Source organism: Leifsonia sp. Leaf264 (genome assembly GCF_001422325.1).
Lineage (GTDB): Bacteria > Actinomycetota > Actinomycetes > Actinomycetales > Microbacteriaceae > Orlajensenia.
In genome coordinates this window covers 110,639-339,498 of record NZ_LMMR01000006.1, presented here as the reverse complement: position 1 = coordinate 339,498, position 228,860 = coordinate 110,639, and the positions used below count along the sequence as shown (strand labels likewise).

The 228,860-nt window shown below is 66.9% G+C and carries 205 protein-coding genes and 4 tRNA genes (2 of these 209 running past the window's edge); 132 read left to right on the top strand and 77 right to left on the bottom strand.

Features of this window, described 5'->3' with window-relative positions:
• The 5 genes from ASF30_RS14715 to ASF30_RS14695 all read right to left on the bottom strand — a co-directional run.
• Positions 1 to 364 carry the 5' portion of an AMP-binding protein gene (locus ASF30_RS14715; protein ID WP_055908128.1) on the bottom strand. The gene continues 1,256 nt to the left of window position 1, outside the view, so the window shows 364 of its 1,620 coding nt (coding positions 1–364); its start codon is at positions 362 to 364; its stop codon lies off the left edge, out of view.
• Positions 365 to 448: 84 nt separating this feature from the next.
• Positions 449 to 1,651, bottom strand: a complete 1,203-nt coding sequence (locus ASF30_RS14710; RefSeq protein WP_055908126.1) for an acyl-CoA dehydrogenase family protein — start codon at positions 1,649 to 1,651, stop codon at positions 449 to 451.
• Positions 1,651 to 2,721 carry a phosphotransferase family protein gene (locus ASF30_RS14705; RefSeq protein WP_055908122.1) on the bottom strand — a complete coding sequence of 357 codons (1,071 nt, stop codon included), beginning with the start codon at positions 2,719 to 2,721 and terminating at the stop codon, positions 1,651 to 1,653. The genes ASF30_RS14710 and ASF30_RS14705 overlap by 1 nt, the downstream gene beginning before the upstream one ends.
• Before the next feature lie 74 nt (positions 2,722 to 2,795).
• Positions 2,796 to 3,212, bottom strand: a complete 417-nt coding sequence (locus tag ASF30_RS14700; RefSeq protein ID WP_055908119.1) for an acyl-CoA thioesterase — start codon at positions 3,210 to 3,212, stop codon at positions 2,796 to 2,798.
• A 3-nt stretch (positions 3,213 to 3,215) separates the two neighbouring features.
• On the bottom strand, positions 3,216 to 3,890 hold the full coding sequence (locus tag ASF30_RS14695; RefSeq protein WP_055908117.1) for a QsdR family transcriptional regulator: 675 nt from the start codon (positions 3,888 to 3,890) through the stop codon (positions 3,216 to 3,218).
• Between the two features lie 137 nt (positions 3,891 to 4,027).
• On the opposite strand from ASF30_RS14695, the gene ASF30_RS14690 reads away from it, so the two are divergent.
• Together ASF30_RS14690 and ASF30_RS14685 are read left to right on the top strand one after the other, a co-directional pair.
• The gene (locus ASF30_RS14690; protein ID WP_082467921.1) at positions 4,028 to 5,287 is read left to right on the top strand and encodes an acyl-CoA dehydrogenase family protein; all 1,260 of its coding nucleotides are present in this window, start codon (positions 4,028 to 4,030) and stop codon (positions 5,285 to 5,287) included.
• Entirely contained in the window at positions 5,284 to 6,540 is a 1,257-nt protein-coding gene (locus ASF30_RS14685) for an acetyl-CoA C-acetyltransferase (RefSeq protein WP_055908114.1), read from the top strand. The genes ASF30_RS14690 and ASF30_RS14685 overlap by 4 nt, the downstream gene beginning before the upstream one ends.
• Positions 6,541 to 6,572: 32 nt before the next feature.
• Here ASF30_RS14685 and ASF30_RS14680 read toward each other — a convergent pair whose 3' ends face one another.
• The 5 genes from ASF30_RS14680 to ASF30_RS14660 form a co-directional block, all read right to left on the bottom strand.
• A complete protein-coding gene (locus tag ASF30_RS14680; RefSeq protein WP_055908111.1) occupies positions 6,573 to 7,031 on the bottom strand; it encodes a MaoC family dehydratase in 459 nt (152 codons plus the stop codon).
• Positions 7,028 to 7,777, bottom strand: a complete 750-nt coding sequence (locus tag ASF30_RS14675) for an SDR family oxidoreductase (protein ID WP_055908109.1) — start codon at positions 7,775 to 7,777, stop codon at positions 7,028 to 7,030. The genes ASF30_RS14680 and ASF30_RS14675 overlap by 4 nt, the downstream gene beginning before the upstream one ends.
• A 23-nt stretch (positions 7,778 to 7,800) precedes the next feature.
• Complete coding sequence (locus tag ASF30_RS14670; protein ID WP_055908107.1) at positions 7,801 to 8,922, bottom strand: alcohol dehydrogenase catalytic domain-containing protein; 1,122 nt, start codon at positions 8,920 to 8,922, stop codon at positions 7,801 to 7,803.
• Between the two features lie 255 nt (positions 8,923 to 9,177).
• Positions 9,178 to 10,350 carry a MarP family serine protease gene (locus ASF30_RS14665; RefSeq protein WP_055908103.1) on the bottom strand — a complete coding sequence of 391 codons (1,173 nt, stop codon included), beginning with the start codon at positions 10,348 to 10,350 and terminating at the stop codon, positions 9,178 to 9,180.
• A 92-nt stretch (positions 10,351 to 10,442) separates the two neighbouring features.
• Entirely contained in the window at positions 10,443 to 10,853 is a 411-nt protein-coding gene (locus ASF30_RS14660) for a VOC family protein (protein ID WP_055908768.1), read from the bottom strand.
• Positions 10,854 to 10,990: 137 nt separating this feature from the next.
• On the opposite strand from ASF30_RS14660, the gene ASF30_RS14655 reads away from it, so the two are divergent.
• A complete protein-coding gene (locus ASF30_RS14655; RefSeq protein ID WP_055908098.1) occupies positions 10,991 to 14,470 on the top strand; it encodes a DEAD/DEAH box helicase in 3,480 nt (1,159 codons plus the stop codon).
• Positions 14,471 to 14,542: 72 nt separating this feature from the next.
• On the opposite strand, the gene ASF30_RS14650 is transcribed toward ASF30_RS14655, so the two are convergent.
• The 3 genes from ASF30_RS14650 to ASF30_RS14640 form a co-directional block, all read right to left on the bottom strand.
• Positions 14,543 to 15,343, bottom strand: a complete 801-nt coding sequence (locus ASF30_RS14650) for a lysophospholipid acyltransferase family protein (RefSeq protein WP_055908095.1) — start codon at positions 15,341 to 15,343, stop codon at positions 14,543 to 14,545.
• 73 nt (positions 15,344 to 15,416) lie between these two features.
• Complete coding sequence (locus ASF30_RS14645; protein ID WP_055908092.1) at positions 15,417 to 16,097, bottom strand: alpha/beta hydrolase family protein; 681 nt, start codon at positions 16,095 to 16,097, stop codon at positions 15,417 to 15,419.
• Between the two features lie 105 nt (positions 16,098 to 16,202).
• A complete protein-coding gene (locus tag ASF30_RS14640) occupies positions 16,203 to 16,757 on the bottom strand; it encodes a YceI family protein (protein ID WP_055908089.1) in 555 nt (184 codons plus the stop codon).
• A 26-nt stretch (positions 16,758 to 16,783) separates the two neighbouring features.
• Here ASF30_RS14640 and ASF30_RS14635 point away from each other — a divergent pair, with 26 nt between their 5' ends.
• Together ASF30_RS14635 and ASF30_RS14630 are read left to right on the top strand one after the other, a co-directional pair.
• Positions 16,784 to 17,542 carry an NADPH-dependent F420 reductase gene (locus ASF30_RS14635; protein ID WP_327063140.1) on the top strand — a complete coding sequence of 253 codons (759 nt, stop codon included), beginning with the start codon at positions 16,784 to 16,786 and terminating at the stop codon, positions 17,540 to 17,542.
• Between the two features lie 143 nt (positions 17,543 to 17,685).
• Entirely contained in the window at positions 17,686 to 19,137 is a 1,452-nt protein-coding gene (locus tag ASF30_RS14630; RefSeq protein WP_055908083.1) for a hypothetical protein, read from the top strand.
• 48 nt (positions 19,138 to 19,185) lie between these two features.
• Here ASF30_RS14630 and ASF30_RS14625 read toward each other — a convergent pair whose 3' ends face one another.
• A complete protein-coding gene (locus ASF30_RS14625; RefSeq protein WP_055908080.1) occupies positions 19,186 to 19,473 on the bottom strand; it encodes a DUF1905 domain-containing protein in 288 nt (95 codons plus the stop codon).
• Between the two features lie 9 nt (positions 19,474 to 19,482).
• The gene (locus ASF30_RS14620) at positions 19,483 to 20,910 is read right to left on the bottom strand and encodes a maltokinase N-terminal cap-like domain-containing protein (RefSeq protein ID WP_055908078.1); all 1,428 of its coding nucleotides are present in this window, start codon (positions 20,908 to 20,910) and stop codon (positions 19,483 to 19,485) included.
• Between the two features lie 185 nt (positions 20,911 to 21,095).
• Between ASF30_RS14620 and ASF30_RS14615 the strand changes: the two genes are divergently transcribed.
• The 4 genes from ASF30_RS14615 to treZ all read left to right on the top strand — a co-directional run bounded on the left by ASF30_RS14615 (position 21,096) and on the right by treZ (position 27,369).
• On the top strand, positions 21,096 to 21,887 hold the full coding sequence (locus tag ASF30_RS14615; protein ID WP_055908075.1) for a transglutaminase-like domain-containing protein: 792 nt from the start codon (positions 21,096 to 21,098) through the stop codon (positions 21,885 to 21,887).
• A gap of 153 nt (positions 21,888 to 22,040) precedes the next feature.
• Entirely contained in the window at positions 22,041 to 23,087 is a 1,047-nt protein-coding gene (locus ASF30_RS14610; RefSeq protein ID WP_055908072.1) for a Gfo/Idh/MocA family protein, read from the top strand.
• A 77-nt stretch (positions 23,088 to 23,164) separates the two neighbouring features.
• Positions 23,165 to 25,585: a malto-oligosyltrehalose synthase gene (treY, locus tag ASF30_RS14605; protein ID WP_235480343.1), complete on the top strand. Its 2,421-nt coding sequence runs from the start codon at positions 23,165 to 23,167 to the stop codon at positions 25,583 to 25,585.
• Positions 25,582 to 27,369, top strand: coding sequence for a malto-oligosyltrehalose trehalohydrolase (gene treZ, locus ASF30_RS14600; RefSeq protein WP_055908067.1), 1,788 nt, complete (start codon positions 25,582 to 25,584; stop codon positions 27,367 to 27,369). Before treY ends, treZ begins: the two co-directional genes overlap by 4 nt.
• Here the strand turns inward: treZ and ASF30_RS14595 are convergent.
• Positions 27,353 to 28,444 (bottom strand): carboxylate-amine ligase, encoded by a 1,092-nt coding sequence (locus ASF30_RS14595; protein ID WP_055908064.1) that lies wholly within the window; start codon positions 28,442 to 28,444, stop codon positions 27,353 to 27,355. The genes treZ and ASF30_RS14595 overlap by 17 nt on opposite strands.
• 179 nt (positions 28,445 to 28,623) lie before the next feature.
• Here ASF30_RS14595 and ASF30_RS14590 point away from each other — a divergent pair, with 179 nt between their 5' ends.
• Positions 28,624 to 28,995, top strand: a complete 372-nt coding sequence (locus ASF30_RS14590) for a TFIIB-type zinc ribbon-containing protein (RefSeq protein WP_055908061.1) — start codon at positions 28,624 to 28,626, stop codon at positions 28,993 to 28,995.
• A gap of 17 nt (positions 28,996 to 29,012) precedes the next feature.
• Here ASF30_RS14590 and ASF30_RS14585 read toward each other — a convergent pair whose 3' ends face one another.
• Positions 29,013 to 29,720 carry a type 1 glutamine amidotransferase domain-containing protein gene (locus ASF30_RS14585; RefSeq protein ID WP_055908057.1) on the bottom strand — a complete coding sequence of 236 codons (708 nt, stop codon included), beginning with the start codon at positions 29,718 to 29,720 and terminating at the stop codon, positions 29,013 to 29,015.
• 60 nt (positions 29,721 to 29,780) lie between these two features.
• A complete protein-coding gene (locus tag ASF30_RS14580) occupies positions 29,781 to 31,028 on the bottom strand; it encodes an MFS transporter (RefSeq protein ID WP_055908053.1) in 1,248 nt (415 codons plus the stop codon).
• 159 nt (positions 31,029 to 31,187) lie between these two features.
• On the opposite strand from ASF30_RS14580, the gene ASF30_RS14575 reads away from it, so the two are divergent.
• Complete coding sequence (locus ASF30_RS14575; RefSeq protein ID WP_055908050.1) at positions 31,188 to 31,640, top strand: MarR family winged helix-turn-helix transcriptional regulator; 453 nt, start codon at positions 31,188 to 31,190, stop codon at positions 31,638 to 31,640.
• Positions 31,641 to 31,687: 47 nt separating this feature from the next.
• On the opposite strand, the gene ASF30_RS14570 is transcribed toward ASF30_RS14575, so the two are convergent.
• The 3 genes from ASF30_RS14570 to ASF30_RS14560 all read right to left on the bottom strand — a co-directional run bounded on the left by ASF30_RS14570 (position 31,688) and on the right by ASF30_RS14560 (position 34,116).
• Positions 31,688 to 32,557, bottom strand: a complete 870-nt coding sequence (locus tag ASF30_RS14570) for an NAD-dependent epimerase/dehydratase family protein (protein WP_055908047.1) — start codon at positions 32,555 to 32,557, stop codon at positions 31,688 to 31,690.
• 57 nt (positions 32,558 to 32,614) lie between these two features.
• Positions 32,615 to 32,956 (bottom strand): DUF7882 family protein, encoded by a 342-nt coding sequence (locus ASF30_RS14565; protein WP_055908044.1) that lies wholly within the window; start codon positions 32,954 to 32,956, stop codon positions 32,615 to 32,617.
• A gap of 140 nt (positions 32,957 to 33,096) precedes the next feature.
• Positions 33,097 to 34,116, bottom strand: coding sequence for a VOC family protein (locus tag ASF30_RS14560; RefSeq protein WP_055908042.1), 1,020 nt, complete (start codon positions 34,114 to 34,116; stop codon positions 33,097 to 33,099).
• 262 nt (positions 34,117 to 34,378) lie between these two features.
• Here ASF30_RS14560 and ASF30_RS14555 point away from each other — a divergent pair, with 262 nt between their 5' ends.
• The 6 genes from ASF30_RS14555 (at position 34,379) to ASF30_RS14530 (ending at position 40,927) form a co-directional block, all read left to right on the top strand.
• Positions 34,379 to 35,398, top strand: coding sequence for a fumarylacetoacetate hydrolase family protein (locus ASF30_RS14555; protein WP_082467833.1), 1,020 nt, complete (start codon positions 34,379 to 34,381; stop codon positions 35,396 to 35,398).
• The gene (locus ASF30_RS14550; RefSeq protein WP_055908040.1) at positions 35,395 to 36,402 is read left to right on the top strand and encodes a cyclase family protein; all 1,008 of its coding nucleotides are present in this window, start codon (positions 35,395 to 35,397) and stop codon (positions 36,400 to 36,402) included. Before ASF30_RS14555 ends, ASF30_RS14550 begins: the two co-directional genes overlap by 4 nt.
• 32 nt (positions 36,403 to 36,434) lie before the next feature.
• Positions 36,435 to 37,568, top strand: coding sequence for an FAD-dependent monooxygenase (locus ASF30_RS14545; protein ID WP_055908038.1), 1,134 nt, complete (start codon positions 36,435 to 36,437; stop codon positions 37,566 to 37,568).
• Positions 37,565 to 38,647 carry an amidohydrolase family protein gene (locus ASF30_RS14540; protein WP_055908035.1) on the top strand — a complete coding sequence of 361 codons (1,083 nt, stop codon included), beginning with the start codon at positions 37,565 to 37,567 and terminating at the stop codon, positions 38,645 to 38,647. Before ASF30_RS14545 ends, ASF30_RS14540 begins: the two co-directional genes overlap by 4 nt.
• The gene (locus tag ASF30_RS14535) at positions 38,644 to 39,618 is read left to right on the top strand and encodes a fumarylacetoacetate hydrolase family protein (RefSeq protein WP_055908033.1); all 975 of its coding nucleotides are present in this window, start codon (positions 38,644 to 38,646) and stop codon (positions 39,616 to 39,618) included. The genes ASF30_RS14540 and ASF30_RS14535 overlap by 4 nt, the downstream gene beginning before the upstream one ends.
• A 67-nt stretch (positions 39,619 to 39,685) precedes the next feature.
• Positions 39,686 to 40,927 carry an MFS transporter gene (locus ASF30_RS14530; protein WP_055908030.1) on the top strand — a complete coding sequence of 414 codons (1,242 nt, stop codon included), beginning with the start codon at positions 39,686 to 39,688 and terminating at the stop codon, positions 40,925 to 40,927.
• Positions 40,928 to 40,960: 33 nt separating this feature from the next.
• Here ASF30_RS14530 and ASF30_RS14525 read toward each other — a convergent pair whose 3' ends face one another.
• On the bottom strand, positions 40,961 to 41,899 hold the full coding sequence (locus ASF30_RS14525) for a LysR family transcriptional regulator (RefSeq protein WP_055908027.1): 939 nt from the start codon (positions 41,897 to 41,899) through the stop codon (positions 40,961 to 40,963).
• A 126-nt stretch (positions 41,900 to 42,025) separates the two neighbouring features.
• The gene (locus tag ASF30_RS14520) at positions 42,026 to 42,988 is read right to left on the bottom strand and encodes a LacI family DNA-binding transcriptional regulator (protein WP_082467831.1); all 963 of its coding nucleotides are present in this window, start codon (positions 42,986 to 42,988) and stop codon (positions 42,026 to 42,028) included.
• A gap of 113 nt (positions 42,989 to 43,101) precedes the next feature.
• On the opposite strand from ASF30_RS14520, the gene ASF30_RS14515 reads away from it, so the two are divergent.
• The 11 genes from ASF30_RS14515 to ASF30_RS14465 all read left to right on the top strand — a co-directional run bounded on the left by ASF30_RS14515 (position 43,102) and on the right by ASF30_RS14465 (position 55,052).
• The gene (locus tag ASF30_RS14515; RefSeq protein ID WP_055908022.1) at positions 43,102 to 45,537 is read left to right on the top strand and encodes a glycoside hydrolase family 2 TIM barrel-domain containing protein; all 2,436 of its coding nucleotides are present in this window, start codon (positions 43,102 to 43,104) and stop codon (positions 45,535 to 45,537) included.
• Between the two features lie 41 nt (positions 45,538 to 45,578).
• Entirely contained in the window at positions 45,579 to 46,922 is a 1,344-nt protein-coding gene (locus ASF30_RS14510; RefSeq protein ID WP_055908019.1) for an MFS transporter, read from the top strand.
• Between the two features lie 59 nt (positions 46,923 to 46,981).
• Complete coding sequence (locus ASF30_RS14505) at positions 46,982 to 49,063, top strand: hypothetical protein (RefSeq protein ID WP_055908016.1); 2,082 nt, start codon at positions 46,982 to 46,984, stop codon at positions 49,061 to 49,063.
• Complete coding sequence (locus tag ASF30_RS14500; protein WP_055908013.1) at positions 49,054 to 50,310, top strand: glycoside hydrolase family 1 protein; 1,257 nt, start codon at positions 49,054 to 49,056, stop codon at positions 50,308 to 50,310. The genes ASF30_RS14505 and ASF30_RS14500 overlap by 10 nt, the downstream gene beginning before the upstream one ends.
• Positions 50,307 to 51,383 (top strand): family 43 glycosylhydrolase, encoded by a 1,077-nt coding sequence (locus tag ASF30_RS14495; RefSeq protein WP_055908010.1) that lies wholly within the window; start codon positions 50,307 to 50,309, stop codon positions 51,381 to 51,383. The genes ASF30_RS14500 and ASF30_RS14495 overlap by 4 nt, the downstream gene beginning before the upstream one ends.
• Before the next feature lie 145 nt (positions 51,384 to 51,528).
• Positions 51,529 to 51,924, top strand: coding sequence for an ArsR/SmtB family transcription factor (locus tag ASF30_RS14490; protein ID WP_055908007.1), 396 nt, complete (start codon positions 51,529 to 51,531; stop codon positions 51,922 to 51,924).
• Positions 51,921 to 52,397, top strand: a complete 477-nt coding sequence (locus ASF30_RS14485; protein WP_055908004.1) for an SRPBCC family protein — start codon at positions 51,921 to 51,923, stop codon at positions 52,395 to 52,397. The genes ASF30_RS14490 and ASF30_RS14485 overlap by 4 nt, the downstream gene beginning before the upstream one ends.
• Before the next feature lie 41 nt (positions 52,398 to 52,438).
• A complete protein-coding gene (locus ASF30_RS14480; protein WP_055908002.1) occupies positions 52,439 to 52,879 on the top strand; it encodes a VOC family protein in 441 nt (146 codons plus the stop codon).
• Positions 52,880 to 52,922: 43 nt separating this feature from the next.
• Positions 52,923 to 53,789, top strand: a complete 867-nt coding sequence (locus ASF30_RS14475; protein ID WP_055907999.1) for a PhzF family phenazine biosynthesis protein — start codon at positions 52,923 to 52,925, stop codon at positions 53,787 to 53,789.
• A 213-nt stretch (positions 53,790 to 54,002) separates the two neighbouring features.
• Positions 54,003 to 54,746, top strand: coding sequence for a DUF1353 domain-containing protein (locus ASF30_RS14470; RefSeq protein WP_055907996.1), 744 nt, complete (start codon positions 54,003 to 54,005; stop codon positions 54,744 to 54,746).
• 48 nt (positions 54,747 to 54,794) lie between these two features.
• Positions 54,795 to 55,052, top strand: coding sequence for a hypothetical protein (locus ASF30_RS14465; RefSeq protein ID WP_055907993.1), 258 nt, complete (start codon positions 54,795 to 54,797; stop codon positions 55,050 to 55,052).
• Between the two features lie 33 nt (positions 55,053 to 55,085).
• On the opposite strand, the gene ASF30_RS14460 is transcribed toward ASF30_RS14465, so the two are convergent.
• Entirely contained in the window at positions 55,086 to 56,027 is a 942-nt protein-coding gene (locus tag ASF30_RS14460) for an EamA family transporter (RefSeq protein WP_055907990.1), read from the bottom strand.
• A 281-nt stretch (positions 56,028 to 56,308) separates the two neighbouring features.
• Between ASF30_RS14460 and ASF30_RS14455 the strand changes: the two genes are divergently transcribed.
• The 6 genes from ASF30_RS14455 (at position 56,309) to recQ (ending at position 67,548) form a co-directional block, all read left to right on the top strand.
• A complete protein-coding gene (locus ASF30_RS14455; RefSeq protein WP_235480342.1) occupies positions 56,309 to 60,382 on the top strand; it encodes an ExeM/NucH family extracellular endonuclease in 4,074 nt (1,357 codons plus the stop codon).
• Between the two features lie 227 nt (positions 60,383 to 60,609).
• On the top strand, positions 60,610 to 63,054 hold the full coding sequence (locus tag ASF30_RS14450; RefSeq protein ID WP_055907988.1) for an excalibur calcium-binding domain-containing protein: 2,445 nt from the start codon (positions 60,610 to 60,612) through the stop codon (positions 63,052 to 63,054).
• A 74-nt stretch (positions 63,055 to 63,128) separates the two neighbouring features.
• Entirely contained in the window at positions 63,129 to 63,767 is a 639-nt protein-coding gene (locus ASF30_RS14445) for a hypothetical protein (protein ID WP_055907984.1), read from the top strand.
• A gap of 121 nt (positions 63,768 to 63,888) precedes the next feature.
• Positions 63,889 to 64,617, top strand: a complete 729-nt coding sequence (locus tag ASF30_RS14440) for a YcnI family copper-binding membrane protein (protein ID WP_055907981.1) — start codon at positions 63,889 to 63,891, stop codon at positions 64,615 to 64,617.
• A 5-nt stretch (positions 64,618 to 64,622) separates the two neighbouring features.
• Positions 64,623 to 65,297 (top strand): copper resistance CopC family protein, encoded by a 675-nt coding sequence (locus tag ASF30_RS14435; RefSeq protein ID WP_055907978.1) that lies wholly within the window; start codon positions 64,623 to 64,625, stop codon positions 65,295 to 65,297.
• A 211-nt stretch (positions 65,298 to 65,508) separates the two neighbouring features.
• Positions 65,509 to 67,548 carry a DNA helicase RecQ gene (gene recQ / locus ASF30_RS14430; protein WP_235480341.1) on the top strand — a complete coding sequence of 680 codons (2,040 nt, stop codon included), beginning with the start codon at positions 65,509 to 65,511 and terminating at the stop codon, positions 67,546 to 67,548.
• Between the two features lie 63 nt (positions 67,549 to 67,611).
• On the opposite strand, the gene ASF30_RS14425 is transcribed toward recQ, so the two are convergent.
• On the bottom strand, positions 67,612 to 68,040 hold the full coding sequence (locus ASF30_RS14425) for a GNAT family N-acetyltransferase (protein WP_055907975.1): 429 nt from the start codon (positions 68,038 to 68,040) through the stop codon (positions 67,612 to 67,614).
• A gap of 133 nt (positions 68,041 to 68,173) precedes the next feature.
• On the opposite strand from ASF30_RS14425, the gene ASF30_RS14420 reads away from it, so the two are divergent.
• The 7 genes from ASF30_RS14420 to ASF30_RS14390 all read left to right on the top strand — a co-directional run bounded on the left by ASF30_RS14420 (position 68,174) and on the right by ASF30_RS14390 (position 74,969).
• Positions 68,174 to 68,560 (top strand): PadR family transcriptional regulator, encoded by a 387-nt coding sequence (locus ASF30_RS14420; protein WP_055907972.1) that lies wholly within the window; start codon positions 68,174 to 68,176, stop codon positions 68,558 to 68,560.
• Positions 68,553 to 69,515, top strand: a complete 963-nt coding sequence (locus ASF30_RS14415) for a permease prefix domain 1-containing protein (protein WP_055907970.1) — start codon at positions 68,553 to 68,555, stop codon at positions 69,513 to 69,515. Before ASF30_RS14420 ends, ASF30_RS14415 begins: the two co-directional genes overlap by 8 nt.
• A 270-nt stretch (positions 69,516 to 69,785) precedes the next feature.
• Entirely contained in the window at positions 69,786 to 70,829 is a 1,044-nt protein-coding gene (locus tag ASF30_RS14410; protein ID WP_055907967.1) for an ATP-binding cassette domain-containing protein, read from the top strand.
• Positions 70,826 to 71,665, top strand: a complete 840-nt coding sequence (locus tag ASF30_RS14405) for an ABC transporter permease (protein WP_055907963.1) — start codon at positions 70,826 to 70,828, stop codon at positions 71,663 to 71,665. Before ASF30_RS14410 ends, ASF30_RS14405 begins: the two co-directional genes overlap by 4 nt.
• A 113-nt stretch (positions 71,666 to 71,778) precedes the next feature.
• The gene (locus ASF30_RS14400) at positions 71,779 to 72,180 is read left to right on the top strand and encodes a DUF7144 family membrane protein (RefSeq protein ID WP_157497431.1); all 402 of its coding nucleotides are present in this window, start codon (positions 71,779 to 71,781) and stop codon (positions 72,178 to 72,180) included.
• 84 nt (positions 72,181 to 72,264) lie between these two features.
• Positions 72,265 to 72,666: a DUF7144 family membrane protein gene (locus ASF30_RS14395; RefSeq protein WP_055907958.1), complete on the top strand. Its 402-nt coding sequence runs from the start codon at positions 72,265 to 72,267 to the stop codon at positions 72,664 to 72,666.
• A 188-nt stretch (positions 72,667 to 72,854) separates the two neighbouring features.
• On the top strand, positions 72,855 to 74,969 hold the full coding sequence (locus ASF30_RS14390; RefSeq protein WP_055907955.1) for an acyl-CoA dehydrogenase family protein: 2,115 nt from the start codon (positions 72,855 to 72,857) through the stop codon (positions 74,967 to 74,969).
• 148 nt (positions 74,970 to 75,117) lie between these two features.
• Here the strand turns inward: ASF30_RS14390 and ASF30_RS14385 are convergent, their stop codons facing one another.
• Positions 75,118 to 75,315 carry a hypothetical protein gene (locus ASF30_RS14385; RefSeq protein WP_055907951.1) on the bottom strand — a complete coding sequence of 66 codons (198 nt, stop codon included), beginning with the start codon at positions 75,313 to 75,315 and terminating at the stop codon, positions 75,118 to 75,120.
• A 41-nt stretch (positions 75,316 to 75,356) separates the two neighbouring features.
• Entirely contained in the window at positions 75,357 to 76,367 is a 1,011-nt protein-coding gene (locus ASF30_RS14380; protein WP_055907948.1) for a malate dehydrogenase, read from the bottom strand.
• A gap of 45 nt (positions 76,368 to 76,412) precedes the next feature.
• Here ASF30_RS14380 and pip point away from each other — a divergent pair, with 45 nt between their 5' ends.
• From pip to ASF30_RS14355, 5 genes are all read left to right on the top strand, one after another.
• On the top strand, positions 76,413 to 77,369 hold the full coding sequence (gene pip, locus ASF30_RS14375) for a prolyl aminopeptidase (RefSeq protein ID WP_055907945.1): 957 nt from the start codon (positions 76,413 to 76,415) through the stop codon (positions 77,367 to 77,369).
• A gap of 74 nt (positions 77,370 to 77,443) precedes the next feature.
• On the top strand, positions 77,444 to 78,481 hold the full coding sequence (locus ASF30_RS14370; protein WP_082467829.1) for an acyltransferase family protein: 1,038 nt from the start codon (positions 77,444 to 77,446) through the stop codon (positions 78,479 to 78,481).
• An 85-nt stretch (positions 78,482 to 78,566) separates the two neighbouring features.
• Positions 78,567 to 79,451, top strand: a complete 885-nt coding sequence (gene ypfJ, locus ASF30_RS14365) for a KPN_02809 family neutral zinc metallopeptidase (protein ID WP_055907939.1) — start codon at positions 78,567 to 78,569, stop codon at positions 79,449 to 79,451.
• Between the two features lie 176 nt (positions 79,452 to 79,627).
• The gene (locus ASF30_RS14360; protein WP_082467917.1) at positions 79,628 to 80,269 is read left to right on the top strand and encodes a GTP pyrophosphokinase; all 642 of its coding nucleotides are present in this window, start codon (positions 79,628 to 79,630) and stop codon (positions 80,267 to 80,269) included.
• Between the two features lie 176 nt (positions 80,270 to 80,445).
• Positions 80,446 to 82,497, top strand: a complete 2,052-nt coding sequence (locus tag ASF30_RS14355) for an endo-1,3-alpha-glucanase family glycosylhydrolase (RefSeq protein WP_162240769.1) — start codon at positions 80,446 to 80,448, stop codon at positions 82,495 to 82,497.
• A 34-nt stretch (positions 82,498 to 82,531) separates the two neighbouring features.
• On the opposite strand, the gene ASF30_RS14350 is transcribed toward ASF30_RS14355, so the two are convergent.
• Positions 82,532 to 83,182 (bottom strand): arsenate reductase/protein-tyrosine-phosphatase family protein, encoded by a 651-nt coding sequence (locus ASF30_RS14350; protein ID WP_082467827.1) that lies wholly within the window; start codon positions 83,180 to 83,182, stop codon positions 82,532 to 82,534.
• Positions 83,151 to 84,608: a polysaccharide biosynthesis tyrosine autokinase gene (locus tag ASF30_RS14345; RefSeq protein WP_055907933.1), complete on the bottom strand. Its 1,458-nt coding sequence runs from the start codon at positions 84,606 to 84,608 to the stop codon at positions 83,151 to 83,153. Before ASF30_RS14345 ends, ASF30_RS14350 begins: the two co-directional genes overlap by 32 nt.
• A 145-nt stretch (positions 84,609 to 84,753) precedes the next feature.
• On the opposite strand from ASF30_RS14345, the gene ASF30_RS14340 reads away from it, so the two are divergent.
• From ASF30_RS14340 to ASF30_RS14310, 7 genes are all read left to right on the top strand, one after another.
• Complete coding sequence (locus tag ASF30_RS14340; RefSeq protein ID WP_055907931.1) at positions 84,754 to 85,476, top strand: SGNH/GDSL hydrolase family protein; 723 nt, start codon at positions 84,754 to 84,756, stop codon at positions 85,474 to 85,476.
• 166 nt (positions 85,477 to 85,642) lie between these two features.
• Positions 85,643 to 86,239 carry an acetyltransferase gene (locus ASF30_RS14335; protein WP_055907927.1) on the top strand — a complete coding sequence of 199 codons (597 nt, stop codon included), beginning with the start codon at positions 85,643 to 85,645 and terminating at the stop codon, positions 86,237 to 86,239.
• Positions 86,236 to 87,381, top strand: a complete 1,146-nt coding sequence (locus tag ASF30_RS14330) for a glycosyltransferase (protein WP_055907924.1) — start codon at positions 86,236 to 86,238, stop codon at positions 87,379 to 87,381. The genes ASF30_RS14335 and ASF30_RS14330 overlap by 4 nt, the downstream gene beginning before the upstream one ends.
• Complete coding sequence (locus tag ASF30_RS14325) at positions 87,378 to 88,148, top strand: CDP-alcohol phosphatidyltransferase family protein (protein WP_055907921.1); 771 nt, start codon at positions 87,378 to 87,380, stop codon at positions 88,146 to 88,148. The genes ASF30_RS14330 and ASF30_RS14325 overlap by 4 nt, the downstream gene beginning before the upstream one ends.
• The gene (locus ASF30_RS14320; RefSeq protein WP_055907918.1) at positions 88,145 to 89,386 is read left to right on the top strand and encodes a hypothetical protein; all 1,242 of its coding nucleotides are present in this window, start codon (positions 88,145 to 88,147) and stop codon (positions 89,384 to 89,386) included. The genes ASF30_RS14325 and ASF30_RS14320 overlap by 4 nt, the downstream gene beginning before the upstream one ends.
• A complete protein-coding gene (locus tag ASF30_RS14315) occupies positions 89,376 to 90,833 on the top strand; it encodes a hypothetical protein (RefSeq protein WP_157497429.1) in 1,458 nt (485 codons plus the stop codon). The genes ASF30_RS14320 and ASF30_RS14315 overlap by 11 nt, the downstream gene beginning before the upstream one ends.
• A 195-nt stretch (positions 90,834 to 91,028) precedes the next feature.
• Entirely contained in the window at positions 91,029 to 95,675 is a 4,647-nt protein-coding gene (locus ASF30_RS14310) for a LamG-like jellyroll fold domain-containing protein (RefSeq protein WP_055907912.1), read from the top strand.
• 305 nt (positions 95,676 to 95,980) lie between these two features.
• Here ASF30_RS14310 and ASF30_RS14305 read toward each other — a convergent pair whose 3' ends face one another.
• From ASF30_RS14305 to ASF30_RS14280, 6 genes are all read right to left on the bottom strand, one after another.
• Complete coding sequence (locus ASF30_RS14305) at positions 95,981 to 97,300, bottom strand: glycosyltransferase family 4 protein (RefSeq protein ID WP_157497425.1); 1,320 nt, start codon at positions 97,298 to 97,300, stop codon at positions 95,981 to 95,983.
• Positions 97,297 to 97,758 carry an adenylyltransferase/cytidyltransferase family protein gene (locus ASF30_RS14300; protein WP_055907906.1) on the bottom strand — a complete coding sequence of 154 codons (462 nt, stop codon included), beginning with the start codon at positions 97,756 to 97,758 and terminating at the stop codon, positions 97,297 to 97,299. Before ASF30_RS14300 ends, ASF30_RS14305 begins: the two co-directional genes overlap by 4 nt.
• A 62-nt stretch (positions 97,759 to 97,820) precedes the next feature.
• On the bottom strand, positions 97,821 to 99,344 hold the full coding sequence (locus ASF30_RS14295; RefSeq protein ID WP_055907903.1) for a sugar transferase: 1,524 nt from the start codon (positions 99,342 to 99,344) through the stop codon (positions 97,821 to 97,823).
• 363 nt (positions 99,345 to 99,707) lie between these two features.
• Positions 99,708 to 99,783 (bottom strand) — tRNA-Phe (locus ASF30_RS14290).
• Positions 99,784 to 99,848: 65 nt separating this feature from the next.
• Positions 99,849 to 99,922 (bottom strand) — tRNA-Asp (locus ASF30_RS14285).
• 47 nt (positions 99,923 to 99,969) lie between these two features.
• Positions 99,970 to 100,042: transfer RNA gene (locus ASF30_RS14280), tRNA-Glu, on the bottom strand.
• A 290-nt stretch (positions 100,043 to 100,332) separates the two neighbouring features.
• On the opposite strand from ASF30_RS14280, the gene ASF30_RS14275 reads away from it, so the two are divergent.
• Positions 100,333 to 101,709, top strand: a complete 1,377-nt coding sequence (locus tag ASF30_RS14275) for a M23 family metallopeptidase (protein WP_082467826.1) — start codon at positions 100,333 to 100,335, stop codon at positions 101,707 to 101,709.
• Positions 101,702 to 103,102, top strand: coding sequence for a C40 family peptidase (locus tag ASF30_RS14270; RefSeq protein WP_055907896.1), 1,401 nt, complete (start codon positions 101,702 to 101,704; stop codon positions 103,100 to 103,102). Before ASF30_RS14275 ends, ASF30_RS14270 begins: the two co-directional genes overlap by 8 nt.
• A gap of 60 nt (positions 103,103 to 103,162) precedes the next feature.
• Here the strand turns inward: ASF30_RS14270 and ASF30_RS14265 are convergent, their stop codons facing one another.
• Complete coding sequence (locus ASF30_RS14265) at positions 103,163 to 103,657, bottom strand: inorganic diphosphatase (protein ID WP_055907894.1); 495 nt, start codon at positions 103,655 to 103,657, stop codon at positions 103,163 to 103,165.
• Positions 103,658 to 103,702: 45 nt separating this feature from the next.
• Here ASF30_RS14265 and tilS point away from each other — a divergent pair, with 45 nt between their 5' ends.
• The 16 genes from tilS (at position 103,703) to cls (ending at position 117,384) form a co-directional block, all read left to right on the top strand.
• Positions 103,703 to 104,710 (top strand): tRNA lysidine(34) synthetase TilS, encoded by a 1,008-nt coding sequence (gene tilS, locus ASF30_RS14260; RefSeq protein ID WP_055907890.1) that lies wholly within the window; start codon positions 103,703 to 103,705, stop codon positions 104,708 to 104,710.
• A 50-nt stretch (positions 104,711 to 104,760) separates the two neighbouring features.
• Positions 104,761 to 105,312 carry a hypoxanthine phosphoribosyltransferase gene (hpt, locus tag ASF30_RS14255; protein ID WP_055907887.1) on the top strand — a complete coding sequence of 184 codons (552 nt, stop codon included), beginning with the start codon at positions 104,761 to 104,763 and terminating at the stop codon, positions 105,310 to 105,312.
• A 78-nt stretch (positions 105,313 to 105,390) separates the two neighbouring features.
• A complete protein-coding gene (gene ftsH / locus ASF30_RS14250) occupies positions 105,391 to 107,406 on the top strand; it encodes an ATP-dependent zinc metalloprotease FtsH (protein ID WP_055907885.1) in 2,016 nt (671 codons plus the stop codon).
• A 13-nt stretch (positions 107,407 to 107,419) separates the two neighbouring features.
• Positions 107,420 to 108,016 (top strand): GTP cyclohydrolase I, encoded by a 597-nt coding sequence (folE, locus tag ASF30_RS14245; protein ID WP_055907883.1) that lies wholly within the window; start codon positions 107,420 to 107,422, stop codon positions 108,014 to 108,016.
• Positions 108,009 to 108,839, top strand: coding sequence for a dihydropteroate synthase (folP, locus tag ASF30_RS14240; RefSeq protein WP_055907881.1), 831 nt, complete (start codon positions 108,009 to 108,011; stop codon positions 108,837 to 108,839). Before folE ends, folP begins: the two co-directional genes overlap by 8 nt.
• Positions 108,832 to 109,203 carry a dihydroneopterin aldolase gene (gene folB, locus ASF30_RS14235; RefSeq protein ID WP_157497423.1) on the top strand — a complete coding sequence of 124 codons (372 nt, stop codon included), beginning with the start codon at positions 108,832 to 108,834 and terminating at the stop codon, positions 109,201 to 109,203. The genes folP and folB overlap by 8 nt, the downstream gene beginning before the upstream one ends.
• Complete coding sequence (gene folK, locus ASF30_RS14230; protein WP_055907875.1) at positions 109,200 to 109,736, top strand: 2-amino-4-hydroxy-6-hydroxymethyldihydropteridine diphosphokinase; 537 nt, start codon at positions 109,200 to 109,202, stop codon at positions 109,734 to 109,736. Before folB ends, folK begins: the two co-directional genes overlap by 4 nt.
• Complete coding sequence (locus tag ASF30_RS14225) at positions 109,733 to 110,206, top strand: DUF3180 family protein (RefSeq protein ID WP_055907870.1); 474 nt, start codon at positions 109,733 to 109,735, stop codon at positions 110,204 to 110,206. Before folK ends, ASF30_RS14225 begins: the two co-directional genes overlap by 4 nt.
• Positions 110,199 to 110,753 carry a PH domain-containing protein gene (locus ASF30_RS14220; protein WP_082467825.1) on the top strand — a complete coding sequence of 185 codons (555 nt, stop codon included), beginning with the start codon at positions 110,199 to 110,201 and terminating at the stop codon, positions 110,751 to 110,753. Before ASF30_RS14225 ends, ASF30_RS14220 begins: the two co-directional genes overlap by 8 nt.
• Positions 110,750 to 112,300: a PH domain-containing protein gene (locus tag ASF30_RS14215; RefSeq protein WP_055907866.1), complete on the top strand. Its 1,551-nt coding sequence runs from the start codon at positions 110,750 to 110,752 to the stop codon at positions 112,298 to 112,300. The genes ASF30_RS14220 and ASF30_RS14215 overlap by 4 nt, the downstream gene beginning before the upstream one ends.
• Entirely contained in the window at positions 112,297 to 113,070 is a 774-nt protein-coding gene (locus ASF30_RS14210; protein WP_055907864.1) for a Rossmann-like and DUF2520 domain-containing protein, read from the top strand. Before ASF30_RS14215 ends, ASF30_RS14210 begins: the two co-directional genes overlap by 4 nt.
• A gap of 3 nt (positions 113,071 to 113,073) precedes the next feature.
• Positions 113,074 to 113,949 (top strand): pantoate--beta-alanine ligase, encoded by an 876-nt coding sequence (gene panC / locus ASF30_RS14205; RefSeq protein ID WP_055907861.1) that lies wholly within the window; start codon positions 113,074 to 113,076, stop codon positions 113,947 to 113,949.
• A 33-nt stretch (positions 113,950 to 113,982) separates the two neighbouring features.
• The gene (gene lysS / locus ASF30_RS14200; RefSeq protein WP_055907858.1) at positions 113,983 to 115,500 is read left to right on the top strand and encodes a lysine--tRNA ligase; all 1,518 of its coding nucleotides are present in this window, start codon (positions 113,983 to 113,985) and stop codon (positions 115,498 to 115,500) included.
• Positions 115,497 to 115,646 (top strand): hypothetical protein, encoded by a 150-nt coding sequence (locus ASF30_RS23210; RefSeq protein WP_183060662.1) that lies wholly within the window; start codon positions 115,497 to 115,499, stop codon positions 115,644 to 115,646. Before lysS ends, ASF30_RS23210 begins: the two co-directional genes overlap by 4 nt.
• A gap of 76 nt (positions 115,647 to 115,722) precedes the next feature.
• Complete coding sequence (locus ASF30_RS14195) at positions 115,723 to 115,914, top strand: hypothetical protein (protein WP_055907856.1); 192 nt, start codon at positions 115,723 to 115,725, stop codon at positions 115,912 to 115,914.
• A gap of 6 nt (positions 115,915 to 115,920) precedes the next feature.
• Entirely contained in the window at positions 115,921 to 117,384 is a 1,464-nt protein-coding gene (gene cls / locus ASF30_RS14190; protein WP_055907852.1) for a cardiolipin synthase, read from the top strand.
• A 36-nt stretch (positions 117,385 to 117,420) separates the two neighbouring features.
• Here the strand turns inward: cls and ASF30_RS14185 are convergent, their stop codons facing one another.
• Positions 117,421 to 118,401: a pirin family protein gene (locus tag ASF30_RS14185; RefSeq protein WP_055907849.1), complete on the bottom strand. Its 981-nt coding sequence runs from the start codon at positions 118,399 to 118,401 to the stop codon at positions 117,421 to 117,423.
• A 59-nt stretch (positions 118,402 to 118,460) separates the two neighbouring features.
• On the opposite strand from ASF30_RS14185, the gene ASF30_RS14180 reads away from it, so the two are divergent.
• From ASF30_RS14180 to ASF30_RS14160, 5 genes are all read left to right on the top strand, one after another.
• Complete coding sequence (locus ASF30_RS14180; RefSeq protein ID WP_055907846.1) at positions 118,461 to 118,895, top strand: hypothetical protein; 435 nt, start codon at positions 118,461 to 118,463, stop codon at positions 118,893 to 118,895.
• 172 nt (positions 118,896 to 119,067) lie between these two features.
• Complete coding sequence (locus tag ASF30_RS14175; protein WP_055907842.1) at positions 119,068 to 121,593, top strand: ATP-dependent Clp protease ATP-binding subunit; 2,526 nt, start codon at positions 119,068 to 119,070, stop codon at positions 121,591 to 121,593.
• Between the two features lie 253 nt (positions 121,594 to 121,846).
• Complete coding sequence (locus ASF30_RS14170; RefSeq protein ID WP_055907837.1) at positions 121,847 to 122,353, top strand: amino-acid N-acetyltransferase; 507 nt, start codon at positions 121,847 to 121,849, stop codon at positions 122,351 to 122,353.
• Positions 122,354 to 122,473: 120 nt separating this feature from the next.
• On the top strand, positions 122,474 to 123,115 hold the full coding sequence (locus ASF30_RS14165) for a hypothetical protein (RefSeq protein ID WP_055907834.1): 642 nt from the start codon (positions 122,474 to 122,476) through the stop codon (positions 123,113 to 123,115).
• A 53-nt stretch (positions 123,116 to 123,168) separates the two neighbouring features.
• Positions 123,169 to 123,606 (top strand): hypothetical protein, encoded by a 438-nt coding sequence (locus ASF30_RS14160; protein WP_055907830.1) that lies wholly within the window; start codon positions 123,169 to 123,171, stop codon positions 123,604 to 123,606.
• Positions 123,607 to 123,644: 38 nt separating this feature from the next.
• Here ASF30_RS14160 and radA read toward each other — a convergent pair whose 3' ends face one another.
• Positions 123,645 to 125,069: a DNA repair protein RadA gene (gene radA, locus ASF30_RS14155; protein WP_055907828.1), complete on the bottom strand. Its 1,425-nt coding sequence runs from the start codon at positions 125,067 to 125,069 to the stop codon at positions 123,645 to 123,647.
• Positions 125,070 to 125,158: 89 nt separating this feature from the next.
• Positions 125,159 to 126,319: a N(5)-(carboxyethyl)ornithine synthase gene (locus ASF30_RS14150; RefSeq protein WP_055908749.1), complete on the bottom strand. Its 1,161-nt coding sequence runs from the start codon at positions 126,317 to 126,319 to the stop codon at positions 125,159 to 125,161.
• Between the two features lie 223 nt (positions 126,320 to 126,542).
• Here ASF30_RS14150 and ASF30_RS14145 point away from each other — a divergent pair.
• Positions 126,543 to 126,632 (top strand) — tRNA-Ser (locus ASF30_RS14145).
• A gap of 210 nt (positions 126,633 to 126,842) precedes the next feature.
• Here ASF30_RS14145 and ASF30_RS14140 read toward each other — a convergent pair.
• Both ASF30_RS14140 and ASF30_RS14135 read right to left on the bottom strand, forming a co-directional pair.
• Positions 126,843 to 128,813: a hypothetical protein gene (locus ASF30_RS14140; RefSeq protein WP_055907825.1), complete on the bottom strand. Its 1,971-nt coding sequence runs from the start codon at positions 128,811 to 128,813 to the stop codon at positions 126,843 to 126,845.
• Positions 128,810 to 129,805, bottom strand: coding sequence for a tyrosine-type recombinase/integrase (locus ASF30_RS14135; RefSeq protein ID WP_082467824.1), 996 nt, complete (start codon positions 129,803 to 129,805; stop codon positions 128,810 to 128,812). Before ASF30_RS14135 ends, ASF30_RS14140 begins: the two co-directional genes overlap by 4 nt.
• A 52-nt stretch (positions 129,806 to 129,857) precedes the next feature.
• On the opposite strand from ASF30_RS14135, the gene ASF30_RS22820 reads away from it, so the two are divergent.
• From ASF30_RS22820 to ASF30_RS14120, 4 genes are all read left to right on the top strand, one after another.
• Positions 129,858 to 130,229, top strand: a complete 372-nt coding sequence (locus ASF30_RS22820; RefSeq protein ID WP_157497421.1) for a hypothetical protein — start codon at positions 129,858 to 129,860, stop codon at positions 130,227 to 130,229.
• 336 nt (positions 130,230 to 130,565) lie between these two features.
• Positions 130,566 to 131,069 (top strand): hypothetical protein, encoded by a 504-nt coding sequence (locus ASF30_RS14125; RefSeq protein WP_055907814.1) that lies wholly within the window; start codon positions 130,566 to 130,568, stop codon positions 131,067 to 131,069.
• A 25-nt stretch (positions 131,070 to 131,094) separates the two neighbouring features.
• The gene (locus tag ASF30_RS23480) at positions 131,095 to 131,223 is read left to right on the top strand and encodes a hypothetical protein (RefSeq protein ID WP_268765554.1); all 129 of its coding nucleotides are present in this window, start codon (positions 131,095 to 131,097) and stop codon (positions 131,221 to 131,223) included.
• Complete coding sequence (locus ASF30_RS14120) at positions 131,220 to 132,224, top strand: hypothetical protein (RefSeq protein ID WP_157497419.1); 1,005 nt, start codon at positions 131,220 to 131,222, stop codon at positions 132,222 to 132,224. The genes ASF30_RS23480 and ASF30_RS14120 overlap by 4 nt, the downstream gene beginning before the upstream one ends.
• A gap of 214 nt (positions 132,225 to 132,438) precedes the next feature.
• Here ASF30_RS14120 and ASF30_RS14115 read toward each other — a convergent pair whose 3' ends face one another.
• Positions 132,439 to 133,041, bottom strand: a complete 603-nt coding sequence (locus tag ASF30_RS14115; protein WP_157497417.1) for a hypothetical protein — start codon at positions 133,039 to 133,041, stop codon at positions 132,439 to 132,441.
• Positions 133,042 to 133,176: 135 nt separating this feature from the next.
• On the opposite strand from ASF30_RS14115, the gene ASF30_RS14110 reads away from it, so the two are divergent.
• From ASF30_RS14110 to ASF30_RS14095, 4 genes are all read left to right on the top strand, one after another.
• A complete protein-coding gene (locus ASF30_RS14110; protein ID WP_055907805.1) occupies positions 133,177 to 133,380 on the top strand; it encodes a hypothetical protein in 204 nt (67 codons plus the stop codon).
• A 33-nt stretch (positions 133,381 to 133,413) separates the two neighbouring features.
• Entirely contained in the window at positions 133,414 to 133,857 is a 444-nt protein-coding gene (locus tag ASF30_RS14105) for a hypothetical protein (protein WP_055907802.1), read from the top strand.
• A 9-nt stretch (positions 133,858 to 133,866) separates the two neighbouring features.
• Positions 133,867 to 134,145 carry a hypothetical protein gene (locus ASF30_RS14100; RefSeq protein ID WP_055907800.1) on the top strand — a complete coding sequence of 93 codons (279 nt, stop codon included), beginning with the start codon at positions 133,867 to 133,869 and terminating at the stop codon, positions 134,143 to 134,145.
• A gap of 75 nt (positions 134,146 to 134,220) precedes the next feature.
• The gene (locus ASF30_RS14095) at positions 134,221 to 135,213 is read left to right on the top strand and encodes an IS481 family transposase (RefSeq protein ID WP_082467823.1); all 993 of its coding nucleotides are present in this window, start codon (positions 134,221 to 134,223) and stop codon (positions 135,211 to 135,213) included.
• A 351-nt stretch (positions 135,214 to 135,564) separates the two neighbouring features.
• Here ASF30_RS14095 and ASF30_RS14090 read toward each other — a convergent pair whose 3' ends face one another.
• Entirely contained in the window at positions 135,565 to 136,476 is a 912-nt protein-coding gene (locus tag ASF30_RS14090) for a hypothetical protein (protein WP_055907797.1), read from the bottom strand.
• 487 nt (positions 136,477 to 136,963) lie between these two features.
• On the opposite strand from ASF30_RS14090, the gene ASF30_RS14080 reads away from it, so the two are divergent.
• From ASF30_RS14080 to ASF30_RS14070, 3 genes are all read left to right on the top strand, one after another.
• Complete coding sequence (locus ASF30_RS14080) at positions 136,964 to 138,064, top strand: metallophosphoesterase family protein (protein ID WP_055907791.1); 1,101 nt, start codon at positions 136,964 to 136,966, stop codon at positions 138,062 to 138,064.
• A 3-nt stretch (positions 138,065 to 138,067) separates the two neighbouring features.
• Positions 138,068 to 138,745, top strand: coding sequence for a hypothetical protein (locus ASF30_RS14075; protein WP_055907787.1), 678 nt, complete (start codon positions 138,068 to 138,070; stop codon positions 138,743 to 138,745).
• Positions 138,746 to 138,810: 65 nt separating this feature from the next.
• Complete coding sequence (locus tag ASF30_RS14070) at positions 138,811 to 139,470, top strand: hypothetical protein (RefSeq protein ID WP_157497415.1); 660 nt, start codon at positions 138,811 to 138,813, stop codon at positions 139,468 to 139,470.
• A 230-nt stretch (positions 139,471 to 139,700) separates the two neighbouring features.
• Here ASF30_RS14070 and ASF30_RS14065 read toward each other — a convergent pair whose 3' ends face one another.
• The 9 genes from ASF30_RS14065 to ASF30_RS14025 all read right to left on the bottom strand — a co-directional run bounded on the left by ASF30_RS14065 (position 139,701) and on the right by ASF30_RS14025 (position 151,673).
• Positions 139,701 to 141,029, bottom strand: a complete 1,329-nt coding sequence (locus tag ASF30_RS14065) for a DUF1254 domain-containing protein (protein ID WP_055907781.1) — start codon at positions 141,027 to 141,029, stop codon at positions 139,701 to 139,703.
• A gap of 168 nt (positions 141,030 to 141,197) precedes the next feature.
• Positions 141,198 to 142,871: an exo-alpha-sialidase gene (locus tag ASF30_RS14060; protein WP_082467909.1), complete on the bottom strand. Its 1,674-nt coding sequence runs from the start codon at positions 142,869 to 142,871 to the stop codon at positions 141,198 to 141,200.
• 38 nt (positions 142,872 to 142,909) lie between these two features.
• Positions 142,910 to 144,418 carry an arabinosylfuranosidase ArfA gene (arfA, locus tag ASF30_RS14055; protein WP_055907778.1) on the bottom strand — a complete coding sequence of 503 codons (1,509 nt, stop codon included), beginning with the start codon at positions 144,416 to 144,418 and terminating at the stop codon, positions 142,910 to 142,912.
• A 3-nt stretch (positions 144,419 to 144,421) separates the two neighbouring features.
• Complete coding sequence (locus ASF30_RS14050; RefSeq protein ID WP_055907775.1) at positions 144,422 to 145,693, bottom strand: family 1 glycosylhydrolase; 1,272 nt, start codon at positions 145,691 to 145,693, stop codon at positions 144,422 to 144,424.
• Between the two features lie 64 nt (positions 145,694 to 145,757).
• Positions 145,758 to 146,630: a carbohydrate ABC transporter permease gene (locus ASF30_RS14045; protein WP_055907772.1), complete on the bottom strand. Its 873-nt coding sequence runs from the start codon at positions 146,628 to 146,630 to the stop codon at positions 145,758 to 145,760.
• Positions 146,627 to 147,580, bottom strand: coding sequence for a carbohydrate ABC transporter permease (locus tag ASF30_RS14040; protein WP_055907766.1), 954 nt, complete (start codon positions 147,578 to 147,580; stop codon positions 146,627 to 146,629). The genes ASF30_RS14045 and ASF30_RS14040 overlap by 4 nt, the downstream gene beginning before the upstream one ends.
• A 79-nt stretch (positions 147,581 to 147,659) precedes the next feature.
• Positions 147,660 to 148,925 (bottom strand): ABC transporter substrate-binding protein, encoded by a 1,266-nt coding sequence (locus tag ASF30_RS14035; protein WP_055907761.1) that lies wholly within the window; start codon positions 148,923 to 148,925, stop codon positions 147,660 to 147,662.
• 149 nt (positions 148,926 to 149,074) lie between these two features.
• Positions 149,075 to 150,085 carry a LacI family DNA-binding transcriptional regulator gene (locus ASF30_RS14030; protein ID WP_082467822.1) on the bottom strand — a complete coding sequence of 337 codons (1,011 nt, stop codon included), beginning with the start codon at positions 150,083 to 150,085 and terminating at the stop codon, positions 149,075 to 149,077.
• Positions 150,086 to 150,641: 556 nt separating this feature from the next.
• Positions 150,642 to 151,673 carry a LacI family DNA-binding transcriptional regulator gene (locus ASF30_RS14025; RefSeq protein ID WP_327063139.1) on the bottom strand — a complete coding sequence of 344 codons (1,032 nt, stop codon included), beginning with the start codon at positions 151,671 to 151,673 and terminating at the stop codon, positions 150,642 to 150,644.
• A gap of 160 nt (positions 151,674 to 151,833) precedes the next feature.
• Here ASF30_RS14025 and ASF30_RS14020 point away from each other — a divergent pair, with 160 nt between their 5' ends.
• From ASF30_RS14020 to ASF30_RS13985, 8 genes are all read left to right on the top strand, one after another.
• Positions 151,834 to 153,135 carry an ABC transporter substrate-binding protein gene (locus tag ASF30_RS14020; RefSeq protein ID WP_082467820.1) on the top strand — a complete coding sequence of 434 codons (1,302 nt, stop codon included), beginning with the start codon at positions 151,834 to 151,836 and terminating at the stop codon, positions 153,133 to 153,135.
• A gap of 100 nt (positions 153,136 to 153,235) precedes the next feature.
• Positions 153,236 to 154,120: a carbohydrate ABC transporter permease gene (locus tag ASF30_RS14015; protein ID WP_055907755.1), complete on the top strand. Its 885-nt coding sequence runs from the start codon at positions 153,236 to 153,238 to the stop codon at positions 154,118 to 154,120.
• A gap of 4 nt (positions 154,121 to 154,124) precedes the next feature.
• Positions 154,125 to 155,015 carry a carbohydrate ABC transporter permease gene (locus tag ASF30_RS14010; RefSeq protein ID WP_055907752.1) on the top strand — a complete coding sequence of 297 codons (891 nt, stop codon included), beginning with the start codon at positions 154,125 to 154,127 and terminating at the stop codon, positions 155,013 to 155,015.
• 37 nt (positions 155,016 to 155,052) lie between these two features.
• Positions 155,053 to 159,039, top strand: coding sequence for a hypothetical protein (locus tag ASF30_RS14005; RefSeq protein WP_055907749.1), 3,987 nt, complete (start codon positions 155,053 to 155,055; stop codon positions 159,037 to 159,039).
• A complete protein-coding gene (locus ASF30_RS14000; RefSeq protein WP_055907746.1) occupies positions 159,036 to 161,654 on the top strand; it encodes an alpha-L-rhamnosidase in 2,619 nt (872 codons plus the stop codon). The genes ASF30_RS14005 and ASF30_RS14000 overlap by 4 nt, the downstream gene beginning before the upstream one ends.
• Complete coding sequence (locus tag ASF30_RS13995) at positions 161,651 to 162,922, top strand: FAD-binding protein (protein WP_235480340.1); 1,272 nt, start codon at positions 161,651 to 161,653, stop codon at positions 162,920 to 162,922. Before ASF30_RS14000 ends, ASF30_RS13995 begins: the two co-directional genes overlap by 4 nt.
• 35 nt (positions 162,923 to 162,957) lie before the next feature.
• A complete protein-coding gene (gene rhaI, locus ASF30_RS13990; protein ID WP_055907743.1) occupies positions 162,958 to 164,124 on the top strand; it encodes an L-rhamnose isomerase in 1,167 nt (388 codons plus the stop codon).
• Positions 164,125 to 164,158: 34 nt separating this feature from the next.
• Positions 164,159 to 165,595 (top strand): L-fucose/L-arabinose isomerase family protein, encoded by a 1,437-nt coding sequence (locus ASF30_RS13985; protein ID WP_055907740.1) that lies wholly within the window; start codon positions 164,159 to 164,161, stop codon positions 165,593 to 165,595.
• 81 nt (positions 165,596 to 165,676) lie between these two features.
• Here the strand turns inward: ASF30_RS13985 and ASF30_RS13980 are convergent, their stop codons facing one another.
• Positions 165,677 to 166,747 (bottom strand): LacI family DNA-binding transcriptional regulator, encoded by a 1,071-nt coding sequence (locus tag ASF30_RS13980; protein WP_055907737.1) that lies wholly within the window; start codon positions 166,745 to 166,747, stop codon positions 165,677 to 165,679.
• A gap of 328 nt (positions 166,748 to 167,075) precedes the next feature.
• On the opposite strand from ASF30_RS13980, the gene ASF30_RS13975 reads away from it, so the two are divergent.
• On the top strand, positions 167,076 to 168,059 hold the full coding sequence (locus tag ASF30_RS13975) for an arabinan endo-1,5-alpha-L-arabinosidase (RefSeq protein ID WP_157497457.1): 984 nt from the start codon (positions 167,076 to 167,078) through the stop codon (positions 168,057 to 168,059).
• A 926-nt stretch (positions 168,060 to 168,985) separates the two neighbouring features.
• Here the strand turns inward: ASF30_RS13975 and ASF30_RS13970 are convergent.
• Positions 168,986 to 170,179: an oligopeptide:H+ symporter gene (locus tag ASF30_RS13970; RefSeq protein ID WP_082467816.1), complete on the bottom strand. Its 1,194-nt coding sequence runs from the start codon at positions 170,177 to 170,179 to the stop codon at positions 168,986 to 168,988.
• Positions 170,180 to 170,220: 41 nt separating this feature from the next.
• Between ASF30_RS13970 and ASF30_RS22815 the strand changes: the two genes are divergently transcribed.
• A complete protein-coding gene (locus ASF30_RS22815; protein WP_157497413.1) occupies positions 170,221 to 170,961 on the top strand; it encodes a hypothetical protein in 741 nt (246 codons plus the stop codon).
• Positions 170,962 to 172,004: 1,043 nt separating this feature from the next.
• Here ASF30_RS22815 and ASF30_RS13960 read toward each other — a convergent pair.
• Positions 172,005 to 172,934: a LacI family DNA-binding transcriptional regulator gene (locus ASF30_RS13960; RefSeq protein WP_055907728.1), complete on the bottom strand. Its 930-nt coding sequence runs from the start codon at positions 172,932 to 172,934 to the stop codon at positions 172,005 to 172,007.
• A gap of 121 nt (positions 172,935 to 173,055) precedes the next feature.
• On the opposite strand from ASF30_RS13960, the gene ASF30_RS13955 reads away from it, so the two are divergent.
• Both ASF30_RS13955 and ASF30_RS13950 read left to right on the top strand, forming a co-directional pair.
• Positions 173,056 to 174,072, top strand: a complete 1,017-nt coding sequence (locus ASF30_RS13955; RefSeq protein ID WP_055907725.1) for a zinc-dependent alcohol dehydrogenase — start codon at positions 173,056 to 173,058, stop codon at positions 174,070 to 174,072.
• Between the two features lie 72 nt (positions 174,073 to 174,144).
• Complete coding sequence (locus tag ASF30_RS13950) at positions 174,145 to 174,867, top strand: hypothetical protein (RefSeq protein WP_157497411.1); 723 nt, start codon at positions 174,145 to 174,147, stop codon at positions 174,865 to 174,867.
• Here ASF30_RS13950 and ASF30_RS13945 read toward each other — a convergent pair.
• Positions 174,835 to 175,461, bottom strand: coding sequence for a TetR/AcrR family transcriptional regulator (locus ASF30_RS13945; RefSeq protein WP_055907719.1), 627 nt, complete (start codon positions 175,459 to 175,461; stop codon positions 174,835 to 174,837). The two genes, ASF30_RS13950 and ASF30_RS13945, sit on opposite strands and share 33 nt — an antisense overlap.
• 67 nt (positions 175,462 to 175,528) lie before the next feature.
• On the opposite strand from ASF30_RS13945, the gene ASF30_RS13940 reads away from it, so the two are divergent.
• Positions 175,529 to 176,362 carry an SDR family oxidoreductase gene (locus ASF30_RS13940; RefSeq protein ID WP_055907717.1) on the top strand — a complete coding sequence of 278 codons (834 nt, stop codon included), beginning with the start codon at positions 175,529 to 175,531 and terminating at the stop codon, positions 176,360 to 176,362.
• Positions 176,359 to 176,913 carry a cysteine hydrolase family protein gene (locus ASF30_RS13935; protein WP_055907714.1) on the top strand — a complete coding sequence of 185 codons (555 nt, stop codon included), beginning with the start codon at positions 176,359 to 176,361 and terminating at the stop codon, positions 176,911 to 176,913. Before ASF30_RS13940 ends, ASF30_RS13935 begins: the two co-directional genes overlap by 4 nt.
• Positions 176,914 to 176,992: 79 nt before the next feature.
• On the opposite strand, the gene ASF30_RS13930 is transcribed toward ASF30_RS13935, so the two are convergent.
• The 4 genes from ASF30_RS13930 to ASF30_RS13915 all read right to left on the bottom strand — a co-directional run bounded on the left by ASF30_RS13930 (position 176,993) and on the right by ASF30_RS13915 (position 180,301).
• Positions 176,993 to 177,760, bottom strand: a complete 768-nt coding sequence (locus ASF30_RS13930; protein WP_055907711.1) for an SDR family NAD(P)-dependent oxidoreductase — start codon at positions 177,758 to 177,760, stop codon at positions 176,993 to 176,995.
• Positions 177,761 to 177,871: 111 nt separating this feature from the next.
• Positions 177,872 to 178,870: a cyclase family protein gene (locus tag ASF30_RS13925; RefSeq protein ID WP_235480363.1), complete on the bottom strand. Its 999-nt coding sequence runs from the start codon at positions 178,868 to 178,870 to the stop codon at positions 177,872 to 177,874.
• A gap of 58 nt (positions 178,871 to 178,928) precedes the next feature.
• Positions 178,929 to 179,132, bottom strand: coding sequence for a ferredoxin (locus tag ASF30_RS13920; RefSeq protein ID WP_235480338.1), 204 nt, complete (start codon positions 179,130 to 179,132; stop codon positions 178,929 to 178,931).
• Positions 179,129 to 180,301 (bottom strand): cytochrome P450, encoded by a 1,173-nt coding sequence (locus ASF30_RS13915; protein ID WP_055907705.1) that lies wholly within the window; start codon positions 180,299 to 180,301, stop codon positions 179,129 to 179,131. Before ASF30_RS13915 ends, ASF30_RS13920 begins: the two co-directional genes overlap by 4 nt.
• A 151-nt stretch (positions 180,302 to 180,452) precedes the next feature.
• Here ASF30_RS13915 and fdxA (ASF30_RS13910) point away from each other — a divergent pair, with 151 nt between their 5' ends.
• The 9 genes from fdxA (ASF30_RS13910) to ASF30_RS13870 all read left to right on the top strand — a co-directional run bounded on the left by fdxA (ASF30_RS13910) (position 180,453) and on the right by ASF30_RS13870 (position 189,622).
• Positions 180,453 to 180,767, top strand: coding sequence for a ferredoxin (gene fdxA, locus ASF30_RS13910; RefSeq protein WP_055907703.1), 315 nt, complete (start codon positions 180,453 to 180,455; stop codon positions 180,765 to 180,767).
• A gap of 338 nt (positions 180,768 to 181,105) precedes the next feature.
• A complete protein-coding gene (locus ASF30_RS13905) occupies positions 181,106 to 182,581 on the top strand; it encodes an MFS transporter (RefSeq protein WP_055907700.1) in 1,476 nt (491 codons plus the stop codon).
• 83 nt (positions 182,582 to 182,664) lie between these two features.
• Positions 182,665 to 183,540: an SDR family oxidoreductase gene (locus ASF30_RS13900; protein WP_055907697.1), complete on the top strand. Its 876-nt coding sequence runs from the start codon at positions 182,665 to 182,667 to the stop codon at positions 183,538 to 183,540.
• A gap of 39 nt (positions 183,541 to 183,579) precedes the next feature.
• Positions 183,580 to 185,073 carry an aldehyde dehydrogenase gene (locus tag ASF30_RS13895; protein WP_055907694.1) on the top strand — a complete coding sequence of 498 codons (1,494 nt, stop codon included), beginning with the start codon at positions 183,580 to 183,582 and terminating at the stop codon, positions 185,071 to 185,073.
• A gap of 255 nt (positions 185,074 to 185,328) precedes the next feature.
• Positions 185,329 to 186,621, top strand: a complete 1,293-nt coding sequence (locus ASF30_RS13890; RefSeq protein WP_055907692.1) for a cytochrome P450 — start codon at positions 185,329 to 185,331, stop codon at positions 186,619 to 186,621.
• The gene (locus ASF30_RS22315) at positions 186,618 to 186,833 is read left to right on the top strand and encodes a ferredoxin (protein WP_157497407.1); all 216 of its coding nucleotides are present in this window, start codon (positions 186,618 to 186,620) and stop codon (positions 186,831 to 186,833) included. Before ASF30_RS13890 ends, ASF30_RS22315 begins: the two co-directional genes overlap by 4 nt.
• Positions 186,830 to 187,255 (top strand): Zn-ribbon domain-containing OB-fold protein, encoded by a 426-nt coding sequence (locus ASF30_RS13880; protein ID WP_055907689.1) that lies wholly within the window; start codon positions 186,830 to 186,832, stop codon positions 187,253 to 187,255. The genes ASF30_RS22315 and ASF30_RS13880 overlap by 4 nt, the downstream gene beginning before the upstream one ends.
• A complete protein-coding gene (locus ASF30_RS13875) occupies positions 187,248 to 188,396 on the top strand; it encodes a thiolase family protein (protein WP_055907686.1) in 1,149 nt (382 codons plus the stop codon). Before ASF30_RS13880 ends, ASF30_RS13875 begins: the two co-directional genes overlap by 8 nt.
• Complete coding sequence (locus ASF30_RS13870) at positions 188,393 to 189,622, top strand: CaiB/BaiF CoA transferase family protein (protein WP_157497405.1); 1,230 nt, start codon at positions 188,393 to 188,395, stop codon at positions 189,620 to 189,622. Before ASF30_RS13875 ends, ASF30_RS13870 begins: the two co-directional genes overlap by 4 nt.
• Positions 189,623 to 189,707: 85 nt before the next feature.
• Here ASF30_RS13870 and ASF30_RS13865 read toward each other — a convergent pair whose 3' ends face one another.
• From ASF30_RS13865 to ASF30_RS13850, 4 genes are read right to left on the bottom strand one after another with little or no spacing between them, the layout of a single operon-like run.
• A complete protein-coding gene (locus tag ASF30_RS13865) occupies positions 189,708 to 190,859 on the bottom strand; it encodes an Mrp/NBP35 family ATP-binding protein (RefSeq protein ID WP_055908725.1) in 1,152 nt (383 codons plus the stop codon).
• Positions 190,852 to 192,231, bottom strand: coding sequence for an FAD-dependent oxidoreductase (locus ASF30_RS13860; protein ID WP_055907683.1), 1,380 nt, complete (start codon positions 192,229 to 192,231; stop codon positions 190,852 to 190,854). The genes ASF30_RS13865 and ASF30_RS13860 overlap by 8 nt, the downstream gene beginning before the upstream one ends.
• A gap of 3 nt (positions 192,232 to 192,234) precedes the next feature.
• On the bottom strand, positions 192,235 to 192,558 hold the full coding sequence (fdxA, locus tag ASF30_RS13855) for a ferredoxin (protein WP_055907678.1): 324 nt from the start codon (positions 192,556 to 192,558) through the stop codon (positions 192,235 to 192,237).
• Positions 192,559 to 192,592: 34 nt separating this feature from the next.
• A complete protein-coding gene (locus ASF30_RS13850) occupies positions 192,593 to 193,831 on the bottom strand; it encodes an NAD(P)/FAD-dependent oxidoreductase (protein WP_055907675.1) in 1,239 nt (412 codons plus the stop codon).
• A gap of 460 nt (positions 193,832 to 194,291) precedes the next feature.
• Here ASF30_RS13850 and ASF30_RS13845 point away from each other — a divergent pair, with 460 nt between their 5' ends.
• Positions 194,292 to 194,564, top strand: coding sequence for a hypothetical protein (locus ASF30_RS13845; protein WP_157497403.1), 273 nt, complete (start codon positions 194,292 to 194,294; stop codon positions 194,562 to 194,564).
• A gap of 77 nt (positions 194,565 to 194,641) precedes the next feature.
• Here the strand turns inward: ASF30_RS13845 and ASF30_RS13840 are convergent, their stop codons facing one another.
• Positions 194,642 to 195,583 (bottom strand): PGAP1-like alpha/beta domain-containing protein, encoded by a 942-nt coding sequence (locus ASF30_RS13840; protein WP_055907670.1) that lies wholly within the window; start codon positions 195,581 to 195,583, stop codon positions 194,642 to 194,644.
• Between the two features lie 103 nt (positions 195,584 to 195,686).
• Positions 195,687 to 196,490 (bottom strand): IclR family transcriptional regulator, encoded by an 804-nt coding sequence (locus tag ASF30_RS13835; protein WP_162240766.1) that lies wholly within the window; start codon positions 196,488 to 196,490, stop codon positions 195,687 to 195,689.
• A gap of 214 nt (positions 196,491 to 196,704) precedes the next feature.
• On the opposite strand from ASF30_RS13835, the gene ASF30_RS13830 reads away from it, so the two are divergent.
• Genes ASF30_RS13830 through ASF30_RS13815 form a run of 4 tightly spaced genes read left to right on the top strand, consistent with a single transcriptional unit; the run spans position 196,705 to position 199,344 of the window.
• Positions 196,705 to 197,502 carry an SDR family oxidoreductase gene (locus ASF30_RS13830; RefSeq protein WP_055908722.1) on the top strand — a complete coding sequence of 266 codons (798 nt, stop codon included), beginning with the start codon at positions 196,705 to 196,707 and terminating at the stop codon, positions 197,500 to 197,502.
• Positions 197,503 to 197,516: 14 nt separating this feature from the next.
• Positions 197,517 to 198,146 carry a carboxymuconolactone decarboxylase family protein gene (locus tag ASF30_RS13825; RefSeq protein WP_055907665.1) on the top strand — a complete coding sequence of 210 codons (630 nt, stop codon included), beginning with the start codon at positions 197,517 to 197,519 and terminating at the stop codon, positions 198,144 to 198,146.
• A 2-nt stretch (positions 198,147 to 198,148) separates the two neighbouring features.
• On the top strand, positions 198,149 to 198,634 hold the full coding sequence (locus ASF30_RS13820; RefSeq protein ID WP_055907662.1) for an HtaA domain-containing protein: 486 nt from the start codon (positions 198,149 to 198,151) through the stop codon (positions 198,632 to 198,634).
• 2 nt (positions 198,635 to 198,636) lie between these two features.
• Positions 198,637 to 199,344 carry a TetR/AcrR family transcriptional regulator gene (locus tag ASF30_RS13815; RefSeq protein ID WP_055907659.1) on the top strand — a complete coding sequence of 236 codons (708 nt, stop codon included), beginning with the start codon at positions 198,637 to 198,639 and terminating at the stop codon, positions 199,342 to 199,344.
• 76 nt (positions 199,345 to 199,420) lie between these two features.
• Here the strand turns inward: ASF30_RS13815 and ASF30_RS13810 are convergent, their stop codons facing one another.
• Positions 199,421 to 200,359, bottom strand: a complete 939-nt coding sequence (locus tag ASF30_RS13810; protein ID WP_055908720.1) for an SDR family NAD(P)-dependent oxidoreductase — start codon at positions 200,357 to 200,359, stop codon at positions 199,421 to 199,423.
• A 171-nt stretch (positions 200,360 to 200,530) separates the two neighbouring features.
• Here ASF30_RS13810 and ASF30_RS13805 point away from each other — a divergent pair, with 171 nt between their 5' ends.
• The 9 genes from ASF30_RS13805 to ASF30_RS13765 all read left to right on the top strand — a co-directional run bounded on the left by ASF30_RS13805 (position 200,531) and on the right by ASF30_RS13765 (position 210,033).
• Positions 200,531 to 202,165 (top strand): flavin-containing monooxygenase, encoded by a 1,635-nt coding sequence (locus tag ASF30_RS13805; RefSeq protein WP_055907656.1) that lies wholly within the window; start codon positions 200,531 to 200,533, stop codon positions 202,163 to 202,165.
• Positions 202,166 to 202,212: 47 nt separating this feature from the next.
• Positions 202,213 to 202,563, top strand: coding sequence for a DUF4286 family protein (locus ASF30_RS13800; protein WP_157497401.1), 351 nt, complete (start codon positions 202,213 to 202,215; stop codon positions 202,561 to 202,563).
• A 62-nt stretch (positions 202,564 to 202,625) separates the two neighbouring features.
• The gene (locus ASF30_RS13795) at positions 202,626 to 204,110 is read left to right on the top strand and encodes an MFS transporter (protein WP_055907651.1); all 1,485 of its coding nucleotides are present in this window, start codon (positions 202,626 to 202,628) and stop codon (positions 204,108 to 204,110) included.
• Between the two features lie 63 nt (positions 204,111 to 204,173).
• On the top strand, positions 204,174 to 205,007 hold the full coding sequence (locus ASF30_RS13790; RefSeq protein WP_442914965.1) for an HpcH/HpaI aldolase/citrate lyase family protein: 834 nt from the start codon (positions 204,174 to 204,176) through the stop codon (positions 205,005 to 205,007).
• Complete coding sequence (locus ASF30_RS13785; protein ID WP_055907646.1) at positions 205,004 to 206,005, top strand: acyl-CoA thioesterase; 1,002 nt, start codon at positions 205,004 to 205,006, stop codon at positions 206,003 to 206,005. The genes ASF30_RS13790 and ASF30_RS13785 overlap by 4 nt, the downstream gene beginning before the upstream one ends.
• A gap of 143 nt (positions 206,006 to 206,148) precedes the next feature.
• The gene (locus ASF30_RS13780) at positions 206,149 to 207,393 is read left to right on the top strand and encodes a flavin-dependent oxidoreductase (protein ID WP_055907643.1); all 1,245 of its coding nucleotides are present in this window, start codon (positions 206,149 to 206,151) and stop codon (positions 207,391 to 207,393) included.
• Entirely contained in the window at positions 207,390 to 207,896 is a 507-nt protein-coding gene (locus tag ASF30_RS13775) for a MarR family winged helix-turn-helix transcriptional regulator (RefSeq protein ID WP_055907641.1), read from the top strand. Before ASF30_RS13780 ends, ASF30_RS13775 begins: the two co-directional genes overlap by 4 nt.
• A complete protein-coding gene (locus ASF30_RS13770) occupies positions 207,893 to 209,572 on the top strand; it encodes a CocE/NonD family hydrolase (protein WP_082467811.1) in 1,680 nt (559 codons plus the stop codon). The genes ASF30_RS13775 and ASF30_RS13770 overlap by 4 nt, the downstream gene beginning before the upstream one ends.
• Positions 209,569 to 210,033 carry a DUF3237 domain-containing protein gene (locus tag ASF30_RS13765; RefSeq protein ID WP_055907638.1) on the top strand — a complete coding sequence of 155 codons (465 nt, stop codon included), beginning with the start codon at positions 209,569 to 209,571 and terminating at the stop codon, positions 210,031 to 210,033. Before ASF30_RS13770 ends, ASF30_RS13765 begins: the two co-directional genes overlap by 4 nt.
• Before the next feature lie 94 nt (positions 210,034 to 210,127).
• Here ASF30_RS13765 and ASF30_RS13760 read toward each other — a convergent pair whose 3' ends face one another.
• The 6 genes from ASF30_RS13760 to ASF30_RS13735 form a co-directional block, all read right to left on the bottom strand.
• The gene (locus tag ASF30_RS13760) at positions 210,128 to 210,931 is read right to left on the bottom strand and encodes an HpcH/HpaI aldolase family protein (protein ID WP_055907635.1); all 804 of its coding nucleotides are present in this window, start codon (positions 210,929 to 210,931) and stop codon (positions 210,128 to 210,130) included.
• The gene (locus ASF30_RS13755; RefSeq protein ID WP_055907631.1) at positions 210,916 to 211,701 is read right to left on the bottom strand and encodes a fumarylacetoacetate hydrolase family protein; all 786 of its coding nucleotides are present in this window, start codon (positions 211,699 to 211,701) and stop codon (positions 210,916 to 210,918) included. The genes ASF30_RS13760 and ASF30_RS13755 overlap by 16 nt, the downstream gene beginning before the upstream one ends.
• Positions 211,702 to 211,734: 33 nt before the next feature.
• On the bottom strand, positions 211,735 to 212,901 hold the full coding sequence (gene hpaD, locus ASF30_RS13750) for a 3,4-dihydroxyphenylacetate 2,3-dioxygenase (protein ID WP_055907628.1): 1,167 nt from the start codon (positions 212,899 to 212,901) through the stop codon (positions 211,735 to 211,737).
• A gap of 102 nt (positions 212,902 to 213,003) precedes the next feature.
• Positions 213,004 to 214,521: a 5-carboxymethyl-2-hydroxymuconate semialdehyde dehydrogenase gene (gene hpaE / locus ASF30_RS13745; protein ID WP_055907625.1), complete on the bottom strand. Its 1,518-nt coding sequence runs from the start codon at positions 214,519 to 214,521 to the stop codon at positions 213,004 to 213,006.
• Positions 214,522 to 214,540: 19 nt separating this feature from the next.
• On the bottom strand, positions 214,541 to 215,224 hold the full coding sequence (locus ASF30_RS13740) for a GntR family transcriptional regulator (protein ID WP_055907622.1): 684 nt from the start codon (positions 215,222 to 215,224) through the stop codon (positions 214,541 to 214,543).
• The gene (locus ASF30_RS13735; protein ID WP_055907619.1) at positions 215,224 to 216,717 is read right to left on the bottom strand and encodes a fumarylacetoacetate hydrolase family protein; all 1,494 of its coding nucleotides are present in this window, start codon (positions 216,715 to 216,717) and stop codon (positions 215,224 to 215,226) included. The genes ASF30_RS13740 and ASF30_RS13735 overlap by 1 nt, the downstream gene beginning before the upstream one ends.
• A gap of 132 nt (positions 216,718 to 216,849) precedes the next feature.
• Here ASF30_RS13735 and ASF30_RS13730 point away from each other — a divergent pair, with 132 nt between their 5' ends.
• On the top strand, positions 216,850 to 218,229 hold the full coding sequence (locus ASF30_RS13730) for an MFS transporter (protein WP_055907616.1): 1,380 nt from the start codon (positions 216,850 to 216,852) through the stop codon (positions 218,227 to 218,229).
• A gap of 24 nt (positions 218,230 to 218,253) precedes the next feature.
• Positions 218,254 to 220,149 (top strand): FAD-dependent monooxygenase, encoded by a 1,896-nt coding sequence (locus ASF30_RS13725; RefSeq protein ID WP_055907613.1) that lies wholly within the window; start codon positions 218,254 to 218,256, stop codon positions 220,147 to 220,149.
• Between the two features lie 33 nt (positions 220,150 to 220,182).
• Here the strand turns inward: ASF30_RS13725 and ASF30_RS13720 are convergent, their stop codons facing one another.
• The 3 genes from ASF30_RS13720 to ASF30_RS13710 all read right to left on the bottom strand — a co-directional run bounded on the left by ASF30_RS13720 (position 220,183) and on the right by ASF30_RS13710 (position 223,298).
• Positions 220,183 to 221,847, bottom strand: a complete 1,665-nt coding sequence (locus ASF30_RS13720) for a thiamine pyrophosphate-binding protein (protein WP_055907610.1) — start codon at positions 221,845 to 221,847, stop codon at positions 220,183 to 220,185.
• Positions 221,848 to 222,076: 229 nt separating this feature from the next.
• The gene (locus tag ASF30_RS23205) at positions 222,077 to 222,823 is read right to left on the bottom strand and encodes a collagen-like triple helix repeat-containing protein (RefSeq protein WP_055907607.1); all 747 of its coding nucleotides are present in this window, start codon (positions 222,821 to 222,823) and stop codon (positions 222,077 to 222,079) included.
• Positions 222,824 to 222,917: 94 nt separating this feature from the next.
• Positions 222,918 to 223,298, bottom strand: coding sequence for an SHOCT domain-containing protein (locus ASF30_RS13710; protein ID WP_055907604.1), 381 nt, complete (start codon positions 223,296 to 223,298; stop codon positions 222,918 to 222,920).
• A gap of 258 nt (positions 223,299 to 223,556) precedes the next feature.
• On the opposite strand from ASF30_RS13710, the gene ASF30_RS13705 reads away from it, so the two are divergent.
• Positions 223,557 to 223,868, top strand: coding sequence for a carboxymuconolactone decarboxylase family protein (locus ASF30_RS13705; RefSeq protein ID WP_055907602.1), 312 nt, complete (start codon positions 223,557 to 223,559; stop codon positions 223,866 to 223,868).
• 15 nt (positions 223,869 to 223,883) lie between these two features.
• On the opposite strand, the gene ASF30_RS13700 is transcribed toward ASF30_RS13705, so the two are convergent.
• On the bottom strand, positions 223,884 to 226,127 hold the full coding sequence (locus ASF30_RS13700) for a LuxR family transcriptional regulator (protein WP_055907599.1): 2,244 nt from the start codon (positions 226,125 to 226,127) through the stop codon (positions 223,884 to 223,886).
• 187 nt (positions 226,128 to 226,314) lie between these two features.
• On the opposite strand from ASF30_RS13700, the gene ASF30_RS13695 reads away from it, so the two are divergent.
• From ASF30_RS13695 to ASF30_RS13680, 4 genes are all read left to right on the top strand, one after another.
• Positions 226,315 to 226,719, top strand: coding sequence for a DUF7144 family membrane protein (locus ASF30_RS13695; RefSeq protein ID WP_055908716.1), 405 nt, complete (start codon positions 226,315 to 226,317; stop codon positions 226,717 to 226,719).
• A 69-nt stretch (positions 226,720 to 226,788) separates the two neighbouring features.
• Entirely contained in the window at positions 226,789 to 227,199 is a 411-nt protein-coding gene (locus ASF30_RS13690) for a TOBE domain-containing protein (protein ID WP_055907596.1), read from the top strand.
• Entirely contained in the window at positions 227,196 to 228,035 is an 840-nt protein-coding gene (gene modA, locus ASF30_RS13685; protein WP_055907593.1) for a molybdate ABC transporter substrate-binding protein, read from the top strand. Before ASF30_RS13690 ends, modA begins: the two co-directional genes overlap by 4 nt.
• A 7-nt stretch (positions 228,036 to 228,042) precedes the next feature.
• Positions 228,043 to 228,860, top strand: partial view of an ABC transporter permease gene (locus tag ASF30_RS13680; protein ID WP_055907589.1) — the 5' portion only. Its footprint extends 4 nt past the window's final position; 818 of the gene's 822 nt are visible here — the first part of the coding sequence; the start codon lies at positions 228,043 to 228,045; the stop codon falls past the right edge of the window.

The following is a 228,860-nucleotide window of genomic DNA, read 5'->3' as shown; positions in this document are numbered from 1 at the left end:
CTGCAGCCACGAGCAGGTCGGCGCCGCTGTCGCGCAGCACGTAGCCGATCTCCTCGGCCTTGAACAGCAGGTGCACGGGAACGACGATCGCTCCGAGCGACAGCACCGCGTAGTAGACGCGGGCGAAGTCGGGCACGTTCGGCACCAGCATGGCCACGCGGTCTCCGCGTCCGATGCCGCGAGCCTGCAGGGCGCCGGCGTAGGCGCGGGTCTGCTCCCAGAGGGTGCCGTAGCTGATCGTGTGACCCAGGAAGTGCAGGGCTGCGCGGTCAGGGGTGCGCCGGGCCGACTCGGCCAGGATGCTCGCCACCGAGAGGGTGCCGTATCCGTCGCCGTCGATCGCGGGGTCAGGGGTGTGGGTCATGGGCGTCTCCTTCGACGTTCTTCTCGCTGGTTGAGTAGCGCCGGGCGCAGCGCGACGCGTATCGAAACCACTGTGGGCCGGCGCCTACCGCCGGAACTCGGCCTTGCCGAGGGCCGACAGGTGCACCTCGTCGGGTCCGTCGGCGAGCCGGAGCACCCGCGCGCCGGCGAACATCTCGGCCAGCGGGGTGTCATCGCTCACTCCGGCGCCGCCGAACACCTGGATGGCCCGATCGAGGATCTGCTGCACGGCTCGCGGCACGGCGATCTTGATGGCCTGGATCTCGGTCATGGCCTCGCGGTTGCCCACGGTGTCCATCAGCCAGGCCGTCTTCAGCACGAGCAGGCGCAACGACTCGATCTGGATGCGCGACTCGGCGACCCACTCGCGCACGACGCCCTGCTCGGCGAGAGGCCGGCCGAACGCCACACGGGACGCCGCGCGTTCGCGCACCAGCGCCAGGGCGTGTTCGGCCATCCCGATGGCGCGCATGCAGTGATGGATACGTCCGGGTCCGAGCCGCGCCTGCGCTATCGCGAAGCCGTCGCCCTCGCCGCCGATGAGGTTCGCAGCGGGCACGCGCACGTCGTGGAAGGCGATCTCGGCATGGCCGCCGTGGTCGCGGTCGTCGTAGCCGAACACCGTGAGCGGTCGCACGATCTCGACGCCGGGGGTGTCGCGGGGCACGAGGATCATCGACTGCTGGCGGTGACGGGGAGCCTCCGCATCCGTCTTGCCCATCACGATGAAGACGGCGGCTTCGGGGTTCATCGCCCCCGTCGACCACCACTTGCGACCGGTGATGACGTAGTCGTCGCCGTCACGACGGATGCTGGTGGTGATGTTGGTGGCGTCGCTCGAGGCGACCTCCGGCTCCGTCATGCAGAACGCCGAACGGATGCGCGCCGCCAGCAGCGGCTCGAGCCAGCGCTCCTTCTGCTCTGCGGTGCCGAAGTCGTTCAGCACCTCCATGTTGCCGGTGTCGGGGGCGGCGCAGTTGAAGGCGACGGGGGCGAGGCGCAGGCTCCAACCGGTGAGTTCGGCCAGCGGCGCGTACTGCAGGTTGGTGAGCCCGGCACCTCGTTCGCCGGGAAGGAACAGGTTCCAGAGGCCGGCGTCCCGCGCCTTCTGCTGCAGCTCGCGCACGATCGGGCGAGGGCTCCAGGCGTCGGGCTCGGCGGCGAGCTGCTCGGTGAGCACGGCTTCGGCCGGCACCACGTTCTCGTCGATGAACGAGCGCACCCGGTCGATGAGCTCGAGCGTGCCGGCGTCGTGGCTGAAGTCCATCAGTTCCTCCGGAGGGTGATGCGGGCGAGGCCGTCGGTGGCGAGGGGCTCGACCATGGCGCCGATGTGGGCGAAACCATCGCCCACGGTCTCGTTCTGCTGGTAGCGGTAGTGGATGCCCTCGGCGATCACGGCCAGCTTGTAGGCGGCGAAGCCGCGGTACCAGCCGAGATCGGGCACGGGTCGGCCGGTGCGGGCGGCGTAGGCGTCGACGAGCTCGTCGAAGGCCGGGTACCCGGCGGCGAGGTCGACGGCGCTGTCGAACAGCCGACCGCCCGTCAGCTCGTCGATGTTCCAGTACATGCCGAAGACTCCGAGGTCGACGAGGGGGTCGCCGATGGTCGACATCTCCCAGTCGAGGATGGCGGCGATGCGGGGCGAATCGCCCTCGCCCGCGACGATGGCGTTGTCGAGCCTGTAGTCGCCGTGCACGAGGCCGGAACGCGGGTTGTCGGGCATCCGCTCGCCCAGGGCGTCCTGCAACTCGTCGAGCGCTGGAGTCTCGCGCGACCGCGAGGAGTCGAGCTGACGTCGCCAGGTGCGGAGCTGCCGCTCGAGGTAGCCGGCGCCTCGGCCGAAGTCATCGAGTCCCACTGAAGCCGGGTCGACCGAGTGCAGTTCGGCGAGAATCTCGGCCAGCTCGATGCCGATCGCGTGCAGGCCGGCCGGAGTGAAGGCGGCGTTCTGCGCGGGGCGGGCGAGCACGCTGCCGTCGACGAGCTCCATGACGAAGAAGGGGGTGCCGGTGACTCGGGCGTCGGCGGTGTCGTCGACGATGGCGACGGTCGGCGGCACGGGCACGGCACTGTCGGCGAGCGCGGAGATGACCCTGTGCTCGCGGGCCATGTCGTGCGCCGTCGCGAGAACGTGCCCGAGCGGTGGGCGGCGCAGCACCAGGGGGATGCGCGCACCGTCGATACGGTAGGTGAGGTTGCTCTTGCCGCCCGTGATGAGTCTGGCCGTCAGGGCACCCGCTGCGAGCTGCGGATGCGCTTCGCGCAGCCACGCCTCGAGACCGCCGACGTCGAGGCCGGGAACGGCGCTGGCCGGCGTCGCGGGGGAGTCGGTCATCCTCGACCACCTTTCAGCGCATCGGTGCGCTCTCGAAAGCTAGCATACCGCGTGGTCGGTATGTTCTGATCCGCTCAGACCAGCTGCTCCTCCACCGAAGCCCGGATCGCCGGCGGGATCGGCGTCGGGCGCCGCGTCTCCGCGTCGACGAAGACGTGCACGAACCGCCCGGTCGCGATGGCGTCGCCGTCGTCCTCACCCGCCCGCAGGATCCCCAGTGCCCAGGTGATGCTCGACGTGCCCAGGCGTTCGATCCCGATGCCCACCTCGAGCGGCTCCGGGAACGACGCCGATGCCCGGAAGTCGCACGAGGAGGAGGCGCACAGCGCGATGGCCGAGCCCCGCGGGTCGAGCCCGCCGTTGGCCATCATCCAGGTGTTGATCGCCGTGTCCATGGCCTCGTAGTAGACCGTGTTGTTGAGGTGCCCGTACTGGTCGTTGTCGTTCCAGCGGGTCCCGAACGGCGAGCGCACGCGGTAGATCAGCGGCAACGGTCAGCCCACCCGCAGCAGGAAGCGGAATGCGACGCGGGCGCGCGCCGTGCTGGGGCTGTCGCCGGCGATGAGGTCGGCGTAGGTGAACGACTCCGAGGTGCGCACCAACAGGTACGCCAGCGATGCCGGGTCGATGGCGCCGCCGAGAGGCTGGTCGCCCAGTTCGTGCCGCACGATCCACTCGGCCGTCGCCACGTAGCGCCGCTGGATCTCGCTCTCCTTGGTGGTGAGCAGGCGCAGCGCCCGCGCCGGCTCGCGCTGCAGGAACTGGCGGAAGTACGGCGCCTTGATCAGGTCGTCGACGAAATGGGTGAGGAGGGTCGCGACCCTCTCGGCGCCCTGCTGGCCCTCGGCGGCCTGCTCGGCCAGCACGAGCGTGGGCACGGCGAGCGACCAGAGCACCTCTGAGAGCAGGGCGTCGCGGTTGCCCACCCAGCGGAACAGCGAGGTGCGGTCCACGCCGAGGGCTGTCGCCAGCGCCGTCATGTCGATGCGCTTGCCGCTGATGAACGTCTCGCGGGCGAGGGTGAAGGCTCGTTGGGCATCGGCGTGGCCGGCTCCGTCGGTCGCGTGCAGGCGCTCCGACAGCCAGGACGGCGCCAGTGCGAGGCCGACCGTGGCGATGGTCGCCGCCGTCGTCTCCTCGGTCGTCGGGGGTGCTGTCGTCGTCGGCATGTGCGGAACTCTACCCCGCAGCTCGAGCGCGAGGGGCGGCATCCGGAACTCACATGCAACATTCTGCAAAATGATGCATACTACGGATGTTCACCGAGGAACTGATGCCGCCAGCCGGCACGACGAATGGAGATGCGATGACGCTCACCACCGAGAGCACCGAGACCGGACGCACCGAGGTGCAGCAGTTCGAGGAAGCCGACGTGCTCGACGTCGACTTCTACTCCTTCCAGCAGCGCCTCACGCCCGAGGAGCAGCGCTCGGTGGCGGCGATCCGCGACTTCCTCGACCGGGAGGTGCGCCCGCACGCCGACGAACTCTGGGAGAAGGCGCAGAGCCCGCGCCACCTGATCCCCGGCTTCGCCGAGCTCGGCCTGTTCGGGGCGTCCTGGCCCGAGACCCGCCAGCTCGAGAACAGCGCCGTCTACCGCGCCTGGGTCGCCCTTGAGATCTCCCGGGTCGATCCGTCGACGGCCACCTTCATCGGCGTGCACAGCGGACTCGCCATGAACGCCATCGGCGTCGGCGGCTCGCCCGAGCAGCGGGAGGAGTGGATGCAGCGCATGGGGCGCGGCGAGGTCATCGGCGCCTTCGGGCTCACCGAGCCCGGCCACGGCTCGGACACCGCGAAGGGCCTCGAGACCACGGCCACGCGACGCACCGTCGATGACGGCGTCGGTGGCAGCAGGGACGAGTGGGTGCTGAACGGCTCCAAGCGCTGGATCGGCAACGCCGTCTTCGCCGACATCGTCGTCATCTGGGCCCGCGACACCGCCGACGACCAGGTCAAGGGCTTCATCGTGCGCCAGCCCGCGCCGGGCTTCACGGCGACGAAGATCGAGCGCAAGCAGTCGCTGCGCGGAGTCGAGAACGCCGACATCGTGCTCGAGGACGTCGTCGTGCCCGAGTCCGATCGCCTGGCGAACATCAACTCCTTCCGCGATGTCGCGATCATCCTGCGCCTCACGAGAGCCGAGGTGGCCTGGCAGGCCATCGGCGTCGCAGTCGGCGCCTACGAGGCGGCCCTCGCCTACGCGAAGGAGCGCCAGCAGTTCGGCAAGCCGATCGCCTCCTTCCAGCTCGTGCAGGAGAAGCTCGCCAATTCGCTGTCCAACATCACGGCGAGCATCGCGCTCTGCATGCGGGTCTCCGAGATGCAGGACCTCGGCATCCAGAAGGACCACCACTCCGCCATGGCCAAGGCCTTCGCCACGGCACGGATGCGCGAGGTCGTCGCCTGGTGCCGCGAGATCATGGGCGGCAACGGCATCCAGCTCGACCACGGCGTCGCCCGCTACTTCGCCGACGCCGAGGCCGTCTACACCTTCGAGGGCACCTACGACATGAACACCCTCATCGTCGGCCGCTCGATCACGGGAATCGCGGCCTTCGTATGAGCGAGGCCTACATCGTCGCCACCGCCCGGTCGCCCATCGGGCGGGCGCGCAAGGGTTCGCTGGCCAGCCTGCGCCCCGACGACCTGGCGGCCCAGATGGTGCGCGCGGCGCTGGCGTCGGTTCCGTCGATCGATCCCGGCCGCATCGACGACCTGATGCTCGGATGCGGCATGCCCGGCGGGGAGCAGGGCATGAACATGGCCCGCATCGTCGCCGTGCTGCTCGGTCTCGATGAGGTGCCGGGAACCACGGTGAACCGCTACTGCTCGTCGAGCCTGCAGACCACGCGCATGGCCTTCCACGCCATCAGGGCCGGCGAGGGCGACATCTTCGTCTCGGCCGGCGTCGAATCGGTCAGTCACGCCATGCGCGGCTCGAGCGACTACATCCCGGGTGAGAAGCTCACGAACCCGCTGTTCGACGACGCGTTGGCGCGCACGGAGGCTCGGGCCGTCTCGGGCGCGACGGATGCGGCATCGGATGCCGCGGGCCTGCGGCCGTGGCGCGACCCGCGCGCCGACGGCCTGCTGCCCGATGCCTACATCGCGATGGGCCAGACCGCCGAGAACGTGGCCGAGCTGCGCGGCATCACCCGCGAGGAGCAGGACGCCTTCGCCGCCCGCAGCCAGCAACGTGCCGAGGCTGCCCTGGCATCGGGATTCTGGGCTCGCGACATCACTCCGGTCACCCTCGCCGACGGCACCGTCGTGTCGACGGATGACGGTCCTCGGCCCGGCGTCACCCTCGAGGCCCTCGCCGGCCTCGACCCCGTGTTCCGCCCCGACGGCACCGTGACGGCGGGCAACTGCTGCCCGCTGAACGATGGAGCGGCCGCTGTCGTCATCGTGAGCGACCGCGTGGTGGACGAGCTCGGGCTCACCCCACTCGCCCGCATCGTCTCGACGGGCGTGAGCGGCCTCTCACCCGAGATCATGGGCCTGGGCCCGGTCGAGTCCTCCCGCCGCGCCCTCGCTCGAGCCGGGCTGGGCATCGACGACATCGACCTGGTCGAGATCAACGAGGCCTTCGCCGCCCAGGTGATCCCGTCGGCGCGTGAGCTCGGCGTCGACCCCGAGAAGCTCAACGTGCACGGCGGGGCGATCGCCGTCGGGCATCCGTTCGGCATGACCGGGGCCCGCATCACGTCGACGCTCATCAACGGCCTCGCCGCCACGGGCGGCCGCTACGGCCTCGAGACCATGTGCGTGGGAGGCGGCCAGGGCATGGCGCTGGTGCTGGAGCGCCTCCAGTAGGCGAGAGCCTTCCTTCCGCTACTCGAGCAGCATCACGCCGGCACCAGCAGCGTCACCCACTGGGCCACCAGCGCCGGGCGCTCCGAACCCTCGATCTCGATCGTCAGATCCTGCACCATGCGCACGCCCGACCCCGTCACGTCGGCGGATGCGATGGTGCCGACGGCGCGCACACGCGACCCGGCCTGCACCGGCTGCAGGAAGCGCACCTTCTCGAACCCGTAGTTGACGCCCATCGCCACGCCGTCGACCTCGAGCAACGGCGAGGCGAGCGCCGTGAGCAGCGAGAGGGTGAGGAAGCCGTGCGCGATCGGCGCGCCGAACGGTCCGGTTGCCGCGCGCTCGACATCAACGTGGATCCACTGGTGGTCGTCCGTCGCATCCGCGAACGCCTCGATGCGACGCTGGTCGATGGTGAACCACTCGCCCGGTCCAAGGGCCGTGCCGACGGCATCCGTCAGCGCAGCGGGGGAGTCGAGGTGGATGCTCATGCCTTCGGCCCTCCTGCCACGTAGAGAACCTGGCCCGAGACGAAGCTCGCAGCCTCGGAGCAGAAGAACGACACCGCAGCTGCGACGTCCTCGGGCTGCCCGGGTCGTCCGACCGGGATCTCCTTCGCGGCTCCGGCGAGGAAGTCCTCGAACGAGACTCCCATGCGCTCCGCTGTCGCCTTGGTCATGTCGGTCTGGATGAAGCCGGGTGCGACGGCGTTCGCCGTCACGCCGTAGCGTCCGAGCTCGATCGCGAGGGTCTTCGTGAAGCCCTGCATGCCGGCCTTCGCGGCGGCGTAGTTCGCCTGGCCGCGATTGCCGAGCGCCGAGGTGCTCGACAGGTTCACGATGCGGCCCCAGCCCTCCTTCACCTGGTACCCCTGAACTGCCCGGCTCATCAGGAACGCGCCCCTCAGGTGCACGCCGAGTACGGCGTCCCAGTCGTCGTCGGTCATCTTGAACAGCAGGTTGTCGCGCAGGATCCCCGCGTTGTTCACGAGCACGGTCGGTGCGCCGAGTTCGTCGGCGACGGATGCCACAGCCGACGCGACGTCCGCCGAGTCGGCCACGTTCGCCCCGACCGCGATGGCCCGCCCGCCCGTCGCCTCGATGGCGGCGACGGTGCCGGCGCAGGCCTCGGCGTCGAGGTCGAGCACGGCGACGGCGAATCCGTCGGCGGCGAGCTGGACGGCTGTTGCGGCTCCGATTCCTCGGGCGGCTCCGGTGACGATGGCGGTGCGGGTCATGCGTTGTCCTTTCGTGGGTCGGTTCAAGGGAAGGTGATGAGCTGGCGCAGCTCGCCGCCGGCGGCGAGGCGGTCCATGGCGGCGTCGAGCTCGTCGAGGCGCACGTGCGATGACACCAGGCGCTCGAGGGGAAGCGCGCCGCTCCGCCACAGCTCGACGTAACGGGGGATGTCCCGGCTCGGAACTGCCGAGCCGAGGTAGCTCCCGATGATGGTCCTGGCCTGCGCCGTGAGCAGCAGAGGGGAAACGCTGGCACGGGCATCCGGAGCCGGCAGCCCCACCGTCACCGTCGTGCCGCCGGGCGCTGTGAGCGCGAGGGCGGTCTCGAAGGCGCGGGCCGATCCTGCGGCCTCGATGACGAGTGGTGCGGTGACGCCCGCGTCCGTCGCGTCGCCTGGTGCGTGGGCGGCTGACGCGCCGAGGTCGCGTGCCAGCTCGAGCTTGGCCGGAACGGCGTCGACCCCGATCACCTCGTGTCCGAGCGCGACGGCCACGAGCAGCGCGGCCATGCCGACTCCACCGAGGCCGACGACGATCACCCGCGAGCCCGGAGCCGGCCTGCCGGCATTGATCACGGCGCCGCCGCCCGTGAGCACGGCGCAGCCCAGCAGTGCTGCGATCTCGGGCGGCACGTCGGCGTCGACGGGGACCACCGAGGTGCGACTGACGACGGCGTGGCTGGCGAAGCCCGAGACGCCGAGGTGGTGGTTGACCGCCTCGGGAACTGCGGCATCCGGCCCTCCGCGATGCAGCCTGATGCCTCCGCCCACGAGAGTGCCCTCGTTGTTCGCGGCGCTCCCGACGCGGCAGGGCAGCCGGCCGTCGGTGGCGCACTCGGGGCAGTCACCGCAGCGCGGCAGGAAGGCCATGACGACGCGAGTGCCGAGAGGCAGGTCGACGACGCCGTCGCCGAGCTGCTCGACGATGCCGGCCGCCTCATGGCCGAGGAGCATGGGGGTGGGACGCACGCGATTGCCGTCGACGACGCTGAGATCGGAGTGGCAGACGCCCGCCGCCTCGATGCGCACGAGGATCTCCCCGCGCCCCGGTGGGTCGAGTTCCAGAGGTCCGACGGTGAACGGATGCGACTGGGCGAACGGACGCTCCGCACCAGACTGCTCGAGTACTGCTCCGATGATGCGCATCCGACCTCCTCGTCGTGTTCGCGTCGCCGCGTTCGATCGCCGACAGTGCGACGCCCAGTCCCCATGATGCCGCGTGACAAGCATACCGACTGCGCGGTATGCCCGCAGGGTCTCGGCCGCCCCGCCAATTCAGGCCGATTCGCCCGCCACGCCGTGGGGAGGCGCGCGACACGCGGCCGACGACGAATCGGGCCTGAATTGCGCGGAGGCAGCAGCGGGGCGAGCGGATGCCGATCCCCGCACTGGCGCCCACTCCTAGGCCGCGCAGGCCCCAGACGACACCGTGTCGCTGAGCGAGGCCGCGGCCGCGACGACGGGGCGCAGCTCGCTCAGCGCGAGTGCGTAGCCCACGTCGTCGATCGCGGCCGACTTCGCGAAGACGACTCCGAGCACGGCGCCGTCGGGGCCGAGGAGCGGCCCTCCCGAGTTGCCCTGGTTGATGTCGGCCGACAGGGCGTAGACCTCGCGCTGGCCGGCGGCATCCGCCTTCGGGATGGAGGAGATCTCGGCGATGGTGGCGGGCAGCGAGACGAAGGGTCCCCCGAACGGATAGCCCTGCACTGCGGCCGCCGAGCCGACGGCGGGAACGTCGCCGAGGACCAGCGGGGCGGCGTCCAGTCCGTCGACCTCGAGCACGGCCAGGTCTGTCGCAGCGTCGAAGTACACCACGCTGGCGGCTCGCGGCTGCTCCCTGGGTGCCTCGACGACGGGCTCGTCGACGCCGGCGACGACGTGGGCGTTGGTGACGACGCGGTCGTCGCTGACGACGAATCCGCTCCCCGTGAGGCTCTGGCCGCACTGGTAGGCGTTGCCGGAGACGCGCACGACCGAGGCGCCGGCCGCGGTGAGGGCGGGCGAACCAGTGTCGAGGTCGGCGATCGGCGGAACTGTCGCCGGTGGCGCGATCGTGTCGATCACCCAGGGCAGGGCATCATCGACGGTCGAGGCCCGCACGCCGGCGAGGAACGACTTGGCCGGAGCCGGGGTGATGCGATCGATGGCGCTCAGGGTGGCGCTCCCGGCGATCGCCTGGGTGACCGGAGGGATGCCGAAGCCGGCGATGCCACCGGCGACGGTCGTGAGCACGAGGGCCACGACGACGGTGCTGGTGACCAGTCCCGCTGCGCGATCGATGGGACCGAGCTTGATGACCCTCACGCCGCGACTGAGCAGTCTGCCGATCATGCTTCCGACGACGTCACCGAGCACGAGCAGCAGGATGCCGCCGCCGAGCACGATCGCGATGCGCCAACCGGGCGAGGTCGTCCAGGTGGCGAACACCGGCAGCAGCAGGTACGCCGCGATGCCGCCGACGACGAGTCCGATGGCCGTGAACACGCTCCGCAGGAACCCGGTGCGCCAGCCGGTGACCGCCGCGGCGATCAACAGCACGATCACGACGACGTCGAGAACGACGGATGCGGGCACAGCTGCTCCTGGATGCGGTCACCGAGGCCGGGTGGCCATCCGCTCTACTCTGCGGCATCAACCTCGTGCAGGGCTGGGAGGACGCTGTGCTGCTACGCCGCGGCAGCCCCGATGTTGAACATCCAGTTGGTTCCGAAGCGATCGGTGAGCTGGCCGAAGGCGTCTCCCCACGGCGCGATCTCCAGCGGCATCGTGATCGTCGCCCCCTCGGAGAGAGCTGCCCAGTAGCCGCGCAGCTCCTCCTCCTCGGTTCCGCTGAGCGACACCGTCACGTTGTCGCCGATGGTGAGGTCGATCGAGTTCGGGGTGTCGGCGGCCATCAGGGTCATGCTCCCGGACTCCAGCTGGCCGTGCATGATCTTGTTCAGCTCGGCAGGATCCTCACTGGCGTGGAACTCCTCGTAGGTGCTCAGCGTGAGCTCCCCGCCGAAGACCGAATGGTAGAACTCGAGCGCCTCGCGGGCCGTGTCGCGGAAGCTCAGATACGGGTTGAGCGTCGTCATGGCGGAACCTCCCTGGTTCGTCCTCATGGATGCCACCATCATCCCGCCGTCGGGCCGGCATTGCGAGGCCATCGGCCGAGCCGAGGGGTGGAACCCGTCTGCTGCATCCGTGCCGCGGTTCATGCGAGCATTGTCTGATGGCCATCGACAGCTTTCCCCGCGTGGAAGAGCTCACCATCGCGCGCTTCGTCGGCCCGCTCGCACTCAGCCGTGGCCGCACCTCCGCCCGAGCCGGCAATGTGCACGACCTCAGCTGGGACGCCCCGCAGCACAGGCTCACCGCCCAGGTTCAGGGCACTGCAGCCACGCCCTACCGCTGCGCCGTCACCCTCGACATCGGCTCGGCCGGTCGCACCACGATCCTGGGCAGCACCTGCAGCTGTCCTGTCGGCTTCACCTGCAAGCACGCCGCCGCCGCCCTCTTCGCCGCCAACGAGGCCGCGAAGGCTGCGGCGTCCGCCGTGATCGAGTCGCAGCGCGTCGCCGCCGGCCCCGTCGACGACGGCTGGCGCGGCGACATCGCGGCCCTCACGGCGCAGACCCGCGCCGCGTCGGTTCCGGGATCGATCTCGGGAACGACGGATGCGGTCCGCCAGGGCCAGCGCGAGCATCCGTTGGCCCTCCAGTTCGAACTGCGCCAACGCGTCTCCCGTCGACGCGACAGCTGGCAGGCGCCGCGGGATGCCACGGCCGGCGACTCGGCGGCCGTCGAACGTCTCGCCGTTCGACCTGTCACCCTCGGTGCGCGCGGCGGCTGGATCAAGGGCGCCCTGACCTGGCAGAACATCGGCTACCAGGGCGGTGCCGGCGGCTTCGACACACTGAAGGCGCGCTGGTTCGCCCAGTTCTCGGTGCTCAAGGGGCCGGTCCACGGCGGCTACCTCAACTTCGGTTCCGACTGGATCTCCCTCGACGAGTTCGAGAGCAGCCTGCTCTGGGCCCTGCTTGCGGATGCCGACAGGTTGGGCATCCCGCTGGTCGGGTCAGGGCCGACGCCCGTCATCAGTGTGGCGGGCTCGGCGTCGATCGGACTCGACGCCAGCTTCGGCCCGAACGGGGCCGACGGCGGGGGCGAGGTCGACGGCAGGGCTGATGCCGCACCCGATGCCGGGCTCGTCCTCACGCCCTCCGTGCTCATCGACGGGGTCCCGCACCCGGCTGACCAGGTGCGGCTGATCGGCACCCACGGCGTCTACCACTACGACTTCGCGAACGGAGTGATCACTCTCGCGCGACTCGGCTCCCCGGTCACGCCGGAGCAACGCGCCGTGGTCGAGCGCCAGCGGCCGGTTCAGGTGCCTGCGCCCGAGGTCGCCGAGTTCCTCGAGACCCACTACGGCGCCCTCGCCCGCACCCTGCGGGTCGTCAGCAGCGACGCCAGCTTCACGCCGCCCCCGCTGACCCCGGCGACTCTCGTGCTGACAGCTCGGTTCGAGGCCGGCCACGTGCTTCGACTGCTCTGGGAGTGGAACCTCTCCGACGGCCGACGCGCCCCGCTGTCCGCCCCGGACTCGGAGTTCCACGACCCCGCGGTCGAGCGGGCCGTCGTCGCCGAGGTCGAGGGCATCCTGCGCGACGACATCGCCGGATCGCTCGCGCTGGGCAACCCGGTCTCGAGCGCTGCTGCGAGCACGAACGCGCATCGTGCGGACACCGGACTGCGCCTGCGGGCCTCGGTCGTGCTGCGCTCCCTCGACGCCGCGGAGTTCAGCGCGCGCATTCTCCCCGCGCTCGCCGGAGTCGACAGGCTGCACATCGACATCGTCGGCCAGCAGCCCGACTACCGGGAGGTCGTCGAGGCCCCCGTGCTCACCGTGAGCGCCGTCGAGACCGAGGAGAACGACTGGTTCGACCTCGGCGTCGTGGTCACCGTCGAGGGGCGCACGGTGCCCTTCGGTCCGCTGTTCACGGCGCTCTCGAACGGCCGCAGGAAGCTCCTGCTCGTCGACAACAGCTACCTCTCGCTCGACCAGCCCGTCTTCGAGCCATTGCGCGAACTCATCGAGGAGGCAGGAACCCTGCCCGAGTGGGAGGCCGGCATCCGCATCAGCCGGTACCAGACCGACCTCTGGGACGAGTTCGAAGAGCTCGCCGACGTGAGCGAGGCCGCCGCGGCCTGGCAGGCGACGGTCGAGGGCCTGCGCGACCTCGGCGCCATCGAGCCGCTCGACGCCCCCGAGGGCCTCGCCATCGAGCTGCGGCACTACCAGCTCGAGGGCTTCCGCTGGCTGGCGTTCCTGCACCGGCACAGGCTCGGCGGCATCCTCGCCGACGACATGGGACTCGGCAAGACGGCCCAGACGCTGGCCCTCATTGCCCACGTCGTCGAACAGTCGACGGCGGAGGAGACGACGACGGATGAGCCGACGGATGCCGCTCCCTTCCTCGTGGTCGCCCCCACCTCCGTGCTCTCGAACTGGGCCACCGAGTCGGCACGGTTCACGCCCGGCCTGAAGGTCGTCACGATCGAAGCCACCCAGGGCAAGACCGGGCGGCGTCTCGCCGATGCAGCGGCCGGTGCCGACATCGTGCTCACGACGTATGCCATTCTGCGCATAGACGCCGAGGTCTTCGCCGAGCTGGAGTGGGGCGGCCTCGTGCTCGACGAGGCTCAGTTCGCCAAGAACCACACGTCCAAGGTGCATCAGGCCGCTCGCGGCATCCGCGCACCGTTCCGCCTGGCCGTCACGGGAACACCGATGGAGAACAACCTCATGGAGCTCTGGGCGCTGTTCCAGATCGTGGCTCCGGGGCTGTTCCCATCGGCGCGCCTGTTCACCGAGAAGTACCGCCGTCCCATCGAGGGGGATCACAACACGGAGCGGCTCGCGAAGCTGCGTCGCCGCATCCGTCCTCTGATGCTCCGTCGTAGCAAGGAGCTCGTTGCGCCCGAGCTGCCGCCGAAGCAGGAGCAGGTGCTCTCGATCGAGCTCGATCCCCGGCACCGGCGCATCTACGACACCCACCTGCAGCGCGAGCGGCAGAAGCTGCTCGGGCTCATCGAGGACCTCGATCGCAACAGGTTGATCGTCTTCCGCTCACTCACCCTGTTGCGGATGCTCAGCCTCGACGCATCGCTCATTGACGAGGAGAAGTACGCCGGCGTTCCATCGGCCAAGCTCGACGCCCTGTTCGAGCAGCTCGACGACGTCGTCGCCGAGGGGCACCAGGCCCTGGTGTTCAGCCAGTTCACCTCCTTCCTGCAGCGCGCGGCCGCCCGCCTCGACGAGCTCGGAGTGCCGTACGCCTACCTCGACGGCAGCACGCGATCGCGGGGCCAGGTCATCGAGCGCTTCCGCGGCGGCGAGGCGAAGGTCTTCCTGATCAGCCTCAAGGCCGGCGGCTTCGGACTCAACCTCACCGAGGCCGACTACGTGTTCCTGCTCGATCCGTGGTGGAACCCGGCGAGCGAAGCGCAGGCCGTCGACAGGGCTCACCGCATCGGCCAGGACAAGACCGTGATGGTCTACCGCATGGTCGCGTCGGGCACCATCGAGGAGAAGGTCATGGCGCTGAAGGCCAAGAAGGCCGAGCTGGTGAACTCCGTGATGGACGACGAGGCCCTGTTCAGTGAGTCCCTCACCGCCGACGACATCCGCGGTCTGCTCGAGGCCTGAGCCCGGCCAGGTCTCGTCAGTCGAGGTGCGCCAGCCGAGGCCACGCCTCGGTCATCCGGTCGGAGGCGGCGGTCAGCGGGGGGTGCCGGAATCGCGCGTGTTCGTCGTGGCCGCGCGTGCCGCCCTGGCCGCGTCGCGGGCCTCGTCGGCGGCCTGCGCCTCGGCCACGCTCGGGGCCGTGCCGCCGAGGTGCTGCGGCTGCCACCATTGGCCGGATCCGTTCACCGGATACGTCGCCTGCAGCTCGTCGACCATGCCCTGCATCGTCGCCCTCAGCTGTTCTGTCGCGAGGTGCGGGTCGTCATTCAGGTGAGCGGTGATGGGGGCGCCGATGGCGAAGGCGACGGGAACGCCGAAGCGCTCGAAGAACTTCACCTTGTGCCGCTTGGTCATGAGGCGGTGCCCTCCCCAGACCGCGACGGGGATGATGGGAACCTCGGCCTCGGCGGAGAGACGCACGGCCCCGGTCTTGAAGTCGCGCACCAGGAACGACGCGCTCACGCCGGCCTCGGGGAACACGCCGAGGAGCTCACCGCCGCGCAGGGCCGTGACGGCATTCGCGTAGGCGGCTGCTCCGGCCTGCATGTCGACGCTGATGTGGTGCATCGATCGCAGGAGCCAGCCGATCACGGGCTTCTGGAACACGCTCTTCTTGCCCATGAAGCGCACATGACGACGGGTGTGCAGCCAGATGATCCACTCGGTGAGGGCGAAGTCCAGGTAGCCGAAATGTGTGATGGCCACCACTGCACCGCCATCGGTCGGCAGGTTCTCGATGCCGGTCACCCGGCGTTTGAGGCCCCAGAACCCGAAGAGGGTCCGTCCGGCGGCGATGGCCGCACCGTAGATGGGTTCTCTGGGGCGCTTCGTCATGGCACCCAGCGTAGGGCGTGAGGCTGGACGGCGTCGATGAGACCACCGGGAGCAGGCTCACGGCATCGGCCGTCTATGCCTGCGCGCGTATGAACTCCACCACGGCCGGGGCGAGCGATGCGCCGATCACGGCGGGCGTGCGCTTGTTGCCCGCCACCGCGAAGTCATGGGTTCCGCCCTCGACCCACTCGATCACGGCGTTCGACCCGATGCGCTCCGTCACGGACTCGAGCAGTTCCACCCCGATGAACGGGTCGCGGGTGCCCTCGACGAACAGCATCGGCAGGGTGAGCCCGTAGAGGTGGGCGTCGCGGATCTTCTCCGGGCGCCCGGGCGGATGCAGCGGATAGCCGAGGTAGACCAGTCCGGCCGCCTCCATCCCGTCGGCGACGGCCATCGACGCCATCCGGCCGCCGAAGGACTTGCCGGAGGCCCAGATCGGATCGTCCGACGCGCCGGCTTCGGCCGCCCGAGTGTGGGCGAAGGCCATCGCCGCCCGCCACGCCGCGATGGCTGCCGGCGGCCGGTCGGGGAAGCTGCGGCCGGCCTCGCGATAGCCGAAGTTGAATCGCAGCGTCGCGATGCCGGCCGCGTTGACGGCATCGGTGAACCCCACGAGGAACGGATGCTCGAACCCCGACCCGGCACCGTGGGCGACGACGAGCGTCGCCGAGGCGTCGGTCGGCCGCGCATAGGCGCCCGAGACCGTCGTGCCGTCGATGTCGATCGAGATGGGTTCGCTGGCCGCTGGCATGGCTCCATCATGCCGCGCACGAGGCTCGCCGGCATCCGGGCGTCGGATAGACAGAAGCGGGCGGCACCGGATGACCGGTACCGCCCGCTGACGAACTGGAACTGACTACTTCTGCAGAACGACCTGGATCTCGGCGTTCAGGGTGATCTCGTCGCCGAGGGTGAGGCCACCGGCCTCGACAGCCGCGTTCCACGAGACGCCGAAGTCGTTGCGGTTGAACTTCGCCGTCGCCGAGGCGCCGGCCTTGGTCTGGCCGTAGCCGTCGGTGGTGACTCCGCCGAACTCGCCCTTCAGGGTGACGGGCTTGGTGACGCCACGCAGGGTCAGGTCGCCGGTCACGGTGAAGTCGTCGCCGTCGATCGCGATGTCCTTCGCCGCATAGGTGGCAGTGGGGAACTCGTCGACCTTGAAGAAGTCGCTCGTGCGCAGGTGCTCATCGCGCTGGGCCTGGTTGGTGTTGACCGAGGCCACGTCGATCGACGCCTCGATGGTGGTGTCGGCGGGGTTCTCGCCGGTCACGATGGTGGCGTCGAAGGTCTCGAACGAGCCGCGCACCTTGCTGATGGCGAGGTGGCGCACCGAGAAGGAGAGCTCCGAGTGAGCGGGGTCGAGCTTCCAGGTGCCGGCGATGTACTGGGGGTGAGTGGTCGTGGTGTCCATGGGAGGGTATAAGTCCATGCATCTGCATGTTATTCCCGGCGCGGCCAGATTGTTTCGCGAGATTTCGGATGCGACTGCCAGCTTTCCCCGACCTGGGAACACGACCGGCGCATCCGTGGTTCGATCTCGACATGACGACAATCGGAATCATCGGAGCAGGACACATCGGCAGCCAGGTCGCGCGCGCGGCCATCACGGCGGGCTACGACGTGGTCATCAGCAATTCGCGCGGACCGGAGACCCTCGCTGATCTCATCGCCGACCTCGGACCCAAGGCCAGGGCGGCCACGGCGACGGATGCCGCAGCAGCGGGCGACGTCGCCGTCGTGACTGTGCCGCTCAAGGCGCTCGAGGCGGTACCCGTCGCCCCGCTCGCGGGCAAGATCGTGATCGACACCAACAACTACTACTTCGAGCGCGACGGCCACATCGCCTCGCTCGACGACGGGGTCGACACCGTGTCCGGCCTGCTGCAGGCCCACCTCCCCGAGAGCCGGGTGGCCAAGGGCTTCAACCACATCAAGTTCTCAGACATCACGACCGACGGAACCCCTGCCGGCACACCGGGCCGCCGCGCCCTCGCCACGGCAAGCGACTTCGACGATGCCGCCCAGTTCGTCGAGCGTCTCTACGACGAGATCGGCTTCGACACCGTCAACATCGGACCGCTGTCCGAGAGCTGGAGGGTCGAGCGCGACCAGCCGGCCTACGTCATTCCGCAGAACCGCGAGGAGCTCGTCGCGAACCTGGCGAAGGCCGAGCGGGCGACGTCCGCCGCAGCCTGACGGTGGCACTGAGGAACGGGGCAGGCCCATCAGGGCCTGCCCCGTTCCTCGCGTCAGCGCATTGCGGCACGGCTGCCGCCGGAGGACAATCGCTCCCGTTCTCAGAACACTGAGCACTGCCCTACCCGAAGGTCAGGTTCGCCATGGACTATGCGAAGCGCCGAGCCGCGAGCAAGACGAAGATCGATCAGCTGCGTGCCCGGATCCGGGCGCTCCGAACTCAGGCCGGCCCCTCCGGAGGCTCCGCGAGCGACCCGTCGTCTCCCTCTCCCGGGAGCGACCAGGCGAGTGCGGCGATCGCCGCCCTCGAGCTCGAGCTCACCACCGAGCTCGATGCCCGCAGCGACGAGTACCTGCACCACGTCGGATCGCGCACCTGGCGCATCTTCGTCGGCATCGCCGGTTTCCTGATCGCAGCGGCCGCCTTCACCATGTCGACTGTCCCCACGATCGTCATGCAGCATCTCTGGTCCGCCGCGGCTGCCACGGTGCTCACCCTCGGGCTGCTGGCGATCATCTCCAGGCTCACCCAGCCGCGAGGCCTCATCGGCGTGCTGATCGGCAAGGACGGACGATTCTCCACCTCGTCCTTCCAGGCCTGGATCTGGACCGTCGTGCTGGCGTGGGCCTTCATCTACCTGGTCTTCGTCGGCGTGCTCACCGGGCACTGGGTTCCGGCCGAGGCGCTACCGGCCGGCACGGACGGCCTCCCGATCAGCGCTGACTACCTGCTCCTGCTCGGCGGCCCGTTCGCCGCTCTCGTTCTCGTGCAGCAGATCGACTCCTCGAAGGTCGCTGCCGGCGACCTGCAGAAGGTCCCGACAGGGGAGCCGCAGATCAAGGACCTGGTGTCGAACGACGCCGGGACGACGGACCTCATCGACACCCAGTACCTCGTGTTCAACACGATCGCCGTGGTCGTGTTCGCCGTGCTGCTGTTCGCGAACTCGACGCGGCTGCCCGATCTGCCCGAGGCCATCGTCATCCTCACCAGCGCGTCAGCACTGGGCTACGTGGGCAAGAAGGCCGTGCAGAAGAACTCGCCCAGCATCCTCACCATCGTGCCCGACACCGGATCGGGGATTCCGACGGTCGGAGCGCGGGTGCGGGTGCGTGGCACCAACTTCATCCCACCGGGAGCCGATGTCGACGAGAAGCACGCCCACGTCTGGGTCAGGTTCGGAACCGTCGTGGTTCCGGCCATCGAGACCGATGGTCAGCGGCCGGCGCTCTCGCCGAGCGAGATCATCGTCGACGTCCCGGCACCCCCGGAGGACGGCCTCGACAGCCGGCTCGTCGACGTCGTGGTGGTGACGGCTGCCGGCGTCGAGACCGACCCGTACCAGCTGCAGATCGTCACCCCGTTCGCCGACGCCTCGATAGCCCTCGAGGCCGACGGCACCCTGGCCATCACAGTCGAGGAGGACGTGCCGGAGGGCACCAGGGTGCGTGTCGGCATCGACGGCTACGTCGAGGAGACGGCGACCGAAGCCGATCATCGAGCCATCGCCATCGTGCCGGCGGGAGTGACCGGCGCCCAGATGGTGCGCATCTCCTATGCCGGGTCGACGACGACGAGGCTCATCAACCTGTAGTCGGGCCGCATCCGGGCAGCGGATGCAGCACCCGCTACGTCTCGCTCCTCACAGGTCGAGCACCTCGAGGTCTATCGTCACCTCGTCGTCGGGTTCGATGCGCTCGGCCCTGCGCACGGCCTTCATGATCGGCAGCACGTAGGTGTCGGCCAGAGGGAAGATCGACGTGGACCACGTCGTGCGCCCGACGCCGACTCTCACCTTGACGGCTCCGAAGCCGCGCGTCATCCGCGGGACCTCGGCGATGTCGGCGCCCATCTCCTCGGGCAGGCTCACGAAGTACCAGTTGGCGCGCGCCTCCCATTCCCAGAGCGGCGCGGTGAAGTGGAATCGCATGCCTCGAGGCTACGCGCGCCCGCCGACCTCGACGCGTTCCGGCATCCGCCCGCGTGAGAGCAGGCGTTCGATGCCGAGCAACGGGATCGGCGCCCACGTCGGGCGGTTGCGCGTCTCGTACACGGCCTCGTAGACGGCCTTGTCGAGCTCGAAGGCGTCGAGCAGCTGACGGTGCTCGCGCAGGTCGTTGCCGGAGGCCTCGATGTAGCCGTCGACGAAGGCGCGGCGTGCGTTGTGCGCCCAGGCCTTGAGGGCTGAGACCCGGCGTTCCGGGTGGTCGGCCTTCGTGGAGCCGGCCACGTAGTCGAAGGATCGCAGCATTCCGGCGATGTCGCGCAGCACGAGATCGGGCTGGACCCGTTCGTTCATGGGACGCATCGGCTCACCCTCGAAGTCGAGCAGCACCCATCCCCGATCGGGAACGCTCAGCACTTGGCCGAGGTGGAAGTCGCCGTGGATGCGCTGCATCGACGGCCACGGCACCTCCTGTGCGGCGTCGAAGACCGCCTCGATCTCCGCGCTGTGCTCAGCGATCTCCGGTACCTCGGCGAGGGCGACGGCCAGTCGCTGGTACCAGCTCATGGTGATGGCCACCATGTCTCCGGGGCTCGCCGGTCGAGTGGGGAACAGGTGCGAGAGCGAGCTGTGCACGACGGCCGTTGCGACACCGAGGTCGTGCGCTTGGCCGCTGAACTCCTCACCGGATGCCGCGGCGTCGAGTGCGACCCGCCACGCGTCCTGCACTCCGGGCAGGAACTCCTGGGCGAAGGCGAGGTGTCCGCTGGCGCGGCCCGATGAGCGCCCGGTGTCGTCCCACTCGCCGGTGACGTGACCGATGCTGCGCGGGACATGCGGTGAACCGGAATCGGCGAGGGCCGTCTGCAGCGTGACATCGGGGTTGGCGCCGTGGTGCAGCTGACGGAACACCTTGCAGATCACGCTGGTGCGATCGCCCGGTCCCTCGTAGATGATCGAGGTGTTCGACTGCTCGCCGCTCAGCACCGTCGACGTCATCGCCGCGTCGTCCAGGCGCGGGTTGTCGGCCCGCGCCGCGGGAACCGAGCTGTGGCCGACGGCATCGACGGCCTCGACCGCATCCGGGACCGCCGTCTGCTCGCCGACGATCATGCGCAGCAGAGCTCGGGCGTACACCGGATCATGGGGGCCGTCGTAGGCGTACTCACCCGACTCAATGCGCCCGATGAGATGGCGGCCTCCTCCGGGCAGGAGCGTCTGCCTCAGCGTGATCGGCACCTGGTAGAGCGTCGGCGGTCGTGAGGCGTCGTCCATGAGGAGGAGGGTGCGCACCCGTACGCCCTCGGTGTCGCTCGGCAGGTCCCAGGCGCCCAGACGGCGCAGTTCGGGAATGCGGGCCTTGCCGCCGTACCAGCGCTGCCTCGTCATCCAGTCGGTGAGGCACGCCAAGGTGCTGTCCATACTGCGACGCTAGGGCCGCCGGCCCCCGCTGTCGAGGGGCTTGTCCGCGCCCGACCCGATGTGTCATCCAAGCGGGGTCACCGGAGTCGACGCACGGGCACCGGGCCGGATAGCTGTGATGATGGGACAGTGCCGCTCGGCACGGCACCGTCCCCGTCGCACCTCGTCGCACCAGGAGACCCCAGATGCAGCGCACAGCCAACGCCCACCTCCGCCTCCAGATCCTCGACCCGGCTCACCTCGCGTTCATCGTGGCGGCAGCAGAGGGCAACGAACGCACCGAGACCCTGGAATTGAAGCTCGACGGAGCTCCGGTCGAGGCCCGCGAGGTGGTCAGCGGCCACGGCACGCGCATCCACGCCCTCGAAGCCGGACCCGGGGAGCTCACCCTCGACTACGCGGTCACGGTGACGGGCCAGGCCGAGCCGCTCGCCGTCACCGAGCGTTCGCTGCTCACCTACCTGCGTCCGAGCCGGTATTGCGAGTCGGATTCCCTCGGCCCGACGGCCGTCGCCGAGTTCGGCGGCCTGAAGGGCGTCGAGGCGCTCGACGCCGTCAGCTCCTGGGTCGGCAGCCACCTCGCCTACGTTCCCGGCTCGAGCCTGCCGACCGACGGCGCCGAACGCACTCTCCTCGCCCGCCAGGGCGTCTGCCGCGACTACGCCCACCTGGTGATCGCGTTCCTGCGCGCGCTCGACATCCCGGCCCGTCTCGTGGCCGTCTACGCCCCCGGACTCGACCCGATGGACTTCCACGCCGTGGCCGAGGCCTACGTCGAGGGTGCCTGGCACGTCGTCGATGCCACGGCGCTGGCCCCCCGCCAGTCGCTGGTGCGCATAGCGACGGGTCGCGACGCCGCGGACACGGCGTTCCTCAGCACCTACCGCGGCGCCGTCACCCTCGAGGAGATCTGGGTGAGCGCCGTCGTCGACGAACTGCCGTTCGACGACGTGCGTGAACTCGTGCAGCTGCGCTGACCCTGCCCGAGTTTGCAGGATGAGACCCGACGCAGGCGCATATCGCAGGCGAACCGCGTCTCATCCTGCATTCGTCGGCCCAGGATGCCGCACACCGCGTGGTATCCATGAAGATGCCGCGTGCTCCCAGCGCGGCCGCGAACAGGAGCCGCCATGACCACCACCCCGCCCATCCGCACGGCCGTCATCGGCTTCGGCACCTCGGGGAAGGTCTTCCACGCTCCGTTCGTCTCAGCGAACCGCGAGTACTCCCTCGACGTCATCGTGACCTCCAACCCCGAGCGTCGCGCCGACGCCGAGCGCCTGCACCCGAACGCTGTCGTCGTCGACAGCCCCGATGACGTCATCGCCCGCGCCGCCGACCTCGATCTCGTCGTCATCGGCTCCCCGCCCGAGGCCCACGCCCCCCTCGCCGAGGCGGCGCTCGCCGCCGGGCTGTCGGTCGTGGTCGACAAGCCGTTCGCCGTCACCGCGGCCGAAGGACGCGCGCTGATCGCCGCGGCTGCGGCATCCGTCGGCACCCTCACCGTGTTCCAGAACCGACGCTGGGACGGCGACTTCCTCACGCTCCGGCGCCTCATCGACGACGGCGAGCTCGGCACGGTGCGCCGCTTCGAGTCGCGCTTCGAGTGGTGGAAGCCGGCACCGCCCGCCACCTGGAAGTCCAGCACCGCTGCGGCGTCCGGCGGCGGCATCCTCTACGACCTCGGCACCCACCTCATCGATCAGGCGCTCACCCTGTTCGGTCCGGTCGACGACGTCTACGCGGAGGTGCGCACCCTCCGCGAGGGCGCCGGTGCCGACGACGACGCCTTCGTCGCGCTGACCCACGCGTCCGGCACCATCTCGCACCTCTGGATGAACTCCCTCGCCGCCCAGTTCGGCCCGCGCTTCCACGTGCTCGGCTCCGACGCCGGCTACACCTCCTGGGGCCTCGACCCGCAGGAGGCCGCGCTCAAGGGCGGAGGTTCGCCGACGGATGCCGGTTTCGGCGAGAAGCCCGAGAGTGGCTGGGGCGTCCTCGGCCTCGAGGGCGCGACCCGTCGTGAGCCGACGGATCGCGGCGACTACGCCGGCTTCTACAGGGCGCTGGCCGACACCATCCTGCGCGGTGCCCCCGTTCCCGTCGACCCCGCCGACGCCGTGCGCGTACTGGAGATCATCGAGGCCATCCACGCAAAGGGGGACGCCCAGCGGTGAACTCGTGACACCCTGAGATGACGCCGGTGGAGCCACCGGCGTCGTCACGCCAGCCGGGGTCACAGCAGGGGGAGCGCATGCACGAATCGGATTCGACGTCGGGCGAACGGATGCCGCAGCCGAGGCGCCTCCCGCGCTCCACCTACAGGCTGCAGATCACGCCGGGGTTCACCCTCGACGATGCCGCATCCGTCGTCGACCACGTGAGCTCACTCGGCGCCGACTGGCTCTACCTCTCCCCGCTGCTCACGGCCGAGGACGGCTCGGACCACGGCTACGACGTGACGGATCACACGCTCGTCGACCCGGCGCGCGGTGGCGCCGACGGGCTCGACCGCCTCGTGGCTGCAGCACGCTCGGCGGGACTCGGCGTGCTCATCGACATCGTGCCCAACCACGTCGGGGTGGCGACGCCGTCGGCCAACGCCTGGTGGTGGGACGTGCTGAAGCATGGTCGGGGCAGCCGTTTCGCCGAGGCCTTCGACATCGACTGGGATGCCGCGGACGGCAGGCTCGTACTCCCCGTGCTCGGCAGCGATGACGACGAGGAGTTCGCGGCGATGAGCATCGACGTCGAGGCCGAAGAGCTGGTGTACTACGACCACCGTTTCCCGCTGGCGCCGGGCAGCCTGGAGGGGCGGGGCGGCGATGGACCCGTCGCCGGTGCCGCCGGCATCCGTGCGATCCATGACGGCCAGCACTACAGGCTCGTCGACTGGCGTCGGGCCGACGCCGGGCTGAACTACCGACGCTTCTTCGCCGTGAACACCCTCGCCGGCATCAGGGTCGAGGTGCCGTGGGTGTTCGACGAGTCGCATCGTGAGATCGGTCGCTGGGTGCGGGACGGACTCGCCGACGGCCTGCGCGTCGATCATCCCGACGGCCTCGCCGATCCCGGCCGCTACCTCGCCGACCTCGCCCGCCTCACCGGTGGCGCCCCGGTGTGGATCGAGAAGATCCTCGAGGGCGACGAGACCATGCCGCCCGACTGGGTGACGGCCGGCACCACCGGCTACGACGCCCTCGCCGAGGTCGACAGGCTCTTCGTCGACCCGAGCGGGCGCGAGGCCCTCGACGGTGCCGTCGCCGACATCGAACCCGAGACGGAACCAGTCGACTGGGACGACCTCATCCACGGAACGAAGCGCGCCGTCGCCGACGGCATCCTGCACTCCGAGGTGCTGCGGCTGGCCCGCCTGCTCCCGGATGCCGCAGCACGCGGTTCCGATCTCGACAGCCGTGCCGATGCCGTCGGTGAACTGCTGGCCTGCTTCCCGGTGTACCGCTCCTACCTGCCCTTCGGAGCCGAGCGCCTCGAGGCCGCCCGCCTCGAGGCGCGCCGACGCCGACCCGAGATCGCGGCCGCCATCGATGCGGTGGCCGCGGTCCTGGCCGACCCGGCGCATCCGGCAGCAGTCCGCTTCCAGCAGACGTCGGGCATGGTGATGGCGAAGGGCGTCGAGGACACCGCGTTCTACAGGTTCACCCGGCTCACCTCGCTCACCGAGGTCGGCGCCGATCCCAGCGAGTTCTCGATCGACACGGCGACGTTCCACCAGCGCCAGGCTTCGCGCCAGAGCGGTTACCCGGCGTCCCTCACCACCTTGTCGACGCACGACACGAAGCGCGGGGAGGACGTCCGCGCGCGCATCTCGGTGCTGTCGGAGTGGACCGACGGCTGGACGCAGACCCTCGCGGCCCTGCACGAGCGCCTACCGCTCGGCGACGCCGCGTTCGAGAACCTGCTCTGGCAGGCCGTCGTCGGCGCCTGGCCGGCGACACGGGAACGCCTGCAGGCCTACGCCGAGAAGGCGGCCCGCGAGTCGGGCACGTCGACCACCTGGACTGCTCCGGATGCGGCATTCGAGGCGCGGCTGCGCGCAGCCGTCGACGCCGTCTTCGACGACGACGCTGTCGCCGCGATCGTGCGACGCGCCGTCGATGCGACGACTGCCGCCGGCTTCGCGAACAGCCTCGGCGCCAAGCTGGTGCAGCTGACGGCGCCGGGGGTTCCCGACGTCTACCAGGGCAGCGAGCTCTGGGAGCTCTCGCTCGTCGACCCCGACAACCGGCGCCCGATCGACTTCGGTCACCGCCGCGACCTTCTCGCACGGCTCGACGACGGCTGGCTGCCGCCCGTCGACGAGTCGGGAGCGGCCAAGCTGCTGGTGGCGTCCAGGGCGCTGCGCCTGCGCCGGGACCACCCCGGCCTGTTCACCCGCCACCTCGGCCTGCCGGCGTACGGTCGCGCTGCTCCGCACGTCGTCGCCTTCGACCGCGGGGGTGCCATCAGCGTCGTGACCAGGCTCTCCCTGCGTCTCGCCGCAGACGGCGGCTGGCAGGACACCAGCATCCGGCTACCGGATGCCGAACTCGTCGACGTGCTTACGGCCCGCGAGTGGGACGGCGGCGAGATCGCCGTCGCCGACCTGCTGGCGCACTACCCCGTCGCCCTGCTGGCGCCCCGAGCCGTGCTGGCGGGGGAGGGGCGGCGATGAGGCTGGGGGTCTGGGCGCCGGCTGCCCAGACGCTCGTGCTGCGCCTGGACGGCCAGGACATCGAGCTCTCCCGCGACGGCGACGGCTGGTGGCGGCATCCGGTCGAGGTCCCGGCCGGCCTCGACTACGGATTCATCGTCGACGGCGACGGACCGCTGGCCGATCCGCGTTCGCTGCGGCAGCCGGACGGCGTGCACGGGCTCTCGCGCACCGTCGACCTCACCCCGCCCCCTGCCGAGAGCGACGGTGGGGACGGCTGGCGGGGCCTGCCGCTCGAGGGCGCCGTCATCTACGAGCTGCACCTCGGCACCTTCACGAGCGCAGGCACCCTGGATGCCGCTGTCGACCACCTCGATCACCTGCGCTCGATCGGAGTGGACTTCATCGAGCTGCTGCCGGTGAACGCCTTCAATGGCGAGTACGGCTGGGGCTACGACGGCGTGCTCTGGTTCGCGGTGCACGAGCCGTACGGAGGGCCTGACGCCTACAGGCGGTTCGTCGCCGCGGCGCACGCTGCCGGCCTCGGCGTCATCCAGGACGTCGTGTACAACCATCTCGGCCCGAGCGGCAACGTGCTGCCACGGTTCGGACCGTACCTGCACGAGGACGACGGACCATGGGGGAGCGCGCTGAACCTCGACGGAGCCGACGCCGCCGAGGTACGCCGGTACATCGTCGACAACGCGCTGCTCTGGCTGCGGGACTACGGCATCGACGGGTTGCGACTCGATGCCGTGCATGCACTGCACGACACCAGCCCGACGCACATCCTCGCCGAGATCGCTGCGGCGACGGATGCCCTGGCCGCCGACCTCGGGCGTCCCCTGCACCTGATCGCCGAGTCCGACCTGAACGACCCCGTCATGATCGAGCCGCGTCCGCAGGGCCACGGTCTCGCGGCGCAGTGGAGCGACGACTTCCACCATGCACTCCACGTCGCCCTCACCGGCGAGGTCACCGGGTACTACGCCGACTTCGCCGGCCTGGCGTCGCTCGAGAAGGTGCTCACTCGCGGCTTCTTCCACGACGGCAGCTACTCGTCGTTCCGCGGGCGTGAGCACGGGCATCCGCTCGACGTCGAACTCACGCCGCCGTGGCGGCTCGTCGTGAGCGATCAGAACCACGACCAGATCGGCAACAGGGCACGTGGCGACAGGCTCGCCGAGACCCTCGACGACGGCCAGCTGGCCATAGCCGCCGCAATCACGCTGCTCGGCCCGTTCACCCCGATGCTGTTCATGGGCGAGGAGTGGGCGGCGTCGACGCCGTGGCAGTACTTCACCTCCCACCCCGAGCCCGACCTCGGTGCAGCCGTCGCCGATGGCCGCATCTCCGAGTTCGCGCGCATGGGCTGGGACCGCGCGCTCGTGCCGGATCCGCAGGATCCGGCGACGCGCGAACGGTCGGTGCTCGACTGGGAAGAGCTCGCGCACGGGCGTCATGCGCGCCTGCTGGAGTTCTATCGCGCACTCGCGAGACTGCGCCGCACCGAACCGGCCTTCAGCAGCCCGGTGCCACCGGTGGTGTGGATCGCCGGCGGGGGAGCATCAGTCCTGACCATGCGTCGCGGCGATGTGGTGGTGGCGGTGAACTTCGCGCCCGAGCCGGCACCGGTCGAGGTGCCGGTGGGGACGGTGCTGCTGGCCTTCCCGGATGCGGATGCGGATGCGGATGCGGACCCGCATGCCGATTCGGATGCGGATGCCGTATCGACCCCGTCCGATTCGCCCACGACGCTCGCGGCCCACTCCCTCATGGTGGTGCGGGTCACACCGGGGCGGTGACGCTCTCCCGCAGCAGGCGCGCCAGGCCGGCGATGCCTCCTGCCCGCATGGCGGCACGTTGGCGATGGGCCCCGGTCCCCTCGCGCAGGAGGCGGGCCGTGCCGGCAGCGACGAACTCGCGATCACCCTCGGCGTCGAGCTGGTCGGCGATGTAGCGCTGCAGGCTGTCGATGGCCTCGCGCGCGTCGATCATCCTGCCCGAGATCGGATCGAGCTGGCGGTTGCGCAGGCCGTCCCGCGCCGACTGCCAGAGTGCGTTGTCGAGCAACTCCGGCGCGATGTCGACGGCCTGGGTGCCCACGGGCTCGGCGAGGGCCGTCGTCACGAGTCCGCGCACTATCGCGGCGAGCAGGAGCGTGTCGTCGGTCGTCAGCTGCGCGTCGCAGACGCGCACCTCCAGGGTCGGCACGTGCTCGGAGAGGCGCGCATTCCACATCACCATGCCGGTGTCGAAGGTGCCGCCGACGCCGACGACCGTGCGCAGCCGTCGCTCGTAGTCCGCCGCGTCGGCGAACACCGGCGGACACCCCGACACGGCCCACCGGCGCACGACGATGCCGCGCCAGCTCTCGAAACCGGTGTCGACGCCACGCCAGAACGGCGAGTTGCCGCTCATGGCCTGCACCAGCGGCATCCACTGGCGGATGCGGTTGAGCCCGCGCACGCCGGCGTCGCGATCGGGAACGGCGACGTGCATGTGCAGGCCGTTGATCTGGTGGTCGGCGATGATCTGGCGGTACTCGCCCACCACGCGTTCGTAGCGGTCGTCCTCGGTGATCGTCGGGTACACCGGCGCCTCGTACGGCATGCCGACGCTCGCCGCGATCACGTCGAGGTTCGCGGCGCGTTCGGCCATCTCGTGCCGGAATCGATCGAGGGCGACGGATGCCTCGGCCAGGGTGCCGAACACGGCCGAGGTGTGCTCGACCTGCGAGGCGAGGTACTCGTGATTGACGATCCCCGACCAGGCCGGCTCCTCCACCAGCGCCTCGTGCACGTGCGTGCCGACGTCGACAGGCCGAAGAGTATCCGGATCGAGGAACATGAACTCCTCTTCCACCCCGAACGTCGCCATCGATGTCTCCCCTCGGGCCGCGGCACAACGCAGGACCGTGGCGGAATGATCGCACATGGAGCCGGAGCGTGGCTGTGATTCTCGGAAGATTTCGGGGGTGATCTTTGGGTATGAGGCGCATCCGGGATCTGCACAGGAACGATTCCTAGGCTCGGATCATCCGTCGAAGGAGGATGCGAATGCAGTGCCCGAATGACCAGTCCGTGCTCGTGATGAGCGAACGTGGTGGTGTCGAGATCGACTACTGCCCCACGTGCCGCGGGGTCTGGCTCGATCGCGGCGAGCTCGACAAGATCCTCGAGCGGGCCGGCGCAGAGCTTCGGGCGGCTCAGGACTACAGGTCGTCGGCGGTGCCGGCGACACCTGTGGCCGCGCAGTCGCAGCCGAGCTGGGGCGAGCAGCAACCCGCGCAGGCCCATGGGCAACAGGGCTACGACCAGCGTGGCCACGACGATCGCCGCTACGACGACCGCGCACGCCAGCAGGCCGGCGACCAGGGCTACTACCGCACGAAGAAGCGGGAGAGCTGGCTCAGCGAACTCTTCGACTGAGTCCGCTGAGGCCGGGCTCAGTCGGCGGTAGCCAGCGCTTCGATCACAGCGGCCGCAACAGCCGCACTCGACTGCGGGTTCTGCCCGCTGATGAGGTTGGCGTCGACCACGACGTGGCTCGACCAGTCGGCGCCGGTCTCGACGACGGCTCCGGCCTCGCGCAGGCGGGTCTCGACGAACCACGGCGTCTTCTCGCCGGTTCCGCCGGTGAGCTCCTCGTGATCGGTGAACACGGTGAGGCGACGCCCGGCGAAGGCGAAGGCACCGTCGGCACCCACGGCCGACAGCAGGGCTGCGGGGCCGTGGCAGAACGGAGCGATGATCGTTCCGGCGGCGTTCGCCTCGGTGAGCAGGCGTCCCGTCGTCGGGTCGAAGGCCAGATCGGTCATCGGACCGTGACCGCCGGGCAGCACGACGGCGTCGAACGCCGACACGTCGATCGTGTCGAGGGGCACGGATGCCGCCAGCTCGGGGGCGATCTCGTCGAGGTAGCCGCGCAGCTCGGCCGCCTTCTCGGCTCCGCCGGCACCGGCATCCGAGAGGCTTCCAGCGTCGACCGTGGGGGTGACCCCGCCGGGCGTCGCGATGGTGATGGTGTGGCCGGCGGCTCGGAGTTCACGGTGGGCGACCACGAGCTCCTCGGCCCAGAAGCCCGTGGGGTGCTCGGTGCCGTCGGTGAGGGTGAGGCTCGTGGCCCCTGTCACGATCATGAGGATGTCGCTCATGGTTTCCGTCCTTTCATTCGCCGGATGCGGCGGGGTGCGTGCGGGGTGTGGTGACGTCGCTCAGGCGACAGCCGGAGTGGGGCGCGTGGGGGATGCCGGCACCTCTACCATTCTGCGCGTCGCACGGCGGGCATCGACGGCGGCGACGGCCATCACGACCACGGCGGCGGCCGTGATGGCGGCGCCGACCCAGAGCGGGGAGGTGTAGCCGAGGCCGGCGCTGATGGCCAGGCCGCCGAGGAAGGCGCCCAGGGCGTTGCCCAGGTTGAAGGCCGCGATGTTGGCGCTCGAGGCCAGGGTGGGCGCCCCGGCGGCGTAGCCCATGATGCGGGTCTGCAGCCCGGGCACAGTGCCGAATCCGAAGCCGCCCATCAGCATGAGCAGCACGACCGTCGCCACGGGGCTGCCGGCGAGCAGGGCGAACAGCACGAGCACGACGGTGAGCGCGATGAGGAAGCCGAGCAGGGTTCCGTCGATCGACCTGTCGGCGAGGCGGCCGCCGATCCAGTTGCCGATGACGAGTCCGGCGCCGAACAGCACGAGCAGCCAGGGCACTGTCGCCGACGCGAAGCCGCTCACCTCCGTGAGCGTGTAGGCGATGTAGGTGAAGGCGCCGAACATGCCGCCGAAGCCGAGCACGGTGACAGCGAGTGAGAGCCACACCTGGCCCGAGCGGAACGCCCCGAGCTCGGTGCGGAGGCTGGGCGCCGCTGGGGAGGGCACCGCGGTGACGGATGCCTCGCCCGCGGCATCCGTCGTCGCACGGGTCGACGGGACCAGCCGCCAGATGCCGACGAGGGCGACGACGCCGATGGCCGCGATCACCCAGAAGGTGGACCGCCAGCCGAACTGCTGGCCGAGGAAGGTGCCGAACGGAACACCGAGCACGTTCGCGGCGGTGAGGCCCGTGAACATGATGGCGACGGCGCCGGCCCTGCGATTCGCCGGCACCAGGCTGGCGGCGACGACAGCGCCGATGCCGAAGAAGGCGCCGTGGCAGAGGGCGGCGATGACCCGACCGCTCATCATGACGCCGTAGCTGGGCGCGATGGCCGAGAGGGTGTTGCCGGCGATGAAGAGCACGAGTAGAGCCATGAGCACGGCCTTGCGGGGGAGACGGATCGTGGCCGCCGTGATGCCGAGGGCGCCGACGACGACAGCGAGGGCGTAGCCGGAGATGAGCCAGCCGGCGGCAGCCTCGGTCACCCCGAAGCTCGCGGCGACCTCCGGAAGGAGGCCCATGATGACGAACTCGGTGAGTCCGATGCCGAATCCGCCGATGGCGAGGGCGATCAAGCCTGCGGGCATGCTGATGTCTCCTGTACGAGGTGGGATTCCACGATGGTGGCGTACGCTGTTAGTTGCAGACGCGGTGTATAAATACTTGCACACGCAAATACAACGCGCAAGCAACTAACCTTCCCGACGTCGTCTGGGCGCCGTGGGCACGACAGGATCGAGGACTTCATGGGCATCGCCGACGACGCCGTCGAGGTACGCGCACAGGGCTGGCGCACGCTGGCCGCTCTGCACGGGCTCATCGAGGCCGAACTGGAGCGCGCGCTGGCGGCATCCGTGGGGCTGTCCGTGGTGGAGTACACGGTGCTCGACGCCCTGAGCCGTCAGGACGGCTGGCACATGCGGATGCAGCAGCTCGCCCGAGCCGCTGCCCTGAGCGCCAGCGCCACGACCCGTCTCGTGACGCGGCTCGAGGAGCGCGCGTTGCTGACCCGCGTGCTGTGCGCCGACGACAGGCGCGGCATCTACACCGAGCTCACGGCGGCGGGCCGAGCGCTCTACGAGAGGGCGCGGCCCATCCACGACGACGCCCTCGAGCGCGTGCTCTCATCCGCCGCCGAGCGGCCGGAGCTCGCGCCGATGGCCGAGGCGCTGCACGCGTTCTCGCCGACGGCAGTCTGACGATCGCACCCGGATCGTTGGTCGAGTAGGCCGCGCGAGCTACACGATCAGCGTGTCGCGTGGTCCCGCCACGAGTGCTTCGGCTCGAACCCCAGCACCCGCCGCGCCTTCGCGATCGAGAGCAGCGTGTCGTTCACGCCCAGCTCGCCGTGCACGGGCACGCCGGGGTACACCTCCGCCACCAGCTCGGCATTCGGCCGGCTCATCACGGTGTCGGCTGCCGCGATGATGAAGCGATCGAACCCCGGACCGGCGGTCGTCAGGGCGCGCTCGATCGCCTGGGCGCCGTCGCGGCCATCGATGTAACCCCACAGGTTCCACTTGCGGGCGCTCGCATCCGAATCGAACGACGGGAAGGCGGCATAGTCCTCGGGGTCCATCACGTTCGAGAAGCGGAGAGCCGTGATCGACAGCTCGGGGTCCCAGCGCACAAGCTCGAGCGCCAACTGCTCCTCGAGGTGCTTCACCAGGGAGTAGACGCTCTCGGGTCGCGCCGGGTACTCCTCATCGACGGGGATGTAGGGCGGCGGAACATCGAAGGGCAGGCCGAGAACCGTCTCGCTGGAGGCGTAGACGATGCGCTTGATGCCGAGGCGCTTCGCCGCCCAGAAGACGTTGAAGGTGCCGAGCATGTTGTTGTGGAAGGTGCTGACGTCGCTCACAAGTCCGGGGGCCGGCACGGCGGCGAGGTGAACGAGGGCATCGACGTTGCCACGATCCTCATGACCGTCCGGCTGCTCGGCGAGTCCGGCGATGGCGTCGATCACGGCCCCGAAGTCGCTCAGGTCGACTCTCACGAACCCCGGCCCGCGCTCGCCGTTCTGGTCGAGGTTGACCACCTCGTGACCGGATGCCGCGAGCTCGCGCACCACCGTTCGTCCGAGTTTGCCCGATCCACCGGTGATGACAATGCGCATGGGTCCATCCTGCCGCCCGAAAGGGCAGATTGGTGCAGGCCGCAGGTGAGGCGCCGATCAACCGGCCGTCGGGGCGGTCTCGAGCAGACGGACGTACGTGGGGGCCTCGCTCTCCGGCATCACGATCATTCCGCCCTCGTTGAACGCGCTGGCATCCAGCGCCCGCAACCAGTCACGATTGAGCTCCACTGAGCGCGACCCGTTGAAACGGAATTGCAGCGGGATGGAAGGCGACAGCCAGAGGCTGACCCGGCCCGATCCGATGGCGTGCGAGTTGGTCCAGGACAGGTAGAACGCCTCCTGTCGGCGCAGTCGCACCCCGACCGCCACCCGGACGTGGCTCATGGTGCGGTCGTCCATGTCGTACGCGGTGCCCTCGCCGTAGATCAGCTGTCCCATCTGAAGCAGCCTCGCAGCGGCACGATGCGCCCGGGTACACCCCAAGGGGTGTTGCTGCGGGCGGTTCGCTTCCCCGATCACCGAGCACGGGGCGCCTCAGGTCGATCGACCTGAGGCGCCCCGTGCGTCGAGCGGTGGTTCTACCCGCGACCCTGCTTGGCGTAGGGGTTGATGATGTCGGCGAGGGTGTCGGGGTGCACGCCCTCCTCGGTCGCGCTCGGGCCGTCAGCCGGCGGGAACGACTCAGTCATCGACATCGGCATGGAACCGTTGCGGTAGAAGTTGTTCGACCCCTGCGAGGGCTTCCAGTCATAGGGCTCCCAGTCGGGCACGTAGTTGCGGTAGCCGCCCGTGTTGACCTCGACGCGCATGCCGCTCGGGTCGCGGAAGTACAGGAAGCTCTGCTCTCCGATGCCATGGATCGACGGGCCGTACTCCATGTCGGTGCCGTTCTCCATGAGCACGTCGGCCGCCTGGAGCAGCTCCTCGCGGGTGTCGACCCAGTACGCATAGTGGTTCACGCGACCCGCGCGGCTGGATCCGTCGTAGACGATGCCGAGGTCGTGCGACTTCTCGTTGGTCGTGATGACGCCGAACACCGTGAGCGGCGCCTCGTCGAGTTCGGTGAATGCCATGGCCCGGAAGCCGAGCACGTCGCCGTACCACTGCGCGAAGCCCTTGACGTCGCTCGACGCGACGGTGACGTGGTCGAGCTGGCGGGGTGCCACTGCGTGGCGGCTGCGGCGCTCCGGACGGTCGGGGTAGACCGAGGCGAACTCGCCCTCGCCCTTGTACTTCTCGACGTCCCAGTAGAGCTCCATGGTGTGTCCGTACGGGCCCGTGAACGTGTACGAGCGGCCGTGCCCGAAGCTCTTCTCGCTCCAGGTGCCGGCGTGCCCCGCATCCTCGATGCGCCGCACAGCCTCGTCGAGGGCCTCGTCGCTCGAGGTGCGCCACGCCATCACGGCCAGGGTCGTCTCCGGGCCCTCCGAGATCACGAGGCTGTGGGTGTAGTAGTCGCCCCAGGCGCGGAGGTAGTGCTTTCCATCCTCGGTGTGGATCGTGCGCAGTCCGACCTGCTCTTCGTAGAAGGCGACGGATGCCGCGACGTCGGGGGTCGTGATCTCCACATGGGAGAGGTGGGAGAGGAGTTTGATCATCGTTGATCCTTCGATTCAGGGACGTCGCCAGACGGTCGACTGTCTGCCCCTCAACCATCGCGACCGTCTGACCATCAGGGAAGCTGAATCCGGTGATGCGTTCCATCAGTCTGATTGATGCCGTGGGCCGCAGGAGGGGGGCGCGTCCAGTCATCAATGCGAGTGATGCTGCGCATCAGTCATATGCGCTTCACTGATGGATCGATCGCCGATTGGATGGCCTCACGGCCGCAACGTTGCGCCGCCGTGATCGGAGATCCACGTGACATCGTCGTCGACGGGCCTGACCGCCCCCTTCGCCCTCGCACGCTTCAGTGCGAACGGCCCCAACGGGCTTCCTCTCGAACCGGGCGGACCGCCCAGCCTCGGCCTCGTCGTCGGATCGCGCATCCGTCCCCTGACCGAGAGCGAACTGGGCGCTCCCGACCTCAACTCCTTCCTGGCGGAGGGCCCGGATGCGTGGACCCGCCTCGCCTCGCTGGCTGACGAGGAGCAGGTCGACGGGACAGGCTGGCTCGATCTCGCCGACGTCACCCTGACCGCTCCGGTCGAACCGCGGCAGGTGCTGCAGACCGGAGCCAACTACCGCACCCACGTGATCGACCTCGTGGTGGCCGGGCGCCAGAAGACCGACCCGCGTCCGGTCGAGGAACTGCGGGAGTGGGCGGCGGAGATGATGGACACCCGAGCACGCGAGGGCATCCCGTACTTCTTCATCGGACTCCCGGCGTGCGTCGTCGGCGACGACGTCGAGCTCGTGCTCCCCGCCTACAGCGACCAGCACGACTGGGAGCTGGAACTGACCGTCGTGATCGGCAAGCCCGCCTTCAAGGTCGACCGCGAGCACGCGATGGAGCATGTCGCCGGCTTCACCATCGCGAACGACATCACGACGCGCGACCTGGTCTTCCGCCAGGACATGAAGGAGATCGGCACCGACTGGTACCGCGCCAAGAATGCGCCCGGATTCCTCCCCGTCGGGCCCTTCCTGGTTCCCGCTTCAGCCGTCGCCGATCCCGGGGCACTGCACCTCCGCCTCGACCTGAACGGGGACACGATGCAGGATGCGACGACGAGCGACCTGCTCTTCGACATCCCCGCGCTGATCGCCGGCGCCTCCCAGAACATGCCGCTCCTCCCCGGCGACCTCCTTCTCACGGGCAGCCCAGCGGGAAACGGTGCGAAATGGGGCAGGCTCCTCCGCGATGGCGACGTGATGGTCGCCTCCATCGAGGGGCTCGGCACCCAGACCGTGCGCTGCGTCTCGGACCAGAGCCGATGAGCGCCCCGACCGAAGACCCGACGCAGCTGGATCGCGCCGGTGCGACGGCAGCGGTCACCGCGTCAGCGGAGGCCTTCCGCAACTGGGGCCGCTGGGGGCAGGACGACGTGCTCGGCACCGTGAACTTCATCGACGATGCCAAGCGAGCCGAAGCCGCCGCGCTGGTGAAGCGGGGCGTGAGCTTCTCGCTCTCCCAGCCGTTCGACATGAACGGTCCCCAACTCGGTTGGCGCCGGCGCACGAACCCCGTGCACACGATGCTCGACACGGGAACCGACGCTGAAGCCGGCAAGCAGGGCTTCCCGCACGGCATCGGCGGCGCCGATGACGTGGTCGCGATGCCGCTCCAGTGCTCGACGCAGTGGGACGGCCTGGGCCACATCTTCGACCGGGGATTCGCCTGGAACGGTCGTCGGGCCGGAGACGTCGTCACGAGCGACGGCGACCTCGTGACCGGCATCGAACACATGGCCGCCTCGCTGGTGGGGCGCGGAGTGCTCCTCGACCTCGGACGGTTCCTCCGTCCGGGCAGTGCCGTCGGCGACGGAGAACTGCCCGACGGCTACGCGATCACCACGCAGGAGATCGAGGCGTGCATCGCCGCGCAGGGTGAGAGCAGCAGGATCGGCCGCGGCGACATCGTGCTCGTGCGCACCGGTCGCTACACGCGGGCCCGACGCGAGGGATGGAACGGCTACGCCGGTGGGCCATCCGCCGGGCTGTCCTTCACGACCGCCGGCTGGCTGCACCGCACCGAGATCGCCGCCATAGCGACGGACACCTGGGGGTTCGAGGTGCGTCCGAACGAGTTCGACGACGCCTTCCAGCCCCTGCACCAGGTCGTCATCCCGAACATGGGCCTCACCATCGGTGAGATGTGGGACCTCGACGCCCTCGCGGACGACAGCGCGGCATCCGGGAACTACGAATTCCTGCTCGCCGCGCCCCCGATCCCCATCACCCGAGCAGTCGGTTCCCCCGTGAACCCGATTGCCCTCCGCTAGCCCAGACTCCCAGACCAGAAAGCACGAACATCATGAGCGCAGTTTCACGCGTAGCCATCGTCGGAGGCGGAGCGGCCGGCACGGCAGCGGCCATCCTTCTCGCAGAAGGAGGCGTCACCGTCGACGTCTTCGAGGCGAAGCCCGACGTCTCGGCCCTCGGCTCGGGCATCACCCTGCAGGGGAACGCCCTGCGGATCTTCGACCAGCTCGGCATCTGGGAGCAGGTGAAGGAGGCCGGCTACGGCTTCGACGTGCTCGGACTCCGCACCCCTGGCCCCGAGGCCCGGATCCTGGCCGAGATCCCCGATCAGCGCACCGGAGGCCCCGAGTTCCCGGCGACTGTCGGCATGTATCGACCGGACCTGGCGCGCATCCTCGTCGACCGGGCGACCGAGGTCGGGGCATCCGTTCACTTCGGCACGACCGTCACCGGGATCGCCGGCGACGATGACGGAGTAGACATCACTCTCTCGGATGGCTCCACCGGCCGGTACGGCCTCGTGATCGGCGCCGACGGACTGCACTCCCGCGTGCGCGACCTCATCGGAATCGAGGTCGGCCCGCAGCGCACCGGCATGGGGATCTGGCGCGCCTTCGTGAACCGGCCCGCATCCGTCACCCATACCGAGCTCTACTACGGCGGCCCCTGCTTCATCGCCGGGTACTGCCCGACCGGTGAGGACACGATGTACGCCTACCTCGTGGAGAAGGCGGAGGACCGCTCGGGCGTCACCGACGAGCAGGCCGTCGAGATCATGAGGAACCTGTCGCTGGCCTACCACGGCCCCTGGGACGACTTCCGCGCCGACCTCTCCACGGCGTCGCGGGTCAACTACACCTGGTTCACCCAGCACGTCGTGCCCGACGCGTGGAACCGGGGTCGGGTCGTCATCATCGGCGAGGCGGCCCACAGCGGACCGCCGACCCTGGCGCAGGGCGCCGCGCAGGCCGTCGAGGATGCGGCGGTCCTCGCCGAGCTGCTGCTCGCGGCGGATGTCGTCGACCAGGGCCTCTGGGACGCCTTCCACGCGCGGCGGCTTCCGCGAGCTCGTGAGGTGGTCGAGGCATCCGTGCAACTCGGCACCTGGCTGATCGAGGAGAGACGCGACGCCGACATCCCGGGCCTGATGGGTCGCATCGGCGCACTCGTGAGCGAGCCGGCATGAGCGAGCCGATGCCCGGCGATGTCGCGGGTGCACCCGTCGTCGACGTGCACGCCCACGTGCTCCTCCCGCAGTTGCAGGGCGCCATGCAGGAGCGCGATCCGGCGGGGTTCGCCGCAGCGGGCGAGCTCGAGGCGCGGCGCAACGGTGCCGAGAGCCTGGCCGCGTCGGGAGCGATGATCCGCGAGCGGTTCGCGCGCCTCACCCAGCTGCCGCTTCGCCTGGCGGACATGGACGCGCAGGGCGTCGACGTGCAGCTCGTCTCGCCGTCCCCGTCGCACTACTACCCCTGGGCTTCGGAGACGGATGCCGCCTGGGTCGCACGCGAGGCGAACAGGCTCACCGCCGAACTCGTCGCCAGCGCCCCCGATCGTCTCGTCGGACTCGGACTCGTTCCGTTGCAGCATCCGGAACTCGTCGTCGCCGCCCTTGACGACGCGATGATCGGGCACGGCCTCGCCGGCGTCGAGATCTCATCGAGCGCGGGCGACGTCGAGCTCTCCGACGAGCGGCTCGAGCCGTTCTGGCAGCGCGCCGCCGAACTCGGCGCCGTGGTCTTCCTGCATCCGTTCGGCTGCACCCTCGACGAACGACTCGACAGGTTCTACCTGTCGAACACGGTCGGGCAGCCGGCCGAGAACGCCGTCGCACTGTCGCACCTCATCTTCTCGGGCGTTCTCGACCGCCATCCGGGGTTGCGCATCATCGCCTCCCACGGCGGCGGCTACCTGCCCGGATACATCGGTCGCTCGGACCATGCCTGGACCGTGCGCCCCGAGGCGCACGGATGCCGGGAGAAGCCGACGAGCTACCTGCGCCGGCTCTGGTTCGACTCGCTCGTGCACGACCCGGCCGTCCTGCGGGCCCTCGTCGACGCCGCCGGCCCTGAACGCGTGCTGCTCGGCAGCGACTATCCCTTCGACATGGGCGTCGATGATCCGGTCGAGCGGGTGCAGGCATCCGGTCTGGGCGAGGACGCCGAGCGGGCGATCCTGTCGGGTAACGCGGCTCAATTGTTCCCCGCGCTCGCCGAAATGAAGCAGGCGGCCGGGCACCGGAGAGCAGTGGGGATCCCGCGATGAGGATCGCACGATGGGCCCAGCACGGCGTCACCGCCGATGGCTTCGTGATCGGTGACCACGTCGTCCCGTTCCCCGACGGCGCGACCATGGCCGACGTGCTCGCGGGTGGGCTGGCCGCCGCGCTCGAGCTCGGGGCATCCGCTCACGTCGTCGACGGCATCCCTCTCACCGATGTCTCGCTCCTGGCTCCGCTGGTGCCGGCGAGCATCCGGGACTTCGTGGCCTTCGAGGAGCACGTGGAAGGTGTCACCGCCTCGATCGACGGCGTCAGCGAGGTCGTGCCGGAGTGGTACGAGTACCCCACGTTCTACTTCACCAACCCGCACTCGATCCTCGCCACGGACGAGCTGGTCAGTCCGCCCGTCACCGAGCGCCTCGACTTCGAACTCGAGGTCGGCGCCGTGATCGGCGGCGTTCCGGGCAGTGACGGTGCGAATCTCACGGTTGCGGATGCCGCGGAGCACATCTTCGGCTACCTCGTCTTCAACGACTGGTCGGCCCGCGACGTGCAGGGCCGGGAGATGAAGGTGCGTCTCGGACCCTGCAAGGGAAAGGACTTCGGAACCACTCTCGGCCCGTGGATCGTGACGGCCGACGAGTTCGCCTCCCTGCACGACGACGAGGGCTTCCTCCCTCTCACCATGGAGGTGGCCGTCAACGGGGAGCAGGTGGGGATCGACCTGCTCTCGAACATGGGCTGGCCCTTCGCCGAACTGGTCGCCTATGCCTCCCGCAACAGCCGCGTCGTGCCGGGAGACGTTCTCGGCTCCGGCACTGCGGGAAACGGCGGATGCCTCGCCGAACTGTGGGGCAGGCGCGGCGAGCTCTCCCCTCCTCCACTCGCGACAGGTGACGAAGTCGTCATGCGCGTGGAGGGCATCGGCGAGATCCGGAACGTCGTGGGGGCCGCCGCATCCGTGCCCCCGATCCCACCCGCCAGAATCCGGCCGCGCCTGCGCGTGCGCCCGTGACCCAGACCCCGATCAGCACCCCGTCCGATCGGCCCGTGCAACACCCATCACGATTCCAGGAGATTCAATGACGAACTCATCCATCGGGCGTTCCGCCGCAACCAGGCGCGCGGGCGTCTGGCAGGCAGTGCTCCTCCTCGCCGGCAGCTGCATGCCCGTGCTCGGCGCGGTGCTCATCACGCCCATCCTTCCTCAACTCTCCGAGGTCTTCGGAGCCGAGCCCGGGGCGGCGATCCTCGTTCCGATGATCGTTGCCATACCGGCCCTCATGATCGCCATCTTCGCGCCCTTCGCGGGACAGATCGTCGATCGTCTCGGTCGGAAGAAACTGCTCATCACCGCGATGATCGCGTACGCGTTCGTCGGCACCGCTCCGGCCTACCTGGAGTCTCTGCAACTCATCCTCGCCACGCGAGTCGGCGTCGGTATCACCGAAGCCGCGATCATGACGGTGTGCACCACCCTGATCGTGGACTACTTCCACGAGGAGAAGCGACGCAACAAGTACCTCGGACTGCAGACCGTGGTCACGACTCTCGCGGCGACGGTCTTCATCATCCTGGGTGGCGCGCTCGGCGTCGGCGGGTGGCACACGCCGTTCTGGATCTACGCCCTCAGCCTCGTGATCGCGATCCCGATGATCTTCGGCCTCTGGGAGCCGAGCCGTGTCGACACGACTGATGCGCACGCCGCAGCGACGAAGGTGCCCGTCCCGTGGCGTCGGCTTCGCCTGCCACTCGTGGTCGCGCTGTTCGGCGGTTTCTCCTTCTACGTCATGCTGATCGAGACCAGCTACCTCCTGGTGGCGAACGGCGTCGACGCGTCGAACACCGCGGTCATCGGAGCTGTGGCCGCCGGAGCATCCCTGGTGACCGCAGCCGGTGCGTTGACCTTCCCGAAGCTGGCGGGGCGTGGGCCGCGGTTCCTGCTCCCGCTCGCCTTCGGCCTGCAGGCCCTCGGAATGCTGGTCATCTGGATCATCGGCGGAGTTCCGGGTGTCGTGATCGGCGCTGTGATCGCCGGGTTCGGCTCGGGCCTCCTGCTGCCGTCCATGCTGACCTGGGCGCTGTCCACGATCCGGTTCGAGGAGCGTGGCCGTTCGACAGGCTGGTGGCAGTCGGCGTTCTTCCTCGGCCAGTTCCTCACGCCGATCCTGATCGGAGCGATCGTCGCGGCGGTCGGCGGACTGCCGGTGGCCGTCGGCATCGTGGGAATCGCGTGTGCGGCGGTGGCCGTCGGTCTCGGGCTCGGGCTTCGGCGCACAGCGGTCGAGGCCGCCGAGCCGCAGTTCGCCTCCGCACGACGGTAGGGAATGGCCGGGACCGGGGCGACCCGGTCCTGGTCACCCTCTGGGCGACGCCGTATCGACCACTCCGCCAGCCTCGATGAACAGCTCACGCATCCAGATGTGCTCCGGGTCCCGGCGGTGGATCGGGTGCCACCACAGCGCATTCGTGATCGGAGTCGCTTCGAACGGGGGCGCGAGCACGCGGATGCGCGGATTCTGTCGTGCGAAGTCTGCGAGATGGGCCTGGATCAGCCCGAGCCTGCGCGTGCCGGCGATGAAGGACGGCAGTGTGAGGAAGCCCTCCACCACGCATTCGACGTTGGGCTCGATACCCAGTTGCTGCAACTGGCGGGTCGCCGACGTGAACGCAGATCGCGACTGATACGTGAAGACCCACGGTGCCGTCGTGATGTCATCCATCGAGACGGCCTCGCCGATCGAGTCGTTGTCCGCGGAGGCGATGATGACCCAGCCGTCGGTCGAGACATCGACGTAGGGCAAGTCGGACAGGAAGCCGTGGGGAAGCAGGAGCCCGTCCGACGAGCGGAGAGTCGCCAGGGCATCCTCGACGATCTTGGGAGTGTGCTGCATGAAGCGGAACCGCACGTGCGGAGCACGGTCCGCCGCCAGATCGGCGACGACGCGCCCGACGGTCGCGAATCCGTAGTCGGAACCGTAAACGGTGAACTCACGCGTCGACTGGGTCGGGTCCCACGCGGCTTGACTGGAGAAGACGCGCTGAGCGGCGTCCAGGGCGACACCCGTCTGCTCGGCCAATCGCGAGGCCAGAGGTGTCAGCTGATAGGAGTTGCCCTGCCGAGCGAGGATCTGATCATTGAAATGCACGCGCAAACGAGCCAAGGACGCGCTGAGCGCCGGCTGGCTCAGATTCAGCCTCTCGGCCGCGCGAGTCACGCTCCGCTCCGTGAGGAGCGCGTCGAGAGAGACGAGCAGGTTCAGGTCGAGTCTGGCGAGGCTGGTGGAGGTCGGCACGTCGTCGTGTCCTTCGAGGTTCAGCGACGAACGTCAGCGTCGTCGATCTATGAAGGAACTGTATAACGCGCGTGGATGGTGCGGACCCAAGCCCTCGGTGCCCCCTGTGCGCCTCGCGCTCAGCTGCTAGGCGGTTCCCCGGGGAACCAGAGCGAACTTGACGTCCTGGAGTTCGCGGTCATCGGTGGGCTCGCCGAGACCCTGGAGGGCTGCGGTGATGAGGTTGTACGCGGCCGCGCGCTGGTCGTAGCCGACAGTGGAGAGCGGCGGGATCGTCGCCGCCGAGAGAGGTGTGTGGTCCATCCCGATGAACCCGACATCAGCGGGCACTCTCCAGCCCCGGATGGTGGCAGCTGAGAGCAGAACCGTCGCGACATCGTCGTTGTAGCAGACGATGCCGACCCCGGGCAGCGCGAGTGAATCGATCGCGCCGAGGGCGTCGTCTGGATCGATCCCCACCCGTACGATCGTCGGTTCGGGCAACCCGTGCTCCATGCACACCGTGCGCACACCCTCTTCCCGCCCTGCGCCGAAGGGGTCGAGTCGAGCATCCTGGAGATGGGCGAAGACGAGACGGGTGTAGCCGCGGTCGACGAGGTAGCGAGCTTGGAGCGCGCCGATCTCCTCGTTGGGATCGGTTCGTCCGGTGGAAGAGGATTCCGGGTCGAATGCCAGGACTCCGCGGCTCTTCAGCAGGTCGAGCTCCTCCCGTGACAACGGGGTGAGCGAGATGACGGCGCGCGGCTTCATGCCTGTGACGACGCGATCGAGGGGGGCGGTGGTCTCGGTGGCGAGGTGCAGCAGCAGCGTCAGCCCCCGCGACGCCAGCTCTTCCGTCGCCTTCTGGAAGATGTCCTGCAGGTTGCCACCGAACGTCGTGTACGGAATGACGGCGATCACGATGTCGCTGGATCCCTTCGCGAGGGTGCGTCCGGCGGCTGATGGCTGGTAGCCCAGATCCGCTGCAGCTCGTGCGACGCGCTCGCGCGTCTCGGAAGCGAAGCGCTGTCCGCGCCCGTTCAGGATCTGGCTGACAGTGGCGCGGGACACTCCCGCGCGCCTGGCCACATCTTCGCTGGTCGCAATCACGACCTCAGCATATAGCGGTGAGTTGACGCGCGTTACTAAGTGTGGTTTCCTACTCAGGTAACGCGCGATACCAACCGTGCGACTTCCTCACAATGACGTACTGGAGCACACGCATGACTCGCGAGATCTTCACCACCGGCTGGAGCTTCCGGCCCAAGGTCACCGCATTCATGGAGCTCGGTGGCTTGTCGGCCTCGGCGTGGACGGATGTGACGCTCCCGCATGACGCCCTCATCGGAGCGGAACGTCGGGCGGATGTTCCGCGCGGCGAGACCACCGGCTACTTCCCTGGCGGCGCCTTCGAGTACAGGAAGACCTTCCATGCAGCGGCGGAGCTGCGAGGCAGCCGGATCCTGCTCGAGTTCGATGGCGTGTACCGCGACGCGGCCGTCTTCATCAACGGCAACCTCGCCGGCCAGCGGGCGTTCGGGTATTCGCGGTTCTTCGTGCAGATCGACCCGTACCTGCGGTTCGGCGCCGACAACGAGATCCGTGTCGAGTGCCGCACGCACCTCGACAGCCGCTGGTACTCCGGCGCGGGCATCTACCGCGACGTGCACCTGGTCGTGAAGAACCCGGTGCACATCGCCACTGACGGCGTGATCGTGGCGACTCCCGACATCGAGTCCGATCGAGCCGTCGTGGAGATCGCCGTGGCGGTCGAGAATTCGAGCGCGCTGACCTCGACTCTGGAACTGACTGCTGACGTAACAGGCCCGGATGGCGCAGCCGTCGCCACCGCACGCTCACCGATCACGCTCCTTCCCGGCACGCGAGGCACCGCACGCCTGCGTGCCTACGTCGCCGCGCCAGAGCTCTGGAGTGTCGACGCACCGAACCTCTACTCGCTCCACCTCGCACTCAGCGAGGGAGAGAACGTCGTCGACGAGCACTCCGTCTCGTTCGGCATCCGCTCCCTCCAGCTCGACCCGCAGAAGGGGCTGCGCATCAACGGCGTGAGCACGAAGCTGCGCGGAGCCTGCATCCACTCCGACAACGGGCCTCTGGGCGCTGTATCGATGCGAGCGGCCGAGGAACGCAAGGTCGCCCGTCTCAAAGAGGCCGGCTTCAACGCGATCCGCAGCGCACACAACCCCATGAGCACAGCCCTGCTCGAGGCGTGCGACAAGCTCGGAATGCTCGTCATGGACGAGACCTTCGACATGTGGACCCAGAGCAAGAGCGACTTCGACTACGCGTTCGACTTCCCCGAGTGGTGGGAGCGCGACGTCGAGGCGATGGTCGCCCGCGACATCAACCACCCCAGCGTGATCTTCTACTCGATCGGCAACGAGATCCCCGAGACGGGAAGCCCGATCGGGTCGACGTGGGGTCGGCGGCTCGCCGAGAAGGTGCGCTCGTTGGACAGCACTCGCTACGTGACCAACGGCATCAACGGTTTCGTGTCGATGATCGACACGATCGTGCCGCAGATGCAGGCCAGACGGGATGCCGCCGCGGCTGCCCCCGAGGGCGGTGTGAACACCATGATGGCGGGGTTCGGCCAGATGATGAGCCACATCCAGACCTCGGAGCCGGCGACGCAGCGCACCGAAGAGTCCTACGCCGAGCTCGACGTGGCAGGAATGAACTATGCGGAGGCCCGCTACGAACTGGACCGCGACCAGTTCCCCGACCGCATCATCGTGGGTACCGAGACCTGGCCGACGTCCATCGTCGGCAACTGGGAACTCGTCAAGGCCAACGGCCACGTCATCGGCGACTTCACCTGGACCGGATGGGACTACCTCGGCGAGACCGGTATCGGCGTGACGCGCTACTCCGACTCCGGCCAGTCCGGGTTCTCCGGTGGATTCCCCGAGCTGACCGCCTGGTGCGGCGACATCGACATCGTCGGCAACCGCCGACCCGTGTCGTACTTCCGTGAGATCGTCTTCGGCCTGCGCTCCGATCCGTTCATCGCCGTCCACCCGCCCGCGAACCACGGCCGCCCGATCGCCGTCGCGACGCCATGGGCGTGGGGTGACGCGATCGCGAGCTGGACCTGGGCGGATGCGGAAGGGCAGCCCGTCACGGTCGACGTCTACAGCGACGCCGATGAGATCGAACTGCTGCTCGACGGCGAAACGATCGGTCGGGCACGGGTCGAGAACTTCCGGGTGGCGATCGAGACGACCTACCGCCCGGGCACGCTGACGGCCGTGGCCTATGTGGACGGCGTCGAATCCGGCCGCGTCGAGCTCGCCACGGCCGGAAACTCCCTCGTGCTGGAGGCGAGGGCCGACCGGCAGGACCTCCGCACTGACGGAACCGACCTCGGCTACGTCGACCTCACCCTCACCGACGAGAACGGAATCGCGCGCAACGGCGTCGACCGGCCCGTCACCATCACCGTCGACGGACCGGCGATCCTGCAGGCCTTCGGCAGCGGCAACCCCATCACGACCGAGTCGTTCAACGCAGCCACGCACACCACCTTCGACGGACGAGCCCTCGCGATCATCCGTCCCACCGGAGTAGGCGAGATCACCGTCACCGCGATGGCCGACGGATGCACACCGGCAGTAGCCACCCTCACCACACGCTGACCCACGAGCCCCCACCTGTAACACTGACAAAGGAGTCCCCGATGAACACGACAGACGACCAGCCGCCCGTACCCTCGAACGGTGCCTTCCCCCTCGGGAGCGCATCGCCGGCCGAAGACACCGAACAGCTCGCTGCCGCCGCCGGCGGCGACGCGGATCGTCCCAAGGTCAGCGGGGCATTCATCACCCTTCTGGCGTTGGGCCTGTTCGGCACGTACCTCGCCTTCGTCACGCCGATCGCGATCTCCCTCGCGATCCGCGTCAATGCCCTCGCTCCCGACCACGCCGAATACCTCGGTGTCGTTCTCGGCTTCGGCTCTCTGGCTGCCCTGTTGACCAGCCCGTTGGCCGGCCAGCTCTCCGACCGCACTCGCTCGCGGTGGGGTCGCCGCCGACCGTGGCTCGTCGGCGGCATCCTCGCCGGCATCCTGGGCCTGGCCGTCATGGCGGCATCGCCAGCGGTGCTCGGCCTCGGGATCGGCTGGGTGATCGCGCAGATCGGCCTCAACTCGACGGTCAACACCTTCGGCACCATCCAGGCCGACAAGCTGCCCGAGAATCAGCGCGGCAAGGTCGGAGCCATCACCGGCTTCGCCACCATGGTCGCTCCCGTCTTCGGTGCCGTCTTCGGTGGGACTGTCGCCAACCAGCCCTTCCTGCTCTTCCTGGCCCCGGCCTTCGTCGCCTTGGTCGTCGTGCTGGTCTTCGTCGTGTACTACAAGGATGCCGACAGCCGGAACCTCACCTTCGACTCGCCGTTGACCGCCAAGGTGCTCGTCTCGAAGTACGTCTTCAACCCCAAGCGCTACCCCGACTTCGCGTGGAACTGGCTCGGCCGCTTCCTGTTCTTCTTCGGACTCACCCTCAACACCAGCTACACGGCCTTCTTCTTCGCGGAGCGGCTGGACATCCCCGTCGACCAGATCGGCGGAACCGTCGCCACCGTCGGCGGTATCGGCATCCTCGGCACCGTCGCCGGCGTGTTCCTCGGTGGATTCCTCTCCGACAAGCTGCGCCGTCGCAAGGCGTTCGTGCTCGGCTCCGGCATCCTGTTCGGCATCGGCGCCCTCGTCATGGTCGTCGCCCCCGACCTGACGCTGCTCCTCGTCGGATCGCTGCTCTGCAACATCAGCATCGGTGTCTTCTCCGCCGTCGACCAGGCGCTGTACCTCGACGTGCTGCCGGAACGCGACACGGAAGCCGGCCGCTTCGTCAACATCATCCAGCTCGCGAACGTTCTCGCCCAGGCCATCGCGCCCTTCGTGGCTGCGGCCGCCCTCGCGCTCATCACCACCGGCGACCGCTACGCGGTGATCTACATCGCCGCAGCCGTGTTCACCGTCGCCGGCGGCCTCGTCATCCTGAAGGTCAAAGCCGTTCGCTGACCACGTTGCGGCCGGGCTCGTCCATGGCCCGGCCGCAACCACCCTGGAGAAAGGCCGCCATGCCCCACGATGCCCGCCCGATCGATCGCCACGCCGTCGTGCAGCGCCACAACGTGTCGATCACCGTTCCCGACCCCGAGTCCGTGCTCACCGTCGGCAACGGTGACTTCGCCTACACCGCTGACATCACGGGAATGCAGACGTTCACGACATTCCACGACCAGGCCACCGCGATCATGCAGGGACGCGCCGCGATCAACAGCGCGACCATGAGCACTTGGGGATGGCACGAGATGCCCAACCCCGACGGCTTCGTGCTCGACGACGCGATGTCGGAGCACACGACCACACGCGGAGTCGTGCGCTACCCGGACCGGCACGACATGGAAGGTGCGATGCGCGGCCACGTCTCCGACGAGAACCGTCCGGGCGCCTGGCTCAACGCGAATCCCCAACGACTGGATCTCGGTCGCATCGGGTTCTCCTTCCACGACGCGAACGGCTCGCCGGTCGACGTCAGCCCTGAGGTTCTGACCGACACCGTCCAGAACCTCGACCTCTGGTCGGGAACGATCACGAGCCGCTTCCGCTACGACGACCAGATGGTCGAGGTGACGACCGTGGCGGCCCCGGATGACTCCACCGTCGCCTTCCGCGTGAGTTCCGCACTCCTCGGTGACGGCCGACTGCGCATCGCCCTGCGATTCCCCTACGCGCATCCCGGCTTCTTCCAGACCTCGGACTGGCGGAATCCCGACCGCCACACATCGACAATCGCGGCCGAGGGTTCTCGGGCCACGATCTCGCGGAAGCTCGACGGAACCGCCTACGTCGTGGCCGTCGAATCCAGCAGCGGATCGATCAGCCAGACCGCGCCTCATGAGTTCGAGGTATCCACGGACGCTGATTCGCTCGACGTGGTCGTCCGATTCGCCCCGAACGATGGAGGAGCGCTCCCGTCCTTCGACGCCGTCGCTCAGGCAGCAGCCACGTCGTGGGAGCGCTTCTGGCTCTCCGGGGCGGCGATCGACTTCCACGACACGGCGGATGCGCGGGCCCATGAGCTCGAGCGCCGGATCGTGCTCTCCCAGTACCTCACCGCGGTCAATTCGGCTGGGGTCATGCCGCCCGCCGAGACCGGACTGACCACGAATTCGTGGTCGGGCAAGGCCCACCTCGAGATGCACTTCTGGCACGCGGCCCACTTCGCGACCTGGGGACGACCGGAGCTCCTCGAGCGCAGTCTCGGCTGGTATCTCTCGATCCTCCCGGCGGCGCAGAGCACTGCGGCGGGCCAGGGCTACCCGGGCGCGCGGTGGCCCAAGCAGGTCGGTCCGGATGGTCGGGAGAGCCCCGATCCGATCGGCTCGTTCCTCGTCTGGCAGCAGCCGCACGTGCTGTACCTGCTCGAACTGATCTGGCGCGCATCCGTTCCCGAGAAGCGCGAAGCGCTGGTTCTCGAGTTCGCCGGGCTGGTGGAGCAGACGGCGACCTTCATGGCCGCCTTCGCGGCAGAGCGCGACGGCGAGTTCCACCTGCTCGCGCCGATCATGCCGGCGCAGGAGTTCTATGACGTGACGACAACGGAAGACCCCACCTACGAGCTCGCGTCCTGGTGGTGGGGACTGGAGATCGCCCAACTCTGGAGAGAGCGCGCTGGGCTGGCGCGCGAAGCCGAGTGGTCGACGGTGCAGGATGGGCTCGCGCGCCCGCACGTCGAGGACGAGCACTACACGGCGATCGCAACCGAGCCGTTCCTGCGACGCGACGACCACCCCGCACTTCTCGCCGCACTCGGCGTCGTGCCACCCACTCCGATCATCGATCCCACGATCATGACCGCGACCCTCCTCGACGTACTCGGCAATTGGGACTGGCCGTCGGCATGGGGGTGGGACTTCCCGGTCATGGCGATGACTGCATCACGGCTGGGGCGCCCTGACATCGCGATCGACGCTCTGCTCCGCGACGAGATCAAGAACCGGTTCACCATCGTCGGGCACAACGCCCAGATGGGATCCATCCTCCCCATCTACCTGCCCGGCAACGGTTCCCTGCTCGCGGCGGTCTCGATGATCGCCACCACCGGCTTTCCCGATTCCTGGAATGTTGCAACCGAAGGATTCGTACCATGGCCGTGAACGCAGACATCGTCTTTCCCGCCGGCTTCCTGTGGGGAGCAGCATGCGCGCCGCACCAGAACGAGGGCAACAACCTCAACAGCGACATGTGGGCCTTGGAACAACTGCCCGGCTCGTCGTTCGCTGAGCGCAGCGGCGATTCCGTCGATTTCTACCACCGGTGGAAAGAGGACATCGACCTGCTGAAATCGCTCGGCCTGAATGCCTTCCGCTTCGGGATCGAGTGGGCGCGGGTGGAGCCGGTCCGAGGCGAGTTCTCGGTGGCCGAGCTCGCCCACTACCGGAGGATCATCGACTACTGCCTCGCGCAGGGAGTCGAGCCCGTCGTGACCCTCCACCACTTCTCGAGCCCGCTGTGGTTCGCCCAGGCTGGAGGATGGGGATCCCCTGAGGCGGTCGACCGGTTCGGTGACTACGTCGACGCGGTCTGCCCGATCCTCGACGGCGTCACCTGGGTGGCGACGATCAACGAGCCGAACATGTTCGCTGTCATGTACCAGATGTCGATCCCGCTGCAGTACCCGGACCCCGCGGCGGTCCTCGCCCGCATGGGAGCGGCACGGTCGGCCGTCGATGGCGAAGCCGGTCTCAACGCCTTCTCCATGCCCGAACCGAAGGACGAAGCCGCGCAGACCATGCTCCGCGCACACGCGAGAGCCCGCGACATCCTGCGTGCGACTACGGCGGCGAAGGTCGGATGGACCATCGCCATCCAGAGCCTCGTTGCACGCGAGGGCTACGAAGACAGGCTCGACCACTACCAGCGCGTCTGGGAAGACACCTACCTGGAGGCATCCCGCGATGACGACTGGGTCGGCGTGCAGTCCTACACCAGCCAGCTCGTCGGACCGGATGGGCTGGAAGGCGCCCCTGAGGGCGCCGAACTCACCCAGACGGCGTGGGCCTATCGTCCCGATGCCCTCGAGATCGCCCAGCGGCGCGCGTGGGACGTCACCGGCGGCACACCCATGATCGTGACCGAGAACGGTATCGCCACGGCTGACGACCAACGACGCATCGACTACACCACCGGCGCCCTCCACGGCGTGGCGCGGACCCTGGCGGACGGGCTCGATGTGCGCGGATACCTGCACTGGACCTTCATCGACAACTTCGAGTGGGTGCACGGCTACGCCATCACGTTCGGTCTCGTCGCGGTGGACCGCACCACTTTCGAGCGAACGCCCAAGGGCAGCGCGAGGTGGCTCGGCCGGGTCGCCGTGACGAATGGAGCGGAGCTCTCATGACGAACGACGCCATCCGACCCGGTCACCCGTGGCTCGACACCAACGGTGAACGGATCCAGGCACACGGAGGGTCCCTGTTCTACGAGAACGGCACCTTCTACTGGTACGGCGAGAACAAGCAGCACACGACCCCGGGCAGCGGCAACTGGCATTGGGGTGTGCGCGCGTACTCCTCCGCCGACCTCTACAACTGGGACGATCTGGGCCTGATCCTCCCGCCGGTGCTCGACGACCCGTCATCTCCTCTGCACCCCGCGCAGAAGATGGATCGCCCGCACATCATCTTCAACGAACTCACCGGCAAGTACGTCTGCTGGCTCAAGCTCATGGGGGAAGGCGCCCACGACACGCAGGCGTCGACGGTGCTCACGTCCGACTCGTTGCTCGGCCCGTACGAGATCGTGCGCGCCGGCCTGACGCCGTTGGGGATGAGTGCGGGTGACTTCGACCTCGTCGTCGATCCCGCCACGAAGAAGGCGTACTACTTCTTCGAGAAGGTGCACACCGACCTCGTCGTCGCGGAGCTGACAGACGACTACACGGATGTCACGGGTGTGCACTCGCTCCACTTCCCTCACCCGAGTCCGCCGTTCACCCGTGAGGCGCCCGCGCATTTCGAGCGGGACGGCGTGCACTACCTCGTCACGTCGGGGTCGACCGGGTACTTCCCGAACTTCTCCGAGGTCGCTTCGGCTCCCGACTACCACGGACCGTGGACTGTGCTCGGCGACCCGCATCCGGACGACCCGAGCCGCACTTCGTTTCGTTCGCAGATCAGCTGTGTGTTCAAGCATCCGCTCAAGAAGGACCTCTACATCGCCCTCGCGGACCGGTGGCTGCCGCAGCTGCCGGACGCCATGCCCAACGTCTACGACAGTGTCGCGGCCATGGCGCAGGGTGCCGCTCGTCCGGAGATGACGCCCGAGCAAGCCGCCAGCATGGGCGCCGTGATGGCTGCCGGTAGGGGCGAGAACACCGCGATCGCCGACTACGTCTGGCTCCCCATCCGGTTCGATGCGGGCGTGCCGCGCATCGACTGGCATGACGAGTGGCGCGTCGAAGACTTCGACTAGTCGACGCACTCCGCCGACGCGACTCCTGCAGCCCCTGGCGCTCCCTGGTAGGCAGGGAACCCACACCTTCCCGAAGGCTTGACGCGACGAGCGTGGCGTCGTACTCTTTGATCAATCAAATGATTGATCAAGCAGAAGGTTGATAATGATCGTGGATCCGAAGTCGGAGGAGCGGCTCGACAGGGCATTCATGGCCCTGGCCGATCCGGTCCGTCGGCGGATCATCGCCCGCCTCAGTCGGGGCTCGGCCACGGTCAACGAGCTCGCAGAGCCGTTCGAGATCTCCAAGCAGGCGGTCTCGAAGCACATCCAGGTGCTCGAGCAGGCGGGGCTGGTCACGCGGACGCGTGACGCGCAGCGTCGGCCCGTTCACCTGAATGCCGTGGAACTCGAGCGCATGACCAGCTGGATCGACCGCTACAGGCTCATCCACGAGCAGCAGTTCCGCAGTCTCGATGCTGTGCTCGGAGCGATGGGCGCATCGGATGCCGCACCTGACGAAGCGGCATCCGTCGACACCATCAAGGAGAAGGAACAATGAGCACCACCACCAATGCCCTCACCGTCACGGCGCCCGAAGGCGTGCAGTACGTCGACTTCGTGCGCGAGTTCGACTACCCGGTCGAGGCCGTCTTCAACGCCCACCGCGACCCGGCCCTCGTCGCCCAGTGGCTCGGCCCGCGCGACCTCGAGATGGAGATCGAGGAGTACGACTTCCGCACCGGAGGCCGCTACCGCTACATCCATGGCCGCGGCGACGAGAAGTACGGCTTCAACGGAGTCTTCCACGTCGTGCGCGAGAACGAGTTCGCCGTGCAGACCTTCGAGTTCGAGGGCTACCCCGACGTCGTGGCGCTCGACTCGATGCGCTTCGTCGATCTCGGCAACGGACGCACGCGCCTCGAGGGCCACTCCGTCTACCCCACCCAGGAGGCCCGCGACGGCATGGTCGCCTCGGGCATGGAGCACGGCATGCGCGAGGGCTACGAGCGCCTCGAAGAACTGCTCGGCTGACCGGCCGTCCGGCATCCGACCCGACACCCAAGGAGAACCTCATGGACTGGACCCTCGAAGTCGTCATCGTGCCCGTCAAGGACATCGCGCGATCGATCGAGTTCTATCGCGACAGGGTCGGATTCGACCTCGATCACGACACCGACATGGGCGAGGCGCGCATAGTGCAGTTCACGCCGCGCGGCTCCGGCTGCTCGATCGTGATCGGCACCCTCCCGTCGCAGAACCAGATGGAGCCGGGCTCGCTGAAAGGCCTGCAGTTGGTGGTGTCGGATGCCGCCACCGCACGTGAGGAGCTCATCGGCCGCGGTGTCGACGCCACCGAGCTCACGGTCTTCGATGACCGCGACGGAGGCACCTTCTTCGGCTTCAGCGACCCCGACGGCAACAGTTGGGCCGTGCAGGAGCTGCGAGTGCGCGCCGAGAAGCCGCTCATCCCGGTCGACTACCGCAGTCGCTTCGGCGAGGACTACGAGGTCTAGGCCGGCTGTGGCCGCCGTGCCTCCGTCGCGCGATGATGGAGGCATGGCCACCCCGCAGATCCTCCGCTACGCCGCCTTCACCACAGACCCCCGCGGCGGCAACCCCGCCGGTGTCGTGCTCGATGCCGGCGGGTTGACTGATGCCGAGATGCAGCGCATCGCCGCCGACGTCGACTACGCCGAGACGGCGTTCGTGACAGGCACCGTTGGTGGCGCCACGGCGATCCGCTACTTCAGCCCGATCGCCGAGGTGCCCTTCTGCGGACACGCGACGATAGCGACGGCCGTGGCGATCGCCGAGCGCGACGGCGTCGGCGAGATCCGCTTCGCCACCCCGGTCGGCGAGATCCCGATCGTGACGGATGCCGACCCCACCGCAGCGACCGGTGCAGCTGGGGGCATCCGGGCGGCCTTCACCAGCGTCGAGCCGGCGATCGAGCCGCTGGACGGAGCGGCGCTCAGCCAGATCCTCGCCATGACGTCGCTCAGCGAGGCGCAACTCGACGCCAGCCACCCGCCGCGGGTCGCCTTCGCCGGCAACAGGCATCCGGTCGTCGTCGTCGCCGATGCCGACGTGTTCGACTCCTTCACCTTCTCGCCCGTCGTGGCGCGATCGCTCATGGACGTCGAGGGGTGGACCGGAACCATCACGATGCTGCACGTGCTGGCGCCGGGCGAGTACGAGGCGCGCAACATCTTCCCCGTCGGGCGCATCACCGAGGATCCGGCGACGGGCTCGGCCGCGGCGTCGCTCGGCGGCTACCTGCGAGCCCTCGGCCTGGTCGAGGCGCCGGCCCGCGTGGTCGTGCATCAGGGACGCCACGTCGGCCGGCAGAGCCTGCTCGCGGTCGACATCCCGGTCACCGGCGGCATCACCGTGAGCGGCGTCGCCGTCGCCATCCCGGACTGATCTGTCGCGGAATCCAATCCGACCGGGCGTCGGCGCCGTACTCCATTCCGTGCTGCGCGGAGAGAAGACCGTGCAGCACGCGAACGTCATCTGTGGTCGACCCGACGACCTCTTGTGCGGATGACAGGAAGGGCCTCGTGCGCACGGGGCCCTTCCGCGCACTGACAGCCCCAGCGTGCAGGATGGACCCACACCGCAGCGAAGGGGGAACGGATGCCGTTCATCACCGAGGACGGCGAGCCACTCGCCTCGATCGAGCTCGCCCAGGTGCCCCCCGATGGGCGGTTGTTCCAGCTCCGGCGGGGCATCGGCTACAGGGAGCCCGGCGGTGACGCCGTCGTGTGGGCTCCGGCGCACGTGCCCGACGGGCATCCGGCCCGCCCGAACAGCACGGACCTCGCGTCGGTGCCGTCCTTCCTCTGGAGCTTCATCGCGTCGTACGGACGGCAGTCGGCGCCGGCAGTCCTCCACGATCACCGCTCCGAACTGGCCGCGGTGATCGGCGACGGCGGCGACCCGCACGCCGCCCTCGAGCAGCGCCGTGAGGACGATCGCCTGTTCCTGGTCGGGTTGCGCGAGAAGCGGGTGCCTCTGCTGCGCGCCTGGCTCATGTGGGGCTGGGTGTCGGCCGAACGCTATCTGCGCCATGCCCTCCCACTCGGGCTGCTGCTCCTCGTCCAGGTGCTGCTGGCCGTCGGGGTCATCGCCGTCGCGGTGGTGCTGACGGTCACGAGCGGAGTCGCGTGGCTCATCCTGCTGCTGGCGCCGCTGGCGGCAGCCTTCCTCTGGGGTCGCGACTGGCGGATGGCCGCGGTGCTGTCGTACGGCAGCGCTGTGATCGGGCCGCTCCTCATCGTGCAGTTGGTGGCCCTGCTCCCGTTCCGCCTGCTGGAGTTCGTCGTCGAACTGTTCAGCGGGGGAGAGCCGACGCAGGTGTTCCGACCGACCGTGCGCTGAGCGCCGACCGTGGTCAGCGGCATCCGGTGCCGCGGGTAGATTGTCTGCATGGCTGAGAACACCCCCGAGCCGCGCCTGCCCGGCCGCGCTGGACGCAAGCACATGAGCGCACTCGTCGCCTGGCCGCTCGGCTTCGTCGTGGGCGGTGTGCTCGGCGTCGCCATCGGCTACACGCTCGACAGCGTGATCGCCGGCGCGCTCATCGGCATCGGCATCGGCATCGTGTTCGGTGTGCTCTTCTCCCCGTCCTCGACCGAGGGCAAGCGCCCGCGCAAGGCACCGAAGGCTCCGAAGACCCCCCGGTAGTCACGTCGGCAGACGCCGCGCCAGGCGCCGGGCTCAGGCCAGAGCCAGCATCCCGGCCGCTGCGAGTGCCAGGGCCAGTCCGATCCACTGCACCGGAGCGATGCGCTCCCGCAGCACTATCGCCGCCAGCAGGATGGTGCCGGCAGGGTAGAGGGCCGTCAGCACGCTCATCACGCTGAGGTCTCCCACGCGGATGCCCAGCAGCAGGAGGGTGTTGGCGACGGCATCGATCACTCCGCACGCCACGGCCAGCAGGATGCCCGCCCGCAGGGCGTTGCGAGCTGCGGATGCCGCGGCCGACGTGCCGTCAGGGTCCGCGGTATCGGTCCCCATCCCGGTCAGGCTGGCGGCCTCGTGGCGGGCATGCCGTCGTCGGCGCAGCCCGACGAGGAAGAGGATCCCGACGACGCTGAACATGATGGCGGAGTTGACGGCGCGATTGAGCACGAGGGGTACGAGTCCGCTGTCGTCGGGGGTCAGATCGATGAGCACGAGGAAGACTCCGATGGCCGCTCCGGATCCGACGGCCATGGCTATGCCCGTGAGCGAGGGCCGCACGGCGCCCTTCTCGGGAACGAACCCCACCATCACCACGGCGATCAGGGCGAGTCCGATCGCCCAGTATCCGAGGGAGGCGAGGGTCTCGCCGCCCGCGAGGGCGACGGTCAGCGGGACTATCGCCGAGACGACGGCGGTCAACGGCGACAGGATGCTCATCGGCCCGATGGCGAGGCACGCGTAGAGCAGCGAGATGGCGACGGCGCCGGAGACGCCGGAGAGCGCGCCCCAGAACACGGCCTCGGACGACCAGGTGCCGCCGAGGAACGGCAGGAGCAGGGCCAGCAGCACGAGACCCGTGAGCGCCGCTATGGCCGTCGTCAGCAGCGCGCTCATGCGCTTGGCGGCGAGGCCGCCGAGGAAGTCGGCCGAGCCGAAGATGAGGGCGCCTGACACCCCGAGGATCACGGTCAACATAGGCGACCAGCCTAGGGCGGACGTCGGCCGCTGACGGCCTCATGACAACTCCGCCGCATCCGCGCGCACGGATGCGGCGACCAACTTAAGAGCAGATGACATTTCTCTCACGGCCCTTGGCAGCGTCGGAGGCAGCCCATAGTCTGCGATTGACCCCTGAACGGGTGTGCCCCGATACGGGGTACGCGCGGGAGGGGTCGCCAGTTTCTCGGCACGGTCGCCGAATGCGCTGTCCGAGAGCAGTCCTGTGCACCACATCCGTTTCTCCGAGGGGAAGTCACGTGTCCACATTCCAACGCTCCAGCGCAGAGGCAGCAGCGCAGATGCCGCCGGAAGTCCGGCCAGTCAGGCGGGATCGTCGTCGGCTGTCGGCGCTCGCCGCCGTCACCGTCGCCGCTCTCGGACTCGCGTCCTTCGGCGCGACCCCGGCCTTCGCGACGACTGTCGACAGCACCATCGCCGCCATCCAGGGCACGGGTGCCGCCAGCCCGTTCGCCGATGACGGCAACAGCTACGTCGTGCAGGGCGTCGTCACAGCCGACGAGCGCACGGGTGGCTACAACGGCATCTACATCCAGACCGCGGGCAGCGGAGGCTCCATCCCCGCAGCGTCCGAGGGCCTGTTCGTCTACCTCGGCAACCAGAAGCCCGCCCTCGCCATCGGCGACCTGGTGCAGGCCACGGGAACCGTGCGTGAGTTCAACGGACTCACCCAGCTCACGGCATCCGTCGCCGGAGCCGTCACCGTCGTGACGCCGGCGGTCGGCGTTCCCGCAGCCACGCCGCTGCCCGACACCGTGCTCGGCGCCGACCGCGAGAACCTCGAGGGCATGCTGGTCGAGCCGACGGGCACCTACAAGGTCGCCTCGAGCCACCAGCTCTACAACTTCGGCACCCTCTGGCTCTCCGCCGGTGATGCTCCCCTCGTCGCCGCCACCGAGCAGAAGCAGTCGGGTCCGGATGCCGCAGCCATCGCCGCGGCGAACAAGGCCAACCGTCTCCTGCTCGACGACGGCTACAGCATCCAGGTGTCCAACGCCGCGCACATCGGCGACCAGCCGTACTACACGGCCGACACCGTCGTGCGCAACGGCGACGTCGTCGACTTCCCGGCGGCCCCCTACGTGCTGAGCTACGGCTTCGACGACTGGCGCCTGCAGCCGGCGGTGCCCATCACCGATGGGAGCCCGGCCGAGGCCAAGCCCACCTTCGAAGCCACGAACCCGCGCCCCGAGGCTCCGCCGGCTGTCGGCGGCGACGTACGCCTCGCCTCGTTCAACGTCTTCAACTACTTCACGACCCTCACGAGCGAGAACTCCAGTGCGCGCGGCGCGGCCACGGCCGAGCAGTTCGCCATCCAGCAGTCGAAGATCGTCGCGGCCATCAACGGCCTCGACGCCGACATCGTCTCGCTCGAGGAGATCGAGAACTCGATCAAGCTCGGCGACCCGAAGGACGAGGCGCTCGGCAACCTGGTCGACGCGCTCAACGAGGCTGCCGGAAGCGAGGTGTGGAGCTTCGTTCCCACGCCCGACGCCCTCACGGCCGACGTCACCGACTTCATCACCACGGCGATCATCTACAAGGCGGATGCCGTCACTCCCAAGGGCGTCAGCCAGACCGTCCCGATCGACGAGAGCGTCTGGGGCAACGCGCGCGAGCCCATCGCCCAGGCCTTCACCTTCGACGGCAAGACCATCACCGTCGTCGCCAACCACCTGAAGTCGAAGTCGGCCCCCTCGGGCTCGACCGGAGAGCCGGCCGACGGCCAGGGCTGGTTCAACGAGGACAGGGTCAAGCAGGCGCAGGCCACCCTCGCCTTCACCGACACCCTGAAGCAGAGCTCGGGCAGCGGTGACGTGTTCCTCATCGGCGACTTCAACTCATACGCCCAGGAGGACCCGATCGACGTCTTCACCGACGCCGGCTGGACCGACCTGGTGCCGACGGATGCCGCAGGCCAGTACACCTACTCCTTCAACGGCGAGCTCGGCAGCCTCGACCACGTCCTCGCCAGCCCGTCGGTCGCCTCGACGGTCACCGGTGTCGGCGTCTGGAACATCAACTCGCCCGAGTGGAGCGACCGCGGTTACGCGTTCGGTGCCACCGAGGCCGGAACGCCCTTCAGGTCGAGCGACCACGACCCGATCGTCGTCGGCGTCTCGAGTGAGGTCGCCCCGGTCTCCATCGACCTCGTGACGGTCAATGACTTCCACGGTCGCATCGAGAACGAGGGCACCGGATCGGCGGCCGGCGGCATCGCCGCGCTGTCGACGGCTGTGAAGCAGGTGCGGGCCGAGAACCCGAACACTGTCTTCGCTGCAGCCGGTGACATGGTGGGCGCCTCCACGTTCACCTCGTTCATCCAGAAGGACAACCCCACGATCGACGCGCTGAACGCGGCCGGCCTCGAGGTGAGCTCGGTGGGCAACCACGAGTTCGACAAGGGCTTCGCCGACCTCACCGACCGCATCATCCCGCGGGCGAAGTGGGAGTACCTCGGAGCGAACATCTACAAGAAGGGCACTGACGAGCACGCACTTCCCGCGTACTACACCGAGGAGTTCGACGGCGTGACGATCGGCTTCGTCGGAGCCGTGACGAACGAGCTGTCCTCGCTGGTCAGCCCGGCCGGCATCGCCCAGATCGACGTGCGCGACGTGACGGAGTCGGTCAACGCCGTCGCCGACGACCTGCGCGACGGCGACCCGGCGAACGGCGAGGCCGACGTCGTCGTGCTGCTCGTGCACGAGGGTGCCGCGACCACCGCTGTGGCATCCGCCACCGACCCGAACTCGGCGTTCGGGAAGATCGTGAACGGCGTGGATGACAGCGTCGACGCGATCGTGTCGGGTCACACCCACCTCGCGTACAACCACGTGATCGACGGACGTCCCGTGATCTCCTCTGGCCAGTACGGCGAGAAGTTCAGCATCATGGACATCGAGGTGAACCCGCAGACCAAGGAACTGCTGTCGATGGTGAACAACACCTACGACGTCAAGACCAAGGTCGTCAACGGCACAGTCACGACGTACACGCCGAACTACACGGATGACCCGGCCGTCACCCCGATCGTCGCCGACGCCGTGGCCAAGGCAGCCGTGCTCGGTGCCGTGAAGCTCGGCGACATCACCGCGGACTTCAACCGGGCCAAGCAGACGGCCGGCGCTGAGAACCGCGGTGGGGAGTCGACTCTCGGCAACTTCGTCGCCGACGTGCAGCTGTGGAGCGCCCAGCGCGACTCCGCCGACATCCAGGTCGCCCTCATGAACCCGGGTGGCCTGCGCGCCGACATGAAGTACGCATCGTCAGGGCCGGCCGACCCCGACGGCAACCTCACCTACAAGGAGGCCGCTGTCGTCCAGCCGTTCGCCAACACGCTGGTGACGCTGACCCTCACGGGTGCACAGCTCAAGGAGGTGCTCGAGCAGCAGTGGCAGCCCGCCACGGCAGCGCGACCGTTCCTCAAGCTCGGTGTGTCGAAGAGCCTCACCTACACCGAGGACCCGACGGCTGCCGTCGGATCGCACATCACCAACGTGCTGCTGAACGGGGAGCCCGTGGCTGCCGACGACAGCATCCGCGTCGTCGTCAACTCGTTCCTGGCCTCGGGCGGAGACAACTTCTTCACCCTGGCCGAGGGAACGCAGAAGGCCGACTCCGGCAAGGTCGACCTCGAGTCGATGGTCGACTACATGGCCGCCAACTCGCCCGTGTCGCCCGACCTCGCCCAGCGCGCGGTCGGAGTGAAGCTGACGGCTCCCGCCAGCGGTGCCGCGTATGCGGTGGGAGAGTCGGTCACCGCCGACCTCTCGTCGCTCGCGTTCAGCGCCGGCGAGCCCGCCGCCTCCACGGTCGAGCTCTCGATCGGCGGGACCGTGGTCGGATCCTCGGCCATCGACCCGACGATCGTCGACACGACGGATGAGGTGGGTCGCGCATCGGTGACCTTCGCGATTCCGGCCGGCCTCTCCGGTGCCCAGCAGCTCACGATCGCGGTGCCGTCGACGGGAACGTCGATCGCCGTGCCGATCACCATCACGGCACCAGTGCCCGCGGTGAAGAGCTCGACCTTCGCCTACGCCAACACAGTCCTCGGCAGCCACAACTCGGCGCTGAAGTACACGGTGGTGGTGTCAGCTCCGAAGGGCACCGTCGTCACCGGCGACGTGAATGTCTACGACGGCAAGAAGCTGCTCGCGACCATCACGCTCAGCGCGGGCGACAAGGGCAGGAAGACGATCACCCTGCCGAAGCTGAAGGCCGGCCTGCACGTGCTGAAGTCGGTCTACGCCGGCTCCGACACCGTGAAGGGCTCCACGAGCAACGCCTTCCCGGTGCTGCTCTGGTAACGCCCGTCGTCTGATCGGAACGGATGCGGCCCCTCACCTCGCGGTGAGGGGCCGCATCCGTTCCCACTGGTTGGCCGCTCGGTTCCGCGTGCGACTCCCGGATTGGGGGTGCCCCAAGGGTGGGCATTGCTCAGTTTCGCGGTTAACGTAGTGCGACCCGGGTCACCCGAACCGGTGCTCACGCTCCTGTCCCGAAGCGGCCGGAGCCGCCTCATCGAGGAGATTCTGTGCTGCATGCCCAGCCCCCAGCCCGTGTCGCTGTTCCTCGCAGGCGCATCCTCGGGACCACGGTGGTCGCCACCGCCCTCGTCGCCGCCGGGCTGACGGGCGTCGTCGGCTCGGCGACCGCGGCCGACGATCACACGGGATTCGCCGGATTGGCGGATGCGAACCTCGACGCGTGCGTCCGTGAACTGATCGCGTTCCCCGAGGACGAGGTGCTGACCGGAGCTGATGTGGCGAGCCTCACCGGTCTGGACTGTCCCGCTCAGCACATTTCGAGCCTGTCCGGCCTCGAGTACGCCACGAGCCTCGACTCCGTGATCCTCGACGGCAACTCCATCTCGGATCTGTCCCCTCTCACCGGCATCGCCACGCTCACGGCGCTGTCGGCGACCGACCAGGTGTTGCCCGACGACTTCGCGGGTTCCACCGTCGCCGGTGCCGTCACCATTCTGAAGCCGGTGATCGGAGTCGACGGCCCGGTGCAGCTCACCGTTGCGGCAGACTCAGACGTCGCCGGCGCCGTCGACACCGACGACTCCACCGTCACCTGGAGCGGAACCGGGATCGGTCGACTGGCCTGGACGGCCGAGCAGCCGGTGTCTGGCGGTCAGGGGACCTACTCCGGTTCCTTCTCGCAGGCTGTCGGCGACGGCGACCTCACGCCGTCGCCGATCCCGATCGTCGACGGTCCGGCAGTCTTCGGTGCGACCCTCACAGCTGTCACCGACGGCTGGGACACCGGCGTGCACTTCGACTACACCTGGACTCGCAACGGCGAGCCGATCTCCGACGCCCAGTCGTCGACGTACGTGCTGGCCGCCGCCGATATCGGTTGCACCATCCAGGTCGTCGTCACAGGTTCGAAAGCCTCGTTCATCGCGGCCGAGCGCACGAGTGCCTCGACTGACGTCGTCGCCGCCGCCACGATGGCGCCGCACGCGACGATTTCCGGAACCGCGATCGTCGGTTCGACCCTCTCGGTCGATGCAGGGGAGTGGGCGCCGACGGATGCTGTCCTCGCCTTCCAGTGGAAGCGCGCAGGCACGCCGATCGAGGGCGCCACGGCCTCGACGTACACGCTCGTCACCGGCGACGCCGACAGCGTGATCACGGTGACGGTCACGGGTACCAGGACCGGTTACTCGGCGAATGCCACGACCAGCGCTCCCACGGCCGTGGTCTCCAACGTCTTCACCGCGACGCCGACGCCGACCATTGCCGGGAAGAAGCGGGTAGGCGAGACGCTGACCGGTGCGGCCGGAACCTGGGCGCCCGCCGGCGCGACCCTGAAGTACCAGTGGAACCGCAACGGTGCACCCATCACGACTGCGACGACTGCGACCTACAAGCTCGCGACGGCCGATGCCGGCGCTTCCATCACCCTGGTGGTCACCGGATCCAAGGCGACATACGCAACCGTCGCCAGGACCAGCGCTCCGTCGGTCATCGAGAAGGTGCTCACGTCCACGCCGATTCCCACGGTCTCCGGTACGGGACTGGTCGGCCAGGTCCTGACGGGCAGGGCGGGATCGTGGGCGCCGGCCGGCATCGCCTTCAGCTACCAGTGGAAGCGGAACGGCGTCGCCATCCCCCAGGCGACGGCCTTGACGTACAAGCTCACCCCTGGCGACGGAGGGACCTCCGTCACCTTCGTCGTGACCGGGTCCAAGGGCGGCTACACCCCGGTCACGAAGACCAGCGCCGCGTCGAGTATCCAGAGGCTGCTCACCGCGACTCCGACGCCGTCCGTGACGGGTACCAAGCGTGTCGGACAGACTCTGACGGGACAGCCCGGCACCTGGGCGCCCACCGGTGTCGCGCTCACGTATCAGTGGAAGCGGAACGGGATCGCGATCGCCGGCGCCACCGCATCGAGCTACAAGCTTGTTGCAGCCGACGCATCTACGAGTGTCACGCTCGCCGTGACCGGATCGAAGATCGGATACGCCCCGGTCACGAGGATGAGTGCCGGCGTCGCCATCGCGAACGGCGTGTTCGCCGCGACGCCGACGCCGACGATCGGCGGCACGGCGAAGGTCGGAGGCACTCTGACCGCGAGTGCAGGCACCTGGAGCCCAGCGGCTTCCATCAGGTTCCAGTGGCTCCGCAACGGCAAGGCGATCATCGGCGCCACGACGTCGAGCTATCGGGTGCTCGCCACCGACGTCGACGGCACGATCAGCGTGCGGACCACCGCATCGAAGTCCGGCTACACGACAGTGTCGAAGGTCTCTGCCGGGAAGAAGGTGGCGCCCATCGCGTACGCGAACTGCACGGCGCTCAATGCGGTCTATCCCTCCGGCGTCGCGAGGAACGGTGTCTCCGTGGATCGAGTGTCCGGCAGGGACGTCGCGATCAGCCCATCGGCGTTCCATTCCACGGCCCTCTACAACCTGAACGCGAAATCGGACCGGGACAAGGACGGCATCGCCTGCGAGAAGCGCTGATCGATGTGAGGCCGGCGCGGCATCCGGGCGATCGCCGTCCTCCCGCTCCCGCCGCTCCTCCTAGGATTGATCCCATGAGCCAGCGGGGTGCCCGGACTGCGCGCGGACTGACCGCCGCCGTCGTCGCTACCCTGCTCGCGGGCCTGTCGCACTCGATCGGCGGCGGCGTCGGCGCCCAGGTGCCGGTCGGCGTCGGTACGGTCGTGGCCTTCGCTTTCGCCGCCATGGTGTGCGTGGCCCTGGCCGGCCGAACGCTCTCGCTGGCGCGGTTGGCGGCATCCGTGATCCTCAGCCAGCTGGCGTTCCACGGCCTGTTCGCAGTCAGCGGCAGCTCGCTGCAGGTCACGACGAATCCGGCGGCGCACCACGACACTGCCGCGCATCTCATGCAGCAGCTCGGCACTGGGGGAGCGGCAGCCCAGATGGGCGGGCACCCCGCCCATGACGGCACCGCCATGATCCTGGCGCACATTCTCGCCGCCGTCGTCACCATCGCGGCGCTGTACCGGGGCGAGCGCGCTGCGCGAGCCACCGTCCACGCCGCCGGACGTCTGATCGCCGTGCTGATCGTCGGTGCACCGCGCCTGGTTCCGGTGAGCGACGTGCGCCTCAGCGCCCGCGCCGTCGTCCTGCTTCCGCACGATCTCCTGGTCGTGCTCTCGTCGATGCGGCATCGAGGGCCGCCCCGTCCGTTCGCATTCGCCGCAGCATAGCTCCGGCGACCCGAACGAACCTTTCCTCCCTCGGCACCGAACAACCCTCAGACGGAGACGGTCGACGCCTCAGCGCGTCGCGTCTTCCGGTGCCCCATCGACACAAGGACGACACACGACCATGAAGACCACCACCCGCACCACGGCCCTCGCGGCATCAGCCCTCGGCGCCGGGCTGCTGTTCGCCCTCGCCTCTCCGCTCGCGGCCAGCGCGCACGTCGGCGTCACGCCCGACAGCACCGCCGCCGGCTCCTACGCGGTGCTCACCTTCGCGGTGCCGCACGGCTGCGACGGATCGCCGACCACAGAGGTGGCCATCGACATCCCCGAGTCCATCCCCTCGGTCACGCCGACCATCAACCAGGGTTGGACCGTCGAGAAGACCACTATCAAGCTCGACCCGCCCGTCACCGACGCCCACGGCAACGAGCTCACCGAGCGTGTCGGCCAGGTCGTCTACACGGCCAAGACGCCGTTGGCTGACGGCTACCGCGACACCTTCGCGCTGTCCCTGCAGCTCCCAGAAGACGCGGCCGGCGACACCCTCGAGTTCCCCGTCACCCAGACCTGCGAGGCGGGATCGACCGAGTGGAACGAGAAGACCGTCGACGGTGAGGCCGAGCCGGAGCATCCGGCGCCCGCCATCGTGGTGACCGACGCCACAGGCGACGCTCATGGTCACAGCGACTCGGATGACGCCGCCGCGTCGACCGACCACGACGATGCCTCGTCGACGGATGCCGACGTCGATGTGCTCGCCCGAGTGCTCGGCGTGCTGGGGCTCGTCGTCGGTGCTGTCGGCGTGGTCATCGCCGTCGTGTCGCGCCGCCGCGCGCCGGCAGGGAAGTAGCGATCATGTCCTCGGGCATTCGCCGCCGGTTCGGCCTCGTCGGGGCGGGGGTCGCGGTCCTCGCGGCCTCGGTTCTCGGCGTGGCCGGCCCGGCCTCGGCCCACAACTACCCGGTCAGCTCGAGCCCGGCGGAGAACGCCACCGTGACCGAGCAGCCGGGAACCATCTTGCTGACCACCAACGACAACCTGCTCTCCTTCGGAAACGGCTCGGCCATCGAGGTGTCCGGTCCGGCCTCGGATCCGCGGTACTACGGCGACGGATGCTCCAGGATCGTCGACGCGACCATCGAGACCGACGCGCAGCTCGGCCAACCGGGCACCTACACGGTGACCTGGCAGGTCGTCTCGACCGATGGGCATCCGGTGTCGGGGGAGTACGAGTTCGAGTGGGCGCCGGCCGACGGAACCGAGCTCGCCGCGGGCAGCGCGAGCGAGCCGACCTGCCCGACCGCGGCGGCCGAAGCTCCGACGTCGGCGAGCGACGGCGCAGACGATTCGACGGCGGATGCTGCAGCCACGTCGGCGTCGTCGCTCGGTGACCTGCTGTGGATCGCCGGCGCCCTCGTGGTGGTGGTGCTCGCCGTCGTCGTCACGCTCCTGGTGCTCCGTCGACGCCACCCCGACGCCCGGTCGGACGCCGAGGTCTACGAGGGCACGGCTCCGAAGGAGCCTCGCTGATCGAGTACCGCTGATCGAGTAGTGCCCGACGAAGTCGGACACGTATCGAGATCACTCTCACCATGGCGCCCCGTCACCGTGAGAGTGGTCTCGATACGCCTGCTCGCTGCGCTCGCGGGCTACTCGACCAGCGAGGGGAGCGAGCGGCGAACCATCCCCACCCCACCAGCACCCAGCCTCCACCGTCGGCCCTGCCGCATAGAATCGCCGGGTGAGTTGGAACGCCGAACGGAACCAGATCCCAGACCCCGATGAGGGCTTCGACGGGTTCCCGTTCGACGACGCTGCACCTCCCCTCGACGACTGGGCGCCGCCCGAAGACGGCTGGCTCCCGCCGTCCGACGAGGAGCTCGCCCGCTCAGCACCGCCTGCCCGCGGCGCTGCATCCGCGTCGTCCACGGCCACCCTCGTCGCCCGCGCCGCGCCGCCCCGTTTCGCGACGGCGGCCGAGGCGCTGCACACGGTCTTCGGCTACGAGTCCTTCCGCGGTGAGCAGGCCGACATCATCGGCCAGGTCGCCGCCGGCGGCGACGCCATCGTGCTCATGCCCACCGGTGGCGGCAAGAGCCTCTGCTACCAGATCCCGGCGCTGCTCCGCGAAGGCACGGGCATCGTCGTCTCGCCGCTCATCGCCCTGATGCACGACCAGGTCGACGCTCTCCTGGCCGTCGGCGTGCGCGCCGCCTACCTCAACTCCACGCAGGACCCCGCCGAGCGCGCCCGCGTCGAACGCGCCTACGTCGAGGGTGAGCTCGACCTGCTCTACATCGCCCCCGAGCGGCTCAACAGCGAACAGTCCAAGCGCTTCCTCGAGCGCGGCTCCATCGCGCTGTTCGCCATCGACGAGGCGCACTGCGTGTCGCAGTGGGGTCACGACTTCAGGCCCGACTACCTCTCACTCGGCGACCTCGCCGAGCGTTGGCCCGACGTTCCGCGCATCGCCCTCACGGCCACAGCCACCGAGGCGACGCACCGCGAGATCGCCGACCGCCTGCACCTCGAGGGCGCCAGGCACTTCGTCTCCAGCTTCGACCGTCCGAACATCCAGTACCGCATCGTGTCGAAGAACGAGCCGCGCAAGCAGCTGCTCGACTTCATCCGCACCGAGCACCCGAACGACGCCGGAATCGTCTACGCCCTGTCGCGAGCGACGACCGAGAAGACCGCCGAGTTCCTGCGTGCCAACGGCCTGAACGCGCTCGCCTACCACGCCGGCCTCGACGCAGGACTGCGCATGCGCACCCAGTCGCGGTTCCTGCGCGAGGAGGGCGTGATCGTCGTCGCCACCATCGCGTTCGGCATGGGCATCGACAAGCCCGACGTGCGCTTCGTCGCTCACATCGACCTGCCCAAGTCCGTCGAGGGCTACTACCAGGAGACGGGCCGCGCGGGCCGCGACGGGGAACCGTCCACGGCGTGGCTCGCCTACGGCCTGCAGGACGTCGTGCAGCAGCGCCGCATGATCGACCAGTCGCCCGGCGATCTCGCACACCGCCGCCGCCAGTCGGCTCATCTCGATGCCATGCTCGCCCTGTGCGAGACCGTCGAGTGCCGACGCGTCAACCTGCTCAGCTACTTCGGGCAGCCCAGCACCGCCTGCGGCAACTGCGACACCTGCCTCAATCCTCCCGTGGCATGGGATGGCACGGTTCCGGCCCAGAAGCTGCTCTCGACCATCGTGAGGCTGAAGCGCGAGCGCAACCAGTCGTTCGGCGCCGGGCAGATCGTCGACATCCTCCGGGGCAAGGCCACCCCGCGCACCGAACAGTGGGGTCACGAGCGCCTCGCAACCTGGGGCATCGGCGCAGATCTCAGTGACCAGCAGTGGCGTGGCGTCGCGCGACAGCTCCTGGCGCAGGGACTCCTGGCCGCAGTCGGAGACTACGGAACGCTGTCGCTGACGGATGCCTCGGCCGACGTCCTCTCCGGAGCACGCACGGTCGCGCTCCGCACCGAGCCCGAGCGTTCGACGGGTCGGTCGTCGGGGCGTTCCGCGAAGTCGTCCGCCGCTCTCGCCGATCTCAGCCCGGCCGACGTCGAGCTGTTCGAGGCGCTCAGAACGTGGCGGGCCGCTCAGGCGAAGGAGCAGGGCGTGCCGGCCTACATCGTCTTCGGCGATGCCACCCTGCGTGCCGTCGCCCAGGCCCGACCCCAGGGGCTCGGCGATCTCGACGGCATCTCCGGCATCGGGCAGAAGAAGCTCGAGGCCTACGGTGAGGGGCTCATCGCCGTCGTCACGACCGCTCGATGATCCAGTAGCGTCCAGCAGCAGCGCCGGTCGAGATCATTCGCAGTGCTGCTCGACAGACGGGATCTACAGCATCCGCCGCCAGAACACGGCTGACTCCTCGTAGCCGAGCGCCGCGTAGAAGTCCCCGGCCCGTCGGCTGGCCAGCGCCAGGTACGGCGCCCCGACCACATCGCGCGCCCACTCCTCCGCTGCCGCCATCAGCGCGGATCCGACGCCCGAGCGCCGCATCGTGACCTTCACCTCTTCCACCCAGGCCACAGGTCCGTTCGCGAGGAAGGTGCGATGCGCATCGGCGAGCAGGTACCCCACGACGCGGCCATCGGCCTCCGCCACGATGAGCAGGGCATCCGGATCCTCGAGCAGCAACGGGAACGTCGCCCGATAGGCCTCCTCCTCCGGGCGGAACGTCGTCGCGAAGTCGCGTGCCATGGGCCATACGGCATCGGCGTCGGCGAGGGTCGCGGTCCGGACGGTGACCTCTGGCAGCTCCATCCCCACAAACTACCCGTCGGCCTGTCGGTCATGTCGGGGCCGAATGCTCCTCCGGGGGCCGCAACCGACGACTGGACAGCGAGTTGAGTAGCCTGTCGACCCAAGTACTGTGTGTGATATAGTACTCGACGTGATGAAAGCTACGGATGCCTCGACAGGACCGGCCGGTGAGAACAGTGCGTTCGCTGCCGACCTGCTGCGCGGCCACACCGACACCATCGTGCTCGGGCTCCTCCGCCGTGCCGACCGCTACGGCTTCGAGATCTACAAGGCCATCCGCGATGCGACCGGCGGCGAGCACGAGATCAAGGAGGCGACCCTGTACGCCACCTATCGCCGGCTCGAGAAGGACGGCCTGGTGGAGTCGTACTGGGGCGACGAGACGCAGGGCGGCCGTCGCAAGTACTACCGCATCACCGACGCCGGCCGTGCGGTCTTCCACGGCAACGTCGCGGCGTGGGTCGCGACCCGCCGCATCATCGACTCTCTTCTCGACGTGAAGGACACGACCCATGGTTGACAACACCTCCAGCCGCCCCGGCGGCGACATCCACCGGCTGCTCGACGAGGCCTTCCTCGGAGTCGAGATGACCCCCGACGCCCAAGACCTCAAAGAGGAGGTGCGCGCCAACCTCATGGCCCGGGTCGCCGATCTCGAGGCCTCGGGCACGACGGCGACGGATGCCGCCCGCCAGGCGATCGACGAACTCGGCGATGTGCACGAACTCGTCGCCGAAGCCGTCGGCCCCTCCGTCTCTCCCGACGGCGCCACCACCCACGGTTCAGCGGGCGCCGCGACCCCTCGGGCATCCGGATGGAACCAGAACGCGGCCTACAGGACGGCCCACGTCCGTCCGAAGCCGGCCTTCGTCGTGCGCATCGTCGCCGCATCCATCGTCGCGGTCGCGGCACTGGCGGTCGCCGGACTCGCTGCTGCCGGCGTGCTGGTCCTCCCGCTCGGTGTGACCATCCTGCTGTTCGGCATCGGAGCGACGGCCATCGGCTGGATCGTCGGCGACGCGCTCGTCCAGGAGACGACCACCAACCACCCCATGCCGCAGCGCCGCGCCGCCGGCTATGCCCTCGCGACATTCCTCACTCTCTACGGCCTCGGCTTCGGCGCGCTTCTCGTCCTCGAGGTCGTCCCCCTCTGGGGAATCGCGTTCGCGGCTGTCGGCCTCGTGGCCGGCATCGTGCTGTTCTCGTTCCTCGGCGCCACGCAGACGAACCGCCACAAGGCCTGGCTGCGCCAGGCGCAGCGGGAGTCCGCGGTCGGCAACCGCTTCGAGGAGGACCCGGAATCCGCCGCCCGCTTCGGCATCTACACCGCTGTCATCTGGATCGTCGCCTTCGCCGCCTTCATCGTGCTGAGCTTCACCATCGGGTTGCTGTGGTCGTGGCTGGCGTTGCTCGGCGGCTTCGTGGTCATGATGCTCGTGCTCGCCCGCATGCTCTTCGCCCCGCGGAGGGACTGAGGATGCCCGCGCCGAGGAGGCCGATGGCCTGACACCAGAACGGCGGTCCGGATGCTGGAACATCCGAACAGCCTGGCAACACGACGGCGGTCGGGCTGGAAATCCGAACCGCCTGACACCAGAACGGCGGTCCGGATGCTGGAACATCCGAACCGCCTGGCAACCGAGTCGTCCGGCGATGAGCCGACCTGAGACCCCAGTGCGCTGCCAGACTACCGGCGCGCCCTGCGACGACTCGAATGAATCACTTCGAGAACAAGGGAGCGCAGCATGTCTGCAGCAACACCGGGATCGGCCCTGGAAGCCGTCGATCTCATCAAGACGTATTCACAAGGACGCGGCAAGCCACCGCTCCGAGCCCTCGACGGGCTCACCTTCAGCGCGGAGGCCGGAACGGTCTTCGGGCTGCTCGGTCCGAACGGCGCCGGCAAGTCGACGACGGTGAAGATCCTCTCGACGCTCAGCCACCCCGACTCCGGTGCCGCATTCGTCGCCGGGATCGACGTTCGGCGGCACCCGGAGCAGGTGCGGCGGGCCATCGGCTTCGTCGCCCAGAAGCAGGTGTCCGACCCGATGGACACCGGCGTCGAGAACCTCGTGCTCGCCGGTCAGCTCCAGGGCATGAGCACGAAGGCGGCGCACGCCCGCGCCGACGAGCTGCTCGACCGCTTCAGCCTGACGGCAGCAGCCGGTCGCCAGGTGAAGACCTACTCCGGTGGCATGGCGCGCAAGCTCGACGTGGCCATCGGGCTGATGCACAGCCCCGAGGTGCTGTTCCTCGACGAGCCGACCACGGGCCTGGACCCCGAGGCGCGGGCCGAGATGTGGGCCGAGATCGAGAGGATGTCGCGGAACGACCGCATGACAGTGCTGCTCACGACGCACTACCTCGAAGAGGCCGACAGGCTGGCCGATCGCCTCGCCATCGTCGATCACGGCCGCATCGTCACCGAGGGCACGCCCGAAGAGCTCAAGAGCAGCCTGCGCGGAGACGCCGTGGTGCTTGAGCTGCGCGACTCCGCAGTCCTGGCCGCTGCCCTCACGGCGATCGAGCGCATCCCTCAGTTGCGCGACGTGACGGTCGAGGCCGGCCGGATCATCCGAGCTCGCGCCGACGACGGCGGCGCAGCCCTGCCACTCGCACTCGCCGTCCTCGACGCCGATGGCCTCCGGGTCGCATCCGCCACGGTCTCGAGGCCGAGCCTCGACGACGTCTACCTCGCCCACACCGGGCACTCATTCGCCGCCGCCCAGGACGGGTTCGCCCACCCGACGACGGATGCCGCGACCAGCCTCGAGGAGGCAGCATCATGAGCACCCTGACCGCACCCACCCGGCCCGCGCGTCCCGCGAGCTATGCCCGACCGGCCGGAGCAGGATTCTTCGCGCACACCGGCTACCTCACCCTGCGGCACCTGCGCGCGGCCGTGCGCATCCCGGCGTTCCTGGTCATGAACATCGTGCAGCCGCTCATCTGGCTCCTGCTCTTCGGCCAGCTGTTCAAGTCCGTCGTCGAGATCCCGGGATTCGAGGGAGGCTCGAGCTACCTCGAGTTCCTCACCCCCGGCATCGTCATGATGATGGCGCTGTTCGGCAGCGCCTGGGCCGGAACGAGCTACATCGAGGACATGGATCGCGGTGTCATGGACCGCCTGCTCACGTCGCCCACGAACCGCGGGGCGCTCATGACCGCGACGCTGATCTACCAGGCCGTCCTCACCGTCGTGCAGACCTTCATCGTTCTCGGAGTCGCCTGGCTCTGCGGCGCGCGCTTCGACGGCGGAGTCCTCGGCATCCTGATCATGGTGCTTGCAGCGATGCTGCTCACGGCGTCGTTCTCGGCACTGTCGAACGCGGCAGCGCTGCTGGCCCGCAACCAGACCGTGCTCATCGGCCTGTCGCAGCTCATCACGATTCCGCTGATGTTCCTGAGCTCCGCCCTGATGGACACCAGCCTCTCGGCGGACTGGGTGGCCGACGTCGCCGCCTTCAACCCGTTCGAATGGGCCGTCGTGGCCGGCCGGGAAGCGTTGCAGGCGAACCCGGACTGGGCGAGCGTGTGGGGCCACATCGGCCTTCTGGCGGCGTTCACCCTGGTGCTGACCTGGGTCGCGACCCGCGCCTTCCGCGCGTACCAGCGCAGCGCCTAGATTCTCACCGGCGTCGGCTCCCACCCCGCTGGCCGAGCCGGCGCTGCCGCCGCCGAAGCCGAGGGACCCCGCCACAGGTCCCTCGGCTTCCTCCACTCGCTATGCTCACTCCCATGGCCTACAGCAGACCAGTCGTCGTCACAGTCGCCGGCGGGCTCACCTGGCTCGCGGGAGCCATCGACATCGTCACCGGCATCCTGCTGCTGGCGCAGTCCGGCGTGAGCGTCGTGGTGCTGGAGTTCGGCGGCGCGGTCCAGCTGTTCGTCTCCGCCGCGCTCGCCCTGCTCTTCGGCGCCATCCTGTTCTTCGCCGGCGGCGGGGTGCTGAGCGGCAAGGACACGGCGCGCATCGTCGCGACAGGCGCCCACGGCATCTCGATCCTGTCCTCGCTCGTGCCGGCCCTCCTGCTGCCGACGGCGTTCTTCGGATCGTGGCTCGGCATCCTCGCCTCGCTCGTCGTGATCGTGCTGCTCTGGACGAAGCCCGCCAACGTCTACTTCCGCGACGACGACTGACGGATGCCGCCGCGAGTCGACGGCTCTTCCCCCGCTGGCGCCGCCTCGATAGCCTGAGCACCACACCCCTGAGTGAGGAGCCCCATGAGCTTGACGGTCAGCCGCCCCGGCGGAGTCACCTTCATCGCCGTCCTGGCGTGGATCCAGGGTGCCTTCGACATCGTCGCGGGCATCATCCTGCTCTTCAACCAGGACGACGCCACCATCATCCTCGACTTCGACAGCAAGAGCGCCGTCACCATCTCGGGCGTGATGTACATCATCATCGGCGTCCTCATCATCCTCATCGCCAGAGGCCTGCTGCGCGGTAGTAACGGGGCGCGCGTGCTCGTCACCGCGTTCGAGGTCATCACCCTCGCCGGCGCCCTCTTCCTGCTGTTCGCGGCACCCTCGCAGTTCATCAGCGCGCTCATCACGGCGTTCATCGCACTGGTGGTCATCCTGCTGCTCTGGACCGGACGCGCCGCTTCATTCTTCCGTCGCTGAACACCGAGGTCGGCTCGGTCTCGTTGTCGTACCCCTCCCAGCCGTTTCGCGGGCTTTTGTCGGATGCCGCCAACTCGTCGCGGCAGCATCCGCTCCGGGTTTGTGCCGCCGCCACGCACGGTTTCCCCTCCCCGGACTGCGCTCGTACCGTGGGGGCAGACCCCTACTGCGAGATGTGAGGACCACCGATGGTTGACACTGCCGTTCGCCCGACTGCCCACCAGAACGTCGACGAGACGATCCGCCCCACCGTCGACACCGGCCCCATCACGGTTCCGGGCCAGCCCGGAGCCCCGCGTGTGGACCTCGAGCAGCTCGGCCGTCAGCTCCTCGGAACCTGGGCCGACGTTCGGCTCGCCTCGCGTGAGCTCACGGCGCGACCCGAGATGCAGCGCATCGACGGCCAGCCCATGGAGGAGCACCGTGAGCGGGTACTGGGCCAGCTCAAGCTGCTCGTGGAGCACGGCGGGGTGCACCGCGCCTTCCCGAAGGCCGTCGGCGGCATGGACGACCACGGCGGCAACATCGCCGGCTTCGAGGAGCTCGTCACGGCCGACCCGAGCCTGCAGATCAAGTCGGGAGTGCAGTGGGGACTGTTCTCGGCCGCCATCCTCCACCTCGGAACCGAGTACCACCACCTCACGTTCCTGCCCGACACCATGACGCTCAAGGTGCCCGGCGCCTTCGCCATGACGGAGACGGGGCACGGATCCGACGTCGCCTCCATCGGAACCACCGCGACGTACGACGAGAAGAAGCAGCAGTTCGTCATCAACACCCCGTTCCGCGGAGCGTGGAAGGACTACCTGGGGAACGCGGCCAAGCACGGCACAGCCGCCGTGGTCTTCGCCCAGCTCATCACGAAGGGCGTCAACCACGGCGTGCACGCGTTTTACGTGCCCATCCGCAACAGCAAGGGTGGCTTCCTCAAGGGCATCGGCGGCGAGGACGACGGCCTCAAGGGTGGCCTGAACGGCATCGACAACGGCCGCCTGCACTTCACCAACGTGCGCGTCCCACGCACCAACCTGCTCAACCGCTACGGCGACGTCGCCGAGGACGGCACGTACACGAGCCCCATCGCGAGCCCCGGCCGTCGCTTCTTCACCATGCTCGGCACCTTGGTGCAGGGTCGGGTCTCCCTCGACGGGGCCGCGACGCAGGCCTCGGCCATGGCGCTGACCATCGCCGTGACGTACGCCGCACAGCGCCGGCAGTTCAACGCGGCGAGCGACACCGACGAGGAGGTGCTGCTCGACTACCAGCGTCACCAGCGCCGTCTCATCCCGCGCATCGCGACGACCTACGCGCAGACCTTCGCCCACGACGAGTTCCTGGTGAAGTTCGACTCGGTGTTCAGCGGCAAGGCCGACACCGATGACGACAGGCAGGACCTGGAGACCCTCGCCGCGGCGCTCAAGCCGCTGTCGACCTGGGCTGCGCTCGACACCATCCAGGAGTCCCGTGAGGCCTGCGGCGGCGCCGGCTTCCTCGCCGAGAACCGCTTCGTCGGCCTGCGCGCAGACCTCGACGTCTACGTCACCTTCGAGGGCGACAACAACGTGCTCCTGCAGCTCGTCGCCAAGCGCCTGCTCACCGACTACTCGAAGAAGTTCGCCCAGGCCGATGCCGGCGCCCTCGCACGCTACGTCGTCGAGCAGGGCGTCGAGCGGGCCTACCATGGCACGGGGCTCCGCCGTCTGGCGCAGACCGTCGCCGACTTCGGCTCGACCGCGCGCTCGGTGTCAGAGCTGCGCAACCCGGTCACCCAGCGCGAGCTGCTCACCGACCGCGTCGAGACCATGATCTCGGAGATCGGCGGCCGCCTGCGCGACAGCCGCAAGCTCGGCAAGCAGGCCGCGGCCGACCTCTTCAACTCGCAGCAGAACGAGCTCATCGAGGCCGCCCGCGCCCACGGCGAGCTGCTGCAGTGGGAGGCTTTCACCCGTGCCCTCGAGAAGACGACGGATGCCGGCACCAAGGAGGTGCTCACCTGGGTGCGCGACCTCTTCGGCCTCGGCCTGATCGAGAAGCACCTGGCCTGGTACCTCATCAACGGCAGGCTCTCCGCGAAGCGCGCCCAGGCCGTCACCGCCTACGTCGACCGGCTGATCTCCCGCCTGCGTCCGCACGCGCTCGACCTGGTGAACGCCTTCGGCTACAAGCCCGAGCACCTGCGCGCGTCGATCGCGAGCGGCGCCGAGCAGGAGCGCCAGGACGAGGCCCGCGCCTATTACGCCGAGCTCCGTGCCTCGGGCAAGGCCCCTGTCGACGAGAAGACCCTCAAGGCCAAGAAGCGCTGATCTCGCACCGCTGATCGAGTAGGCCGCAAGCGCCCTTACCGCTGATCGAGTAGGCCGCGAGCGCCCCTACCGCTGATCGAGTAGGCCGCGAGCGGAGCGAGCAGCCGTATCGAGATTCATCGACGACGGCGTCTGCCCGGTTGCCGGCCTACTTCAGCGGCGGCTTGATGAACGAGCCGAACGCGAGCCCGACGGCGGCACCGGCCGCCAGCCACAGCCAGAAGCCGCTGAACAGGCTGATCACGAGGCCGACGATGAGCCCGACGATGACGCCGATGATGATCTGAGAGCGACGTGAAGCGCGCTCGGGTTCAGGGGCTGGTCGTTGTGCGGGTCGCTGGGCCATGTCTCCAGCGTAGCCAGCGACCGAGCGCTCGCGAGACGCCGTCAGCCGACGAGGCCCAGCGCTCGCACAGCCTCGCGCTCCTCGACGAGTTCGGTCACCGATGCGTCGATGCGCTCGCGGGCGAAGGCGCTCAGCTCGAGACCCTGCACGATGCGCCACTGCCCGTCGACCGACTCCACGGGGAACGACGACACGATGCCTTCGGGCACACCGTAGGAACCGTCGGACGGCAGCGCCGCCGAGGTCCACCCGTGCGTCGTGCCGCTCACCCAGTCGTGAATGTGGTCGATGGTCGCATTGGCCGCTGAGCCGACGGATGACGAACCGCGCACCTCGATGATCTCGGCGCCGCGCTTGGCCACCCGCGGGATGAAGACGTCGCGTGTCCACTCGCGGGCGGCATCCGCCCCCAACTGCTCGTCGAGCATCTCCACCACGCTCCGTCCGCCGGCCGTCGCGTGCGCGATGTCGGGGAACTGCGTCGCCGAGTGGTTGCCCCAGATGATCACGTCGCGCAATTGCGACACCGGGGTGTGCAGCGCCTCGGAGAGCTGGCCGAGCGCGCGGTTGTGGTCGAGTCGGGTGAGAGCGGTGAACCGCTCGCGGGGAACATCCGGCGCATGAGCGCTGGCGATGAAGGCGTTCGTGTTGGCCGGATTGCCCACCACGACGATGCGGATGTCGTCGGCGGCTCCGGCGTTGATCGCGGCGCCCTGCGGGGCGAAGATGGCGCCGTTGGCCGCGAGCAGGTCGCCGCGTTCCATGCCGGGGCCGCGGGGTCGCGATCCGACGAGCAGGCCGACGTTGGCGCCGTCGAAGGCGCTGCCGGCGTCATCCGTCACGTCCACGGATTGAAGCAGGGGGAACGCCGAGTCCTGCAGCTCGAGGGCGGCGCCTTCGGCGGAGCGGAGTCCTTGCGGGATCTCCAGCAGTCGCAGGCGCACGGCCGTGTCAGGTCCGAGCAACTGGCCAGACGCTATGCGGAACAGCAGGGCGTAGCCGATCTGCCCCCCGGCACCGGTGATGGTCACTGTCGCGAGTGAGTTCGCCATGGTCCGACCCTACGCGCGCCTGCCGTCTTCGCCTATCGTTGCCTGATGCGCGACTTCTACCCCGAGATCGAACCGTACGACACCGGCATGCTCGACGTCGGCGACGGCCAGCAGATGTACTGGGAGACCTCGGGCAACCCCGACGGCAAGCCCGTCGTGTTCCTGCACGGCGGACCCGGCGCCGGCACGAGCCCGACCCAGCGTCGGCTCTTCGACCCCGAGAAGTACCGCATCGTGCTGCTCGACCAGCGCGGCTGCGGCAGGAGCACCCCACACGTCAGCGCGCCGGAGGCCGACCTCAGCGCCAACACCACCTGGCACCTCGTCGCCGATATCGAGAAGCTGCGCGAGCACCTCGGCATCGACCGTTGGCAGGTGCTCGGCGGATCATGGGGCAGTTCCCTCGCCCTCGCCTACGCTCAGACGCACCCCGAGCGGGTCACCGAGATCATCCTCCGCGGCATCTTCACGCTGCGCCGCATCGAGCTCGACTGGTTCTACGAGGGCGGCGCGGCGGCCATGTTCCCCGACCTCTGGGAGGGCTTCATCGCACCGGTGCCCGAGGCCGAGCGCAGCCACCTCATCGCCGCGTACAGCAGGCTCCTCAACGACCCCGACCCGGCCGTGCACCGCCCTGCTGCCATCGCCTGGTCACGCTGGGAGTCCTCCACCATCACCCTGCTGCCGCAGGAGGAGACCATCGCGAAGTTCACCGAGCCCGACTACGCGGTCGCGTTCGCACGCATCGAGAACCACTACTTCATGAACGGCGGCTGGTGGGAGGAGGGGCAGCTCATCCGCGACGCGGTGAAGCTCCACGACATCCCCGCCGTCATCGTGCAGGGCCGCTACGACATCTGCACGCCGCCGATGACGGCGTGGGACCTGCACCGGGCGTGGCCGCAGGCCGACTTCCGCATGATCCCGGATGCCGGTCACGCCTTCGACGAGCCGGGCATCCGCGATGCCCTCATCGAGGCGACGGACCGCTTCGCGGGCTGACCGTCCGGCACGCGCCGTGTGAACGTCACGTGACGATTCCTCGTCTGCGGCGGAGATCGCCCTAGCCTGCAGGGATGAGGGGGAGATCCACCGTCGCGGCGGTCGAGCAGCCTGTGCTTGCGCCGGTCGTGCGTGAACGCTGGATCGACACGGCAAAGGGCATCGCCATCGTGCTGGTGGTGCTCTACCACGCGACGATGTACCTCGGTCTCGCCGGCGTCGACGTGCCCGGAGCCCGGGCGAATCCGATGCTCGAGACGTTCCGAATGCCCCTGTTCTTCTTCATGTCGGGCGTGCTCGGCGCGCGGGCGGTCACGCTGGGCTACCGGGCGCTGTTCCAGCGGCGCCTGGCACTGCTCATCTACCTCTACGTGCTCTGGGTGTTGCTGCAGCAGCTCTTCCTCGCGCTGCTTCCACCGACCTCGATCGAGCCAGAACCGAGCCCACTCTGGAACATCGTCACCCTCGCCGTCATCCCGAACGAGAACCTGTGGTTCCTCTACGCGCTCCCGCTGTTCTTCACCATCGCGTGGCTCACCCGCTCCTGGCCGGCGCTGATCCCCCTCGCTCTCGCCGGCATCGTGTCGGTGCTGTTCAGTGCCGGCATCCTGGAGACCGACTCGACGTGGGACAAGACGGGCCGCTACCTGTTCTTCTTCCTGCTTGCACTGCGCATCGGCGGCAGCGTGCGACGCCTCGCCCCCGGCATCCGTTGGTGGCATGCCGCAGCTCTGGGCGTCGTCTACCTCGGCCTCATCGGCCTCACTTTCGCGAGCGGCATCCGCGACATCCCGCTCGTTCTCTTCGGCTTGAGCCTGCTCGCCGTGGCCGTCGGCATCGCGCTGGCCGTGATCATGAGCCGGATGCGGTTCTTCACCGTGGTGGGCTACCTCGGCACCCGCACCCTGCCCCTCTACGCGGTGCACGCGTTCCCCCTGCTCGCCGTCGGTGCGGTGCTCGTCGCCACGACTCCGCACATCCCTGCTCCCGCCGCTGCAGCGCTGCCCGTCGTGCTCGGCGCCGCGGCGATCGCGATCGCCTTGGGCGTTCACCGCCTGCTCCGTGATGTGCCCGGAGTGTTCACGCTGCCCGGCCGCCCGGGGCGGCGTTGAGGTCCGTGCCGGTGCCTCCTGCCTGATACCAGCCCGCGTTGTCAACCGGTCGGTGCCGGGCACCGCGGCCCGCTACGTTTGCGGCATGACGTTCGATGACAACGCCAAGCTCGGTGGCGGCAAGGTGTCCAAGCGCGGCCGCAACGTCGGCATCGGAGTCGGAGGAGGCATCGGCGTCATCGCCATCGTCCTCATCGGCCAGCTCCTCGGCGTCGACCTCTCGGGCATCGTGGGTGCGGGCGGGGGAGGCGGATCGGATTCCGCAAGCGACGAGGTGATCACTGGCTGCGAGACCGGTGCCGACGCCAACGCGAACATCGACTGCCGCATCGAGGCTGCCGCCGAATCGCTCGACGCCTACTGGGCCGAGGAGACGCCGGCGCTCGGAGCCGCGTACGCCACGACGAACGTCTCCCTGTTCACCGACGCGACCCAGACCGGATGCGGCAACGCGACGAGCGCCGTCGGACCGTTCTACTGCCCGCCCGACCAGCGCATCTACCTCGATACGGCCTTCTACGACGAACTCCGCAGCCGCTTCGGCGCCTCAGGCGGACCGCTTGCCGAGATGTACGTGATCGCCCACGAATGGGGCCACCACATCCAGAACCTCACGGGCGCCATCGACGCCTCGCAGAGCGGAGCCACGGGGGCGGCATCCGCCAGTGTCCGTGTCGAACTGCAGGCCGACTGCTACGCCGGGGCCTGGGCTGCTGCCGCCTCGGAGCAGCCGACGGCAGCCTCCGACGTTCCTCTGCTCGAACCCGTCACGAAGGCTCAGATCGCGGATGCGCTGAACGCCGCAGCGTCGATCGGCGACGACCGCATCCAGGAGTCGTCGGGCGGGGCGGTGAACCCCGAGGCGTGGACGCACGGCTCCAGCGAGCAGCGCCAACGCTGGTTCCAGGCCGGCTACGACGGCGGCGCTGAAGCCTGCGACACCTTCTCGGTGGCCGACACGCAGCTCTGAACGCCGCCTGCGATTTCGTAGTCGATTCACACGGATCGCAAAGGCGGGCTGGGTACCGTCGAAGCGTGGACACGATCCCGGATGACAAGACCCGCCTGACCGCGTTGACGCGACCTCTCCTCACCCCTCGCACCAGCGAGCTGTTCGAGCACCTCGACCTCGACACCCTGGCTGAGATGAAGGCCCTGCGCGATGAGTTCAGCCGCTTCCTGCAGCGCTACAAGTTCGGCATGGACGAGATAGTCACCAAGCTGTCGATCCTGCGCGAGGAGTTCAGCGAGCAGGAGGGTCACAACCCCATCGAGAACATCTCCTGCCGACTCAAGTCGACCGATGGCGTACTCGAGAAGCTCGACCGCAAGGGCATCGAACCATCCTTCGAGGCGATCCGCTCGTCGATCACCGACATCGCCGGAGTCCGGGTGACCTGCAGCTTCGTCTCGGACGTCTACCGGATCGTCGACATGCTCACGGCCCAGCAGGACGTGCGCGTGCTGAGCATGAAGGACTACATCGCGAATCCGAAGCCCAACGGATACCGCAGCCTGCACGTGATCCTCGAGGTGCCGGTGTTCCTCTCCGACGGCCCCGTCGCCGTCACCGTCGAGGTGCAATTCCGCACCATCGCCATGGACTTCTGGGCCAGCCTCGAGCACAAGACCTACTACAAGTACGACCGCCAGGTGCCCCAGCACCTCGTCGACGGCCTCACCGAGGCGGCCGAGACCGCTGCACGACTCGACGAGACGATGGAGCGACTGCACCACGAGGTGCACGGGCATCCGGCTCCGCATCCATCGACTGTGCTTCAGGCCTGAACTGGGGGCAGCCGGCGGTTCGGCAACGTGAGAGCTTCTTCATATTCATTCGACCGTATGAGAACGCCTTGCTAGTGTGACTCCAACCTCCTTCTCGCAGGACGTCGTCCCCGACGCGTCGTTCGTCTGACTGGTAGCGCAACCTCCCCTACATGCGCTTCCTCGAAAGTGAACCGATGGAAAAGACCCTCGTCCTCCCACGCCCCCTCCTCCGGGTGGCTGTCGCTGTGGCCGCGATCGCTGCGCTGATCGTCGTTGCGTTCCCGGCTCTGCCGTCGGATGCCGCTGCAGTGCGGACCGAGGTGGTGCTCACGCCCGCCGAAACGACGTGGACCACGAGCCGCGCCCCCAAGACGCCGATGGCCGGTGCGACGTACCTCAGCTTCACGCGCACAGCTGACAGGGCATTCATCAAGTTCGATACGTCGAAGCTCGGCAACGTGCGCGTCGTCGGTGCCACCCTCGAAGTGCTCCCCAAGTCCACGATGGCAACATCGGGCGGCGTTCAGGTGTACCCCGTCACGGTCTCTTGGTCCGCTAAGACTCTCACTGACTCCAACCGTCCGGCGGACAGCGCACATGCGTTGAACTCCTCCTTGCTCCGCCCGAACCCCGGGACGCGTCTGAACCTCCCGCTTGTCGACCTCGCCACGATCTCGACGACCAAGGCCACGTCATTCATGCTGCGCTACAGCCAGCCCTATGTCGGCAATCGCATCTACAACACGGCGGCTCATCCCGTTCGCCTGCGTCTCACCGTCGAGTCGATCGCCACGCCGTCAACGCCCACTGCGTCACCGACTCCAAAGCCCACGGTGGTCCCAAGTCCTACCGCGAGCCCCACGCCGTCGGCCACACCGGATCCGGGCGCATCTCTCGATCATGCCCTCCCATTCACAGCCAGTGGGGCCATCGATCCCTCTCGGAAGGTGTTCGCGCACTACTTCCCTCCGTACCCCATCTCGCTCGACAACCAGGCTCCGGCTACGGACTACTACAGCCGGAACTACCTCACCGCAACGGGTGAGAATGGGAAGCACGCAGCCTATGGCGGACTACTTCGCGATCGACCAGTCGGTCGAGCACCACTCAGTGGCGACTGGCAGTTGAAGGACCTCGAGACTGAGGTGACTCAGGCTAAGAGCGCTGGTCTCGACGGATTCACCGTGGACGTGTTGAGTCTCTCCGGGCGCAACTGGGACACGACGGCCCGACTCATGAAGGCCGCATCGAACGTCGGCGATGGGTTCGTCATCGTGCCGAACCTCGACATGACCTCCTCCGCGGGAGCAGCCGGCATCGAGACCGTCTCGGCGAAGCTCGCCGAGCTTTATTCGTCAGGGTCCGCTTACCGTCTCGCCGACGGGCGTTACGTGCTCTCGTCGTTCAAGGCGGAGAATCAGAGCCCCGAATGGTGGACTCAGCTGAAGAGCACTCTCGCGTCCCGCTACGGCTTCAAAATCGCTCTCATCTCAGTCCTTCTGGACTCCAGCGTGCCGAATATGACGCGATACGCGCCCGTCAGCTACGCCCTCGGTGATTGGGGAACGCGGAACGCCGATGGAGTTCTCAACCGACCGAACCGCGCGGCCACGGCTCATTCGCTGGGGGTGAAGTGGATGCCGGGCATCGGCATTCAAGACGTCAGGCCCAACCAGGGCGTCTACGCCGAGGCCGCGGCCACCCTGACTCTCCGCGAGAATTGGGAGCAGGCCATCGCGCAGGGCGCGGACATGGTGCAACTCGTCACCTGGAACGACTACAGCGAGGGCACGTCCATGGCGCCGTCCGTCGATCACGGAAGCGCCTTCCTGGACATCAACGGGTACTACCTGCTGCGGTTCAAGAGTGGAGCGACACCGGCAGTGGCGACAGAGGGCGTGTACATCACCCACCGTGTGCAGGAGATAGGCGCCGCGCCGACGGCGGGCCAGTCCCTGCTGATGAAGCCGACTCTCGGAGGGTCCAAGACCGCACCGAGAGACGAGGTCGAGGTCATGACGTTCCTGAAGTCGGCCGCTCAAGTGAAGGTGGTCATCGGCGGGCAGGTTCACAGCTACACCGCTGCCGCCGGTCAGTTCATCCAGTCGTTCCCGCTGGAGACCGGGACGATCTCCGCGGATGTCGTTCGCGCAGGCAAAGTCGTGGTCGATGCCGATTCCGTGCACGTGGTCGAGGCGAGGCCCGACGTGCAGGACCTCAGCTACTACGCCGTCGGTAGCGATTGATGCGGATCCCGCCCGCCATGGGTGGACACGCCGGTCAGCGCGCGGAGTGCCGTGACGGGATGAGGCTGCTGGCCAGCTGAGTGACGACCGGCGCTATCGATGACGTCGCGCGGCGGTAGGCAGCATCGGATTCACCCCAGGGATCAGCGATGTCGTCGTGATCGGATGATGGTCCCGCGAGTCCACGAGCGGCGGCCAGGGAATGCGTGAGCCCTGCGATCCTGTCGAGCGGAGACGACAGCACTGGGCCGGTCGGCACGAACTTCAACATGCGTCCCGCCTGGGCGATGGTGAAGGTGCGGGAGAGTGCCTTGGGATGCATGCGCACGACGAGAGCGCGATGGCTGCGTTCCGCCGTGAGGATCAGGTCTGCCTTCTCGAGCATCGAGCGGGTGAGCTGCCGCGCCCTGAATCCTGCCGACTCCACTCCGAGCTCTCTCAGCGTGGCTCCGATCTGCCCGGCGATCTCGCGATCCTCCACCGCATCCGTCCCAGCCGAGGACACCCTCACGTCGTCGACCCCTGCGGCCGTCAATGTCGCACGCAGGAGGAGTTCGGCATAGGGCGACCGGCAGATATTGCCGGTGCAGACGAAGAGAACTCTCGCGACACTCCCTGCGGACGATGCAACCACCGTGGCGTCGGCCGGCTCCTCAGCGGCTGTTTGCCGCTTCGCTGGCTGCATCCTCTTCCTCCGACCGGCTACGGTCCTTCTTCGGTGCCGTCGAGACGGATGGGGGCGAGGCCGGCTCGACCTGAACCGCAGGACTCGCGCCGTAGGCGTCACGGTATGCGCCGGGGCGCGAGGCAGGTGCGAGGTTCACGATGGTACCCAGGACCGGGGTCTGTGAGACGCCGAGAGCGTCGATGGCCGCGTTCAGCTCGTTCGTCTTCACCCGACCGATCCCGACGACCATGATGACTCCACCGATGTGATGGCCGACGATGGCGGCGTCAGTCACCGGGTTGATCGGAGGCGTGTCGATGATGGTCACGTCGAAGCGTTCGCGGAGACGTGCGAAGAGATCGATGGCCTTCTGCGAGCTGAGCAGCTCGCTCGGATTCGGCGGCAGCGCTCCCGACAGGAGAACGCTCAGGTCATCGGGACCCCAGGGCTGGAGGGCGTCATCGAGCTCGACGTCCCCGGCAAGCACGGTCGTGAAACCGACGCTTCCCTCCAGGTCGAGGTACCCCCCGATGGACGGTTCGCGCAGATCGGCCTCGACCAGGCAGACGCTCTTCCCGATGGCCGCGATGCTCAGCGCGAGGTTGATCGAGGTCGTGCTCTTCCCCTCGCGAGGCACGGAGGAGGTGATCACGTAGGTCTTGTGATCGCTGTCCGTCTGGAGGAAGTGCACACTGGTGCGGATCTGCCGGAACTCCTCGGCACGGACCGTGCGATCAGTCTGGCTGGTCAGCACAGGTCGGCCGGCAGCGGCCGGCTCGATGCTCACTGTGCCGAGGACCGTCGTCCCGCTGATCTGTCGGACCTCGGCGACGGATCGCACCCGTGACGAGATGCGGTTGAGCACCAGCACCAAGGCGATGGCCGCGACGAGAGCAGCGATGGTGCCGAACAGGATGGCGACAGGGGCGTTCGGCGACGATGGCCGCAGTGGCGGTGTTGCAGTCTGCACCACCTGGAGGCGAACGGGTGTTCCGCCATCAGCCTCGGTCGGCACAAGACGGGTCACGGTGTTGGCGAGGCTGGTGGCCACGGCGTTGGCGATGGCGGCGCTTCGCGTGGGCGACGCGTCGGTGACTTCGATGGAGATGATCGACGTGTTGAGCGGGATGCTCGCCGAGATCTGGCGGGCGAGCGCGTTCACGGTGATCTCGATGCCGAGAGCCTCGATCACGGGTTGCAGCACCACCTCGCTCGTGGCGACATTGCTGTAGTTGCGTGCCTGCTGCTGTGAGAAGGTGCCGCCCTGGACGAGGTCGGCACCGTTTCCCGAGGTGTCGGTGGTGACGAGCAGTCGGGTGCTGGCCGTGTACTCCCGGGGGCTGAAGAGCACGTACACGGAGCCCAGGATGCTGCCGAGAAGGGTGATCGCCACGATCATCATCCAGCGGGATCGCAGGAGTGCCCACGTCTCAGTGCGGATCACGTATGAGCCCTCTCTCGTTCGGAATCGATCACGTCCACGTTCGGCGTCGACCGTTCCTCGGCCTGCCCGGGTGATGCGTGTCCCGTGGCCTGGCCGTGCTGAACATCTGCATTCTGCTGACTTGACGGTATGTCATGATATGCAGATGCCGCTCCCTTTCGATCACCAGCGCGCGCGAATCGCCGCCCGGATCGGCCTCGCGGCGCTCGCAATCGTCGCTGTCGGTGTCGGTGGCCTCGCTATGGCGTCAGTAACGCGCGCGCCCGCATCCGATGCGGCCACGACGTTTCCGACGATAGTTCCGGAGCCGGGCGAGAAGGTCGCGACGTTCATCGGCGATGAGTACTCGACCGCCGGGTCCGCGGCCGACGGCGTCGATCCGTGGACGTCGGCACTCTCGGCGGCGAACGACTGGAACGAGGACAACCTCTCCATCGCAGGCACCGGCTACCTCGCGCGACCCGACGCCGCGTCGTGCCCGAACGGATACTGCCCGAACCTGCTCGAGCAGGTTCCGGAGGTCATCGCCTCAGGTGCATCCGTCGTGGTGGTCGCGGCTGGCGACAACGATGCGTCCGAGGATCCCCAGGCAGTCGCCGCGCAGATCCTGGCCGTCTACAGGGCCTTGGCGGTCGGCCTCCCCACGGCGCAGATCGTCGCGGTCGGACCGTCATCCACCGACTCGACGACTCCCGCGCGGGTGCTCGCCATCGACGGTGCCATCCGCGCGGCAGCGAAGGACACCGGTGCCGACTACGTCAGCCTTCTCTCCCCGCCGGTCTTCTCAGAGGACATGGTCTCGGATTCCGGTGAACTGAATGCGGCAGGCGCGGCGGCGATTCAGGCCCGCGTGCAGGCCGCCCTCTGACTTTGTCGCAGCTGCGACCCCCGTCCGAGTGGTTGCGGTCGACTGGACCCATCGGGATAAGGTGAACCGCACATGCTTCGGCAGCGCAGACGCCCGAGAACAGGTTGCGTCGTGTGACCGCTCGGGTCGGACCCTGCGATGCCGGCCCGACGCAGTGGAGGTCGCGATGACTGGTGAAACACGAGCGCAGGCCGACTCTGGCGTCCCGGTGATCGATCTGTCCCAGGCTCCCGGTGCCGTCGAGGGATTGCGGCGATCGAAGCTGGTCACATTCAGCTGGCACCTGGTGGAATACTTCCTCGTTGCCAACCGCCTGCAGATCAGCTCCCGGCTCCGAGCTGCCGCACTCCGCTGGTATGGTGCCCGCATCGGGCACGGCGTCATCATGCGGCCCGGCCTCAGGGTCAAGTCGCCGTGGAACCTCGCGGTGGGCGATCGGTGTTGGATCGGCGACGGCGTCTGGCTCCACAATCGTGATCGCATCACCATCGGCAGCGACGTGGTCATCTCTCAAGAGACGTACATGACGACAGGAGCACACGCCTTCCGCACGAACATGGCGCTCATCACCAAGCCGATCGTGATCGAGGACGGGGTGTGGGTGAGTTCGCGTTGTGTCGTGCTCGGCGGCGCGCACATCGGTCGTTCGGCGGTGCTGTCACCGACCACAGTTGCGAAAGGTTCGATCGCTGCCAACACGATCGTCTCGTCACCGGCCCCGGTCGTCGTCGGCCAGCGATTCGATCTCAGTTCGAGCTCATGAGAATCGCCCATGTGCTCACATACGTGTCGGCCGATGGCGCGTTCGGTGGCCCCGTCGCCGTCATGGGGGCACTCACGGGCGAACTGGCTCGCCGCGGCCACGACGTCGAGATCTTCGCGGGGTGGGACGGGCGGTTCCGGTACACGGTTCCCGGCGTGGACGTGCATCTCTACCGCACGCGCCGAGTCGTCCCCGGTGGCTTCAGTGGGCTTGTCGCCCCGGGATTGCGCACGACGCTGCGGCGACGCGCGTCGGACTTCGACGTCGTGCACGTCCACCTGGCGCGTGACCTCGTGACGACACCGGCCGCTCTGGCCGTTGCGCGGTCGGATCGGGGCGCAGTGCTGTTCGTGCAGACGCACGGCATGGTGAAGCCCGACACGAGGGCCAGATCGAGAGTGTTCGATATCGGGATCCGCAGGATCCTGCGTCGCGCCTCCGGCGTCCTCGCCCTCAACGACGTCGATGAGGAGCGTATCGAGAGCGTCGCCCATGAGCCGATCAGCGTGCTGGACCTGCCCAACGGGGTTGCGAGCCAACCGGAGCACGTGCGTCCTGAGCGCGCCGCCCCCGAGGTGCTCTTCCTCGCGAGGCTGCAGCCGCGGAAGCGGGTCATGCTCTTCGCCGAGGCTGCGCGTCTGGTCCACGAGCGTGGTGTCGCATGCAGCTTCGTCGTGGTCGGGCCCGACGAGGGCGACCTCGAGGAGCTTCGCACGTTCATCGAGAGGCATGACTTGTCCGACGTGATCGTCTACGAGGGCTCGTTGCCCCCAGGCCGCGGAGTGGCGAGGTTGGCCGAAGCCGACGTCTACGTTCTTCCGAGCCTCAACGAGCCGTTTCCGATGTCAGTCCTCGAAGCGCTCTCGGTCGGAACGGCCACGATCATCTCGTCGAGCTGCCACATCAGCAGGCGGCTGAGTGATGCCGGCGCAGTCATGACCTTCGATGCTGATGTCGACGAACTCGCCGAGGCGATCTCGCTGCTCGTCACCGATGGCGAACGACGTCGGCGACTCTCCGTGAACGGCCGTGCTGCCGTGGAATCCGAGTTCAGCATCGAACATGTCGTCGGCCGCCTCGAGAAGTACTACGAGGCGGCGACTCACCATGCCGGCAGCCACAGAGGGGGTCACGCAGAATGAGCGACCCGGAGCAGTCGACGTTCAGCACGCGTTTCGTCGCGTTGAAGGCTGGGCAGAAGAAGCGTGGTGGCGTGCCTCTCTACACCCTCATGGTGAACCGACCCGTCGGGCGTGTCATCGCCGCGGCATCGCCGGCGGCTGTGACCCCGAATGGGTTGACGGCGATCGGCGGCGTGCTCACGTACGGAGCCCTCGTGCTGCTGATGACGATCTCAGTCGTTGCCCCCTGGACCGTCGCAGTCGGCCTCCTGCTCATCATCGGATTCTTCTTCGACTCGGCGGACGGCCAGCTCGCTCGGCTGCGTCGGCGGGGATCCTTGAGTGGCGAATGGCTCGATCACGTGCTCGACTGCGGGCGGATCGTGCTCATGCATTTGGCCACGCTCGTCTACCTCCTGCGCACCGGGATGGTCTCCTCGGTGTTCGCCGTGGTGCTCTGCACGGTCTTCGCCGTCGCCGCTGCGGTGGTCTTCTTCGGGGGCACGTTGTTCGAGAAGCTCGTGGTGGTCCCGGGAGTGGCGACGACGACCGTCGAGCGATCCGCGCGCGCGAATGCCATACGTTCCGCCGTCATGCTCCCCGTCGACTATGGAGTGCTGTGCTGGGTCTACCTGCTCCTGCCGCTCGGGCTGGTCTTCGTGTGGGTGTATGCGGCGTTGGCGTTGGCGAAGCTCGTGACCACGAGCTCGTTGCTGCTCAAGTGGTATCGATCGCTCCGGGCCATCGACGATGCCCGCCTGCGTGACGCGGAACGCGCCCGTCCGTGAGTCGGTGGAGGCATTCGCGCTACGTCACAGTCGTCGACCAAGTCGTCTCGAGCCTGTCCAACTTCGCGCTCGTGGCTCTCGTGGCGAATGTCTCATCGCCAGAGGTCTTCGGCCGGTTCTCGCTCGGCTACGTCATCCTGGTGTTCTTCCTCGGCTTCCAACGTTCCCTCGTGGGCGAAGTGCTTCTGGTGCGCTTCTCCGTGCAAGGTGCCACGCGCAAGGGGTTCGAGTCTGCCGCCGGACTGGCTCTCGTCGTCGGCGTCCTCGGCATGCTGGTGCTCGCGGCGTTCGCCGTCGCAGCGCCGACCGACAGTGTCAGCGTCTGGCTGTGGCTCGCCGTCGCTGCTCCGCTCGTGCTCGTGCAGGACGTCCTGCGGTACATCCTCATAGCCCAGCGGCGATCGGGGTATGCCTTGCTCATCGACGCGGCGTGGGCCGTGATCTCGATCGGCGCCATGATCGGGATCGTGGCCGTGCGGGGCGATCCGGCTTGGGTGATCGCGGCCTGGGCGCTCGGCGCCCTCCTGTCACTCGTGGGCGGAGTCATCATCCTGCGGCTTCTTCCGCGGCCGGTGCTCGGCATCCGTTGGTTCGTGGCGAATCGAGACATCGCCGTGCGATTCTCAGCCGAGTACTCGAGCCTCAACCTCTCGACGACGCTGGTCTGGTTCGCCCTCGCTGTGCCCCTCGGCGCAGCCGGGATCGCCGCGCTCCGGGGGGCGTCACTCCTGTTCTCACCGGTCAACACCGCGTTCAACGCCGTGCGGATCGCCATGATCCCCGAGCTCGTCAGGCTCCGGCCCTCGGGCCGCTATGCGAGACGGCTCGCCGAGACGGCACTCATCCTGTTCGGGATCAGTGTCGTCTGGGGTGTCGTCGTACTCCTCCTCCCCAGTGGTCTCGGGCGGATGCTTCTCGGGGCCACGTGGGACGCTGCCGCCGATTTGAGATGGCCGAACTTCGTGCAGGCCATGATGATGGTGGGATACACGGCGCTGCTCGCCCACTTCCGGGTCAGTTCGATGCATGGTCAGTCGACGACGATGCGTGGATGGCTCGCCGGCCTGACCCTCGCTGTTCCACTTGCGTTGGCAGTCGCCTTCGGAACGGCCGGAGCAGCGTGGGGGTTCGCCGTGGCGGTCGGTGTCGCCGTGGTGATCGGGGTGCTCGTCACGCTGCGCAGCCGGCGCTCGCCCGGAGCGCCGGGACTCGAAGGCGGTGACCCCGATGCGATCTGAGTTGCAGAGCCCGACCTCCGACATTCAGCCCGGCAGCAGCCATCGCGATGTCCTCGACATCATCCTCGGATTCGGTTCCTTCACCGCGTTGGTCGTGGTGGTGCCAGCACTCATCCTCGCCGAGGGGAACTCCGGCCGCAGCTCGGCCTGGCTCGTCACCATGCTGATTCTCGCCATCTCGGGCACCAGACTCGCCGTGCTCATCGCATCCGGGCAACGACGCATGTTCGAGTTCATATTCTGGGTCTTCTGCTACGTCTTCTTCGGGCTCGCCCCGTCCGTGCAGCTGCGCAGCGGCGATATGCCGACCACCACCCAGGACCTGGATCCCGTTCTCGATCTGCCGACGGCGGTCCTCGCCTTGGTCGGTGTGCTCTCGTTCGCGATCGGGTTCGCAATCGCAGCCAGGATGCGGGATCCGAGAGAGCGGGCTCATGCGGACTCGGTCAACGTGACCCGGCTCACGATTCTCACCGTCGTCTCGCTCGCATCGGCCGCGTACTATGTCGGCAAGATCGGTGTCGGAGTCCTGCTCTCCAGCCGCGCCGAATTCGCTGCCGTCGAGAACGAGATCTGGCCGGACCCGGCGACCGATGCTCTCATCGCTGCGGTTTCAGCGTTCCCCATCGTGGTCGCCGCCCACGGGTGGTGGTCGGTGGCTCGGGTATCAGAACGAAAGCAGCTTCCCCGCCTCATCGCCATCGTCCTCACCACGATCTCCCTGGCGGTCACCAACCCGATCTCGAGTGCCCGCTACCACTTCGGCGTGGTCTGGGGCAGTTTCCTCGGGCCGGCCGGTGCCTACGCCACGAGACGCAGGACATCGCTGACGATGGTCGGCATCGTCCTCGGGCTCCTGTTCCTCTTCCCCATCGCCGACCTGTTCCGGCGGCAGGACGTCGTGAACGCTTCCCGCAGCAGCTTCCTGTCGGAGTACGCGGGAAACGGCGACTACGACGCATTCGGCCAACTCTCCAATGCGTTGCTCTACACGGCGACCATGCCCTTCGAATTCGCACGACAGTTCCTTGGAGTGGTTCTCTTCTGGGTGCCTCGGTCGTTGTGGGCCGACAAACCGGGGGGGACGGGCGTGGTGCTCGCGGAGTTCAGGGGATACCGCTTCACCAACCTGTCGGCTCCGATCTGGGCGGAGATGCTCCTCAGCTTCGGTCTGATCGGCGTGGTGGTCGCCTCGATCCTGTTCGGCATCCTCCTCGGCCGTCTCGACAAGCGATTCCTCCACGGCGGGATGTCGGGAGTGAATGCGATCGCAGGCTCGGTTCTGCCCTTCTACCTGCTCATCCTCATGCGCGGATCCCTGCTGCAGGCGACGGGAATCCTCATCGTCCTGATCGGTTCCATGCTTTTCATCGCGGACTGGTCGGGTGGCCGGGGGACGACGGCGGGGGCAAAAGCACCCCCGAATGGGCGGCAGAGCATTTCGTGAAATCGAGTTATGCTCACGGCATTGCACTTCCTGAGGAAGCGCTTGTTCACGCGTACGAACCCGACAATCCGTACGTGTGGATGACCGACTGATCCCGATCAGCCGGAGCAGTGAACGATATTGACCCGAAAACTATCGTTGCCGTTCTCCAGACCCGTCATGTCTGCGCGGCCGCCTACCCGAAGGGCAACCCCTATGCGCAAGTTCATCGGACTCGTCGCTGCAGCGGCAGTAGCCGTTGGAATCACTCTGGTCGGACCCGGTGCACTCGGTGCATCGGCCCTGTCGCCCGGAGTCTCTTTCAGCGCGGCGAATCTCCCGACCTGGCAGGCCAACGGCGTCGTCTGGGCCATCGGCCAGACCAATGGCGTCGTCGTCGCCGGCGGTACATTCACCCAGTTGACGCCGCCCCCCGGCGGATCAGGAGCGGCTCTCGCCGTCAGTGCCCTCGGCATCCTCAACGCCGAGACGGGGGCACCGACGTCGTGCCAGATCCCGGTGACGCTCGCCGGCGGCACCCCGACTGTCCGTGCCATAACGACATCTCCGGATGGCAGCACGGTGTACATCGGCGGAAACTTCAGCAAGGTCGGAACGAAGTCGATCTCGCGGCTCGCGGCGATCGATCCGATTGCGTGCACCGTGAAGTCCTTCACCCCGCCGTCGATCTCTGCCACCGTGCGGGCGCTCGCGGTCACCGGTGGATCTGTGTACTTCGCGGGTGATTTCCAAACCGTTGGCGGGCAGCCGCGCGGTCGTTTCGCCGCGGTCAACTCGACCAGCGGTGCGCTGCAGGACTGGGCGCCCAGCGCCGACCTGTCAGGTCGCGCGCTCGCCGTTTCGCCCGACGGGACGAAGGTCGCCATCGGCGGTGACTTCGACTACGTGAACGGGCAGGACTCGCACTCCCTCGCCGTCGTCGACTCGGCAACGGGCGGCAACGTACGCACTTATCCCCTTGGCTTCATCTCCCAGACGTCGGTCACCAAAGCCATCACGAGCTCCGGCGGGTCCTTCTACGTCGGTAACGAGGGAACCGGTGGCGGAGTCTTCGACGGTCGCCTCGCGGTGGACTGGTCGACCCTCAATGAGCGCTGGCGTGATACCTGCCTCGGTGCCACTCAGGCAGTTCTGGTCTATAAGGACACCCTCTACTCAGCGGTGCACGCCCATGACTGCAACAGCATGGACGGATTCCAAGACGGCAAGCGCAACTACTTCATTGCCGAGGGAACCGACGCACCGGTGCTCAAGCAGTGGTTCCCCGTCGGAAATGACGGAATCAACGAGGGAATCGGCCCGCGCGCACTCGTCGTGTCGACCGGCAAGACGACGGGCAAGGACTACCTCTGGGCGGCTGGCGAGTTCACCCGCATCAACAACGCGGCCCAGCAGGGACTGACGCGCTTCGGCCCAGACGACACCTCCACGCCTCCCGTTCCCACGATCACCGCTGAGGCGCTGACCGCCAACCAGGTGCAGGTGCGGGTTCGCACTGTCGTGGACATCGACAACAGCGACCTGACGTACAGCATCTTCCGGAACGGAAGCAGCACGCCGATCTGGTCGGGGACGGCATCCTCATACTGGTGGATTCGCCCGCAGATCACATTCATCGACACCACGGTCACTCCCGGAACGTCGTACACCTATCGAGTCTCGGTCAGTGATGGCACGAACACGAGCGCGCTCTCCGGAGGCAGCGTCGCCAAGGCCGTCGGAATCGGCAATGCCTACGCGACCGGCATCATCGCCGACCACCCGTCGCTCTACTGGCGCTACGACGAGACCACCGGCACCATCGCCCAGGACAAGTCCGGCGTCAGCACGACGACTGGTCTGAACGGACAGTACGCCGATGGTGTAACTCTCGGCAGCACCGGCGCTCTCGCTGGTGACACAAGCAAGGCGGCGAGCTTCGACGGCGTCGATGACTACATCTGGAACGACCAGTACAAGGATGCGCCGGCTACCTACTCCATCGAGACGTGGTTCAAGACGACCACGACCCAGGGCGGAAAGCTCGTCGGCTATGGATCTGGGCGGCCGCGCACCGACAACGGCGACCCGAGCCTCAGCGGCAACTATGACCGCCAGATCTACATGGACAACTCCGGGCGCTTGATCTTCGGCGTGTGGACGGGATCCGCTTCCTACATCCAGACACCCAGTTCGTACAACGACGGCGGATGGCACCACGTGGTCGGCACCCAGGGCGCCGGCGGAATGCAGTTGTTCCTCGACGGCGTCAAGGTCGGCAGCAACGGCGTCACGGGCAACCAGGCGTACAAGGGCGTGTGGCACGTGGGCGGCGACAACCTGAACGGCTGGCCGTCGCAACCGACCAGCCCGTACTTCCGTGGTGACATCGACGAGACGGCCATCTACCCGGGTCCGCTCGCGGCCAAGGCGGTCGCCAACCACTACAAGCTGGGTGGCGGAACGCCGAACGTGAATGAGGCACCGGCCGACACCTACGGTGCAGCGGTCTTCGACGCGGACCCCGATCAGTACTGGCGCTTCAACGAGGCATCGGGACCGATCGCCCAGGACTCCGGGTTCAGCAAGACGGGAACCGGCACCTACGGCTCGGGAGTCACGCACGTGGCCGACGGAATCGTCGCCGATGGAGTCGATATCGCCACCAACGGCACGAATGACGGCGTCGTGGTCGGCAACCAGCGCAGCAGTGGTCCGAAGGAGTTCTCCCTCGAACTCTGGTTCAAGTCGGGCACGACCAGCGGTGGAAAGCTCATCGGATTCGAGGACGCCACCAGCGGACCCGGCTCGAACTACGACAAGCAGCTCTACATGACCAACTCCGGTCAGCTCGTGTTCGGTGTCTACATCGGAAACGTGCAGTCCATCCAGAGTGCTTCGGCCTACAACGACAACAAGTGGCACTACGTCGTCGCGTCGCAGAACTCCGGGGGAATGAGTCTCAGGGTTGACGGATCTACGGTCGGTACCAACCCGACCACGACGAGTCAGAGCTTCACCGGTTCGTGGCGCATCGGCGGGGGCAACCTCGGCGGATGGCCAAGCCAGCCGACGTCGCTGAACTTCGCCGGCAGTCTCGATGAGGTCGCCGTCTACTCCCAGGCGCTGACCACGAGCCAGATGTCGAGCCACTACGGTCTCGGAAAGGCGGACAACACAGCCCCGAGCGTTCCCGCGAACGTTTCGGCTGCGGCCTCCGGATCCACGGCGAACGTGTCGTGGAACGCCTCGACCGACAACCTCGGCGTCACCGGCTACCAGCTGTACCGAGGCACCACGGCCGGCTTCACCGCCGACGCGGCATCCAAGATCGCCGATGTCGATGGCACCTCGTACGCGGATGCCACGCTGCCGCCCGACACCTACTACTACCGCGTCGCGGCTGTGGACGGCGCCGGAAACGTCAGTGCACCGTCAGCGTCGGCATCGGTCGTCATCGTCGACACGGAGGCGCCGTCCGACCCGCAGGAGGTCGAGGCGCACCTCGTCGGAACCACTGTGACCGTCGGCTGGATCGCGTCGACCGACAACGTCGCCGTCGCCGGCTACAGCGTCTACCGGGGAACGACCGCTGGCTTCACCGCCAACGCCGCCTCGAAGATCGCCGACGTCACCGACCCGACGTACTCCGATGATGGGCTGCCGATCGGCACCTATTACTACAAGGTGGTCGCGGTCGATTCGTCCGGTCTCACCAGCGCGGCCGTCTCCTCGGCAGCGGTGGCGGTGTCCGACACGACGGCTCCGACAGCTCCCACGGGGCTCACGGTCACACCCGACGGCACCAAGCTGGTGCTGGCCTGGACCGAGTCGACCGACAACGTCGGGGTCTCCGGCTACAGCGTGTACCGCGGGTCGTCCGCCGACTTCGTGGTGGGCCCTGCCAGCAAGCTCTCCGTCGTCGCGACCCCCGGATACACCGACGAGACTGCTCCGATCGGCACCAGCTATTACAAGGTGTTCGCTTCGGATGCTGCAGGCAACCTGAGTGCCGCAGCCGCGGCATCCGGAGCGGTCGCGGACACCGTGGCTCCTTCGGTACCCGCCGATCTCGCGGCAACAGTCTCGGGCACCACCGCGACCCTGGCCTGGACGGCATCGACGGACAACGTCGGAGTCAGCGGCTACACGGTCTATCGCGGGGCTTCAGCCGGCTTCACCGCTGACGCGTCGTCGAAGGTGGCGGATGTGTCGTCAGCGGGCTACGCGGACACGGGCCTGGCTGCCGGCACGTACTACTACAAGGTGACCGCGGTCGACGCGGCGACCAACCGGAGTGCGGCGACCGACGCTGTCTCTGCGGTCGTCGCCTCGGCACCGGTGCAGCCGACTGTGGTGACGATCGCCCCGACGGCTGACGCCATGGTGGCGCAGGCCGCATCGGGTACCAACTACGGGACGGCGAACTACCTGTCGACCCGAGGCGGTGCCACTGGTGCGCTCCAGTCGTTGTTCGGCTTCAATCTCCCGGCCGCACCGGCCGGGAAGGTTCTGACGGGAGCGACTCTGCAGCTGCGGACGAGCACCGACACGACGTCGGGGTCGACGGACACGCACAGCATCAAGCTGGTGACGGGCGCCTGGACCGAAGCTGCCGTCACGTGGGCCAACCGTCCGACAGCGACCGGCAGCACCGTCGGCACGTTGAGCGGCCTCACAGCCGTGAACGCGCCGTACACGACGGTCCTGGACGCCTCGGTGTTGAGCCCGCTCGTCGGAACGTCGGTCTCGTTCCTGGTCGCCGAGTCGGGAACCACGGCGGACAACCTCCGCCTGTGGTCGAAGGAGTCGACGACAGCGGCATACCGTCCGAGCCTCGTGCTCACCTACACGGCGCCGTAGCACCCAGCACCACGTGGGCGGGACAGTCGCATGGCGGCTGTCCCGCCTTCGTCGTGGGTCAGATGCGTGCCGGGCTCCTGCGTGGCACCCCTGGCGCCATGGCCGCACACCACAGCAGCGAGCCCCGGCCATGACACGGTGAACTGTCGGCGCGAGCTCATGCCTCGCCCGGAACGCGGGATTGCAGAACTTTCGAGGCGCGGTCACCTATCGCCGGCTTCCGCAACCGACGTAGAGTCGCACACGCGACAGTGGCCGGGTTCGTAAAGAACCCGGCCACTGTTGGTCGCGGCTATGAGGCCTCTCTACGCCTCCGTGAGCACCGGGGACGGCAGGGGGTGCGTTCTGGCCAGGCCTGCGACGACGCCGCGTAGCAGGTCGATGGCGGTGTCGGCACCGAGCACCTGGTGCCGGTAGTGCAGTGCGCTCTCGCCGTAACGCCTGGCCTGCGCGGGGTCGGCGGCGAGCTGCTCGATCGCGTTCACAAGGGCGGCGGGATCGTCGGGATCGACCCGCGGCCCGGCACCTGCCGCGAGTACCTCGTCGGCCGTCGTGCTCGAGGCATCCGTCGCCGCGACGACGGGCACGCCGGTCGCGAAGTAGGAAGTGAGCTTGCTGGGCACGCTCATCTCGGTCATTCCGGCCAGCTCGTTGACGAGGAGCACGTCAGCGGCAGCCAGCGTCGACTCGAATTCGATATCGCCGAGCGGATCGATGAACTCCAGGTTCGCGTTGGCTCCCATCGCCTCGAGCTTGGCGCGCTGGTTGCCGTCGCCGAGGATGACGAACCGCACACTGGAGCCCGCACGGGCGGCGATCCTCGAGGCGTGGACGACGTTCTCCAGACCCTGCTTCGCGCCGATGTTGCCGGCATGCAGCGCGATCACGTCGTCGGGAGCCCACCCACGGCGGGCACGCACGGACTCGCGATCCTCACGGGGGTTATCGGTCAGATGGGTCCAGTTGCGGACTACCACGATCTTCTCCGGTGCGATGCCGAGTTCCGAGACGAGGTACGACTTGAACCGGTCGTGGATCACGACGACGCTGTCGGCCGAGCCGAGCACCCGCCGCTCCACGGAGCGAAGCGCTCGCGCTGCCATGCCGCTGTCGGCGGTCTCTCGCGCGGCGAGGGTGTAGATGTCCTGAACCCAGACCGCGTAGGGGATGCCGCGCATCCGAGCCTTGATTCCCGCGATCCCCGTGGAGATCAGAGCGGGCGACACCAAGATCGCGGCATCCGCCCTGCCCCACGAACTCGTGAGAGCCCGGAGGCCGAAGGCGAGCTCCATGAACAGGCGGTTGGCCATCGCAGGTTTGGCGGGCACCGGATGCCGCACTCGCGTCAGGGCGACACCGTCGTCATCTTCCTTGCGCGTGCGCCCCGAGTAGCCGTCGTAGATGCGCCAGGCCGGATAGTGCGGGTAGCCGCTGATGACCCGCACGTTGTGTCCACGCTGCACCAGGCCATGAGCCAGGCCCGTCGTGTACCGGGCGATGCCGGTCGGTTCAGGTTGGTAGTTGAGGCCGACGATGGTCACCATCGCTGGGCCGGACGGCTGTGCGCCGGCGCTGCTCCGCCGGGTCGCCATCGTAGCGGGGCGACCCAGGGTGATGCCGGTCACGACCGACCGCCCCTGGCTGTGCGCGAGTCCATCTGGTCGATCCTGTAAGCGAGAGCTTGACGAATGACTGTGCTCGACGTCGTCATCGTGTACGGGAAGTAGACGACCTCGACTCCGACCGCTGCGAACCTGGCCTCGAGACGGTTGCCGCGCTCGGTCCCCTTCCAGTCGTCGCCCTTGAAGTACCGATCGAAACGGACTGTCTCCCAGGTGGCGAGCTTGTCGAGCTCGTGCTCCTCGACGACCTCATCGACGAAATCGATGTGCCGCAGGATCTCCACGCGTTCGGCCAGCGGCACGATCGGGGTCGCGCCCTTGGTCTCCAGCAGCAACTCGTCCGACACCACACCGGCGATCAGGTGGTCGCACTGGCTGCGCGCATGCTTCAGGACGTTGAGGTGTCCGACGTGGAACAAGTCGAAAGCGCCTCCTGCATAGCCGACGATCTTCTTCGTCATCTGTGATTCCCCTCGGGTAGTGGATTGCAGATCTGATTCAGGTGGTTGTCGCTGCGATGGACTCAGTAGGCGCCCACGGGACGGATCACCGTGTGAATGGTGCGCCAGATGATGATCAAGTCGCCGGTGAGAGACCAGTTCTCGACGTAGTAGAGGTCGAGCCGCACGCTCTCCTCCCAGCTGAGATCGCTGCGTCCGCTGATCTGCCACAGACCGGTCAGGCCGGGCTTGATGAACAGGCGGCGGCGAACGTCGTCCTCGTAGACGTCTGCCTCGCTCTGAAGCGGCGGGCGTGGTCCGACGATGCTCATGTCGCCGATGAGGACGTTCCAGAACTGAGGCAGTTCATCAAGCGAGAACTTCCGCAACCAGCGGCCTGCGCGCGTCACCCGGGGATCGTTGCGCAGCTTGAACAGCACGCCATTGCCGTCATTGCCATCGAGCAGCCCAGCCAGGTCATCCTCAGCTGTCACGACCATCGACCGGAATTTGAGCATCTCGAACTTCTCGCCGTTGCGCCCGCAGCGCTCCTGCCGGAAGATTGCGGGCCCCGAGCTGTCGAGGCGGATCCAGATTGCGACGCCGACGAGTACAGGGGCGAGCACCAGCAGCGCTGTCGCAGCGAACAGGACATCGAAGGCACGCTTGTAGACATGGCGCCATCCGTCGAACTTCGGGATCTCGACGTGGATGAGCGGCAGTCCCTCGACAGGGCGGAAGTGGATTCGGGGGCCGGCGACGTCGGTGAGGCGACTCGAGAGCACCAGCTCGGTAGCGGTGCCCTCGAGGCTCCAGCTGAGCGCGCGGATGAATCCGGCCTCGCTCGTCGGATCTCCGGCGACGATCACTGTGTCGGCGTGCAACGCGGCGGCGGCAGCGGCGACGGTTCCGATCCCCGCGACGATCGGGATGTGGCGGTCTCCGATCGTCATACTGGAGGACACCCCGTCATCGACGGCGACGCCCACGACGAAGTAGCCAGCCCCCGCCTTCTCATCGAGCTGCTGGATGACGTAGTTCACGTCCGCGCGCTTACCGACGACGAGCGCGCGTGAGAGGTAGTGGCCGAAGCGCCGCTGTCTGAGGAGCCATCGACGGCAGATCCATCGGCCGACGAGAAGCGACCCTGCGCCGATGGGGAGCGCGAGCACGAAGTACCCTCGTGCGAACTCGAGCGGGAAGATGACGAAACCGATGGCGAGGAACCCGAACGCCAACGCACTCGCGTTGAGGACACGCTTGTACTCGAGGGCACCGGAGGCGAGGATGTGCGACTCTCTCGTCTGGAATGCGGCCAGCGCTGTGAGCCAGACCGTCACGATGACCACCGGAATCAGCAGGAACCCCGGCTCAGAGGCAGCAGCCGTCTCCGAGAGCAGTGCCGCCAGCATCGCCAGCCCGACTGAGCCCACGACGATCGCGGCATCCGTGGTTCGAAGGATGGTCGCGTAACGGCTCGTCCAGGCCAAGCCCGACTGCGTCGAGTCGACGCGCGCCGGAGCGTGCACGGAGCTGGGCGCCTCGACGAGCCTGAGAGTGGGGCGTCGGGCCGCGGACGGCCCCGAGCGCTGTCTGAGCTCGCTCATCGGAGCTCACTCGGCGCCGAGCCGTCAGCGAGGTGCCTCGGAGCGCTGATCAGCGTCACTGAGGCTGGTATGGCGTAGTTCAAGCGTCGGCAAAGCCGACGTCGCGAGTGCGGCATCACAGTTCGTTCCCTGCATTTCGGGTTTACAGGTGGAGCGTCGGGTAACAGCGATGGCAGTGTGGATCTCGGACCCGGTCAAAGAGCTTGAACGAATCTGACAACCACTCAGCTATGCATTCCTCGAGAGTATCCAGATCGCCGCTCCGGGCGTGCCCCCAATGTGGGGGTAAGTTCATCGAGAGTTCAGCCAGAATCGCTTGTGATGTACGAAAAAAGCCCCCGATCCGAATGGACCAGGGGCTGGTGGTGGCTCCGACGGGCGTCGATCCCGTGACCTCACGATTTTCAGTCGTGCGCTCTACCAACTGAGCTACAGAGCCTGATGGCATCGATGATGCCGCTTAAAGGAGAAGCCCTCTCTTTCGAAAGGGCTTGTCGCCTTCTGCGACCCTGACGGGACTTGAACCCGCGACCTCCGCCGTGACAGGGCGGCACGCTAACCAACTGCGCTACAGGGCCTCGATGTGAAACCATTCTATATTCAATTTTGAGATCCGATTTCTCGGTGACCCCAACGGGATTCGAACCCGTGTTAACGCCGTGAAAGGGCGCCGTCCTAGGCCTCTAAACGATGGGGCCGGATGAGCCACCAAGCGATGACCACCGACGCATAAGCATACGTTGTGGCGCGCGACGTGACAAATCGAGTCGGGGAGTGGGGCTCCTGGCCCGGTATCCCGGGGCTCCGCCCCGATTCTGCGACAGGCCTCGGATGAGACCGGATTCGACGATCCGTCGGGTTAGATTCCTCGCGGCGGTTCCCGTCGATGCCCCCGGCTGCCATCAGCCGGCGCTGTCGCCGCTGTTGTTAGAGTTGAAGAAGTGACCAGAGTGATCGTGCGTTCTTCAGCACGATCGAGTGGGGATCCATGGAACACCGCGAGCGGAAGTACGGGCATCGCCGGCGACGACCGGAGTCGAGCCCGCGGTTGCTGCGCCTGCTCGGCGGCGGGCGGCTGGCGGCCATCGCCGTCGTCATAGCCCTGGCCATGACAGGCGGCATCGCATCCCCGGCATCCGCCGACGAGTACCCGACCTGGGAAGACCTGCAGAAGGCGAAGTCGAACACCTCCGCCGCGGCCGACAAGGTCGCGCAGATCACCGACCTGATCGAACAGCTCAAGGTGCAGGTCGCCGAGACGCAGGCCGAGGCCGAGAAGCGCGGCACCGAACTCCAGGTGGCACAAGATGCCTACGACGACGCCGTGCGCAAGGCCGCGGAGATCCAGGCCCAGGCCGACGCGAGCCAGAAGAAGGCCGACGAGGCAACGGCGCAGGCGGGCCAGCTCGCGGCGCAGCTCTACCGCACCGGCGGCACCGACCTCACTGCCAACCTCATGCTCGATCCGGATGCCGAGAAGTCGGATGCCCTGCTGTCGCAGCTCGGCAGCATGAGCAAGCTCGTGCAGCGCAGTACCGAGATCTACGACGCGGCGCGAACGGCGGCCAACGCGGCCAAGGCGCTGGGCGAACAGGCGAAGGTGGCCCAGGGAGAGCGGGAGAAGCTGCGCGTCGCAGCCGAGCAGGCACTCGCCGCCGCCGTGGCAGCTCAGCAGGCCGCGGAGTCGGCGTTGTCCGAGTCCCAGGCCAAGAGCGCGGAACTCGCCGCACAGCTCGCCTTCCTCAAGGACAAGCAGGCGAAGGTGGCCACGCAGTATCAGAAGGGCGTCGAAGAACGCGCTCGGCTGGAGCGCGAGAGGCTGGCACGCGAGGCTGCAGCACGGGCGAAGGCCGCGGCCGAGGCTGCTGCGGCAGCCGCGGCGGCAGCAGCAGCCGGAGGTGGCGGTGGCGGCGGGGGTTCCGTCGCAGGCGGAAGCGTGGCCGGGAGCGGCTGGGCGGTGCCGGCATCCGGGAGCATCACTGATGGCTACGGACCGCGCACGGTGATCTGCGGTGCCGGCGGTTGCAGTGGATCATTCCACTACGGAGCGGACATCGGCGCCGGATGCGGTGCCCCGATCTACGCGGCCGCGACGGGCACCGTGGTGTACGCCGGTTATCTCGGCACCTATGGCAACTTCATCAAGATCGACCACGGCAACGGCGTCTACACCGGATACGCGCACATCGGCTACGGCGGAACCTACGTCGGCGTCGGCCAGTACGTGAGCGCCGGGCAGAACATCGCGTCGGTCGGCATGACCGGTGCAGCGACGGGATGCCACCTGCACTTCGAGGTCTTCAACGGCGACTGGCGGGTCAACCCGTTCCCGTGGATGGCAGACCGGGGAGTCCCGCTTGGCTGAGAGAATCCGCCCCACCAGGTCGCGCGCCTCACCGTTCTCGCTGTTCGCCGTGGTCACGGCAGGCGCCGTGACGGCATCCATCGGCATCGTGGCTCCGGCACTCGCGGACCCGGGCTATCCGTCTTGGGACGAGATCCAGAACGCCAAGAAGAGCGAAGCCACGAAGAAGGCGGAGATCAACCGGGTCACCGACCTGCTCGGCGGACTGGCCGCTGCAGCCGATGAGGCGTCGAAGCAGTCGCAGATCGCCGCAGAGGCCTACAGGAACGCCCTCGAAGCCCTCTCCGCGGCAGAGCAGCGTGAGAAGGACCTGCGTTCGCAGGCGGATGCAGCAGCCAAGACGGCGAAGACCTCCCAGATGCGAGCGGGACTGATCGCGGCGCACCTCGCTCGATCCGGCGGCAAGGATCTCTCCGTCGACCTGTTCCTCAACGGCGACAAGGCGACGGACCTGCTGCACCGCCTGGGCTCAGCATCGAAGCTCAGCGAGCAGTCGCAGGAGATCTATCGCGAGGCGTTGCAGGACGAGAACACGGCGAAGTCCCTGGCTGACCAGGCCGATGCCGCTGCCGTCGAGCGCAAGAAGCTGGCGGCCGACGCCGAGGCCAAGCTCGCGAGTGCGCAAGTCGCGGCGAAGGCTGCGGAGGACGCGTACGCCGAGCAGGTGAAGTACTCGGACGAGCTCTACAGCCAGCTGGCGACGCTCAAGGACACGACGGCCGCGCTCGAGAAGGAGCGCATCGAGGGCATCGCGGCCGCTGAGGCCGCCGCGGCCGCGGAGAAGGCGGCCGCCGACAAGGCTGCCGCCGAGCAGGCCGCTGCAGACAAGGCCGCTGCCGACAAGGCTGCGGCTGACAAGGCCGCTCAGGATGCCGCCAACGGCGGGGGCGGCTCAGGCGGCGGGAACTCCGGCGGCGGAAACTCGGGCGGTGGCGGTGGCGGTGACGGCGGCTCAGGCGGGGGAGGAAACCCCGCTCCGGCACCTCCGGCTCCAGCTCCTGCGCCGGTGCCGAACGGCAGCGTGGTCGAGACCGCGATCAGCTTCGCCTACGCCCAACTCGGCAAGCCGTACGAATCACCCGGAGACAGCTGGAACACCTGGGACTGCTCCGGCCTGACGAAATCGGCGTACGGCGCCGCCGGTGTCTACATCGGAACGCACTCGGCCACCAACCAGTACTGGACCATGGCCGGGCAGGGACGACTCGTGCCGTACTCCCAGCGGCAGCGCGGCGACCTCATCTTCTGGGGGAGCGGCGGCGACTACTACCACGTGGCCATCTACCTCGGGAACGACCGCATCCTCGAGGCGGCCGACTGGGGCAAGCCCGTGCGCGAGTACTACATCTGGGGCGGCTACGACGTGGCCGGGATGGTCGGGCGCCCGGGCTAGCACCGGGTACGCGAAAGGGGCGAGCCGCAGCCCGCCCCTTCGGCATCCGTTCGACGAGAGCTAGTGCTTCTCGTGTCCGGGGAACGCCTCGATCGACTTCTGGATGATGGCCTCGGCCTCTGCCGCGTTGCCCCATGCCTCGACCTTGACCCACTTGCCGGGCTCGAGGTCCTTGTAGTGCTCGAAGAAGTGCTTGAGCTCGTTCTTGGTCTGCTCGGGCACGTCGTCGATGTCCTGGATGTGAGCCCAGCGCGGGTCCTTCGCGGGAACGACGATGACCTTGGCGTCTCCGCCGGCCTCGTCGCTCATGTCGAGGTAGCCGACCGGCCGCACTGAGACGCCGACGCCCGGGTAGACGGGGTACTCGAGCAGCAGCAGGGCGTCGAGCGGGTCGCCGTCATCGGCGAGGGTGTTCTCGAAGTACCCGTAGTCGGTCGGGTACGCGAAGCTCGTGAAGAGCACGCGGTCGAGGTAGACACGACCGGTCTCGTGGTCGACCTCGTACTTGTTGCGGCTCCCCCTGGGGATTTCGACGACGACGTCGTATGCGGCCATGTGCTGTCTCCTTGGGTGTCTGGAAAGTCGGCTTAAGGTTACTGGATGGAGTCCGAGCGCCGTCCCCGGTTGACCCCCGCCATCGCCGACGTGCGTCGGGCTGTGCGCGCCTGCATCGATGAGCTGGCTCCTTCCACCTCGGATGCGCTGCTCCTCGTCGCGTTGAGCGGCGGTGCCGACTCCCTCGCCCTCGCGGCTGCCGCAGCCTTCGAGGCCCCACGCTCCGCCCTCCGCGCCGGTGCTGTCATCGTCGACCACGGACTGCAGGACGACTCGGCCGCCGTCGCCGCGCGGGCCGCGGCACAGGCTCGGGAGCTCGGCCTCGATCCCGTGCTCGTGCGTCGGGTGCAGGTGGCCTCGTCGACGGATGCCGGCGGTCCGGAGGCTGCAGCCAGAGACGCCCGCTATGCGGCGCTGAACGACGCCGTCGCCGAGACGGGTGCGGCCGCCCTCCTGGTGGGCCACACCTTGGACGACCAGGCGGAGACCGTCCTGCTCGGACTCGCGCGAGGCTCCGGTGGCGCCAGCCTGCACGGCATGGCGGCGGCATCCGGAACCCTGAGGCGTCCGCTGCTCGGCATCCGTCGATCGACGACCAGGCAGTTCTGCGTCGACTCCGGCCTCGACGCCTGGGACGACCCGCACAACGACAGCGACCTCTACGCCCGGGTGCGGGTGCGCTCACGGGTGCTGCCCGTGCTCGAGACCGAACTCGGACCCGGCATCGCCGAGGCTCTGGCCCGCACGGCGGAGCAGTTGCGCGAGGACGGCGACGCTCTCGACGCGATGGTCGAGGAGACCATCGAGGAGATCTGCGAGCCGGCCGAGGCCGGCATCGCCGTCTCTGTCGGAGCCCTGGCCGCGAACCCGGCCGCGCTGCGGCAACGCATCATCCGTCACGTCGTCGACAGTGAATTCGGAGTGAGCCTCAGCCGCGCCCAGACCCTCGCCGTGGCGAGGCTGGTCACCGACTGGCACGGTCAGAAACCGCTCGATCTGCCGGGTATTAGAGTGAAACGCGACGGCGGACTCATCGTGTTCGCCGCCGCCTGACCCTCTTCTGATCGCACCCCTGATCGACCCAAGCGGAACGGAACAACGCCATGGAAGCCCATGACATCGACGGCCAGCTCACGGAGATGCTGCTGAGCGAGGAGGACATCCACGCGAAGCTCGCCGAACTCGCCCGGGTGATCGAGGCCGACTACGCCGACAAGAACGTGCTGCTGGTCGGCGTACTCAAGGGTGCCGTGATGGTCATGGCCGACCTCGCCCGTGAACTGCGGATCCACGCGAACATGGACTGGATGGCGGTCTCGTCCTACGGCAACGGAACCCAGTCGAGCGGTGTCGTTCGCATCCTGAAGGACCTCGACACCGACATCCTGGGCCGACACGTGCTCATCGTCGAGGACATCATCGACTCCGGCCTCACCCTCAGCTGGCTGCAGTCCAACCTGATCACCCGCGGAGCCGCCTCCGTCGAGATCTGCGCCCTGCTGCGCAAGCCCGAAGCGGCGAAGGTCGAGGTCGACGTCAAGTACCTCGGCTTCGACATCCCGAACCAGTTCGTCGTGGGCTACGGACTCGACTACGCCGAGAAGTACCGCAACCTGCGCGGGGTCGGAATCCTCGCGCCCCACGTCTACAGCTGACGAACCTCCGTCGCTCCGCCAAGCCGTGAGCGAACATGGAGCAAGTGCACAGCGCGTGGACGATACCCTCAGAGCACCATGAACGTGAAGAAGCTCCTGCGCGGACCATTCCTGTACATCATCCTGGCCATCATCGCCGTCTGGATCGGGTCCAGCCTGATCACGATGTCCGGGTTCCGGGAGGTGTCGACCCAGCAGGGCCTCGAGTTCCTGAACGACGGCAAGGTCTCCAACGCCAAGATCGTCGACGGCGAGCAGCGCGTCGACCTCACGCTCACCAGCGCCGACGCGAAGTACGGCGACCAGGTGCAGTTCTACTACGTCGCCCCGCGCGGCACCGAGGTCATCGACGCGGTGAACGCGGCCAAGCCCAAGGACGGCTTCACCGACGAGGTGCCGCAGCCGAACTGGTTCCTCTCCGCGCTCGGGTTCCTGCTTCCCCTGCTGCTCATCGGCGTCTTCTTCTGGATCATGCTCTCCGGCATGCAGGGCGGCGGCAACAAGGTCATGCAGTTCGGCAAGTCGAAGGCCAAGCTCGTCACGAAGGAGAGCCCGCAGGTCACCTTCGACGACGTCGCCGGCAGCGACGAGGCCCTCGAGGAGCTGCAGGAGATCAAGGACTTCCTGAAGGAGCCCGCGAAGTTCCAGGCCGTGGGAGCCCGCATCCCCAAGGGCGTGCTGCTCTACGGCCCTCCCGGAACCGGAAAGACCCTGCTCGCTCGCGCCGTCGCCGGTGAGGCGGGCGTGCCGTTCTACTCGATCTCCGGTTCGGACTTCGTCGAGATGTTCGTCGGCGTCGGCGCGAGCCGTGTGCGCGACCTCTTCGAGCAGGCGCGCCAGAACGCACCCGCCATCATCTTCGTCGACGAGATCGACGCCGTCGGCCGTCACCGTGGTGCCGGCATGGGCGGTGGGCACGACGAGCGCGAGCAGACCCTCAACCAGCTCCTCGTCGAGATGGACGGCTTCGACCCGAAGACCAACGTCATCCTGATCGCCGCGACGAACCGCCCCGACATCCTCGACCCCGCTCTGCTGCGTCCCGGACGTTTCGACCGCCAGATCGGCGTCGACGCCCCCGACCTGCAGGGCCGCAAGAAGATCCTCGAGGTGCACGGAAAGGGCAAGCCCCTCGCCAAGGGCGTCGACCTCGAGATCGTCGCGCGCAAGACGCCTGGCTTCACCGGCGCCGACCTCGCGAACGTGCTCAACGAGGCCGCGCTCCTCACGGCGCGCTCGAACGCCCAGCTCATCGACAACCGCGCCCTCGACGAGGCCATCGACCGCGTGATCGCCGGTCCGCAGCGTCGCACGCGACTGATGAAGGACAAGGAGAAGCTCATCACGGCGTACCACGAGGGTGGACACGCCCTCGCTGCCGCGGCGATGAACTACACCGACCCCGTGTCGAAGATCACGATCCTCCCGCGCGGCCGTGCCCTGGGCTACACGATGGTGCTTCCGCTCGAGGACAAGTACTCGATCACCCGCAACGAGCTGCTCGACCAGCTCGCCTACGCCATGGGCGGCCGCGTCGCCGAGGAGATCGTCTTCCACGACCCGACCACCGGCGCCTCGAACGACATCGAGAAGGCCACGGCCACAGCGCGCAAGATGGTCACCGAATTCGGCATGAGCGCCGATGTCGGTGCGGTCAAGCTCGGCCAGTCGCAGGGCGAGGTCTTCCTGGGCCGCGACATGGGCCACCAGCGCGACTACTCCGAGCGCATCGCCGAGCGCGTCGACGCCGAGGTGCGTGCCCTCATCGAGAAGGCTCACGACGAGGCCTGGCACGTGATCAACGAGAACCGCGACATCCTCGACCACCTCGCCCGCGAGCTGCTCGAGAAGGAGACCCTCGACCACAACGAGATCGCCGAGATCTTCAAGGACATCAAGAAGCTCCCCGAGCGTCCGCCGTGGCTCTCGAGCGAGTCCCGTCCGCTCTCGAAGCGTCCGCCGATCGACTTCCCGACCCCCGCACCGATCGACGAGACGGTGACGGATGGCGGCGTCGGCTCGGACACCGAGGCCCCGGCGGCCCCGGCTCCGACGCGCACCCGCGCCGTGAAGCCGCGTCCGGCGACAGCCTAGATCGGGCTCCGACGTGACGGGCGTCGATCGGCCGCGCATCGAAGCCGCTGTGACCGAGCTGCTGCTCGCGATCGGCGAGGACCCATCGCGACCGGGACTGGTGAAGACCCCGAAGCGCGTCGCTGACTCCTATGCGGAGTTCTTCGGCGGGCTCGAGGTCGACCCCGTCTCGCACCTGCAGGATTCGGTTCCCCTCGGCTCCAGCGATGACGGCCTGCCGCAGACCAGCGACGCCGTCATCGTGCGCGGCATCGACTTCAGGTCCATCTGCGAGCACCACCTGCTGCCGTTCGTCGGCATCGTGCACGTCGCCTACCTTCCCGGCGACCGCGTGGTCGGCCTCGGCAAGCTCGCCGACGTCGTCGAGACCCTCTCGACCCGTCCGCAGCTCCAGGAGCGCCTGACCGAGGAGATCGCGGATGCGCTCCAGTCCGGGCTCGCCGCACGCGGCGTGCTCGTCGTGATGGACGCCGTCCACCGCTGCGTCGTGGCACGGGGCTCGCGCCAGGCAGGCAGCTCCACCGTGACGGTCGCCAGCCGCGGCGAGCTGACCGACCCCGTCGCCCGCGCCGAGCTCATGGCGCTCATCGGCGAGACGACCCGTGGCTGAGACGACGGCATCCGTCGTCGACACCGTCATCCTGGGCGTCCTCAACGTCACTCCGGACTCGTTCAGCGACGGTGGACTCTGGATCGACACGGATGCCGCCATCGCCCACGCGACAGCACTGGTCGCCGAGGGCGCCGACCTGATCGACGTCGGCGGCGAGTCGACCAGGCCGGGCGCCGAACGTGTCGATCCGATCGCCGAGCAACGCCGGGTCATCCCCGTGATCGCCGCTCTCAGCGCGGCCGGCATCGCCGTCAGCGTCGACACCATGAACTCGTCGACCGCCGTGGAGGCTGTCGCGGCCGGCGCCGCCGTGGTGAACGACGTCTCAGGCGGGCTCGCCGATCCCGACATGGCCGCGGCCGTGGCCGGCCTCGACGTGCACTACGTCGCCATGCACTGGCGCGGGCACTCCAAGCACATGAACGAACTGGCCCGCTACGGCGATGTCGTCGCCGACGTGAGGTCCGAGCTCGCCGAACGGGTGGAGGCGCTGCTGGCCGCAGGCATCAGCTCCGACCGCATCATCCTCGATCCGGGACTCGGATTCGCCAAGCGGGCGGAGCACGACTGGCAACTGCTCGGCAACCTCGAATCGCTCGCGACCCTCGGGCATCCGATTCTCGTCGGCGCCTCGCGCAAGCGGTTCCTCGGCGCGCTCCTCCCGGCTGATGCGCCCGTCGCGGAACGCGATCTCCCCACCGCCGTCGTGAGCGCCCTGAGTGCCCGCGCCGGGGTGTGGGGCGTGCGCGTCCACGACGTCGCCGGCACGCGCCGCGCGCTCGACGTCGTGCGCGCATGGCAAGGTGGAGAGCGTGGATAAGACGCTCGACAGCATCAGCATCACCGGACTGCGCATCGACGCTCATCACGGCGTGTTCGACCATGAGCGCAGGGACGGCCAGGAGTTCGTGATCGACACGACGGTCTGGCTCGACGTGTCTGGCGCGGCTGCGACCGACGAACTCGCGCAGACCATCCACTACGGCGAGCTCGCCGTCGAGATCGCCGACGCCGTGCGCCGCGATCCGGTCGACCTCATCGAGACCCTGGCCGAGCGCATAGCGACGACAGTGCTGGCGCATCCTGCGGCGCACGAGGTGCGGGTGACCGTGCACAAGCCGCACGCACCGATCCCCGAGCGCTTCGACGACGTGGCCGTCACGATCGTGCGGGGCCGCGCGTGAGCGTCGCACCGGGGGAGACGGGCTCCGTGCTCGCCCTCGGCAGCAATCTGGGGGACCGCGCCGAACAGATCGCCACCGCCATCGCGGAGATCGCCGACACCGACGGCATCCGTCTGACGGCGGCCTCGAAGCTCGTCGAGTCGACGGCCGTCAAGCTCACCGGCACCGACGACCGGGCTCCGCGCTACCTCAATGCCGTCGTGACCATCGCAACCACTCTCGACGCCGCAGCGCTCCTGCACGCCGTCAACGCCATCGAGGCCGCCCACGGCCGCACCCGCGACGAACGCTGGGGCGACCGCACCCTCGACATCGACATCATCACCTTCGGCGACTCCACCTCGGACGACGAGACCCTGACGCTGCCGCATCCGCGGGCCGCCGAGCGGGCCTTCGTGCTCGCACCGTGGCTGGAGCTCGAACCGGATGCCGAGCTTCCCGGCGCCGGTCGCATCGACGTGCTGCTCGCAGCCCTGCCAGCGGCCGACGCCGTCGCCGTCTGGCCGGCATCATCTGGATGGGCGACACGATGACCCGCACCCATCCGACCACCCTGATCGCCCTCGCGCTCGTCGGCCTGGTGATCGGCTACCTCGTGGAGCTCGGCACGGCGGCGACTGGGCGCGCGGTCTTCGTGCCGCCGCTGTCGCTTCCGATCGCGCTGGTGGCGATAGCGGCAGTGGTCATAGCCTTCGCCGTGCCCATCCGGCGTGCTGTCACCGGACGATCGAAGGCTCGCATCGACCCCTTCCGCGCCATGCGCGTCGCGGCTCTGGCCAAGGCGACCTCCCTGTCCGGAGCGCTGCTGCTCGGCGGCGGCATCGGGGTGCTGGTCTACCTGCTCACGCGCACGGCCATCCCCGGACTGGGCTCGGTCTGGATGACTGTCGCCGCCGCGGCCGCCGCTGCGATCCTGCTGGCCGCCGGCCTCGTGGCCGAGTTCTTCTGCACGATCCCGCCGAGCAATGATGACTCCGACGAGGAAGTGGGAGCGCATGCCTGAGACGGATCGTGACGACGAGGTCGCTGCGACGGCAGGATCTACCGCTCCCGAGCCTGCGGCATCCGACGCCCGTATCGATCTTCCCGACGTCGAGTGGAAGCGCGTCTCACCGAAGTTCCTCGTTGTGGCCATCGTGGGCCGGGTCATCTCGGCCGTGATCGTCTGCGGCGCCGCCGTCGTGCTGTGGCTTCTCGTCGGCTGGACGTGGGCGGGCTGGGCGCTCCCGGTCCTCGCCGCCGCCTTCATCATCGCCATCGCCATCGAGCCGCGACGGGTGCGTTCCATCGGCTACGCACTGCGCGCCGACGACCTGGTCTTCCGCCGCGGCATCATGTTCCAGCGCTTCGTGGCCGTTCCCTACGGCCGGATGCAGCTCGTCGACATCACCCGTGGACCTGTCTCGCGCGCCCTCGGCCTCGCCGACCTGCGTTTCGTGACGGCCGCGGCCACCACGGGCGTCGCCATCCCCGGGCTGCCCGAAGCCGATGCCGAGGAGTTGCGCGACCAGCTCGTGACACTGGCCGAGAGCCGCCGGGCCGGACTGTGAACCTCACCGACGGCGAGTGGCACCGTCTGCACCCGGCGTCGCCGTTGCTGCGCGGCGGCATCGTGTTCGTCGCCATCGCCGGCATCGTGATCAGCAACCTGCGCGAGCGGTTGGCGGAGTTCTTCTTCCACCTGCCGAGCTACGGCGATGATCCCCTCGACGACATCTACACCCGTGGTCTCGTCGGCTGGGTGCTGCTGGGAGTGCTCGCCGTGCTCGTGGCGATCATCGCCGTCTTCTACGTCTCGTGGCGCATGCACAGCTTCCGCGTCACGGACGACCTGGTCGAGGTGCGCAGCGGCCTGCTCTTCCGCACCCACCGCAGGGCCCGGCTCGACAGGGTGCAGGGCGTGACCATCACGCGCTCCCTGCTGCCGCGCATCTTCGGGGCGGCCAAGCTCGACGTGGCCGTGGCTGGGAACGACGGCAACGTCCAGCTCGCCTACCTGGGGTCGGCCTCTGCCGACGCGCTGCGCCGCGAGATCCTCCAGCTCGCGTCGGGCCTGCGGGCGGCCAGAGACACCGGCAGCGAAGCCGCGGTCGGAACCGCCGACGCGCCGGTGATCGGGGAGGCGCCGGCAGCCGCCGTTGCCCCGGCATCCGTCGCCTCCAGCATCCTCAACCAGCGCGTGAACGAGTTCCTCGCCCCCGAGCTCGACCCGGATGCGGCACCGCCGGAGTCCGTCGTGCGCATCCCCGTCATTCGGCTGGTCGGATCCGTGCTGCTCAGCGGCTATTCGGTCTTCCTCGTCGCGGCGGCCGTTGCACTCATCGTCGGCTTCGCGAACGGGGCGCTCTGGCCCGTGTTCGCCGTGCTCCCCATCGCCATCGGCGGCGTGAGCTTCTACTGGGGCCGCATCACCCGCATGCTGCGCTACAGCATCGCCGGCACGCCGGACGGCGTGCGCGTGGGCTACGGCCTTCTCTCCACGAACAACGAGACCCTGCCGCCCGGCCGCATCCACGCCATCGGCGTGAGCCAGCCGTTGCTCTGGCGGCCGTTCGGCTGGTGGCGCATCCAGGTCAACACCGCGAGCCGGGCCCGCAGCGACAGCCAGAACCGGGACCACACCACAGTGCTCCCCGTCGGCACCGCGGTCGACGTGGGCCGGGTGCTCGGCCTCATGCTCCCCGCCTTCATCGGGGACGACGCAGATGCCCTGATCCGCAGCGGACTGCTGTCGCGCGGACGGGACGATGACGGCTTCACGGGTGCACCGCGTCAGGCCGTCTGGTTGCGCCCGCTCTCGTGGCGGCGTACCGGCTTCAGGTCGGCGGCGGGCGTGCTGCTGCTGCGGCACGGACTCGTGTCGCGCCATCTGGCGATCGTGCCGTTCGCCCGCGTGCAGAGCGTCTCGCTCTCGCAGGGTCCGCTGCAGCGTTCGCTGCGGCTCGCGGCCGTGCAGGTGCAGACCGTGGCCGGCCCGGTCGTGGCCTCGCTCGACGTGGCCGCAGCGGCAACCGCCGAACGCCTCTTCGCCGAGGCCGGATCCGCCGCCGTCGCCTTCGCCGCATCCGACACGAGTCATCACTGGAGTGCCCCATGAGCCCGACCTCCCCCGCGAACCGAGCCGGGCGCCTCGGCGTCGGCATCGTCGGAGCCGGACGCGTCGGCCCTGTCCTCGGGGCCGCCCTCGCGGGCGCCGGGCACGCCCTCGTCGGGATCTCCGCGGTCTCGGACGCGAGCCTGGAGCGAGCGGATGCGATGCTTCCCGGTGTGCCCGTGTTGAGTGTTCCCGAGGTGGTCGAGCGCAGCGAGCTCGTGATCCTCGCCGTCCCGGCCGATGAGCTCCCCGCCCTCGTTGCGGGACTCGCCGCGACCGGCGCCTGGCAGCCCGGGCAACTGGTGCTGCACACGGCGGCGCGCTACGGCACCGACGTCCTCGCGCCGGCGCTGCAACGTGGGGCGATCCCGCTCGCCGTGCATCCGGCCATGACGTTCACCGGCACCAGCCTCGACATCTCCAGGCTGGGGGAGGCCTGGTTCGCCGTGACGGCTCCGGCGCCCGTACTGCCGATCGGGCAGGCGCTGGTGGTCGAGATGGGCGGAGAGCCGCACATCGTCGCCGAGGCCGACCGTGCGGCGTACGCAGAGGCGGTCGAGACCGCCGTCTCGTTCTCGAGCGCCATCGTCGACCAGGCCGCCGGCCTCCTGCGCGGAATCGGCATCGAGAACGCCGGTACCTTCATCGCACCACTGGTGCGATCCTCGGTCGAGGCGGCGCTGGCCCGCAGCGGCGCGAGTACCATCGATGTGGCCGATCTGCTGGCCGACACCGGAGGCGGGTTCGACAACCCTCCCGCGTTCGAGGAGTGAGTGATGAACCCCCCGACCCCCGTCGCACCGCCCGTCGCGGTGATCTCGTCGATCGCCGCCGTGCGGGAACTGGTTCGCGATGCCCGTGCATCAGGTCACGGCATCGTGCTGGTTCCGACGATGGGCGCCCTGCACGCAGGCCATCTCTCGCTCGTCCGTCGGGCGCGTGAGCTCGGCGAGACGGTCATAGTCTCGATCTTCGTCAATCCCCTGCAGTTCGGGGCAGGCGAAGACCTCGACCGCTACCCGCGCACCCTCGACGCCGACGTCGCCGCGCTCGCCGAATTCGACGACGTCACGGTCTTCGCACCCTCGGTCGACGAGATGTATCCCTCCGGCAGCACCCAGACCCGCGTCGTGGCCGGCCGCGTCGGCGCGCTGTACGAGGGAGCCGCCCGCCCCGGCCACTTCGACGGCATGCTCACAGTCGTCGCCAAGCTGCTCGGCATCACCCGGCCCGACGTCGCCGTCTTCGGTCGCAAGGACGCTCAGCAGGCGTTCCTGGTGCAGCAGATGGTGACCGACCTCGACATCGCGACCACGATCGAGGTCGTCGACACCGTGCGCGAGCTCGACGGACTCGCCCTCTCGAGCCGCAACCGCTTCCTCTCGGATGCGGAGCGGCTGGCGGCCACCACGCTCTCCGAGGCGCTGCGCACGGCCGAGAACACGGCCTTCGAGGGTGTCGCCGAGGTGCTCGCCGAGGGAGCTGGGGCATTCGGCGACCACGACGCCGTTAAACTGGACTATCTCGTCGTCGTCGATCCGGCGACCTTCCTTCCGGTGGACGACGATTTCCGCGGCACGGCGACGGTTCTCGTCGCCGCACTCGTCGGGGAGACCAGACTCATCGACAACACCACCATCACCCTGAACTGACGCGGGCCGCGGCCCGCACCCACGGAGACATTCATGGCCGACGACCAGACCACGCACGACGAGCCGACAGCCGAGGAGATCTCGGAACAGAAGGCCGTGCGACTGGCCAAGCGCGAGCGACTGATCGCCGAGGCGACGGATGCCGCAGGCGGCGCCTACCCCGTGAGCGTCCCCGTCACCGACACCATCCCCGCTGTGCGTGCGCGCCACGCCGGACTCGAGGCCGATGTCGCCACCGGTGACATCGTCGGCGTCGCCGGACGCGTCGTGCACCTGCGCAACACCGGCAAACTCTGCTTCGCCGCGCTTCAGTCCGGCGACGGATCGCGTATCCAGGCCATGGTCTCGCTCGGCGAGGTGGGCGAGGAGAGCCTCGTGGCGTGGAAGGAACTCGTCGACCTCGGCGACCACCTGTTCGTCGCGGGCGAGGTCATCACCAGCCGTCGAGGCGAACTCTCGATCATGGTGCGCGAGTGGACCGTCGCCGCCAAGGCGATCCTGCCGCTGCCGAACCTGCACAACGAGCTCTCCGAGGAGAACCGGGTGCGCAGTCGCTACCTCGACCTGATCTCCCGCGACCAGGCCCGCGCCAACGTCGTCAACCGGGCCAAGACCGTGGCCAGCCTCCGCCGCACCTTCGACGACCTCGACTTCATCGAGGTCGAGACGCCGATGCTGCAGGTCATGCACGGTGGTGCATCCGCTCGCCCGTTCGTGACGCACTCGAACGCCTTCGACACCGAGCTGTTCCTGCGCATCGCCCCCGAGCTGTACCTGAAGCGCGCCGTGGTCGGGGGCATCGACCGGGTCTTCGAGATCAACCGCAACTTCCGCAACGAGGGCGCCGACTCGACGCACTCGCCCGAGTTCGCGATGCTCGAGGCCTACCAGGCCTACGGCGACTACAACTCGATCGCCGACCTCACCCAGAAGCTGATCCAGGATGCCGCCGTCGCGGTGTCCGGATCGCACGTGGTGACCTGGGCCGACGGCACCGAGTACGACCTGGGCGGAGAATGGGACCGCATCTCGATGTACGGCAGCCTCTCCGAGGCGGTCGGCCGCGAGATCACGCCGGAGACGCCCATCGAAGAGCTGCGTGCGATCGCCGCCGCCGAGGGCGTCGAGGTCGACCATCCGCTGCACGGCAAGTACGTCGAGGAGCTCTGGGAGCACTTCGTCAAGGGCGACCTGGTGCGGCCGACCTTCGTCATGGACTTCCCGCTCGACACCTCGCCGCTCGTGCGCGCCCACCGCTCCCGCGCCGGCGTCGTGGAGAAGTGGGACCTCTACATCCGCGGCTTCGAGTTGGCCACGGGCTACTCGGAGCTCGTCGACCCCGTCGTGCAGCGTGAGCGCTTCGTGGAGCAGGCGAAGCTCGCGGCCGGCGGCGACCCCGAGGCCATGCGCCTCGACGAGGAGTTCCTCCGCGCCCTCGAATTCGGCATGCCTCCGACCGGCGGCATGGGCATGGGCATCGATCGTCTGCTCATGGCACTGTCCGGCCTCGGCATCCGCGAGACGATCCTGTTCCCCCTGGTGAAACTGTGAACGACTACCTTCCGAAGAGCGAGCTCGAACCCGACGACGGCGGCAAGAAGCCCGTCTCCAATGCGCGCCTGGCCATCTGGCTCGCCGTGGGAGGGTTCGCCGTCTACATGATCGTGTCGGGGATCATCGGCATCGTCAGCAAGTAGGCCCCGGCGGCTCAGGGCGCCGCGGGTGGGCCGCCCGGCCGCGGGGCGGCATCCGTGGCCGTAGAATGGCAGGGCTATGGACAACTTCTGGGTCAACGCACTCTGGTCGATCACACCGACCGTGCTCGTCGGCGGCACCTTCTGGTTCATCATGCGCGCGCTGCTGCGCGCGGATCGCACCGAGCGCAAGGTCTACAGCGAGATCGAGGCCGAGGAGCGCGCCAAGCTCGGACTGGATGCGCCCACCCGCGACAAGCCCGCGGTCTAAGCACGCATGTCGACGACGGACCTGTCGCTCCTTGTAGTCGTACTCCTCCTCCTCGTCGATTGGTCGATCCGCATCGCGGCGATCATCATCATTCCGCGCAACCGCCGCCCGACGGCCGCGACGGCGTGGTTGCTGGCCGTGTTCTTCATCCCGTACATCGGCGTACTGCTGTTCCTGCTGATCGGCAATCCCAAGCTGCCTCGAAAGCGGCGTGCCAAGCAGAAGGAGATGGACGCCTTCATCCGGGCGAACACGGATGTGCCCGAAGGGCGTCAGGCCAACGAGCAGTGGCCGGCCTGGTTCGCGTCGGTCGTCGAGCTGAACTCGAACCTCAGCGCCATGCCCATGGTCGACGGCAACTCCGCGCACCTCATCGCCAGTTACCAGGGCTCGATCGACGCCATGACGGCGGAGGTGGAGACAGCACGCAAGTACGTGCACGTCGAGTTCTACATCCTCTCGTGCGACCAGACCACCGTCGCCTTCTTCGACGCTCTCGAGGCCGCGGTGAAGCGCGGCGTGAAGGTGCGCGTGCTGCTCGACCACTGGGCGTCGTCCCACACCCGCGACTACAAGTCGACGCTCAAGCGCCTCACCGCCATGGGGGCGCAGTGGTACCTCATGCTGCCGGTGCAGCCTCTCAAGGGCAACAACCAGCGCCTCGACCTGCGCAACCACCGCAAGATCCTCGTGGTCGACGGCCGCACGGCGTTCGTGGGGTCGCAGAACCTGATCGACCGCACCTACAACAAGAAGTCGAACATCAAGCGCGGCCTCAAGTGGCAGGAACTCGTCGCCCGCGTCGACGGCCCCATCGTCGACGCGTTGAACCTCATCTTCATCACCGACTGGTTCATCGAGTCCGACGAACTCCTCGAGAAGGAGGTCGAGACCCTCGAGTCCATCGACGACCCGCGCCTGCTCGAGTGCCAGGTCGTGCCGAGCGGTCCGGGCTTCGCCGGCGAGAACAACCTGCGCCTCTTCCTCGCCCTGCTCTACAACGCGCAGGAGCGCATCGTCATCACGAGCCCCTACTTCGTGCCGGACGAGGCGATGCTCTACGCCATCACCACCGCCGTGCAGCGAGGCATCGCGGTCGACCTGTTCGTCTCGGAGATCGGCGACCAGGCCCTGGTCTGGCACGCCCAGCGCTCCTACTACGAGGCTCTGCTCCGCAACGGCGTGCGCATCTTCATGTACAAGGCGCCGTACATCCTGCACGCCAAGCACTTCACCATCGACGACGACGTCGCGGTGATCGGCTCGAGCAACATGGACATGCGCTCATTCGGCCTCAACATGGAGGTCTCGCTGATGGTGCGCGGCAAGACCTTCGTCCAGGAGATGCGTGCCGTCGAGGACGACTACCGGGCGGCCAGCAAGGAGCTCACGCTCGAGGACTGGCTGAAGCAGCCGCTCCGCTCGACAGTGCTCGACAACCTCGCGCGACTCACGAGCGCGCTGCAGTAGGGCCATCGGCTGGGGATCTCGGCCGCCCGCGAGCGGTCAGGACCTGGGCTTGAGCCGCACCGTCGGCATCTCGGGAGCGGGCAGTGCCCGGCCGTCGTAGTCGACGAGACCGAATCGCCCTCCGGGGTCGGAATGGGTGATGGCGTCGCTCTGCCAGTCACTCCGGAACTGGGCGATCTCGTCGTGACTGCGTCCGATGAAGTTCCACCACATGATGAAGGTCTCACCGAAGGGCTCCCCGCCGAGCAGCAGCGCGCGGGCGCCAGCCTCGCCGGCGCTCACGACCACGGAGTCGGCGCCCGGCGGCAGGTAGGCGAGCTCGGTGCGCGCCACCTCGGTGCCGTCGACGGTGAGGGGACCGACATCGACGAGGAGGCCGTGCTCGAAGGCGGAGTCGAGGGGGAGCTCCGCTCGTCCGTGGGGCGGCAGGTCGAGCTGGGCACCGAGAAGGGGCGTGAAGACCGAAGCCGGGGTCGAGGCACCGGCCATGGACCCCGCGAACACCTGAAGGGCGGCATCCGCCACCGTCGTGCGAACCGCAGTGTGACGCTCGAAGAACGGCTCGACATGGCGCGCATCGTCGGGGAGCACGATCCAGAGCTGCACGCCATGCAGGGTCGTGGCGTCGCCGAACGAGACCTCGGAGTGCGAGATTCCGCGGCCGGCGGTCATCAGGTTGAGCTGACCGGGGTGGATGCGGCCGAGGGTCCCCGCGCTGTCGCGGTGCTCGATCTCACCGCCGAACAGCCAGCTCGCGGTCTGGAGTCCGGTGTGCGGATGCGGCGGCACCACCATGCTGTCGGAGTCGCCGGGCCCGTAGTGGTCGGCGAAGCACCAGGCGCCGATCGTGGGGCGGCCACGCTGGGGGAGGGTGCGGTGCACCTTCATGGCGCGCGGCCCGCCGAGCGGCACCTCGCGCGCCTCGAGGACCTGCACGCCGGTCGGCACGGGCGAGGCTGTCGCATCCGCCGGCTCATCGAGGATGAGCTCGTCCGGGTGCTTCTCCAGGTTGCTCATGGGGGAATCCTATTGCGAGCGCCTTCCGCGCGCTCGACCGCTCGGCGTAGGCTGGCGCCATGATCAGACCGCGGAAGGCCGTGCGGTCGGCGGCATCCGTCGCACTCGTCGCGGCGACTGCTCTGGTGCTCTTCGGCTGCAGTGCCCAGGCGCAGAGCGGCAAGCCGATCGACGACTACGCGGGTGGTCCGAAAGGGGTCCGGGCACCCGGTGGGGCAGACCTCGAGCCCTTCGCCTCCTGGCTGGATCACGGCGACCAGATCGCGCTGACCCTGTATGGCAGCTCCGGATGCCCGCCCGTCGGCGAGTCGATGCGGGTGCGGTCCTCGAACTCGCTCGTCGTCGAGTTGGTGCCGATAGCTCCCGACAAGGCGTGCACGGCCGACTACGCACCGCACACCACGGTCTTCGCCACGCCGTCGGATGTGACGACCACCTCGGATGTCAGCATCCTCGTCGACGATCAGAGCATCACGCTCCCGGCCATGCGCTGACGGTGCCACGACCGCGGGTCACAGTGATCGCGGGCCGCAGCGCTCGAGCGGGCTCTCAGCCAGTCGTCAGAGTCGTGCGCCGAGGGCGAACACCGTCATTTCAGCGCTGATCGCTGGCTACTCTCTCTTATATCGAGAGCCGCATCCCTGCGCGGCATCGAGGGGAGTAGAGATGTTCGAGAGATTCACCGACCGAGCTCGTCGCGTCGTCGTTTTGGCCCAGGAAGAGGCCAAGATGCTCAACCACAACTACATCGGTACCGAGCACATCCTGCTCGGCCTGATCCACGAGGGTGAGGGCGTCGCTGCGAAGGCACTCGAGTCGCTCGGCATCTCGCTCGACGCCGTGCGCGAGCAGGTGCAGGACATCATCGGGCAGGGCCAGCAGCAGCCGACCGGTCACATCCCGTTCACGCCGCGCGCCAAGAAGGTGCTGGAGCTCAGCCTTCGCGAGGCCCTTCAGCTCGGCCACAACTACATCGGTACCGAGCACATCCTGCTCGGCCTCATCCGCGAGGGCGAGGGCGTCGCAGCCCAGGTGCTCGTGAAGCTCGGCGCCGACCTCAACCGCGTGCGCCAGCAGGTCATCCAGCTCCTCTCCGGGTACCAGGGCAAGGAGCAGGTGCAGGTCGGTGCCAACGAGCAGCAGCAGGCGCAGGGCGGCTCGCAGATCCTCGACCAGTTCGGCCGCAACCTCACGCAGGCAGCGCGCGACGGAAAGCTCGACCCCGTGATCGGGCGCGAGAAGGAGATCGAGCGCGTGATGCAGATCCTGTCGCGCCGCTCCAAGAACAACCCCGTTCTGATCGGTGAGCCCGGTGTCGGCAAGACCGCCGTCGTCGAGGGACTCGCCCAGGCCATCGTCAAGGGCGATGTCCCCGAGACGCTGAAGGACAAGCAGCTCTACTCGCTCGACCTCGGCTCGCTCATCGCCGGCAGCCGCTACCGCGGTGACTTCGAGGAGCGCCTGAAGAAGGTCACCAAGGAGATCCGCACCCGCGGCGACATCATCGTCTTCATCGACGAGATCCACACCCTCGTCGGTGCCGGTGCTGCGGAGGGCGCGATCGACGCCGCCAGCATCCTGAAGCCCCTGCTCGCCCGCGGAGAGCTGCAGACGATCGGTGCCACCACGCTCGACGAGTACCGCAAGCACTTCGAGAAGGATGCCGCTCTCGAGCGTCGCTTCCAGCCCATCCAGGTGGCTGAGCCGTCGTTGCCCCACACGATCAACATCCTCAAGGGACTCCGCGACAAGTACGAGGCGTTCCACAAGGTCTCGATCACCGATGGCGCCATCGTGTCGGCCGCGAACCTCGCCGACCGTTACGTCTCCGACAGGTTCCTGCCGGACAAGGCGATCGACCTGATCGACGAGGCCGGCGCACGCCTGCGCCTCTCGATCCTGTCGAGCCCGCCCGAGCTGCGCGAGTTCGACGAGAAGATCGCCGTGGTGCGTGCCGCCAAGGAGACCGCCATCGAGGACCAGGACTTCGAGAAGGCCGCGTCGCTCCGTGACGAGGAGAAGAACCTCCTCGGTGAGCGTCTGCGCCTCGAGAAGCAGTGGAAGTCCGGCGACGTCAAGACCACCGCCGTGGTCGACGAGGGCCTGATCGCCGAGGTGCTCGCGCAGGCGACCGGCATCCCCGTGTTCAAGCTCACCGAAGAGGAGTCCAGCCGACTCGTCTTCATGGAGAAGGCGCTGCACCAGCGGGTCATCGGCCAGGAGGAGGCCATCGCGGCCCTCGCCAAGACCATCCGACGCACCCGCGCCGGCCTCAAGGACCCGAAGCGTCCATCCGGCTCGTTCATCTTCGCCGGCCCCACCGGTGTCGGAAAGACCGAGCTCGCGAAGGCTCTCGCCGAGTTCCTGTTCGATGACGAGGCCGCCATGATCTCGCTCGACATGAGCGAGTACGGCGAGAAGCACACGGTCTCGCGCCTGTTCGGTGCCCCTCCCGGATTCGTCGGATTCGAGGAGGGCGGCCAGCTCACCGAGAAGGTGCGCCGCAAGCCGTTCAGCGTGGTGCTCTTCGATGAGATCGAGAAGGCCCACCCCGACATCTTCAACTCGCTGCTCCAGATCCTGGAGGAGGGACGCCTGACGGATGGCCAGGGTCGCGTCGTCGACTTCAAGAACACCGTCATCATCATGACGACCAACCTCGGCACGAAGGACATCTCCGGCGGCCCCGTCGGATTCCTCCTCGAGGGCGACAGCGCCACCGACTACGACCGCATGCGCGGCAAGGTCAACGACGAGCTCAAGAAGCACTTCAAGCCCGAGTTCCTCAACCGTGTCGACGAGATCATCGTCTTCCCGCAGTTGAACAAGGCCGAGCTGCTGCAGATCGTCGACCTGTTCGTGAAGCGACTGAGCGAGCGGATGCTGGACCGTGACATGACGGTCGAGCTCACCGTTCCCGCCAAGGAGCGTCTCATCGAGGTCGGCTTCGACCCGGCCCTCGGTGCCCGCCCGCTGCGCCGCGCCGTGCAGCACGAGGTCGAGGACCGCCTGTCGGAGAAGATCCTGCACGGCGAGCTCGGTTCGGGCGACCACGTGCACGTCGACTTCATTGCCGGCGAGTTCGTGTTCACCACCACGCGTCGCGAGGTCCCGGCGGGCGTCGGCATCAACGCCGGTGCCACGCTCGGCACGGGCGGGGTCACCCCCGACCTGGCGATCACCGCGGACTAGGAACATCATCAACGAGGGGTCGGGCGTTCGGGTCGCCCGGCCCCTCCTCACTTAAGTGCGCCGCGCCGAGCCCGCGCTCGCCCGCCCGCGCGCGGCGCGGCGCGCTGCGACTGTTCTGCTGCGGCGGTCCCGCCGTATGAAGGCATCCGCGAACCTGATTCCGCGTGATCACCGCCCCCTCGGGCGTCATGCCTTCACACGGCGGCGGGTTCGCCTTCACACGGCGGCAGCAGCTCGTCGTTAGGGTGGACGGGTGACCGACTTCCGCGTGCGCCGTGCCCGCACGAGTGACATCCCCGCCATCGCCGCGCTCGTCGAACCGCTGGTGCAGAGCGGCATCCTGCTCGGCAAGGAGCGCGTGGTGCTCTACGAATCCGTGCAGGAGTTCAGGATCGCTGAGGGCGAGGACGGCGAGGTCATCGGCTGCGGCGCCCTGCACGTGATGTGGGAGGACCTGGGCGAGGTGCGCACGCTGGCCGCGGCCCCGGAGTGGCTGCGTCGGGGTGTTGGTCATGCCATCCTCGACGTCCTCGAGGGCGACGCCCGCGAGCTCGGGCTCTCGCGCCTGTTCTGCCTCACCTTCGAGGTGCCGTTCTTCGAGCGGCATGGCTTCGAGGACATGGGGACGGAGACCGTCGATCCCGCCGTCTACGCCGAGCTGGTGCGTTCACGTGACGACGGCGTCGCCGAGTTCCTCGACCTCGCGCGGGTGAAGCCGAACACCCTCGGCAACACCCGCATGCTCAAGCAGCTGCGCTGACGGCGGGCCTGCTGCATCCGTCGACCTGAGACGGATGCCGTTCCTGCACGTTCCCACCCGGGTGGCGGCTCGCCGTGGCGCCTCCCCCTCGGTGGGGGTGCAGGTGCCTACCCTGTCGGTATGTCGACGCTCAAGCATCCAGTCGGCCCCCAGTCAAGCAAGGTGTACTGGCGCCGGCGTCTCACTGTCGGTCTCGGCCTGATCGCCGTCATCGTCGCCATCATCCTGATCGTGGTGCGCCCGGGTTCCAGCTCGGGTGAGCCGAACGACCAGAAGGCTCCAGCCCCCGCCGTCACGAGTTCCGAGAAGCCGACAGCCGATCCCACCGCGATCCCGACCGACGCCGTCGACGCGAAGGGCGCGGCCTGCAAGTCGAAGGACCTCGAGCTCACGGCGATCACCGATCTCGATGCCTACGCCGCCGACCAGCAACCGAAGCTCTCGCTCAGCATCACGAACACGGGCCCGAAGGCGTGCGTCGTGAACGCCGGCAGTTCGCAGCAGGTGTTCACCATCACGAGCGGTGACGAGGTGTACTGGTTGTCGACGGATTGCCAGAAGGATGCCGTGGATGCCGACGTCACCCTGAAGCCGAACGTTCCCATCGGATCGGCGGCGCCGCTGACGTGGGACCGCACGCGCTCGTCGGCCGACAGCTGCGACGGCGACCGTGAGACGGTTCCAGCCGGCGGTGCCTCGTACAAGCTGACGGTGACCGTCGGCGACGTGACCAGCGACCCCACGCAGTTCCTGCTCAACTAGGCGCCCGCGGTTCCCTCGGTGCCGCGTTCGGCGCGCGGCGATACGCTGGAATCATGCCCTCAGCATCCCCCAAGAAGTCGAAGAAGTCGGCGAAGAGCGCCAACCTCGACGCGACGACGTTCCGCTCGCAGGCGCTCGCCGAGGCGCTCGCGCAACAGGACATGGCCGCTGTCGCCCTCGCGCTGAGGAACGGCAACACCGTCGTGCCGCTCATGAGGGTGGGGCCACGCGACAACCCCCTCGATGGTGGCGAGGTCTGGACCTACCGCTCACCGGAGACCGGCGAAGTGGCGCTGCTGCTGTTCAGCGATGCGGCGAACAAGCCGGCGAACCTGCCGCCGGCCGTCGGCCTGCAGTCACCCACCTGGCTGCGTGCGTTCCTCGGTGCCAACGCCGAGCTCATCACGAGCGTCTTCCTCGACATCGCGGGCCCGCATCCGATGCAGGCGACACCGGCCGAGATCCTGCGCGCCCTCGACCTCGAGGCCTAGGGGCGCCGAGGGCGACACGTCGGCGTTCGGATGCGGTCCTAGAAGGACTCGCTGAACTCGCGTTCCCACTCGTCGCGTTGCGCAGCCCGCCGCTCGGCCGCACGGGCGTCCGAGGCATCCGTCGCAGAGGGTCCGGCGAGACGCAACCGATCGAGGGCGGCGTGCACGCTGCCCACCTCGGCATCGAGCACATGGGTGAAGCCGAGACGACGTGCCTCGGATGCACGTTGAGCGGCAGCGGACACAGGCCTCACCTCGCCGGCGAGGCTGATCTCGCCGAAGGCCGTGAGCTCATGGGGCACCGGCCGCTCGCTCAGGGCTGAGGCTATGGCCACGGCGATGGCGAGGTCGGCTCCGGGCTCGGTCAGCCGTACGCCGCCGACCGTGGAGATGTAGACGTCGTGCTCGCCGACGCCCTTGAGGCCGGCGCGACGCTCGAGCACGGCGAGGATCATGGCCACACGCGACGGGTCGACGCCGTTCATGACGCGCCGCGGCTGCGGTCCTGTGGCCTTCACGACGAGGGCCTGCACCTCGACGGGGAGCGCTCGTCGACCCTCGAGGGCGACTGTGACGCAGGTGCCGCTGACGTTCGTCGATCCGCGGCTGAGGAACAAGCCGCTGGGGTCTGGCACCTCGGCGATGCCGTCGCCGGTCATCTCGAAGCAGCCCACCTCGTCGGTGGGGCCGAAGCGGTTCTTGAGCGCACGCACGAAGCGCAGCGCGGTCTGGCGGTCGCCCTCGAAGTGGCAGACGACATCGACGAGATGCTCGAGCAGGCGCGGGCCGGCGATCGAGCCGTCCTTCGTCACGTGACCGACGAGCAGTACCGGCAGTTCGCGCTCCTTCGCCAGCCGCACCAGCGCGGCAGCGACCTCGCGCACCTGACCGGGCTGGCCGGCGAGGCCGTCGGAGAGCGAGCTCGACACGGTCTGCACCGAGTCGACGATGAGCAGTTGGGGCTCGACGGCGTCGACCTGGCCGAGGATGGTGCCGAGGTCGGTCTCGGAGGCGAGGTAGAGATCAGGCACGAGAGCTCCGGTACGGGCTGCGCGCAGCCGCACCTGGCTGACCGATTCCTCGGCGCTCACGTAGAGGACCCTCTTGCCGGTGGATGCCGCCCGCGCGGCGACCTCGAGAAGCAGGGTGGACTTCCCGACGCCGGGCTCCCCGCTCAGCAGGATGGCCGCTCCGGGAACGACGCCCCCGCCGAGAACGCGATCGAACTCGCCGATGCCGCTCGGCCAGCGGGTGATCTCCATCTCGGCGGTGAACTCGGTGATCGGGCGGGCTGTGCGCGCGGCCGACACGGCCACGGGCTTCACGGCGCGGGCGTTGCCGCCCGCCTGCTCGGCGGCATCCGTCACGGTGCCCCACTGCTGGCACTCGCCGCAGCGGCCCGCCCATTTCGCCGTGGTCCAGCCGCATTCGACGCAGCGGTACGCGTTGGTGGATCGGGCCATGGGGCGAGCCTAATCGGGACTCACGACACTGCCGGATGCCGCTCCGGGAGCCGGTCGCATCGGTCCATGACGGCGCCTGTGGGGGAGCCTCAGTGCGTCGGCAGGTAGGGGTACTCGATCGAACGACCCTGGAACTCGAGGATGGCGCCGTTGCGGATGCGGCCAGCCTCGATCTCCGTCGCCCGACGGATGGTGTCGGACTCGGCCCACGAGGATGGGCCCTCCATGACCGTGCGCAGGAACGGCATGAGGGCCTCGCTGATCTCCCAGGTCGCCGAGTTCCACAGGAAGGAGGGGCTGTGATCGACGGCGTAGTAGTTGGTGGACTCGCCGACTGTGAACATCGGGTCGTCGAAGGTCGTGGGGCGTGCCCAGCTGAAGCCCATTCCCGCGTCGATGGAGACGTCGACGATGAGGCTGCCCGGGCGGAACCCGCCCAGGTCCTCCTCGCGCAGGTAGGTGAGCGGAGCGTTCGGATCCTGCAGGGTGCAGTTCACCACGATGTCGTGGGCGGCGAGGAACGGCGCGAGCGCGACGGGACCGTCCTCGGTGTTCACGGTGCTCTGGAACGGAGCCTCCGGATCGTGCTCGAACTGGATGATGTCGACGGAGGGGATGGGGGAGCCGACCGCGGCCGTGTCGCGGTTGGTCAGCACGCGCACATCATGGATGCCGTGCGCGTTCAGCACTGTGACGGCGCCGCGGGCCGTGGCCCCGAAGCCTATGACCACGGCGCTGAGGCGGCGGCCGTAATCGCCGGTCGATCCGCACAGCTGCAGGGCGTGCAGCACCGAGCAGTAGCCGGCGATCTCGTTGTTCTTGTGGAAGACGTGCAGGCCGAAGCCCCCGTCGCTCTTCCAATGGTTCATCGCCTCCCACGCTATGAGCGTCAGGCCCTTGTCGATGGCGAGCTGGGTCATCTCGCGGTCCTGCACGCAGTGCGGCCAACCCCAGAGCGTCTGCCCGTCGCGAAGATCGGCGAGGTCGGATGCCACGGGCTTGGGCAGCACGATGACGTCGGACGTGGCGATGATCTCCTCGCGGGAGGCGATGGCTCCGACCAGGGGCGCGAGGCTCGCATCCGTGATTCCGAAACGCGTGCCGTACCCGGTCTCGAGCGTCATCGCGGCACGCAGGTCCTCGTCGATGCGCTCCAGGTGCGACGGATGCAGCGGCAGGCGCCTCTCGTCGGGCTTGCGTGAGCTGGCCATCACGCCGAGGCGCAGGAGGGGTGGGGTGGGGGAGGTCATGTCGAGCGTCCAGTCTTCCGGTGCCGATGCGCATGTTCGGTGCAGCTCGCTCACGGCATCCGCGCTGGCAGGCCGGACAGGGGTGAACCGCCGTCTGGGGAATCGGCGTCTGCTGCCGAGGTTACGCCACCCGGTCGGTCGCCTCGGGTCTCCGGTCGAACGGATGCCGCCCCTCCTCCGCCTCGATTCGCGTAGAAGCCCGTGCTCAACTAAACTCCATCTCGGTACCGTGTCCGAGCGGCCGAAGGTGCAACTCTCGAAAAGTTGTGTGGGTGAAAGTCCACCGTGGGTTCAAATCCCACCGGTACCGCCACCGGGCCCATCTAAGGTGGCGTTCTAAGGCCCTCGCTTGCGAGGGCCTTTTCCCTTTGTTGGCGCGGGTTTCAGCGTATTTTGGTTGTCCCGCCAGTGTCCGCCTCGTCTATGGGCACGAAAAAACGCCCCGAACGTCCGCCGAGCCTGTTTTCAGGCGCGTCGTATCGTTCGAGGCGTTGCTAGGAGTGTTGAGGGTGTGGCCGTCGGTTTACTTCGGCGGCGGCCCTTGATCGTGGTCTTCGTCGGAGTGCTCGTGCCCGTCTTCATATTCGGGGATTGCCTCGAGCGAGGCGAACTCGTCGATGGGGTCTTCCGGCTCGGGTTCGAGAACCAGGTCGACCAAGCCGAACCCGGGACGCGTATATGTGCTGCGACCTGTCTTGTCGCGCTTGCGTTCGGGCTTCACCGGGGTGGTGCCAGCTGCTGCGTGCTTGGCGCGTTCCTTCTCAGCCCTCATGAACGCCATGATCACTCGGAAGTTCGTTGCCACAAGTTGGAAGGTGGTCAGGAACTGTTGGGCGGCGATGCCTCGCATCCGGCGGTCGCCTGATTCCTTCAAGTTGCTGAACCCAGGGTCCTTTGCGTAGGCGTTGAATCCCTCTGAGGCGTTGCGCGTCGCCTTATAGCTCTTATGCCATTCTTTCGTGCCCCATTGCAGCGGCTGGGCAAGCTTCAAACCGTCTTTGAGTTTGAACGTGACCGAGGTTTGCGTGCAGACGGATGGTGGATCTTCTGGCTCGTCGGCTCGACGAACTCGGGGTTTCCATTTTTCAGATTTGATTCTCATGCGTTCCCGCTGGGCGGGATCGGTGTACTTGGCATCTTCGATGCGTTCCCGGAGCCCGCACTCAACGGTTGCTTGGGGTCCGTGGGCGGGGCACATCTTTTTCTCTCGTCCGTCGGGGAAGGACTCTTTGACTCTTAGGGAGTACGACTGCAGCTCGCCAATTCGCTTGTCGAAGGTCGCCTCGGTGATGCGCTTATTCTTGGCGTCCTGCGCGACAGTGACGAGATGAGAGGGGGTTCCTGGGCAGAGGTGTCTGCCGAGCAGGTTCAGTTCACCGGCGTCGGTTCCTTGCTGAGGGCCGAGGTTGTTCGATCGGTAATCGGTGAGCGGTAGCCAACCCATCTTTCGCATCGGTACGTGCAGCCGCTCGATTCGCTTGTGTGCCCAGTAATCGCGGTCCGCGGCAACGATTCCGGGCTCGTGGTTACGGTCCAGCATCGACCGCGCCAAACGAACAAGTTCGATGTCGACGTTCTTGTTGGGTGTGCTCAGGCTGTAGGTCATGATCAGCTGGGGGATCGGATCACCCTCTTCCTCGAAGAAGGAGGAGAGAACACCCATGTTTCCGGCGAATCCGTTGATGAAATCGCTCCGCTGGCCCTTGTCTGTGCCGCGGTAGGCAGCGTTCATGTGGTACCAGCTTGTTTCCGGTTCCATGACCGGAGTGTCTTTGCGTTCTCGTTGCGTCTTCGGGTCCAGCTTCGCTTTGCCACGCCGGCTGTACGACGCGACGGGTGTCTGGTCGACGGTCATATCGGTTCGGGTGCGGCGGCTCCGGATTTCGGCGCTGAGAGTTTGCCAAGTCATTTCGAGAAGCTGATTGCTGAACCAGTCGAGGCGATCTTTCCTCACTCGGTACAGGTCTCGGTCGTACTCCGCGATGAGCTTCTCGCGTTCGGCTCGCCATTTGAAGTCGCGGCGCTGGAAGGTGGGGTAAGGGTCCACTCGGGCAAGGATGCGGCGGAGGGCGTTGTAGACGTTGTTGTACCAGTTCTTGGCGGCCTGCTCATCGTCGAGGTGCTTCGGTGCGGGTGGTAGCTCCAAGTACCGTCGGGCCTTCAGCGGCAGCCGGTAGGCGAGCACATCGCGGGCATTTACGACAAGAAGAGGAGATGTCTCCTTCGCGAGGAGGAGGAACGCGATCATCACGTGGCGTGCGGTGATGTAAGCGTCAACACCGCCTGGCCCAGTCTTTGTGGTGTCCGTCTCCACCCACTCGTCCAGCTGGGTGAGCACCCCGCTCATTCTGATCTGGAGGTCGGCTCGTTTGACGTCCTTCAGGCTGAACTTGGTGAAGTGACCGACTTCTTCGCGCATGCTTTGGTCTTTTGTGAGCTCGGCGAGTTCGGCGGCAGCTGCTCTGTCAATCCGGGGCGGGACGAAGACGGTCATCGGCGGGTCCCCTTCCCGACGATGCGCTCTTCCACGGTCGCCGGATCCACGGGTGCCATGGCTCCGATGTAGCGGGCGAAGGATTCCAGGTGGCGGATGCCGGACAGCTGATGTGCGACATTCAGAGGCACACCGTCGTTGAGGAGCGCTGCCAGCCATGTGGTGCGGAGGCGCTGCGGGCTGGGGGTGCGAGCAGTTTCGTATTTCGCAAGCCCGCGGGTGCGGGCGCGGTCAGCCTCATTCCCCGCGGTCCCGATGACCCGGTCCGCGGGATCTTGATTGCTGGCCAGGTCTCGGAGCGTCTTGACCCACTCAGCACGCACCGGCACCAGTCGAGGCGAGTTGCCAGCGACGTGTACCCGGATGATTGTGCCGTCGTCGAGGATGTCCCCAACTCGAGCATCCGCGATCTCGCGTCCGTAGAGTCCAGCTCCGGCCGCCAGCGCCAGGATCGTCAGGCTACGGCGTCGTCCTTTCGGCGTGGGTATTCCGAGCGCGGCTGTACGGAACGTGCGAAGCTCAACAGCTGAATACGGCCGGAGATGTTCGGCCTGACGGCTGAAGGACGGCATAGGAACCGGTTGGCCGCCATACGCGACCACGTAGCGGTTCAGTTCGACTCGTACCCGATTCCGGTAGTAGTTGTCCTTCCTCAGCATCTCGGTGCGCAGGAACCGTTCGATGTTGTGCGAGTCGAAGATCGTCTCGTCCAACGGCCAGCCGGCGGTCTCCCACGCCCAAGCGACGTACTGCGCTGTCGCGTTCAGCAAGGTCCGTGTAGTTCGGGGTGTCGTCGGGGCGCGATCGACCACGCTCGCGACGACGAAGTCGCGGACGGCTTTCCAGATGACGGGAGAAAGGTGTCGGGGTCGGTAGGTAGTGATCATTGTCTGGATCTCTGCAGACAGGTGGTTGTCAAAATAGCCGGATTCGTCGTCGCTGTCACGTGCGATGGCTGGTTGGGTACGTGAAATCGAGGTGGAGGTGTTCATGACATATGGACATGTGTCAACTCGGTAGGTCCAGAAGACCTACACTTCAGAAATGACCGGAAAGGCCTATGAGCCGCGTGCCTTCTGTTCCCCGTCGAAGCATTTCGGGACATCCGAAGATGTGGTCTGGCGGGTTCCTGTTGAGGCGCAAGAAGCTGTCCAGCGAAAGCGGCTGAAACCGCATCTTCTCGTTGCGGCTCTGAACCAACTCGATGACAGGATGCTCGCAGCCCGATACCAGCACGACCTGGTTGTGCTCATCCGCGCTGCTCTCGACGATCGGCGACTGAGCCTGAAGGATCACGCTGCCCACGAGGGCTTCGACTACACCCGAACGACAAGAATGCTGAGAGGGGAGATTGTCATGAAGCTCGAAGACATTGCCGCACAGCATCGAACGCTCGGCATCGCGTACCCAGTCTGATTTGCCGATTGGTGACGGCACTCGCGGCTGTATAGCACCACCCGATCCAGGCGGCGACGCGGGCACATAGCGCGGAAAAGCGCGGTGCGGAGTCGGTGGTTGCATAGGGAAACCCGAGCCCGATGCTGCCGACGCGACAGTCGCCGTCGCGGAGTCAGGACTGATCCTCCACCACGATGACATCGGTGTGTTTGCCCGGGTAGTCGACCACGCGCTTGTACTACAGGTCGTCGAGCAGTATCTCGGTCTTGGCACCACGGTTGCCTGGCTTGCCGGTATCAGACAGCCCTGTTCGGGGGTCGCGGCATTGCTGAGCGCGGGTCTACTGTTCAGCGCATGAAGCCCCTCATCGTTGCGGTGGCTGTTCTACTCCTCCTCGCGGGCTGTTCCGCGTCAGCCGTGGCCGAGTCGACACCAACTCCGAGCGCAACACCCACACCCGAGTTCGCGACTGAGAACCAGGTCGCGTCCGTCATCGCCGGATATGGGCCTGACTGGCGGGAGATGATGGACGGCGCGATCGGCTGTCGGGGCGAGTGGACCTTCAACCCGGGCAGCATTCCTGGTTACACCTGCTGGCTCGCCGAGCAGACGATGTCGGTGACGGCGGAGACCGCCGTGCGCGACCTCGCGGAGCTGAAGATACCGCCATCGATGGCCGGCATCGTCGCAGATACGACCGGTGTCTTGCAGGGCATCGTCGACGTGAAGGTGAAGACCATTTGCGGTGAAGGGGAGGCGCCAATTGAGTCGGACGAGTGCAATAAGGCCCTCGGCAGCCTGAACTTCTACTACGTGATCCTCGACGGCAAGCTCGACGCATGGGCGCCGTACCTGTGATGCGCGGCACACCGTGATCGCCCCGATGACGATCAACGCAGTCGGCCGGGCAACGGACGACGAGCTAATCGCCGCGGACGTCGCTGACGGCGGGACGGAGACCGCTGCACGCGGGTACGTCGCGGCACTGCGCGGCCACCCACCGGCGAAATGAGCAACAGCGAGCGGTTTGGTCTTCCGGTGTACGCCTCGAGGATTGTTGGCCAGCAGCGACGGGACGTACGACGAGCTGTGGAAGAGCTCTTCGAACAGGGTGCGGAGAAATTGCCCGGGTCTGGCATTTCAGAACTGGTCGAATGGCTGGGCGTCCAGGATGATTACGACTTCGTGAGGGCCGTCGTGGATACGGGGCTCGATGACGCGGCCCGGTTGCTCAATGTCGCTGACGACTATGCGGGTGCGCTCGAGGATCTCCTCGCGGGAGGCTACGACCGACCTGCTGGCCTCTTCAGTCTGGGGCGATCCCTGGGTGAGTCAGTGATGCAGCTCCTGTATCTATTCGATCCGGGGGTCACACCGGAACGCAGAGTAGTGCGCCAGCTCGCCTTTCAAGTGGCCGCCATCGAGGGAAATCTCGGCGCCGTGAACGCCTTTGGACTCAATGTCGAGGAAGCTGATCATGTGCGTGTTCGCGACGCCATCGACGGACTCCACCGCTTTCTCAGCAGGGCTGGGATCGAACGTGGTACTCCAAAGTCGGTTGGCAATACTTCGCTGTGGGTCGGCCGCCGCGGTGTGAACGAGTCATTGGGGTTCAACGCCACAGACGCCTTCAACAAGTACATGCCCGACTCATCGTTTCAGTGGGTGCTCGGCTCGGGCGCAACTCACTCGAAAGGGTGGATGCTTCCAACCTTGGTCGGGGCATTTGATGAGGATGCGCTTGCCACGCCGGCGGAGTCCGTGATCGGAGCAGTAACTGGTCTATTGTCCGTTTCAGACGCGTTCAGCCACATCGCAGAGAAGCATGCGGGCCTTGACCTCGATTGGCTGAGGAAAGCAACTCACCTGCGCCGGATGGGGCTATTGAGCTGGCGGGAGGGTTTCCGGCAAAGGATTGATCACAAGACCTATGCGCATAGGCGCAACAGCGATGCGTGGCGAACGGACCCCAGCCACCTCGGGCAGTCGTTTAGGCGCGGCGCCGCTTCGTAGGTGGGAAGCGCATCGCTGCCTGCTCGAGCTCTTGGCGTTCGATGCGTGCCAGTGCCCTGAGCGCTACACGCGCTGCGGCAGCGAGGCACTCGTAGCGGGAAGGTCGTGGCACTCGGGCCGGCTGATCGGACTGCTCCATCTCGGCAGCATCCCAGCTCAACGCGGATACGGGGAGGCGCTAGTTCAATGCGACTCAGCAGCCTGAGATGTGCGCCTACTTCTCGCCGGTCGGGAATGCCGTCGCCGCGAGGTGGGTCACCTCTTCATCATCAGTGGGGGCATCCGGGTGAAGCGCCCAGATCATGACCTTGGCTCGCGCTTTGCTCGCAGCTTCCATCAGATCGTTGATGTTCGCCTGGCTGATAGGCCGCATTTTCCACAGCTCCGTGCACTGTGCAATCAGCCACTCACCCATGATGTGGCCGCCCTCCTCAGGGTCGAGATGGAGCAGGGTGTGGACGTCGTCGATCTCGTTTCTGAGTATCCACCAAGGGGTTGGGTGCGGCTTTGGCACCTCTACAGAGACACGAGTGATGATTCCTATCGCACGTTCCGCGATGGATCGACGCCAGGCAGTCAGGTCAGCCTCGCGCTGGATGTTAGCGGTGGTCTGCAATTCGGTAGAGCGCTTGGCGAAGTCTGCGCGTTGGATTGCTAATGCGATCCCAACGGACGCGAGGATGCCGATCAGCGTGAACGCGCCAGCCCAAAGGACTTCGGCCCCGTTGCCCAAGGTGTCGAAGGTGAGACCAGCCCACGTGGACGACCCTGCAGTCGGGGTTGGCGAAGGGGAGTGCGTGATTGTCACCAGGTGCATGTCCATGACCCTACGGCGGCCGCGCGTGCGACGTTGTCCCCCGCTCCCGAAAGGGGCCCGACCTGTGCAGCCATCGCGCTGTTCGCCGCGTTCGGGGACCTAGCCGGTGTCGGCGCGGGGTGGAATGCTGCGGGGATGACTACGAATCCAGAGGACGCAGCACAGGCTCTTATCGCCGTGGCGGCGGAGATGATCCGGGAGGCCGAGCAGGGCGAGTATGTCGCGCAGTCTCAGTACGTGCACGTTCAGGCTCAGTCGACGCTGTTGATGGTGATTGCTTCCGAGATCGTCGAGATCCGGAAGATGTTGCGCGGGCAGACGGGGAGGGCGGATGCCTGAGCTTCTGGAACCGCCGCGGCTGCCCTCCAACGCGTGGTGACTGACGTTCGCAAGCTGGGTGTGTCGTGGCTGGCGGCACTCGGCGAGCTCATGCTCGACGCCGGCGAGATGGAGTGGATTCTCGCTCATGCCGCTAAGACCGTTGGCCTGGAGATAGATTCCAAGGCTGGCGTATCGACGATCGTGAAGGCGATCGCGAAGACGGCCAAATCAGACACCGCGTTACTCGAGTGGACGGCCGAAGCCAAGGCGATTGCGGATCAGCGGAATGCGATCGTCCATTCCATGGCAATGACCTACCGGACCGTCGATGATCCCGATTGGATCATTCGTCATCGTGTCCAGGCCACCGGCGAGGTCGTCGCCTCCACGCAAAGGAACATTGAAGAGCTGTCGCGTCGGATACGCCAGAACCGCTCAGCAGCGCTGGCTTGGCTCAGCGGCTTCGCCGGCCGCGAGAACCCCGATCGTTCCTGAGAGGACACCATGGTCACGTCGGACTTTATTGCACTCGGTGCCCTCGCTCTCGCCCTGTACGCGGGCATAGCCGGCGAAGTGCGCGCCATCCGCTCACGCCGAGAACAGAAAGAACGGCACCTCGTGGACTGGGAAGTGCACTGGACCCGTGCCGGTGAGGTCCAGGTGATCAGCGTCGGCCCGGACGAAGCTCGAGACGTCTTCGTTCGGCTCGACATCAACGGCGGGCAGGTCGAAGGCTCCGCTAAGTGTGATGTCCAGGGACGTTGCTTCGTGAATCGTCGTTGAGCTGCTGACAGGCGAAGGCCTCCTGTTGTGAAGTGGAGCTGTCTAGAAACCGCTTCACGAACCCAGGAGGCCTTCGTGTCCCACGCTAATGCTGCTCTGACTCCACGCGCTCGCTTACGGCTCGCGACATTGATCGTGGAGGACCGTTGGACGGTTGCGACGGCGGCGAAGATGTTCATGGTCTCACCGGTGACCGCCCGGAAGTGGGCGACCAGGTACCGCTCCGAAGGGGCGGAGGGGATGCAGGACCGCTCCAGCCGGCCTCTCACGATGCCCACCAAGACCCCACCGGATCAGGTCAAACGGATCGTGCAGCTGCGATGGCGTCAACGGCTGGGACCAGTTCAGATCGGTGGGCAGCTGGGCATCGCCTCTTCGACCGTGCACGCCGTGCTGGTGCGCTGCCGGATCAACCGGCTCTCCCACATCGACCGGGTCACCGGGGAGCCGATCCGCCGGTACGAGCACCCGCACCCCGGTTCGATGATCCACGTCGACGTGACCAAGTTCGGCAACATTCCCGACGGTGGAGGCTGGCGGTACGTCGGCGTACAGCAAGGCGATAAGAACAAGGCCGTCACGGCGCTGCGCACCGGGCGAACCGAGAAGGGCCACCCCAACATCGGCACCGCGTTCCTGCACACCGTCATCGATGACCACTCCCGCGTCGCGTACGTCGAGATCTGCGACGACGAGAAAGCCGCCACCGCGATCGGCGTGCTGGTTCGGGCGGTGGCCTGGTTCGCTCAGCAGGGCGTCACCGTCGAACGGGTCCTGACCGATAACGGCAGCTGCTACCGGTCCTACGCCTGGCGCGATACCTCCGCCGATCTGGGCATCGTGCACAAACGCACTCGCCCCTACCGGCCGCAGACCAACGGGAAGATCGAACGCTTCCACCGCACCCTCGCCGACGGCTGGGCATACGCCCGCTTCTACGCCTCAGAAACCGAACGCCGTCAAGCACTCCCCGGCTGGCTGCACTTCTACAATCATCATCGGATCCACTCCGCCATCGGAGGCCCACCCACCAGCAGACTCAACAACCTCCCTGGACATCACAGCTAAGCGACTCCTCCGCGGCGAGGCCATCACCTTCGCGGTGCCCTGGGTTGAGGATCGATGGTGGCCCGCAATCGGAACGGCTATCACCGGAACCCACATCGGCGTGCCTGGAATTGAAGCGAGTGGACGGGTGTCCTACCTGTCACCCCGAGGCCGTGAGTCGCAGCTGAGGTTCGAGTCGACGCAGCTGCAACCATCTCCGAGTCCTGCTGAGCGCTCGTAGCCGACCCGCGGACCGCGACAGACCGACGACGCTTCAGGTCGGGCGTCACGAGCCAGATCGCGATGACGTTTGCAGCGGCATACCCAGTCGTACACGCCGCAGGTGGTCCATCCCTTGATGAGCAGGTTGCCCTAACGGATCTTCTCAGATGACGCGGCGAGCCTGACCGATCGAATTGCTTCGTCGTCACTGACGACTCCGGCATACGGCAGGAACCGGTCAAGCGCTTCGGGTTTGTTGAGTCCGGCAACGCGGAGCAGGGGTATCAAGGCGGTCCCAGCGTTCAGGTGGTGCACGATCCACGTGGCTCGCATCCGCCTGGCGGTGAGCAGATGGTCGGGTCGGGTGCGTGCGATGAAGTTGGTGACCAGTTTCTGGCCGTTGTCGCCTCGTTGTCGGCTGATCGCCCAGGCATCGCCCGGAAGTCGTTCTGAGCACTCGGTTAGCACTCGTTCCCATTCTGGTTCGACGGGAACTCGTCGTGGCATGGCTCCGAATACGTCGATGAGGGTCCCGACATCGTCGGACGTGATGGCCTCGACTCGAAGGCGGTTGATTTCGTCGCTGCTCAGTCCGGCGCCGATTCCGAGCGCGAGGATGACTTCGGCGTCGTGCCGGCGGGCGGAGGTCGATAGCCCTTTCGCCCAGGACTTGAGGATCGTGATTTCCTTCGCCGTGTACGGTCTCGACGCATCTGATGGGCGGTATCCGCGCAGCTTGCGCGTCTCCATTTCGGCGCCGACGAGGCAATCGCATACTCGGAGCAAACGCGAGCGCATTGTTCCTCGGCCAGCGACTGTGTAGTGGGCAAGCCCGACGGCGACGTATCGTTCGACGAGGTGGACGTTGAAGATCGACAGCCGATCGAGCGGCATCCCTGCCGTCTCCCACGACCATCGGACGAATGGGGCAATGGCAACGTAGAGCTCCGTTTCTCTGTACGTCACTTGAGGGAGTGCGTCGGCGACGGCCTCGCTGACGAACGGTTCGATAGTCGTCCAGAGCTTCGGATCGAATGTCGGTCGGTATTGGCCCGCGTTCACGATGTACTTTCGGCGCGTGGCCGCGCGGCAACAACCCCTGCGCCCGTAATCTGGGACGTATGCCTCGCAATCAGCGGCTGAGTCCGCGGGAGCGGAATGTCGGCTGGCCGGATGAACCGTCGGATGACCCGATCGGTGAAGTGGCACGCCAGTTCGTGGGGCGCCTGCGCGCGGCCGTCGGGGACCGCAGTATCCGGAGCGTGGCGGCGGCGTCGGGGCTGAACCATGCAACGCTGGCCGCGGTGTTGAACGGTTCTACGTGGCCGGATGCCGAAACCGTCGCGAAGCTGGAACTCGGCCTTCAGGCTGACCTGTGGCCGGGGCGAGTCGACCCGGGTACTTCGCGCGCATAGTCCGGAGCGGCATATGGCTGCCGCGCCTTCCACCGTTTCGCTCTGGTAGGCGCCATCTCCTGACTGCTTGCTCATTCCTCCAGTGTCGTGCAAAATAACCACTAACGGTGATTTTGATAACCAACGAGGTGGGCATGTTCGAAGCAGCGGACCGGATCGGCCTCCTCGGCGATGCCCACGGCAACCTCGGCGACATCATGTCCGCCGCCGCGTCACTTCGCGACCACGGCATCACCGCGCTAATCCAGCTCGGTGACTTCGGTGTCGTCTGGCCGGGTCAGAACTGGGGTCACAACTTGGACCGCCTGAACTTGAAACTCCAAAGACGCGGCCAAGTGCTGCACTTCGTCCACGGGAACCACGACTGGATTCCGAAGCTACGCCAGTTCCCCGCTGACGAGGATGGCGTCCGCTGGCTGCGACCGACCATCGCCCACCTGGACACCGGCGTCCGCGGCACATTTCCGTCCGGTCGATCGTTCGTCGCGATCGGTGGAGCGAACTCCATCGACCACGAGATCCGCACTGAAGGAGAGTCATGGTGGCCGGAAGAATCGATCACCGGAGCCGACCTGCAGACGGTCGGCTCAGGCTATGCCGACGTCCTGTTCTCCCACGATGCCCCGCTCGACGTGACGAGCCTCGACCAGGCGCTCACACTGACCGACAAATTCTGGACCGATGAAAGCCTCGAGTACGCCGTGCGCGGCCGTCGCATGCTGACCCGGGCAATCCACGCCGTCGGGCCCGAGCTTTCGGTCGGCGGCCACTACCACGTCCAGGTCGATGAGGTCATCGGCTACCTCGGCTACGTCAACACGCGAACCCGTGTAATCATCCTTGACCAGCTCTCCGCCAAGGACACCGCGAGTACCGCGATTCTCGACACGGAAACGCTGCAACTCGACTTCCTCACCACCGTTGGCGTTGCCGTTCCGAGAGTTCCGCAGGTCACCGACCTCGCGACGGAACACTCAGGCAGATGGGCCGTGCACACCGTCGGCAGCGTCTACCTTTTCGACCTCGATCGCCGAACCGTGAACCGGATCCCGGGCCGGTACGCAACAGGAAGCACGAACGACCGCGAGCTCGATCTCCGATCCATCGACGTCGCACGCATCGGGGAGATCGGCCAATGGACCCTGAACCGGGACGACTCTTCAGCCGAAGCCATGGAGCACAGGTCATCTTTGATACGTCACATCGAACGGCTGCAGCCAGACGAGGGGGACTGACGCATGCTGCTTGCAGACATGGGCGCCGCACTGCTTGGGTATCAGACGGCTGCGCTGATCCGAGCCGTCGCTCTCTTCGACGAAGGATGCAAGCTTGAACTGCTGGCCGCAGTTCTCGATCAAGACATCCGGGAGGTGGCGGATGATGTGGACCGACTATTCGACATCGGCATTCTCTGGCCGCCGGAAATCGATCTCATCGCTGTGAACCGGGGGAGCGCATACTGGCCGGGCATCTCGAGCCTGCTCGACGCCAACATCCTCGTCGAACAGGCGCTCGCAATGCTAGGCGAACGTCTCGGCGGGCCGGGTACTCGGGTCGCGTTGTACGGGGCGGTGCCGGTGGACAGCAGACAGTTCATACCCCGAACTCGTCTAGTGCTGATCGTCCCCGGCGTTCGCTCAGACCCTCGCATTTCGGTGCGGCAAGAGATCGACGCGCTGGCCGACGACATCACGTTCACCACAATCGTGCATCAAGAGCCATTGCAGGAACAGCAGAAGATCGTCAAATCCGGAGACGCCGAAACGATCCGACGATGGATGAACGCAGATGATGTACGCGCCCTGCCCGTACTCGATGAAGGAGCACATTTGGAATGGGCATGCCGGCAGAACGAAGTAGGACTAGCAACGGTCGGAGGTGCGGGGAATGCCAAGAAACGCCGACCTGACGCTTGATCCGGGGGTGGTTCGGCAGCGCTGTTCGCGGCGACGGACGCCGGACTGTGCCGTGGACCTTCGACATGCTGCTGCATGATCCTGGCGCCGACGTCCTCGGCGCGGACGTCACGCACATCATCCGCGCCCTCCGCCAACGCTCAGAACCGACACTCACAGCTGTTGTCGCCACCGCAGCCGGTGTCAGCGCACCCCGGACACGCGCCGCCCTCAAAGAATTGGTGAGCATCGGCGTTATGACGCTAACGAAGGTCGGGAGGGCGAACGCCTATACGATCAACCGAACCCACGTCGCCTGGGACGGAATCCAACTCCTCCTCGACGCCAGGCTCCTCGTGCTTCGGCAAGCGCGCCGAGTGTGCGAACAGGTCGCGCCGGCTGGCGTCAGCATCGCCCTATGCGCCCCTTCCGGAGCCCTTCGAGGTGCATGGGAGAGAAGTGCACGGTTCATCGTTGTTGTCCCCGAGAGCACAGAGCTACGGGCGGACGTCATCGAAGGCGTCACGCGTGTACTTCGGGACACTGTCGGCAGCATGACCGGAAACACGGTGGCGGTCACCTTCATAGCGGAAGACGACCTCCGTGAACGGGTGCGAAACGGCGACAAAGTCGCGAAGGAGGAGTGGTTCAGGTCCGCGACCGTGCACGGACCAGATCTGAGCCAGATCATTTTGGAGATGACCCGCCAGACGGCCAGGCCGACGGACAATCCGGTCCGAACTTGAAAGAGCCGCTGAGTAAAGACGGCCCCACGAGGAGACGCAACATACCGACGTCGACCAAAGGTCTAAAGCGTCTAAACAGCCTGAAGCTTCTAAACGACCGGTGACGGACACTCATCGGGTGGTGTGGGGACTGGTTCGATTCGCCAGCGAAGCTGGCCTTGCTCATGTCAGATATGGCGGCCTTTGCGGACCGGGGATTTGTCGTTCAGTTGCGAAACCGATCGTCGTAGTCAGCTGACACGTCGGATGGCGGGGAGACTGTACGAGCCGTTGAGGACTGCGTCACGAGGCTGGTACATGCGCAGCATTGGCCGGAAATCACCCTGCGGTGTGGGGAGCCAATTCGCTCTGCGATCCGCGTCTTCGGGTTCGTGTTGTTGCAGATAGATGGTTAGTGACCCGTCAGCGGCGTAGTAGATGCCGCTTGTTCGGTCGCCGATCGAGTACCGCTCAATCTGGTTCTCGACGAGGAAATAATCGGGCGTGGAGTACATCGTCAATGACCAGAACGCGTCGACTGGCGGTAGCTCAGTGAAGGTGATCTCATACTGGCGGGACCCGTTCAGCTGGTCTCCGTTGTCGTCGACGTACACCTGGGGATAGACGGCTTCGTAGGCGTGGTTACCCCAGAGTGCATTGCGGGCGGCGACGGCACGAGTGAGGTAGGCGACGTCCCGGTCTGCGATCTTCCACTTGTCCGTATCGATCGTGCCGATGCCGAACGCGCTGCGGTTGTAATCAAAGAGGTGCAGGCTCATCTGCCACCCGTTCACGGCGTCCGGATCTTCTGTGCGCGCGGCCGCTTCCAGCCGCGTCTGCCCAGCCGCAAGCCCTTCCGTCAGCGCGGCGACAAGCTCAGAGGCGGCAGACATATACGGATCGCCGTGGTCGAGCAGCCCGAGCCGTCCGAGGCCAGCAAGGAACTCGAGGTCATCTCCGCCGGGCGGGAAGGCCTGAGACCAGAGCCGCAGCTGGTCCCAGAACTGCAGAGACTTGGGCAGTTCGAGGTTTCCACTTGGGATGCCGACGAGCGGCGTGCTGCCGTCGGTCGGTGTGAGCGTGAACTGCTGCTGGAGTTTGAGGACACGTGACAGGTCGTCAGGACCAGAGCAGGCCAGACGGCCAACGATGCTGACGATGTCGGTGGGTGCAGTGATGACGGGCAGGTTGTCAGGATTCACGCCGTCCCATACGGGGCCGGCGATCAGATACTCGCCTTCCGCGGTGCCGGTAGCGCGACGGCCGAGGTAGGCGAAGTTGTTAGTCCAGACGTCGACGAACTGCAGTACGTAGTAAGCGCCATCGGTGTCCGGGACGTGCAGCGTCAAAGGTCCGCCAGACAGGTCGAGCTGAGCGAGCGCGTAGACGGTGTCGTTGTTAACACTCACGAACGGGACGGAAGGATTGGCCAGTTTGTGCGCGAACCCGAACTCGTTGAACTGAGTCGCCGGGAGGCCACCCATTCCTCGACCGGAGATGACTTGCAGAGAGGTCAAGTTGTAGACCAGCGGGTACCCAAAGATGAATGCGTCCGCTGCGAGTTCTGAAAGTTCAGTCATGGAGTCCCATCCCGTCGGCGTGACGATCGCCCAGATTCAAGATATATCTGTGGATACGACTGCGGACTGCCGAATATGCGTGGCTCCGCGGAGGACACCGCGGCCGCCGCAAATGGGGAGAGGCTGTCTCGTGGCAGGCCCCTCCCCTTTGCCTGCAGGGGTTAGCGGTTACGGCTTGTAGATCTGAATCTGGTCAAGCTCAGCGAACCCGGTGCCCTTCGTGAACGCGATCGTGTTGGATCCCGCATTCAACGTGACGGTGCGTTGCGCCCATCCGAACCTGCCCCAGTTGGGTGTTGCCGGATAAGACAGCGCCGAATTGGCCCCACCGTTCACGCTCACATTGTGGGAGCTGATGGCGCCCGTGCCGTTGTCGTAGCGGACATTCATTGTGTACGTGCCAGCTGTCGCCGCTTGCACGGTGAAGCGCACCAAGCTGGTCGGATTGTTGATGTTGCCGACCTTGGAACCACCCTTCGCATCCGGCTGTGACACCAGTGATGTGTCGGTCCGTGTTGCAGCCTCGGCTTCGTATTGATCCGCGTTGATCGGCACCGACCCCACTCGGACATCGTTATACGTTGTCGAGAGGTTCTCCACGTTGGTGGACTGGTAGAGCGTCTTGCCGTCCGCACTCGAATCGAAGCCCTGAGCGAAGCCGCTGAATGTGCCGCCTTGGTTGTCGGCAGAGTCGTAGGTGACCGCGTAGGGCAGCTGTTCCCATGATCCGCTGCCCAGGTTGCGGTTGACGAAGAAGTTCTGTCCTCCGTCAATGTTGCCGGATGCGTCCAAGCCCCACTTTGATGTGACGACGAGCATGCCGTTGGCGTTGCCGACCGTCGGTACCCAACGCACCTCGGGGGACGAACCGATTCCTCGGCCGTTGGCCAGTTTGATCTGTGTGCCGATACTGGTGGTCGGTGACCAGTTCAATCCGTCAGGTGAGATCTTGAAATACACGGGGGCGGTGTTGTTCGTCTGGCTTGGACGGTTCACAACCTCGAAGGTCGCCACGTAGCGGCCGTCGGGCATCCGCGTCACGGTGATCATCCCGGGTCGGTCGCTGTTGTTCGTGGGGGCGGACACGTTGACGAGGCTGCCCCAGGTCAGGCCGCCGTCGGTTGAGCGACGGTAGCTGATGGCTTGCAGGACGTTGTTCGCCTTCTGTCGTTCGTCGGAGAAGTACGTCACCAGACCACCGTTGGCGTCGACGGCGATGGATGGTTCCCAGACAGTCGACGTGGTGGATGTTGGGCTGGGGTCGTACGTGGCGGGCCCGCCGGTATCGACTGTGCTCAGATACGACCAGGTGACGCCCTTATCGAGGCTTTTGTAGGTGACCAGTCGGCTGCTGGAACGATCAGTCGGCATGATCATCCCGGACAGGAGGAGGGTGCCGGCTGGCAAACTGCCGAGCTGGATCGGTGTCTCATACAGCGACGGCTGGGCGGTGCGGGTCAGCGTCGGGAACTGGGTGCTTGGCTTCACCGCAGCGACACGAGTCCAACTCGCGCCGTTGTTGGTGCTGCGGTAGATCGGATAGACCTGTACGCCGTTCTCCAGAACAAGCTGATCGAACGTGACCAGCTGGGTTCCGTTCGACGTTCCGCTGTTCTTCAGCACGATCATCTTGGCGTAGGTGCTTCCGGCGGGCTGTCCTCCTTCCGGGTTGAAGGAGGTCCCTGCTGCGGGGGAGTACACCAGGGAGCCGTTGTCCGTCGTGACAGCACTTGCCGGGGAGGCGGCAGTGAACGGCACGACGAGAGCGAGGGCGGTCACCGCGACCGCCCATAACCGTCGGCGCCCGCGCGGGGGTGTAGGTGAAAAGGACTTCTTTGTCATCATCATTTCTCCTTCGTGTGGTGCCGTGGTCTGTTGGGCTACATGGACAGCGTGATCTCGGTCCACGAGATCGGCGGCAGAGTGATCGACACCCCCGAGCCATCGATCCGGACGGAGTCATTGCTCCGAAGCCCCACCCGATCGGGTTCCTCGAGCGTGTTGGCTGCATTCGGGTCCTCGTCGTGCATCGTTTTCGCCGATGCAGATACGGGGGGGAGGGATCCGAGGTCGATCGTCGCCTGAACTTCCTCGGTCTCCGACCGGTTGATCAGGTACACGGCGGCCCGATTGGCTGAGGAGTCGAAAGTGGCGACGGCGTCAACTGTGGGGACGTTTCCGAACGCTTCAGTTGGGTAGGTTTCGGTTGCCACGTTCACACGCAGTGCCTCACCGCGGGCGTGCGCCGACGCCGCGGCGAAAGGGAAGAATGTCGTCTGCCGCCAGGACGGACCGCCGGGTTCGGTCATGATCGGTGCGATCACGTTGACGAGCTGGGCAAGAGAAGCACTGGTCACACGGTCGGCGTGCTTCAGCAGTGAGATCAGCAGGCTTCCGAACACGACGGCGTCGGTGACTGTGTACACATCTTCTAGCAGGCGCGGTGCGATGGGCCAGTTGTCGATGCCCTGGATCTTGTCGACATTTTCGAACCGTGTGTTGTACCAGATGTTCCATTCGTCGAAGGAGATGTTGACGACCCGGTCGCTCTTGCGGACCGCTTTGACGTGATCGATCGTCGCCACGACGGTGTCGATGAAACGGTCCATGTCGACACCTGAGGCTAGGAAGGAGGCACGGTCGCCTTTGTCTTCGTAGTAGGCATGGCAGGAGATGTAATCCACCAACTCGTAGGTGTGTCCGAGGACGACGCGTTCCCACTCCCCGAACGTTGGCATTGATGCGCTTGAGGACCCGCACACCACGAGTTCGAGCGACGGGTCGAATGACCGCATCGCGTGAGCGGTCTGCGCAGCGATCTTGCCGTAGTCGTCGGCGGAACGGTGCCCGAGCTGCCACGGGCCGTCCATCTCGTTGCCCAAGCACCACATAGCGACCGCGAACGGTTCAGCCCGGCCGTTCTCTGCTCGGAAGTTCGACAAGGTGCTTGGTGTGGGCAAGTTGCTGTACTCGAGCAGGTCGAGCGCTTCCTGCATTCCTCGGGTTCCGAGGTTGACGGCAAGCATCAGCTCGCTGCCGACCTTTTCAAGCCAGGAGGAGAACTCGTGCAGGCCGACCTGGTTGGTTTCGGTGGAGTGCCAGGCGAGGTCGAGGCGTTGCGGGCGGCTCTCTTGGGGGCCGATGCTGTCTTCCCAGCGGAACCCTGACACGAAGTTGCCGCCCGGATACCGGATAGCGGTCACTCCGAGCTCCTTCACGAGGGCGATGACGTCTGTACGGAATCCGTCCGCGTCTGCCAGTTCATGGGTGGGTTCGTACACACCGTCGTACACGGCGCGTCCGAGATGTTCGACGAATGATCCGAACAGTCGGCGGTTGATGCGGCCGATGGGTGCGTGCGTGTCGACGGTGAGGTGGGCGTGCTGCATGGTCTACTTTCCGGCGGAGGCGGTCACGGGCGATGGGGCTGTTGCGTGGTGCTGGAACCGGTCCGCGACCGGGTTCCGTCTGCGGTCGAGCTGGCCGGTGTGACTCTCGACGAGGTCGTACAGACCCATCGTGAGGAGGTGATGAGCTTTCGGGTTGGTGCTGTGTCGGTAGGTCCACTCGTACATGTCGAAGAGGGGCCACCAGGTGAAACCGACGACGGGGACGTCCTGCGCACGCAAGTCGTGCAGCGTCGCCACGGATTGGTCCATCCATGCGATCCGGGCTTCCACCGTCCCGGTCACACACGTTTCAGTGAGCATGACCGGGGCGCCGTAGCGTTCTGCGTAGGTTGTGAGCACGTCTCGCAGGCCGTCGGATCCGGCGTCGAATGCGGGCCTCGGGTCGGCGAATCCTCCGGTGTGGTGGACACCGGCCTCGAAGACCTCAGTCGAGTGCAGTGGGTAGTAGTTGACTCCCATGACGTCGGGCTGCACGGCATTTCTGACGAACCAGTCCAATTGGTTGTCGGTGATGCCGCCTTGGTGGAGCTGGGCGAGCAGTGGGTGACCCTCGCCGACGTTTCCGGTGACGAGGTCTTCGACCAAGAATGTCTGATGGCGCAGCCGCGCTACGGTGTCTCGATGCTCCGGGGCGTCGACGTCGCCGGCGAATCTCATCCCTGCATCGACGTGTACGAATGTGGCGCGGTCGCCGAGCTCGTGTGCGATCGCCTGTTGGCTGAGGACCATGCCGTGTGCGATGGATGCTGCGATTGTCGCGAATCCGGTGGGACCGTCGTAGTAGGGGGGCCAGTAGGCGTATTCGCCGGAGAACAGTGAATGGATGATCGGTTCGTTGACGGGCGTGTAGTCGGTTGCGACGTCTCCGTAGCGTTCAGCCATCCGATGGGCGAGCTCGGCGATGTGCTGCGGGTAATCGGGATTGGCGAATTGGTCGTCCAGCCAGAGCGGGGTTCCGTAGTGGAGTAGGTCGATGATCGGGCGAAGTTCAAGTTCGCGGAAGCGGTCCATCGCCTGGTCCACCCAGGACCAGTCCCATTTTCCGGGCGCAGGCGCGACCCGGTACCACGGCACTCCCCAGCGCAGAAGGTCGGCGCCGACCTCCTTTACCAGGCCAAGGTCGCCGTGTACTTTCTCGTAGTGCTGGGTGAGCTCATATTCGTCGATCGCGCGTTCGCCGCTGCGGCTTTGCGGGACGAAGGTGTCCTCGATGCCGAGCGCGAAGTTCAGCTGTCCGGTCTCGAACCATTTCATTGCGTGCTCGTCTCGTTGTGAAGCGGAAGGGGAGTAGCCGGATGCGTCACGGCAGAACGGAGCGTCACTTGAGGCCTGTGCTTGCGACGCTCTCGATGAACCGGCGTTGTACGAAGAGGAAGATCACGAGCAGCGGCAGGACGGCGATGAGCGCGCCGGCCATCATCACGCCTTGCGGGATGATGCCGCCGGGTCCGGTCAGCAGTGTGAGCCCGGAGGTGATGGTTCCCATGTCTTGGTCGGTGGTGAAGACGAGCGGCCAGAGAAGGTCGTTCCAGTTGTTCACGAAGGTGAACACACCGAGCGTCAGCAGGGCAGGGACGGCGTTGGGGAGGACCACACTGCGGAACACTCTCCATTCCGAGGCTCCGTCGATGCGGGCAGCATTGTCGAGATCCCGGGGGAGAGAGAGGAAGAACTGTCGGAGGAAGAAGATTCCGAACGCGTCTGCCGCTCTGGGGATGATGAGTCCCCAGAAGGTGTTCACCCAGCCCAGCTGGGCGACCAGTTGGTAAATGGGGATCAGGGTCGCCTGAAACGGGATCATCAGGGTGGCGATGATGACGATGAGCAACACTTTCGAGCCGCGGAAGTCGAGGCGGGCGAGGGCGTAGGCGGCCATGGAGTCGAAGATCAGAGCGGCGATCGTGACGCCGCCGGCGAAGACGAAACTGTTGAGGATCAGCCTTCCGAACGGCAGCTCGGAGAAGATCGCTTGGAAGTTGTCGAGCGTCCACTGCTGCGGGAGCAGGGTGGGCGGGTAGGCGTTGACTTCGGATGCTGGTTTGAAAGCGGTTAGCGCGATGATGATCACTGGAAGCATGATCGCGGCTGTCACGACCAAGAATGCCGCGAAGAACAACCAGCGACCGAGGTCGGGCCGTGGTGTCGTGGTGCGTGATCGAGTCAGGGCTCGGCTGGTGGTGATGGCGGTCATGATGCGGTGTCCTCCCCGCGCTTTCCGAAGAACAGGAACTGCACGAGGCTGAGCAGCAGGGTCACGATCAGTAGGACGTAGGACAGGGCGGAGGCGAAGCCGAGGTCGAGGTCCTTGAAGCCGGACTGGTAGATCTGCATCACAATGGTTTCGGTGCTCTGGTAGGGGCCGCCGCCGGTCAGCACATAGATCTGGTCGAACGCTTGCAGCGCGGCGATGAGTGCGACGATGACGACGAAGGCCATCGTGTTGCTGAGCAGCGGGAATGTGATGTTGGTGAAGCGTTTCCATCCGGTGGCGCCGTCGAGCTGGGCGGCTTCGTAGATGCTGGTCGGGATTTCCTGCAGCCCGGCGAGGAAGATCACCATGTAGAAGCCGAAGCTCTTCCAGACTGCGACGAGCACAACTGTGGGCATGGCCAGGGTGGGATCTTGCAGCACGTTCCCGATGCGGATGCCGAGGCCTTGGAGCCAGTAGTTGAGGAGGCCGATCTGCGGGTCGAGCAGATAGGACCACGCGAAGGCGGCAACGGCGAGGGAGACGATGAACGGGAGGAAGAGTGTGGACCGGAAGAACCCGGCAAAGGGAAGCCGCGGGCTGTTGACGATGAGCGCGAGGACGAGCGCGACGACGATGGCGACCGGGGTGAACAGGACGGCGTACAGGGCGGTGTTGCCCATTGCTCGGACGGTGTTCGTGTCGGTGAAGACGCGCACGTAGTTGTCGAGACCCACGTAGGAGGTGTCGCCGAAGCCGCTCGCGTCAGTAAACGAGAGCTGCAGCGCCGAGATCATCGGCCAGCCAACGAATACGGCGAGGACGATGAGGGCCGGGGCGAGGAATCCGACGACAGCGGCCCGGCGGCTGAAGGAGCCGTTCAGGGGCGTGCGGCCGCCGAGCTGTCTGGGCGGCGTGTAGGCGCGACGGCGCGGGAGGTTCTGGGTGGTCATGCGGTCTCCGTAGCGTGCGGGGGCTCCACTGTGGAGCCCCCGCACGGCTGATCGATGGGGCGGTCGAGTCCTTGAGGATCTACTTCGACAGTGCTTCTTCGATGCTCGCCTGGGCTTCCTTCAACAGAGTTGCAGGGTCTTCACCCGCGACTGCTTTCTGGGTTGCCGTATCCATGGCGGTGAGGACGTCCGCGCTGTTCACAACCCCGGGAAGCAGCGGCAGGGTTCCAGGCGCGATTTCGGTGAGGCTGGCGACGGTCGCGTTGGCGCTCACATCGTCGGCCGACACGTCGGTGCGGAGTGGCGGCCATCCGGACCCGAGAGACCATGCGGTGGCGGTCGCCTTGTCGTTGAAGTAGGCGAGGAACTTCTGTGCCGCCTTCTGCTTGGCGTCGTCGCCTTGATCGGTGACCGCGAGGGAGATTCCGATCGCGGTGGATGCCTGCGCTTCCGGACCGGCCGGGATGGCAGCCAGTCCGTAGTCGATCCCTGAAGAGGTGGCGACGCCGGCCATCCACGGGCCACCGATCTCCATCGCAGCTTTGCCAGCAGTGAAGAGCTCGTCGGAGCCAATACCGTCGACGCCTGCCGGGGAGATCTTGTCGTTCCGGATCGCGTCAGCCCAGTACGTCAGCGTTTCCACGTTCTCAGGGGAGTCGATCGTCGCTTTGGTGCCGTCCTTGCTCGTCACGGAACCTCCGCCGCCGGCGAACAGGCTCGGCCAGATGCCGTTGCCCACCGTGGCGTGGTCGGGGAGGACCAGGCCGTACTGTTCGGGCGTTCCATCCCCGTTAGCGTCGACGGTCAACTTCTTCGAGACGTCGACCCATTCCTCCCACGTGGTGGGGAAAGTGGAGACGCCGGCGTCAGCGAAGAGCTTCTTGTTGTAGATCACGGAGAGAGGCACAAAGCCGCTGGGTACGCCGAATTTGACGCCGTTGACGGTCTCCATGTCGACGGCTTCGGGCTTCAGGGCGTCGGTGTTGCTCTTCGGGTCGGCGTAGAAGTCGTCAAGGTTGACGAGCGCCTTCTTGGTCGCGTAGACGGGGAGACGGTCGGAGGTCATCGCGACCAGGTCCGGACCATTCTTCGACGACAGTGCCGGCAGCAGAGTGTCGTCGATGACGGCCCAGGTCTTCGTCTGGCTCTTGATGGTGATGTCGTCCTGAGACGCGTTGAAGTCCTTGACGATTTTGTCGAGCACCCCGCCGTCTGCTTCGGTGTATCCGTGCCAGAAGGTCAACGAGACCTTCCCGTCGGAGTCGGCCCCCGTGGGGGCGGCGCATCCGGTGAGCCCAGCTGCCATAACGGCGGCAGCTGCGACGGCTCCGATCAGCTTCTTCATTGAATACCTGCTATCTGCCTCGACGTCATCGTTCGAGTGCGCTGGAGTGATAACTGCGTGGTGCGTTTACATCGATGTAAACATAACCCGGATTTTCATCGATGTAAACCTTGCGACCGAATCGTTATGTCGGTTGGGGTGCTGGACAGTCAGACGACCAGAACGCCAGCAGATGACTCACGCACCACCAGTGTGAATCCGACCTCGACGATGTGAGGGCTTTCGCGCCGCTCATCGCCTTCGATCTGATCGATCAGCAGGTCGAGGGCGGTTCTGGCGATGTCGTCACGGCGAGGCGAGACGGTGGTCAGTGATGGTGTCGCGTATGCACTGTCCTCGATGTCATCGAAACCCACCACGCTCACGTCTTGGGGAATTCGACGCCCCGACCTCTGAAGCGCATGCATAGCCCCGAGAGCCAATGCGTCGTTGAAACACACGATGGCGTCAAACTCGGCACCAGACGCGATAAGTCGCTCGACCGCCTCGACTCCGTACGTTCGGTGCCATACCGACGCGGAAACAATGAGGGCCGGGTCCGGCTCGAGCCCGTGGTTGCGCAACGCCTCCACATACCCCTGGAGCCGCGATGCGCCGGTGCCCACAGGCCCTTCCGGATTCGCACCGATTGAAGCGATTCGTGTCCGTCCGAGACTCAGAAGGTGTTCGGTCGCACCCCGCATTGCCGCCACATTTGCCATCGTCACGTGGTCGGCGATGCTCCCCTCAACGGGGTCGCCCAAAATCACCAGAGGGAATTCAGTGTCGAGATGGGCTGCGTCGTCCGCGGCAAACGAGAGCGGGCTGTAGATGAGCCCATCGATCGAGTGCTTGCGCATCGCCGCGGCCGTGCTCACCTCGCTGACGTCGTCGGCAATGGTCTGCTCAATCAAAACTGCGTAGCCACGTTCGCCCGCAAACCGGATCACGGAATCGGCGAGCTCTGCAAAGTACGCCTGGCTCAACTCGGGAAGTGCTAAACCGATAACGCGAGACCGGCCGACGCGAAGGTTGCGTGCGGACACGTTGATCTCATAACCCAGCTCCCCGACGGCAGCCAACACTCGCTCCCGCATCTGCGGAGAGACGTGCTCGTAACCGGACAGCACGTTCGAAACCGTCTTCGCGGATACGCCGGCGAGATTGGCGACGTCCTGCATGGTCGCGGAGGATCGAGCGAACCGAGTCATGCTTTCTCCCCTTGCGAATCGTGGGCATGCGCTCAGCCCTCGACAGGACCATAACGCATCGATCAGTCGTCGCCCTTCGGATCCGCTTCCCAAGGACAGGGAGTTCACTCTTGGGCTCTCCGGTGACCTGATGCAAAGCGGAGGTACATCGACCAGCATCTGCAGGGGCCCCATTCGCTCAAATGAGTCGCAGTAGCGTCGGTGCGACGTTCGGGCTCACCGAGGTGACTGGTGACCGGAACGTCAGCGTTGCTCATTGAGCCGGAATCGTCGATGTCCGTACAGTCTGACTGGATCGCGTCACGCAGCCGCTCTGAAAGTCATCATGGCGAAGGAGACCGGGATCGACGTGTCGTGTCGCCCTGCCGGTGTTGCAGACAGGCGCAGAACGATCTCGTTCCGCGAGGCCTCGGTATCCACCCGCCGTGGGACGTTGGTTCCCGTCACCACTTCCATTGGCGTTCCGTTACGGCCTCTTCATCAGGGACTTTCACACTAGGTATCGGTCCGGCCATCGCGCTGGGCGTCACGACCGCCCTTCGACGTTGCTGCTTGAGCGCACCACGAGCTCAGGTTGAAAGATCACGCGGCGGGGTGCGAGGTCAGGGTCGGAAACTTCATCGAGAAGAATCCGGACGGCGGTCTCGCCGATCAGCTGGCTTGGCTGGCGCACGGAAGAGAGCGGGACGACGGCGGCGCTGGCAAAGTCGATGTCGTCGTAGCCGATGATCGCGATGTCCTCCGGGACTCTGACGTTCGCGTCTTGCATCGTGAAAGCCTGCAGCAACCCCAGGGCTACTAAGTCGTTAGCGGCGAAGATGGCTTGCGGTCTTGCCTCGGGTGCGCGCTGAGCGATCCCCTGTCCGGCTTCTCGGCCGGCGAGGACGCTGAGGTGTGGGACGCTCAACAACTCCAGTGTCGCGTCCGGGAAGTCGGCAATCGCGGATTGGGCGCCGGAGAGGCGGTCCCGAACCTGACGGATTTCGTATGGCCCGCCAGCGAACGCTATGCGGCGGTGGCCGGCATCAAGTAGATGTCGTGCTGCAAGCTGTCCCCCGGCGACATCGTCGACGGACACTGAACTGCATCCGATTTCGTCCGTACCACCGCCGATCACGACTGACGGAATCCCCAGCGACCGCAGACGCGCTATTCGGTCGGCGAGCATCCCGAGTGGCGAGATTAGGACTCCTTGGACCCGTTGCAGCTCGAACAGATCCAGATAACGGTCTTGGCGTTCGGTGCTCTCGTCGCTATTGCCGATCGTCACGGTGAGGCCTTCAGCCGCCGCTGCATCGTCAGCGCCGCGGGCGACGTCCATGAAGAACGGGTTACGAGCATTCAGAACCACAAGACCGAGGGTCGTGCTTCGCCCCCGGCTCAGCTGACGCGCAGCATCGTTGGGCACGTACCCCAGCTCGGTGATCGCCGCCTGAACGCGTTTGAGCGTCGCGGGCGCGACCCTTTCGGGTCGGTTCAATGCGTTCGAGACTGTGCCGATCGAAACACCGGAGCGTGCTGCGACATCGCGAACGCTGATTGTGCTGATCGTGGTCACCGTTGCCCCTCTCGGATCAGGGTCAGCATCGCACAGATTTTGGAGCGCGCAAAGAAAGTTTTGGCGCGCTCCAAAAAATCGTTGACTTTCGTGAAAGCATGCAGTTACGGTGCTCAAGTTGAACCGTCTCAATCAGAGGCGTCGCATTCAAGGAGGAATTGTGACCACAGCAACCCGACGCGTCACGCGTCGTCTCGTCCCCGTGCTCGCTGCGGTGGCAGTTAGTACTCTCGCGCTGAGTGCGTGCGGTTCGGGCGGGGGATCGTCGGCCGCTCCGACGAAGTTCACCTACCTGCACGTGACGGAGGATCCCGCGACGCCGGCGATCATCAAGGAACTCGCGGGCAACGAATGCACCACCGAAGACAAAGCCTTGCCGTACGACGACCAGAGCATCGCCCAGGCTCAGCTTGACCAGAAGGTTCAGCTTCTTGCCGGGCAGGACGCTCTTCCCACGATGTTCTCCGCCGGAGGCGCTCCCACCGTCACCCAGGCGCTTGACGAGGCCGGCCAGCTGGTCGATGTCGCGGCCGAGCTCGACAAGCTGGGCGTCAGCGATGACTTGCTTCCAGCCGCCAGGTCGACGATTGAGAACCTGTACGGCGGGAACGTCAACGCGCTGCCGTTCCAGTTCAACATCGAGGGCTTCTGGTACAACAAGCAGATCTTCGCCGACAACGGTCTTGAGGTGCCCACCACCTGGGACGAGTTGACGAACGCAGCGAAGGTCTTGAACGATGCCGGAGTGCAGCCGTTCGCCACCGGAGCAAGCGGTCAGGGTTGGCCAGTGACCCGGCTTATCAGTGGATACCTGTTCCGTGAGCTCGGCCCGGACGCGATGGCAGACATCCGCGACGGTAAGACGAAGCTGACTGACCCCGAGTACGTGAAGGCGGCTCAGGCGATCGCCGACCTCGGCACTGCCGGGTACCTCGGGAAGGCTCCGGAGGCCGTCGACTACAACACAATCATCTCCGACTTCCTGACCGGGAAGGCCGGGATCATGTACATGGGCAGCTGGGCCCTTCCGAACTTCGCCGACGAAACCGCCAACAAGATCGGCAGCGAGAACATCGGCTTCTTCGCCTACCCCGAAGTCGAAGGCGGCAAGGGCTCCATCGATCAGCTTCCCGCCAACATTGGTGTCCCGACCGCCCTGTCTCAAAAGAGCTACGACAAGAACGTCGGAGCGTGGGTGAAGTGCATCGCCGAGAACTTCGGTTCCGCGGCCCTGAAGGAGAGCGGTCAGATCTCTGGTTTCAAGGTGAACACCCCGGTCGAAACAGACGACCTCACCACGTTGGTGCAGCAGAAGATCGAGGAGACGTCGCAGAGCGTGGTCTGGTTTGAGACCTACTTCAGCTCGAAGGCCAGCACGACTTCCTGGAACAACATCGCCTCTCTGGTCGATGGGAAGATCACCGCTGAAGAGTTCATGAAGCTGGTGCAGGCCGACCTGTAACAGACCAAGGCTCCCGCGGGCGGCTGTGTCCATGCAGCCGTCCGCGGGCTCGGTCTAGGCGGCCTCTGCCGCCACGCACGCATCACAAAGGAACACCCACATGAAATCCGTTTTCTCTGACCGCAGAGCAGCGATCGTCCTCCTCGGACCAGCACTTCTCGTCTACGTAGTGGTGATGCTCCTCCCCGTTCTGAATTCCCTCGGTTACACCTTCTTCACGGGTAGCCCCCTGACAGGCTTCACGTTCAACGGCCTCGACAACATCACTCGGTTGTTCTCGGACCCGGACGTCCTGACGGCATTGCTGTTCACCCTGCGGTACGCACTCGTCGTCACCGTGTTGCAGGTTGCTCTCGGCTACGGCCTGTCCTTGTTCTACCTGTTCGTGCTCCGCAAATCATCCACGCTTGTCCGCACCCTCGTCTTCTTCCCCGTGGTGCTGCCTACCGTCGCGGTCGGACTGTTGTTCCAGCGCCTGTTCGCGATCGTTCCTCAGAGCGGCATCGTGAACAGTGTCGTCGAATTCTTCGGCGGTGACCCAGTCAGCTGGTTCAACGACGCCGGCACCGCCTTCTGGGTGATCGTCATCATGGACCTCTGGCGATCGATGGGTTTCTACGCGGTACTCCTCTACGCCGGTTTGCTCGACATACCCGACGACATTGTCGAATCAGCGAACCTTGACGGCGCATCCGGATGGCGACTGATCCGCCACATCATCCTCCCGCTGTCCCTGCCTGTTCTGCTCTCGTCGATCATCTTCTCCATCAACGGCACGCTGAAAGTTTTCGACTCCGTCCTTGCCCTCACCAACGGCGGACCGGGTAACTCGACGACACCGCTCACCTTGTACATGTTCCAGACCGCATTCAGCTACGGCGACTACGGCTACGGCAGCACCATCGCGTTACTGCTGACGCTGATCTGCCTCCTGGTCACGGTGTTCATCTTCCGCTCCTCCCGTCGCGACCTCACGAAGGGCTAGGACCATGACAACAACCACCGCGATCGTCCCCGCTGTCAGCCGCAGCAGCATCCGCCGAGCCCACCCAGCCAAACTCACCAAACGAATCCTCAGCGTCGGACTGATCACGATCCTGCTGATTGTCGAGATCTATCCGCTGTTCTGGCTGGTCATCAGCTCGTTCAAAACGCAAGACGAGTTCCTCAACAGTCCCGCTTGGGCGCTTCCGTCCAGCCTGGAATGGCAGAACTACTACGACGCGCTAGTCACCGCGAATATCGGCAAGAACATCCTGAACAGCATCATCGCGACCGTCCCGTCCTTGGCATTGATCATCATCCTGGGAACCGCCGCCGGATTCGCTCTCGAGGTTCTCGTGTTCCGGGGACGGGGCGGGATCCTGCTGCTGTTCCTCGCAGGCATCATGATCCCCGGACAGATGATCCTGCTGCCGCTGTTCAACGCGTACTTTCAGCTCGGACTTACCGGGACGCTGTGGCCGTTGATCATCACCTACACAGCTACCGGTCTACCGCTGACCGTGTTCATGATGGCGACCTTCTTCCGCGCCGTTCCTCGAGAGGTGTTCGAAGCCTCCACTCTCGACGGAGCCAGCATGCTCCGCTCCTTCTTCCTGATCGGGTTCCCGATGGTGCGGAACGCCGTCTTCACCGTGGCGCTGGTCCAGTTCTTCTTCATCTGGAACGACCTACTCATCGCGATCACCTTCACGAACTCGAGCGACCTCGGCACCATCCAAGTCGGCTTGCTCAACTTCTCCGGCCAATACGGGGCGACAGAGTTCGGTCCGTTGCTGGCTGCGATCTGCGTCAACGTCGTCGGAATCCTGATCATCTACCTCTTCCTCAACCAGCGGATCATGCGCGGCCTCGCCGCCGGCTCCGTCAAGGGCTAACGCCCGCCGATAAACCCTCGAACCAGAGAGAAAACACGTGGCGAACAACGTCCCCACCGGGATCCAGAACATGGCGGACCGGTTCCGCACACCGCAGCACGCCGAATACGGCCCCGTGCCCATCTGGTGGTGGAGCGGCGACAAAGTCACCCGGGACCGCCTGCGCTGGCAAATGGAACAGCTGCTCTCCCAAGGTGTCGCGCAGGCAGTGATCATGAATTTGGCCCCGTCCGGCCCGCTCTACGGCGCACTAGCGGATGACCCGCCATTCATGAGCGAAGAATGGTGGGAGTTGTTTCTCGGCGTTGGCGAGGACGCCCGAGAACTGGGGTTCAGGTTCTGGCCCTACGACCAGATCGGGTTCTCCGGCGCGAACTTCCAAGGACGCCTCGTCACCCAGCACCCAAGTTGGGCAGGGCAGAAGCTCGGCCGCGCAGAGCAGGTACTGGACAGCGACGACCCGTTCACCCTGACAATCCCGCAGAACGCCCATGCGCTCTCGGCATACGCCGTCAACGCGGACGGAGATTCTGCGGTCGCCGTACCACTAAACGGCGACACCGCCAGCTGGTCCGGAAACGGCGACCGTCTCGTCGTCGTCTACGCCCAGGAGCACGGCTTCGACTACTTCAATGCAGCAGCGGTGGCCGCCCTGATGGACACTGTCCACGGCGAGTTCAAACGGCGGGCCTCACACCTGTTCGGGAATGTCATCGTCGGATTCTTCCAAGACGAGCTCCCCAGCATGCCCACCTGGGGTACCGACCTTGCCGACCGGTTCCGCGCAGAGTACGGCCATGACGTCACCGCATCCCTCGCGGCGTTGTGGGGTGATCCCCTCCCGGCTGATGCAGCGATCGATCCGGATGTCGTGCGAATCAGTTACGAGCGGCTCCGCACGCGGCTATCCCGGGAGGGGTTCTTCGACCAACTCAACGGGTGGTTCGCCGAGAATGGGCTGCAATGCGGGTTCGATCAGCAGAGCCCCGCCCGAGAAGGCGACCCGGTCGGATCTGTTGCCGTGTACGGCGATTACGTTCAAACTCACAGCGGCTTCTCTGCACCCGGCAGCGATCATCTCGGCGACCCCAAAGTGCACAGCTCCATGGCGCACCTGTCCGGCGGGACCCGGACGTGGATCGAAGCGTTCCACTCTTCCGGGTGGGGCGGCACCCTCGAGGAAACCTACGACTGGCTAGCGCCGTTCCTGAAGCGCGGTGCCACTTTGTACGACCCGCATGCCGTCTACTACAGCACCCCCGGAGGTTGGTGGGAGTGGGCGCCGCCGTCAACATGCTGGCGTCAGCCGTACTGGCCGGAGTATCACATCCTCTCTGGGGCGGTCACACGCCTGAGTGAAGCGCTCTCTCACGGCACCCTGGTGGCCGACACCGCTCTCATCTTCCCCACGACGACTGTGCAGGCCGGGTACACATTCACCGGCCCCACCAACGCAGCCGCCGCAGCTACTCGCACGTACCACTCTTTGAACGGCGAGACGGCGTGGTCCTCTGAGCGACGCGGCATCCTCGACGAGGCCGCGTATGAGTACGAAATCGTCAACGACGTGCTGCTGGCGGACGCTCGTGTAGATGAGGCTGGCCTGCACATCGGCCCAGCTGTGTTCCGCAACGTGATCCTCCCCGCGATGACCGTGATCGACGATGAAGCCGCTCAAACGCTGGCGCGGTTCGTGGACGCCGGAGGAACTCTCGTCGCGGTCGAGACAGTTCCGGATGCCTTCCTCGGCACGGGCCCCGGAGCGGAGGCATTCAGTACAGCCGTCGACGCTGGACACGTCATCGCCGTGGCCACTGCCGGTGAGGTGGTCGACAAGCTGCGACGCACTACCCCGTGGGTGCAAACAGACGTACCGAGCCTTCTCCGCGAGGTCGCCGGCGGCTACCTGCTCGCCCTGTTCGCTCACGACGCCAGCACCGGAACCGAGCAACCCATCTATAAGGGCGACGAAGGCTATCTCGATTGGATCGAGGTAGGTTGGGCGTCCTTCTGGGAAGGTTTGCGCGAGACCGGCTACAACTTCCGACCGATCGGAGAGCGAACCAGCCAGGTAACGCTGCACGGGACACAGGCCCGTCACGTTCAGCGATGGAACCCGACCACAGGGGAACGCAGTGACGTCGCTGTCACCGTCCACGACGACGGCACCCTCACGATCGACGTGGACTTCCGTGACGGCAGCGTCACGTTGCTCGCCATCGGCGACCAGTTGCCCCCTGCCGACCGTGCGGTTCCGCGTCAAGCTCGGACCGGGTCAAGCATCGCCGTGACCGACTGGACGGTTGAGCCCACCTCGACGCTCGATAACCGGTGGGGCGATTTCGCGAGCCGCGACCGTGAAGGCGTCCTTCCCATCGAAGTGTGGTCTTTCGAAACCGCCGTGGGCGAGTCACTCGACAACGACACCATCTGGCGCCCCGCGGTGGCGACGTTCGGTCCCTTCGGGGAGGTCGCCGGTCCGGTGTCCTCTGAAACGATCCCTGAGTACGCGTGGATGGAGGCGGAATGGTCGTTGTCTCGAGGTATCCGGGACGACGTGATGCATCGCGACAACTTGGGGCCGAAAGGCTACGTGCCGGAAGAGTTCCTCTCCTGGAAAGATGTCGAAGCGGGTGACGTCGTCGCCGCGCGAACTTGGATCGACGTGCCGGACGACAACCACACACTCGTCGTCGGAGTAAACGCCCGCGCGGAGATCCGTATCGATGACATTCGTCACCCGGCCGCAGAAGATGCAGGCTACTGGTCGTCTGTTCCCGTCACGTCCGGGCGGCACCGGGTTGAGTTCCGATTCACTGCTATGGAGCGGGAGCCCGTCCGTGCGAACTTCGCTGTCGTCGGCGATCTGGCCGCATATCAGCGCGCCGAATGGGTCGTTCCGACCGACCTGCCAGTAACGGCCAGTGTTGTCTCGGTGACACGCACCTTCGACCTGGATGCTCAGCCGAAGGACGGGCGAATCCAGGTGGGCGCCGAACAGCCCTGCACCATCTTCATCAACGGGACCGAAGTCGGCAGGCAGAACGCTTTCCACCCCTACGGCGGTCACCGGGAAGCCCGCTTCCACCCGTACGACCTGGCACCCCATCTGCAGATCGGCACCAACATCCTCGAGCTGCGCTCCGTCGACTCCGACCGCCAAGTTGCTGTTGTTGTCGACTCGGTGCCCGCCGCTTTCGGAGGTTTGGACCTTCTCACTGGGCAGGGAGCATGGACCGCAACCCGCGATTCCGTCCCAACGCTGCTTGCGCGCCGCTCCCGCCAGTGGGGTGACCCGCGGCTGCTCTCCCTCGTCCCGCGTCCTCACCCGTTGCCGCAGGCCGGGTGGTTGGAGAAGCCGCCCTACCCAGACGGCGTCGTCGCTAATGTGATCCCCGACCTGAACCCCACAGCTTCAGACCCACGATGGCTTCGCTGCACCCTCCCGATTGGGACGACCAGCATTGAGGTGCCGGCGGACCAGACGTTCACCGCTTTCCTGAACGGCGTCCCCGTTATCGCGAGCGACGGTCGCATCGAGTTGGCTGCACCTGCAGAATTCCAAACGGTCCTCACCCTCCGATTTGACGCGCAGGACGGACGCCGAGGAGGAGCTCTGCTCAGCAACCCGCTGCGCGCGTCCACTGCCGCAACAAGTGCACCGCTGGAGGATTGGACCGAGTTGGGTCTAGGTGCCCTCGCGGGGGAGGTCTGCTACCGTGCCACCCTGCCCGACGTGTCGCTGGGGGAGGGGGAGCGAGTACAGCTCGACCTCGGTCAGGTGCGCGGTTCGGTTGAGGTTCTGATCGACGGTGCAACGGCTGGGCAGCTCGCCTGGGGACCCTATGTTGTCGACATCACCGATCAGATCGGATCGAACAGTGTTGTGGAGGTGCGGGTCCACAACACCCTCGCCGGCTACCTCGATGTTGCATCCCCCACCCCGGGGGTCTTCCCCGGTCAAAAACGGGCCGGACTGTTCGGCCCGGTAAACCTTGTCGTGACCCAGGACACCGTCGGATGAGTTCGCCCGTCACGGTGTCCGCTCCCACGTTCGAGCACCACACAGAAGCCTTCGGCGTCTACGACACCAACCCGCGACTGAGCTGGACTCTGAATGCGCCGCCCGCTTGGCAGCAGAACGCGTATGAGATCGAGATCCAACGTGACGGCGCTACTTGGTCGACCTCGCGTGTCAACTCGTCCGCACAGGTGCTGGTGGACTGGCCGACCGCCGCCCTGACATCCCGAGCGGTTGCCACTGTTCGTGTGCGTGTTTGGGGGAGCGACGACGAACCAAGCGACTGGTCGGCCCCGTCGACCGTCGAAGCTGGCCTGCTGGATCCGACGGACTGGTCCGCGGTCGGAATCGCCGCGCCCTGGGACGAAGACACGTCGATCGACAACCCGCCGCCCCTGCTCCGCGCAGCTTTTTACGTGGGCGGCGACGTGCGCTCGGCTCGCCTCTACGTCACCGCTCACGGCCTCGCTGAAGTCGAAATCAACGGGTCCCGCGCCGGCGACATGGCGCTGCTACCCGGCTGGACCGTGTACCCGCACCGTCTTCGCGTCGCAACCATCGACGTCACCGACTTGGTCCGGTCCGGACCTAACGCGTGGGGTGCGTGGATGGGGGACGGCTGGTACCGGGGACGGCTCGGCTTTGACGGCGGAACACGCAACATCTACGGCGACCGGCTCGGACTTCTCGCGCAACTGGAAGTCACCCTCACCGACGGCCGCACCGAGACGTTCGGGACAGGCGACGACTGGCTCGCGAGCCCGGGTCCGATCACGTTCAGCAGCCTGTATGACGGCGAACGGTATGACTCAACGAGGAGCCGACCCGGATGGTCTGGTGGCTCTGAATTGTTCATCGCGGACGGCTGGGAACCGGTTCGGGTGGTCGAGTTCGACCTCACCACCTTTACCGGGTTTGACGGACCCCCCGTCCGCCGAACAGAAACGATCCACGCCGTCTCAGTCAACGAGCTCGACAACGGAAGGTACCTGCTCGACTTCGGCCAGAACCTCGTGGGGCGCCTGCAGCTCACGGTCGACGCGGCACCTGGCACCCGGATTCGGATGATGCACGCCGAGGTCCTAGAAGACGGACAGCTGTACCGCCGGCCGCTTCGTGAGGCAGCGTCCATCGACGAATACACGACCGCCGGAACCGGAGTCGAAACATGGGAACCCCGGTTCACCATGCACGGCTTCCGATATGCGGAGGTCCAAGGCTGGATCGGCGACAACATCGCCGATCACGTCGTCGCACACGTGTACCACAACGACATGCGCCGCACCGGCTGGTTCGGCAGTTCGAACCCGCTGCTCAACCGTCTCCACGAGAACGTCGTCTGGAGCATGCGCGGCAACTTCGTCGACCTGCCCACCGACTGCCCGCAACGCGACGAACGGCTCGGCTGGACCGGCGACATCCAAGTCTTCGCCCCTACCGCGTCATTCCTTTACGACTGCTCCGGCTTCCTGAGCTCCTGGCTGAAAGACCTCACCGTCGAGCAGCTCGCCGACGGCACCGTCCCCTGGTATGTGCCGGTCATCCCCGGCGGTGACTACTGGACCCCCATCCAACCCGGTGCTGTGTGGGGGGACGCGGCCGTACTCACCCCCTGGACCATCTGGGAACGGTTCGGCGATAAGGGCGTGCTCGCCCGCCAGTACGACAGCGCACGGCGATGGGTCGACCTGGTCGCACAGCTGTCCGGAGACGACCACCTGTGGAACACCGGGATGCAGCTGGGGGACTGGCTCGATCCGGCAGCCCCCCCAGATGACCCCGCCGATGCCCGCACAGACCGATACCTGGTCGCCACTGCCTACGCTGCATGGTCGACGCGCCACCTCAGTCGTATGGCCGAACTTCTGAACAACCCGCACGACGCTGACCGTTACAGCACCCTCGCCAAGACGATCAACGCAGCGTTCATCGACGAGTACGTCAACGAGGACGGCACCCTCACCAGCGACGCACCCACCGCCTACGCATTGGCGATCACGTTCAACCTGCTGCCGGCGGAACTGCGCGCCCGCGCCGGCGATCGGCTCGCCGCATTGGTTGCCGAGGCGGGCTACACCATCCCAACCGGATTTGCCGGAACCAACGTCATCCTGGACGCTCTCAGCGGTACCGGCCACCGCGACGCCGCATTCAAGCTTCTGCTCCAGGAGAACTGCCCGTCCTGGCTATACGCGGTCGTCATGGGAGGCACCACCATCTGGGAACGGTGGGACAGCATGCTCCCGGACGGGAGCATCAACCCGGGCGGGATGACGTCGTTCAACCACTACGCCCTCGGAGCCGTCGCCGACTGGATGCACCGCAGGGTCGCAGGTTTAGAAGCGTTAGAGCCGGGATACCGGACGGTTGGGTTCCGTCCAGAACCCGGTGGACAGCTGACCTTCGCCTATGCGCGCCATCTCTCCCCCTACGGGGAAGTCGGCATCGGATGGGAGATCATCGACGGCACCCTCCACGTCCATCTAACCGTCCCGACAGGGGCCACAGGAATAGCCGAACTTCCCGGACAGGAACCGGTGGTCGTTGACTCAGGAACCCATCATTTGACGGCACCGATCGGGAACACGACCCCACATGTGCAGCCGAGGACCGCATGAACGCGGACATGCTCAGGACTGCTGTCGGCCTCAACTGGGCAGGAACGTACCAGTATCAAGCGGCTGGAATCGCGCACGCAGAATCAATTCCAGAGGTGCAGCGTCTCGTCGCTGACGCAGATCGCATTCGAACGCTCGGTACCCGGCACTCGTTCAATGACCTCGCGGACACCACCGGCACGCTGGTCACGGTCACGTCCATACCTGCCGACGTCGAACTCGACCCGACTGCCCGCACCGTCACTGTCGGTGCCGGCACCCGGTACGGGGTTCTCGCAGACTTCCTCGAAGAACGGGGATGGGCTCTGCACAACATGGGTTCACTCCCACACATCTCCGTCGGCGGAGCCATCTCAACCGGAACTCATGGCTCCGGCAACCGCAACGGGAACCTCTCCACAGCAGTGCGAGCCCTCACCTTCGTCGGCCCGGACGGAGACCTCAGAACCGTTCGAAAGGGAGACCCCGATTTCGGCGGCTCAGTGATCGCTCTTGGAGCGCTTGGTGTGCTGGTGCGAGTCACCCTGGCTATCGAACCGTCATACCTGGTTAGACAAGACGTCTACCGTGGGCTGCACTGGAACGAACTTCTCCCCAACCTGCTTGCTGTGACCGCATCCGGGTACAGCGTCAGCATCTTCACCGACTGGGTTTCCGAGGACAGCCACGTGTGGGTGAAACAGCGGGTGGACTCCGTGGACGTCATGCCGGCCCCCGATCTGTTCGGCGCCACACTCGACCATCCGTCTAGCCCGCCCCTCACTGATGCACTCGACAGCAACCTGACGGAATTCGGCATCGCCGGGCCGTGGGCACATCGACTGCCTCACTTCCGGCTGGACGCCACCCCCAGCGTCGGCTCGGAAATCCAGACCGAATACTTCGTCGACCTGGACATAGCAGCCGCCGCCCTCCAAGCGCTGCGGCCGCTGGGCGGCCAGATGAAACCGCACCTTGTCGGCACGGAACTACGCACAACAGCCGCAGACGAGCTCTGGCTGAGCCCGGCCCACCGGCAGCCCGTCCTCGGCATCCACTTCACCTGGCATAACCACCCGGACGCAGTCGCGAAACTCCTCCCACAGATCGAACAGGCTCTCGTGCTGTACGGCGGGCGAACCCACTGGGGAAAACTGCACCACCAGACCGCCGGCTCTCTCATCCCGCTGTACGAACGCATCGATGACATGTGGGACCTCATAGCCCGCACCGACCCCGGCGGGAAGTTCACCAACGACCACCTCGACCGGGTCCTCCGGCCGCGGTAGCGAAACCTCGTACGCCACTCCGAAAGGAACCACTCGTGAGCCTCTTCCCAGACACCCTCGCCCTGCTCGAGCAGCAGGCGATCGAGCTGCCCTCGTGGGCGTTCGGCAACTCCGGCACCCGTTTCAAGGTGTTCACGACACCCGGCACCCCGCGCACGCCCGAGGAGAAGATCGCGGACGCCGCGACGGTAAACCGCTTCACGGCGCTCGCCCCGAAGGTCGCGCTGCACATCCCGTGGGACAAGGTCGACGACTACGCGGCGCTGCGCGCCTTCGCCGAGGACCACGGAGTCGCGCTCGGCACCGTGAACTCGAACACCTTCCAGGACAACGACTACAAGTTCGGCTCCCTCACGCACGTCGACCCGGCCATCCGCCAGAAGGCCATCGACCACCACTACGAGTGCATCGACATCATGCACTCGACGGGCTCGCAGGACCTCAAGATCTGGCTCGCCGACGGCACCAACTACCCGGGCCAGGGCGACCTGCGCGGCCGCCAGGACCGCCTGAACGACTCACTGCGCCAGATCTACGACCGCCTCGGCGACGAGCACCGCCTGGTGCTGGAGTACAAGTTCTTCGAGCCGGCTTTCTACCACACGGATGTTCCCGACTGGGGTACCAGCTACGCCCAGGTCGCGACCCTCGGCGACAAGGCGATGGTGTGCCTCGACACCGGCCACCACGCTCCCGGCACCAACATCGAGTTCATCGTCATGCAGCTGCTGCGCCTCGGCAAGCTCGGCTCCTTCGACTTCAACTCGCGCTTCTACGCCGACGACGACCTCATCGTGGGCGCTGCCGACCCGTTCCAGCTGTTCCGCATCATCTACGAGGTCGTGCGCGGAGGCGGCTACGGACCCGACTCCCCCGTGGCCTTCATGCTCGACCAGTGCCACAACGTCGAGGACAAGATCCCGGGCCAGATCCGCTCAGTACTGAACGTGCAGGAGATGACGGCCCGAGCGCTGCTCGTCGACAGCGCCGCCCTCACGGCAGCCCAGGAGGCGCACGACGTGCTCGGCGCCAACGGCATCCTGATGGACGCCTTCTACACGGATGTACGTCCCGACCTCGCCGCCTGGCGTGAGAGCCGCGGCCTCGCGGGCGACCCGATGGCCGCCTACGCGGCATCCGGCTACCAGCAGCGGATCGCCGAGGACCGCGCCGGAGGAACCCAGCTCAGCTGGGGCGCCTGACCCTCCCCACACTCTTGACACAAAGGAACGAAGAATGAGCACCACCGATATCGCCAAGCTTCTCTCGCCCAAGCTCCGCCGACAGACCCGAGTGGGCCTGGTTGCCGGCGGGCTGGGAACATACTGGCCCCAGTTCCCCGGACTACTTCCGCAACTCCAGGAATCTGCCAGTTACGTATCCAACCGGTTCCAAGACATGGACGCGCAAGTGATCGACGTGGGATTCATCTCCGACGCACAAGAGGGCGACATCGCCGCCGAGAAACTCCGGGTCGCCGACTGCGACCTGATTGTCATGTTCCTCACCACCTACCTGACCAGCTCCATGGTGCTTCCCATCGCCCAACGAACCAACACGCCCGTCCTCGTCATCGACCTCCAGCCGACCGAGAAGATGGACCATGCCAGCTTCGACACCGGCCTCTGGCTCGCATACTGCGGACAGTGCCCGGTGCCAGAGGTCGGCAACGTGTTCCGCCGTGCCGGTATCCCGTTCCGATCAGTCTCCGGCTGGTTGAGACAGGAGACCGCCTGGGCTCGCATCGAACAGTGGATACACGCTGCCCACGTGCGTGCTGCCCTTCGCCACGCCCGCCACGGACTGATGGGGCACGTCTATCCGGGCATGCTGGACGTATCCACCGACCTCACTCTGCTGCCCACAACGTTCGGATCTCACGTCGAAGTACTCGAGTTCGACGACCTCCGAGTGCTCGTCGACGAAGTCTCCGAGCGAGAGACCGCGGAACGCATGGACCTCGCGCGTAAGATCTTCACCCTCGACGCAACAGTCAAAGAGGAAGACTTCGCCTGGGGTGCCCGAGTTTCCGTCGCGCTGGACCGCCTTGTCGACGAATTCGAACTGGACTCGTTGGCGTACTACCACCGCGGACGAAACGGCGAACAACATGAACGCCTGGGCGCCGGAATGATCCTCGGCGCATCGCTACTCACCGCACGAGGTATCCCCGCCACCGGAGAGTACGAACTGCGAACCACCGTCGCCCAACTCGCCACCCAAGTCGTCGGTGCAGGGGGCTCCTTCTGCGAAATCCAAGCCCTCAACTTCGACGACAACGTGGTCGAGATGGGCCACGACGGTCCAGCCCACCTCGCAGTCTCTGCCGGCGCGCCGCTTCTGCGAGGCCTCGGCGTCTACCACGGCAAACGCGGCTGGGGCGTATCAGTCGAGTTTGATGTCCAGCACGGCCCGGTTACCCTGCTCGGATTAGGGCAGGACCGGGACGGAGCTCTGGCGTTCGTGGCTTCGGAAGGTGCTGTCGTGCCCGGACCGCTCCTCGAAATCGGTAACACCACCTCGCGGGTCGATTTCGGCCGCGACCCGGGGGAGTGGGTTGACGACTGGAGTTCCACGGGAATCGGCCACCACTGGTCGCTGTCCATCGGTCACCGGGCCGCCGACTACAAAGCTGCTGCGTCACTGCTCGGCATCGAGTTCCGTCTCGTGTAACTCCGCCGGGCGTCCTCTTCATGAGAGGGCGCCCAGCGGTTGGCGCGCCCGGTACCGCGGCGGGCGGGGAAATGGGTGCTGCTATCGGCCTTGGGCGAGAGCTAGATCCCGTCCGATAGTGCTTTCCCGTCCAACCAGAGTGGGTTCGAACACCTCGGTTCGGTGGACGTGATCGTCGCCGTTCTCGATCTCTTCGAAAAGCAATGCGGAGGCGGCCACGCCCATCTCCCTGCCAGGTGGAACAACCGTGGTCAACGCGATCGGGCCGCTCACGACCGACCTGTTATTCTCGCAGCCGATCACCGCCACGTCCTCAGGAACGCGAAGTGAGCTGCCGGCAAGGAGTCCGGTGATGAACCCATGCGCGATGTCGTCCGTCACGCAGACGACGCCGTCGGGTCGGTCTGCAGAAGCTAGAGCCAGGTAATCCTCGGCGTAGGCGGCACCGTCCGCGGCCAGAAGGCCCGCCGTGTCCACTTCCGTCAACGTCACGGCGGGACCGGCTTCTTCGACGGCACGCCTCATACCCACTCGGCGTGCGTGAACCGGTTGGTAGCTGTCGTGACCGGCGACGTACGCCAGATGAGTTCGTCCGAGTTCTATGAGGTGCGCGGCAGCCAAATAGCCGACCATCTCGTTGTCAACGAGTACCGCGCAGCACTTATCGTCGTTGGGGTCATAATTCAGGAGCACAATCTGCCGACCATGTGAACGCATGCGTTTCACGCCGTCCGAGGAGTCTTCCATCGGGGCAAGCAGGAGCCCGGCGACCCGTGTCTCATCGAACAGGTCCAGGTAAGAGTTCTGCTGACCAAGGTCACACTCTGCGTTCCCCAACAGCATGGAACGACCCGCATCCTTTGCGCGGTCCTGAGCTCCATGGATCATGTCGATGAAGAGCGAATTCTCGATGTCGGCGACAACGAACCCGATGCTTTCGCTCTGCCCCGCCGCCAGAGCCCGGGCTGCATCGTTGCGCACATACCCCAGCTCATTAATCGCAGCTCGAACCCGCTCAACCTTTGACGGAATTACCCGCTCCGGATAGTTCAGCACGTTAGATACAGTCCCGCGCGATACGCCAGCCAAACGAGCGACGTCTTCGACGCTTGGGTTCGGGCCCGCTTTCGGTCCCGCCTTTACGACCCGCATGTTTCCCCCGGACAAATGGAGCGATTCAATGAAGCGACTATATGACATACCCCGCGACGTTCGAGGGGGCGACCGCTTGGAAACCGAGCGCCAGTCCGTGCGGTTGCCGACCCTCACGATCGCTGGCGGCCGTCTACCCCACGTCAGCCTATCCCGATCCTTTGAGCGCTCCAAGAAAAGCTTGTTTGAGCGCTCCAATTAATGGGAAGATCCACAAGGTTCACCGAGAACCGGGCCGACGAGTCCGGGGGAGCATTCGTCCAGGCTGGCCCACAATCAGACAAAGGAGTCTCGTATGAAGCACGCCTTCGCATCGCCGGCATCGTCCATGAGGACGATGTCGCGTCGCAGGTTGTTCCTGGCGGCGATGGTCACCGCAATCCTCACCGTCCTGGGTATCGCTATCGCACCACCAGCATCAGCTCTGTCCGGCGACATCCGAATGCATGACCCAAGCGTGATCAAAGTAGGGAGCTGTTACTACGGCTTCTCGACAGGATTCGAAAATGATCCACTGAATCCGAGCGGATCGATCACGATCCGGAAGACGTGCGGAGGCACAGCTGCTTCAGGGTGGACGAAAGTGGGCAACGTGTGGAGTAGCACTCCCGCCTGGATTGTGACCCGACTCGGCCAGAATCCACCGAACATCTGGGCTCCGGAGATCCGCTACTTCAATAACAAGTACTACCTCTACTACGCGGCTTCCATTTGGAGCAATAACCAGGTCGCAGCAACCGGTGTCGCCACGGCTACCAACATCGAAGGGCCGTGGACCGATCAGGGCATGGTGACGGACGTCAACTACCCGATCGACCCGAACGTGGACTGGGGGCCCAACAACACCATGTACATTTCGTGGGGTTCATGGGGCGGGACCTACATGCACGTGCTGAACAACACCACAGGCAAGCTGTCAACCACGAACAACAACCTATGGAAGATCGCCTCAGGGATCGAGAATCCGTCCATCATCCTCAACGGCGGCTACTACTACCTGTTCGGTTCCAAAGGCAGCTGCTGCAGCGGCGTGAACAGCACCTACTACACCGTCGTTGGTCGATCCACCTCGATCACCGGCCCGTACGTCGATAAGAACGGCACAGCGATGACGGCCGGCGGCGGGAGCACCGTCCTGACGGGAGCGAGCCCGAAAGTTGCGGCAGGCGGAGGCGACGCCTACGACGACGGCGCGCTCAAGTACTTCGCCTACCACTACTACGACGCGAACCAGTCGGGACGCGAGACTCTTGACATCCGTCAGGTGACCTTCAGCAACGGCTGGCCGGTCATGGGTTCGCCGCTTAGCTGACGGCTCGACTCCGTGTCGGTCTGAGCGAAGCCGGGGTGTCTTACGTCCGTGGCGTGATACACCCCGGCTTCTACTGGCCGCGACCACGATCCGTCATCGTGGCCGGGTGGGTGAGATTGATGACGCGAGGGTGCCGAACCAAGGCTAGGCGCTGTCGCCGACCGCAGCGAGCGGCGCTGTGGCTCGGGACACTCGACAAGGGAACGAGAATGACGGTCCTACCGGGTTCCGGCTTGGGCAGGGCTCCGCTTTCGTGTCCAGCCTGCCCCTCAGAAAGCTGAAACGTCTGTGCAACTGCGACGTCGACGTGACCGGCGGCGATCAGGGTGGCGAGTTTCGCGAGTCTCTCGCTGCGAGCTCACGACGAGGAAGACTGCGCCGATTCCGCGATTGACAGCTATGACTTGGTCCGGAGGCTCCTGGAACACGATGAGGCGTCCGCCCGGGGGGGGCGACCGAGGCGTACATCCACTCCGGCACATCCCCACCCACCGCGTCGATCGCGACATCGAAGGGTTGAAGAGGGCGCTACTCTGAGCTCCGAGCACCCACGACGACATGGTCGTAGGCCCGGGCATTCTGAATCAGATGGAGCAGCACTCACCTCGAATAAGCTCGACACCTGCCGGGAGCTGAGCATCGCAGTGAAGAAGACCCGCCCCCAACCGTCTATAAACTGACGGGAAGATCGAACGCTTCCATCGCGCTCTCGCCGAACGGTGGGCCTACAGACGCTTCTACGCCTCCGAGTCGGCCTGCCGCAAAGCGTTGCCCGCCTGGCTCCATGAAACAATCCACGCCCCCGGCCATCGGAGGCAAACCACCCAACAGCCGGTTAGCCAACCTCCCTGGGCAGTACAGCTAGACAGTCCTCGCACCTTATCGGCCAGATACGCTCACCGACCGCACGTCTTTGGCGATACGCCTTAGCCGACTGGAGCTAGCAGCGCGGGAACGCCACGGTGGCGCTGCAACATTCGCAAAGCGAGGAAGGCGGCGGCCGCGGCCAATGTCACGATTGCTAGCGCGCCGAAGTATGAGGCGTCGTTCTTTCCTGGCAGGTAGATCTGCGCGATCACTCCGGCCAGAGAAGTTCCGATTGCAGCGCTCAGATAGTGAAGCGAGAGCATCTGAGCCTTGAATGCTGTCGGCGCGACCTCGGTCGCCATGGAGATGCCAGTGGGTGACACGATGGCGTCCGTGGCGCCGAACGCGAAGACAATCAACACGACTAGCCACAGGGGTGACGAAGCGCTCACGGCCGCTGAAACAGCAAGCGCCAGGATCGCGATTCCCGTTATCGCGAGACCGATCGCGAACTTGGTCTCCGGTGAAGGCTGGCGCGTCCCGAGGCGTGACCACAAGTACACGAGGTAGAAGCCAAGCACGATGGTGCAAAACGGCGCCGCGGTGAGAAGCGAGGATGCGGGCACTTCGATCCCGAAGATGCGGCGGTCTGTTCCGGCCTCGGAATGGATTGCGATCGTAGTCAGCAGCTGCTGATAGAGAAGGCAAAAGAGCAATGTGCCCAGAAAAGCGGGAAGGTACCGACGGACGCGAACGCGTTCAGTGCGCTGAACCTTTGCCGACACGAAGATTCGGATGAAGTAGCCGCCGGCGGCGATAGTCGCGATCCCGGCGACCACCGCTGCGGGATTCAGCCCCAGTGGAATACCGACGACGAGCACACCGGCGAGAAGGGCAGCGCCTATTAACGCGATGGCCGCAAGCCGGGTAAGGGCGGAGCGTGAGATGGGGTCGGTTGGTCCGGGAGCGGCCTGGTGCGGTGCCTGGCGGTTCGGCCAGTAGACGAGCGATCCGATGATGAGAGTGATGGCCGCGAATCCGAAGCCTACGTGGAATCCAAACGCGGCCTGCAGCGGCCCGGTAGCAGCCACGCCGATGAGAATTCCTAGCGTGCTCCCCAGGTAGTAGAGGGTGAAACCAGAATCGCGCTTGCGCTCATCCCCTTCCAGCAGGCGGCCGACCACAACCCCAGAATTCAGTCCCATCGAAGCGCTGCCGATCGCAACGCACACGAGTCCGATCACCAAGCCGGTTACTCCTGGTTGATTTGCTGCTCGACCCAGTCGACCCGAAGCAGTGGAACGCCTATGCATACGCAGGAAACAACCCACTCACATATTCGGACGCGTCCGGGATGCTCATGCTCGGCGGAACAGATAACAGCGGATACAACCAACGCAACGGCAAGTCCAGTAGCCAGGGCGCATCGTATTCGGCTGACCAGCTTCGTCACGATGCATTTGACAGACTCGCTGGGCTCCTCGCAGATACTGGAGGTGCCTGTTCGCGCCTAATGGCAACAACAGCTTCCGTTTCGTGCGGAACGCAAAGAGACTACTCCGCTGAACTCAAGTTCGTGAGCGACACAGCAGTACTGACCGGTGCCTCGCTTCTTGAAATGATCGGAACGTATCCCCTCGCCAGTGGTTTCGGCGGGCTTAGCCAGACTCTAGGTGGGCGAGCAGCAAAGGAAGGCGCAGGAGCGGCAGCCACTCTTATGGGCAAGTCGCTCGCGACTGGTACGGGGAAGGCGGTCTTCTGGTCGGGGCTTGGCCGCGACGGCGCGGATGTGGCAGCGGACTGGGCCGCCAAGAACGGCGGTGCGACACTTGAGAGCACTCTGACCGCACGGGGGGTGGGGATACCAATGTGGGACGCAGCCAACCCAGCGGCCGTGGCCGCATGGGAAGATGCGTCGGCACAGTTTGCCAACGGCGCAAGCGGCAACGTTCGTGTTCTATTAGGTGACAGTGTCAACCCGACCGGCGTTTGGACAACTGTTGAGTTCCCGGCGCTCAAAGCGAACGCGAACGTAACCTCCATTACGTCCATTAATCCCCAGACAGGGATTTCATCGATGATCTGGAAGCAATGATGGACTCTATGACACTGACTCGAGCAATCATCCTCTGGACAGGATGGGGACGAACTGCATGGCCGACTCGCGACGAGTCGCTTCTGGTGAAGGAGTTTGGGCCGGTCGAGGCTTCGCGTGTGCTCCCAGAGATCCGTCGGCTGGAAGATGATTTCTATAGTTCCGACGCGAGCCGTGTCGCTCCCGATCTTGTCTCGATGGGCAGGCAGGCTGCCTCAGAATTTCGGTCCGCGCACCCTGAAATCGGCGAGGAGGCTGTGCAAGCGTTCGCATGGAGCTACACGTTTGACTTCAGGTAGGTCATGACTTCGGCTGGACCAGCTCACTCCAGGACTGCTGCAACTCCGATTGACTCGGTGACCTTCCCCGTAGTTCAGGTACGCACCTTCTGGTGTGTGGTTTCGGCCCTACTGAGAGACTCCTCCGGCTAGGCCACAACCATTCCCTCCCGAGTTCCAGATCCGCGCTGTCGCGCGCGTCCGGATGGGGAGAGTGCCTCGGCGGATTTACACGACCGGCGAAGGGTAAACAAGTCGCGGGCATCGGGCTGCCAAACCCGAATCGATGCCGTACCCGTACGAACGCGACCTCCGATTACGTCGAGATGTTCTACACCTGGCAACTCCGCCATCCGCAGCTCGGCCATTGCCCCTGATGGAACACTAGCTACGATCCCAACACACACCCCCGGCCCGGAACTTGCACAGCCGAATCGGTGACCAGAGGGCGGGACAGAACAAGTGGCCAACCGAAGCGGCGGCAAAGGCGACGGGCGCCGCCGTTCAGCACGCACCATCCGCCAAGCCAGCGCTGGGTTACAGACGTTCGTGAGGGGATTATTCTGAAAACAGCTGGGGTAGAAAATGCCCGAAGGCGTTCGCGATGCGCATCAAATCACGGCTTAGAACGGCCCGCCACCGGGCATCCGCCTTGGTAAGCCAGTTCTCTCCGTATTGGCTTGCTGAAGCGGGTGCCCTTTTCCTGTTTTCGGGGCCGAAAGGACCCGACCTCGCAGGTGCTCGTCGTGGAGAGCTCGACGAGGATCAGGTCGTCTCGCGCACGATGACCGTAGCGGATGGGCCAGCGTTGCCCTCGTCCGCGAGGCTGAGCAGTGCGCGCGCCTCACGGCGACCGAACATCCGGCCGTCGATTCGTACAGTGGACAGTGCGGGCCGCCAGGTCGCCCCGACTCGACTGTCGTCGAAGCCGATGACGGCGAGATCGCGGGGTGCGGTCAGTCCGAGATCGACGAGGCTGGCCAGAACGCGGAGCGCGACCTCGTCGTCGAACGCGGCGACCGCCGTCGTGGCAGGGTGCTCGCGGCGCAGTGCGGCGACGACGGCCCGAGCATCCTCGGCGGTGTCTGGAACGACGATGGTCAGCACGTCATCGAGTCCGAGCCGTCTGCCGGCTTCCTCGGCGAACCGCCGGCGCAGGGAGACCAGGCCGTCGGTGCCGATCTCGGCCGGAACGGCGAACGCGATCGAGCGGTGACCGCGCTCGGCAAGGTGGGCGAGCTGGGCGAGGGTGTGTGCGGCGAGCCCATCGACCCAGCCCCCGTCTTCGACATCGGACGGAGCCGCGTAGATCTTCGCCAGGTCGATGACCGCACGGGGGCGCAGATCCCGCACGATGTCGTCGTGGCCGGTTTCGTTCGACGCGCCGGGATAGACGAGCAGGCCGTAACCATGGGTCTGAAGCTCGTCGCCCATTCCCATGATGAAGCCCTCGAGGCTGCGTCCTCCGCGCATTCGTCCGATCGCCAGCAGGACGAGGCGGCTGCGCCCCTCGCGGAGCGCCCGGGCGACTCCGTGTGGCTGATAGCCGAGTGCCGCCGCTGCGGCGCGCACCCGCTCCCGTGTCGCCGGAGGGAGAGTCTGGCCGGGCGTCTCGTTCAGCACGAAGCTCACCGTCGCCGTTGAAACGCCGCTCGCGCGCGCCACGTCCTTCAGCGTCGCGCGTCGTTCCGGCATGCCGTTCCCCGTTCTCTCAGACAAGCAGGTTATCGTGAACTAATTCGATTTAGTGCAACTCGGATGCGGCCCGGGCACCGTTGTCGTCAAGCCCGAGAAGACACCTACGAGGAGAACCGCTATGAAGTCAGTCCACGTCACCGCTCCCGACACCGAAGCCTGGGTCGAGATCGACACCCCCGCGATCGGCGCGTCCGACGTGCTGCTGAAGATCAAGGCATGCGGCATCTGCGGCTCCGATGCGATGTACTCCCACAACGGCGGCATCCCGCCCCGCCTGGGTGCAACACCGCTCGGGCACGAACCGGCCGCGGAGGTCATCGAGGTCGGGCCGGATGTTGCAGGCTTCACTGTCGGCGACCACGTCGTGATCGACACCATGGCCTTCAGCGACGGGCTGCTCGGCTCGGGTGGCGAGCAGGGCGGGTTCTCGGAGTTCGTCGTTGTGCGCGACGCCGTGGCCGGCCGTCAGCTGCGTGTCATCCCGAACCACATCCCGTGGCACGTCGCTGCACTGAACGAGCCCATGGCGGTCGCCTATCACGCGGTGAACCGCACCGATCCGAAGCCCGGTGACAAGGTCGTCGTGTTCGGCGCCGGACCCATCGGACTCGGTGCGGTGCTCGGTTACCGCCGCCGCGGTGTGTCGCACATCGTCGTCGTCGACATCATCCCCAGCCGCCTCGAGAAGGCCCTCGAGATCGGCGCCGACGCTGTCATCAACTCCGCCGAGGAGGATGTCGCTGCCCGCCTGGTCGAACTTCACGGCGACGGAGCAACGCGGATGAACCGCGGCATCCGTCCCGGCACCGACATCTTCCTCGACGCGGCCGGTGTCGCGGTCATCCCGCAGACGGTGACGCGGATCGCCAAGCACGGCGCCACACTCGGAATCGTCGCGGTGCACAAGAAGCCCGTCGAGCTCGACTTCGGCGGCATCCTCACCAGCGAACTGAACATCGTCTGGTCGATGGGATACCCGACCGAGATCTTCGAGGTGACCGACGACATCATCGAGAACTGGGAGAAGTACGCCCTCATCGTGAGCCACACGTTCCCGTTCGACCAGACGCTCGAGGCCCTGGAGCTCGCGAAGACGCCGGGCGCCGCAGACAAGATCGTCGTCACCTTCGACTGATCCCACGCAGCCGTGCCATCGGCGCGGCGCATCTGCGTGGCCGTCGGGAGCGAACTGGGCGAAGATGAGGCGGTGACGACTTCCGGGAGCACTCCGGCCGGCAGCGGGCGGCGAAGGCCGTGGTGGCTGGCGACGATGGACGAGCGCTCGTTCTTCTACGCCGGCGTCTCCGCTCTGTTCAATCTGCTGTTCGCGGTCGGCAAGCTCGTGCTGTTCCTGGTCGAGCCGAATCTCTTCCTCCTCGCCAACGTCCTCTTCTCGCTCGGGATCGGCATTGCGAAGGCGACTGCTGTGGCCGCCTATCGGCGGGCGCGGTCATCGGAACACGCGGCCGCCCCGTCGACGGTCGAGCAGTACCGGGCGGCCACGAGGATAGGGATCGTGCTCTCTGCGGCAGCGGCACTCTACGTCGGTCTCTGTCTGCCCCTTCTCACGGGCGCAACGGTGTCGGTCGACTTCGAACCGCTCGTCGCGGAGATCCTCGCTCTGATCGCGTTCGTAGAGCTCGGCTTCGCGATCACTGCAGCCATTCGGATGCGGCGCTCGAAGCAGCCGCTCGTGAGAAGCATTCGTGTGGTCAACGTCGGCAGCGGGCTCGTCCTGATCGTGCTCGCTCAGGCTGCGATCCTGTCCTTCGCCACCACGGTCGAATCGTCGTGGGGCGTCGGCATCAGCGCTCTACTCTTCGGCGGGACGACTGTGCTCGGCGGACTGTTCCTCGCCGTCCACTCAGCGAGGCGCGCTCGAGCCCTGCGCCCGGGATCAGATGGCCCGGAGGCTCGGTCCATCTCCTGAGTTCTCGCGAGCCAACCCGTCGAGGAGGATCCGGCTGACGACGGAAGCGCGTTGCGCGATTCCGTCGTCTCGCGTCACGATGGCGTAGATGAGCGTGCCCAGCAGGACGTCGGCCGTGGCATCCACGTCCGCGTCTGTGCGGATGCGTCCGGCCGCAATGCCCGCGCGGAGAGATGTCGCGATCGCGGCTCGGAGAGGATCCGAGAACCGGAGGGAGAGCTGCTCGGCGGCGGCGGCGTCACTCGTGGCTGCAGCCGTCAGGGCACGAAGCAGCGGTGCGGCGTCGGCTGAAGCGATCACACTGTGCGATGCGTCGAGCCACTCGCGGAGATCGTCGGCGGGATCCCCGGTCGCGGGCATCGTGATGAGCGGGAGCTCGACGAGCCCGTCGAGGACGCACTCGGTGGCTATGGCCGCCTTCGCCGACCACCAGCGATAGACGGTCTGGCGTCCGACCCCGGCGCGCGTCGCGATGTCGGCGATCGTGAGCCGGTCATAGCCGACCTCGCGGAGAAGGTCGCGTGTCGCCGCCAGGATCGCCGCCCGTGCTCGGTCGCTCCGAGGGCGGCCGCGCCTCGGCTCGACGTCATCCATGGAGCCAGACTACAATCGATATACGAGGCATGATGCCTCGAAATGCGTGGCCAACCAAGGAGGCATCATGCCCGACGTTCTTGTCGTGATCGGCGCTGGAGGGATGGGGGAGACGATCGCCCGTCGTCTCGCACCCGGAAAGCTGACCCTTCTGGCTGATTTCAACACCGACCTGCTCGCACGCGTATCCGATTCGATGACGACCGACGGATTCACGGTTGAGACGGCGCAGGTCGATGTCTCCTCGCGCGAGTCCGTGGAGGCGCTCGCCCGCCGCGCCCACGAGGCCGGTTCGGTGTCCCAGATGGTCCACACGGCAGGAGTCTCGCCGACGCAGGCGCCTCTGGAGGCCGTGCTCAAGGTCGATCTGCTGGGCGTGGCGCTCATGATCGAGGCATTCGGCGCGGTCATCGCTCCGGGTGGTTCCGGTGTCGTGATCTCGAGCTCGTCGAGCTACCTCACCCCGAACTTCACGCCCGACCAGGCGCAGGCCATCCGCAGCTCCACGCCGGAAGGTCTTCTCGAGCTGCCGTTCTTTGCCCCCGAGGTCCTCGGCCACGCGGGTATCGCCTATGGTCTGTCCAAGCAGGCCAATCGCATCCAGGTGCAGGCCGCGAGCGGCTCGTGGGGCGCGCGCGGGGCTCGGATCAACAGCGTCAGCCCTGGCGTGATCTCCACTGCGATGGGTCGGCTCGAGCTGGAGAGTCCCTCGGGGGCGTTCATGCGCGCGATGGTCGAGAACTCCGGCAGTGGCCGCATCGGCACGCCGAGCGACATCGCCGACGCCGTCACCTTCCTCGTCGGTCCCCAGGCGACCTACATCACGGGCATCGACCTGCTCGTCGACGGCGGCAACGTCGCGGCTGTCGTCTCCGGTCGAGTCCCCCTGCCGACCCGATGATCGACATCGACGCCGTCGCGGCCCTCCTGGTCGTCGATCTGCAGACCCTCACGCTCGCAAACGCCCGAGTCGTCCCCGCAGCGGACCTCCTCCAGCGGACCAATGAGCTCGCGGAGGCCTTCCGGGCACGCGGACTCCCGGTCGTCATCGGCACGTCGACAGGCACGCCGGCCGGCCGCAACGCCTATGGCGCCGGCGGGCGGCAGTGGCCTGCCGAGGCGCTGGCGGCACCACCGGAGCTGAGCCTCGCCGACGACGACGTCAGGGTGTCCCGTTCAGCACTGAGCCTCTTCGCCGGCACCGACCTCGAAACCATGCTGCGCGCCAATCATGTGACTCAGGTCGTGCTCGTCGGCCTTGCGACATCGTTCGGGGTCGAGTCGACCGCACGGGCTGCGTACGACCTGGGCTTCAACGTCGTGGTGGTGGTCGACGCAGTCTCCGACATGCGCGCCGAGACCCACGAGAACGCACTAGCGAACGTCTTCCCCGTGATCGGCGCCGTGGCGACCACGGGCGAGGTGCTCGAGGCTCTTCCGCCGCTCCGCTGAACACTGGGGGACCAAGTTTCAGTGTGAAGGCGGTGCTCCGGGATTCGGAGCACCGCCTTCGTTCGTCGTATTGCGTCGTCTACTCGACCGATGTGGTCGACGTTGATGCGCCGCCATCGACGGGGATGATCGCCCCAGTGATGAAGGAGGCAGCGTCCGAGAGCAGGAACACGACGGGCGCGGCGATCTCTTCCGGCTCGGCGAGGCGCTTGACCACCTGCCCGGCAGTGACGGGCCCGATGTATTCGTCCGGCAGGTCCTTCGTGAGACCTGTACGGACCACCCCGGGACAGACGGCGTTCACGCGGATCCCGTAGCGGCCGTACTCGAGTGCCGCGCTCTTGGTGTAGCCGATGACGCCGTGCTTGGCGGCCGCGTACGGTGCGGTGAGCGGAGACGGGAACAGCCCCGCGAGGGATGCTGTGTTGACGATGGAGCCGCCGCCATGCTCCTTCATGTACCGCAGTTCGTGCTTGAGGCAGAAGTACGGACCCTCGAGGTAGAGCTTGATCGCCCAGGCGTTCAAGTCGCTCTCGTAGTCGGCGAGCTCGTGCATCGGGATGCTGCCCGCCGCATTGTTGTGTGCGAAGTCGAGCGAGCCGAACTTCTCGACGACAAAGGCGACGAGTGCGGCGACGGATGCCTCATCGGTGATGTCGGTGTGCTGGAAGGCCGCGGTGCCTCCGGTCGCCTCGATGAGCCGGACGGTCTCGAGGCCGGCCTCGTCGGCGATGTCGGCGATCACGACCTTGCCGCCGCGAGCGGCGATCTCGATCGCGGTCGCGCGTCCGATGCCGCTGCCGGCGCCGGTAACGAGGCCGGCCTTGCCGTCGAATGATGCAGTCATGGGGTCAATCCGTTCGATGAAGAGTCGTTGAGGGTGTGTTGGTGCGTGGGCGAGCGCCGGGCCGATGCCCCTGTCGGAGTACCGGCCCGGCGCTGCGTGTTCTGATGCGGTTCAGTACAACAGCAGTGGGTTGATGAGAACGCCCGTCGACCTGTGGATGGCGGTCGGCGCGGCGACGATGAGGCCCGTCGACACGCCTGCTGCCCGCAATTGCTCGACGGCAGGGCCGAGTAGGCAGTTGTCGACCAGGCACAGGCCGATCGCGTAGATCAGGTTGTGCACTTCGAGCGAGCCGACGGCATTGTTGCGGGCGTCGTGGAAGTCCCAGAGCACGAGACCCGGCTCCTTCGCGGCGATCCATTCCGCGCCATCCGCGCCGATACCCGGGCGGGCGACTGCGGCCGCTCCACTCGGATACACGTTGCCCGCGGCCTCGTACCGGTCCCGTCCCTGGTAGATGACGAGGGCGTCGCCAGGCTGGACGTCCACACCGGTGACCGCGAGGGCGGCGTCGAGTTCCGCCGCTGTGACCGGACTCTCCGCCGTGACCCAGTCGGTGCCACGGATGGCGGTGATGTCGAGCAGGACGGCGCGGGTGGCGATGCCGTGCTGCGCCCAGTTGACCATCGTGTCCTCGTCGGTCCGCGAGGCTGAGGCCGGAATCGGTCCGTGCCACGAGGCATCCGCGCCGATGTGGGCGAGTCCGTCGAGGTGGGTGTTGTGTACGCCATGAGCGTCGTATCGGATGACGTCTCCGCCGTGCACGTGCCGGCCGTAGATGCCGACGCCGACCTCGAGCTCGACGCTCCCGTGGCCCTCTGGCAGGTCCGTCATCCCCAGCTTCTGCCACTGGGCCTTCTCGGCCTCGGCGATCAGGCGACCGTTCGCAAGTCGATCGGGCCGGGTCTCCACTTCCCGCTCCAGCGAGATCGCGCGGCCCAGCCGAACCTCGGCGATGCCGCGCAGTCGGGCGGCCTCGGTGATGAGGGCGACCGAGCCGCGGCACTGCACGCCGGGGGTGTGGCGCGCTGCCTCGTGTTCGTCCGCGATGCTGCGAAGCCACGGGTCCAGCGGATCCGGGCCGACCTTCTCGGGGGCCACCTGCTCCATCGTCACTTGCTGCTCCACTTCTCGGTTCGCTCGGTCCGAGCTTCGTTCGTCGATGTCATCAGGACGCCTCCAGGATCGAGAGGGACCTGCTCGGACAGATGTTCACGGCCTGCCGCGCGAGAGCGATCTCGCCCTCGGCTGCGGGCTGCTTGAGTACCAGCACGAGACCGTCGTCGTCCTGGTCGAAGGCGTCGGGATCGGTGAAGACGCATTGCCCCGACCCGATGCATGTCGCTTGTCGGGCGACTATCTGCACGTTCACCAGGCCACCGGGAGCTGGTAGACGCCGTAGTTGGGCCCGAACTCCTTGAAGGGGATCTCACCGAACGGGACCGCGAGGCGAAGGGTGGGGAGACGGCGGACCACGGCGGACAGCACGACCTCCAGTTCGAGTCGTGCGAGGTTCTGGCCGAGGCACTGGTGCGGGCCGAAGCCGAACGCGAGGTGGTTGCGGGCACCGCGGGTGAAGTCGATCGCGTTGGGCTCGGGGAAGACGTCGGGGTCGCGGTTCGCCACGTTGGCGAAAGCGTAGACGGCCTCACCGGCGTGGATCATTGTGCCGGCGACCTCGATGTCGGCCGTTGCGAGGCGCTGATGGCCGACGTCCGCGATGGTGAAGTAGCGCAGTAGCTCCTCCACGGCGCCGGGGACGAGCGAAGGATCGTCGCGCAGCTGCTGGAGGAGTTCGGGCTTGTCGAGCAGCGCCGCGACCGAGAGAGAGATCATGTTCGCTGTGGTCTCATGCCCTGCGATGAGCAGCAGGAAACCGAGCCCCGTGAGTTCGACGGGATCGGCGCCGGCCGCGAGCTGGCGGCTCAGGATGTCATCGCCCGGGGCGGTCACGCGGGACTGGACGAGCTCGCCCACGTACTTCTTGAGCGCGCCCATCGCAGCGATCCGGCCTTCCACAGGGGTGTCCGCATCGACGAACGTCGCGCTGTTCTCTTGGAAGAATCCGTGGTCCTCGTAGGGGACGCCCAGGAGGTCGGCGATCACCATGGACGGAACCGGGAGCGACAGCGCCTCCACGAGGTCGGCCTCATTGCCGCTCGCAAGCATGGCGTCGATGGTCTCCTCGACGATCTGCTCGATCCGCGGCCGCATGGCGGCGATCTTCTTCACGGTGAATTCGCCCATGATGCGCAGGCGGTGCTGGGCGTGCTCAGGCGGATCCATCTCGATGAGCTGCTTGAGCTGAGCGCCGGTGACGTAGCCGCCGGAGTTCATCGGGTGTCCGGGGAGGGCCCGGTCGGAACTGAACCGGGCGTCGCCCAGCACAGTGCGCACATCGGCGTGCTTCGTCACGACCCAGATGGTGCCGGTGTTGGGCCAGGGGACCTGGGTGATCGAGCCCCCCTGCTGCAACCTCACATGGTCTGCCGGCGGATTGTACGGATCGACGCGTTGGGTCGAGAAGGATGCTGTCTGCATCAGAGTCTCCTGTCAGTGAACAGCCTTGGTCACGGCGCTTCATGGTGCTAGATTTGAAATCTAGCGCTTAGAAGTGTCGTCAGTGTACCCGTTCGAAAGAAGCGAGTCCAGACGACTTTCGCCCGGACGACGATGTCGAGGAGAAGAGACGATGGCCTTTGTTGTGACCCAGGCATGTGTGGATGTCAAAGACAAGAGCTGCATCCAGGTGTGCCCTGCCGATTGCCTCTTCGAGGGCGAGCGGATGATGTACATCAATCCAGATCTCTGCATCAACTGCGGCGCATGCGAGGCTGTATGCCCCACGCAGGCCATTCGATACGACGACGAGCTCGACGGGGACGATGAGGTCTTCCTCGATGTCAACGCCCAGTTCTTCGAAGGGCTCGACATCTCGAAGGGCGGCCGCAAGCTCGGGAAGATCGAGCACGACGCCGATTTCGTCGCGCAGTTGCCGGCGGGGTAGCAAGCGGATCCGTCAACGGCCACGCGCGAGTGAACTCTTCGCACGTGGCCGTTTTTGTGCGCGCCAAGCGCGCATGAATCAAGCGATTGTGCTGAATTCGTGCGCTCAGGCGATTGACAGGGCCAATCTGCTGGATACACTGTACCTGTTGTAAGGATCATCTGTTCCCTTATAGGGAACAGTCGCAGCCCGTGAGGCAGTGGCACCGCGGCCACTGCACCGATTCGTACGCAGCAGAAGTGATCGGGCGGTCCGGGGCGAGGTTGCCGCGGGCCACGCGTTTCTGCATCAAAAGAACCTGCCGGTGTGGCAGGTCCCTCAATGGAGAGTGAAAAGACATGACAGCACCCTTGACGGCCGACGTGGAGAATCGATCTCGGCGTCCCCTCGGCTTCGTGATCGCCATCCTGATGCTCGTGGCCATCGTGAGCTCGTTCGAGTCGACGATGATGTACTCGGCGCTGCCGAGCCTCATCCAAGACCTCGAGAGCAGTGAGAGCGCGGTGAGTTGGGTGCTCACGGGCTTCCTGCTCGTCGGCGCCGCATCCGCAGCGATCAGTGGCCGCCTCGGTGACATCTTCGGCCGCAAGCGCGTGCTCATCATCCTTCTGCTCGCCTCGATCGTCGGATCCCTGATCAGCCTGTTCGCCGGTGACATCGGCGGCGTGATCGCCGGACGTGCCATCCAGGGAGTGGCCGGCGGCTTGCTGCCGCTCTGCTTCGGCATCATCCGCGACGCCGTTGCGGCAAAGTACCTGTCCATCGCCATCTCGCTCGTTGCGGGAACGGCGATGCTCGCCGGCGCCGCAGGCAACCTCATTGCGGGCAACATCATCGACACCCTGGGCTGGCGCTTCATCTTCGTCGTAGCAGCTGCGCTGGCGGCCGTGACCGCGATCGGCGCCTCCTTCCTGCGTGCCAACAAGCCGACCGGCCCGCGGGATCGCATCGACTGGCTCGGCGGAATCCTCTTCGCACCGGGACTTGCCCTCGTACTTTTCGGCGTGAATGCCGCGCACGGTCTGGGGTGGGTCTCTCCGATCGTCCTCGGCTGCCTCGGACTCGGCGCCATCGTCCTCGTCGGCTGGGCAGTGTGGGAGGCACGCCACCCCGCACCCATGGTCAACGTGCGCCTCTTCGTGCAGCGCAACCTCGGCCTGACCATGCTCGCCGCCGCCCTCCTCGGACTACCCCTGGGCATCTCCGGTTACCTGGGACAGCTGATCATGCAGTACCCGACGGAGGCGCCGGTCGGGTTCGGACTGTCTGCCGGCGTCGCCGGTGCGGTCTCGTTCGCAATCGGCCTGTTCGGCTTCGCGCTCTCCCCGCTCAGCGGCCGGATCGCCCGGAACGGGCGCGCCAATGTCTCGCTCATGGTCGGCTCGAGCGCGGGCATCATCGCCGCCGTGCTGACGGCATACGGAGCAGTCGTGGCGAACTCCCTGCCGTGGTTCATCGTGAGCCAGATCGTGCTCACTGTCTCGACCGCGTTCGTGCTCTCCGCGCTGCCGATGCTGGTGGTCGAGAACTCGCCGGCGAAGAACACCGGTGAGGCCACGGGCGTCTACACGGTCGTGCAGACCGCCTTCTCGGGGATCGGCACGTCCGTCAGCGTCGCGATCCTGGCTGGCTTCACCGCCGCTGGCGCGCACTTCAGCTCGGAGCAGGGTTACATCGCCGTGTTCGCACTCGTGGCGATCCTCAGCGTGGGCGCACTCGTGATCGCGCTCCTCCTGCCCCGTTCCAGGAAGTCGACCACGGGGACCGTCGATAGCGGCGAGCCCGACGTGGCCGCCTTCGCCGGCGCTCACTGATCACAGCAATTCACTGATCGCGTGTGGTGGTCGGCGTCGAATGACCGACCACCACACGCGTCGAACCAAGTTAGGAGCAACCAATGAACGACTACTTCGGATATGCAGGCAAGACGGTCGTCGTGACCGGCGCGGCATCCGGCATGGGCCGTGCACTCACCGAGATCCTCGTCGACCTCGGTGCGAACGTCTACGCGCTCGACAGAGTCGAGCCGCCTGTACCGGGCATCGCACGGTCCATCATCGCCAACCTCGGCGAGCGGGCGTCGATCGACGCCGCCTTCGCGGAGATCCCCACCGACATCGACGCCTTCTTCGGCGTCGCAGGCATCTCGGGGGTCCACAACTCCTTCCTCGACACGCTCACGGTGAACTTCATCGCCAACAAGTACGTCACGGACACCTACCTCGTCGATCGCGTCGCCCAGGGCGGGTCGATCAGCTTCGTCACCTCCAACGGCGGCTTGCGATGGGAGACCCCCGCCGTACGCGAGGAACTCGTTCCCTTCGTGCGAGGTGGCGACTGGGATGAGCTCGTCCGCATCGCCAGTGAGTTCGAGGCCGAGTTCGGCACGATCCCCGGCTCGCTCGGCTACATCCTCTCCAAGCGCGCCCTCAACCTCTGGGCCGCCGAACAGGTCTCCCCGCTGGCCGACCTCCGCAAGATCCGCATCAACGCTGTACTGCCTGCAATGACAGTTTCCGGCATGCTCCCGGAGTTCGCCGAGATGAAAGGGGGACAGGACAAGGTCGAGGCCGAGGTCGGGCCCGCCGGCCGTCTCGCCGAGTCCGTCGACATGGCGAGAGTCCTCGCCTTCCTCGGCAGCGACCTGGCCGGCTACGTGTCGGGAGTCCACCTCTCTGTCGACTACGGCATGAACTCCCTCGAACTCGCAGGCCTGGCACCCGATCGACTCAGTTGGACACTCCGAGGCGTGCTGTCGCGCCAGTCCGCCTGACCCATTACCCCCGCAACACGACGAATTGAGGAGAGATACGTGACCGACGTACTCACGGTCCGTGAGACCGCAATCAGCCTGCAGCACCCCGACAGGCTGTACATCAACGGCCAGTGGGTCGCCCCGGCCGGCAACGAAACCCTGGAGGTGATCGACGCCACAACCGAGGAGGCCTTCTTCCGAGTCGCCAAGACCACCCCCCAGGACATGGATGCGGCCATCGCAGCCGCCCGCTATGCCTTCGATCACACGACGTGGTCGTTCCTGGAACCGCGAGAGCGCGCGGAGTACCTCCGCAAGCTCGCGGCAGGCCTGCGTGCGCGCGCCGAGGAGGCTGCGACGTTCTGGACTCGTCAGACCGGACCCACCTGGCGCATGTCGCTCGGTTCGATCTCGAGAGTGCCCGCTCTCTTCGAGTACTACGCCGACCTCGCCGACAGCTATCCGTGGGTGACGCTCGACACCCCGGAGTTCGCGGCATTCGGTGCTGTCGTCAACGAGCCGATCGGCGTCGTCGGCGCCATCGTGCCGTGGAACACCCCGTTGTCCCTGGCGGCGTACAAGATCGCTCCCGCACTCCTCACCGGCTGCACCGTCGTGCTCAAGGCGCCGCCCGAGGCGCCGGGTGAGCTGCTCATCCTCGCGGAGATCGCCGACGAGATCGGCCTGCCGGCCGGTGTGCTCAACGTCGTCAACGGACACCGCGACGTGTCACAGCAGCTCGTCGCCGACCCGCGGGTCGACAAGATCGCCTTCACCGGCTCGAGCGCAGTCGGCCGGCACATCGCGGGCGTCGCCGGCGCCCGCCTCGCCCGCTACACCCTCGAGCTCGGTGGCAAGTCGGCTGCCGTCATCCTGGACGACTACGACATCACCACGGCGGCGGCCGCCATCGCGCAGCAGGAGTGCTCGCTCAACGGGCAGGTCTGCATGTCGCTCACGCGAGTGATCGTGACGAAGGCGCGGCACGACGAGATGGCCGAGGCACTGGGCTCCGCATTCGGTTCGGTTCGCGTCGGCGACCCGTTCGACCCCGAGACCCAGCTCGGCCCGCTCGCGCTGGCCAAGCAGCAGGAGAGCGTGCTCGGCTACATCCAGAAGGGCATAGCGGAGGGCGCGACTCTCGTCACCGGTGGCGGACGTCCCGCCCACCTCGATCGCGGCTACTTCGTCGAGCCGACGGTCTTCGCCAACGTCGACAATCGCTCGACCATCGCGCAGGAGGAGCTGTTCGGACCCGTGCTCTCGGTCATCCCCGCTGAGAACGAGGAACATGCGATCGAACTCGCGAACGGCACCCAGTACGGGCTGAACAACGCCGTGTTCACGAACGACGTCGACCGGGCCTACCAGGTGGCGCGCCGCCTGCGCTCCGGCACTGTCGGCCACAACGGATTCAAGACCGACACTCGGATGGGCTTCGGCGGCTTCGGCCAGTCCGGCGTCGGTCGTGAAGGCGGCATCCAGGGCGTCTTCCCGTACCTGGAATCCAAGACGGTCCTGCTCGACGGCACCCCCAGCCGCTTCCAGTGAGTCCTGTGCTGTCCCGGCGTGCACGACGTGCGCCGGGACAGCGCCTCTCCCCGGACTCCCACCCTGTTTTTCCACCCATGCGGAACGAAACTTGCTGTATCGTATTACAGTACAACCGTTCCTTACAACCAAACGCAACGCAATGAAGCGCGGCGGATGTGGTGCAGCGACCGCAGCCGATCATGCTGAATCACCGGAGCCTCAGCGGGCCTCTCAGAGCCACCGCGAGTGCTCAGAGAGAGGAAACATACGCAGATGACCACCGTCGAGATCAATCCCACGGAGACCGACTTCTTCACGGATGCCGACGTCGCGGCGAAGGCTGAGCCCTACTTCGACTACATGCTGGCCAACCACCCCGTCTTCCGCGAGCCGAAGTACGGCGTGGTGATCGTCACAGGCTACGAAGAGGCCCTGCAGGTCTACCACCAGCCCGAGGTGTACTCCTCGATCAACCGCACGGGTGGACCGGTCGTGGATCTTCCTGTCGAACTCGTCGGGGATGACATCAGCGAGATCCTCGAGAAGCACCGCGAGTACTTCTCCACGAACGACCAGATCGTGACCTTCGATCCGCCAGTTCACACGGATCACCGCGCCATCCTCATGGGACTGATCACGCCGAAGCGCCTCAAGGAGAACGAGCAGTTCCTCAAGGACACCGCCGACCACTTCCTCGATGAGATCCTGCCTCTGGGCAAGTCAGAATTCATCTGGGATTACTGCAAGGGCTACACGATCCTCGCCGTCGCCGACCTGCTCGGGGTGCCAGAGCACGACCATGCGATGCTGCTCGAGTTGCTCGCATCCGAGCCCGGTCCGACGCTGGGCAACCTCGAGCTGCAGACGGCTCACCACAACCGCCTCGAGAGCCTCTACGACTACTTCGTGGCCCGCATCGAGGAGCGTCGCGCCGTGCCGCAGGATGACGTGCTCACCGGCATGGCGCTCGCGACCTTCCCCGACGGCACGCTCCCGCAGCCGATCGAGGTCGCGCGCATCGCATCCAACCTCTTCGCCGCCGGTCAGGAGACCACGGTGCAGCTGATGGGCATCACTCTTCAACGCATCGCCGACGACGCGGAACTGCAGGAACGCCTGCGCCAGGACTTCTCGCTCATCCCGAAGTTCATCGAGGAGACTCTGCGAGTCGAAGCGCCCATCAAGGGCTCCTTCCGCATCACCAAGCGGCCGACCGAGATCGGCGGTCTCGACCTTCCCGTCGGCACCGTCGTGATGCTGCTCAACGGTGCCTCCGGGCGCGACGGGCGCATCTTCGAGAACCCGACGGAGTTCGAGGTCGAGCGTCCGAACGCCCGCCAACACCTCGCCTTCGGCCGCGGCATCCACACGTGCCCCGGTGCCCCCCTCGCTCGCGCAGAAGCCGTCTTCACCATCCAGCGGTTCCTGGAGCGCACCTCGAGCATCAGCATCGACGAGTGGCACCACGGGACGGCTGACGCCCGCGAATGGGACCTCATCAGCAGCTACAAGTTCCGCGGCCACACGCACCTCTACCTCGAGTACACCGTGAAGGATGCATCGTGACCGACGCACTGACGATCGACCGCGATCGCTGCATGGGGTCCGGGCAGTGCACGTTCTACGCACCATCGACCTTCGACCTCGACGACCTCAGCATCGCCGTGGTGCTCGACGCGGCCGGTGACGGCCAGGACAAGATCCAGATGGCCATCGACGTCTGCCCGACCCGTGCCATCGCACGGGCAGCGGCGGCATCCGGAGGTGATGCCCGATGAGCGCGACGTCAGTGGCGACCGAAGCGATCGTCTCCCTGCCGGTTGCCGACCTGGAGAACGACGGTCTGCTCGGGATGTTCCCCGATGGGCCGCGGCTCATCGGCACGCGGTGCGACGACTGCGGCCGCGCGATGCTCGGCGAGCGCGTCGTCTGCAGCTCGTGCGTCAGCACCCAGGTCAGCCGGATCGCACTTCCGACGACGGGAGTGCTCTATTCCTATACACGTCTGCACGTTGGTGCGGATGGGGTGCGCCCCCTCGGCTACGTCGATCTGGACGACGACGTTCGCACCCTCGCCGATCTGCGTGAAGACACGATTCCGCTGGTTCCCGGGCTTCGCGTGGAACTGGTCGTCGACGGCGATGCGTGGTTCTTCGCCCCCGTGGACCGCGCTCGAGACAGGAAGAAAGAAAATGACTGAAGACGTCTTCGTGGTCTCGGCGGCGATGATCCCGTTCGGCAAGCACCGCACATCCTCGTACGTCGGCCTTGCCGTCGCACCGCTCATCGACGCCCTCCGCAGTGCCGGCGTGAACAAGTCCGACGTGGACGCCGTCTACGTCGGCCACTCCTACGGCGGCATGATGACGGGCCAGCGGATCTGCAAGGAGATCGGCCTGGGAACCGTGCCGACAGTCAACGTCGACAACGCGTGTTCGAGCGGCGCGACCGCCGTCCACGAGGCCTGGACGGCGATCTCACAGGGGCTCATCGATGTCGCCGTCGTGATCGGTGTCGAGAAACTCACCCAGTTCGGCGGCGGCACTCTGCCACTCTCACCCGAGGACCGCGAGGTGAAGCAGGGCATCGTCATGCCCGCCGTCTACGCGATGCGAGCAACACGCTACCTCCACGAGACGGAGGCGACCGCCGAGGACCTGGCCCTCGTCAGTGTGAAGGCACGCAAGCACGGCGCACTGAACCCCTTCGCACAGTTCCGCAAGGAAGTGACCGTCGAAGAGGTCCTGGCCTCCCGGCCGGTCGCCGACCCGCTCACCCTGCTGATGTGCTGCCCGACCGGTGACGGCGCCGCCGTCGTCGTACTCGCGTCGGCGCGCGCACGCAATCGCCTCGGTGCGACGAAGGGCATGCGCGTAGCCGCCTCGGTGCTGCACTCCGGACATGTCGAAGAGGGCTTCCGGGACATGACGATGCCGGAGATCAGCGCGCACTCCGCGCGCGACGCCTACGCCCTGGCGGGAATCGAGCCCAAGGATCTCGACATGATCGAACTCCATGACGCGTTCTCGATCGCCGAACTCGTGTACTACGAGGCGTTCGGCCTCGCGGAGCGCGGTCGTGCCGTGGATCTCATCCGTGACGGCAAGACCACCTTCGGTGGCGACATCGTCGTCAATCCCAGCGGTGGGCTGCTCTCGAAGGGGCACCCCGTGGGTGCCAGCGGTGTCGCCCAGGTCGCGGAGGCGTTCTGGCAGCTCAGCGACGCCGCAGGCGACCGCCAGATCGACGACGCACGGTGGGCGATGACCCACGTCACCGGCGGCGGCACGGCGGGGCTGGACCACGGCGCCTGCACGATCCACATCTTCGAGGCAGCGTGAGCGCGCCAGAGCGGCCGCCGCTGACCGGCATCCGGATCATCGACCTGACGACGTTCCTCTCGGGTCCGTCAGCCACGCAGCTGCTCGGCGATCTCGGCGCGGATGTCATCAAGGTCGAGGCGCTCTCGGGCGATTCGAGCCGTGCGATCGCCGGTCCGGAGCTCGACGGCGACAGTGCCTACTTCCTCGCCAACAACCGGAACAAGCGCAGCATCGCGCTCGACCTTAAGTCGCCGCGGGGCCGAGAGGTTCTGGAGCGGCTGATCGCCGGTGCCGACATCGTGATCGACAACTTCCGTCCAGGCGTGACGGCACGACTCGGCCTCGCACCGGAGCGGCTGCTCGAAGAGCACCCGGCGTTGATCTGGACTTCGATCAGCGGATTCGGTCAAGAGGGGCCGTGGCGCGATCGGCCGGCCTACGACATGGTCGTCCAGGCTCTCAGCGGCGTCATGAGCCTGAACGGCCACGTCGGATCTCCGGCCGCACGGCTCGGCATCCCGGCAGGGGATGTCGTCGCCGGCCTGTATGCCGTGATCGGCATACTCTCGGCGCTCCACGCCCGCAGCGAGACGGGGCGTGGCCGCATAGTCGACGTATCCATGCTCAGGGGACAGCTGGCGATGCTGTCGTATCAGGCGCTCTACACGAACCTCAATGGAGTCGCGCCGGGTCCACAGGGCGCCGCTCACGATTCCATCGCGACCTACCGCTCCTTCCGTGGTCTGGACGGCCGGGAGTTCGTCGTCACCGCGAACACGCCGCGCATGTGGGAGGACCTCTGCCGCGTACTCGGAGTCGAGGAACTGATCGTCGACGAGCGCTTCGTGGACGCTGCGCGGCGACTGGCGAACAAGGACGCCCTGTCGGAGATCCTCGAGTCGAGAGTCATGAAGCGGCCGGCCGCGGAGTGGGTCGAACTCCTCACCGCTGCGTCGGTTCCCGTTGCCCCGGTCAAGAACGTGCTCGAAGCGCTCGGTGATGCGCGGGCCGCGGATGACGGTTCCCTCCTCACCGTCAGCAACGAGTCGGCCGAGTTCGAGAACGTCGCGACACCGATCCGGTTCGTCGACACGACCGAAGTCGAACCCGTGTATCCGCCCGCCCTCGGGCAGGACTCCGTGCGCATCCTCACGGCGGAGCTCGGCTACACCGACGATGAGGTCACGGCCCTCGTGACGGCCGGCATTGTCGGCGCACAGACAGTGGCGAGCCTCGCCGGATAAGGACTCCGCCGCAGCCGAGAGCTGACGAGAATGCCCCTGCGCCGTTGGTGCAGGGGCATTCGTCATCCGACGGACAGGGCTTTCGTCATCCGACGGACAACGGCAGCTTCCGGCCGGACAGGCCGCGGGGACGGATGGCCAGATCGTCCGCCAGGTCGGTGAAGGCGCGCGCGGCGGGGTCATCAGGATGTCCGATGCCGACGGGAAGGCCGGCATCCCCACTCGTTCGGAGCACAGAGCTGAAGGGGATCGAGGCGATGCGGGCGGCCGGGTCTCCGAGTGCCGACAGCTTGTCGGCGACGGCGGAACCGCCTCCGGAACCGAAGGGCTCGAAGACGCTTCCGTCGGAGAGCACGGAGGGCGACATCGTCTCGACGACGCCGATCACCCTCTGCCCGAGTTGCCGGGCGAGGAGACCGCTCCGAACGGCGACATCCGACGCTGCCTGCTGCGGGGTGGTCACGACGAGCACCTCGGCGTGCGGCAGGAGATGACCCACCGAGATCGCCGCATCGCCGGTACCGGGTGGCATGTCGATGAGCAGCACGTCGAGATCGCCGAAGAACACGTCGGTGAGGAACTGCTCGAGAGTGTGATGCAGCATGGGGCCGCGCCACGGCACAGCGGAACCCTCGGTACCCGGCTTGAGGAACATCCCGATCGACACGACACGCACGCCGTGCGCGATGGGAGGAAGCATGAGCTCATCGACCCGGGTGGGACGGATGACGCGCCCGTCGTCGATGAGCCCGAGCAGTCCGGGAATGGAGAATCCGTGCACGTCGGCGTCGATGAGGCCGACACGCAGGCCTCGTGCTGCGAGGGCGACGGCGAGGTTCGCGGTGACGGTCGACTTGCCGACACCGCCCTTGCCGCTGGTCACGGCAATGACCCGGGTGAGTGATTCAGCGGTGAACGGAGAGCCAGCCTGCGGCCGGCCCTTCCGCAGGAGCGTGACGAGTCCGGCCCGCTGCTCGTCCGTCATGACCCCGACGTCGACCTGGACGTCGCGGATGCCGTCGACGGTGGCCGCAGCAGACCGCACGTCTCGTTCGATCCTCTGCGCCATCGGGCATCCAGCGATCGTCAGGAGGATGCCGACGGAGGCGACGCCGTCAGCGACCGAGACATCCCGCACCATCCCGAGCTCGCCGAGCGGTCGGCGCAGTTCCGGATCGGTGACGGCGCCGACCGCCTCCAGCACGGCGGCTACTGCGTCGAGAGCAGTGTCAGGCATGGGCTGGAACACCCGCGAGCTCGCCGCCTACCGCAGCGACGCGGAGCATGTGCTCGCGCACGTACAGCTTCACGCGTTCCCGACCGACCGCCGTGCCGGCGGCGACCTCGGCGGTCTCGATGGCTCGCCAGTCATTCCAGTCGACGACACCGACTCCGCGTGAACGGAGGACGTCATCGATGGCCTCGGCACTCGTCGCGCTCGACACGCCACCGCGCGCGGCGATGTCTTCCAGAATCGATGTCACGGTCTCGAGGGCGCACTTGCGGTTCGTACCCACGACGCCGTTGGGGCCACGCTTGATCCAGCCGGCGACGTACACCCCCTGCACGATCTCGTCACCGTCGACGACGCGGGAGTCGCGGTGGGGGATCGTTCCAGTTCGCTCGTCGAAGGGCAGTCCGTCGATGGCCTTGCCCAGGTAGCCGACGGATCGGAGGGCGAGTTGCGCCTCGAGCGTCTCGATCACGGAGGGATCGCTCGTCTTGGTCAGGCGGATGCCGGCGACCGTCCCAGCGGGCTCCCCGCCGGCCTCATCGCTCACGAAGGCGACCGGGGTGCGGTCAAAGAGGAATCGAATCGTCTTGCTGCGCCCGAGCGACCCACGATCGGCGGCCTTCTGGAAGGTCGCCAGGAGCCGACGAGCTGCGGGATCAGCGTCGATGTGCGCCTGCTGTTCGGCGTCGAGCTCCAGATCGGCCGGATCGACGATGACATCGGTGCTCTCGACCTCGAGGAGTTCGATGAACTCCTTGTTCGTGAACTTGGCGAAGGCGGGTCCCCGGCGTCCGATGACGACGACCTCATCGAAGGTGCTGTCGGCGAATGCCTCGACGATGTGCTCGGGTATGTCTGTGCGGCGCAGGTCGTCGACCTCGCGCACGAGCATCCGGGCCGCATCGAGTGCGACGTTGCCGACGCCGATGACGACAGCGCGCTTGCCGTCGAGCACGAAAGCGTCCGCAGACTGGTCGGGGTGACCCTGGTACCACGAGACGAACTCGCGCACGGCGTGAACCCGGGCGAGTTCTTCGCCGGGCACGTCCAGTCTGCGGTCGAGTGGAGCGCCGTTGGCGAACACGACAGCGTCGTAGTGCGCACGCAGCTCGTCGATCGAGACGTCGGTGCCCACGCACACGTTCCCGAGGAAGCGCAGGCCGGGCGTCTCTTCGAACACCTCGGCGAAGGAGGTGGAGATCGACTTCACCCTGGGGTGGTCGGGGGCGACGCCATAGCGAACGAGACCGAAGGGCGTCGGCAGCTGGTCGAAGACATCGACCTCGACGGGAGTCTCAGACTCCTCGGTCAGGAGCTGGGCGGTGTAGGCACCGGACGGGCCGGAGCCGACGACGGCGACACGGGTGACGGACATGGATCAGGCCTCCTCGCGCGGGGCGAAGCCCGCGATGACGTCGACGTCGTAGTCGATCTTTCCGGCCTTGCGACCGCTCTTGGGGGTGACGGTCTCGGAGAAGAACCGCTCGTTGATCCCGATGAACGACTCGTGTTCCGCCGGCAGTTCGGCGTCGTAGAAGATCGCGTCGACAGGGCAGGCGGCGACGCACGCGCCGCAGTCGATGCAGAGGTCGGGGTTGATGTACGTCATCCGCCCGCCCTCGAAGATGCAGTCTGCGGGGCACTCCTGCATGCAGCTCTTGTCCTGCACGTCGACGCAGGCTTCGGTGACCACGTAAACCATGGGGTTCCTTCCTTCTGTTGCCGTGTACGACGGATCAGGCCGCGCGCACGGTGAGTTGCTCGAGCTGCTCGGCAATCGCCTCGGCGGTGTCGCCGGCCATGAGCAGTCGTCTGGCCTGGTTGAGGGCGCGCACCCAGTTGATGGTGACCGCGCCACACGCGTTGCCATCGGCATCAGCGTGCACAACGGCGACGCGTCCGTCTGCGGCCAGATCGCCGACCAGGACGGAACTTCCCTGGGGATCGCGCCAACCCACGGTGTGCACCTTCCAGTCGTACTGGTCGGACCAGACATAGTCGGTCGAGGAGTACTCGAGGACGGCATCCTGGGCGATCGCGGCTGCGACGAAGCGCGCCTGGTCGCTCGAGTTGGTCCAGTGCTCGGCTCGATGGGCGCCGAGACCGGGGTGCGGCCACCGGGCGACGTCCCCGATCGCGTAGATGTCGTCGACGCCGATGGCGCGGAGGCGCGCGTCGGTCACCACACCGTTGTCGAGGGTCAGGCCCGAGCCCTCCAGCCACGCGGTGCCGGGGACGGATCCGATTCCGACGATCGCCGTGGACGCAGTCAATTCACTGCCGTCATCGAGCACGACCGTGAGCGCACCGGCCTCCCCGCGAATGTCGACGACGCCGACGCCGAAACGGGTGGCTGCTCCATTGGCTCGGTGAAGGTCGACGAGGCTGCCGGCGACCTCGGGGCCGACGATCCGGGTCATGGGCTCCGCGACAGGGTCGACGACGGTGACTGGGCAGCCGAGTTTGATGGCGGCGGCGGCGATCTCGGTGCCGATGAAACCTCCTCCGACAACGACGACGGGCTCGCGCAGTGCCAGGCGCGCGGCGATCGCACGGGCGTCCGAGAGTGTGCGCAACTGGAGAAGGCCCGAGGCGGGACGCCACGGAGAGGGGCGCGCAGCTGCACCGGTGGCGATGACGAGCACGTCGTAGTCGACGCTCGCTCCGTCGGCGAGGGTGACCTGTCGGGTGTCGGGGTCGAGCGCTGTCGCAGCGACGCCGAGCCTCAGGTCGAGGTTCAGATCATCGAGTTCAGCCGACGTCGCGAGGCGGAATCCCTCGACGGTCTCGTCGGACCAGTCCGAGACCAACAGGTCCTTCGACAGTGGCGGCCGATCGTACGGGAGCTCTGCCTCTGCTCCGATCAGCGTGATGGGGCCGGTGTGGCCGAGGGCGCGGAGGTTCTGCGCGGTTCGCGTGCCTGCAAGGGAAGCGCCGACGACGACGACGTGGCGGGAATCGCCGAGTCCGGTCATGGTCTGAGTCCTAACGTCTTTGTCAGGGCCGGGGATGCCGAACGTCGAATCCGACGTCGGCGGCGGCCTGGGAATCGCGACTATCGATCTCCCGGACCGTTCGTTGAACGGAACGGAAGATCGCTATAACGCAACACCAGTATCAACCGGAGCCGCTCAGGTGTCAACTGAGCGCCGAACGTGAACACCCCCGCCCGCTGGTTGCCACTTTGGTCAATCAGGGTGATGGGGGCGCGTCGTTGCGCGGGATCGTTCTCCGAGTTCTCGGCCCGACGCAATCGCCCTGGGCGCCAGCATCGGGGCGGTGCTATCGTGACCGAACGTGCCTACATTGGGGGTAACACGCATGCTTCTCGGCCGACGCGTTCTCGCCACGATCATGATCACCGCCTGCATCTTGGCGACTGCCGCGTGCAGCTCCAGCGGAGGAAGCGATGATCCGAGCGTCCTCCCTCCCGCCATGGCCGACTTCTCCACCATCGACGGTACGACCGTTCAGGTGCCCGAGGGTGGCACACTCGACATCACCGGCGACGACGAAACGTATGCCGACTGGACCGCGGACATCGCAGACGAGGACATCCTCACCTTCACGCCCGGGAAGGACGATGGGAGTGCGACATTCAACCCCGGGTTCGAGGCGAAGAAGGAGGGCACGACCGACGTGGAGATGAAGAACTCCACCAGTGGCGACGAAGTCCACTTCACCGTCGAGGTCACGCCGGCGACGTAGGGTGCCTCGCCGGGCAAGCCCCACGTCCGCGGTGCTCGACGCCGACTCTGTCGGCTCTCACGGCGAATGAGGACGATTCACGGTGCCTCGTGGTGATCACTGCCGCGGTCGGCGTCCTCCAGTGCGTCACCGACTATGGCGAGCACCTCCGGGTCCCACGTGATTGCCCGCTCCCACGGCAACTGCACGGAGTCAGCGACGAAGATGCTGTGCACGTCACGGAATCGATGCTCCGTTCGATGCGGAAGCACTGTGCCGGGCACACGTTGAGCGAGCGCGCTCGTGGCCGTCACCAACCCGTCATGTGGCCAGAGGATGTCCGGTGAGCTGTAGGCGTCGAAGTAGTCGCCTGCGATCACGGTGACGGGTGTTCCCGTGAGTGCGCCAGCCTGCCGGTCGTTCCAACCACCCGCACTGGCAAGGAATCGCCGACCCGCGTCATCGGCGGCGCCCTGGTTGTTCTCGCGGGCGAACTCTTCAGAGTCTTCGAGGATGCGGACGGCAACAGCGTCCCCGTGGGCGTCGGTCACCGTGATGTCACCGCTCCAGTAGTCGCCGAGGATCGCCCCAGTCCACGGTGTCCCCAACGTGACCAGGCTGCGGACGGTCACAGCCGACGCGGCGTCGAGGGTGTGGGGGATCGCCGCCCGAGAGAACAGTCCGCCCATCGAGTGCCCCACGAGATCCACCTCATCCACCCCGTACGTGTCCGCGAGGTGGTCGAGGAACCCATTCAGCGCCGCCCCGGCATCTTCGATGTGGCCGACAGCGTTGATCGTCATATCCGCGGGCAGCACCTCGGGAACCGACGAGAATCCCTGCCATCCGAGGTCTTCTGTCACGGTTCCCCGACCGATGCGGGCGGGCGCCGTGTAGGCAGCGAAGTTGCGCTGGAGGAGGTGGGATCTGAGCGCGGTCATGGTGTTGCCCGCGGGAAGGCCAGCGCCGGCGGCGGCATCAGGTGTGGTGAAGGGAGTGACGGCAGCGCCACCGGACACGAGAACGACAGCGCGTGACATGCTTCCCCCTACCGGGCATCGGGCACCAGCCACGCTACCGCCGCGACCGCACCCGGTACACAGGAAATCGACACCCAGGGCCCTCGCTGCCAGGGCGCGGGGTTCAGCGCTCCAGTTGCTGGCCGCTGATGTTCGCGGAGATCTGCGCCGCGGCCTGACGTACCTGGAGCGCGAGCTTCTCGATCTTCGACACATCGAACCGCTGCTCGGGGATCGAGATGCCGGCTGCGCCGGCGACTGATCCCGGGATGAGACCGAATACTGGAGCGGCGACCGCCACAGCGCCTTCGATGCGCTCCCCGCGGGTCATGGCGTATCCGTCTGTTCGGATCTGTTCGAGACGTCCCAAGAGGACGTCGGGGTCCGTGACTGTGTCGGGGGTGAGTTGGGCGAGCTTGCTGTGCGCGATCTCATGCTGGGTCTTCTCGGGTAGGAACGCGAGGATCGCGAGACCGCTCGCACCGCCATGCAGCGGCATCCACTGCTGAATCGGCAGCGAGTATCGCAGCGGATGCGACGATTCGACGGTTGTCGTGAACATCATCTGGTGACGCTGGTCGTCATAGAGCGCAGAGAACGCCGATTCGCCCGTCTGCTCCACGAGGTCGTGGAGAACGCCCAGTGCGAGCTCCTCCGAGGGGTAACGGTCGACTGTCAGCCACGCGAGCCGCAGGAACTCGAGCCCGAGGCGGTAGGAGCTGCCGTTCTCGGCGCGGCGCACCAGGCCGAGCTTCTCGAGATCGGTGATGAGCCTGTGGGCCGTGCTCGGGCTCACCGAGAGACGGCCGGCGAGTTCGCGCACGCCGTGGGCATCCTTGGTGCTCTCGACCATGTAGGTCAACAGTTCGATGCCACGGGCGAGTGGCTGGCGGCGTCGCCCTGCGTCGCCCGAATCGATCGCAGCCACATCCGTCGCCATACCCATTGCCGCCGTTCGTTCGTTCGTCCATCTGATGCACCCCGACCGGTCGGCTTGACAACGGTGAGGGGCGCAAGCGATCCTATTGCAGTTGCTCAAAAGAACACTTGTTCCGTTGAACAACTTCTACCTCGGATCACGCGGCCTCTCACGGCGAGCCGGCTCCCAGCGCATCCGGGTCTTCGATGGAGAGGACGTAAGCATGACGATCACAGAAGCACCGGTGTCAGCACCGGAGAGCGAGAGCACACGCGGGCGCAGGGTCGCCGTAGTCACCGGTGCCGCGGGCGGAATCGGACTCGCAATCGCCGAACGGCTCGCACACGACGGATTCGCGGTCGCAATCATCGGACGCACCCCAGGCACTGCAGCCGCCGCCGCCGAGGGCATCATCGCCGCCGGTGGCGACGCCCGCGGCTACGACGCCGATGTCGCCGACCGTGACCAGGTCGACGCGGCGCTCGCCGCCATCCGCGCCGATCTCGGACCGATCTCGGTCGTCGTCGCCAACGCGGCCGTCGCGCCGCAGCAGTCCTTCCTCGAGATGACCCTCGAGCAGTGGAACACCGTGCTCGGCATCAACCTCACCGGCACCTTCAATACCGTGCAGGCGTGCCTGCCCGACCTCATCAGCGCAGGCTGGGGTCGTGTCGTGCTCATCTCGTCGTCGAGTGCGCAGCGCGGTGCCCCGCGCATGGCTCATTACGCCGCCTCGAAGGGTGGTCAGATGGCCATGACGAAGGCGCTCGCCGTCGAGTTCGGCAAGCAGGGCGTCACGGTCAACACGGTCGCACCATCATCAGTCGATACGCCGAGTGTGGCCAAGAAGCGCGCCGCGGGCACTATCCCCTCGGCCGACGACATGGCGAAGTACATCCCGGTGGGCCGCGTCGGAATCGGCGAGGACATCGCCGCCGCCGTCTCCTATCTCGTCTCAGACGAAGCGGGCTACGTGACAGGCCAGACGCTCAGCGTCAACGGCGGATCCTTCATCGGCTGAACAGGAACACGACCATGACTGACACCACGACCACCGTCACCCCACGCATCCCGCCGCGACCCACCGAGGACTGGACCGCCGAAGTCGACGAGGCATTCTCCGTTCTCCGCGCACACGCCCCGGGTGGCGTACCCGCGGACGGGCCCGTCGAACGCCCGAAGGCCAACATCCTCGGCATCTACGCCTGGCATCCCGATTTCATCAAGGGCTGGATGCCCTTCTCGAACCACCTGCGCCACTCCACCCTGTCCGACCGCATCCGCGAGATCGCCATCCTGCGCACGACCTGGCTCGGCTATGGCGAGTACGAATGGGCGCAGCACGTGTGGATGAGCAAGGCGGCGGGCGCCCTCACCGAGGCCGAGATCGCCGCTCTCTCCGTCGGTCCGGATGCGCCGGACTGGTCCGACGCTGATGCCGCCGTCGTTCGGGCGATCGACGAGATGGTCACGGGAGACAAGTTGATCTCGGCGGTGACCTGGGCCGCTCTCGAGGCGCAGTTCGAGCGTCAGCAGCTCATCGACTTCGTCTTCACGATCGGAACATACGACATGCACTGCATGGCGTTCCGCAATCTCGGCCTCGAACTCGAGCCCGGAATGACGGGCTTCCCTGCCGATCACCAGCCGTCGGCGGGGCGCTGACGATGACGACAGCAACAGCCACCGAGAGCGCCCTGCGCTGGGCTGTGCGCGACTCGCTCATCCGGTACGTGACTGTCATCGCCAAGGGTACGCACACGGTGTCAGGTGGCGCTGTCGAGGGCGACGACGGAGTGTTCTCGTTCCCCTTGCTGCGAGCCGTGAGAGAAGGCGCGGACTGGCGGATGTCCTTCTCCGGCTCCGTGCACTTCCTCGCCCACAACGGTCTCCTCGACGTACTGGTCACCGACCCGGAGATCGTCATCGGGCCTGATGGCGGGGTGCTCGCCACGCACATCGTCGGCGACCCGGACGAACTGCTCGCCGTCGTCGCCCTCGAGCCGGCTGCTCACAGTGAGACGGAGGCCGGGCTCGTGTGGCCCGAGATCGGGACGCAGCTTGCGGCATCCGCGGTCGATCTTTTCGGCACCGTCTACGCGGCAGGCACTCCTATGGCACCGATCGGAATCCGGTTGACGCTAGATTCGTAAGCATGTCTCAATCCGTGTCGGATCTCGGTCCGGGCCGTGTCAGCCGCCGCCCGTCGAATGATCGAGGGAACGTGCGCGGCGAGGCGACTCGTCAGCTCATTCTGGCGGCTGCCGAGCGGTTGTTCTCCGAGCACGGGATTTCAGCGGTACCGCTGAGAGACATCGGCGTTGAGGCCGGACAGCGCAACCACGCAGCCGTTCAATACCACTTCGGAGACCGTGACGCACTGGTCCAGGCGATCATGGAGGCGCGAGGCGGCGAGAGCGAAGTCGTGCGTGCTGACATCGTCGCCGGCCTGGCGGTCGGCGGCGAGACGCCGACAGTCGCCGACGTGGTCAGCGCGTTCGTGCGTCCGCTCGCGATCCACATCGAGCCCGACAACCACTACCTGGCATTCCTGTCGATGCTCATCACTGAAGAGGGCGGCTACGAGGGACGCCAGAGTGTGCACACAGGGGCATCCGTCGTCACCCTGCGCGCCCTCATCGCGCGCCTGGCGCCCGAGGTTCCTGTGGCGGTTCTCGATGAGCGGTGGTGGGTCACCCTGACCAGCGGCGTGCACACTCTCGCGCGCTACCAGGCTGCGCAGCAGAGGCGCACGCAGTCCACGAAGCTGGACGTGCTCATCGACGACCTCGTGGCCTACCTGAGTGCGGGGTTGGTCGCACCCGTCGTCGCTGGCGACCCGCGCGCCGTCGTCGCGGACTGACGCGCAGCCGCGACAACGAACCGGCGCGAGCAGCTCGTCGCTGCTCGCGCCGGTTCGATCCCGGGCCTGGTGGAGATCAGCCCCTCAGATGCGCCATGAACCGTGACGACCAGTCGTTGAGGCTCTCCGGCACGTAGTACCCGTCCTGGTCGTTGATCTCCTCCCAGTGGTCGGCGATCTCCTCGAGTGACGGCGAACCGTCCGAGAGCCAGCCGGGAGTGATGCCGAGGAACCACCGCGAGAAACGGTTGGCACCAGCGACGAGGATCTCGCCGTTCACCGGGCACGATTCATGTGCGAGGAACGCGACCATGGGAGAGACGAGCCCGGTCTCCATCGCCTGCAGCAGTGCCGGGTTGGCGGGCGTCGCGGTGACGATGTTGGGCTTGGTGGCCGACAGGCTCGGGCGGGTGATGGCATTGGGGGCGATGCAGTTGACCAGGATGCCCTTGGGGGCGGCCGCGACGGCGAGACTGCGCGTGAAGCCGATGAGGGCGCCCTTGGCGGTGGCGTAGGCCAGGTTGTCGGCCAGGCCGAGCATGCCGGTCGATGTCGTCGTGATGATGCGGCCGTAGCCCTGCGCCTCCATGTACGGCCAAGCGGCCCGAGTGGTGTGCCAGGTTCCGCGCAGATGCACATCGAGTGTGCGTTCGAGGTTGTCGGCATCGGCTTCGGGGAATGTCGCCCAGCGTGAGATGCCCGCATTGTTGACGATGATGTCGATGCGACCGAACTGGGCGACGGCGCGCTCGACGAGCGCATGACAGTTCGCCTCGACACCGATGTCGCTCGTGTCGGCCACGGCTTCGCCGCCCGCCGCGACGATCTCAGCGACGACCTCGTTCGCAGGACCCGTGTCGGTGCCCTCGCCCTCCTTCGACCCGCCGAAGTCGTTGACGACGACCTTGGCGCCGAGCTTGGCGAGCAGGAGTGCGTGGGCGCGGCCGAGGCCTCGGCCTGCACCGGTCACGATGGCGACCCGATCGTCGAAGCGAAGGTCAGCGGATTGGTTCATCATTTCTCCCTTGAAGTGCTGTCGAGTGATTTCATCACACTGGCTCACATCTGACAACCCGATCAATGGCATGAATGCCAGCAAATACGAAGCCATGTTGAATCTATTCAGCGATTGTGCTTACATTCAAGCACCGACCGATAGGTCGAGGTGACACAGCGGGAGATTCGCATGGCGAGTAGGTCGGACAACGAAGTCGACGTCGAAGTTCTGGTGATCGGAGCCGGAGTGGTGGGCATCTACGCCCTCTACCGGGCGATTGAGGCCGGGTTCACCGCACGCACGCTGGAAGCAGGCGATGACGTCGGCGGCGTCTGGTACTGGAACCGTTACCCGGCTGCTCGCTTCGACTCCGAGAGCTACACCTACGGCTATCTGTTCTCGAAGGAACTCTTCGACGACTGGAAGTGGGAGGAGGAGTTCGCGACCCAGCCGGAGATCGAGCGCTACCTGAACCACGTCGTCGACCGCTTCGACCTCCGCAGGCACATCCAGACGGGACAACGAGTCGTGTCGGCGCGCTGGGACGACGATGGCAACCGCTGGGAGGTCACGACCGGGACAGGAGAGACCGTCCGTGCGCGCTGGGTCATCTCGGCGACAGGCGGCCTCTCCGTGCCGCACTACCCCGAGATCGAGGGCCTCGAGGACTTCCAGGGCGAGGGCCACCACACCGGTGCCTGGCCGCACGAGCCCCTGGACTTCGCTGGCAAGCGCGTCGCGATCATCGGCAACGGACCGAGCGGCGGCCAGATCCTCCCCGCCATCTCGGACATCGCTGCGCAGGTGGACCTCTACCAGCGCACTCCCACGTGGACGACCCCTCTCAACAACGCGCCGATGACCGAGGAGAAGCGCGCGTGGCTGAGCGAGAACTTCGACCAGGTCGTGCAGACCCTCACCCAGAGCCCGACCGGCTTCATGCATCCGCCGGCGGGAAAGTTCTCCACCGACGACACCCCCGAGCAGCGGCAGGCCTTCTACGAGCAGATCTGGAAGGCGCCCGGCTTCGGAAAGCTCACCTCGAACTACTACGACATGACCACCAACCGCGAGGTGAACCTCGAGTTCTGCGACTTCCTTGCGAACAAGATCCGTTCGATCGTCGCGGATCCCGTCACCGCGGAGCGGCTCATCCCGACGGATCACCTCTTCGGTGCGAAGCGACCGCCGTTCATCGCGGGCTACTTCGAGTCGTTCAACAAACCGAATGTCTCGCTCATCTCCCTGCGCCAGACGCCGTTCGTTCGCGTCGATGCGACGGGGATCGAGACCACGGAGGGCCACCGTGACTACGACATCATCGTCTACGCCACGGGCTTCGACTTCGGCACCGGCGCCCTCACTCGGATGGGCGTCGTCGGTCGCGACGGCCTCGACCTCAGTACGGATTGGGAGGACGGGCCTTCCGACTTCGCGGGATTCAGCGCGCACCGCCTGCCGAACTTCTTCTTCCCCGGCGGCCCGCACGGCGCCGGCGGCGGCAACTACCCCCGCTACTCGCAGGACCAGATCGACTGGATCTCGGACACGCTCGTCTACGCGCGCGAGCACGGTTTCGACCGCTTCGAGCCGACCGCCGAGCACGAAGAGGCCTGGATGACGATGGTCGCGACCCTCGCCCCGCTGTCGATCTTCTCGGCCGAACACAGCCACTACTACGGCGCCAACGTGGTGGGCAAGCCTCGCAAGTTCCTGCTCAACCCGGGCGGCCGCGGAAAGCTCCACGAGATGCTCGGCGAGATGACGGCCACGGAGAGCTTCGGCGGGGCGCTCGCCTCGTCCGACGAGCGGGTCGGCGTCTGACGGTGAGCGCTGAGACCCCCTCCGACACCCACACGAAGGATGCGAAGATGACCGACGCCGTCACCCCCGACCTCCAGGCCGAATCGGCTCTCGCGATCCGGGAATCCCTCATCACCCTGGTCAACTCGGTCGATGGCAGGGACGACGAGTTCCGAACGTGGTACTGGGGCACACACGTTCAGGAAGTCCTCGCGCTGCCTGGATTCATCGGGGCCAGAACCCTTCGGCTCTCCGAGGAGCCGGGTGGGGCGGCCCCGTTCCGATACGCGACGATCTACGAGGTCGAAGGGTCGGCATCCGACGCCCGCAACCGGATGTTCAGCTCAGGGCTCAGCACCAGTGACGCCATGGACCTTAGCGCCATGATCGTTGCCCCGTTCACCCCGTCCGCGGTCTGACCACCTCTGGAGCGCACCACAGCACACGCACTCTCTGACAACGACGTTAGGAAAGCACGACAATGTCCGTTTCAACACACCAGCCGAAGGTCAGGCCGTTCGCACTGATCGTCGCGATCTTCATGATCATCGAACTCACCCCGATCTTCGAGGTCACGATGATGTACGCAGCCATCCCCACGCTCATGGGTGTCTTCAAGGCCGACGCGGCCACCATCTCCTGGGTGGTGACGATCTTCCTGCTGGTCGGCGCGGGAACCGCTGCGATCTCGGGACGCCTCGGCGACATCTACGGCCGAAAGAGGGTCCTCATCATCCTCATGGTGGTCTCCGCCGCCGGCTCCATCATCAGCGTCGTCGCGGGCAACCTGGAGGGAATCCTGATCGGCCGTGCCTTCCAGGGCACCAGTGCAGGACTGTTCCCTCTTCTCATCGGCCTCGCCCGCGAGGTCGCACCGGCCCGCAAGGTGCCCCTGCTCATCAGCCTGACGTCGGGAATCGGCCTGATCGGTGGATCTGTCGGCGCCCTCGCGGCCGGAATCCTGCTCCAGACCTCCGGATGGCACAGCATGTTCGTGGTCTCGGCCGTCTTGGCCGTCATCGCGATCGGGGTGGCCCTCATCCTGCCGAAGTCGGTCGTCTCGGTGAAGGAAGGCGGCAGGCTCGATCTGCTCGGGGCACTCGTGATGGCACCCGCGATCGCAGCGATCCTCTTCGGATTCACAATCTCCCGGAGTCAGGGAGCCAGTCCGGTCGTGGTCGGGCTGATCGTCGTCGGCGGACTGCTGTTCGGCTTCTGGGTCGTCTGGGAGCTGCGGATCAAGAACCCGATGTTCAACCTTCGACTCTTCCGCACCCGATCGCTGGTGCTCACCCTCGTCGCCACGGCCTTCGCCTCCATCGGCATCCTCTCGGCCCCGGCGCTGCTCACCCCCATCCTGCAGCAGACCCCGACCACGATGCCCGTCGGGCTCGGCCTGACGCCCACCCAAGCGGGGCTGTACGGCCTGATCTCCGGGACGATCGCGTTCATCCTCTCGCCGCTGGCCGGCCGCGTCGCAGGCAGGCGCGGGGGCAAGCTCGTGCTGGCGGCGGGCATCCTGCTCGGCGTGCTCGGGTACGCCAGCTTCCTGTTCTCGGTGCACAACCTGCCCCTCGCGATCGTGGGGATCGTGGTCGGATCAGTGGGGACGGTGTTCATCACCGTGAGCGTCCCGATCGTCATCGTCGAGAACGTGGCGGCCCGCGACACCAGCGAGGCCGTCGCGCTGACGTTCACGGTCGGGCGCACGATCTTCAGTGCGATCGGTACAGCTGTCATCGGGATCGTCCTCGCCTCCAGCACCGTGCCCGACACCACGGCGCCGACGATCCAGTCGTGGAACGCCGGGATCGTCCTCGTGATCATCGCCGGCGCCGTGGCATTCGCTGCGACCATCGCCATCCGTAAGTCGACCCCGATGAACCAACGGGGTGAGGTCATCGAGGCGATTGCACAGGACGAAGCGTTCGAGCTGTCTGAGAGCCCTGCGGTGCGCGTTCCCTGATGGACGTGCCTCATGCGTCCACGCCCGGCGCCTCGCAGTATCGGCAGAGCCATGGAGACATCGATGAGAAGTGACCTGCTCCGGCACGTCGGCAGTGAGCTGTCGCGGTCCTGGCTGCTGATGTCAGCGCTTGAAACGTCGCGATTCGAGGAGATCAGGTCATCGAGCGCAGACCAGGTCGTCCTCGATATCGAGGACGCCGTCGACCCCTCCAGAAAGGATGGCGCGCGCAGTGCCGTGACAACCTGGCTGACGGGCGGCGGCAGCGCGTGGGTGCGCATCAACGACCGGACGAGCGATTTCTGGGCTGCGGACGTGAACGGGCTTCGCGGCATAGAGGGGCTCCGCGGGGTGGTCCTGGCGAAGGTCGAGTCGGCAACCGCCGTCACTGAGACATTTGACGCGCTCGGGGGCGAGGTGCCGGTTGTCGCGTTGGTGGAGTCCGCTCTCGGGATCGAGGAATCCGTCGCGATCGCGCGAGCGCGAGGGGCGCACCGTCTTGCATTCGGCAGCGGCGATTACCGCCGCGACACCGGTGTCAGCGCCGACGATCTGGCGATGGCCTACCCTCGGTCGCGGCTGGTCATCGCCAGTCGGGTCGGCGGCCTGCCCGGGCCGATCGACGGCCCGACCGTCACGCCAGGCCACACGCCGCTACGCGAACAATCGGGCGTCGCTGTCTCGCTGGGGATGACCGGGAAGCTGTGCCTGTTCCCCGAGCAGAGTGCGCTGGTGAACGAGTCGTTCAGCCCGTCGGCGTCAGACCTCGGTTGGGCTCAAGACTTCCTCCGCGACTTCTCCGAAGGTGGGGGCCGGGTACGAGACGGCAGCGATCCACCGCGGCTGGCACGCGCTCGACGCATCCAGGACCTGGCTCGCGCCTTCTCCATCGCATGAGCGCCGCCGCCGGAGGTCCTCCTACCCACGTCGAGAGCGAGTCCGTCACCCTACGATTCCTCGTCGCGCCATCAGACATGGACGCCTCCGGCAGCACGGTTCAGGCGGGCAGAGTGCTCGAGTGGATAGACAAGGCCGGTTACGCCTGCGCCGTCGGGTGGAGCGCCTCCTATTGCGTCACCGCCTACGTCGGCGACGTTCACTTCACGCGCCCCATCCCTGCTGGGTTGCTCGTGGAGGCGCACGCACGCATCATCCACACCGGACGCACGAGCATGCACGTCTATGTCTCGATCGACACGGCCGACGTCCATGCTCGCCGATTCACCCCGGCGACCCATTGCATCCTCGTGCTGGTAGCGGTCGACGAATCCGGAGCCCCGCGGGAGGTCCCTCGGTGGGAGCCATGGGGGGATGGGGACAGGACGATCCAGTCGCGGGCTGAATCCAGGATCGAGCCACGACGGCTCATCCAGTCGAGGATGCTGGAACAGGAGTTCACCACCGCCGGCACCGCCCCCCGCACGGTGTTCCGCTTCATGGCAGCGCCGGGCGACGGCAATTGGGGAGGCAACGCGCACGGTGGAACCGTCATGCGCTGGATCGATGAGACTGCCTACGCCTGCGCTGCGGGCTGGGCGTCACCATCAGTCGTCGCCGTCTACTCGGGCGGGATCCATTTCTATCGCCCGATCCGGATCGGCCACATCGTCGAGATCGACGCCCGCCTGATCCACACCAGCGAACGCAGCATGCACATCAGCATCCGCGTTCGCTCCGGCAGTCCGACCGAGCCACGCAAACTGGAATTGACCACCCAGTGCCTCACCGTTTTCGTCGAGAAGGGCGCGGACGGCAGGGCGCAGCAAGTGCCGCGGATGCCTCTCGTGACCGAGGAGGATCGCCGTCTCGATGCCCACGCGCGCGAACTGATCCACATGCGCGCGTCCATGGCGGTGCTTCCAGCCGGGCTCGCACGCCAAGCGTCATGGCGCTGATGGGCGGCCCTGATGGATTCGCAGCGTCTGGGAGCTGAGGCCGACGTCGACCAGCGTCCGCGTCCGCCAGCGAGTCCTTGACAGAAGTATGTTCGCATACAAAACTATGTGGACAACACCCGGCGTCGACACAGGAGTCAGCCATGCGAATCCTCATCATCGGCGCCGGAATCGGCGGTCTCGCGGCGGCCCTGAGCCTTCACGCAGTCGGCGAGACCGACATCCGGATCTACGATCGCGTGAGCGAGTTGCGCGCCCTCGGTGTCGGGATCAATCTGCTGCCGCACGCGATGCGCGAGCTCACCGAACTCGGCCTGGCTGACAGTGTCGAGAGTCAGGGTGTTGCGCCGTCGACGCTCGCCTACTACAACCGCTTCGGCCAGCCGATCTGGAGCGAGCCGCGCGGCCGCGAGGCGGGTTACCGCTGGCCGCAAGCCTCGGTCCACCGCGGTGAGCTGCAACTCGCGCTCGCAGGCGCGGTGGGCGAGCGCCTCGGCACCGACGCGATACGACTCGGCCATCGCCTCATCCGCGTCGACGATGCTGCGGATGCCGCGACCGCGGTGTTCGAGACCGCCGACGGTGAGTCATCCGTCACCGCGGACCTCGTGATCGCCGCCGACGGCATCCACTCCGCCGTGCGCCGCGCGCACTACCCGGAGGAGGGTTCGCCGATCTGGAACGGGCTGACGCTCTGGCGCGGCACGGCGCGTGTGCCGGCTTTTCTCGACGGACGCACCATGATCATGGCGGGCGACGGCGAGCAGAAGTTCGTCGCGTACCCGCTGGGTGCACCGGATGCCGATGGCCTCGCCCGAGTGAACTTCATCGCCGAGCGGCGCGGTGTGGGATCCGAGACCGTGGACTGGAATCTCGCCGTCGACGCCGCCCCGATCGTCGAGTTGTTCAGGGAATGGTCGTTCGACTGGCTCGACGTGCCCGCCGTGATCGCGGCCGCCGACGAGCTGCTCGAGTACCCGATGGTCGACCGCGACCCGATCCCGCACTGGACGTTCGGGCGCACCACCCTGCTGGGCGATGCTGCGCACGCGATGTACCCGAACGGCTCCAACGGCGCGTCGCAGGCGATCATCGATGCCCGCACGCTCGCCTTCCACATCGCGACCGCGCCATCGGTCGCCGCGGCGCTCGCCGCCTACGAGGGGGAACGGCGTCCGGCGACCTCTGCTCTCGTGCTCAGCAACCGCGCTCAAGGCCCCGAGCGGGTCATGCTGCTGGCCCACGAGCGCGCTCCACAGGGGTTCGCCGACATCCATGACGTCATCCCCGCCGAGGAACTCACCGAGATCGCTGCCGGCTACAAGCGCGCCGCAGGTTTCCACCCCGACGTGCTCAACGCACGGCCCTCGCTCACGCCGAACCGATGACCGAAGACGCGACCGCGACGGCGGCCGGACTCGACGCCGCCGGCCTCGCGGCCGTCATCTCTCCGCTCCGGCGCGTGCTGCTCGCATCCGCTCGGGCGGCCGAGAAGCTCCCCGAGATCCCGGACGCGCAGATCGAGGTCATCCGAGCCCTCCCTCGAGGGGTCGTCTCGTCGCCGGGCGAGCTCGCCGACCAGCTCGGGCTCAGCCGATCTACTGTGAGCAACCTGCTCACCCTCATGGAGGAGCGCGGCCTCATCGCGCGACGACCATCGGCAGACGACGGACGCCGCGTAGAGGTGCTCGCCTCGGCACACGCGCTCACCCTCTTCCAGAAGTTCGACAGTGCGAGCGCCGCGCTCGTGGCAGAGGCGTCGCTGTCCCTGCCCAGAGCCGACCGCGACGCGCTCGCCGCCGCCGTTCCCGCTCTCGAGCGCCTTCTCGGCGCCCTCACCGCGACACCGACCAGTCGGCAATCCCCCCACAACCGCAAGGAGGCGGAATGACAACCCTGCGCCAGCGTCTCACGCGCGCGCTCGACGCACGAACCCGGAAGGGCGTCGAACTCGGCCCATACGACATCACGATCGAGCGCGACCTGCGCGTGCCGATGGACGATGGAATCGAGCTGCTCGCCGATCTCATCAGGCCCGTCGGCGACGACATCCCATCGCTTCCCACCATCGTCATCCGCGGCCCTTACGGTCGCCGCGGCCCACTCGCCGGCTCGGCGCGGGCCCTGGCGTACGAAGGGTTCACGGTGCTCTTCCAGAGCTGCCGCGGCACGTGGGGCTCGTCTGGGCTGTTTACGCCCCAGATCGACGAGCAACGCGACGGCATCGCGACGCTGCGCTGGGTGAGGAAGCAGCCGTGGTTCACCGGTCATCTCGCCACCTACGGGCAGAGCTACATGGGCTACACGCAGTGGGCGGTCGCTGGGCGCATGCAGCTCGAGGACCCCGAGAACGCTTCCGAGGCCCTCGTGCTCATCACGACGATGCCCGACTTCGGTGCCATCACCTGGGACAACGGCGCGTTCGCACTGCGCAACGCACTGGGCTGGACGCGGATGATGCACCGGATGCGTCGCGGCGGCCTCGCCATGATCGGCATGGCCTTACCCGACCCCAAGCTCGAGAAGGCATTCGCGGTGCTACCGCTGAGCGCCGGCGACTCCGCTGCGACGGGGGAGGAGATCCACTGGTACCAGGACTGGACCCGGCACGAGCATCTCTCGGACGAGTACTGGACACAGCAGTCGCACGCCGCGTCGGTGGCGGATGTCACGGCCCCGGTCTCGATGATCACCGGTTGGTACGACATCTTCCTGCCGTGGCAGCTCGATGACTACGCACACCTGGTCGAGGCAGGGCACTCGCCGCGCCTCATCCTCGGACCTTGGGGGCATACATCGCCCGCCATGGCGACGCCGACCCACACCGAGACGATCGCGTTCCTCAAGGAGACCTTCGCCGGAGCCTCGTCCTCGCGGCCGACGCCGGTGCGCGCGTTCGAGACCGGCGCGGACGAATGGCACGACCTCGAGTCCTGGCCGCCCTCCGGCTCAGCCGCTCAGCGCTGGCGGCTCACGTCTGACGGAGGATTGTCGACGGATGCCGCAACCGGCGGCGTGACGAGCTACACCTACGATCCGACCGATGCGACTCCGGCCGTCGGCGGTCCGAGCCTCCTGCCCAAGACCGAGCCGGTCGACAACCGCGAGCACGAGGCTCGGCCCGACCTCGCCGTCTTCCGCAGCGCGGCGCTCGACGCCCCGCTCGAGATCGCGGGCCAACCGGTCGCCCACATCCGGTTCCGCTCCTCGGCGCCGAGTTACGACGTCTTCGTACGGATCACCGACGTCCACCCTGACGGCAGGTCGATGACGGTGTGCGACGGTATCCGCCGCATCGGAGCTGTCGGCACCGTCGACACCGACCCGGTGCCCGACGCCGACGGATTCCGTGAGGTGGACGTCAGTCTCTGGCCGGCCTTCCACCGCTTCGCCGCGGGACACTCGATCGGCATCCAGGTCAGTTCGGGTGCCCACCCTCGATACGCCCGCAACCCCGGGTCGGCGGAGGCCGCGTTCGACGCTGCCGAGACCCAGGTCGCGGTGCAGGAGATCTCGCACGACGGCGCCGACGCGTCGCGGATCGAGCTGCCGGTGTTGGGCCGATGACAGGCGCGCCGGTTCCCGGCCTCGAGCACGCCTTCGACGTCGAGGTCGCGCTCGGGGCGCTCGAAGACCACGGCGAGACCCGGCAGGGGCACCGCCGGGTCGTGCCGATCGTGGGCGGATCGGTCCGCGGACTGTTCGACGCCGAGATCCTCGCCAGCGGTGCCGACTGGCAGATCGTGCGCCCCGACGGGACCATCGAGGTCGACGCCCGCTACACCGCGAAGACACCGGACGGCGCGCACATCCTGATTCACGCGACCGGCGTCCGCAGCGGGCCACCCGCGGTTCTCGAAGCGCTACTGCGCGGAGAAGCGATGGATCCGTCGGCCTACTACTTCCGCACGGTCCTGACGCTCGAGGCAGGAGGTGAGGAGCATGCCGAGCTGCAGCGCACGATCTTCATCGCCTCCGCAGTGCGGGAGGCGGATCGGGTGACCTACTCGGCCTACCGCGTCACGTAGTCGCGGAACTCACCGAACTCGTCCGGCCCCCTACCGAATCCTCAGGGATCCGGCCTCGTCTCGTCTTTGGGGCGCCGAAGGGCCGCCGCGGGGCTCAGTACGAGGGGCCGCCGGAAGCATCCGTTCCGGGAATCCACCGGGTCGCGAGGGCCTCGGACCCTCGAGCGAGGAGCGCGACGTCAGCGCCGACCAGGATGAAGGACGCACCCGCTTCGGCGTAGGCGTCGGCGACCGCCGGGTCGAAGGCGTTGACGCCGACCGGCTTTCCCGCGGCGCGCACGGCGTCGAAGGTACGACGCACGGATGCGACCACGTCGGGATGCGCCTGCTGACCGAGCAGGCCCATCGAGGCGGCGAGATCCGAGGGGCCGACGAACACCCCGTCGATCCCGTCGACACCGGCGATCGCGGCCGCGTTCTCCACGCCCTCCGTCGTCTCGATCTGCACGAGGAGGCAGACGTGGTCGCCGGCGTTCCGGAGGTAGTCGTCGACACGATTCCAGCGTCCGGAGCGTGCGAGCGCGGACCCGACGCCGCGCCTTCCCCGTGGCGGGTAGTGCACGGCCTCGACGAGTGCCTTCGCCTCGGCAGCCGTCGAGACCATAGGCACGAGGAGGGTCTGCGCACCGAGGTCGAGCACCTGCTTGATGGTGACGACGTCGCCGATGGGCACCCGCACGACTGGAGTGATCGGGTAGGCGGCGACGGCCTGAAGCTGCGCGAGGACGGACTCGAGGCCGTTCGGAGAGTGCTCCATGTCGATGAGCATCCAGTCCAGCCCCGAACCCGCGCAGATCTCGGCCACCAGCGCGGAGCCCGAACATGCCCAGATTCCCGCCAGCGGGCGAGAGGCGTCGGCGAGATCGTGGCGCAGGGTGGGCTTCAGACGAAGTGACATGTGATCGATCCCATCGGTCCGTAGTCGCACAGCACGACATCTCCGCGCGACACCCACATGGGACGCGTGAAGGATCCGGCCAGGATGATCTCTCCGGCCTCGAGCCTGCTGCCGTGCTGGTGGAACTTGTTGGCGAGCCACGCAACGCCGGTGGCCGGGTGGTCGAGCACGCCGGCGGCGACCCCCGTCTCGGTGATCTCGCCGTTGCGGTACAGAAGCGCGGGAACCCAGCGCAGGTCGATCTCGTCTGGCCGTTTCCGCACGTCGCCCAGAACCATGCCGCCGTAGGCAGCGTTGTCGGAGATCGTGTCGACGATGGTCCGGCCCTCGAGCTCGATGTGCGAGTTGAGGATCTCCAGTGCGGGAACGGCATGGTCGATCGCCGCCAGCGCGTCGTCGAGAGTGCAGTCGGGCCCCTCGAGAGGCGCCTTCAGCACGAAGGCGAGTTCGACCTCGATGCGCACGTTGGAGAACTGGTCGACCGGGATCTCGGCGCCGCTGGCGTAGACGGTGTCGTCGAACATGACGCCGTAGTCCGGTTCGGTGATCCCCGTGGCCTCCTGCATCGCCTTCGACGTCAGGCCGATCTTCCGGCCGACGAGCGTGCGCCCCGCCGCGATGTTCTTGTCGCGCCAGACCCCCTGGATCGCGTAGGAGTCCTCGACGGTGGCCTCGGGATGCCGCGCGGTGATCCGCGGGATCACGCTGTGCGACCGGTCGGCTTCGGCGAGCTCGTCGGCGATCTCCGCGATGGTCTCTGGCTGCAGCATCCGTCTCTCCTTCGTGATCACGCTATCGGGCGGTCAGAGCTGGTGGCCGAGCTTGTACTCGCCCTGCTTCCACTCGGGCAGGGACGCCTCGGAGTCGTCGGGGCGGGTGTACGAGAAGCCGTCGGCTCCGATGGTGACGGCCATCTCGGAGGTGTCCGTGCGGGCCACCACGGGCTGCGGGTTGCCGTCGAGATCGAGCACGAGGGATGCCTCCGTGTACCAGGACGGCACCACCGGGTTTCCCCACCAGTCGCGCCTCTGGTTGTCGTGCACGTCCCACGTGATCACGGGATTGTCGGGATCACCCGTGTAGTAGTCCTGCGTGTAGATCTCGACCCTGTGTCCGTCGGGGTCGCGCAGGTAGAGGTAGAAGGCGTTGGAGACACCGTGGCGCCCGGGCCCGCGCTCGATCGCATCCGAGCGACGCAGCGCTCCGAGCTTGTCGCAGATGGCGAGGATGTTGTGCTTCTCGTGCGTCGCGAACGCGACGTGATGCATCCGTGGACCGTCACCGCCGGTCATGGCGGTGTCGTGCACTGTGGGCTTGCGGCGCATCCACGCGGCGTAGACGGTGCCCTCGTCGTCCTGGATGTCCTCGGTCACGCGGAAGCCGAGGTCCTGCATGAACTTGACTGCTCGGGGAACGTCGGGGGTCACCTGGTTGAAGTGGTCGAGGCGCACGAGTTCGCCGGGAGTGTGCAGGTCGTAGCGCCAGGAGAGCCGCTCGACGTGATCCGTCTGGAAGAAGAACTCGTACGGGAAGCCGAGCGGATCCTCGACTCGGACGGAATCGCCGATGCCCTTGACGAAGCCCTCGGCCCGGCGCTCGATGCGGCATCCGAGCTCCGTGTAATAGGCGACGGCCCTGTCGAGGTCTTCGGGCGCGCGCACGCGGTAGGAGAACGCGGCGACCGCGGCGACGGTGCCCTGGCGCAGCACGAGGTTGTGATGGATGAACTCCTCGGTCGACCGCAGGTAGACGGCATCGGAGTCCTCTTCCGTCACGTGCAGCCCGAGCACGTCGACGTAGAACTGGCGTGATGCGGCGAGGTCGGTCACGACGAGTTCCATGTAGGCGCAGCGCAGGATGTCGGGCGGGGAGGACTGCGGAGTCGCGACGGGGTTGTCGGTCTCGATGGGGGCTTCCTGTGAGACGTAGAAGCCCGAGGAGGTGAGCGTCTTGGCGGTCGTGTCGGTCATGTCAGCGTCCTTGCCGGTGATGTGGGTGAATGGGAGGGGAGCCGCCGCGCGGTGGCCCGCGCCTGTGCGCGATCGCGCCTCGGCGGCTCGGCGGCTCGGCGGCTAGTGCCTGCCGAAGGTCGGGTTGTGAACCTCGCCGAGGGTGATGTGCACGGCCTGCTGGTCGGTGTAGAAGTCGATCGACCGGTACCCGCCCTCATGACCAAGGCCCGAGGCCTTGACGCCGCCGAACGGCGTGCGCAGGTCGCGCACGTTGTTCGAGTTGAGCCAGACCATGCCCGCCTCCACGGCTTGGGAGAAGTTGTGCGCACGCTTGAGGTCGTTCGTCCAGATGTAGGCGGCCAGGCCGTACTTCGTGTCGTTCGCGAGCGCGAGGGCCTCGGCGTCGGTGTCGAACGGTGTGATCGCGACGACGGGTCCGAAGATCTCCTCCTGGAAGATGCGGGCGTCGGGAGGAACGTCGGCGAAGACCGTCGGGGCGACGAAGTTGCCGAACTCGAAGCCTTCGGGCTGTCCGCCCCCGGCGACGAGACGCCCCTCGGTCTTGCCGATCTCGACGTAGCCCATGACCTTGTCGAAGTGCTCAGGATGCACGAGCGCCCCGACCTCCGTCGCAGGGTCGTGGGGGTAGCCGACCTTCACACGCTTCGCCTGTGCCGCATAGCGCTCGACGAACTCGTCGTAGACGTCACGCTGGACCAGGATGCGGGATCCGGCGGTGCAGCGCTCGCCGTTGAGGGAGAAGACGCCGAAGATCGTCGCGTCCACTGCAGCCTCCAGGTCGGCGTCGGCGAAGACGACCGCGGGGCTCTTCCCGCCGAGTTCCATGGAGAGGCCCTTGAGGAACGGCGCGGCGTTGCCGAAGATGATCTGGCCGGTTCGGCTCTCGCCCGTGAAGGAGATGAGCGGTACGTCGGGGTGCTTCACGAGGGCGTCGCCGGCCTCCTCGCCGAGACCGTTGACGAGATTGAAGACTCCCTTCGGCAGGCCGGCCTCCTCGAAGATGCCGGCCCACAGGGATGCCGACAACGGGGTGAACTCGGCGGGCTTCAGGACGACGGTGTTGCCGCTGGCCAGGGCGGGACCCAGCTTCCACGACTCCAGCATGAAGGGCGTGTTCCACGGCGTGATGAGCCCGGCGACGCCGATCGGCTTGCGATTGACGTAGTTGATCTGGCGGCCCGGAACCTTGAAGGTGTCGTCCGCCTGCGCGACGATCAGATCGGCGAAGAACCGGAAGTTCTCCGCTGCGCGGCGTGCCTGGCCGAGAGCCTGCGTGATCGGCAGACCCGAGTCGAAGGATTCGAGCTCGGCCAGCCTCGCATCGCGCAGCTCGACGAGGTCGGCGATGCGATGCAGGATCCGAGATCGCTCGCGCGGCAGCATCCGTGGCCACGGGCCCTCCCTGAATGCCCGGGTCGCTGCGGCGACGGCGAGGTCGATGTCGGCCTTCTTGCCGGCAGCGGCGGTGACGTACACCTCGTTCGAGACGGGCTCGAGAACGTCGAAGGTGTCGCCGTCGATCGAGTCGACGAACTCTCCGTCGATGTAGTGCTGGATGCGCGAGGGCAGGTCGGCCGGCACATGGCGCTGGTCGAGAGCAGGGCTTGTCTCGGTCATGGGATCTCCAATGGAAGGGTCAGAAGGCCGGGAGGCCGAGGGCCTCGTCAGGGTGCTCATGGATCATGTAGGCGTCCAGCGTCGCGGACCGGTGTCGGCGAGCCATCTTCTCGATCTCGCCGAGCGGAGCGCCCGTCTCGATCAGCACGAGGATGTTCTCGTGCTCGCGCACCGACTCCTGTGCTCGGCCGGGCACGAAGGTGAACGTCGAGTCACGTAGGTGACCGAGGCGCGCCCACTCCGACTCCACGAGTTCGAGCATCCGCGGATTGGCGCACTTGGCGAACAGGACGGAATGGAACTGCTGGTTGAGCGCGGTGAACGCCCGTGGCTCGAACTCGTCGAGTCGTCCGATCATGAGCTCGTTGATCTGTCGCGCCTGACGCACGTCGTCAGCGGTCAGCCGACGCGCGGCCAGTGCGGTCGCCGTGCCCTCGAGGATGCTGAGCGCCTGCATGCTGAATCGGTACTGGGTGTCGTCGACCATCGAGACGTGGGCGCCCACATTGCGCTCGAACGTCACGAGGCCTTCAGCCTCGAGTTGACGGATCGCCTCCCGGACCGGGACGACACTCATGTTCAGCTCGCCCGCGATCGTTCCGAGGACCAGGCGGTATCCGGGAGTGAACTCGTGGTTGGTGATGCGCTCGCGAACCCACCGGTAGGCGAGCTGCGACTTGCTGAGGGATGTGGCGTCGGTCATCACGCCCCCGTCTCGGATTCGTAGCGGGCGCGCCAGTCGGCGTTGAGCGGGAACAGGCCGTCGACAGGGTTGCCCTCGGCGACCCGGGCGGCGATCCAGGCGTCCTCGTCCTCCTGCGCCAGTGCGGCGTCGGCGACCTCCTCGGCGATGCCCGGAGGGATGACGATCACGCCATCGGCGTCGCCGACGATGATGTCGCCGGGCTGGACCGTGGTGCCCCCGCAGGCGATCGTGACGTCGACGTCCCACGGGACGTGCTTGCGCCCCAGGACGGCGGGGTGGGCGCCGGCGGAATAGACGGGGATGCCGACCGCGGCGATGGCGTCGGCATCCCGGATGCCGCCGTCGGTGACGATTCCGGCCGCTGCCTGCGCCTGAGCGCGCAGTGCGAGGATGTCGCCGAGGGTTCCCGATCCCGACTCTCCCCGGGCCTCGATGACGATGACCTCGCCCTCCGCGAGAGCGTCGAAGGCACGCTTCTGGGCGTTGTACCCACCGCCGTGCGACAGGAAGAGGTCCTCCCGGTTGGGGACGAACCTCAGGGTCTTCGCCGTCCCGATGAGCTTCACCCTCGGGTGCAGAGGGCGCACGCCGTCGATCGTCACGTTGTTCAGGCCGCGCTTGCGCAGCTGCTGGGAGAGTCCGGCCACCGGTGCCCTCTCGAGCTTCGCTCGCAGGGTCGGAGCGAGTCTCACGGCGGCATCCGGAAGCCCGGCACGTTCTCGCGACCCCCACGCCTCCTCGCGCTGGGTGTCGTCGACGGCCGGAAGCGAGCCGAGGGAGCCGTCGAAGGCCGGCTGCGCCGCCTGGGTCACGGTCGTGGTCAGTCGTCCGGAGGACGCGCCGGAATTCGGGGAGTCGACCTCGACCTCCACGACGTCGCCGGGGACGATGACCGATGAACCCGCCGGCGTTCCGGTGAGGATGACGTCCCCCCGCTCCAGGGTGAAGTGCTGCGACAGGTCGGCGACGATCTGGGCGAGCGGGAACAGGAGCTCCGCCGTCGTGTCGTCCTGCACGAGTTCGTCGTTGACCCAGGTGCGCAGGCGCAGCGCTGACGGATCCACGGTCCGGGCGTCGATCAGCCTCGGGCCGATCGGGGTGAACCCGTCGCCGCCCTTCGACCGGACGTTGGAGCCCTTGTCGTTCGCGCGCAGGTCGTAGAGCCCGAGGTCGTTCGAGGCGGTGACCCAGCCGACGTGGCTCCACGCGGCTTCCTGGCCGACATGGCGGGCGGCCGTGCCGATGATGAGCGCGATCTCCCCTTCGAAGGCGAGCAGCTCGGTGCCGACGGGGCGTTCCACCGTGCCGCCCGACGCAGCGACCGAGCTCGAGGGCTTGAAGAAGTAGGACGGGGCGGACGGGCGCCGGTCGCGCTGTTCTGCACGTGAGACGTAGCTCAGGTGCACCGCGATGATCTTGCCGGGACGACAGGGGAGCGCGGCGAAACGCGCATCCGTGGGCTGCGCCCCAGTCTCGTTCTCGATGGTCATGAGCTCCCCCGCCCTTGCGTGATATTCGAAATCGTATATTATCGGGAGTGTTCGAGCAAGCACCGCTTCTCCACGATTGCGAGCTGCTCGAGCTCAGACAGAGCCGTCGAACCGACACAGGAGTCACCCCGGATGAGCGCACCACAGCCAGCAGGTTTCACCCCGACGGGAACGATCGCGGTCCCGGCCGACCGGCGACGCGTCGTCTTCGCGACGATCGTCGGCACGACGGTGGAGTGGTACGACTTCTTCATCTACGCCACTGCGGTCGGGCTCGTCTTCGGCCAGCTCTTCTTCGCACCGCTGGGGGCCGATAGCGCCATCCTCGCTTTCGCGACCGTGGGAGTGAGCTTCCTGTTCCGTCCGCTCGGTGCCTTCCTCGCGGGTCATTTCGGTGACAAGTACGGACGCAAGGTCGTGCTGATGTGGACGCTGATCCTGATGGGCGCATCCACCGCCCTCATCGGCCTCCTCCCCACCTACGAGACGATCGGGATCGCTGCGCCGATCCTGCTCGTCCTCCTGCGTATCCTGCAGGGCATCTCCGCGGGCGGCGAGTGGGGCGGCGCCGTCCTGATGGCGGTCGAGCACGCGCCCCGGAGCCGACGCGGTGTCTTCGGCGCGTCTCCGCAGATCGGAGTTCCCCTCGGTCTGCTTCTCGCCTCGGGCGTCATGGCCCTGATGACGATCATCGCGCCCGGTGATGCGTTCCTCCAGTGGGGCTGGCGTGTTCCCTTCCTGTTGAGCGTCGTGCTGATCGTGGTGGGCTACTACGTACGCCGGAAGGTGGAGGAGAGCCCGGTGTTCACGGAGCTCGCCGAGCGCAAGGAGAAGGCACGGATGCCGATCGTGCAGCTGTTCAAGAAGCACACCCTCCTCGTCGTCATCGCCGCTCTCGTGTTCGCCGGCAACAACGCCGTCGGCTACATGACCACAGGCGGATTCATCCAGGGCTACGCCACCAACCCCGACGGACCGCTGGCGCTGGAGCGTGGGCCGGTTCTCTGGGCCGTCACCGGATCGGCCGTGACGTGGCTGCTGTCCACGCTCTTCGCGGGGTGGGTGTCCGACCGCATCGGGCGCCGCACGACGTACATCATCGGCTGGATCCTGCAGCTGATCGGCGTGTTCGCCCTGTTCCCGCTGGTCAACAGCGGCAACATCGGACTCCTGTTCGCGGGCCTCGCCATCCTCACGATCGGACTGGGCTTCACCTATGGTCCGCAGGCGGCGCTCTACACGGAGCTCTTCCCCGCCTCGATCCGCTTCTCCGGCGTCTCCATCTCCTACGCCATCGGCGCGATCGTGGGCGGTGCCTTCGCTCCGACCATCGCCACGGCGCTCGTGCAGGCGACGGGCAGCACCCTGTCGGTCACCTGGTACCTCGCGGGGATGACGGTGATCGGATTGATCGCGACGCTCCTCCTTCGCGACCGGAGCGGAATCCCACTCGGTCCGGACCACGAGGACGAGCAGTCGATCAGCCCGATCCGCGGCCTGGCCCGCGCCTAGTCCTCGAGGAGCCAGGGAATCAGCATGCAGTTCCACCATCACGGCTACGTGTCCGGCGATCCGCGCATCACGGCACCCGAGGGCACGGGCATCGATCGCCCGAGCGAGATCCCCGACGAGATCGACGTGCTGATCGTCGGGTCCGGACCCGCCGGGATGCTTCTGGCGGCTCAGATGTCCCAGTTCCCGGGAGTCGCCACGCGCATCATCGAGCGGCGCGCGGGAAGGCTTCCCCTCGGACAGGCCGACGGGATCCAGCCGCGCAGCGTCGAGACCTTCCAGGCCTTCGGGTTCGCGGAGCGGATCATGGCCGAGGCGTACAACATCGCCTACATGAACTTCTGGAACCCGGATCCGGAGAACCCCGAGAACATCGTCCGGACCAGCCGTACCGAGGACTACGGATACAAGATCAGCGAGTTCCCGCACCTCATCGTCAATCAGGCCCGCGTCCTCGACTACTTCGCCGCGGCGGCTGCGCACGGTCCGGGCCGCATCGAGCCCGACTACGGCATCGAGTTCCTCACCCTCACCGTGCACGACGAGGGCGAATTCCCCGTGGAGGTGCGCCTCCGCTACGTCGCGGGGGAGCACGCCGGCGAAGAGCGCACGATCCGTGCCAAGTACGTCGCCGGGTGCGACGGTGCACGCAGCGGCGTCCGCGAGGCGATCGGGCGCAAGCATGTCGGAGGCGCTTCAGCCCACGCGTGGGGGGTGATGGACGTGATGGTCAACACCGACTTCCCCGACTGGCGCACCAAGTGCGCGATCAACGCCGTGGCGGGCAACATCCTGCACATCCCGCGCGAAGGCGGATACCTTTCCCGCGTCTATGTCGATCTCGGCGCCGTGGCCGAGGATGACGACCACCGCGTTCGGCTCACCTCGATCGACGAGATCATCCGCCGGGCGAACGACATCCTGCACCCCTACACACTCGATGTGAAGGAGGTCGCCTGGCACAGCGTCTACGAGGTCGGCCACCGAGTGACCGACAAGTTCGACGACGTTCCCGATGGCTCGGAGCGTGCGCCCCGCGTCTTCCTCACCGGGGACGCCTGCCACACCCACAGTGCCAAAGCCGGACAGGGCATGAACGTGTCGATGCAGGACGGCTTCAACCTCGGCTGGAAGCTCGGGGCCGTGCTCACCGGGCGGAGTCCCGACACCCTGCTGGCCACCTACTCGGCGGAGCGACTGCCGGTGGCGCAGCAGCTCATCGACTTCGACCGGGAGTGGTCATCCCTCATGGCGCGCAAGCCTGAAGAGATCTCCGACCCACAGGATCTGGCGACCTATTACCTCGCGACGGCGGAGTTTCCCTCCGGTTTCATGACCCGATACGGGCAGTCCGAGATCGTCGGGGAGGACGCGCACCAGTCCCTCGCCGACGGATTCCCCATCGGCAAACGCTTCAAGTCCTCCGAGGTCGCACTCGTGGCTGATGGCAACGCCGTTCATCTCGGCCACCACGCGAAGGCGGACGGGCGGTGGCGTCTGTACGCGTTCGCGGATTCGCCCGCGGCGGGCGAACCATCGGCGCTCGCGTCGTGGGCGGACTGGATCTCGTCTTCGGCCGCATCGCCGGTCGTCAGGTACACGTCCCCGAATCAGGACATCGACGCCGTGTTCGACGTGAAGGTGATCTACCAGCAGCGGTTCGACGAGGTCGACATCTCTCGCGTACCCACTGCCTTCCGGCCGCAGACGGGACCGCTCGGACTCACCGACTGGGAGAAGGTCTTCGCTGCGGCGCCGAGCGCGTGGACGACCACCGACATCTACGAGGAGCGCGGGCTCTCCCGCGACGGAGTCGTCGTGGTCGTGCGCCCTGATCAGTACGTCGCCGCGGTCCTTCCCCTTTCGGCGACCGACGCGCTGGCCGAATTCTTCAGCCACTCGATGGTGCAGGCGCGCTGAGTCGCCCTGCCCTGGGCACGGCGACGCCCGAACTCAGGAGTTCACGCGGATGATCTCCTGCTGATAGGGCGCGACGACCTCGCCCGAGATCCGGCAGTCCAGCAGCAGGAAAGGCCGATCAGCTGACGGCGTGACCGCCCACTGCCGGAGGGCGTCGAGGTCGTCGAGAGTGTGCACCACGATCCCGTCGGCACCCACCGACCGAGCCAGGCCCGCGAAGTCGACCTCGGGAATCAGCATCGGTCCCCGAGCGAGGCCCTTGAGACCGTAGAGGTTGATCTCGGCTCCGTAGGCGGCGTCGTTCCAGACCACCGCGAGCCCGCGCCCACCGGCCACACGAACAGCCGACTCCAGGTCGGCCAAGGCCATCAGGCCGCCGCCGTCGCCGGTCGTGAGCACGATGGTGGAGTCCGGTTTCGCCAGCGCCGCCCCCGGCACCGAGGGGAATCCGAGGCCGATCGACTGGTATGCCGTGCCGATCATGACCATGCGGTCGGGGGAGGCGACGGGCCAGTACATGTTCGCCCAGCCGATGAAGTGACCGCCGTCGGAGACCACGACGCGGTCCCGCGTCGAGTCGCTGCCCTCGAGGATCTCGCCGATCGTCGCAGCGACCGCGCGTGGGTCGAGGCGACCATCGACGGCGATGCGGTCGCCGGGTTCCTGGGCACGCAGGGGAGCGAGGTCGATGGACTCCCGCCAACCTGATGGGGATGCATCCGTCGCCACGACTCGATCCGCGAGACTGGCCGCGACGACGGCGGCGTCGCCACGGATGAACCCCCCGACGTGCGGGTGCGTCGCTGCCGGCGCCGTGTCCACCTGATACACGCGGGTACCGGGGTCGAAGAGCTCACCGAACCGCATCGTGAACTGGTTGAGTCCAGCACCGAAGACGACGGCGACGTCCGCCGTGCGGATGAGCTCCATCGCCCCGGCAGCACCGAAGCCTCCGACGACGCCGAGGTCGAACTCCGTGCGGGGGAAGACGCCGCGTCCGAGTGCTGTGGATGCGGTGATCGCGCCGGTCGCCTCCGCGAGTCGTCCCAGCGCGTCGCCGGCACCGGCGATCCAGGCGCCGCGTCCGGCGAGGAGGAACGGCCGCCGTGCCTCTCCGAGCACGCCGGCGAGCTGATCGATGGCGGCGCGGGCGAAAGCCGAGGGGGCGGCGGGGACAGGGAGGTGAGGCTGTTGCGCGGCGGGAACCGGCCCGACCTCGAGGCGAGCGACGTCGTACGGGATCGCCAACACCGTGGGCACCCGGTACGACAGCGCGTGCTCGATCGCGATGACGGTGGTCGCGGCGGCATCCGTTCGGCCCACCGTGTACGTGCGCGCACCGACCGCGGATGCCAACGCGATCTGGTCCACGTCCCACGGTCGCGGGCCCGACGTCGGTTCGTCTCCCACGACGAGGACGAGGGGCACGTGCGCCTGCACGGCCTCGGCCAACGCGGTGAGGGTGTTGGTGAACCCGGCGCCGTAGGTCGCGGTCGCGGCAGCGAGCCCTCCGCCTGCGCGGTGGTACGCATCGGCCGCCACGACGCCGCCGGCCTCGTGCCGCACGGCCGTGAAGGACACGTCCGTCGAGCGCTCGAGTGCGTCGAGGAAGTACGCGTTGCCGTTGCCCATCACGCCGAAGACGTGATCGATGTGGGCGGCGAGTGCCTGGGCGACGTGAGCGGACACAGTGGACATGGGAGACCTCCCGGAAGACGAACGGACGTGTGGATGCCGTATGTGTCTCGCCGGTTCCCGGCTACTGCGCTGGGAGGCTGCGTGCCCTTTTTTCGGGCACCGGCTGCTCGAGAGGGCGGCCGGACGATCCGAGTATACGCATCACTCGGGACGCAGGATGCTCCGCCCTGCTGTCGCGGGGCGGAGCATCCTGCGGCGCTGACGCACCGGAGCCGTGTCCGTCAGTTCGTCAGTCCGTCGGCTCCGGCTCCGGCGTCGCTCCGGACTCCTCGGTGGGACCGAAGAGCGTCCATTCCCCAGATGCGCATTCGTAGAACGTCAGGTTCTCGGTGTCGATGTAGACGTCGCCGTCGGCCGTGCACGTCGTGTTCTCCGGGACGCCGAGGCCGAGCGAGAGCTGAGTTCCCGGGGCCCCCGGAGCGCCGGTGGCGCCGGTCTCACCCGTGGCGCCGGTCTCTCCTGTGGCACCGGTGTCGCCGGTGTCGCCGGTGGCTCCGGTCTTGCCTGTGTCGCCCGTCTCACCCGTGGCGCCGGTGGCACCGGTCTCACCGGTGAGGTTCTCGGCTGCGGAGGCACGGATGTTGCCCACCTGGGTCCAGTCATCCTGGAACAGGTAGACGTCGGAGGTGGTGATGTCGATGTAGACGTCGCCCTCGTATCCCTTTCCGGCCTCGGGAGCGCCGGTACCGGCTCGTACGGCCGAGCCCGCGGGAAGGATCTCCTTGATCGCCTCCTCGTAGGCGGTCTCGTCGACCTCCACCGTCGTGGGGGTGGGCGTCGCTGCTGCGTCGACGTCGTCGGCCGAGCGCGCGAGGGACGCTCCGAGGAAGGACGCGAAGAACGAGAGCACGACGACGGCTGCGCCGACCCAGAAGAGGGTGGACCGCTTGAGTCCTGCCGAAGCCTCGGGGGCCTTCTGCGGCGGGGAGCCGTCGGGGGCTGTCGCGGGCGGTACGGGGTTCGCTTGATCGCTCATCTGGAGTGCTCCATCTCTGGCTTCACGAAAGGGGCGGGCCGGAGCCGTGGCTCCGACGAGGGCCGGGCCGCTGCGCGCCCCGGCCCGCTCCGGATCAACCGGCCAGTGCCTTCGCCTTGAGGGCGTCGTACTCGGCCTGGGTGAGCGCTCCGGAATCGAGCAGCTGCTTGCCCTTCTCGATCTCGGCTGCAGCCGAGCTGCTGCCGGCGACGCTCCTGATGTGCTCGTTCGCGGCCGCCTGCACCTGCTGGAACTCCGCCGCACGACGCTCCGCCATGTTGCGCCCACGAGCGATCAGGTAGATGAACGCCGCGAGGAACGGGAGGAACACCAGGAAGAGCACCCACAGCGCCTTCGCCCATCCGTTCAATCCCGGATCGCGGAAGACGTCGATGATGACTGTGATGAAGATCCAGATGCACGAGATCGCGATGTACACCCAGAGGAACCAGACGAGGTAGTCCCAGAAGCTCATGTCTATCCACCCTTCAGCGCGCGCAGTGTCTTTCACGACGCGGTCTCTGGACGATATCCGCGCCCGTCGTCGTCGCACATCATCCTGATCGAGTGACACCGGCGACGGCACGGAGGGCGCCGCGGGGTGCCCGAAGGCGGCTTTCACCTGATCTGCGTGACGCGCAGGAGACGCTGGCGGCGTCTACTGGTGGAACCGTCGTCGGGGTGGCAGGTGGTGGCTCCGAGAAAACGCGGCCGAGCGCACACGGAGGATGACGTGGGGACCAATTACACGGAGCGACTGCGCCGGTTGGCTGTCAATGACGCCGGCGCGACCGGTGAGCCGACAGCCCTCGACGCCAAGACTCTGGCGCTCGTCAGGCTCGCGGCGCTGATCGCGGTGGGTGCCGCCGAGCCTTCCTTCGGCGAGCATGCCGATGCCGCGGTGAGCGCTGGTGCCACGTCCGACGAGATCGTGGATGTCCTGGTCGGGGTGGGCGCTGTCGTGGGACTTCCCCGGGTCGTGGCTGCGGCGCCACTGCTGGGGCTGGCTCTCGGCTACGACGTCGAGGACGACGTACTCGGATAGCAGCGGCGGGGCGGTTCAGGCGCCGAGGAGTCCGACAGCGGTCGCCCGTTCCACGGCTGCGGCTCGCGACGCCACACCGAGCTTGCGGTAGATGGAGCCGACCTCCGTGCGCACTGTGTTCCGGGAGACGAACAGGCGGGCGCTGATCTCCGGAACCGTCAGGTGCGTCTGCAGGTAGGGGAGGAGCCTAAGCTCCGCGGGAGTCAACGGGGGCGCACTCGCGTCGCCGTGGGCGGTCGAGTCGATGAGGGACGTGACGGCAACGACCTCGTCGACGAGGACTCCGAGGGCCGGTCGCCGGATGAGGATGTCCTCGCACTCGCGCACCAGATGGCGGGCGGTGGCGTGGTCGTGCAGCAGGATGGACGACCTCGCGAGGTGGAGGCGGACCCTGATCGCGAGCCCCGGCGTGGCGGACGTCGTCACCGGGCGTGCCCTCATCGCTCGCGTCATCTCGCGGGCAGCGGTGGCGGTGTCTCCTCGGTGGGCGGCCGATCTCGCCGCGGCCGCGAAGGTCATCACCGACGGCGCATAGTCGTCGAGCCTGTGTTCCGCGATCAACCCCAGCGCCTTGCCGATGAGACGTCCGGCTTCAGCCCAGCGATCCTGATCCATGGCGATCATCGCGCGTTCGGAGTCGCTGAGCACGACGACGACGTAGTTGCCCGTCGATGTTGCGAGGCTGCTCGCTTCGAGGAAGTAGGCATCGGCCCGGGCCGCGTCTCCGACCAGCAGGCACGTGCCGCCGGCCACACTCAGGGCCTGATCACGCCACGCGCTCCAGCGCGGTTCCTCCGCGAGGGCGAGCTCGATGTCGGCCATCGCCTGGGCAGGACCTCCAGGACACATCGCGCTGCGGAGCATGGCCCGTCCGGACGCGAAGGATGCCGTGCCGTCGGCGGGCTCGGCGTCGTACCTCACGCCCTCGAGGCTCATGATCCACCGCTCGGCCTGGTTCTCCTGCCCCGACATCGCGGCCAGCCAACCGGCGAGGACGACCAAGGGCGGTGAGTGAGCGATGGTCGCGCCCCCGAGAGCTGTGAGCCACCGCTGCGCCGTCGCCATCTCGCCCGAGTGGAACGTGGGCAGGACCAGCTCGGTGACCAGTCGCACCAACCGTTCGGTGTCCGAGGTCTCCAGGAGCTGCTCGACGGCCAGAGCCGGCGCGTCGATCCGTTCGTACCAGTCGGCTGCCCGCATCCGAAGATCGGAGAGACCGTCCGGATCGGTGCGCCCCAACTCGCCGAGCAGGAACTCGCGGAAGAGGGGGTGATAGCGGTACCACTCGCGCCTGCGGTCGAGGCGGACAAGGAAGACATTCGAGGCCTCGAGTTCGCGGAGTCGCTGCCTGGCGTCGTTCGTGCCGAGAAGGGCGTCGCACAGAGGCGCGGAGAACGTCTCCAGAATGGACGTGCGTCGGAGGAACTGCTGGAGCTCGAGTGGCAGGCCGGCGAGGGACTCACGGTAGAGGTAGTCGGTCACGTAGCGGTCGTCGCCGGTGATGGTCGCGGCGGCGTCGTCGCTCTCGCGGGCGATGACGGCGGCGAGGTGGAGACCGACGGGCCAGCCCTCGGTTCGTCCGACGACGACCTCCGCAAGCGCCGCTGTGATCGGCACGTGGGCCTCGGCGAAGATCTGGTGTGCACCGTCGGAATCCAAGGCCAGATCGGCAGCCTCGAGCTCGAATGCGTCTCCTGCCGCCCTGATCCGCGGGAGATGGGGCTGCTCGGTACGACTCGCGGTCACGAACTGTGATCCATCCGGAATCCCGGCGATGATGACGCTCAGGACGTCGGCAACGCCCGGCGAATCGAGCTCGTGCAGGTCGTCGAGCATCATCACGAAGGGCTTCGCGCTCGTCCTGAGCACTGATGCCAGTCGCGGGGCCGCTCGTCCGAGCGCTGCGGTGCTGTGGCCTCGCATGTCCGCGACGACGCCGGGGTCCCCGTCGACGGCGCGGACGTATGCCGACGCGAGGAGGGCGAGGAGGGATACCGGATCGTCGTCGAATCGGTCGAGGGAGACCCAGGCGACGGGTCGTTCCTCCGCGGCCGCCCACTGAGCCAGCAGAGTCGACTTGCCGTAACCGGCCGGAGCTGTGACGGTCACCACACGCCGTCCGCTGGTGCGGGCCCGCTCGATGAGATCCGAGCGGCTGACGAACCCCGGCCGAGCGACCGGGACGGCGAGCTTCGTCTCGACGAGCAGGCGATCGAGCTCGACGTCATCCAGCGGTGCAGCTCGAGAGGTCTCGGTCACGTTCGCATACTAGGGCGGCAGTCGGCGGCGATCAATCGATGTTGCGAATCATGCTCGCCGGGTGATGCGAGGGGGAGCGGGCGACGAGGAGGGTGGTCGCACGGGCCGTGCTGCGGCTCGACTCCCGGCAGGTGGCGTGCCGTCTCCGCTCGTCCAGCGCGGATGTCAATCGGAATGGTGGATGGTCATGAGCACGGTCAAGGAAGCAACTGGATGGGTCGGTTGGATCGGCTTCGCCGGCATCATCCTCATCCTGAACGGCATCTTCAGCGCGGTCCAGGGCGTCGTCGCCCTCGTGGGACCTGAGGCGTACTACGTCGTGACCGACGGCAGCCTCTTCCTCTTCGACATCACCGGTTGGGGTTGGTGGAACCTCATTATCGGCCTGCTCCTCGCCTTCGCCGGAGTCGCGTTGTTCGTCGGAGCGACGTGGGCTCGCGTCGTCGCCGTCATCGTCGCTGTCCTGAGCGCCATCGGTCAACTGCTCCTCATACCGGCGCAGCCGTGGTGGTCGCTCATCGTCATCGCGATCGACATCCTCGTGATCTACGCCGTGACGGCGCACGGACGCGAAGTCAGGTTGGACGACTAGTCGACGTTCGCTGCCTGCATTCGGGCCGAAACGCCCCAAGTCCGCGTTCGCGGACATAGCATTGCCTTCATGTCGCAGATTCGGATAAAAGAGGCCGCGAGCTTTCTTGGCGTCAGCGACGATACGGTGCGCCGCTGGATCGACAACGGGGCGCTGCAGAGCGAGAAGGATGCCTCCGGCCGCAGTGTCGTCGACGGTCTGACCCTCGCCCACCTCGCTCGGAAGAATGCGGTCCTCCCCGCAGATCCCTCGGAGATCGGTCGTTCGGCGCGAAACCATCTGGTCGGCCTCGTGACCGAGATCACCATGGACATGGTCATGGCGCAGGTCGAACTGCAGTGCGGTCCGCATCGGATCGTCTCGCTCATGAGCAGCGAGGCCGTGCGAGAACTCGGCCTGGAGCTCGGCTCCGTCGCCATCGCCGTCGTGAAAGCCACGACTGTCATCATCGAGACCCCGGCTGGGAAGGCCCACGAATGAGCATCCGAATCCGCGGGACCAACCGCATCCGCACTGCCGGTGTCGTGGTTCTGGCCGTCTCGGCCGCTGTCGCGCTCGCCGCGTGCTCGACCCCGGCGGCACACGTGCCGGCGTCGAGCGCACCGAGCGCACCGAGCACTCCGACGGCATCCACTCTCAGTGGGTCGATCACGGTCTTCGCGGCTGCCTCCCTCAAGGCGACGTTCACCGAGCTCGCGGCCGAGTTCGAGAAGGCCAACCCCGATGTCGACATCGCGCTGAACTTCGCTGGGTCCTCCGACCTCGTCACCCAGATCACGGAGGGTGCGCCGGCCGACGTCTTCGCATCGGCCGATGAGAAGAACATGGCCAAGCTCACCGATGCCGGACTGGTCGATGCCGGTGCTCCCGTCGACTTCGCGACGAACGTGCTCGAGATCGCCGTCCCTCCGACGAATCCCGCGGGCATCACGAGTTTCGCCGACCTGGCGAAGCCCGACGTGAAGACCGTCGTCTGCGCGCCGCAGGTACCCTGCGGGTCGGCGACAGTCGCCGTCGAGCAGGCGACAGGCGTCACGCTCACCCCGGTGAGCGAGGAGTCGTCGGTGACGGATGTGCTCGGCAAGGTGACCTCGGGGGAGGCCGACGCCGGTCTCGTCTACGTGACCGACGTGACCGCCGCCGGCGACGCGGTCCTGGGCATCACGTTCCCGGAGTCCAGCGAGGCCGTCAACACCTACCCGATCGCACCGGTCGCCGCCACCGGGAATCCCGACGTGGCGCAGGCGTTCGTCGACTTCATCACGGGCGATGTCGGCCAGTACGTGCTCGAGGCTGCCGGGTTCGGCAAGCCGTAGTCCCCGGATGCCTTCTCGTCGCCTCAACTCCTCGGTCGGTGTTCCCGGCTGGGTCGTGATCGTCGCGATCATCGGCGCCGGGTTCGTGCTGCTACCGCTGGTGGCGATGGTCACGAGGGTCAACTGGTCGGAATTCATCCCGTTGATCACGTCGGAATCCTCCGTCGCCGCCCTGCTGTTGAGTCTGCGCACTTCGGTCGTCGCGACCGCGCTCTGCGTGATCCTGGGGGTCCCGATGGCGATAGTGCTCGCCCGCACCGAGTTCTGGGGGCAGAAGATCCTGCGCTCGCTCGTGCTGCTGCCGCTCGTGCTTCCGCCGGTGGTCGGTGGCATCGCCCTGCTGTACACCTTCGGCCGTCGTGGGCTCCTGGGCCAGACCTTCGAGATGCTGGGCGTCACCATCGCCTTCTCGACGACGGCCGTCATCCTCGCGCAGACCTTCGTTGCCCTGCCCTTCCTGGTGCTCAGTCTCGAGGGGGCCCTCCGCACCGTTGGCACGCGTTACGAGGCCGTCGGCGCCACTCTCGGCGGGCGCCCGACGACGGTGCTCCGCCGCATCACGATGCCGCTGGTGCTGCCCGCGCTCATCTCCGGAGCGGTGCTGTCGTTCGCCAGGGCGCTGGGTGAGTTCGGCGCGACTCTCACTTTCGCTGGCAGTCTCCAAGGCGTGACGCGCACGCTCCCGCTCGAGATCTACCTGCAGCGCGAGACCGACCCCGATGCCGCCGTCGCGCTGTCGCTCGTCCTCGTGGTCGTCGCGGTGATCGTCGTGGGGCTTGCCCACCGGGCTGGCGAGTTCACCGGACTCAGAGGTGGAGCTAGCTC

Bases quoted from the DNA above. Each gene is read 5' to 3' on its own strand.
- ASF30_RS14710 (WP_055908126.1), bottom strand. From the start codon at position 1,651: ATGGACTTCAGCCACGACGCCGGCACGCTCGAGCTCATCGACCGGGTG.
- ASF30_RS14705 (WP_055908122.1), bottom strand. From the start codon at position 2,721: ATGACCGACTCCCCCGCGACGCCGGCCAGCGCCGTTCCCGGCCTCGAC.
- ASF30_RS14695 (WP_055908117.1), bottom strand. From the start codon at position 3,890: ATGCCGACGACGACAGCACCCCCGACGACCGAGGAGACGACGGCGGCG.
- ASF30_RS14690 (WP_082467921.1), top strand. From the start codon at position 4,028: ATGACGCTCACCACCGAGAGCACCGAGACCGGACGCACCGAGGTGCAG.
- ASF30_RS14685 (WP_055908114.1), top strand. From the start codon at position 5,284: ATGAGCGAGGCCTACATCGTCGCCACCGCCCGGTCGCCCATCGGGCGG.
- ASF30_RS14680 (WP_055908111.1), bottom strand. From the start codon at position 7,031: ATGAGCATCCACCTCGACTCCCCCGCTGCGCTGACGGATGCCGTCGGC.
- ASF30_RS14675 (WP_055908109.1), bottom strand. From the start codon at position 7,777: ATGACCCGCACCGCCATCGTCACCGGAGCCGCCCGAGGAATCGGAGCC.
- ASF30_RS14670 (WP_055908107.1), bottom strand. From the start codon at position 8,922: ATGCGCATCATCGGAGCAGTACTCGAGCAGTCTGGTGCGGAGCGTCCG.
- ASF30_RS14660 (WP_055908768.1), bottom strand. From the start codon at position 10,853: ATGACGACGCTCAACCCGTATCTGAGCTTCCGCGACACGGCCCGCGAG.
- ASF30_RS14655 (WP_055908098.1), top strand. From the start codon at position 10,991: ATGGCCATCGACAGCTTTCCCCGCGTGGAAGAGCTCACCATCGCGCGC.
- ASF30_RS14650 (WP_055908095.1), bottom strand. From the start codon at position 15,343: ATGACGAAGCGCCCCAGAGAACCCATCTACGGTGCGGCCATCGCCGCC.
- ASF30_RS14645 (WP_055908092.1), bottom strand. From the start codon at position 16,097: ATGCCAGCGGCCAGCGAACCCATCTCGATCGACATCGACGGCACGACG.
- ASF30_RS14640 (WP_055908089.1), bottom strand. From the start codon at position 16,757: ATGGACACCACGACCACTCACCCCCAGTACATCGCCGGCACCTGGAAG.
- ASF30_RS14635 (WP_327063140.1), top strand. From the start codon at position 16,784: ATGTTATTCCCGGCGCGGCCAGATTGTTTCGCGAGATTTCGGATGCGA.
- ASF30_RS14630 (WP_055908083.1), top strand. From the start codon at position 17,686: ATGGACTATGCGAAGCGCCGAGCCGCGAGCAAGACGAAGATCGATCAG.
- ASF30_RS14625 (WP_055908080.1), bottom strand. From the start codon at position 19,473: ATGCGATTCCACTTCACCGCGCCGCTCTGGGAATGGGAGGCGCGCGCC.
- ASF30_RS14620 (WP_055908078.1), bottom strand. From the start codon at position 20,910: ATGGACAGCACCTTGGCGTGCCTCACCGACTGGATGACGAGGCAGCGC.
- ASF30_RS14615 (WP_055908075.1), top strand. From the start codon at position 21,096: ATGCAGCGCACAGCCAACGCCCACCTCCGCCTCCAGATCCTCGACCCG.
- ASF30_RS14610 (WP_055908072.1), top strand. From the start codon at position 22,041: ATGACCACCACCCCGCCCATCCGCACGGCCGTCATCGGCTTCGGCACC.
- treY (WP_235480343.1), top strand. From the start codon at position 23,165: ATGCACGAATCGGATTCGACGTCGGGCGAACGGATGCCGCAGCCGAGG.
- treZ (WP_055908067.1), top strand. From the start codon at position 25,582: ATGAGGCTGGGGGTCTGGGCGCCGGCTGCCCAGACGCTCGTGCTGCGC.
- ASF30_RS14595 (WP_055908064.1), bottom strand. From the start codon at position 28,444: ATGGCGACGTTCGGGGTGGAAGAGGAGTTCATGTTCCTCGATCCGGAT.
- ASF30_RS14590 (WP_055908061.1), top strand. From the start codon at position 28,624: ATGCAGTGCCCGAATGACCAGTCCGTGCTCGTGATGAGCGAACGTGGT.
- ASF30_RS14585 (WP_055908057.1), bottom strand. From the start codon at position 29,720: ATGAGCGACATCCTCATGATCGTGACAGGGGCCACGAGCCTCACCCTC.
- ASF30_RS14580 (WP_055908053.1), bottom strand. From the start codon at position 31,028: ATGCCCGCAGGCTTGATCGCCCTCGCCATCGGCGGATTCGGCATCGGA.
- ASF30_RS14575 (WP_055908050.1), top strand. From the start codon at position 31,188: ATGGGCATCGCCGACGACGCCGTCGAGGTACGCGCACAGGGCTGGCGC.
- ASF30_RS14570 (WP_055908047.1), bottom strand. From the start codon at position 32,557: ATGCGCATTGTCATCACCGGTGGATCGGGCAAACTCGGACGAACGGTG.
- ASF30_RS14565 (WP_055908044.1), bottom strand. From the start codon at position 32,956: ATGGGACAGCTGATCTACGGCGAGGGCACCGCGTACGACATGGACGAC.
- ASF30_RS14560 (WP_055908042.1), bottom strand. From the start codon at position 34,116: ATGATCAAACTCCTCTCCCACCTCTCCCATGTGGAGATCACGACCCCC.
- ASF30_RS14550 (WP_055908040.1), top strand. From the start codon at position 35,395: ATGAGCGCCCCGACCGAAGACCCGACGCAGCTGGATCGCGCCGGTGCG.
- ASF30_RS14545 (WP_055908038.1), top strand. From the start codon at position 36,435: ATGAGCGCAGTTTCACGCGTAGCCATCGTCGGAGGCGGAGCGGCCGGC.
- ASF30_RS14540 (WP_055908035.1), top strand. From the start codon at position 37,565: ATGAGCGAGCCGATGCCCGGCGATGTCGCGGGTGCACCCGTCGTCGAC.
- ASF30_RS14535 (WP_055908033.1), top strand. From the start codon at position 38,644: ATGAGGATCGCACGATGGGCCCAGCACGGCGTCACCGCCGATGGCTTC.
- ASF30_RS14530 (WP_055908030.1), top strand. From the start codon at position 39,686: ATGACGAACTCATCCATCGGGCGTTCCGCCGCAACCAGGCGCGCGGGC.
- ASF30_RS14515 (WP_055908022.1), top strand. From the start codon at position 43,102: ATGACTCGCGAGATCTTCACCACCGGCTGGAGCTTCCGGCCCAAGGTC.
- ASF30_RS14510 (WP_055908019.1), top strand. From the start codon at position 45,579: ATGAACACGACAGACGACCAGCCGCCCGTACCCTCGAACGGTGCCTTC.
- ASF30_RS14505 (WP_055908016.1), top strand. From the start codon at position 46,982: ATGCCCCACGATGCCCGCCCGATCGATCGCCACGCCGTCGTGCAGCGC.
- ASF30_RS14500 (WP_055908013.1), top strand. From the start codon at position 49,054: ATGGCCGTGAACGCAGACATCGTCTTTCCCGCCGGCTTCCTGTGGGGA.
- ASF30_RS14495 (WP_055908010.1), top strand. From the start codon at position 50,307: ATGACGAACGACGCCATCCGACCCGGTCACCCGTGGCTCGACACCAAC.
- ASF30_RS14490 (WP_055908007.1), top strand. From the start codon at position 51,529: ATGATCGTGGATCCGAAGTCGGAGGAGCGGCTCGACAGGGCATTCATG.
- ASF30_RS14485 (WP_055908004.1), top strand. From the start codon at position 51,921: ATGAGCACCACCACCAATGCCCTCACCGTCACGGCGCCCGAAGGCGTG.
- ASF30_RS14480 (WP_055908002.1), top strand. From the start codon at position 52,439: ATGGACTGGACCCTCGAAGTCGTCATCGTGCCCGTCAAGGACATCGCG.
- ASF30_RS14475 (WP_055907999.1), top strand. From the start codon at position 52,923: ATGGCCACCCCGCAGATCCTCCGCTACGCCGCCTTCACCACAGACCCC.
- ASF30_RS14470 (WP_055907996.1), top strand. From the start codon at position 54,003: ATGCCGTTCATCACCGAGGACGGCGAGCCACTCGCCTCGATCGAGCTC.
- ASF30_RS14465 (WP_055907993.1), top strand. From the start codon at position 54,795: ATGGCTGAGAACACCCCCGAGCCGCGCCTGCCCGGCCGCGCTGGACGC.
- ASF30_RS14460 (WP_055907990.1), bottom strand. From the start codon at position 56,027: ATGTTGACCGTGATCCTCGGGGTGTCAGGCGCCCTCATCTTCGGCTCG.
- ASF30_RS14445 (WP_055907984.1), top strand. From the start codon at position 63,129: ATGAGCCAGCGGGGTGCCCGGACTGCGCGCGGACTGACCGCCGCCGTC.
- ASF30_RS14440 (WP_055907981.1), top strand. From the start codon at position 63,889: ATGAAGACCACCACCCGCACCACGGCCCTCGCGGCATCAGCCCTCGGC.
- ASF30_RS14435 (WP_055907978.1), top strand. From the start codon at position 64,623: ATGTCCTCGGGCATTCGCCGCCGGTTCGGCCTCGTCGGGGCGGGGGTC.
- ASF30_RS14425 (WP_055907975.1), bottom strand. From the start codon at position 68,040: ATGGAGCTGCCAGAGGTCACCGTCCGGACCGCGACCCTCGCCGACGCC.
- ASF30_RS14420 (WP_055907972.1), top strand. From the start codon at position 68,174: ATGAAAGCTACGGATGCCTCGACAGGACCGGCCGGTGAGAACAGTGCG.
- ASF30_RS14415 (WP_055907970.1), top strand. From the start codon at position 68,553: ATGGTTGACAACACCTCCAGCCGCCCCGGCGGCGACATCCACCGGCTG.
- ASF30_RS14410 (WP_055907967.1), top strand. From the start codon at position 69,786: ATGTCTGCAGCAACACCGGGATCGGCCCTGGAAGCCGTCGATCTCATC.
- ASF30_RS14405 (WP_055907963.1), top strand. From the start codon at position 70,826: ATGAGCACCCTGACCGCACCCACCCGGCCCGCGCGTCCCGCGAGCTAT.
- ASF30_RS14400 (WP_157497431.1), top strand. From the start codon at position 71,779: ATGGCCTACAGCAGACCAGTCGTCGTCACAGTCGCCGGCGGGCTCACC.
- ASF30_RS14395 (WP_055907958.1), top strand. From the start codon at position 72,265: ATGAGCTTGACGGTCAGCCGCCCCGGCGGAGTCACCTTCATCGCCGTC.
- ASF30_RS14390 (WP_055907955.1), top strand. From the start codon at position 72,855: ATGGTTGACACTGCCGTTCGCCCGACTGCCCACCAGAACGTCGACGAG.
- ASF30_RS14385 (WP_055907951.1), bottom strand. From the start codon at position 75,315: ATGGCCCAGCGACCCGCACAACGACCAGCCCCTGAACCCGAGCGCGCT.
- ASF30_RS14380 (WP_055907948.1), bottom strand. From the start codon at position 76,367: ATGGCGAACTCACTCGCGACAGTGACCATCACCGGTGCCGGGGGGCAG.
- pip (WP_055907945.1), top strand. From the start codon at position 76,413: ATGCGCGACTTCTACCCCGAGATCGAACCGTACGACACCGGCATGCTC.
- ASF30_RS14370 (WP_082467829.1), top strand. From the start codon at position 77,444: ATGAGGGGGAGATCCACCGTCGCGGCGGTCGAGCAGCCTGTGCTTGCG.
- ypfJ (WP_055907939.1), top strand. From the start codon at position 78,567: ATGACGTTCGATGACAACGCCAAGCTCGGTGGCGGCAAGGTGTCCAAG.
- ASF30_RS14360 (WP_082467917.1), top strand. From the start codon at position 79,628: ATGAAGGCCCTGCGCGATGAGTTCAGCCGCTTCCTGCAGCGCTACAAG.
- ASF30_RS14355 (WP_162240769.1), top strand. From the start codon at position 80,446: ATGGAAAAGACCCTCGTCCTCCCACGCCCCCTCCTCCGGGTGGCTGTC.
- ASF30_RS14350 (WP_082467827.1), bottom strand. From the start codon at position 83,182: ATGCAGCCAGCGAAGCGGCAAACAGCCGCTGAGGAGCCGGCCGACGCC.
- ASF30_RS14340 (WP_055907931.1), top strand. From the start codon at position 84,754: ATGCCGCTCCCTTTCGATCACCAGCGCGCGCGAATCGCCGCCCGGATC.
- ASF30_RS14335 (WP_055907927.1), top strand. From the start codon at position 85,643: ATGACTGGTGAAACACGAGCGCAGGCCGACTCTGGCGTCCCGGTGATC.
- ASF30_RS14330 (WP_055907924.1), top strand. From the start codon at position 86,236: ATGAGAATCGCCCATGTGCTCACATACGTGTCGGCCGATGGCGCGTTC.
- ASF30_RS14325 (WP_055907921.1), top strand. From the start codon at position 87,378: ATGAGCGACCCGGAGCAGTCGACGTTCAGCACGCGTTTCGTCGCGTTG.
- ASF30_RS14315 (WP_157497429.1), top strand. From the start codon at position 89,376: ATGCGATCTGAGTTGCAGAGCCCGACCTCCGACATTCAGCCCGGCAGC.
- ASF30_RS14310 (WP_055907912.1), top strand. From the start codon at position 91,029: ATGCGCAAGTTCATCGGACTCGTCGCTGCAGCGGCAGTAGCCGTTGGA.
- ASF30_RS14300 (WP_055907906.1), bottom strand. From the start codon at position 97,758: ATGACGAAGAAGATCGTCGGCTATGCAGGAGGCGCTTTCGACTTGTTC.
- ASF30_RS14295 (WP_055907903.1), bottom strand. From the start codon at position 99,344: ATGAGCGAGCTCAGACAGCGCTCGGGGCCGTCCGCGGCCCGACGCCCC.
- ASF30_RS14275 (WP_082467826.1), top strand. From the start codon at position 100,333: ATGGAACACCGCGAGCGGAAGTACGGGCATCGCCGGCGACGACCGGAG.
- ASF30_RS14265 (WP_055907894.1), bottom strand. From the start codon at position 103,657: ATGGCCGCATACGACGTCGTCGTCGAAATCCCCAGGGGGAGCCGCAAC.
- tilS (WP_055907890.1), top strand. From the start codon at position 103,703: ATGGAGTCCGAGCGCCGTCCCCGGTTGACCCCCGCCATCGCCGACGTG.
- hpt (WP_055907887.1), top strand. From the start codon at position 104,761: ATGGAAGCCCATGACATCGACGGCCAGCTCACGGAGATGCTGCTGAGC.
- ftsH (WP_055907885.1), top strand. From the start codon at position 105,391: ATGAACGTGAAGAAGCTCCTGCGCGGACCATTCCTGTACATCATCCTG.
- ASF30_RS14225 (WP_055907870.1), top strand. From the start codon at position 109,733: ATGACCCGCACCCATCCGACCACCCTGATCGCCCTCGCGCTCGTCGGC.
- ASF30_RS14220 (WP_082467825.1), top strand. From the start codon at position 110,199: ATGCCTGAGACGGATCGTGACGACGAGGTCGCTGCGACGGCAGGATCT.
- ASF30_RS14210 (WP_055907864.1), top strand. From the start codon at position 112,297: ATGAGCCCGACCTCCCCCGCGAACCGAGCCGGGCGCCTCGGCGTCGGC.
- panC (WP_055907861.1), top strand. From the start codon at position 113,074: ATGAACCCCCCGACCCCCGTCGCACCGCCCGTCGCGGTGATCTCGTCG.
- lysS (WP_055907858.1), top strand. From the start codon at position 113,983: ATGGCCGACGACCAGACCACGCACGACGAGCCGACAGCCGAGGAGATC.
- ASF30_RS14195 (WP_055907856.1), top strand. From the start codon at position 115,723: ATGGACAACTTCTGGGTCAACGCACTCTGGTCGATCACACCGACCGTG.
- cls (WP_055907852.1), top strand. From the start codon at position 115,921: ATGTCGACGACGGACCTGTCGCTCCTTGTAGTCGTACTCCTCCTCCTC.
- ASF30_RS14185 (WP_055907849.1), bottom strand. From the start codon at position 118,401: ATGAGCAACCTGGAGAAGCACCCGGACGAGCTCATCCTCGATGAGCCG.
- ASF30_RS14180 (WP_055907846.1), top strand. From the start codon at position 118,461: ATGATCAGACCGCGGAAGGCCGTGCGGTCGGCGGCATCCGTCGCACTC.
- ASF30_RS14175 (WP_055907842.1), top strand. From the start codon at position 119,068: ATGTTCGAGAGATTCACCGACCGAGCTCGTCGCGTCGTCGTTTTGGCC.
- ASF30_RS14165 (WP_055907834.1), top strand. From the start codon at position 122,474: ATGTCGACGCTCAAGCATCCAGTCGGCCCCCAGTCAAGCAAGGTGTAC.
- ASF30_RS14160 (WP_055907830.1), top strand. From the start codon at position 123,169: ATGCCCTCAGCATCCCCCAAGAAGTCGAAGAAGTCGGCGAAGAGCGCC.
- radA (WP_055907828.1), bottom strand. From the start codon at position 125,069: ATGGCCCGATCCACCAACGCGTACCGCTGCGTCGAATGCGGCTGGACC.
- ASF30_RS14150 (WP_055908749.1), bottom strand. From the start codon at position 126,319: ATGACCTCCCCCACCCCACCCCTCCTGCGCCTCGGCGTGATGGCCAGC.
- ASF30_RS14140 (WP_055907825.1), bottom strand. From the start codon at position 128,813: ATGACCGTCTTCGTCCCGCCCCGGATTGACAGAGCAGCTGCCGCCGAA.
- ASF30_RS14135 (WP_082467824.1), bottom strand. From the start codon at position 129,805: ATGAACACCTCCACCTCGATTTCACGTACCCAACCAGCCATCGCACGT.
- ASF30_RS22820 (WP_157497421.1), top strand. From the start codon at position 129,858: ATGACCGGAAAGGCCTATGAGCCGCGTGCCTTCTGTTCCCCGTCGAAG.
- ASF30_RS14125 (WP_055907814.1), top strand. From the start codon at position 130,566: ATGAAGCCCCTCATCGTTGCGGTGGCTGTTCTACTCCTCCTCGCGGGC.
- ASF30_RS23480 (WP_268765554.1), top strand. From the start codon at position 131,095: ATGACGATCAACGCAGTCGGCCGGGCAACGGACGACGAGCTAATCGCC.
- ASF30_RS14120 (WP_157497419.1), top strand. From the start codon at position 131,220: ATGAGCAACAGCGAGCGGTTTGGTCTTCCGGTGTACGCCTCGAGGATT.
- ASF30_RS14115 (WP_157497417.1), bottom strand. From the start codon at position 133,041: ATGCACCTGGTGACAATCACGCACTCCCCTTCGCCAACCCCGACTGCA.
- ASF30_RS14110 (WP_055907805.1), top strand. From the start codon at position 133,177: ATGACTACGAATCCAGAGGACGCAGCACAGGCTCTTATCGCCGTGGCG.
- ASF30_RS14100 (WP_055907800.1), top strand. From the start codon at position 133,867: ATGGTCACGTCGGACTTTATTGCACTCGGTGCCCTCGCTCTCGCCCTG.
- ASF30_RS14080 (WP_055907791.1), top strand. From the start codon at position 136,964: ATGTTCGAAGCAGCGGACCGGATCGGCCTCCTCGGCGATGCCCACGGC.
- ASF30_RS14075 (WP_055907787.1), top strand. From the start codon at position 138,068: ATGCTGCTTGCAGACATGGGCGCCGCACTGCTTGGGTATCAGACGGCT.
- ASF30_RS14070 (WP_157497415.1), top strand. From the start codon at position 138,811: ATGCTGCTGCATGATCCTGGCGCCGACGTCCTCGGCGCGGACGTCACG.
- ASF30_RS14065 (WP_055907781.1), bottom strand. From the start codon at position 141,029: ATGACTGAACTTTCAGAACTCGCAGCGGACGCATTCATCTTTGGGTAC.
- ASF30_RS14060 (WP_082467909.1), bottom strand. From the start codon at position 142,871: ATGACAAAGAAGTCCTTTTCACCTACACCCCCGCGCGGGCGCCGACGG.
- arfA (WP_055907778.1), bottom strand. From the start codon at position 144,418: ATGCAGCACGCCCACCTCACCGTCGACACGCACGCACCCATCGGCCGC.
- ASF30_RS14050 (WP_055907775.1), bottom strand. From the start codon at position 145,693: ATGAAATGGTTCGAGACCGGACAGCTGAACTTCGCGCTCGGCATCGAG.
- ASF30_RS14045 (WP_055907772.1), bottom strand. From the start codon at position 146,630: ATGACCGCCATCACCACCAGCCGAGCCCTGACTCGATCACGCACCACG.
- ASF30_RS14040 (WP_055907766.1), bottom strand. From the start codon at position 147,580: ATGACCACCCAGAACCTCCCGCGCCGTCGCGCCTACACGCCGCCCAGA.
- ASF30_RS14035 (WP_055907761.1), bottom strand. From the start codon at position 148,925: ATGAAGAAGCTGATCGGAGCCGTCGCAGCTGCCGCCGTTATGGCAGCT.
- ASF30_RS14030 (WP_082467822.1), bottom strand. From the start codon at position 150,085: ATGCAGGACGTCGCCAATCTCGCCGGCGTATCCGCGAAGACGGTTTCG.
- ASF30_RS14015 (WP_055907755.1), top strand. From the start codon at position 153,236: ATGAAATCCGTTTTCTCTGACCGCAGAGCAGCGATCGTCCTCCTCGGA.
- ASF30_RS14010 (WP_055907752.1), top strand. From the start codon at position 154,125: ATGACAACAACCACCGCGATCGTCCCCGCTGTCAGCCGCAGCAGCATC.
- ASF30_RS14000 (WP_055907746.1), top strand. From the start codon at position 159,036: ATGAGTTCGCCCGTCACGGTGTCCGCTCCCACGTTCGAGCACCACACA.
- ASF30_RS13995 (WP_235480340.1), top strand. From the start codon at position 161,651: ATGAACGCGGACATGCTCAGGACTGCTGTCGGCCTCAACTGGGCAGGA.
- ASF30_RS13985 (WP_055907740.1), top strand. From the start codon at position 164,159: ATGAGCACCACCGATATCGCCAAGCTTCTCTCGCCCAAGCTCCGCCGA.
- ASF30_RS13980 (WP_055907737.1), bottom strand. From the start codon at position 166,747: ATGCGGGTCGTAAAGGCGGGACCGAAAGCGGGCCCGAACCCAAGCGTC.
- ASF30_RS13975 (WP_157497457.1), top strand. From the start codon at position 167,076: ATGAGGACGATGTCGCGTCGCAGGTTGTTCCTGGCGGCGATGGTCACC.
- ASF30_RS13970 (WP_082467816.1), bottom strand. From the start codon at position 170,179: ATGCATAGGCGTTCCACTGCTTCGGGTCGACTGGGTCGAGCAGCAAAT.
- ASF30_RS22815 (WP_157497413.1), top strand. From the start codon at position 170,221: ATGCTCATGCTCGGCGGAACAGATAACAGCGGATACAACCAACGCAAC.
- ASF30_RS13960 (WP_055907728.1), bottom strand. From the start codon at position 172,934: ATGCCGGAACGACGCGCGACGCTGAAGGACGTGGCGCGCGCGAGCGGC.
- ASF30_RS13955 (WP_055907725.1), top strand. From the start codon at position 173,056: ATGAAGTCAGTCCACGTCACCGCTCCCGACACCGAAGCCTGGGTCGAG.
- ASF30_RS13945 (WP_055907719.1), bottom strand. From the start codon at position 175,461: ATGGATGACGTCGAGCCGAGGCGCGGCCGCCCTCGGAGCGACCGAGCA.
- ASF30_RS13940 (WP_055907717.1), top strand. From the start codon at position 175,529: ATGCCCGACGTTCTTGTCGTGATCGGCGCTGGAGGGATGGGGGAGACG.
- ASF30_RS13935 (WP_055907714.1), top strand. From the start codon at position 176,359: ATGATCGACATCGACGCCGTCGCGGCCCTCCTGGTCGTCGATCTGCAG.
- ASF30_RS13930 (WP_055907711.1), bottom strand. From the start codon at position 177,760: ATGACTGCATCATTCGACGGCAAGGCCGGCCTCGTTACCGGCGCCGGC.
- ASF30_RS13925 (WP_235480363.1), bottom strand. From the start codon at position 178,870: ATGGAGCAGGTGGCCCCCGAGAAGGTCGGCCCGGATCCGCTGGACCCG.
- ASF30_RS13915 (WP_055907705.1), bottom strand. From the start codon at position 180,301: ATGCAGACAGCATCCTTCTCGACCCAACGCGTCGATCCGTACAATCCG.
- fdxA (WP_055907703.1), top strand. From the start codon at position 180,453: ATGGCCTTTGTTGTGACCCAGGCATGTGTGGATGTCAAAGACAAGAGC.
- ASF30_RS13905 (WP_055907700.1), top strand. From the start codon at position 181,106: ATGACAGCACCCTTGACGGCCGACGTGGAGAATCGATCTCGGCGTCCC.
- ASF30_RS13900 (WP_055907697.1), top strand. From the start codon at position 182,665: ATGAACGACTACTTCGGATATGCAGGCAAGACGGTCGTCGTGACCGGC.
- ASF30_RS13890 (WP_055907692.1), top strand. From the start codon at position 185,329: ATGACCACCGTCGAGATCAATCCCACGGAGACCGACTTCTTCACGGAT.
- ASF30_RS13880 (WP_055907689.1), top strand. From the start codon at position 186,830: ATGAGCGCGACGTCAGTGGCGACCGAAGCGATCGTCTCCCTGCCGGTT.
- ASF30_RS13875 (WP_055907686.1), top strand. From the start codon at position 187,248: ATGACTGAAGACGTCTTCGTGGTCTCGGCGGCGATGATCCCGTTCGGC.
- ASF30_RS13865 (WP_055908725.1), bottom strand. From the start codon at position 190,859: ATGCCTGACACTGCTCTCGACGCAGTAGCCGCCGTGCTGGAGGCGGTC.
- ASF30_RS13860 (WP_055907683.1), bottom strand. From the start codon at position 192,231: ATGTCCGTCACCCGTGTCGCCGTCGTCGGCTCCGGCCCGTCCGGTGCC.
- fdxA (WP_055907678.1), bottom strand. From the start codon at position 192,558: ATGGTTTACGTGGTCACCGAAGCCTGCGTCGACGTGCAGGACAAGAGC.
- ASF30_RS13850 (WP_055907675.1), bottom strand. From the start codon at position 193,831: ATGACCGGACTCGGCGATTCCCGCCACGTCGTCGTCGTCGGCGCTTCC.
- ASF30_RS13845 (WP_157497403.1), top strand. From the start codon at position 194,292: ATGGCCGACTTCTCCACCATCGACGGTACGACCGTTCAGGTGCCCGAG.
- ASF30_RS13840 (WP_055907670.1), bottom strand. From the start codon at position 195,583: ATGTCACGCGCTGTCGTTCTCGTGTCCGGTGGCGCTGCCGTCACTCCC.
- ASF30_RS13830 (WP_055908722.1), top strand. From the start codon at position 196,705: ATGACGATCACAGAAGCACCGGTGTCAGCACCGGAGAGCGAGAGCACA.
- ASF30_RS13825 (WP_055907665.1), top strand. From the start codon at position 197,517: ATGACTGACACCACGACCACCGTCACCCCACGCATCCCGCCGCGACCC.
- ASF30_RS13820 (WP_055907662.1), top strand. From the start codon at position 198,149: ATGACGACAGCAACAGCCACCGAGAGCGCCCTGCGCTGGGCTGTGCGC.
- ASF30_RS13815 (WP_055907659.1), top strand. From the start codon at position 198,637: ATGTCTCAATCCGTGTCGGATCTCGGTCCGGGCCGTGTCAGCCGCCGC.
- ASF30_RS13810 (WP_055908720.1), bottom strand. From the start codon at position 200,359: ATGAACCAATCCGCTGACCTTCGCTTCGACGATCGGGTCGCCATCGTG.
- ASF30_RS13805 (WP_055907656.1), top strand. From the start codon at position 200,531: ATGGCGAGTAGGTCGGACAACGAAGTCGACGTCGAAGTTCTGGTGATC.
- ASF30_RS13800 (WP_157497401.1), top strand. From the start codon at position 202,213: ATGACCGACGCCGTCACCCCCGACCTCCAGGCCGAATCGGCTCTCGCG.
- ASF30_RS13795 (WP_055907651.1), top strand. From the start codon at position 202,626: ATGTCCGTTTCAACACACCAGCCGAAGGTCAGGCCGTTCGCACTGATC.
- ASF30_RS13790 (WP_442914965.1), top strand. From the start codon at position 204,174: ATGAGAAGTGACCTGCTCCGGCACGTCGGCAGTGAGCTGTCGCGGTCC.
- ASF30_RS13785 (WP_055907646.1), top strand. From the start codon at position 205,004: ATGAGCGCCGCCGCCGGAGGTCCTCCTACCCACGTCGAGAGCGAGTCC.
- ASF30_RS13780 (WP_055907643.1), top strand. From the start codon at position 206,149: ATGCGAATCCTCATCATCGGCGCCGGAATCGGCGGTCTCGCGGCGGCC.
- ASF30_RS13775 (WP_055907641.1), top strand. From the start codon at position 207,390: ATGACCGAAGACGCGACCGCGACGGCGGCCGGACTCGACGCCGCCGGC.
- ASF30_RS13770 (WP_082467811.1), top strand. From the start codon at position 207,893: ATGACAACCCTGCGCCAGCGTCTCACGCGCGCGCTCGACGCACGAACC.
- ASF30_RS13765 (WP_055907638.1), top strand. From the start codon at position 209,569: ATGACAGGCGCGCCGGTTCCCGGCCTCGAGCACGCCTTCGACGTCGAG.
- ASF30_RS13760 (WP_055907635.1), bottom strand. From the start codon at position 210,931: ATGTCACTTCGTCTGAAGCCCACCCTGCGCCACGATCTCGCCGACGCC.
- ASF30_RS13755 (WP_055907631.1), bottom strand. From the start codon at position 211,701: ATGCTGCAGCCAGAGACCATCGCGGAGATCGCCGACGAGCTCGCCGAA.
- hpaD (WP_055907628.1), bottom strand. From the start codon at position 212,901: ATGACCGACACGACCGCCAAGACGCTCACCTCCTCGGGCTTCTACGTC.
- hpaE (WP_055907625.1), bottom strand. From the start codon at position 214,521: ATGACCGAGACAAGCCCTGCTCTCGACCAGCGCCATGTGCCGGCCGAC.
- ASF30_RS13740 (WP_055907622.1), bottom strand. From the start codon at position 215,224: ATGACCGACGCCACATCCCTCAGCAAGTCGCAGCTCGCCTACCGGTGG.
- ASF30_RS13735 (WP_055907619.1), bottom strand. From the start codon at position 216,717: ATGACCATCGAGAACGAGACTGGGGCGCAGCCCACGGATGCGCGTTTC.
- ASF30_RS13730 (WP_055907616.1), top strand. From the start codon at position 216,850: ATGAGCGCACCACAGCCAGCAGGTTTCACCCCGACGGGAACGATCGCG.
- ASF30_RS13725 (WP_055907613.1), top strand. From the start codon at position 218,254: ATGCAGTTCCACCATCACGGCTACGTGTCCGGCGATCCGCGCATCACG.
- ASF30_RS13720 (WP_055907610.1), bottom strand. From the start codon at position 221,847: ATGTCCACTGTGTCCGCTCACGTCGCCCAGGCACTCGCCGCCCACATC.
- ASF30_RS23205 (WP_055907607.1), bottom strand. From the start codon at position 222,823: ATGAGCGATCAAGCGAACCCCGTACCGCCCGCGACAGCCCCCGACGGC.
- ASF30_RS13710 (WP_055907604.1), bottom strand. From the start codon at position 223,298: ATGAGCTTCTGGGACTACCTCGTCTGGTTCCTCTGGGTGTACATCGCG.
- ASF30_RS13695 (WP_055908716.1), top strand. From the start codon at position 226,315: ATGAGCACGGTCAAGGAAGCAACTGGATGGGTCGGTTGGATCGGCTTC.
- ASF30_RS13690 (WP_055907596.1), top strand. From the start codon at position 226,789: ATGTCGCAGATTCGGATAAAAGAGGCCGCGAGCTTTCTTGGCGTCAGC.
- modA (WP_055907593.1), top strand. From the start codon at position 227,196: ATGAGCATCCGAATCCGCGGGACCAACCGCATCCGCACTGCCGGTGTC.